General features: G+C 69.2%; 192 protein-coding genes, 4 tRNA genes and 27 pseudogenes (2 of these 223 cut by a window edge). 80 read left to right on the top strand and 143 right to left on the bottom strand.

Features of this window, described 5'->3' with window-relative positions:
• The 3 genes from KIV56_RS13465 to KIV56_RS13455 form a co-directional block, all read right to left on the bottom strand.
• Positions 1-848: the 5' portion of a sugar-binding protein gene (locus KIV56_RS13465; protein WP_281533835.1), read on the bottom strand. The gene continues 124 nt to the left of window position 1, outside the view; 848 of the gene's 972 nt are visible here — the first part of the coding sequence; the start codon lies at positions 846-848; its stop codon lies beyond the left edge, outside the window.
• A gap of 99 nt (positions 849-947) precedes the next feature.
• Positions 948-2,423, bottom strand: a complete 1,476-nt coding sequence (locus tag KIV56_RS13460) for a four-carbon acid sugar kinase family protein (protein ID WP_281533834.1) — start codon at positions 2,421-2,423, stop codon at positions 948-950.
• Positions 2,420-3,220 (bottom strand): aspartate/glutamate racemase family protein, encoded by an 801-nt coding sequence (locus tag KIV56_RS13455; protein WP_281533833.1) that lies wholly within the window; start codon positions 3,218-3,220, stop codon positions 2,420-2,422. The genes KIV56_RS13460 and KIV56_RS13455 overlap by 4 nt, the downstream gene beginning before the upstream one ends.
• Here KIV56_RS13455 and KIV56_RS19865 point away from each other — a divergent pair.
• Genes KIV56_RS19865 through KIV56_RS13440 form a run of 3 tightly spaced genes read left to right on the top strand, consistent with a single transcriptional unit; the run spans position 3,123 to position 5,161 of the window.
• Positions 3,123-3,620: an aldo/keto reductase gene (locus KIV56_RS19865; RefSeq protein WP_348648395.1), complete on the top strand. Its 498-nt coding sequence runs from the start codon at positions 3,123-3,125 to the stop codon at positions 3,618-3,620. The two genes, KIV56_RS13455 and KIV56_RS19865, sit on opposite strands and share 98 nt — an antisense overlap.
• Positions 3,533-4,294 carry an aldo/keto reductase gene (locus KIV56_RS13445; protein ID WP_281533832.1) on the top strand — a complete coding sequence of 254 codons (762 nt, stop codon included), beginning with the start codon at positions 3,533-3,535 and terminating at the stop codon, positions 4,292-4,294. Before KIV56_RS19865 ends, KIV56_RS13445 begins: the two co-directional genes overlap by 88 nt.
• 30 nt (positions 4,295-4,324) lie before the next feature.
• The gene (locus tag KIV56_RS13440) at positions 4,325-5,161 is read left to right on the top strand and encodes an aldo/keto reductase (protein ID WP_281533831.1); all 837 of its coding nucleotides are present in this window, start codon (positions 4,325-4,327) and stop codon (positions 5,159-5,161) included.
• Here the strand turns inward: KIV56_RS13440 and KIV56_RS13435 are convergent.
• Positions 5,158-6,096, bottom strand: a complete 939-nt coding sequence (locus tag KIV56_RS13435; RefSeq protein WP_281533830.1) for an NAD(P)-dependent oxidoreductase — start codon at positions 6,094-6,096, stop codon at positions 5,158-5,160. The genes KIV56_RS13440 and KIV56_RS13435 overlap by 4 nt on opposite strands.
• 137 nt (positions 6,097-6,233) lie before the next feature.
• On the opposite strand from KIV56_RS13435, the gene KIV56_RS13430 reads away from it, so the two are divergent.
• Positions 6,234-6,938: a FadR/GntR family transcriptional regulator gene (locus tag KIV56_RS13430; protein WP_281533829.1), complete on the top strand. Its 705-nt coding sequence runs from the start codon at positions 6,234-6,236 to the stop codon at positions 6,936-6,938.
• 81 nt (positions 6,939-7,019) lie between these two features.
• Here the strand turns inward: KIV56_RS13430 and KIV56_RS13425 are convergent, their stop codons facing one another.
• Positions 7,020-8,000 (bottom strand): GlxA family transcriptional regulator, encoded by a 981-nt coding sequence (locus KIV56_RS13425; protein ID WP_281533828.1) that lies wholly within the window; start codon positions 7,998-8,000, stop codon positions 7,020-7,022.
• Between the two features lie 185 nt (positions 8,001-8,185).
• On the opposite strand from KIV56_RS13425, the gene KIV56_RS13420 reads away from it, so the two are divergent.
• From KIV56_RS13420 to KIV56_RS13410, 3 genes are all read left to right on the top strand, one after another.
• Positions 8,186-9,058, top strand: coding sequence for a DJ-1/PfpI family protein (locus KIV56_RS13420; RefSeq protein WP_281533827.1), 873 nt, complete (start codon positions 8,186-8,188; stop codon positions 9,056-9,058).
• Positions 8,994-9,473: a hypothetical protein gene (locus KIV56_RS13415; protein WP_281536259.1), complete on the top strand. Its 480-nt coding sequence runs from the start codon at positions 8,994-8,996 to the stop codon at positions 9,471-9,473. The genes KIV56_RS13420 and KIV56_RS13415 overlap by 65 nt, the downstream gene beginning before the upstream one ends.
• A gap of 88 nt (positions 9,474-9,561) precedes the next feature.
• Positions 9,562-11,211, top strand: a complete 1,650-nt coding sequence (locus KIV56_RS13410) for a M1 family metallopeptidase (protein ID WP_281533826.1) — start codon at positions 9,562-9,564, stop codon at positions 11,209-11,211.
• Positions 11,212-12,337: 1,126 nt separating this feature from the next.
• Here the strand turns inward: KIV56_RS13410 and KIV56_RS13405 are convergent.
• Positions 12,338-12,427: transfer RNA gene (locus KIV56_RS13405), tRNA-Ser, on the bottom strand.
• 147 nt (positions 12,428-12,574) lie between these two features.
• Between KIV56_RS13405 and KIV56_RS13400 the strand changes: the two genes are divergently transcribed.
• Positions 12,575-13,375, top strand: a complete 801-nt coding sequence (locus tag KIV56_RS13400; RefSeq protein WP_281533825.1) for an SGNH/GDSL hydrolase family protein — start codon at positions 12,575-12,577, stop codon at positions 13,373-13,375.
• A 119-nt stretch (positions 13,376-13,494) separates the two neighbouring features.
• Positions 13,495-14,862 carry a DNA repair protein RadA gene (gene radA / locus KIV56_RS13395; RefSeq protein ID WP_281533824.1) on the top strand — a complete coding sequence of 456 codons (1,368 nt, stop codon included), beginning with the start codon at positions 13,495-13,497 and terminating at the stop codon, positions 14,860-14,862.
• A gap of 207 nt (positions 14,863-15,069) precedes the next feature.
• Here the strand turns inward: radA and KIV56_RS13390 are convergent, their stop codons facing one another.
• The 7 genes and pseudogenes from KIV56_RS13390 to KIV56_RS13360 form a co-directional block, all read right to left on the bottom strand.
• Positions 15,070-16,686, bottom strand: coding sequence for a tetratricopeptide repeat-containing diguanylate cyclase (locus tag KIV56_RS13390; RefSeq protein ID WP_281533823.1), 1,617 nt, complete (start codon positions 16,684-16,686; stop codon positions 15,070-15,072).
• 176 nt (positions 16,687-16,862) lie between these two features.
• Entirely contained in the window at positions 16,863-17,294 is a 432-nt protein-coding gene (locus KIV56_RS13385) for a dehydrogenase (protein ID WP_281533822.1), read from the bottom strand.
• 126 nt (positions 17,295-17,420) lie between these two features.
• Complete coding sequence (locus tag KIV56_RS13380) at positions 17,421-17,915, bottom strand: hypothetical protein (protein ID WP_281533821.1); 495 nt, start codon at positions 17,913-17,915, stop codon at positions 17,421-17,423.
• Positions 17,916-18,222: 307 nt separating this feature from the next.
• Complete coding sequence (locus KIV56_RS13375; protein WP_281533820.1) at positions 18,223-19,875, bottom strand: cell wall-binding repeat-containing protein; 1,653 nt, start codon at positions 19,873-19,875, stop codon at positions 18,223-18,225.
• Positions 19,876-20,541: 666 nt separating this feature from the next.
• Positions 20,542-23,499: an ExeM/NucH family extracellular endonuclease gene (locus KIV56_RS13370; RefSeq protein ID WP_281533819.1), complete on the bottom strand. Its 2,958-nt coding sequence runs from the start codon at positions 23,497-23,499 to the stop codon at positions 20,542-20,544.
• A 410-nt stretch (positions 23,500-23,909) separates the two neighbouring features.
• The gene (locus KIV56_RS13365) at positions 23,910-24,422 is read right to left on the bottom strand and encodes an amino-acid N-acetyltransferase (RefSeq protein ID WP_281533818.1); all 513 of its coding nucleotides are present in this window, start codon (positions 24,420-24,422) and stop codon (positions 23,910-23,912) included.
• Between the two features lie 211 nt (positions 24,423-24,633).
• Positions 24,634-27,163 (bottom strand): annotated as a pseudogene (locus tag KIV56_RS13360) (ATP-dependent Clp protease ATP-binding subunit).
• Positions 27,164-27,488: 325 nt separating this feature from the next.
• Here KIV56_RS13360 and KIV56_RS13355 point away from each other — a divergent pair.
• Positions 27,489-28,607 carry an AI-2E family transporter gene (locus KIV56_RS13355; RefSeq protein ID WP_281533817.1) on the top strand — a complete coding sequence of 373 codons (1,119 nt, stop codon included), beginning with the start codon at positions 27,489-27,491 and terminating at the stop codon, positions 28,605-28,607.
• 115 nt (positions 28,608-28,722) lie between these two features.
• Here the strand turns inward: KIV56_RS13355 and KIV56_RS19860 are convergent, their stop codons facing one another.
• Both KIV56_RS19860 and KIV56_RS19855 read right to left on the bottom strand, forming a co-directional pair.
• A complete protein-coding gene (locus KIV56_RS19860) occupies positions 28,723-29,400 on the bottom strand; it encodes a peptidase dimerization domain-containing protein (RefSeq protein WP_348648394.1) in 678 nt (225 codons plus the stop codon).
• A 103-nt stretch (positions 29,401-29,503) separates the two neighbouring features.
• Positions 29,504-30,082: pseudogene (locus tag KIV56_RS19855) on the bottom strand (M20/M25/M40 family metallo-hydrolase); the annotation flags it as partial.
• 264 nt (positions 30,083-30,346) lie between these two features.
• On the opposite strand from KIV56_RS19855, the gene KIV56_RS13345 reads away from it, so the two are divergent.
• Positions 30,347-31,114 carry a pirin family protein gene (locus tag KIV56_RS13345; protein ID WP_281536158.1) on the top strand — a complete coding sequence of 256 codons (768 nt, stop codon included), beginning with the start codon at positions 30,347-30,349 and terminating at the stop codon, positions 31,112-31,114.
• Between the two features lie 82 nt (positions 31,115-31,196).
• On the top strand, positions 31,197-31,418 hold the full coding sequence (locus KIV56_RS13340) for a pirin-like C-terminal cupin domain-containing protein (protein WP_281533816.1): 222 nt from the start codon (positions 31,197-31,199) through the stop codon (positions 31,416-31,418).
• 148 nt (positions 31,419-31,566) lie between these two features.
• Here the strand turns inward: KIV56_RS13340 and cls are convergent.
• The 16 genes and pseudogenes from cls to tilS form a co-directional block, all read right to left on the bottom strand.
• Positions 31,567-33,031: pseudogene (cls, locus tag KIV56_RS13335) on the bottom strand (cardiolipin synthase).
• Positions 33,032-33,224: 193 nt separating this feature from the next.
• Positions 33,225-33,449 carry a hypothetical protein gene (locus KIV56_RS13325; protein ID WP_281533815.1) on the bottom strand — a complete coding sequence of 75 codons (225 nt, stop codon included), beginning with the start codon at positions 33,447-33,449 and terminating at the stop codon, positions 33,225-33,227.
• A 5-nt stretch (positions 33,450-33,454) separates the two neighbouring features.
• Positions 33,455-35,029 carry a lysine--tRNA ligase gene (lysS, locus tag KIV56_RS13320; protein WP_281533814.1) on the bottom strand — a complete coding sequence of 525 codons (1,575 nt, stop codon included), beginning with the start codon at positions 35,027-35,029 and terminating at the stop codon, positions 33,455-33,457.
• Positions 35,030-35,153: 124 nt separating this feature from the next.
• The gene (panC, locus tag KIV56_RS13315; protein WP_281533813.1) at positions 35,154-36,038 is read right to left on the bottom strand and encodes a pantoate--beta-alanine ligase; all 885 of its coding nucleotides are present in this window, start codon (positions 36,036-36,038) and stop codon (positions 35,154-35,156) included.
• A gap of 2 nt (positions 36,039-36,040) precedes the next feature.
• Positions 36,041-36,868, bottom strand: a complete 828-nt coding sequence (locus KIV56_RS13310) for a Rossmann-like and DUF2520 domain-containing protein (RefSeq protein WP_281536156.1) — start codon at positions 36,866-36,868, stop codon at positions 36,041-36,043.
• 228 nt (positions 36,869-37,096) lie between these two features.
• A pseudogene (locus KIV56_RS13305) lies at positions 37,097-37,582 on the bottom strand (PH domain-containing protein); the annotation flags it as partial.
• A 221-nt stretch (positions 37,583-37,803) separates the two neighbouring features.
• Positions 37,804-38,316 (bottom strand): PH domain-containing protein, encoded by a 513-nt coding sequence (locus KIV56_RS13300; RefSeq protein ID WP_281536155.1) that lies wholly within the window; start codon positions 38,314-38,316, stop codon positions 37,804-37,806.
• A 257-nt stretch (positions 38,317-38,573) separates the two neighbouring features.
• Positions 38,574-39,072 (bottom strand): annotated as a pseudogene (locus KIV56_RS13295) (PH domain-containing protein).
• An 88-nt stretch (positions 39,073-39,160) separates the two neighbouring features.
• Entirely contained in the window at positions 39,161-39,646 is a 486-nt protein-coding gene (locus tag KIV56_RS13290; protein ID WP_281533812.1) for a DUF3180 domain-containing protein, read from the bottom strand.
• On the bottom strand, positions 39,643-40,146 hold the full coding sequence (folK, locus tag KIV56_RS13285) for a 2-amino-4-hydroxy-6-hydroxymethyldihydropteridine diphosphokinase (protein WP_281533811.1): 504 nt from the start codon (positions 40,144-40,146) through the stop codon (positions 39,643-39,645). Before folK ends, KIV56_RS13290 begins: the two co-directional genes overlap by 4 nt.
• 83 nt (positions 40,147-40,229) lie before the next feature.
• Positions 40,230-40,595 (bottom strand): dihydroneopterin aldolase, encoded by a 366-nt coding sequence (gene folB, locus KIV56_RS13280; protein ID WP_281533810.1) that lies wholly within the window; start codon positions 40,593-40,595, stop codon positions 40,230-40,232.
• On the bottom strand, positions 40,592-41,398 hold the full coding sequence (gene folP / locus KIV56_RS13275; RefSeq protein WP_281533809.1) for a dihydropteroate synthase: 807 nt from the start codon (positions 41,396-41,398) through the stop codon (positions 40,592-40,594). The genes folB and folP overlap by 4 nt, the downstream gene beginning before the upstream one ends.
• A pseudogene (gene folE, locus KIV56_RS13270) lies at positions 41,395-41,965 on the bottom strand (GTP cyclohydrolase I FolE). The gene folP and the pseudogene folE overlap by 4 nt, the downstream one beginning before the upstream one ends.
• A gap of 7 nt (positions 41,966-41,972) precedes the next feature.
• Positions 41,973-43,986 (bottom strand): annotated as a pseudogene (ftsH, locus tag KIV56_RS13265) (ATP-dependent zinc metalloprotease FtsH).
• A gap of 88 nt (positions 43,987-44,074) precedes the next feature.
• The gene (gene hpt, locus KIV56_RS13260) at positions 44,075-44,626 is read right to left on the bottom strand and encodes a hypoxanthine phosphoribosyltransferase (RefSeq protein ID WP_134446290.1); all 552 of its coding nucleotides are present in this window, start codon (positions 44,624-44,626) and stop codon (positions 44,075-44,077) included.
• A gap of 32 nt (positions 44,627-44,658) precedes the next feature.
• Positions 44,659-45,876, bottom strand: a complete 1,218-nt coding sequence (gene tilS, locus KIV56_RS13255) for a tRNA lysidine(34) synthetase TilS (protein ID WP_281533808.1) — start codon at positions 45,874-45,876, stop codon at positions 44,659-44,661.
• Positions 45,877-45,921: 45 nt separating this feature from the next.
• Between tilS and KIV56_RS13250 the strand changes: the two genes are divergently transcribed.
• A complete protein-coding gene (locus KIV56_RS13250; RefSeq protein WP_134446288.1) occupies positions 45,922-46,413 on the top strand; it encodes an inorganic diphosphatase in 492 nt (163 codons plus the stop codon).
• A 200-nt stretch (positions 46,414-46,613) separates the two neighbouring features.
• Here KIV56_RS13250 and KIV56_RS13245 read toward each other — a convergent pair whose 3' ends face one another.
• The 3 genes from KIV56_RS13245 to KIV56_RS13235 all read right to left on the bottom strand — a co-directional run bounded on the left by KIV56_RS13245 (position 46,614) and on the right by KIV56_RS13235 (position 49,416).
• A complete protein-coding gene (locus KIV56_RS13245; protein ID WP_281533807.1) occupies positions 46,614-46,985 on the bottom strand; it encodes a C40 family peptidase in 372 nt (123 codons plus the stop codon).
• A 528-nt stretch (positions 46,986-47,513) separates the two neighbouring features.
• On the bottom strand, positions 47,514-48,014 hold the full coding sequence (locus KIV56_RS13240) for a hypothetical protein (protein WP_281533806.1): 501 nt from the start codon (positions 48,012-48,014) through the stop codon (positions 47,514-47,516).
• Positions 48,007-49,416, bottom strand: a complete 1,410-nt coding sequence (locus tag KIV56_RS13235; RefSeq protein WP_281533805.1) for a M23 family metallopeptidase — start codon at positions 49,414-49,416, stop codon at positions 48,007-48,009. Before KIV56_RS13235 ends, KIV56_RS13240 begins: the two co-directional genes overlap by 8 nt.
• A 251-nt stretch (positions 49,417-49,667) precedes the next feature.
• Here KIV56_RS13235 and KIV56_RS13230 point away from each other — a divergent pair.
• From KIV56_RS13230 to KIV56_RS13220, 3 genes are all read left to right on the top strand, one after another.
• Positions 49,668-49,740 (top strand) — tRNA-Glu (locus tag KIV56_RS13230).
• A gap of 97 nt (positions 49,741-49,837) precedes the next feature.
• Positions 49,838-49,911, top strand: a tRNA-Asp gene (locus tag KIV56_RS13225).
• A 68-nt stretch (positions 49,912-49,979) separates the two neighbouring features.
• Positions 49,980-50,052 (top strand) — tRNA-Phe (locus tag KIV56_RS13220).
• 190 nt (positions 50,053-50,242) lie between these two features.
• Here KIV56_RS13220 and KIV56_RS13215 read toward each other — a convergent pair.
• The 4 genes and pseudogenes from KIV56_RS13215 to KIV56_RS13200 all read right to left on the bottom strand — a co-directional run.
• On the bottom strand, positions 50,243-50,785 hold the full coding sequence (locus KIV56_RS13215) for a hypothetical protein (protein ID WP_281533804.1): 543 nt from the start codon (positions 50,783-50,785) through the stop codon (positions 50,243-50,245).
• Between the two features lie 386 nt (positions 50,786-51,171).
• Positions 51,172-51,684: a hypothetical protein gene (locus KIV56_RS13210; RefSeq protein WP_281533803.1), complete on the bottom strand. Its 513-nt coding sequence runs from the start codon at positions 51,682-51,684 to the stop codon at positions 51,172-51,174.
• A 141-nt stretch (positions 51,685-51,825) separates the two neighbouring features.
• Entirely contained in the window at positions 51,826-52,377 is a 552-nt protein-coding gene (locus KIV56_RS13205; protein WP_281533802.1) for a tyrosine-type recombinase/integrase, read from the bottom strand.
• A gap of 319 nt (positions 52,378-52,696) precedes the next feature.
• Positions 52,697-52,990, bottom strand: a pseudogene (locus tag KIV56_RS13200) (Arm DNA-binding domain-containing protein); the annotation flags it as partial.
• Between the two features lie 612 nt (positions 52,991-53,602).
• On the opposite strand from KIV56_RS13200, the gene KIV56_RS13195 reads away from it, so the two are divergent.
• On the top strand, positions 53,603-54,052 hold the full coding sequence (locus tag KIV56_RS13195) for a hypothetical protein (RefSeq protein WP_281533801.1): 450 nt from the start codon (positions 53,603-53,605) through the stop codon (positions 54,050-54,052).
• On the opposite strand, the gene KIV56_RS13190 is transcribed toward KIV56_RS13195, so the two are convergent.
• The 3 genes from KIV56_RS13190 to KIV56_RS13180 all read right to left on the bottom strand — a co-directional run bounded on the left by KIV56_RS13190 (position 54,053) and on the right by KIV56_RS13180 (position 56,761).
• Positions 54,053-54,805, bottom strand: a complete 753-nt coding sequence (locus tag KIV56_RS13190) for a nuclease-related domain-containing protein (protein WP_281533800.1) — start codon at positions 54,803-54,805, stop codon at positions 54,053-54,055. It lies immediately after the preceding gene.
• A gap of 950 nt (positions 54,806-55,755) precedes the next feature.
• On the bottom strand, positions 55,756-56,040 hold the full coding sequence (locus KIV56_RS13185) for a hypothetical protein (protein WP_281533799.1): 285 nt from the start codon (positions 56,038-56,040) through the stop codon (positions 55,756-55,758).
• A gap of 145 nt (positions 56,041-56,185) precedes the next feature.
• Entirely contained in the window at positions 56,186-56,761 is a 576-nt protein-coding gene (locus KIV56_RS13180; RefSeq protein ID WP_281533798.1) for a helix-turn-helix domain-containing protein, read from the bottom strand.
• Positions 56,762-56,986: 225 nt separating this feature from the next.
• On the opposite strand from KIV56_RS13180, the gene KIV56_RS13175 reads away from it, so the two are divergent.
• Complete coding sequence (locus KIV56_RS13175; protein WP_281533797.1) at positions 56,987-57,445, top strand: hypothetical protein; 459 nt, start codon at positions 56,987-56,989, stop codon at positions 57,443-57,445.
• Between the two features lie 246 nt (positions 57,446-57,691).
• Positions 57,692-58,084 carry a hypothetical protein gene (locus KIV56_RS13170; RefSeq protein ID WP_281533796.1) on the top strand — a complete coding sequence of 131 codons (393 nt, stop codon included), beginning with the start codon at positions 57,692-57,694 and terminating at the stop codon, positions 58,082-58,084.
• 856 nt (positions 58,085-58,940) lie between these two features.
• Here KIV56_RS13170 and KIV56_RS13165 read toward each other — a convergent pair.
• Positions 58,941-59,774, bottom strand: coding sequence for a hypothetical protein (locus KIV56_RS13165; protein WP_281533795.1), 834 nt, complete (start codon positions 59,772-59,774; stop codon positions 58,941-58,943).
• A 327-nt stretch (positions 59,775-60,101) separates the two neighbouring features.
• Between KIV56_RS13165 and KIV56_RS13160 the strand changes: the two genes are divergently transcribed.
• Entirely contained in the window at positions 60,102-60,530 is a 429-nt protein-coding gene (locus KIV56_RS13160; RefSeq protein ID WP_281533794.1) for a GNAT family N-acetyltransferase, read from the top strand.
• Positions 60,531-60,606: 76 nt separating this feature from the next.
• Here the strand turns inward: KIV56_RS13160 and KIV56_RS13155 are convergent, their stop codons facing one another.
• Both KIV56_RS13155 and KIV56_RS20485 read right to left on the bottom strand, forming a co-directional pair.
• Entirely contained in the window at positions 60,607-61,335 is a 729-nt protein-coding gene (locus tag KIV56_RS13155; protein ID WP_281533793.1) for a DMT family transporter, read from the bottom strand.
• 37 nt (positions 61,336-61,372) lie between these two features.
• A pseudogene (locus KIV56_RS20485) lies at positions 61,373-61,549 on the bottom strand (hypothetical protein); the annotation flags it as partial.
• A gap of 72 nt (positions 61,550-61,621) precedes the next feature.
• Between KIV56_RS20485 and KIV56_RS13150 the strand changes: the two are divergent.
• Entirely contained in the window at positions 61,622-62,524 is a 903-nt protein-coding gene (locus tag KIV56_RS13150) for a LysR family transcriptional regulator (protein ID WP_281533792.1), read from the top strand.
• Between the two features lie 48 nt (positions 62,525-62,572).
• On the opposite strand, the gene KIV56_RS13145 is transcribed toward KIV56_RS13150, so the two are convergent.
• Positions 62,573-63,052, bottom strand: coding sequence for a hypothetical protein (locus KIV56_RS13145; protein ID WP_281533791.1), 480 nt, complete (start codon positions 63,050-63,052; stop codon positions 62,573-62,575).
• A gap of 252 nt (positions 63,053-63,304) precedes the next feature.
• Here KIV56_RS13145 and KIV56_RS13140 point away from each other — a divergent pair, with 252 nt between their 5' ends.
• Positions 63,305-64,147 (top strand): sigma-70 family RNA polymerase sigma factor, encoded by an 843-nt coding sequence (locus KIV56_RS13140; protein ID WP_281536154.1) that lies wholly within the window; start codon positions 63,305-63,307, stop codon positions 64,145-64,147.
• 105 nt (positions 64,148-64,252) lie between these two features.
• The gene (locus tag KIV56_RS13135; protein ID WP_281533790.1) at positions 64,253-64,489 is read left to right on the top strand and encodes a hypothetical protein; all 237 of its coding nucleotides are present in this window, start codon (positions 64,253-64,255) and stop codon (positions 64,487-64,489) included.
• 68 nt (positions 64,490-64,557) lie between these two features.
• Here the strand turns inward: KIV56_RS13135 and KIV56_RS19850 are convergent, their stop codons facing one another.
• Together KIV56_RS19850 and KIV56_RS19845 are read right to left on the bottom strand one after the other, a co-directional pair.
• Positions 64,558-64,779 carry a hypothetical protein gene (locus tag KIV56_RS19850; RefSeq protein ID WP_348648587.1) on the bottom strand — a complete coding sequence of 74 codons (222 nt, stop codon included), beginning with the start codon at positions 64,777-64,779 and terminating at the stop codon, positions 64,558-64,560.
• A gap of 40 nt (positions 64,780-64,819) precedes the next feature.
• Positions 64,820-65,239: pseudogene (locus tag KIV56_RS19845) on the bottom strand (NUDIX domain-containing protein); the annotation flags it as partial.
• 150 nt (positions 65,240-65,389) lie between these two features.
• On the opposite strand from KIV56_RS19845, the gene KIV56_RS13125 reads away from it, so the two are divergent.
• On the top strand, positions 65,390-66,379 hold the full coding sequence (locus tag KIV56_RS13125; protein ID WP_281533789.1) for a DUF389 domain-containing protein: 990 nt from the start codon (positions 65,390-65,392) through the stop codon (positions 66,377-66,379).
• A 238-nt stretch (positions 66,380-66,617) separates the two neighbouring features.
• Positions 66,618-67,202, top strand: coding sequence for an acyltransferase (locus tag KIV56_RS13120; protein WP_281533788.1), 585 nt, complete (start codon positions 66,618-66,620; stop codon positions 67,200-67,202).
• A gap of 15 nt (positions 67,203-67,217) precedes the next feature.
• On the opposite strand, the gene pip is transcribed toward KIV56_RS13120, so the two are convergent.
• The 11 genes and pseudogenes from pip to KIV56_RS13070 all read right to left on the bottom strand — a co-directional run bounded on the left by pip (position 67,218) and on the right by KIV56_RS13070 (position 79,399).
• Complete coding sequence (pip, locus tag KIV56_RS13115) at positions 67,218-68,174, bottom strand: prolyl aminopeptidase (protein ID WP_281533787.1); 957 nt, start codon at positions 68,172-68,174, stop codon at positions 67,218-67,220.
• Positions 68,175-68,239: 65 nt separating this feature from the next.
• On the bottom strand, positions 68,240-68,911 hold the full coding sequence (locus tag KIV56_RS13110; RefSeq protein WP_281536153.1) for a response regulator: 672 nt from the start codon (positions 68,909-68,911) through the stop codon (positions 68,240-68,242).
• A 110-nt stretch (positions 68,912-69,021) separates the two neighbouring features.
• Positions 69,022-69,768 carry a sensor histidine kinase gene (locus KIV56_RS13105; RefSeq protein ID WP_281533786.1) on the bottom strand — a complete coding sequence of 249 codons (747 nt, stop codon included), beginning with the start codon at positions 69,766-69,768 and terminating at the stop codon, positions 69,022-69,024.
• Positions 69,769-69,826: 58 nt separating this feature from the next.
• Positions 69,827-70,312: pseudogene (locus tag KIV56_RS20480) on the bottom strand (DUF7134 domain-containing protein); the annotation flags it as partial.
• Between the two features lie 156 nt (positions 70,313-70,468).
• Entirely contained in the window at positions 70,469-71,347 is an 879-nt protein-coding gene (locus KIV56_RS13100) for an ABC transporter permease subunit (RefSeq protein WP_281533785.1), read from the bottom strand.
• A complete protein-coding gene (locus KIV56_RS13095; protein ID WP_281533784.1) occupies positions 71,344-72,357 on the bottom strand; it encodes an ABC transporter ATP-binding protein in 1,014 nt (337 codons plus the stop codon). The genes KIV56_RS13100 and KIV56_RS13095 overlap by 4 nt, the downstream gene beginning before the upstream one ends.
• 344 nt (positions 72,358-72,701) lie before the next feature.
• Positions 72,702-74,799: pseudogene (locus tag KIV56_RS13090) on the bottom strand (acyl-CoA dehydrogenase).
• A gap of 225 nt (positions 74,800-75,024) precedes the next feature.
• A pseudogene (recQ, locus tag KIV56_RS13085) lies at positions 75,025-77,083 on the bottom strand (DNA helicase RecQ).
• A 146-nt stretch (positions 77,084-77,229) separates the two neighbouring features.
• Positions 77,230-77,859: a copper resistance CopC family protein gene (locus KIV56_RS13080; RefSeq protein ID WP_281533783.1), complete on the bottom strand. Its 630-nt coding sequence runs from the start codon at positions 77,857-77,859 to the stop codon at positions 77,230-77,232.
• 9 nt (positions 77,860-77,868) lie between these two features.
• On the bottom strand, positions 77,869-78,585 hold the full coding sequence (locus KIV56_RS13075) for a YcnI family copper-binding membrane protein (RefSeq protein ID WP_281533782.1): 717 nt from the start codon (positions 78,583-78,585) through the stop codon (positions 77,869-77,871).
• 100 nt (positions 78,586-78,685) lie between these two features.
• Positions 78,686-79,399 (bottom strand): hypothetical protein, encoded by a 714-nt coding sequence (locus KIV56_RS13070; RefSeq protein WP_281533781.1) that lies wholly within the window; start codon positions 79,397-79,399, stop codon positions 78,686-78,688.
• A 111-nt stretch (positions 79,400-79,510) separates the two neighbouring features.
• Between KIV56_RS13070 and KIV56_RS13065 the strand changes: the two genes are divergently transcribed.
• On the top strand, positions 79,511-80,479 hold the full coding sequence (locus KIV56_RS13065) for an EamA family transporter (protein ID WP_281533780.1): 969 nt from the start codon (positions 79,511-79,513) through the stop codon (positions 80,477-80,479).
• Positions 80,480-80,663: 184 nt separating this feature from the next.
• Here the strand turns inward: KIV56_RS13065 and KIV56_RS13060 are convergent.
• Positions 80,664-82,921: pseudogene (locus tag KIV56_RS13060) on the bottom strand (DEAD/DEAH box helicase).
• Between the two features lie 368 nt (positions 82,922-83,289).
• On the opposite strand from KIV56_RS13060, the gene KIV56_RS13055 reads away from it, so the two are divergent.
• From KIV56_RS13055 to KIV56_RS13045, 3 genes are all read left to right on the top strand, one after another.
• Positions 83,290-84,366: an FUSC family protein gene (locus tag KIV56_RS13055; protein ID WP_198413383.1), complete on the top strand. Its 1,077-nt coding sequence runs from the start codon at positions 83,290-83,292 to the stop codon at positions 84,364-84,366.
• 115 nt (positions 84,367-84,481) lie between these two features.
• Positions 84,482-85,714 carry a hypothetical protein gene (locus tag KIV56_RS13050; RefSeq protein WP_281533779.1) on the top strand — a complete coding sequence of 411 codons (1,233 nt, stop codon included), beginning with the start codon at positions 84,482-84,484 and terminating at the stop codon, positions 85,712-85,714.
• Between the two features lie 179 nt (positions 85,715-85,893).
• Positions 85,894-86,268, top strand: coding sequence for a hypothetical protein (locus KIV56_RS13045; RefSeq protein WP_281533778.1), 375 nt, complete (start codon positions 85,894-85,896; stop codon positions 86,266-86,268).
• 8 nt (positions 86,269-86,276) lie between these two features.
• On the opposite strand, the gene KIV56_RS13040 is transcribed toward KIV56_RS13045, so the two are convergent.
• On the bottom strand, positions 86,277-87,059 hold the full coding sequence (locus KIV56_RS13040; protein ID WP_281533777.1) for an IclR family transcriptional regulator: 783 nt from the start codon (positions 87,057-87,059) through the stop codon (positions 86,277-86,279).
• Between the two features lie 149 nt (positions 87,060-87,208).
• Between KIV56_RS13040 and hutH the strand changes: the two genes are divergently transcribed.
• The 4 genes and pseudogenes from hutH to KIV56_RS13020 all read left to right on the top strand — a co-directional run bounded on the left by hutH (position 87,209) and on the right by KIV56_RS13020 (position 91,092).
• A complete protein-coding gene (gene hutH, locus KIV56_RS13035) occupies positions 87,209-88,834 on the top strand; it encodes a histidine ammonia-lyase (RefSeq protein WP_281533776.1) in 1,626 nt (541 codons plus the stop codon).
• Positions 88,835-89,124: 290 nt separating this feature from the next.
• Positions 89,125-89,313, top strand: a pseudogene (locus KIV56_RS13030) (response regulator); the annotation flags it as partial.
• Between the two features lie 54 nt (positions 89,314-89,367).
• Positions 89,368-89,628: a response regulator transcription factor gene (locus tag KIV56_RS13025; RefSeq protein WP_281536152.1), complete on the top strand. Its 261-nt coding sequence runs from the start codon at positions 89,368-89,370 to the stop codon at positions 89,626-89,628.
• Between the two features lie 348 nt (positions 89,629-89,976).
• On the top strand, positions 89,977-91,092 hold the full coding sequence (locus KIV56_RS13020) for a sensor histidine kinase (RefSeq protein ID WP_281533775.1): 1,116 nt from the start codon (positions 89,977-89,979) through the stop codon (positions 91,090-91,092).
• A gap of 1,580 nt (positions 91,093-92,672) precedes the next feature.
• On the opposite strand, the gene KIV56_RS13015 is transcribed toward KIV56_RS13020, so the two are convergent.
• From KIV56_RS13015 to KIV56_RS12985, 7 genes are all read right to left on the bottom strand, one after another.
• Positions 92,673-94,112, bottom strand: coding sequence for a multicopper oxidase family protein (locus KIV56_RS13015; RefSeq protein ID WP_281533774.1), 1,440 nt, complete (start codon positions 94,110-94,112; stop codon positions 92,673-92,675).
• A 19-nt stretch (positions 94,113-94,131) separates the two neighbouring features.
• Complete coding sequence (locus KIV56_RS13010) at positions 94,132-95,448, bottom strand: multicopper oxidase domain-containing protein (RefSeq protein ID WP_281533773.1); 1,317 nt, start codon at positions 95,446-95,448, stop codon at positions 94,132-94,134.
• Between the two features lie 53 nt (positions 95,449-95,501).
• Positions 95,502-96,911, bottom strand: coding sequence for a multicopper oxidase domain-containing protein (locus KIV56_RS13005; RefSeq protein WP_281533772.1), 1,410 nt, complete (start codon positions 96,909-96,911; stop codon positions 95,502-95,504).
• Positions 96,892-97,488 (bottom strand): hypothetical protein, encoded by a 597-nt coding sequence (locus KIV56_RS13000; RefSeq protein ID WP_281533771.1) that lies wholly within the window; start codon positions 97,486-97,488, stop codon positions 96,892-96,894. Before KIV56_RS13000 ends, KIV56_RS13005 begins: the two co-directional genes overlap by 20 nt.
• Before the next feature lies 1 nt (position 97,489).
• Positions 97,490-100,621 carry a beta strand repeat-containing protein gene (locus KIV56_RS12995; RefSeq protein WP_281536151.1) on the bottom strand — a complete coding sequence of 1,044 codons (3,132 nt, stop codon included), beginning with the start codon at positions 100,619-100,621 and terminating at the stop codon, positions 97,490-97,492.
• A gap of 325 nt (positions 100,622-100,946) precedes the next feature.
• A complete protein-coding gene (locus tag KIV56_RS12990) occupies positions 100,947-103,475 on the bottom strand; it encodes an SdrD B-like domain-containing protein (RefSeq protein ID WP_281533770.1) in 2,529 nt (842 codons plus the stop codon).
• Between the two features lie 449 nt (positions 103,476-103,924).
• Positions 103,925-104,359, bottom strand: a complete 435-nt coding sequence (locus KIV56_RS12985; RefSeq protein WP_281533769.1) for a hypothetical protein — start codon at positions 104,357-104,359, stop codon at positions 103,925-103,927.
• A 103-nt stretch (positions 104,360-104,462) separates the two neighbouring features.
• Between KIV56_RS12985 and KIV56_RS12980 the strand changes: the two genes are divergently transcribed.
• Positions 104,463-105,527, top strand: a complete 1,065-nt coding sequence (locus tag KIV56_RS12980; protein WP_281533768.1) for a M23 family metallopeptidase — start codon at positions 104,463-104,465, stop codon at positions 105,525-105,527.
• Positions 105,528-105,568: 41 nt separating this feature from the next.
• Here KIV56_RS12980 and KIV56_RS12975 read toward each other — a convergent pair whose 3' ends face one another.
• From KIV56_RS12975 to KIV56_RS12960, 4 genes are all read right to left on the bottom strand, one after another.
• A complete protein-coding gene (locus KIV56_RS12975; RefSeq protein WP_281536150.1) occupies positions 105,569-106,498 on the bottom strand; it encodes a 5'-3' exonuclease in 930 nt (309 codons plus the stop codon).
• Positions 106,499-106,613: 115 nt separating this feature from the next.
• Positions 106,614-107,717 carry an acyl-CoA dehydrogenase gene (locus KIV56_RS12970; RefSeq protein WP_281533767.1) on the bottom strand — a complete coding sequence of 368 codons (1,104 nt, stop codon included), beginning with the start codon at positions 107,715-107,717 and terminating at the stop codon, positions 106,614-106,616.
• A 166-nt stretch (positions 107,718-107,883) separates the two neighbouring features.
• Positions 107,884-108,396, bottom strand: a complete 513-nt coding sequence (locus KIV56_RS12965) for a Dps family protein (RefSeq protein ID WP_281533766.1) — start codon at positions 108,394-108,396, stop codon at positions 107,884-107,886.
• A gap of 141 nt (positions 108,397-108,537) precedes the next feature.
• A complete protein-coding gene (locus KIV56_RS12960; protein ID WP_281533765.1) occupies positions 108,538-109,032 on the bottom strand; it encodes an NUDIX hydrolase in 495 nt (164 codons plus the stop codon).
• Between the two features lie 209 nt (positions 109,033-109,241).
• Between KIV56_RS12960 and KIV56_RS12955 the strand changes: the two genes are divergently transcribed.
• Positions 109,242-109,898, top strand: a complete 657-nt coding sequence (locus KIV56_RS12955) for a DUF4232 domain-containing protein (protein WP_281533764.1) — start codon at positions 109,242-109,244, stop codon at positions 109,896-109,898.
• A gap of 195 nt (positions 109,899-110,093) precedes the next feature.
• Here the strand turns inward: KIV56_RS12955 and KIV56_RS12950 are convergent, their stop codons facing one another.
• The 5 genes and pseudogenes from KIV56_RS12950 to KIV56_RS12930 form a co-directional block, all read right to left on the bottom strand.
• Positions 110,094-111,734: an NAD-dependent malic enzyme gene (locus tag KIV56_RS12950; RefSeq protein WP_281533763.1), complete on the bottom strand. Its 1,641-nt coding sequence runs from the start codon at positions 111,732-111,734 to the stop codon at positions 110,094-110,096.
• A gap of 96 nt (positions 111,735-111,830) precedes the next feature.
• Positions 111,831-115,301 carry an efflux RND transporter permease subunit gene (locus tag KIV56_RS12945; protein WP_281533762.1) on the bottom strand — a complete coding sequence of 1,157 codons (3,471 nt, stop codon included), beginning with the start codon at positions 115,299-115,301 and terminating at the stop codon, positions 111,831-111,833.
• Between the two features lie 166 nt (positions 115,302-115,467).
• Positions 115,468-116,355: an aminotransferase class I/II-fold pyridoxal phosphate-dependent enzyme gene (locus tag KIV56_RS12940; protein WP_281533761.1), complete on the bottom strand. Its 888-nt coding sequence runs from the start codon at positions 116,353-116,355 to the stop codon at positions 115,468-115,470.
• Positions 116,356-116,449: 94 nt separating this feature from the next.
• Positions 116,450-116,707 (bottom strand): annotated as a pseudogene (locus KIV56_RS12935) (aminotransferase class I/II-fold pyridoxal phosphate-dependent enzyme); the annotation flags it as partial.
• 31 nt (positions 116,708-116,738) lie between these two features.
• Entirely contained in the window at positions 116,739-117,068 is a 330-nt protein-coding gene (locus KIV56_RS12930; RefSeq protein WP_281533760.1) for a GntR family transcriptional regulator, read from the bottom strand.
• Between the two features lie 63 nt (positions 117,069-117,131).
• On the opposite strand from KIV56_RS12930, the gene KIV56_RS12925 reads away from it, so the two are divergent.
• Entirely contained in the window at positions 117,132-117,824 is a 693-nt protein-coding gene (locus KIV56_RS12925) for a YczE/YyaS/YitT family protein (RefSeq protein WP_281533759.1), read from the top strand.
• Between the two features lie 36 nt (positions 117,825-117,860).
• On the opposite strand, the pseudogene KIV56_RS12920 reads toward KIV56_RS12925, so the two are convergent.
• Positions 117,861-118,649 (bottom strand): annotated as a pseudogene (locus KIV56_RS12920) (MerR family transcriptional regulator).
• Positions 118,650-118,757: 108 nt separating this feature from the next.
• Here KIV56_RS12920 and KIV56_RS12915 point away from each other — a divergent pair.
• The 3 genes from KIV56_RS12915 to KIV56_RS20475 are packed head-to-tail and all read left to right on the top strand — an operon-like array spanning position 118,758 to position 121,502.
• Complete coding sequence (locus KIV56_RS12915) at positions 118,758-119,846, top strand: hypothetical protein (protein WP_432432555.1); 1,089 nt, start codon at positions 118,758-118,760, stop codon at positions 119,844-119,846.
• The gene (locus KIV56_RS12910; protein ID WP_281533758.1) at positions 119,728-120,672 is read left to right on the top strand and encodes a DUF4097 family beta strand repeat-containing protein; all 945 of its coding nucleotides are present in this window, start codon (positions 119,728-119,730) and stop codon (positions 120,670-120,672) included. Before KIV56_RS12915 ends, KIV56_RS12910 begins: the two co-directional genes overlap by 119 nt.
• Positions 120,669-121,502, top strand: coding sequence for a PadR family transcriptional regulator (locus KIV56_RS20475; RefSeq protein WP_432432554.1), 834 nt, complete (start codon positions 120,669-120,671; stop codon positions 121,500-121,502). The genes KIV56_RS12910 and KIV56_RS20475 overlap by 4 nt, the downstream gene beginning before the upstream one ends.
• A 127-nt stretch (positions 121,503-121,629) precedes the next feature.
• Here KIV56_RS20475 and KIV56_RS12900 read toward each other — a convergent pair whose 3' ends face one another.
• Positions 121,630-121,914 carry a hypothetical protein gene (locus KIV56_RS12900; protein WP_281533757.1) on the bottom strand — a complete coding sequence of 95 codons (285 nt, stop codon included), beginning with the start codon at positions 121,912-121,914 and terminating at the stop codon, positions 121,630-121,632.
• Positions 121,915-122,019: 105 nt separating this feature from the next.
• On the opposite strand from KIV56_RS12900, the gene KIV56_RS12895 reads away from it, so the two are divergent.
• From KIV56_RS12895 to crcB, 4 genes are all read left to right on the top strand, one after another.
• Positions 122,020-122,493 (top strand): MarR family winged helix-turn-helix transcriptional regulator, encoded by a 474-nt coding sequence (locus KIV56_RS12895; protein WP_281533756.1) that lies wholly within the window; start codon positions 122,020-122,022, stop codon positions 122,491-122,493.
• 162 nt (positions 122,494-122,655) lie between these two features.
• Positions 122,656-124,845 carry an APC family permease gene (locus KIV56_RS12890; protein ID WP_281536149.1) on the top strand — a complete coding sequence of 730 codons (2,190 nt, stop codon included), beginning with the start codon at positions 122,656-122,658 and terminating at the stop codon, positions 124,843-124,845.
• Between the two features lie 4 nt (positions 124,846-124,849).
• Positions 124,850-125,257, top strand: coding sequence for a fluoride efflux transporter FluC (locus KIV56_RS12885; RefSeq protein ID WP_281533755.1), 408 nt, complete (start codon positions 124,850-124,852; stop codon positions 125,255-125,257).
• Entirely contained in the window at positions 125,254-125,622 is a 369-nt protein-coding gene (crcB, locus tag KIV56_RS12880) for a fluoride efflux transporter CrcB (RefSeq protein ID WP_281533754.1), read from the top strand. The genes KIV56_RS12885 and crcB overlap by 4 nt, the downstream gene beginning before the upstream one ends.
• A 14-nt stretch (positions 125,623-125,636) precedes the next feature.
• Here crcB and KIV56_RS12875 read toward each other — a convergent pair whose 3' ends face one another.
• The gene (locus tag KIV56_RS12875; RefSeq protein WP_281533753.1) at positions 125,637-126,722 is read right to left on the bottom strand and encodes an NAD(P)-binding domain-containing protein; all 1,086 of its coding nucleotides are present in this window, start codon (positions 126,720-126,722) and stop codon (positions 125,637-125,639) included.
• 186 nt (positions 126,723-126,908) lie between these two features.
• Here KIV56_RS12875 and KIV56_RS12870 point away from each other — a divergent pair, with 186 nt between their 5' ends.
• Positions 126,909-127,142: a DUF3073 domain-containing protein gene (locus tag KIV56_RS12870; RefSeq protein ID WP_134446236.1), complete on the top strand. Its 234-nt coding sequence runs from the start codon at positions 126,909-126,911 to the stop codon at positions 127,140-127,142.
• A gap of 403 nt (positions 127,143-127,545) precedes the next feature.
• On the opposite strand, the gene purM is transcribed toward KIV56_RS12870, so the two are convergent.
• From purM to KIV56_RS12855, 3 genes are read right to left on the bottom strand one after another with little or no spacing between them, the layout of a single operon-like run.
• Positions 127,546-128,649: a phosphoribosylformylglycinamidine cyclo-ligase gene (gene purM / locus KIV56_RS12865; protein WP_281533752.1), complete on the bottom strand. Its 1,104-nt coding sequence runs from the start codon at positions 128,647-128,649 to the stop codon at positions 127,546-127,548.
• A 22-nt stretch (positions 128,650-128,671) separates the two neighbouring features.
• A complete protein-coding gene (gene purF, locus KIV56_RS12860) occupies positions 128,672-130,342 on the bottom strand; it encodes an amidophosphoribosyltransferase (RefSeq protein WP_281533751.1) in 1,671 nt (556 codons plus the stop codon).
• A gap of 21 nt (positions 130,343-130,363) precedes the next feature.
• A complete protein-coding gene (locus KIV56_RS12855) occupies positions 130,364-130,777 on the bottom strand; it encodes a hypothetical protein (RefSeq protein ID WP_281533750.1) in 414 nt (137 codons plus the stop codon).
• A 181-nt stretch (positions 130,778-130,958) separates the two neighbouring features.
• Between KIV56_RS12855 and KIV56_RS12850 the strand changes: the two genes are divergently transcribed.
• Complete coding sequence (locus KIV56_RS12850) at positions 130,959-131,990, top strand: ribokinase (protein WP_281533749.1); 1,032 nt, start codon at positions 130,959-130,961, stop codon at positions 131,988-131,990.
• A 30-nt stretch (positions 131,991-132,020) separates the two neighbouring features.
• On the opposite strand, the gene KIV56_RS12845 is transcribed toward KIV56_RS12850, so the two are convergent.
• Positions 132,021-132,395 carry a sterol carrier family protein gene (locus KIV56_RS12845; protein WP_281533748.1) on the bottom strand — a complete coding sequence of 125 codons (375 nt, stop codon included), beginning with the start codon at positions 132,393-132,395 and terminating at the stop codon, positions 132,021-132,023.
• A gap of 345 nt (positions 132,396-132,740) precedes the next feature.
• On the opposite strand from KIV56_RS12845, the gene purD reads away from it, so the two are divergent.
• The 4 genes and pseudogenes from purD to KIV56_RS12825 all read left to right on the top strand — a co-directional run bounded on the left by purD (position 132,741) and on the right by KIV56_RS12825 (position 136,769).
• The gene (purD, locus tag KIV56_RS12840; RefSeq protein ID WP_281533747.1) at positions 132,741-134,009 is read left to right on the top strand and encodes a phosphoribosylamine--glycine ligase; all 1,269 of its coding nucleotides are present in this window, start codon (positions 132,741-132,743) and stop codon (positions 134,007-134,009) included.
• A 194-nt stretch (positions 134,010-134,203) separates the two neighbouring features.
• Positions 134,204-135,175 carry a phosphoribosylaminoimidazolesuccinocarboxamide synthase gene (locus tag KIV56_RS12835; RefSeq protein ID WP_281533746.1) on the top strand — a complete coding sequence of 324 codons (972 nt, stop codon included), beginning with the start codon at positions 134,204-134,206 and terminating at the stop codon, positions 135,173-135,175.
• A 58-nt stretch (positions 135,176-135,233) separates the two neighbouring features.
• Complete coding sequence (locus KIV56_RS12830) at positions 135,234-135,611, top strand: VOC family protein (protein WP_281533745.1); 378 nt, start codon at positions 135,234-135,236, stop codon at positions 135,609-135,611.
• A gap of 320 nt (positions 135,612-135,931) precedes the next feature.
• Positions 135,932-136,769, top strand: a pseudogene (locus KIV56_RS12825) (VOC family protein).
• Between the two features lie 77 nt (positions 136,770-136,846).
• On the opposite strand, the gene KIV56_RS12820 reads toward KIV56_RS12825, so the two are convergent.
• From KIV56_RS12820 to KIV56_RS12775, 10 genes are all read right to left on the bottom strand, one after another.
• On the bottom strand, positions 136,847-138,028 hold the full coding sequence (locus KIV56_RS12820) for a glycoside hydrolase family 1 protein (RefSeq protein ID WP_281533744.1): 1,182 nt from the start codon (positions 138,026-138,028) through the stop codon (positions 136,847-136,849).
• A gap of 90 nt (positions 138,029-138,118) precedes the next feature.
• The gene (locus KIV56_RS12815; RefSeq protein ID WP_281533743.1) at positions 138,119-139,063 is read right to left on the bottom strand and encodes an alpha/beta fold hydrolase; all 945 of its coding nucleotides are present in this window, start codon (positions 139,061-139,063) and stop codon (positions 138,119-138,121) included.
• Complete coding sequence (locus KIV56_RS12810; protein WP_281533742.1) at positions 139,056-139,457, bottom strand: ATP-binding cassette domain-containing protein; 402 nt, start codon at positions 139,455-139,457, stop codon at positions 139,056-139,058. Before KIV56_RS12810 ends, KIV56_RS12815 begins: the two co-directional genes overlap by 8 nt.
• A 5-nt stretch (positions 139,458-139,462) precedes the next feature.
• Positions 139,463-140,818 (bottom strand): ATP-binding cassette domain-containing protein, encoded by a 1,356-nt coding sequence (locus tag KIV56_RS12805; protein ID WP_281533741.1) that lies wholly within the window; start codon positions 140,816-140,818, stop codon positions 139,463-139,465.
• Positions 140,815-141,732 carry an ABC transporter permease gene (locus KIV56_RS12800; RefSeq protein ID WP_281533740.1) on the bottom strand — a complete coding sequence of 306 codons (918 nt, stop codon included), beginning with the start codon at positions 141,730-141,732 and terminating at the stop codon, positions 140,815-140,817. Before KIV56_RS12800 ends, KIV56_RS12805 begins: the two co-directional genes overlap by 4 nt.
• Before the next feature lie 4 nt (positions 141,733-141,736).
• Positions 141,737-142,717, bottom strand: a complete 981-nt coding sequence (locus KIV56_RS12795; protein WP_281533739.1) for an ABC transporter permease — start codon at positions 142,715-142,717, stop codon at positions 141,737-141,739.
• A 136-nt stretch (positions 142,718-142,853) separates the two neighbouring features.
• Complete coding sequence (locus KIV56_RS12790) at positions 142,854-143,291, bottom strand: hypothetical protein (RefSeq protein WP_281533738.1); 438 nt, start codon at positions 143,289-143,291, stop codon at positions 142,854-142,856.
• Positions 143,236-144,504 (bottom strand): ABC transporter substrate-binding protein, encoded by a 1,269-nt coding sequence (locus KIV56_RS12785; RefSeq protein WP_281533737.1) that lies wholly within the window; start codon positions 144,502-144,504, stop codon positions 143,236-143,238. The genes KIV56_RS12790 and KIV56_RS12785 overlap by 56 nt, the downstream gene beginning before the upstream one ends.
• A 158-nt stretch (positions 144,505-144,662) precedes the next feature.
• Entirely contained in the window at positions 144,663-145,775 is a 1,113-nt protein-coding gene (locus KIV56_RS12780) for a LacI family DNA-binding transcriptional regulator (protein ID WP_281533736.1), read from the bottom strand.
• Positions 145,776-146,483, bottom strand: coding sequence for a TetR/AcrR family transcriptional regulator (locus tag KIV56_RS12775; protein ID WP_281533735.1), 708 nt, complete (start codon positions 146,481-146,483; stop codon positions 145,776-145,778).
• 269 nt (positions 146,484-146,752) lie between these two features.
• On the opposite strand from KIV56_RS12775, the gene KIV56_RS12770 reads away from it, so the two are divergent.
• From KIV56_RS12770 to purQ, 4 genes are all read left to right on the top strand, one after another.
• Positions 146,753-148,042: a kynureninase gene (locus KIV56_RS12770; protein WP_281533734.1), complete on the top strand. Its 1,290-nt coding sequence runs from the start codon at positions 146,753-146,755 to the stop codon at positions 148,040-148,042.
• A 153-nt stretch (positions 148,043-148,195) separates the two neighbouring features.
• Positions 148,196-149,746, top strand: coding sequence for a glucoamylase family protein (locus KIV56_RS12765; RefSeq protein ID WP_281533733.1), 1,551 nt, complete (start codon positions 148,196-148,198; stop codon positions 149,744-149,746).
• A gap of 101 nt (positions 149,747-149,847) precedes the next feature.
• Positions 149,848-150,123 (top strand): phosphoribosylformylglycinamidine synthase subunit PurS, encoded by a 276-nt coding sequence (gene purS / locus KIV56_RS12760; protein ID WP_281533732.1) that lies wholly within the window; start codon positions 149,848-149,850, stop codon positions 150,121-150,123.
• Complete coding sequence (gene purQ / locus KIV56_RS12755; protein ID WP_281533731.1) at positions 150,123-150,821, top strand: phosphoribosylformylglycinamidine synthase subunit PurQ; 699 nt, start codon at positions 150,123-150,125, stop codon at positions 150,819-150,821. The genes purS and purQ overlap by 1 nt, the downstream gene beginning before the upstream one ends.
• Positions 150,822-151,029: 208 nt before the next feature.
• On the opposite strand, the pseudogene mgrA reads toward purQ, so the two are convergent.
• From mgrA to KIV56_RS12730, 6 genes and pseudogenes are all read right to left on the bottom strand, one after another.
• Positions 151,030-152,056: pseudogene (gene mgrA / locus KIV56_RS12750) on the bottom strand (L-glyceraldehyde 3-phosphate reductase).
• Between the two features lie 50 nt (positions 152,057-152,106).
• Positions 152,107-152,823: a TMEM175 family protein gene (locus KIV56_RS12745; protein WP_281533730.1), complete on the bottom strand. Its 717-nt coding sequence runs from the start codon at positions 152,821-152,823 to the stop codon at positions 152,107-152,109.
• On the bottom strand, positions 152,820-153,407 hold the full coding sequence (locus KIV56_RS12740; protein WP_281533729.1) for a DUF6596 domain-containing protein: 588 nt from the start codon (positions 153,405-153,407) through the stop codon (positions 152,820-152,822). The genes KIV56_RS12745 and KIV56_RS12740 overlap by 4 nt, the downstream gene beginning before the upstream one ends.
• Complete coding sequence (locus tag KIV56_RS12735; protein ID WP_281533728.1) at positions 153,397-153,927, bottom strand: sigma factor-like helix-turn-helix DNA-binding protein; 531 nt, start codon at positions 153,925-153,927, stop codon at positions 153,397-153,399. Before KIV56_RS12735 ends, KIV56_RS12740 begins: the two co-directional genes overlap by 11 nt.
• Before the next feature lie 67 nt (positions 153,928-153,994).
• Positions 153,995-154,363: pseudogene (locus KIV56_RS20470) on the bottom strand (sigma factor); the annotation flags it as partial.
• Complete coding sequence (locus tag KIV56_RS12730) at positions 154,363-154,713, bottom strand: YciI family protein (protein ID WP_281533727.1); 351 nt, start codon at positions 154,711-154,713, stop codon at positions 154,363-154,365. The gene KIV56_RS12730 and the pseudogene KIV56_RS20470, both read right to left, overlap by 1 nt.
• 258 nt (positions 154,714-154,971) lie before the next feature.
• Here KIV56_RS12730 and purL point away from each other — a divergent pair.
• Positions 154,972-157,279: pseudogene (gene purL, locus KIV56_RS12725) on the top strand (phosphoribosylformylglycinamidine synthase subunit PurL).
• A gap of 358 nt (positions 157,280-157,637) precedes the next feature.
• Complete coding sequence (locus KIV56_RS12720) at positions 157,638-158,363, top strand: hypothetical protein (RefSeq protein WP_281533726.1); 726 nt, start codon at positions 157,638-157,640, stop codon at positions 158,361-158,363.
• A gap of 246 nt (positions 158,364-158,609) precedes the next feature.
• On the opposite strand, the gene KIV56_RS12715 is transcribed toward KIV56_RS12720, so the two are convergent.
• The 6 genes and pseudogenes from KIV56_RS12715 to KIV56_RS12690 all read right to left on the bottom strand — a co-directional run bounded on the left by KIV56_RS12715 (position 158,610) and on the right by KIV56_RS12690 (position 163,619).
• Complete coding sequence (locus tag KIV56_RS12715; protein ID WP_281533725.1) at positions 158,610-159,545, bottom strand: SDR family NAD(P)-dependent oxidoreductase; 936 nt, start codon at positions 159,543-159,545, stop codon at positions 158,610-158,612.
• Positions 159,546-159,652: 107 nt separating this feature from the next.
• Positions 159,653-159,974, bottom strand: a pseudogene (locus KIV56_RS12710) (chorismate mutase); the annotation flags it as partial.
• Between the two features lie 73 nt (positions 159,975-160,047).
• Positions 160,048-160,947, bottom strand: a complete 900-nt coding sequence (locus KIV56_RS12705) for a DMT family transporter (RefSeq protein WP_281536148.1) — start codon at positions 160,945-160,947, stop codon at positions 160,048-160,050.
• A gap of 283 nt (positions 160,948-161,230) precedes the next feature.
• A pseudogene (locus KIV56_RS12700) lies at positions 161,231-162,518 on the bottom strand (adenylosuccinate synthase).
• Complete coding sequence (locus KIV56_RS12695) at positions 162,518-163,012, bottom strand: DUF3151 domain-containing protein (RefSeq protein WP_281533724.1); 495 nt, start codon at positions 163,010-163,012, stop codon at positions 162,518-162,520. The pseudogene KIV56_RS12700 and the gene KIV56_RS12695 overlap by 1 nt, the downstream one beginning before the upstream one ends.
• 16 nt (positions 163,013-163,028) lie before the next feature.
• Positions 163,029-163,619, bottom strand: coding sequence for a TetR/AcrR family transcriptional regulator (locus KIV56_RS12690; RefSeq protein ID WP_281533723.1), 591 nt, complete (start codon positions 163,617-163,619; stop codon positions 163,029-163,031).
• Between the two features lie 156 nt (positions 163,620-163,775).
• Between KIV56_RS12690 and KIV56_RS12685 the strand changes: the two genes are divergently transcribed.
• Together KIV56_RS12685 and KIV56_RS12680 are read left to right on the top strand one after the other, a co-directional pair.
• Entirely contained in the window at positions 163,776-164,426 is a 651-nt protein-coding gene (locus KIV56_RS12685; RefSeq protein ID WP_281533722.1) for a hypothetical protein, read from the top strand.
• A gap of 11 nt (positions 164,427-164,437) precedes the next feature.
• Positions 164,438-166,783: a YhgE/Pip domain-containing protein gene (locus KIV56_RS12680; protein ID WP_281533721.1), complete on the top strand. Its 2,346-nt coding sequence runs from the start codon at positions 164,438-164,440 to the stop codon at positions 166,781-166,783.
• 380 nt (positions 166,784-167,163) lie between these two features.
• Here KIV56_RS12680 and KIV56_RS12675 read toward each other — a convergent pair whose 3' ends face one another.
• The 8 genes from KIV56_RS12675 to KIV56_RS12640 form a co-directional block, all read right to left on the bottom strand.
• On the bottom strand, positions 167,164-167,682 hold the full coding sequence (locus KIV56_RS12675; protein WP_281533720.1) for a hypothetical protein: 519 nt from the start codon (positions 167,680-167,682) through the stop codon (positions 167,164-167,166).
• The gene (locus KIV56_RS12670) at positions 167,564-168,280 is read right to left on the bottom strand and encodes a hypothetical protein (protein ID WP_281533719.1); all 717 of its coding nucleotides are present in this window, start codon (positions 168,278-168,280) and stop codon (positions 167,564-167,566) included. The genes KIV56_RS12675 and KIV56_RS12670 overlap by 119 nt, the downstream gene beginning before the upstream one ends.
• A gap of 200 nt (positions 168,281-168,480) precedes the next feature.
• On the bottom strand, positions 168,481-168,630 hold the full coding sequence (locus KIV56_RS12665) for a hypothetical protein (protein WP_281533718.1): 150 nt from the start codon (positions 168,628-168,630) through the stop codon (positions 168,481-168,483).
• Entirely contained in the window at positions 168,627-168,851 is a 225-nt protein-coding gene (locus tag KIV56_RS12660; protein ID WP_281533717.1) for a hypothetical protein, read from the bottom strand. Before KIV56_RS12660 ends, KIV56_RS12665 begins: the two co-directional genes overlap by 4 nt.
• Positions 168,848-170,683 (bottom strand): DUF11 domain-containing protein, encoded by a 1,836-nt coding sequence (locus tag KIV56_RS12655; protein ID WP_281536147.1) that lies wholly within the window; start codon positions 170,681-170,683, stop codon positions 168,848-168,850. The genes KIV56_RS12660 and KIV56_RS12655 overlap by 4 nt, the downstream gene beginning before the upstream one ends.
• Positions 170,601-175,910 carry a beta strand repeat-containing protein gene (locus KIV56_RS12650; protein WP_281533716.1) on the bottom strand — a complete coding sequence of 1,770 codons (5,310 nt, stop codon included), beginning with the start codon at positions 175,908-175,910 and terminating at the stop codon, positions 170,601-170,603. Before KIV56_RS12650 ends, KIV56_RS12655 begins: the two co-directional genes overlap by 83 nt.
• A complete protein-coding gene (locus KIV56_RS12645; RefSeq protein ID WP_281533715.1) occupies positions 175,907-177,295 on the bottom strand; it encodes a hypothetical protein in 1,389 nt (462 codons plus the stop codon). The genes KIV56_RS12650 and KIV56_RS12645 overlap by 4 nt, the downstream gene beginning before the upstream one ends.
• A 219-nt stretch (positions 177,296-177,514) precedes the next feature.
• A complete protein-coding gene (locus KIV56_RS12640) occupies positions 177,515-178,117 on the bottom strand; it encodes a TrmH family RNA methyltransferase (protein ID WP_281533714.1) in 603 nt (200 codons plus the stop codon).
• Between the two features lie 133 nt (positions 178,118-178,250).
• Between KIV56_RS12640 and KIV56_RS12635 the strand changes: the two genes are divergently transcribed.
• From KIV56_RS12635 to KIV56_RS12625, 3 genes are read left to right on the top strand one after another with little or no spacing between them, the layout of a single operon-like run.
• Complete coding sequence (locus KIV56_RS12635) at positions 178,251-179,513, top strand: Nramp family divalent metal transporter (protein ID WP_281533713.1); 1,263 nt, start codon at positions 178,251-178,253, stop codon at positions 179,511-179,513.
• Positions 179,514-179,524: 11 nt separating this feature from the next.
• Positions 179,525-180,193: a metal-dependent transcriptional regulator gene (locus KIV56_RS12630; protein WP_281533712.1), complete on the top strand. Its 669-nt coding sequence runs from the start codon at positions 179,525-179,527 to the stop codon at positions 180,191-180,193.
• A 42-nt stretch (positions 180,194-180,235) separates the two neighbouring features.
• Entirely contained in the window at positions 180,236-181,036 is an 801-nt protein-coding gene (locus KIV56_RS12625; protein WP_281533711.1) for an HAD-IIA family hydrolase, read from the top strand.
• Positions 181,037-181,177: 141 nt separating this feature from the next.
• Here KIV56_RS12625 and KIV56_RS12620 read toward each other — a convergent pair whose 3' ends face one another.
• The 4 genes from KIV56_RS12620 to KIV56_RS12605 all read right to left on the bottom strand — a co-directional run bounded on the left by KIV56_RS12620 (position 181,178) and on the right by KIV56_RS12605 (position 184,357).
• Positions 181,178-181,348 (bottom strand): hypothetical protein, encoded by a 171-nt coding sequence (locus KIV56_RS12620; RefSeq protein WP_281533710.1) that lies wholly within the window; start codon positions 181,346-181,348, stop codon positions 181,178-181,180.
• A gap of 46 nt (positions 181,349-181,394) precedes the next feature.
• Positions 181,395-183,611: a hypothetical protein gene (locus KIV56_RS12615; protein ID WP_281533709.1), complete on the bottom strand. Its 2,217-nt coding sequence runs from the start codon at positions 183,609-183,611 to the stop codon at positions 181,395-181,397.
• Complete coding sequence (pyrE, locus tag KIV56_RS12610) at positions 183,611-184,159, bottom strand: orotate phosphoribosyltransferase (RefSeq protein ID WP_281533708.1); 549 nt, start codon at positions 184,157-184,159, stop codon at positions 183,611-183,613. Before pyrE ends, KIV56_RS12615 begins: the two co-directional genes overlap by 1 nt.
• A gap of 72 nt (positions 184,160-184,231) precedes the next feature.
• Positions 184,232-184,357 (bottom strand): hypothetical protein, encoded by a 126-nt coding sequence (locus tag KIV56_RS12605; RefSeq protein WP_255454334.1) that lies wholly within the window; start codon positions 184,355-184,357, stop codon positions 184,232-184,234.
• Between the two features lie 134 nt (positions 184,358-184,491).
• On the opposite strand from KIV56_RS12605, the gene KIV56_RS12600 reads away from it, so the two are divergent.
• Positions 184,492-185,439, top strand: a complete 948-nt coding sequence (locus tag KIV56_RS12600; RefSeq protein WP_281533707.1) for a LysR family transcriptional regulator — start codon at positions 184,492-184,494, stop codon at positions 185,437-185,439.
• Between the two features lie 152 nt (positions 185,440-185,591).
• Here the strand turns inward: KIV56_RS12600 and KIV56_RS12595 are convergent, their stop codons facing one another.
• The 5 genes and pseudogenes from KIV56_RS12595 to KIV56_RS19840 form a co-directional block, all read right to left on the bottom strand.
• The gene (locus tag KIV56_RS12595) at positions 185,592-186,947 is read right to left on the bottom strand and encodes an aspartate aminotransferase family protein (protein ID WP_281533706.1); all 1,356 of its coding nucleotides are present in this window, start codon (positions 186,945-186,947) and stop codon (positions 185,592-185,594) included.
• A gap of 58 nt (positions 186,948-187,005) precedes the next feature.
• Positions 187,006-188,023: pseudogene (locus KIV56_RS12590) on the bottom strand (TIGR03842 family LLM class F420-dependent oxidoreductase).
• A gap of 60 nt (positions 188,024-188,083) precedes the next feature.
• Positions 188,084-189,519, bottom strand: a pseudogene (gene hydA, locus KIV56_RS12585) (dihydropyrimidinase).
• Positions 189,516-190,308 (bottom strand): annotated as a pseudogene (locus tag KIV56_RS12580) (nitrilase-related carbon-nitrogen hydrolase). Before KIV56_RS12580 ends, hydA begins: the two co-directional pseudogenes overlap by 4 nt.
• A 248-nt stretch (positions 190,309-190,556) precedes the next feature.
• A complete protein-coding gene (locus KIV56_RS19840) occupies positions 190,557-190,862 on the bottom strand; it encodes a hypothetical protein (RefSeq protein WP_348648393.1) in 306 nt (101 codons plus the stop codon).
• A 41-nt stretch (positions 190,863-190,903) separates the two neighbouring features.
• Here KIV56_RS19840 and KIV56_RS12575 point away from each other — a divergent pair, with 41 nt between their 5' ends.
• The 5 genes from KIV56_RS12575 (at position 190,904) to KIV56_RS12555 (ending at position 195,827) form a co-directional block, all read left to right on the top strand.
• On the top strand, positions 190,904-191,668 hold the full coding sequence (locus KIV56_RS12575; protein WP_348648570.1) for an ABC transporter substrate-binding protein: 765 nt from the start codon (positions 190,904-190,906) through the stop codon (positions 191,666-191,668).
• A gap of 3 nt (positions 191,669-191,671) precedes the next feature.
• Positions 191,672-192,745, top strand: a complete 1,074-nt coding sequence (locus KIV56_RS12570; RefSeq protein ID WP_432432553.1) for a putative F420-0 ABC transporter permease subunit — start codon at positions 191,672-191,674, stop codon at positions 192,743-192,745.
• Positions 192,736-193,542, top strand: a complete 807-nt coding sequence (locus KIV56_RS12565) for an ABC transporter ATP-binding protein (RefSeq protein ID WP_281533705.1) — start codon at positions 192,736-192,738, stop codon at positions 193,540-193,542. The genes KIV56_RS12570 and KIV56_RS12565 overlap by 10 nt, the downstream gene beginning before the upstream one ends.
• A 141-nt stretch (positions 193,543-193,683) precedes the next feature.
• Positions 193,684-194,685 carry a 2-phospho-L-lactate transferase gene (cofD, locus tag KIV56_RS12560; RefSeq protein ID WP_281533704.1) on the top strand — a complete coding sequence of 334 codons (1,002 nt, stop codon included), beginning with the start codon at positions 193,684-193,686 and terminating at the stop codon, positions 194,683-194,685.
• Positions 194,686-194,771: 86 nt separating this feature from the next.
• Positions 194,772-195,827, top strand: a complete 1,056-nt coding sequence (locus tag KIV56_RS12555) for a PTS sugar transporter subunit IIA (RefSeq protein WP_281533703.1) — start codon at positions 194,772-194,774, stop codon at positions 195,825-195,827.
• Between the two features lie 207 nt (positions 195,828-196,034).
• Here the strand turns inward: KIV56_RS12555 and fgd are convergent, their stop codons facing one another.
• Genes fgd through cofE form a run of 3 tightly spaced genes read right to left on the bottom strand, consistent with a single transcriptional unit; the run spans position 196,035 to position 198,669 of the window.
• The gene (gene fgd / locus KIV56_RS12550; RefSeq protein ID WP_281533702.1) at positions 196,035-197,057 is read right to left on the bottom strand and encodes a glucose-6-phosphate dehydrogenase (coenzyme-F420); all 1,023 of its coding nucleotides are present in this window, start codon (positions 197,055-197,057) and stop codon (positions 196,035-196,037) included.
• Between the two features lie 5 nt (positions 197,058-197,062).
• The gene (gene cofC / locus KIV56_RS12545) at positions 197,063-197,761 is read right to left on the bottom strand and encodes a 2-phospho-L-lactate guanylyltransferase (RefSeq protein ID WP_281533701.1); all 699 of its coding nucleotides are present in this window, start codon (positions 197,759-197,761) and stop codon (positions 197,063-197,065) included.
• Entirely contained in the window at positions 197,758-198,669 is a 912-nt protein-coding gene (gene cofE, locus KIV56_RS12540; protein ID WP_281533700.1) for a coenzyme F420-0:L-glutamate ligase, read from the bottom strand. The genes cofC and cofE overlap by 4 nt, the downstream gene beginning before the upstream one ends.
• A 199-nt stretch (positions 198,670-198,868) precedes the next feature.
• On the opposite strand from cofE, the gene KIV56_RS12535 reads away from it, so the two are divergent.
• The 3 genes from KIV56_RS12535 to KIV56_RS12525 all read left to right on the top strand — a co-directional run bounded on the left by KIV56_RS12535 (position 198,869) and on the right by KIV56_RS12525 (position 202,581).
• On the top strand, positions 198,869-200,935 hold the full coding sequence (locus KIV56_RS12535; RefSeq protein WP_281533699.1) for a fructose-specific PTS transporter subunit EIIC: 2,067 nt from the start codon (positions 198,869-198,871) through the stop codon (positions 200,933-200,935).
• A 136-nt stretch (positions 200,936-201,071) separates the two neighbouring features.
• On the top strand, positions 201,072-201,908 hold the full coding sequence (locus KIV56_RS12530) for an exodeoxyribonuclease III (protein ID WP_281533698.1): 837 nt from the start codon (positions 201,072-201,074) through the stop codon (positions 201,906-201,908).
• A gap of 40 nt (positions 201,909-201,948) precedes the next feature.
• Positions 201,949-202,581 carry an antibiotic biosynthesis monooxygenase gene (locus KIV56_RS12525; RefSeq protein WP_281533697.1) on the top strand — a complete coding sequence of 211 codons (633 nt, stop codon included), beginning with the start codon at positions 201,949-201,951 and terminating at the stop codon, positions 202,579-202,581.
• Here KIV56_RS12525 and KIV56_RS12520 read toward each other — a convergent pair.
• Entirely contained in the window at positions 202,514-203,554 is a 1,041-nt protein-coding gene (locus tag KIV56_RS12520) for an AEC family transporter (RefSeq protein WP_348648392.1), read from the bottom strand. The two genes, KIV56_RS12525 and KIV56_RS12520, sit on opposite strands and share 68 nt — an antisense overlap.
• A gap of 82 nt (positions 203,555-203,636) precedes the next feature.
• On the opposite strand from KIV56_RS12520, the gene KIV56_RS12515 reads away from it, so the two are divergent.
• On the top strand, positions 203,637-204,452 hold the full coding sequence (locus tag KIV56_RS12515; protein ID WP_281533696.1) for an alpha/beta fold hydrolase: 816 nt from the start codon (positions 203,637-203,639) through the stop codon (positions 204,450-204,452).
• A 227-nt stretch (positions 204,453-204,679) separates the two neighbouring features.
• On the opposite strand, the gene KIV56_RS12510 is transcribed toward KIV56_RS12515, so the two are convergent.
• Positions 204,680-205,447 (bottom strand): hypothetical protein, encoded by a 768-nt coding sequence (locus tag KIV56_RS12510; protein ID WP_281533695.1) that lies wholly within the window; start codon positions 205,445-205,447, stop codon positions 204,680-204,682.
• 344 nt (positions 205,448-205,791) lie between these two features.
• Between KIV56_RS12510 and KIV56_RS12505 the strand changes: the two genes are divergently transcribed.
• On the top strand, positions 205,792-207,744 hold the full coding sequence (locus tag KIV56_RS12505; RefSeq protein ID WP_281533694.1) for a hypothetical protein: 1,953 nt from the start codon (positions 205,792-205,794) through the stop codon (positions 207,742-207,744).
• 326 nt (positions 207,745-208,070) lie between these two features.
• Here the strand turns inward: KIV56_RS12505 and KIV56_RS20465 are convergent, their stop codons facing one another.
• On the bottom strand, positions 208,071-208,379 hold the full coding sequence (locus tag KIV56_RS20465) for a hypothetical protein (protein WP_432432552.1): 309 nt from the start codon (positions 208,377-208,379) through the stop codon (positions 208,071-208,073).
• Between the two features lie 14 nt (positions 208,380-208,393).
• Here KIV56_RS20465 and KIV56_RS20460 point away from each other — a divergent pair, with 14 nt between their 5' ends.
• Positions 208,394-209,785 carry an SCO7613 C-terminal domain-containing membrane protein gene (locus KIV56_RS20460; protein ID WP_432432551.1) on the top strand — a complete coding sequence of 464 codons (1,392 nt, stop codon included), beginning with the start codon at positions 208,394-208,396 and terminating at the stop codon, positions 209,783-209,785.
• Between the two features lie 4 nt (positions 209,786-209,789).
• On the opposite strand, the gene KIV56_RS12490 is transcribed toward KIV56_RS20460, so the two are convergent.
• Entirely contained in the window at positions 209,790-210,701 is a 912-nt protein-coding gene (locus KIV56_RS12490; RefSeq protein ID WP_281533691.1) for an ATP-binding protein, read from the bottom strand.
• 91 nt (positions 210,702-210,792) lie between these two features.
• Between KIV56_RS12490 and KIV56_RS12485 the strand changes: the two genes are divergently transcribed.
• On the top strand, positions 210,793-211,245 hold the full coding sequence (locus KIV56_RS12485; RefSeq protein ID WP_281533690.1) for a hypothetical protein: 453 nt from the start codon (positions 210,793-210,795) through the stop codon (positions 211,243-211,245).
• A gap of 179 nt (positions 211,246-211,424) precedes the next feature.
• Here the strand turns inward: KIV56_RS12485 and KIV56_RS12480 are convergent, their stop codons facing one another.
• Genes KIV56_RS12480 through KIV56_RS12470 form a run of 3 tightly spaced genes read right to left on the bottom strand, consistent with a single transcriptional unit; the run spans position 211,425 to position 213,979 of the window.
• Positions 211,425-212,429 (bottom strand): oxidoreductase, encoded by a 1,005-nt coding sequence (locus KIV56_RS12480; protein WP_281533689.1) that lies wholly within the window; start codon positions 212,427-212,429, stop codon positions 211,425-211,427.
• Positions 212,426-212,950, bottom strand: a complete 525-nt coding sequence (locus KIV56_RS12475) for a pyridoxine/pyridoxamine 5'-phosphate oxidase (RefSeq protein WP_281533688.1) — start codon at positions 212,948-212,950, stop codon at positions 212,426-212,428. The genes KIV56_RS12480 and KIV56_RS12475 overlap by 4 nt, the downstream gene beginning before the upstream one ends.
• A 9-nt stretch (positions 212,951-212,959) precedes the next feature.
• Complete coding sequence (locus KIV56_RS12470; protein WP_281536145.1) at positions 212,960-213,979, bottom strand: LacI family DNA-binding transcriptional regulator; 1,020 nt, start codon at positions 213,977-213,979, stop codon at positions 212,960-212,962.
• Between the two features lie 140 nt (positions 213,980-214,119).
• Here KIV56_RS12470 and KIV56_RS12465 point away from each other — a divergent pair, with 140 nt between their 5' ends.
• Positions 214,120-215,064, top strand: coding sequence for an NADP-dependent oxidoreductase (locus KIV56_RS12465; RefSeq protein WP_281533687.1), 945 nt, complete (start codon positions 214,120-214,122; stop codon positions 215,062-215,064).
• Positions 215,065-215,077: 13 nt separating this feature from the next.
• Here the strand turns inward: KIV56_RS12465 and KIV56_RS12460 are convergent, their stop codons facing one another.
• A complete protein-coding gene (locus KIV56_RS12460; RefSeq protein WP_281533686.1) occupies positions 215,078-215,914 on the bottom strand; it encodes an SDR family NAD(P)-dependent oxidoreductase in 837 nt (278 codons plus the stop codon).
• A gap of 147 nt (positions 215,915-216,061) precedes the next feature.
• Between KIV56_RS12460 and KIV56_RS12455 the strand changes: the two genes are divergently transcribed.
• The 3 genes from KIV56_RS12455 to KIV56_RS12445 are packed head-to-tail and all read left to right on the top strand — an operon-like array spanning position 216,062 to position 217,209.
• Positions 216,062-216,364, top strand: coding sequence for a hypothetical protein (locus tag KIV56_RS12455; protein WP_281533685.1), 303 nt, complete (start codon positions 216,062-216,064; stop codon positions 216,362-216,364).
• A gap of 43 nt (positions 216,365-216,407) precedes the next feature.
• Positions 216,408-216,743, top strand: coding sequence for a histidine phosphatase family protein (locus tag KIV56_RS12450; RefSeq protein ID WP_281533684.1), 336 nt, complete (start codon positions 216,408-216,410; stop codon positions 216,741-216,743).
• Positions 216,724-217,209, top strand: coding sequence for a 2,3-bisphosphoglycerate-dependent phosphoglycerate mutase (locus tag KIV56_RS12445; RefSeq protein ID WP_281533683.1), 486 nt, complete (start codon positions 216,724-216,726; stop codon positions 217,207-217,209). Before KIV56_RS12450 ends, KIV56_RS12445 begins: the two co-directional genes overlap by 20 nt.
• A gap of 85 nt (positions 217,210-217,294) precedes the next feature.
• Here KIV56_RS12445 and KIV56_RS12440 read toward each other — a convergent pair whose 3' ends face one another.
• From KIV56_RS12440 to KIV56_RS12400, 9 genes and pseudogenes are all read right to left on the bottom strand, one after another.
• Entirely contained in the window at positions 217,295-218,440 is a 1,146-nt protein-coding gene (locus KIV56_RS12440) for a glycerate kinase (RefSeq protein ID WP_281533682.1), read from the bottom strand.
• A gap of 116 nt (positions 218,441-218,556) precedes the next feature.
• Positions 218,557-218,940, bottom strand: coding sequence for a D-ribose pyranase (gene rbsD / locus KIV56_RS12435; RefSeq protein ID WP_281533681.1), 384 nt, complete (start codon positions 218,938-218,940; stop codon positions 218,557-218,559).
• Positions 218,937-219,599, bottom strand: a complete 663-nt coding sequence (locus KIV56_RS12430) for a PfkB family carbohydrate kinase (RefSeq protein WP_281533680.1) — start codon at positions 219,597-219,599, stop codon at positions 218,937-218,939. Before KIV56_RS12430 ends, rbsD begins: the two co-directional genes overlap by 4 nt.
• A 112-nt stretch (positions 219,600-219,711) precedes the next feature.
• Positions 219,712-219,804, bottom strand: a pseudogene (locus tag KIV56_RS12425) (ribokinase); the annotation flags it as partial.
• A 68-nt stretch (positions 219,805-219,872) separates the two neighbouring features.
• Positions 219,873-220,604: a substrate-binding domain-containing protein gene (locus KIV56_RS12420; RefSeq protein WP_281533679.1), complete on the bottom strand. Its 732-nt coding sequence runs from the start codon at positions 220,602-220,604 to the stop codon at positions 219,873-219,875.
• Between the two features lie 278 nt (positions 220,605-220,882).
• On the bottom strand, positions 220,883-221,854 hold the full coding sequence (locus KIV56_RS12415) for an ABC transporter permease (RefSeq protein WP_322138611.1): 972 nt from the start codon (positions 221,852-221,854) through the stop codon (positions 220,883-220,885).
• A gap of 5 nt (positions 221,855-221,859) precedes the next feature.
• On the bottom strand, positions 221,860-222,933 hold the full coding sequence (locus KIV56_RS12410) for a sugar ABC transporter ATP-binding protein (protein ID WP_281536144.1): 1,074 nt from the start codon (positions 222,931-222,933) through the stop codon (positions 221,860-221,862).
• Positions 222,933-223,487, bottom strand: coding sequence for an ATP-binding cassette domain-containing protein (locus KIV56_RS12405; RefSeq protein ID WP_281533677.1), 555 nt, complete (start codon positions 223,485-223,487; stop codon positions 222,933-222,935). Before KIV56_RS12405 ends, KIV56_RS12410 begins: the two co-directional genes overlap by 1 nt.
• A 1-nt stretch (position 223,488) precedes the next feature.
• Entirely contained in the window at positions 223,489-224,577 is a 1,089-nt protein-coding gene (locus KIV56_RS12400; RefSeq protein ID WP_281533676.1) for a LacI family DNA-binding transcriptional regulator, read from the bottom strand.
• Between the two features lie 151 nt (positions 224,578-224,728).
• Here KIV56_RS12400 and KIV56_RS12395 point away from each other — a divergent pair, with 151 nt between their 5' ends.
• The 3 genes from KIV56_RS12395 (at position 224,729) to KIV56_RS12385 (ending at position 227,057) form a co-directional block, all read left to right on the top strand.
• Positions 224,729-225,721, top strand: a complete 993-nt coding sequence (locus KIV56_RS12395) for an LLM class F420-dependent oxidoreductase (RefSeq protein WP_281533675.1) — start codon at positions 224,729-224,731, stop codon at positions 225,719-225,721.
• A gap of 123 nt (positions 225,722-225,844) precedes the next feature.
• Positions 225,845-226,330: a hypothetical protein gene (locus KIV56_RS12390; RefSeq protein ID WP_281533674.1), complete on the top strand. Its 486-nt coding sequence runs from the start codon at positions 225,845-225,847 to the stop codon at positions 226,328-226,330.
• The gene (locus tag KIV56_RS12385; protein ID WP_281536143.1) at positions 226,317-227,057 is read left to right on the top strand and encodes a class I SAM-dependent methyltransferase; all 741 of its coding nucleotides are present in this window, start codon (positions 226,317-226,319) and stop codon (positions 227,055-227,057) included. The genes KIV56_RS12390 and KIV56_RS12385 overlap by 14 nt, the downstream gene beginning before the upstream one ends.
• 83 nt (positions 227,058-227,140) lie before the next feature.
• On the opposite strand, the gene KIV56_RS12380 is transcribed toward KIV56_RS12385, so the two are convergent.
• On the bottom strand, positions 227,141-227,454 hold the end of the coding sequence (locus tag KIV56_RS12380; RefSeq protein WP_348648391.1) for a glucose PTS transporter subunit IIA. The gene runs 1,459 nt beyond the window's last position; 314 of the gene's 1,773 nt are visible here — the last part of the coding sequence; its start codon lies off the right edge, out of view — the gene reads right to left on this strand; the stop codon is at positions 227,141-227,143.

Genomic DNA, 227,454 nt, shown 5'->3' with positions numbered 1-227,454 from the left:
GCCTGCGCGGTCATGCCGAACGGCTTCTGCGAGATGAGCGCATCGACGCATCCGCCGGTCATTCCCTCAATGCCCTGCGGCACAACGTCGAAGCCGACGGCCTTGATGGCGCCACACTTGTTGGCCGACTTCAGTGCGCCGGCGATACCGGGCAAGTCCGATCCGCCGATGCCGATGAATCCGGCCAGGTCCGGGTTGGCCTGCAGGATCGTCTCCGAGGCCGTCTGCGCGGTGGCGATCGATTCACCGGATACCTCGGTGGCGACGAGCTGGATGTCGGGGTGCTTCGCGAGGGCCTTCTTCACTCCCTCCAGGCGCTGGTTGAGGTTCACGGCGCTCAAGCTGCCGATCACGACCGCGACCTTGCCCTTGTTGCCGACACTCTTGGCGAGGGCTTCGCCGGCCTGGGCTCCCGCCGCGACGTTGTCGGTTCCGATGTAGCCGAGCACGTCACTGTTGGGTACCGGTCCGTCCCAGGCGATCACCGGGATGCCGGCGGCCGTCGCCTTGGCGATGTCGTCCAGGACACTCGCCGGGTCATTGGGAGAGATGGCGATGCCGGCGGGGTTCGTGGCGAGAATCGAATCGAAGATCGCGACCTGGGCGGCCGCGTCGTCCGTGTCCGGGCCGAGGAACTTGGCTGTGACGCCCATCTTGGCCGCGGCGTCTTCCATCCCCTTGCGGGCGTCAACCCAGTACGGGTTGTTCAGCGACTTCGGCAGGAACACATAGGTCGGCTTCGCGTCGGCGGACGATGCGGGGCTCGTGGATGAGGCTCCGGCACTGCAACCGGTGAGGGCGAATGCCACAGCGGCCATCATTGCGACTGTAACGGTAATCTTTCGCATTACTACTCCTTTGTATTGGTGCATGGGGTGTATCGGTGCATGGGACTGGGTGGGTGTGGTGCATCGACGTGCGTGGAGAGGAACTACCGCCGGTGGCAGTCAGCTGAGCGTTGGGGGGCCTTGCAGGATCCTGATTGCCTCGGCAAGAGTGGCCTCATCGCCGACGTTCCCGGCAAAGACGACATAGGGAAGACCTTTGAGCCTCGGGCTGCTGTCACCCTCGTGCACCCAGACGGAAACGATCCCGGGAAACAGCTGCCCGGCCACGGTTGCTCGCCTGATCTCGAGTCCGTCAGTGGCGATGTCGCTTGAGGTGATTCCGCCTTTGGCCAGCACCCAGCGGATGTCGACCTCGGCTACGGCCCGTGCAGTCAGGGCGACCAGGGCGCGCGAGACCGTCTGGGCGATGACGAGGCTGGAGTGTCCCGTCGTGCCGACGACCGCCTGGCGACTCGTCACCAGCAGGGTGTCTGACTCGCGCAGCGCCGCGACGAGGGCATCACCACAGCGCGCCACCTCGAGAGCGGCCTGCGAGGGGTCGAGCAGTCTGGGCACATCCAGTTCCACGGTGGCGAGATGCGGGAATTCCTGCGCGGCCCTGGCCACTTGCAGAGTGGTGAGATGAACGTGGGAACCAACGACAACCAGGCCATTGCCCGGCCGGGCCCCGGCGGCGAAGATCTCAGAATGGGAGAGCGGGATTCGACCGGCGAGTCCGAGCCGGGCGGCCACGAAGGACGGGCCTGTCCGGCTCAGGACCCTGGCCCCAGCCTCTTCCGCCTGGAGGAGACCGAGCACAACCACATCCAGATCGGCCTCATCAACGGCGTTCACGATCAGCGGAGTGGCTGTCGTGCAGGACAGGATGACATCGCGAACTCGTTCCGCACCGCCGATTCTGATGTCTTCCAGACTGAGACTCACAACATCTTCGGAGGTGATAGAAGCGTTCGTCCTCTCCTGGACGTAGTCGCGGAGATTCGAGCTCGCGAAACCGAATGTTGCGTCTTGCGCGTAGTTCGTGAGGCCAACGGGCACGAAATAGTCGCCCTGACCGACGTAGTGCACGTCATTCTGGGTGACTCGACCGGCAGCAATATAGGCGGGGGCGATGAGCAGGGCGTCGTATGGCCGGCCGGCCGAGCGAGCGATATCGATCAACTCGTCGGTCTCGAGCGGGTAGTGCCCGCGAAGGGTTGAGTCACCGCGGGTGATCAGCGTGTACGGTGTGGCGAGTTCTCCGGCGACCCGCTCAATGGCCTCGGCGACGTCGCGAATCGTCGTGCGAGCCTCGCTGGGGTTGAGGCCGCGCGTATTCGTGAGAATGAAGAATCCGTCGGCCGGCTGTCCGAACGCCCAACGGAGATCCTCCGGAGTCCAGCGGGTCAGGACCGGGACATCCTGAACGGACTGGCTCCCGGTCGGATCGTCGTCGAGGACGATGACGAGGATCCCGGCGGCCGCATTCAACTCCCGGATGCGCAGCCGCGAGTCCGCGACATGCAGGACACCTGGTCCAGCGGACAGCAGCTCACCGGATTCCCGTGTTCCCGGAACGAGATCGCTCACGCTCACGCGACAAGCTCCGCAACCCTCTGAGCCAGGTATTCGACCCCGATCCGAGGACTCGTCAACACCGGCCGCTGGGTCTTCTCCGCGAGGAGGGTGGCCAACCGGGACATCGATGCCTGGGCGAGAACGATCATGTCGACGGTGGCAGCCAGTTCAAGCGCCTGTTCCATGACCATGGAGTCGTGCAGTTCCCGGTCCCCCGACATCAGAACGTCGAAGGCACCCGCACAGAGGCGCTGCTCGATGGTGACCGTCCGCCCCAGGCCGGCCGCTTTGGCGAGGATCAGGTCCGACGTGGGGGCCAGGGTGGTGGGCACGGTGGCGAGAACACCAATGCGGTTGCCCTCGGCGGCTGCGCGAACCGCCATGGCATCGTCGATCTTCACGACGGGGGTCGTGACGTTGCGGGCCGCCACGTCGAGTGCCGGACCGAGAGATGAACATGCAGAGAAGATGATGTCGGCACCCGCGGCCTCCGCTGCCTGCGCCAGGTGCGTCATGCGTTCCTCACTGCGGGTGGAGATTCCCTGCTCGCGAACGACCGTGGCGAGGACGTCTGAATCCACGAAGTGAATGACCTCGGCGTCCGGGATGAGTTCAGCGATGAGGTTGTTGATCACGGGTTCAACGGATACGAAGACAAAGCTGGTGTGCAAGATCGCGATTTTCATGGGCCGGTGCATCTCCTTTGATGTAAGACGCATGACGTCTGATGACTTATCATCGAGGAACCGTCCTGAGTTGTCAATCGCCGAAAGTAACAATTCGGACTCGCCGGAACCGGGCTCGTTCGAGACCACAGCACCGGGCAGAATCGTCCGGCAGCGGGCAGTATGCTTTCGCCAGTGCCACCCCGGGCCACCTACCCACCGCCCACCGCACCAGAGGAACTCACGCATGCACGGAACTCTTCTCGACGGCCTGAACCTGCCTGTGTCCCAGCTTGTTCTCGGAACAATGACCTTCGGCGACACGGTTGACGCTGGCGAGGCCGCGTCGATTCTGGACGCAGCGCTCGATGCCGGCATCACCGTCATCGACACGGCCAACGGCTATGCGGGGGCGCGAGCGAGGAAATCCTGGCACCCCTGCTGTCCAAGCGGCGCGCCTCGGTGGTGCTGGCTTCCAAAGCCGGCGTGCCGCATCCGGATGCCGGCGACCATTCGCCGTTGTCGGCCATTGGCCTGCGGCGTTCGGTAGAGGGCAGCCTCCGCCGCCTCGGCACCGACCACATCGATCTCTTCTACCTCCACCAACCGGATCGCCGGGCCCCGCTCCAGGAAACACTGACCGCGATCGTCGATCTCGTCCGCGAGGGCTCGATCGGAGCCCTGGGCGTATCCAACTACTCGGCCTGGCAGATCAGCGAACTCAATCACGTCGCGGATACAGTCGGCGCTCCGCGACCCGTCGTAGCCCAGCAGCTCTTCAATATGGTTGCCCGGCGAGTCGAAGACGAATATCTCGAGTTCGCCCGCACGACCGGGATCCTCACCATGGTCTATAACCCGTTGGCCGGGGGGCTTCTCACTGGCCGGCACACCTTCACGGCGGCGCCGCTTGCTGGGCGGTTCGGCACCTCGAAGCTGGCCACGATGTACCAGAAGAGGTACTGGGATCCCCGACTTTTTGCAGCGGTCGAGTCACTCGCCACAGTCGCCGACTCCGCCGGGCTCTCACTCGTGGAACTCTCCTTGCGCTGGCTGCTGAGCCACGTCGACGTCGGAGCGATCCTGCTCGGGGCCTCCCATGTGGAACAGCTGCGGGCCAACATCGAGGCCGCCTCGCACGGGCCCCTTTCCGCCGAACTCGTGGACGCCTGCGACAACGCCTGCAGTTCCCTGCGCGGCCCGATGCCCGCATATTGCCGATAGAAAACCCCTTCGAGAACGAGACGAGAATTCATGTCGAACGTGCCCCGTATTGCCCTGAACAATGGCGTCGAAATCCCCCAACTCGGTTTTGGCGTCTACCAGATCCCACCGCCCGAGGTTGCCCAGGCGACGGCGCGAGCGCTCGAGGCCGGCTACCGACACATCGACACGGCTGCGGCCTACCGCAACGAGGCCGGGGTTGGCCTGGCGATCCGGGAAAGCGGTATCCCCCGTACTGAGATCTTCATCACAACGAAGCTCCCGAACGCCGGACAGGGCTACGAGAGCACCCTGGCGTCTTGTGAGAAGAGCCGTCGAGAACTGGGCGTCGAGACCATCGACCTCTATCTCATCCATTGGCCGTACCCTCGACATGACCTTTACGTCGACACCTGGAGGGCGCTGGAGAAACTCTACGAGGACGGTGCCGTCCGAGCCATCGGAGTGTCCAATTTCCTGCCACCACACCTCGATCGCCTGCTGGCCGAGTGCCACGTTGTTCCGACGGTCAACCAGATCGAGCTTCACCCCAGTTTCCAACAGGCGGCGCTTTCGAAATACTCGGTCGAGCGCGGGATCACCGTCGAATCGTACAGTCCGCTCGGGCAAGGCCAGGATCTCGCCAGCCCGATTGTGCTCGAACTCGCCGCCCGTCACGGCAAGACACCCGCACAGGTGATTCTGCGCTGGCATATCCAGCACGGCTTCGTCGTCATCCCCAAATCAGCAAGTGCACAGCGAGTTCGGGAGAACATCGACGTCTTCGATTTCAGCCTCACGATCTCGGAGATGGCTGACATCGACGGCCTCGAATCGGGGCTGCGCACGAGTGGCGACCCGGCGACATTCGATTCCCCGCAGATTTAACGCGAGGTCGCTGGGCCGGCACCGCCCGGTGAGCGCCGCCGGCTCGGCGCCAACACCCTGATCAGGGCGGAGTCATCCGCTGCTCCCAGACCTTGTGCATGGCCGAGGAGGAAGAGTTGTTCGGCGGCGGCAGCCACGGGTGAGGGAAGTCCTGCTGCGCGGGTCGCGGTTCCCACGATGCCCATGTCCTTGACGAAGATGTCCAAGCGGCTGAAGACCTCGACTTCAGCCTCGTCATAGGCCTGAAGGATGCGCGGGCCCCGATTGGAGAGCATGAACGATCCCGCTGCGCCGAGTTCCAGAGCAGCCAGGGTCGAGACGGGGTCGAGACCCAGCGCGTCGGCCAATGCCAGTGCCTCGGCGGCGGCGGCGATGTGTACCCCGCACAGCAACTGATTGACCGTTTTGAGCGCCTGGCCGTCGCCCGGCTTGTCTCCGACAATGCTCAGCGTGGACGCGAGAAGGTCGAGAACCGGCTTCGCCTGGGCCAACGCCCCGGCGCGGGCGCCTACGACGATGAGGAGTTCACCCGCCAGGGCCCGCACCGGACCGCCCGAGAGCGGAGCATCGACGAGCTCAATTCCGAGTACGGACAACCGGCGTGCCGTCTGAGGGATCGCGTCCATCCCGACGGTGCTCGTCAGGATGACGACGGACCCGGCAGCAAGTACCTCCGCCACCCCGGATATTCCGAAAAGAACGTCTTCCAGTTGCTCGCCGTTCCTCACCGCGAGGAGCACCAACTCGGCCCCCGACACCGCCTCACGCGCCGAAGCGAACACCTGCACCCCCGCGCCGGCGGCCAGGATCCGCCGGTTCTCGTGCAGGTCGAAACCGCGGACACTGAGTCCCGAAGCCAATCGAGTCGCCATGGGGAGGCCCATTGCGCCGAGGCCAAGGACGGTGACGACGGGTCCTGCGTGCTGTTCTGCCATGTCGGTTTCTCCGAGTCTCGAACGATTGGGTCTTGCCCAGAGCGATCGTTTGTCTGCGATACTGATTCCACAATGCTTGATTGTCTGACATCTTATATTTAGGTCGACAATGAGGAAGGACCCGTCAGGAGGGCAATATGGCACGTCAGTCGCTGGTGAGCATGGTGGCCGACAGCATTCTTAACCGGATTGTGTCGGGTGACATCCCACCCGAGGGGACCCTCCCCGGCGAGCTCGAGCTGACTGCGGAGCACGAGGTCAGCCGCATGACCGTGCGTGAAGCCGTCAAAACGCTCGAAGCCCAAGGCGTCGTGCGCATCGAGCGCGGACGGGGAACCTACGTCAATCCGCTCAAGCGATGGACCTCGATGGAGGCGGTCCTGCGCGCGGCCTCCGAAGGCGAGAACGAGGCCGCTGCCTCGGTCCAGCTGATCGAGTTGCGCCGGATGCTGGAAACCGGTGCCGCGGAATTGGCGGCGACCCGCATCTCCGCCGAGGAACTCGACGGTCTGCGCGGGTACGTCGCGGAGATGAGCGCTGCCCACGCTATCGACGACGTCCGGCGTTTTGTCGAGGCCGACCTCGCCTTCCACGGCCTGATCCTCCAGGCCTCGGGCAATGTCTTCGTGTCGCTCGTTTTCGAACCGCTCTCGAACGTCCTCACGGCCCGACGAGCCCAGACATCGCGTGTCGAGCAAATCCGCGCCAACGCGATCCACGAACACGTCCAGGTGATGGGCGCCCTGGCATCCGGTGATCCTGAACTAGCGCGCCTGGCGATGGGCAGCCATATGTCGCAGACCATGAACGATCTCAAAACCTACATTCTGCACATCCAGTAGGCCCGCGGCCCCGCTGCCACGACAGGAATACTTGCCGATCACTTTCTCGGAGGTCGACCGTGCTCAACCTGCGCGGTCTCCCTATAGGGGACCTGGCACGGTCAGTCGGACCCGAAGTGTTCTCGATGGTTGGTGGGGGGTGGTATCGAGGCGACGCCGGAACGCTCGATTCATGGTTTCAGGGGTGCCGAATCCGCATGCTCGCGCGATCTCTTCCACGGTCAGCATCGTCGTCTCGAGAAGGCTGCACGCTGTCTCCATCCGCACGGCCTCCACATGCTCGGCGGGCGTGATGCCCACCTCGGACTTGAACACACGACTGAACTGGCGCTCCGAAAGGTGGGCGCGAGCGGCCATACCGGAGATGGAGAGATCGGCGGTCAGGTTGTCAGGGAGCCAGGCCAAGACGTCGCGGATGGGTTCGTCGGTCGCGGACTGTGCGGCCAGCAGCGCTGAGAACTGCGCCTGGCCGCCCGAGCGGCGGAGGTATACGACAAGGCGCCGCGCTACTGTCGCAGCGGCCTTGCGGCCATGGTCGTCGGCAACCAGCGCCAAGGCCAAGTCGATTCCGGCCGTGACGCCGGCCGAGGTCCAGACGTTGCCGTCCTGCACATAGATGGCATTCGGGTCGACAGTGACCTCCGGGTAGGCCCGCTCAAGCACCTCGCACTCGGCCCAGTGGGTGGTCGCACGGCGACCGTCCAGAAGGCCCGCGGCAGCGAGGAGAAACGCGCCTGAGCACACGGATGCGACCCGCCGCGAGTCCAATGCCAGCCGCCGGATGCTGTCGACCAGCCTCGGATCACCCGCGGCCTCCTCCATGTCGCGGCCTCCGGCGACCACGAGAGTGTCGATGGGTCCGACCACCGCGTCGATCGGTTCCGTCGCGAACTCGAGGCCGCTCGTCGACAGCACCGGCCCGCCATCGGTACTCACCAGTTCCGTGGCGTACCGAGCGATCGGCAGGAACCGCGAGGCGGTGGAAAACACCTCAAGGGGCCCGGTCACGTCGAGGATCTGCACAGACGGAAACCCGACGATCACGATGCGTGGTTCGCTCACTGTCTTCCTCCGTGGCCGAGATCGTCAACAGCGTGTCCTAGGTGAGCCGACAACCGAACCCTACCGTGAAGTCATACCCGGAAACATGACGTCGGCGCGGCGAATCCGCGACTCCCCTACCTTTCCGAGTTCCTTTCGCGCCTCACCCGCTGACCACGCCCGTGCCCCCTCACCAGGAGATCGTCATGTCAAAAATCGCCCGCCGAATCGGCAGCATCACACTCGCCACGACCCTCACCATCACCGCCTTCGCCGCCATCGCGGTCACCGGGTTGTCCCAATCGAGCGCTGAGACGGCCTCCGCGGCAAGCCTCGGGGCGCCACCCCCTGGGCCGGGTACAGAGCCACTCCACGGGCAGTTTGTCGTTGCGGTCGTTCTCGGCCAGTCCGGATCCGACACTGCCGACGTATTCGCACCATATGACGTTCTGGCCAGTTCACCCGATTTCTTCGTCTACACGATTGCCGCCTCTGCCGCGCCGGCGGTCGTCGACGGTGGCCTGTCGGTCGTGCCGGCCCACACGTTTGCCGAGGTGGCGGAAGGCACCGCACCCACGCCTGACCTGGTCGTGGTGCCGGCCGTGAATAGTCCTGCGGGGGCCGAGGAGGCCCCGGCGCGCGAATTCATCGCCACCCAGTACAACGCGGGCGCTCGCATCCTCGGCATTTGTGCGGGCTCCCGGCTGCTCGCAGCCTCCGGAGTCCTCGATGGGCTGCGCGCGACGTCCCATTGGTCCCGAATCGCCGCGCTCAGAACCTCGAACCCCCAGGTTTCCTGGGTCACTGGACAGCGCTACGTCCAGGACGGCCGCGTAACCACTACCGGTGGCGTGACCTCCAGCATCCCCGGCTCACTCAAAGTCATCGCCGACATGGCCGGTGACACGGAAGCCAACCGGGTCGGCGACTCCATCGGCTACCCAGGCTGGAAACTGGATGGCCCGACTGCGATGCCCATCAAAGACTTCCAGGTTCGAAGACGCTGCCTTTTTCTTGAATACAGCATTCCCCTGGGGGCGACCGAGGGTTGCCGTCGAGCTGAAAGATGGCGTCGATGAGATCGATGCCGCTGCACTCTTCGAGGTCTATGGATACTCACAAGGCGCCACCACCTCCGCCCTGTCGGCAAAAGGGTTCGTCACGACCAGGCACGGCCTCGTTGTGAAGACCTCGATTCTCGATGGCGCGACGAGCACGGTGGTTGCCGGCGAACTCGGTTCACCAGGAAGCCCGCAGGGCTTCGACGCCGCCTTCGAACTACTGTCGCGGAGCAGCAGTTCGTCGGTTGTTCAGTCCGTGTCCAAGATGATCGAGTACCCCCTCGATCAGGTCCGACAGGAGAGGGCACCGCTGATCGCGCAAGCCCGTACGTCGCTGCTCCTGGCTCTCGGCCTCTTGCTTGCGGTCGGCGTCGGAATGCTGCCCACCATCATCCTCGGCGTCGTCCGACGCCGGATGAGGGCTCGCGCCTGATCGCGCAGAGCGCACCTGACTATGGACGGCGAGACTGACCGGCCATTCCCGTGACTCGAGCTAGCCGCTTTTACGCGACCGAAGTAGGTTGACACGAACGCGCCACTGGTTCGCCCAACGAAGGAGATGTTCCTTGCCGTCATTCACAAGGCTCCACACCGCCGCCATCGCGGGATTATCCGTGCTGGCACTCACTTCCATCGGGACGGGAAGCGCCGCGGCCCTCGGCACGCACGCGAACACAGCAAGCGCAAACGGTGCCGCATACACGGCAGGGGCTCCCGGGAGCGGCGACCCGTATTTTCCTTACGACGGCAACGGCGGTTACGACGTGCTGCACTACGACCTCGCCCTTCGATACGCGCCGCCGACGGACCCCACGGCACTCGTGGGAAAACTCAACGGCGTCGCGACCATCACGCTCCGCGCGAAGCAGAACCTGCAGTCGCTCAACTTCGATTTGCGCGGTCTCGACGTCACGTCGGTGCGGGTAGACGGGAAGGCGGAGACGCACGGGAAATCGGCGGACAAGGGGAGCGCCGAATGGTCACAGACCCAGGACGACGCGAACCGATACTGGGAGCTCACCGTCGGTCTGCTGCCGAAGCTCCGGGAGGGACAGTTGACAACGATCACCATCGAATACGGGGGAAGCACCGGGCGTCCGCTGGACACAACGGGCGCCCTCTATGGGTGGGTCACGACTGCGGATGGCGCGATGGTGGTGAACGAGCCCGATGGCGCCTCGACCTGGTACCCCGTGAACGACGACCCCCAAGACAAGGCCACGTATTCGTTCCACATCACGGTGCCGGCTGGAAAGACGGCCATTGCGAATGGTCTGGCCGACGGCCGGCCACGGACCAAAGCCGGGTGGACCACCTGGTCGTGGGAGGCCACGGACCCGATGTCCAGCTACCTGGCGACGGCGACAGTCGGCGACTTCACCCTGACCAACGATAAGGGTCCACACGGACTCCCGATCGTCAATGCCATCGACTCGGGCGTGACGGGCGCGGGTCTTGCGGAGACGAAGGCGGCACTCGCGCTTCAGGCCCAGATGATTGCCTTCCTCGAGGGCCAGTTCGGGCGCTACCCATTTGAGGCGTTCGGCGCGATTGTCGACGACGATTCAGTCGACTATGCCCTGGAGACTCAAACCCGGCCCGTCTACTCGCAGGTTGCGGACGAAGCGACAGTGGTCCATGAACTCGGGCACCAATGGTTCGGCGATTCGGTGACGCCCTCGGACTGGAAGGACATCTGGCTGAACGAAGGCTGGGCCACCTACATCGAATGGCTGTGGGCTGAGCATCAAGGCACCGCAACGATTCCGGCGCAGTTTGCCGATGCGGTGTCATACCTGGACGCGAACAACGGCTGGACGCTCAACATCGCGGACCCCGGTCGCGACGAACTCTTCTCGGCTCCGGTCTACCTGCGGGGAGCGGCCGCACTCCAGGCGCTGCGCGAGAAGGTCGGTGACAAGGCGTTCTTCGCGGGCGCCCGCTTGTGGTTGAACCGGTACAAGGGCTCTACGGCGACCACGGCAGACTTCCAAGCCGTGATGGAGAAGACCTCAGGCCAATCGCTCACCACCTTCTTCAACGAGTGGCTGCGTCAAAACGTCCGCCCGGCAATGCCGCAGCTGCAGGCAGGGCCCTCGGTGGGCCCGAGCAACGCGTCCCAGGGACCGGCCGCATCCGACCTCAAAAAGGGTCAGAGCGACGCTCGTTGACGAAAGCCCTGCCGAAAGCCTCCGTGCGCTCTGGTCGAGCCCTGGAAGGGGGCTGTGTGAAGTGACCCCGGACTCCATAATGTGAGACAGATCCGAGCCAACATGCCCTCTGGATCTGGGCTTTCATTCAAGAGCGATCCGTTGACCTCATCAGGCTCCGGGACCGCCGGAAGGCACTACGTGAAGCTGCAAAGCCTGTACCGGTCCGATCCGAACCCCCGGCAGGCTCCTCTGGGCGCTCCCGCTCGGCATCCTGGTCTGTGCAGCGTGGTGGTGGTTCGAAGACGGGCTCTGGAACTACGGCGGCTATTACCGACTCAGCAAATCTGAGATCGCTTCATTCGACTCATCTTCGCTGCACAACTACGTTGCGACAGCACTCATTGGATCAGTTCCCATTTTGGTCGCGAACTGGAGTAGGACGCTCTGGCCTCGCCTGACCCTGACCGCGGCGTTGGTCGCCGCCCAGCTGATCACTGCGAGCGTGTTCGTACTTGTTCCGAGGGCCGCATGAGTTCGGAGATGTTTCGCGAACAATGCGACCGGCACGTTGAGGTGGTGACCGCACGGATCTTCCGAATACGACGTACGGCATCAACGACGGGGGGCGGCGCCAACTGCTGCGTGAAATCACTCCTTGCGGAGAACAAAGGATTGCCACAGCATAACAGGTCTGTCTAGAGTCCCGCTCACTTCGCAGGTGGAAGAAACGCCGTGAGGACTCGTCGAATCAGGGATGACGATTGTCACTTCAAAGGTCCCATCGTTTCCCTGCTTCACCACATCCTCCGCGAACGGCGGAAACACCGGATCGTGCGTGATGCCCCCGGACAGAGCCTGCGATTGGGTTGCCCCCATACAGGCGAGCCAAGCGTCGCGAGCAGACAAGTGGTTGCTCGCAGTCGAAGTCTGATTGATGGCCGTTGGAGTCGTGGCATTCCCAGAGCACCCGACAAGCGCGAACAACATGATTCCCGATGCCGCGAACATCGGTACACGATTCATGACCGAAGCGTATGGAGCGTACCGAGGATCCGTCAAGAGCCCGGCTCGGTTCGACGAAGTTCTTGGGCAGTGAAAAACCCCCTGCTTCCCAGTTTTTCAAGGGATTCAGGGGGTTTGACTGTGGCGGTACCGGTGGGATTTGAACCCACGGTGGAGTCTCCCCCACACAACTTTTCGAGAGTTGCACCTTCGGCCGCTCGGACACGGTACCGAGGGAGATTGTACGTGAGAAAGAGGGGTCTGCGCGAATCAGGCGAATATTCGAGGCTCGCGGGCGGCATCCGCTTGGCTCAAAACCGCGACACGCGAACACAGGAAGCGGAAAGCCGGCACCCAGAAACCGGCGGTACGCTCCCCCGTGTCTTACGTCAAACCGAACCTTCGCGCGCTCCTGGTCACCCTCGGCGCCGTCACCACCGCCACCGGAATGACCGCAGCCGCGGTCGTTCGAGCCCGCGGCTTCCGGGAATGGCGCCAGGGCAACGCCCGGGTGCTCAACGAGACCCTCCCCGCGCACGCGCAGTGGTGGCGGGAGCACGGCCGGGAGCCGGGCGAGCTGCTCTACGTGGCGATCGGCGACAGCGCCGCGCAGGGGATCGGGGCCAGCGAACCGCGGCACAGCTATGTCGGGTTGCTGGCCGATCACATCCGCCTGGCCACCGGTCGTTCGGTGCGGGTCGTCAACCTGAGTGTCTCGGGAGCGACCGTCGAGCTCGCCGTGCGCGACCAGCTGCCGCTCCTCGCGGAGCTCTCCCCCGACATCGTCACGGTCGCGATCGGTGCGAACAACGTGGCGGTGTGGGATGCCGCGGTGTTCGAATCCGGGATCCGTACGATCTTCGCCGCGTTGCCGCCGCACGCTCTCGTGGCCGACCTGCCGTGCTTCCACTTACCGCACAATGAACGGATCGTGGCCGTCGGGAACCGGATCCTGCGGGCGGTCGCCGCCGAGTACGGGCTCACCGTTGTGCCGCTGCACGCGACGACGAAGCGGCCGGGGCTGCGCAGCGTTGCCACCCACGTGGCCAACGACCTGTTCCACCCGAACGACCGCGGCTATCGGGTCTGGGCCGAGGCGTTCCTCCCGGCGTTGAGCGAGGATATCGCACTGCTCGTTCCGGAGGACGCCGAGGAGTTCGCCGACCTGCGCGAGGGGTAGGTTCGCCCGGCCGTCGGGTGGGCGTGCGGACTGCGGTCAGGACCTGAGCGTGGGCTCCGACCGGCGTCGGCACGCGGCCGATTGCCCGGGTGTCGGTGGCCGAAGCTAGGCTCGCAGGCATGGCCAGACCCGTTTCCTCCTTCCGCTGTACCGAGTGTGGCTGGACCACCCTGAAGTGGGCCGGGCGCTGCGGCGAGTGCCAGCAGTGGGGCACCGTGGTCGACATGACGGAAAAGGCGAGCCTCTCCCGCGCCGTCAAGCCCGTCGCCGTGATCGGGTCCGGCATTGCGCGTCCGATCACCCACGTGGACACCACCGCGGTTTCGCATTGGCCGACCGGCATCGGCGAGTTCGACCGGGTGCTCGGCGGCGGCATCGTGCCCGGTTCGGTCATCCTGCTGAGCGGCGAGCCCGGCGTGGGTAAGTCCACGCTGCTGCTCGAGGTGGCCTCGAAAGCGGCGGCAGCCAAATCCCGGGTGCTCTACGTGAGTGCCGAGGAATCGGTGAGCCAGGTGCGCCTGCGCGCCGAGCGCACCGGGGCTCTGCAGCCCGAGCTGTTCATCGCCGCCGAGACCGACCTCGCGACCATCCTCGGCCAGATCGACGCGGTGCAGCCGAGCCTCGTCATCATCGACTCCGTGCAGACCGTAGCGAGCGGGCTCTCCGACGGGCTTCCCGGTCAACCGAGCCAGGTGCGCGAGGTCGCATCCACCCTCATCCGGGTCGCCAAGGACCGCAACCTGCCCATCCTCCTCGTCGGGCACGTCACCAAGGACGGCTCGATCGCCGGCCCCCGCCTGCTCGAGCACCTCGTCGACGTCGTCTGCCAGTTCGAGGGCGACCGGCAGACAGCGCTCCGCTTCGTGCGCGCACTCAAGAACCGCTTCGGGCCGACCGACGAGGTCGGCTGCTTCGAGATGACCGGGGAGGGCATCTCCGAGGTGCCCGACCCGAGCGGCCTGTTCCTCACCCGCGGCGGCGTCCTGGTGCCCGGCACCTGCGTCACGGTCGCCCTCGAGGGGCGGCGGGCGATGCCGGTCGAGGTGCAGGCTCTCGTCATGCCGAGCTCGGCGCCGAACCCGCGCCGGGTGACCAACGGGGTGGACTCGTCGCGCGTCGCCATGATCATCGCCGTGCTCGAGCAGAGGGCTGAAGTGAAGGGCCTCGGGGCGTCGGATGTCTACGTGTCGACCGTAGGCGGCATCCGTCTGACCGAACCGGGCGCCGATCTCGCCATCGCGCTCGCGATCGCCTCGGCGGCGCGGAACAAGCCGATCGGGCACGACGTCGTCGCATTCGGTGAGATCAGCCTCGCCGGCGAGGTGCGACCGGTGTCGTCGGCGAAGCAGCGTGCGAGCGAGGCCGCTCGGCTCGGGTTCGTGACCCGGATCGACTCGGGTGCCGGGCGGCTGGACTCGGCGATCCTCCTCGCGCTGCGAGAGCCGGTCTCGGCACGCGACGCGGAACTCGACGCGGCGTTCCGGTAGCGGGACCGTGCCGGCCGGGCAGGCACGGCATTCCGCGCGCGCCACTTGCGCCGCTCCGCGCCTGCCGCGCGCCACTTGCGCCGCTCCGCGCCAGGCATGCCTGGCGCGAAGCGGCGAAGTTGGTGCGGGACGCTCAGGCAGCCTCAGCGCAGGCAGGAAGACGGCATGCGCGCGCAACCGCAGGGTGCGCCGCAGTCGCAGGCGCTATCAGCGCGCGGCCGAGGCCTGGATGGTCGCAGTGTGCACGACCTGGTTCCGGCCGTCGCGTTTGGCGACGTACAGGCGTACGTCTGCGGCCCGGAGGAGGTCCGAGGTCTGTACGCCGTCCTCGGGGGCGAGGGCGACCCCGATGCTCGCGGTGACGGGCAGCCCGGCGGTGATCGGGGTCCAGTCGTAGTCTGCGATGTCGCAGCGGGCTTCCTCGAAGCGTTCACGGGCCTCCGCCGCGTCGGCGCCGGGCAGGATCAGCAGGAATTCCTCCCCGCCGAGGCGGGCGGCGATCCCGCCCTTGACCCGGTTGGCGGCGCGCTTCAGGATCTCGCCGAGCTTGCGCAACACCTCGTCGCCGACCGCGTGGGACAGGGCGTCGTTGATGCGCTTGAAGTGGTCGATGTCGATCATCGCGATGGCGAAGCCCGGGCCGCCCTCGCCCGACCGGATCGCGGCGATGCTCAGGTGCTCGTCGACGAAGCGGCGGTTGTGCAGGCTCGTGAGCGGGTCGCGCTCGGCGAGTTCCCGGTAGCGTTCGCTCTCGCGCCGCGACTCGGCGGTCTGGAACATGGCTTCGAGGATGCGCCCGCGGGCCTCGTTCTCGCTCGCGCTGAGCGCGACCGACTGGGCGTGGTAGCTCCGGTATGCCTCGAAGGCCCGGCGGTAGTCGAGGTTCGCGGCATAGGACTCAGCCTGTTCTCGGGCGACCTCGGTGAGCCAGCGGACGAGACCGTGTCCGGCGGCGAGGGTGGCGCACTGGTCGATCACGCGCTGGGCCTCGTCGAGCCGTCCCTGGATCCGGTAGACCTCGGCGAGGGTGACAAGTGCTGCCGAGACCGCATCGGGGTTGGGATCGTCGTTCGCGGTTTCGATGGCCGGGAGCAGCATCCTCTCGGCTTCGTCGAGCCGCCCTGCGGTGAGGTAGACCCTGGCGATGGTGTCGCGCGCGTACATGCCGATCGGGCGGGAGTTCGCGGCAGACAAGGCGAGCAGCTGTTCCGCGGTCTCGAGCGCGGCCTCGTGGTTGTCGGCCTGGTACTCGGTATACGCGAGGTTGTTGAGGATCATGTAGCGGATGTTGGTGTCGGTGTCGTCGATGACGAGCCGCAGAGCCTCGTTGTAGCGGCGCCGAGACTCGTCGAAGGATCCGGCGGAGCCGAGGGCGTCGGCCAGGCAGAGCCGGGCGGCGGCCCGCATCAGCGGCACCTCGCCCTCGTCGATCAGATCGTTGACGAGAACCGCGTGCTCGAGCGCGAGTGCCGGGTCGCCGACCATCTCGAACACCGAACCGAGCACGTCGTGACAACGGGACTGCAGGGCGACCTCGCCGTGCCGCTCGGCCCAGGCGAGGATCTGCTGCACCTCGGCGGCGCTGCGGCTGGGGTCTCCGCGGGTGCGGCTGATGTTGGCCAGGAGCACGCGGAGACGCCGCGCGACAGCGCCCCGGCCGAAGCCCGTCTCGACGTGGCTGTAGTCGACGGGCTCGCCGTTCGCGCCATCGACATCGACGACGCGCAGGCTCGACCAGCCAGTCCCTCGCGGCCTGGTTGGCCTCGTCGCGGTCGATCCAGAAGAGGCGCTCGACGCGCGCCAGTCTCGCCTCGATCGACTCATTCGGCGGTGCGTTCATCGTGGCCTGCTCCCCGACAGGCGTGTGTTCCCGGCCTTCATTCTCCCCACCGGGAACCCCCTCTGAAAGAGGAAGAAACACTGTTGAGGCTCAGCCTAGCGCTCAGCCCAGACACCGGCGAATGGACGCCTCAGGATGCCGCCGATGCGGGGTTACCGGCTTAGGCGTCGTCGCCGGAATCGGTTTCCGGGAGGGTGCCGAGCGCCGCCATCAGGTCGTCAGGGGCGGCCTGCATCACGTGCGGGCCGGCGATGTCGAAAAAGACCATCTCGAGCACGTTCCGATGCACGGTGAGGAAGTCGCGCAGCCACTGGGCGTCGCCGACCATAACCTGAGGGTCCACTTCGTCAGGCACCATGCGGACGTAGTTCTCGGCGGAGGAGAAGAGCAGCAGCATCCGCTTGTCGGTGCCCTCGCGGCCGAAGACGCGAACCTGCTCGCCCTGTCCGTTGACGACGAGCTGCGGCACGATCACGACGTCGTTGCGCAGGGCGTATGCGACGGCTGCGACGTCCTGCGCGGCGAGGGCGGTGGCGAGGGCCGCCGAGCGAGTCGGCGGGGTCGGCGGGGTCGTGTCGGTCGGGTCAGTCACGCCACCCATTCAATCATTCCGTACGCCGGGGCGGGCACCGGAGCAGACTATTCCGCTCTCGGCCGACCTCCAGCACGGTCAGTCGGTCAGTCGGTCAGGCGGTCAGGCGGTCAGTCGGTCAGTCGGTCAGTCGAGGATGAACTGCTTGGGTGTCGTCGACGCGATGCCGTCGACGGAGACGGCGAGATGGTAGGAGGCTCCCCCGGCCGGGGCGGCCGTACGGGTCGACTCGTCGCAGGTGGCGGCGTTGGAGCGCACCCGGTCCCACGAGATCGGTGTCGTCGAGCTCACGGGAACGCCCGGTTGCAGGGTCACATCGGCGTCGGCGGCCGCACTCTGGCAGTCGGTCGAGGTCCAGTAGATGTCCTGGCCGCTCGAGATCGTGAAGACCTGCTTCGAGGTGCCCGCGTTGATCACACACGGGATGGTGCCCTTGTTCGTGATACTGAGGGAGAGCTCGGGCTTCTGGCCGGGCTGGTACGAGACGGCATCGGTCAGCGCCTCGACCGTGACGGCGGCCGGGTCGCAGGCGGCGGGGGGCGGCGTCCGCGGCTGCGGCGGGAGCAGGAGCGTCAGTGCCGGCGGTCGGGGTCGGCGTGGGGGTCGGGGCGGGCTGGCCACTGCCGGATCCCGGGCGCACCACGATCAGCACGATGATGACTATCACGAAGAGCAGGCCAAGACCCACGATGAGGCGGCGGCGCCAGTAGACCTTGCTTGACTGGGGGCCGACCGGATGTTTGATCGTCGACATGCCCCAAGGCTAACCAGCTTTGCCCGGCAGCCCCGGGAATGGAGTGCGTGTCGGCGACGATTGCCGGTCGTGGCAGGAGCCGCGGTTGCCTGCGACCGACAACGAGAACGCCGCCGCGCAGAGAGACGGTTCAGGTCTCCCTGCGCGGCGGCGCGAGGTGGGGATGCTGCCGGGCTAGCCGATGAAGCCCGCAAGCTGATCCGTTATCGCAGCGCCCACGACGTCAGTGTTCCCGAGCACCACGATTCTGGCCGGATGCAGGCGGGTGAGTTCGGCCTGCACGGCCGCCGGGATGCCGTCCGTCCGCACCAGGAGAACAGGCGCACCATCCTTCGCCGCCGCTGCAGCACCGGACAACGCATCCGGGAACGCACCGCCACTGGCGATGTACACCACCGGGACGCCAGGAGCGAAACTCGCCGCCGACACCGCAGCAGACGTCTCGAACCGGTCGGCCCCCGCGAGCCGCGTCACGGTCCCGGACGTCGAGTCATCAAGCGCCGTGGCCACCGCATCGTTCACCGAGACCGAACTGCCCAGGACGACGATCCGGCCGGGCTGCAGGCGAGTGAGTTCGGCCTGCACGGCCGCCGGGATGCCGTCCGTCCGCACCAGGAGAACAGGCGCGCCATCCTTTGCCGCCGCCGCAGCACCGGACAACGCATCCGGGAACGCCCCGCCACTGGCGATGTAGACCACCGGGACGCCCGGAGCGAAACTCGCCGCCGACACCGCAGCAGACGTCTCGAACCGGTCGGCCCCCGCGAGGCGTGTCACGGTCCCGGAGGTCGAGTCCTCAAGCGCCGTGGCCACCGCATCGTTCACCGAGACCGAACTGCCCAGGACGACGATCCGGCCGGGCTGCAGGCGAGTGAGTTCGGCCTGCACGGCCGCCGGGATGCCGTCCGTCCGCACCAGGAGAACAGGCGCGCCATCCTTTGCCGCCGCCGCAGCACCGGACAACGCATCCGGGAACGCCCCGCCACTGGCGATGTACACCACCGGGACGCCAGGAGCGAAACTCGCCGCCGACACCGCAGCAGACGTCTCGAACCGGTCGGCCCCCGCGAGCCGCGTCACGGGAGGCGTGAGCGCGGTGACAGTCAGGGCGACCCGCACCATGGTTCCCGACTCCTTGGCCGTCAGTTCGAGCACGCTTGCGGCCGCGGCATCCACCGGGACAGTGAACGTGACGGTTGCCGTGCCGGTGGCGTCGACGGGGGTGGTCCCGAGGTTCACCGTGCTGCCCCGCAGGCCCAGCGCCAGTTCGGTGTTCTTCGGTGCGCCGAGCGAGGTCAGGTTGAGGCCAGACACGGTCAGGCTCACCGAGTCGCCCGGCGAGACGGCCGTGGTCGGGGCGCCGGAGACGGATGCCTGGCGGGCCGCGAAGGACGGAGCCAGCGGGCTGTGCTCGGTGAGGTAGGAGATCCACGCATCCCGGTCGACGAGGCCCGAATCGCGCGTTCCCGCACCCTGGGTGAATTCGCGGAAGTTGTCACCGCCCGTGATCAGGAAGTTGAACGACCCGATCCGGTAGGAGTGCGCCGGGTCGATCGCCTGTCCGTCGATCCAGATCCCGGTGATGCGATCGCCTTCGGCGCGGCTCGCATCGAAGGTGTAGTCAACGTTGTCCGAGAGTCCGAGCTGCAGGAAGGGCCTGCTCGGCACAGCACCGGCCGCATCGCGCTGCCACTGCTGCTCGAGCACGGTCTTGAACTGCGCCCCGGTCAGGCTGGTCGTCCAGAGGTTGTTCAGGAACGGCAGCACCGCATTGGCCTCGGCGTAGCTGACGACGCCGTCCGGGGCCTGGCTGAGGTCCGCACGCATACCGCCCGGGTTGACGACACCGATTTCGGCGCCGCCCGTGACCGGGTCGGCGAGGAGTCGCGCAGCGAGTTGGCGACGAGCGTGCCGAGAGTGGATGCCGCGGCACGGTTCTCGACGCAGGGAGCGACGCCACCGGTGCAGGCCCGGGTCACATCGGCGGTTACGGACCCGATCGGCTGATTGCCGATCGTGGCGGCCTGGGCGAGCGCGGCATCCGTGATCGTCTTCACGGCCGCGGCCCGCGGGTAGGCGGCCGTGAGGGTGGCGTCTGCGGCCGTCGACCGCTTGACGTTCTGGTTCTTGACCGTGGTGGTGAGGCCGGTCGCCGGGTCGAAGCGCAAGACGATCTGACCGATGTTCTCGCCGTAGCTGCCGGTCTGCAGCACCGGGCGGGTGACGCCGGCGGCGGCATCAGGGACCTGGGCGTCCCAGGCGTACTGCTTGTGGGTGTGGCCGGTCAGGATCGCGTCGACCGTCGGCGCTGTCTGCGTGACGATCTGCGCGAACGCGGTGTCGGTGAGCGCGAGCTCGGTGTCGAGTGTCGCGCCGTCCGGGGCTCCGGCGCCGGCGCCCTCGTGGTATTCGGCGATGAGCACATCGGCCTCGCCGTTGGCGGGATTGCCGTCGCTGAGCTGGGCAGCGACCCGGTTCACCGCGGCGACCGGATCACCGAAGCTCAGGGTGGCGATGCCGTTCGGGGAGACGAGAGACGGGGTCTCCTCGGTGACGGCGCCGATCACGCCGACCGTGACGCCCGCGACGTCCTGGAGCGAATACTCCGGCAGGGCCGGCGTCTCCGTGCCGAGCTGGTACACGTTGGCGCCGAGGTAGTCGAAATCGGCGGCCGTGCTGACGCGGCCGGTGAGGTCGGCGAGTCCCTGGTCGAACTCGTGGTTGCCCACGGCGGATGCCTTCAGGCCCAGCGCGTTGAGGACCTCGATCGTGGGCTGGTCCTTCTGTGAGGCGGATGCGAAGAGCGAGGCGCCGATGTTGTCGCCGTCGGACAGGAACAGGGTCGCCGCGTCGCCGTATTCGGCCTTGAGCCTGCTCGACCGTTCCGGCGAACTTGACGGTGTTGGCGTCGATCCGGCCATGGAAGTCGTTGATGTTGAGCAGGTTGATGTCGACCTTGGCCGCACTCGCGAGCTTCAGCCCGACGACCGCGGGGTCGTGGTCCGAGGAGCGGAAGGCGTCGGCGCGGTAGAAGTCGGTGACGTTGTTGTTGTACCGGCTGTACTCGAGGGCGACGGACTCGACCGAGTTGATGTTCCAGACGTCGACGTCCGTGACGGCGGCGTTGGCCTCCGGCGAGGCGAAGACATGGTCGAGCGAACCGACGGCTCCCCCGAACGCGTAGGTGTACTCGCCCGACTTGGTTTCCTGGCTGAGGTACCCGGCGTCCGTGATGACCTTGATCGGGTCTTCCTGGTCATACGCGTTGAAGTCTCCTGTGAGGAAGACCCTGCTGATGCCGGTATCGGTCTTGAGCGTGTCGGCGAAGCCGACGAGGGCCGTCGCCTGGTTGACCCTGGACGCATTCGAGGCGCCCTGGCCGTCGCCCTGGTCGGCGTCGACGCCCGTTCCGGAGCCCTTCGACTTGAAGTGGTTCACGATTGCGAGGAAGGAACTCCCGGTGTCACCGACCAGCCGGAATGCCTGGGCGAGAGGCTGGCGGGCGTTGGCGAAGGCGGGGGCGTCGAGGATGCTGGAGCTTCCGGCGGTCTCGACGGCCGCTGTCTTGTAGATGAAGCCGGTGCGGATCACGTCCTCGCTCGCGGGGAGGGCGGCCGGTGACGGCACGAAGGCCCAGACCGCGCTCCCTGCGGCCGTGTTGAGGGCGTCGACGAGGGTGGACAGGGCCGCGTCGCGGTCCTTGCCGAAGCGGGCCGAGTTCTCGATCTCCTCGAGGGTGACGACCTGGGCGCCGAGGGCGTTGATCGCGGTCACGATCTTCGCCTGCTGGCGGCCGAGGCTCGCTGCTGTTGCGGCACCGCGGGCGTCACAGCCGCTGTTGACGGTGATCGGCGTCCCGGCGCGGTCGGAGTAGTACGTGCAGCCGGTGAGGGAGTCGCCGGTGGTCGGGAAATAGTTGAGCACGTTGAACGTGGCCAGGCGGATGTCCCCACCGACGGCACGCGGGGCATCCGTGCGGGTGTTGGCGAAGGTCGCCGGCTGGACGGCCGCCGCGGTCGCCGGCACGAGCTCGGCGGTCGGCTGGAGCCTCCACGTGCTGTTGCGGAAGTCGAAGATGACCGGCTTGGTGAAGGTCACTGCTGCGCCGATGCGCACGGGGCTGTCGGTGGAGAGGTACGGGACCGGCTTGGCTTTGTTGGCCGTGGCGAGGTAGTTCGTCGTGGCGCCGTCGTCGAGGGTGACGGCGCGGGCGGCGTTGGCGGCGACCGCGGCGGTGTATTCGGCGGTTCCCGGACGGGCCGTGGCCGTGGGCGTCACGAGGGCGGTGGTCCCGGCGGCGAGACCGATTTCGCCGTACTGGTTCGTCGAGTAGTTGTTCGTGACGGTGAACGCGCCCTGAGGGGCGAGGAGCATTCCCTCGAGGGGTTCGCGGGCGGCATCCGTCGTGGGGAGCGTCACCGTTGCGGGCTGTGGGGCCACGATCCCGGTCTTGTCGAGCGTGACGAGGTCGGCGGGCGCGGCGAGGGTGAGTTCGGTGAGCCCGAAGTATTCGGTGACGGCCCCGGTGACCGAGACGTAGTCGCCGATGCTGACGGGCGCGGCGACAGTGCCGGTGTACACGAAGACCGCGTCGGAGGCGGTGTGCGTCGCCGGGTCGATGGCGCCGCCGGTGCCTGCTGTCTGCAGGGAGAAGCCGGCGAGGCCGCCGGTCGGGTAGGCGGCCGTGACGACGCCGAGGGTCGTGACGGTCGTGCCGACGAGCTCGCTCGCCGCACCGGTGCCCTGGATCGCACTGATCGGGATGGCAGCGACGGGCGGGGCGGTCGGGGTCGCGGTCGGGGCCGGAGTTGCGGTTGCCGTCGGGGTCGGGGTGTCCGTTGCGGTCGGCGTCGGCGTCGGCGTGGATGCGGCCGCGTTCGTGGGCGTCGGGGCACCTGCGAGGAAGTCGGCGGCATTGGAATCGGTGTCGAGCTCACCGGTACGCCCCAGGGACGTCGTGACCGAGGCCGCGGGAGCCGCCGCCGTCTCGAAGGTCGTGGAGGAACCGTAGCCGAGCAGGTCGATGATCGCGGGGTCGTTCACGAGGGAGCCGGTCGCCGGTGCGGTCAGCGCTGTCGTCTGGTTGGCCAGGAAGAGGGTGCCGCCGGATGCCCCGAAGGAGAATGCAAGGGAGGCGTCCGGGGTGGGGAGCGCGGCTCCGTTCGCGGCATTCGAGTTGCCCTGGATCAGGTAGTGGCCCTTGCCGGGGATCGATCCCGTGAGCGCGAGCAGCCCGGTGGGGTTCGCGGTGCCGGCCGGGGAGCGGTACTGCAGCGACGTCCCGGCGAGGTCCACCGCGGCATCCGTGGGGTTGTACAACTCGACGAACTTGTTGAGGTAGCTCGCGCCGGCGCTGCCGCCGTTGAGGTACGCCTCCGAGATCACGATTCCGGTACCGGCGGTGCTTGCCATGGCCGGAACGGCCAGGAGTGGAGCGGCCACGAGGCTCACTCCCACAATAGAGGCGAAAGCCAGCCGGAGACGGCTGCTGTGAGCGGGTGACATGGAACTCCTCGGTGTGCTGGGGGACGAGCACCGTTCGACCAGGGATCGTGGTCACGGGTGCGTTCACGTTCGCGTTCACCGCAAGGCTATGGACTCTCTGTGCATTCTCAATGACAAGGAGATTAACTCTCTGGAAAGCACAATGCTCAACCGGCCCCGTGATTTACATACGAAGTGTCGAGAATCCTCGAGCCGGAGGCTCTCAACCAGCGGCACCCTGGGCGCGCGACAGAACCTCGGAATGACCGCAGGAAGGGTCGGCGGAAGGGTCGGCGGAACAGGCGTTCGGACAACCGCCGTGCCGACCGGATGACGACCGGCGGGACGATCGTCCCAGGAAGCGCAAGGGACCGCGGTCAGCCGAGCCGTTTCACCATGCGGGTGTTGCCGAGCGTGTTCGGCTTGACCCTGGCCAGGTCGAGGAATTCGGCGACGCCCTCGTCGTGGGAGCGGACGAGTTCGGCATAGACGAGCGGGTCGACGGTCTCGGACCCCATGTCGCTGAATCCGTGGCGCGTGAAGAAGGGCACCTCGAAGGTGAGGCAGAACAGGCGGGACAGGCCGAGCTCGCGGGCATCCGCTTCGAGTCGGGCGAGGAGGGCGTGGCCGACGCCGCGGCCGAGCCAGTCTGCGGTGACGGCGAGGGTGCGCACCTCGCCGAGGTCCTCCCACATCACGTGCAGGGCGCCGACGCCGATGAGTTCACCGTGGGTGTCTTCGACGACACGGAATTCCTGAACCGCCTCGTAGAAGACGACGCTCTCCTTGCCGAGCAGGATGCGCTCCTGGACGAGAGGGGCCACCAGGGTCTGGATGCGGGGGACGTCACTCGTGCGCGCTCGGCGGACCGAATACTCCTGCTCCTGCATGTGCTGCGTGCCCGGCCTCTCGTGTGGCTAACTCAGGAAAACCGTTCCAGTCTACGGAAGACCGCCCCGGGTTTCCGCGACCCGACGCACTCGACCCGACGTTCTTCCTGAGTTAGCCCCCGCGCGGGCGGGGAACGGCCGTGCCGAGCGACGCACGCAGAAGGGGCCAGGCGGATGTCTCCGCCTGGCCCCTCCTGCGTGCGTCTGGTGCTTAGTCCGTGGCGACCGCGAGGTCGGGCGTGCCCGATCCGGTGCCGAGGGCTGCCGACGCGTTCACGCCGATGGACACGGCCGTGGCTCGCGCCGTCGTGGTGAACACGTATTCGCCGGCGAGGTAGTCGACGTGCACGTGGTCACCCGCGTTGAGCTCGCCCTGCAGGATCTTCTCGGAGAGACGGTCCTCCACCTCGCGCTGGATCGCACGGCGCAGCGGCCGGGCGCCGAGAGCGGGGTCGAAGCCGACCTCGATCAGGTGCTCCTTCGCGGGGATCGTCAGTTCGACGGTCATGTCGCGGTCGAGAAGGCGGTCGCTGAGGCGCTTGATGAACAGGTCCACGATCTGGAGCAGTTCCGGCTTGGTCAGCTGCGGGAACACGATGACCTCGTCGACGCGGTTGAGGAACTCGGGCTTGAAGTGCTTCTTGAGCTCTTCCTTCACCTTGCCGCTCATGCGCTCGTAGCCGGTCGTCGTGTCGCCCGAGAGCTGGAAGCCGACGGGCGAGCTGCTGATGTCCTTGGTGCCGAGGTTCGTGGTCATGATGATCACGGTGTTCTTGAAGTCGATCACGCGACCCTGGCCATCCGTCAACCGGCCCTCTTCCAGGATCTGGAGCAGGGAGTTGAAGATGTCCGGGTGGGCCTTCTCGATCTCGTCAAATAGCACGACGGAGAACGGCTTGCGGCGCACCTTCTCGGTGATGCTGGCCGCCCTCTTCGAAGCCGACGAACCCGGGAGGCGCACCGAACAGGCGCGACACGGTGTGCTTCTCGCCGTACTCGCTCATGTCGAGGGAGATCATGGCGGCCTCGTCATCGAAGAGGAACTCGGCGAGCGCCTTGGCGAGTTCGGTCTTGCCGACGCCGGTGGGGCCGGCGAAGATGAACGAACCGCTCGGGCGCTTCGGGTCCTTGAGTCCGGCACGGGTGCGGCGGATGGTCTTGGCGAGCGCCGAGATGGCCTCTTCCTGACCGATGACGCGCTGGTGCAGGGCCTTCTCCATGAAGACGAGCCGCGAGGACTCCTCTTCGGTGAGTTTGAACACCGGGATGCCGGTCGCCTGGGCGAGTACCTCGGCGATCAGGCCTTCGTCGACGACGGCGGTCGTCTTGACGTCGCCGGACTTCCACTTCTTCTCGAGGCGGAGGCGCTCGCCGAGGAGGTTCTTCTCCTCGTCGCGCAGGCCGGCGGCCTTCTCGAAGTCCTGATCCTCGATCGCGGTCTCCTTCGCGGCGCGGACGACGGCGATCTTCTCGTCGAATTCGCGCAGGCTCGGGCGGGCTCGACAGGATCGAGAGACGGAGGCGTGCGCCGGCCTCGTCGATCAGGTCGATGGCCTTGTCCGGGAGGAACCGGTCGGAGACGTAACGGTCGGCGAGGTTCGCCGCGGCCACGAGCGCGCCGTCGGTGATGGACACCTTGTGGTGCGCCTCGTACCGGTCGCGCAGTCCCTTGAGGATGTTGATGGTGTGGGGAAGGGACGGCTCCGCGACCTGGATCGGCTGGAAGCGGCGCTCGAGCGCGGCATCCTTCTCGAAGTGCTTGCGGTACTCGTCGATCGTGGTCGCACCGATCGTCTGCAGCTCACCGCGGGCGAGGAGCGGCTTGAGGATCGAGGCCGCGTCGATGGCGCCCTCAGCGGCACCGGCACCGACGAGGGTGTGGATCTCGTCGATGAAGATGATGATGTCGCCGCGGGTGCGGATCTCCTTGGTGACCTTCTTCAGGCGCTCCTCGAAGTCGCCGCGGTAGCGGCTGCCGGCGATGAGCGAGCCGAGGTCGAGCGAGTAGAGCCTGCTTGTCCTTGAGCGTCTCGGGAACATCGCCCTTGACGATGGCCTGGGCGAGGCCCTCGACGACGGCGGTCTTGCCGACGCCGGGCTCACCGATCAGGACCGGGTTGTTCTTCGATCGTCGGGACAGGATCTGCATGACCCGCTCGATCTCTTTCTCACGACCGATCACGGGGTCGAGCTTGTTCTCGCGTGCGGCCTGGGTGAGGTTGCGGCCGAACTGGTCGAGAATCTGGCTGCCCGCCGGTCCGCTCGCCGTCTCGTTGGCGCCGACCTGGACCTGCTCCTTGCCCTGGTAGCCGGAGAGGAGCTGGATGACCTGCTGGCGCACCCGGTTGAGGTCTGCGCCGAGCTTGACGAGCACCTGGGCGGCGACGCCTTCACCCTCGCGGATGAGGCCGAGCAGGATGTGCTCGGTGCCGATGTAGTTGTGGCCGAGCCTGCAGTGCCTCGCGGAGGCTCAGTTCGAGCACCTTCTTGGCGCGCGGCGTGAACGGGATGTGCCCGGTCGGCTGCTGCTGGCCCTGGCCGATGATGTCCTGGACCTGCTCGCGCACGGCGTCGAGCGAAATGCCCAGGCTCTCGAGGGCCTTGGCGGCGACGCCTTCACCCTCGTGGATCAGCCCGAGCAGGATGTGCTCGGTGCCGATGTAGTTGTGGTTGAGCATCTTGGCCTCTTCCTGGGCCAAAACGACGACACGACGAGCTCGGTCGGTAAATCTCTCAAACATGTGATCACTCCCTTGGCACCAGGGGCAGGTGTGGCGCCGATACATCGAGAGTAACGAGGGAAGCCACCAAAGCGCGCCTCTGTTCGCCGCAGGCGTGACGGATGTCTCCACGCGGCCATCCTTGCGGCCTCGCGCAGGGAGGTAATACCCTCATCAGCGGGTCGGTGCGGCAGCCGCACCTGGTCGACGGCGGCGAGAGGCGGCACCATGGACGGCGTGGGCAATCCGCAGGTCAATCCGCAGGTCCCGACCCGCGCGAGCAACGGCCTCCCCCGCGAAGCGGCCGCACCAGGCTGATGCCCGGAGCCAGGCGTCCCGGCCGCGCGTGACGCCGGGCGTGCGCTGGGGCCGCGGGCCGGCATCCGCTCGGCTGGATGAGCCGGTCTCGGTCGCCGCGACGCTGCGCTCTCCCTTCATCACGGGATTCGTCGGCGCTCTCGGCGTGCTCGCGGCCGTCGTGCTCGGTGTCGCGCTTGCGTCGCTCTCGACGATCCTGATCTCGATCGGCGCCGCCCTGTTCATCGCGCTCGGCCTCGACCCCGTGGTGCGGATGCTCGTCGCGCGGGGCCTGCGCCGCCCGCTCGCCATCGGGCTCGTCTTCGTGGCCCTCACCGTGATCGCCGTGCTGATCGTGCTGCTCGTGTTTCCGGTGTTCGTGCGGCAGATCGTGGCGTTCGCCCAGCTCGCGCCCGGCTACCTGGTCAACCTCGAGCACCAGGACTGGTTCATCTTCTTGTCGGACCAGCTCGGGATCATCGACCTCCCCGCCCTGTTCGAAGGGCTCATCGCGCTCGCGACCGACCCGGCGAGCTGGCTGTTCGTGGGGTCCGGCCTGGTCAGGGTCGGGGTCGGCCTCATCAATGGGGTGACCGGGGCGATGATCGTGCTGATCCTGAGCCTGTACTTCCTCGCGTCTCTCGACGGAATGAAGAAGGCGCTCTATGCGCTCGTGCCGCGCCCGCGCCGGCCGGGCTTCATCGACATCTCCGAGCAGATCACCGGCTCGATCGGCGGCTATGTGAACGGGATGCTGCTGCTCTCGTGCCTGAACTCGGGGCTCGGCCTCGTCGCGATGCTCATCATCGGGGTGCCGTTCGCGGGGGTGCTCGCGGTCGTGGTCTTCGCGCTCGCGCTCGTACCGCTGATCGGCTCGGTGTTCGCCGCGGCTATCGTGGTCGCGGTCGCCCTGCTCGCCTCCCCCTCGACGGCACTCTGGATCGGCCTGTACTACCTCGTGTACCTGCAGATCGAGGCGTACGTGCTCACCCCGCGGGTGATGAACAAGGCGATCGCCGTGCCCGGCTCGCTCGTGGTGATCGGGGCGATCGCCGGCGGGGCACTGCTCGGGATGCTCGGGGCGCTCATCGCGATCCCGGTCACGGCCTCGATCCTGCTGATCATCAAGACGGTCGTCGTGCCCCGGCAGGACCGCGTCCGCGCCTGAGCCTGAGCCCGAGCCCGAGCCCGAGTGTCGCCGTTCGCGCCGACAATCGCCGGTCCACAGGCGACGCTCGGCGGCAGCGGCGACACTCGGCGCTTCCCTCGTGTGCCGGCGGTTCTCAGCGGGTGAGGGCGTGGCGGGCCGCGGTGACCATGGCCTCGATGCCGGTCTGGATCGTGGGGTCCTGCACGGGAGCGTAGAACGGCGAGTGGTTGAAGTGCACGTCCTGCATGCGACCGGCGGCGATCGCGGCCCGGAACGCGGCGGGGTCGCCGCCCCCGGTGAACCAGAAGAACGACGGGCAGCCGGCGCGGGTGCCCCACAGGCCGAAGTCCTCGCTCGGCGCCGCCTGCGGGCCGACCCCCACCCGGCCGGCGCCGAAGCGTTCGGTGAAGAGCCCCGCGAACTCCGCTGTCAGGGCCGGCTCGTTGACCAGGGCGGGCACCGAGAAGGTGACCTCGATCTCCGGCGGGCGCGGCGACCCGGCCGCGGCGCACTCTCCGGTGACGATCCGGGTGATGGCGGCGAGCATCCGCTCACGCACGAGCGGTTCGTAGGTGCGCATGCTGATGCCGAGTTCGGCGGAGTCGGGGATGATGTTCTGCTTGGTGCCGGCGTGCAGGGTGCCGATGGTGAGCACGCCGAAGTCGGCGGCGGCGATCTCGCGCGACACGATCGTCTGGAGGCGCAGCACGACGGATGCCGCGAGCACCACGGGATCGACGGACTGCTCGGGGGTGGACCCGTGTGACCCCGTGCCGTGCAGCACGATGCGGATCGAATCGGCCGCGGTCATGACGCTCCCGGCGCGATAGAGCAGGCTCGCCGGCCGGCCACGGGGTGACGTGCTGGCCGAGGGTGATGTCGGGCGTTCCGAAGCGGTCGAAGAAGCCGTCGTCGATCATCGCGGCGGCGCCTGCGCCGAGCTCCTCCGCCGGCTGGAACACGAGGTGGAGGGTGCCGGACCAGTCCGCGCGCTGCCCGGCGAGGATCGCGGCGGCGCCGACCAGCCAGGTGGCATGCATGTCGTGGCCGCAGGCATGCATGACCGGCGATTCCACGCCGTCGACGCCGACCTGGGTGACCGCGCTCGCGTAGGCCAGCCCGGTCCTCTCCGCGACCGGCAGGGCGTCGAAGTCGGCGCGCAGCAGCACGGTGGGCCCGGCGCCGTTGCGCAGGATACCGACGACCCCGGTGCGGCCGACGCCCTCGGTCACCTCATAGCCGAGGGCGCGCAACCGCCCGGCGAGGAGGGCCGCGGTGCGGTGCTCGGCGAAGGAAAGCTCGGGGTTCCGGTGCAGGTCCTCGTAGAGCGCGCGAAGCCCCGGGAGCAACTCCTCGATGGCCGCGGCCTGCGCCCCGGCGCCGGCGACGTCGGTGACGGCTTTGGCGGCAGCGCCGGCCGGGGCGGAAGGGACGGCCGCATCGGCAGCGGGACCGGGGATCGGAGGGGTCCCCGCGGGGGTCTGATCGGACATGACGACTCCTGGGCCGAGGGGGTTCGGTGACGCGAGGAGTGCTCGGCAGGTCCATAGTGCCCGCTCCGGGCGCCCTCCGCCAGAGTCTCCAGCAATGACCGGGGAGTTGCGCCTAGGCTGCGAGCGTGAGCAACCTCGAACGTGACCCCTCCGAGCTCGTGATCGCCGGCGGCACCGGAGCCGTGGCGACCGCGAATCCCTCCGATTCGGTGGATGCGGGCAGCGCCACCACAAGTGCGCGGACCGCCCCCGGCCAGACAGCGGATGCCGCAGGCTCCGGTGCTCCTGCTGCTCCCGCGGGACGTGCCTCTCGGCGGCCCCCGGGCCATGAACGTACGCCGCACCCTGCCCCAGCGCGGCCGGTCCACGATCGGGGCGTGGTGTTTCATCGACCACTACGGTCCCGACGAGATCGCGCCTCCGGTCGCCCTCGAAACCGTGGTGGCGGCCGGGACCGCGTCAGGGACCGCCACCGGCACCGGCACAGGCTCGGGCACTCGCGAGGAGGCGACGGGAGGCGTCGCGGACGGCGCCCGGCGTGGCATGGTCGTGCCGCCGCATCCGCACACCGGTCTGCAGACCGTCAGCTGGCTCTTCGAAGGCGAGATCGAGCACCGCGACAGCGCAGGAAGCCACGCCCCGGTGCTCCCCGGCGAGCTCAACCTGATGACCGCGGGGCGCGGCATCAGTCACTCCGAGGTGTCGACGCCCGAGACCCGGGTGCTGCACGGCGTGCAGGCTCTGGCTCGCCCTGCCCGAGGAACACCGGCACCAGGCGCCGCACTTCGAGCACCTGAAGATTCCGCAGGCGCCACTCGGCGGCGGGGCGACCGCGCGAGTGTTCATCGGCGGCCTCGCGGGCGACACCGGTGCCGGTACCGGCCCCTCTCGTTTCGGCGGCCCGGGTCTACAGCCCGGTGCTCGGCGCGCAGGTCGATCTTCCGTCAGGTGCCGTGCTCGACCTGGACCTCGACCCCGCATTCGAGCACGGGATACTCGTCGACCGCGGACCGGTGCTCGTCGAGGGCGTGACGCTCGCGCGCAGCGAGCTGGGCTACCTCGCGGAGGGCGCGGCAGCATCCGCCTGGAAAACCACTCGAGGCACCCGGCCAGGGTGCTGCTGCTCGGCGGCGAACCGTTCACGGAGAAGCTCGTGATGTGGTGGAACTTCATCGGCCGCAGCCACGAGGAGGTCGTGGCCTGGCGGGCCGAGTGGCAGTCCGAGGTCATCGACGGTGCGGATGCCGCGGGCCGCTTCGGCACCGTCGCCGGCTACCCCGGTCCCGCACTCCCCGCCCCCGACCTCCCCACCGTGCGCCTGAAGCCCCGCACCTGACCCGAGCACCCGTGATGGCGCCGCTGCACCTGCCCCTGCCCCTGCCCCTAACTAATTCGACGGAGATTTTGCCGGGAAAGCGCTTAGATCGCGCTCTCACGCATCGAAAAAACCAAAAACTCCGTCGAATTGGTTAGGGCGGCGGGGGCTATTGGACGGCGGACGTGAGGCGGGCAAGGTTGTCGAGGATGGTGGAGCGCAGCGGCTGCTTCATCCAGTCGTCGAGGGTGAGCAGTTTGCTGTCGGCCCGGTAGCCGTCCTCGACCGCGCGCAGGTCGCGCACGAAGCTGCGGCCGCGCACCATCAGGGACACCTCGAAGTTGAGGCTGAACGAGCGCATGTCCATGTTGCTCGACCCGATCACCGCGACCTCGTCGTCGATCGTGAAGTGCTTGGCGTGCAGCACGTACGGCGCCTTGTACATGTAGATGATCACACCGGCCCGCAGCAATTCCTCGTAGTACGACCGCTGGGCGTGATAGACGAGGGCCTGGTCGCCGATCTCGGAGACGAAGAGCTCGACGTGCAGCCCGCGCTGGGTCGCGGTCGTGATCGCGTACATGATCGACTCGTCGGGCACGAAGTACGGGCTCGTGATCACAATGCGTTCCTGCGCGTAGTACAGCAGGGCGAGGAACAGCCGCAGGTTGTTCTCGCCCTCGAACCCGGGCCCGCTCGGCACGACCTGACAGTCGAGGGTGTGCGGCGCTTGTGTGGGCTGCACCGGCTGGATGTCGCGGGTGAGGAGTTCGTTCGTCTCGCCGTACCAGTCGGTGATGAAGATCGCGTTGAGCCCGGCGACGATCGGGCCCTCGAGCCGCGTCATCAGGTCTTTCCACTTGAGTCCGCGCCGGAGGTTCGACTTCATGTTGTAGGTGCGGTCGATGATGTTCTGCGAGCCCATGTAGCCGACGACGCCGTCGACCGTCACGAGCTTGCGGTGGTTGCGAAGATCCGGCCGCTGCCATTTGCCTTTGAGGGGCTGCAAGGGGAGCATGAGCTCCCACGTGACCCCGGATTCGGTGAGCCGCTTGAGGGTCTTGCGGTAGCCGGGCTTCCGCATCGACTGGATGTGGTCCATCAGCACCCGCACGGTCACGCCGCGCTGCACCGCGCGTTCCATCGCGTCGAAGAACGGCGCGGTGGTCGTGTCGAGGGAGAGGATGTAGAACTCGACGTGCACCCAGCGCTTGGCCTTGTCGATGTCGACGACCATTTCGGCGAAGGTCGCGTCGTAGTCACCGAGCAGGCGCGCGGTGTTGCCGCCGACGAGCGGCATCGCCCCGAGGTTGCGGTTGAGACTCGACCACGGACTCGAGCCAGCCCGGCCAGGGATGGTCGCGTCGAACCTGTTCGATGCCGTCGGTGCTCTCGAGGATGAACTGGTTGATCTCGGCCTGCATCTCCAGCCGCTTTTTCGGCAGGGTGCGATAGCCGATCAGCAGGAAGAGCAGTGCGCCGATGTACGGGATGAAGAAGATGGCGAGCAGCCAGGCCATGCCCGAGGTGGGGCGGCGGTTGCGGGGAACGACGATGATCGCAACGACTCGGATTGTGAAATCGACGACCAGGGCCACGACGAGGATGAAGGTCGAGATGTCGATGCCGAACATGCGAAGTTAGGTGGTCGGCTTCTCAAGGCCGAGCTTCGCGCGCTCCTCGGCTTCGATCTCGGCGTAGACCTTCCGCTCGGTGCGGTCGGCCCTGATGATCGACCGCATGATGACCCAGAAGATCAGCCCGAGCGCGACCGTCGGCAGGATCGAGAAGAACGCACCCCAAAAAGAAGTCCATAGTTCCTTCAGACTACTTGACGAGGATGCCGTAGACGCCGGAGACGACGAAGTAGAGCCCGATCGCGGCGACGATCACCCAGAGCACGATCCGGTTGGTCGTGATCGGCTGGCGTTCCTTGGGGGCCTTGTCAGCGGCCTTGTCGTCTGTCACCTTGTCCGCGGAAACCTTGTCGACGGCATCCGCTGCCTGGGAAGGCTCGTCCGGGGTGGTGTCGTCGTGCGGCTGGGTGCTCATGGCCTTCACTTTACCAACGGGAAGAGGATGGTCTCGCGGATGCCGAGGCCGGAGAGGGCCATCAGCAGCCGGTCGATGCCCATGCCCATGCCACCGGTCGGCGGCATGCCGTACTCGAGGGCGCGCAGGAATTCCTCGTCGAGGCGCATCGCCTCGGGGTCGCCGCCGGCCGCGAGGCTCGCCTGCTCGATGAAACGCTCCCGCTGGATGACGGGGTCGACGAGCTCGGAGTACCCGGTCGCGAGTTCGAAGCCGCGCACGTAGAGGTCCCACTTCTCGACGACGCCGGCCACCGAACGGTGCCCGCGCACGAGCGGGCTCGTGTCGACGGGAAAGTCCATCACGAAGGTCGGCCGGGACAGGCCGCCCTTGACGAAGTGCTCCCAGAGTTCCTCGACGTACTTACCGTGGATCGGGTGCTCGACCTCGACACCTTCCCTGGCCGCGAGCTCCTGCAGTTCGGCGAGCGGCGTCTCCGGGGAGATCGTGCGGCCGACGGCCGTGGAGAGGCTGTCGTACATGCCGATCCTGTCCCAGTCGCCGCCGAGGTCGAATTCGGTGCCGTCCGCCCAGGTCACGACGTGGGAACCCGAGATCGCCGTCGCGGCGTTCTGGATGAGCGTCTGGGTGAGGTCCGCGATCGAGTTGTAGTCGCCGTATGCCTCGTAGGCCTCGAGCATCGCGAATTCGGGCGAGTGTGTCGAGTCGGCGCCCTCGTTGCGGAAGTTGCGGTTGATCTCGTAGACCCGGTCGATGCCGCCGACGACCGCGCGCTTGAGGAACAACTCCGGCGCGATCCGCAGGAAGAGTTCGGTGTCGAAGGCGTTGCTGTGGGTCGAGAACGGGCGAGCGGATGCGCCGCCGTGCATCACCTGGAGCATGGGCGTCTCGATCTCCAGGAAGTTCCGGTCCGTGAAGGTCTTCCGCAGGCTCGCGACGGTCTGCGAGCGCTGGATGACGCTGCGGCGGGCCTGCTCGCGACTGATCAGGTCGAGGTAGCGGCTCCGCACCCGGGTCTCCTCGCTGAGCTCGGAGTGCAGGTTCGGCAGCGGGAGGAGGGCCTTCGCGGCGACCTGCCATTCGGTGACCATGATGGAGAGCTCGCCGCGGCGGGAGGAGATGACCTCTCCGGCGACGAAGAGGTGGTCGCCGAGGTCGACGAGGTCCTTCCAGGCGGCGAGGGAGTCGACGCCGACGGCGGCGAGGGAGACCATGGCCTGGATCCGGCTGCCGTCGCCGGCCTGGAGGCTCGCGAAGCAGAGCTTGCCGGTGTTGCGGAGGAACACGACACGGCCGGCGAGGCCGACGGTGACGCCCGTGACGGCATCCGCTTCGAGGTCGCCGAAGCGGGCACGAATGGCGGGGATCGTGTCGGTGACGGGAACGCCGACCGGGTAGGCGCCGCCGCCGGGCGTGGTCGCCGCCTGGATGAGCCGGTCGCGCTTGGCGAGGCGCACGAGCTTCTGCTCGCTGTTCTCCTGCTCGACCCTGACCTGCTCGGCCTGCTCGGCCTGCTCGGCCTGCACCGCCTGCTCGGCGGTCGGCTCGGTCGGCTCGGTCGTTTCGGTGTGCTGGCTCATGCGGTTCTCCGTTGGCGATTCAGGTTCGTGCAGGTGCGAGGTCGTGCTCGTGCGGTCGTGCTCGTGCGGTCGTGCTCGTGCTCGTGCGGTCGTGCGGGTCGAGCGGATGCTCGGTGCGGGTGCTTCAGGCCGGCGCGCTGCCGAGGTCGATGGCCTCGTTGTCGATCAGCCGGATGCTGCCGACATGCGCGGCGACGAGCATCCGTGCCGGGCCGGTGAAGCCCGCCGCGACCGGTTGGAAGTCCTGCGGGCTCACGACCACGAGATAGTCCAGCTTAACCAGTGGCTGGGCGGCGAGGATCGTGTGCGCGGCAACCTGGGCGGCCTGCAGCCCGTCGTGGGCGGCCGCGACCGCGGCCGCGAGCGCCGCGGAGAGGGCCAGGGCCGCGTCCTTGTCCGCGGGTTCGAGCCGGCGGTTGCGGCTCGAGAGAGCCAGACCGCTCGGTTCGCGCACGATCGGGACGACCTCGATCTCGGTGCGCATGTTGAGGTCGGCGAACGCCTGCTGCACGAGGAAGACCTGCTGGGCATCCTTCTGTCCGAAGACGACGACGTCCGGGGCGACTATGTTGATCAGCTTGGTCACGACCGTGAGCATGCCGTCGAAGTGGCCGGGCCGCACGGCACCCTCGAGGAGGGCGGCGACCGGGCCGGCGGTGACGCGGGTGTCCGCTGCACCGTCCGGATACATCGTGGACACCTGGGGCGCGAACACGAATGCGACACCCTCTGCGGCGAGCGCAGCGACGTCGGCGTCGAGGGTGCGCGGGTAGGACGCCAGGTCTTCGGTGGGCCCGAACTGGAGCGGGTTGACGAAGATCGAGACCACGACGATGCCGCCGCGGGCGTGGGCGCGGCGCACCAGGGACAGGTGCCCGGCGTGCAGGGCGCCCATGGTCGGGACGAGGACGACCCGCGCGGACGGGCCGGGCTCCGCCCGGTTCTTCGCGGCGGCGATGCGCTCGCGCAGCCCGTCGATGGTGCTGATGACTTCTGGTTTGATGAGCACGTTCACTCGTCCTCCGTTGTGGTGCGGTCGGTGCGGTCGTTCTGGCTGGTGGGGTCTTCGGGGGCGACAGGGTCGTCGAGGTCACGGTCGTCATGGTCCTCGAGGTCGTCGAGGTCGTCGTCGAGTGCCGACAGGTCGAGGCGGTCGGGTGCGGTGCGGGACAGGGCGTTCTCCATCGCCGAGCGCATCAGCGGTGCGATCACGCCACCCGGCCGGTCGATGCCGATCGAGGCCAGCAGGGCGGCGGCCTGGTCGACGATCGATGTCGAGAACGCGGTGGCGATCTCCACGGCCTCGGCATAACGGGCCCGGTCCCCCTCGGCGACGACGACGGGCTCTCCGCCCATCTCGACGACGAGCGCCTGCCCGATCGGCAGCACGGGTGTCGGCGCGGTGACGGCGAAGTAGCTGTCGGCGAGGCGGGCGAGGTCGATGCTCGTGCCGGTGAAGCTCATCGCGGGGTGGATGGCGAGCGGGATCGCGCCCTGGGCGAGCGCGGGCGCGAGCACCCCGATACCGAACTTCGCCGAGGTGTGCAGCACGAGCTGCCCGGCCTGCCAGGTGTTCGTGGCGGCGAGCCCGGCGACGAGGCTCGCGAGCTGGGCGTCCGGCACGGCGAGGATCACGAGTTCGCTGCGTTCGACGATCTCCGGCACGGTGAGGATCGGCACGAACGGCAGGATCGCCTCGGCCCGGTCGCGGCTGGACTGCGAGATCGCCGAGATGCCGACGATCGCGTGGCCGGCTCCGGCGAGGGCGGCTCCGAGAATCGGTCCCACCCGGCCTGCGCCGACGATGCCGATGCCGAGGCGTCCGGGGCGGGCGTTCACAGCGCCGCCTCCGGTGTCGGCGCGAGGGTCGGGAGGGGCAGTGCGGGTCGATTGGGCGTCGCCCGGTTCAGCGGATGCCCGGGGTCGGCCCAGTGATGACTGGTGTCCGCACGCGCGGAGGAGATCGCCCCTGCGGAGAGGCGCTCGAACAGGCGCTCCCCTCTCGCGGACGTCGATGACCGGGAGTGCGGCGACGACCGGGCCGGCGACGGTGTGCACCCGGAGATTCGCCAGGCGCAGCATCCGCTCGATCGGGCCCTGTTCGATCGAGATGCTCTGCAGCCGGGCGAGCGGCACGAGAATGAGTTCCCGGCTGACGAAACCGCGGCGCAGGAGTACGGTGTCGGCCGCGATGGTGAAGCCCGTGCGTCGCCAGGAGAACGGGCGGAGCCAGGCGGCCCGGCGCGGCGCGTTTGTGAAGCCGTCGTCACCCCCGGGAGAGCGCACGCCACGGTCGACGAGCAGCTTCTCCCTGCCGTTCTCGGAGCCGGAGTCGCTGTCGAAGCCGGGCAGGATCAGCTCGAGAACCCGGGCGACGTCGGCGAGCGTGCCGACCGGCAGTGTGGTGGTGTGCGCTTCGCCCGCCGCGCCCTTGTTGGTGGAATGGCCCGCTGTGTTGATCCGTACTTGCCACCACCCGAACGGTCGCCAGATCAGCGGCTGCGACACCCGCACGGCGTGGATGCGGCCGGGCGGGAGCGTCTCGTTGCTCACCGAGAGCAGGCCGAAGCCCACCCGCACCCCGTCGGGCGTGCCCGCGATGCTGTAGCGCAGGGACTTCGTGAAGCGGGTGAAGTAGAAGCTGAGGCTTCCGATCAGGCCGGGGAAGATGGCGATCAGCAGCCAGCCGCTGCCCCCGGCGGAGACGCTCCAGACCAGCACCGCGATCGCGATCAGCACGAAGACGGTGAAACTGCTGAAGATCACGGAGCCGATCAGGCGACCCGGCGGGATACGCACGACGGATTCGGGGGCGCGGCGTCCGGGTCGAGTTCGGGGGCGAAGAACTCGTGGGCCCGGTCGGTCGCGAAGCCGCCGATCCCGCCGGCGATGCCGCCTGCCGCTGTCCCGATGGCGCTGCCGAGGGACGGTCCGAGGGCGCTTCCCGCCGCCCGGGTGCCCGCGTGCTCGACCCAGTCCTCACCCTCTGCCGCGGCGTCGGGCGCGGAGTCGGAGGGAAGTGCTGCGGCCGCGCGCACGCCGGAGGCGAGGTGCAGGATGTCGCGGCGGAGGGCATCCGCTGCCGCGGAACCGAGGTAGGCGAGGTGCACGTTTGCATCCTGTCCGGCGACGCTGACCTCGAGTTTCGCCGCACCGAACAGCCGCGGGATGAACGGGCGCACGATGTTGACGCCCTGGATGCGGTCGAGGCGGGCACGGCGGTTACTGCGGAACACGAGCCCGCTGCGCACCTCGACGACCTCGCCGCTGACCCGGAAGGTGTGCATCCGCCAGGTCAGGTAGAAGGCCACCAGGATCACGACGAGGATCACGACGACCCCGAGCAGGGCCCAGCCGACCGCGCCGCGGCGGAAGAGCTCGTCGATCGGGTCGTCACCGTAGGTCGGCACGTGGAAGAAGAAGTCGATCAGGCGCTCACGGAGATTGCTGATGATGAAACCCAGAATGGCCACGATGAAGAGTCCGCCGCGCAGCAGTGGGCTCGCCGGGTGCAGCCGGTGCCATTCCCCGTCGGCGAGGGTGGTCACAGTCCCGCCCGGCGACTCTCGGCGAGTTCGACGAGCCGGTCGCGCAGCACCTCGGCGTCGTCGAAGGCGAGGCCGGGGACGAGCACGCCCGAGGTTGCGGCGGCGGTGACGAACTTGAGGTCGGCAAGGCCGAGCCAGCGGGCGACTGGGCCGCGGGTGACGTCGATGAGCTGCATCCGGCCGTACGGTACCGAGACGAAGCGCTGGAACATGATGCCGCGACGGAAGAGCAGGTCGTCCTGGCGGAGCCTGGTAGCCGATCGAGCGCACCCGGCGCGGCTCGAACAGCACGACGATGAGGGTCACGACGACGATCAGGGCGAGCACGATGGGCGCCCAGGACACCTCGGCGAGCAGCCAGAGAGCGGTCGCGCCTGCGCAGAGGACGAGACCGAAGATCACCGTGCCGACGATCTCGACGACGACGTAGCGCGGGGAGACCCGTTTCCACTCGCCGGCGACCGGCAGTTCGAGGCGGCCGTCCGGGTCGGGCACCGGGGCGGCTTCGGATGCCGGGGCGGAGGAAGACGCGGCGGCGGGTTCCGGGGCAACCGGAACCGGGACGGCGATTCCCTCAGTGGTGTCAGGCACGCACTTCTCCTCGTTTGCTGTCCTCGTCGTCGTCCGGAGGGAGAGTACAGAAATGCTCGGCAACCAAACCACTCACCAGGAGGACCGCTGCGCCGAACGCCATCCCGATGGTGAGCCATACCGATGCTACCGCCGGAGTCACCGAACGGGTCAGAAGATAGAGGCCGAGGCCGCCGGCCGCTCCGAGCAGCAGGGCCCCGCTGTAAGCGGATGCCTTGGCGAGCGCGGCGACCCGAACCGCCATGAACGGGTTGACGGGCTTGCGTGGCTTGCCGTCAACGGCGCCCCGCGTGGACTTCCGGATCGGCCAGGCCAGGCCGAAGACCACGATCGCGCAGAGCACGAGGGCCAGGGCGAGGCTCGCCGGCGGCAGCAGGATCGACCGGCCGGCCGCCGCGAGTGCGAGCTCGAGCAGCAGCCCGACAACGAGGGCGCCGAGCACCCAGGCAACGATCACGGAGGCTCGGGTGCGCTTCATCGGCTCGCCTCCGCGACGGGATAGCGGTGCACGGTCGAACCGATCGCGGCGAGGAGGTCGGCCACCGCTCCGCGGCCCGGCAGCACCGCGTCCTGGTCGAGGTCGAGCCAGGGGGCGAGGACGAAGTCACGCTCGGCCGCGCGCGGGTGCGGGAGGGTGAGCCGGGCATCCGCCTGTTCGAGCTCCCCGAAGACGACGACGTCGATGTCGAGGGTGCGGTCGCCCCAGCGCTCGGCGCGCACCCGGCCGTGCTCGTTCTCGATGGTGTTGACCGCGTCGAGCAGGGTGAGGGCGTCGCCGGTGAAGCGGATGCCGACGGCCAGGTTCAGGTAGCGGGGCGCGTCGTCGTCGACGCCGTCCGGTTTCACCGCGGCGGACTCGTAGAGCGGAGACACCCCGGTCACGACGAGCCCGGGCACCGTCGCGAGATCGTGGACGGCGGCCGCGAGGGTCGCTTCCCGCTCCCCCAGGTTGCTCCCGAGCGACAACACCGCGTCCACAGCCTCGTGAGGTGTCGCAAATCGACCTTCGCGAGCCTCGTGAACCTCGATATGCGACACCTCAGCGGGGGTGCGAGCGGTGGTCACGGGCGGGACCTCGTGATCTGCACGGAGACGTCGGTGAAGGGGACGCTGATCGGCGCCTGCGGCTTGTGCACGGTGACCTGAACGGTCTCCGCGGCGGGGTGGGCGAGCACGACGCCCGCGATTCTCTCGGCGACGGTTTCGATCAGGTCCACCGGATTGACCGCTGCGGCCTCGGTCACCTCGATCGCGAGCTCGCCGTAGTGGATGGTGCGGTTGACGTCGTCACTCGACGCCGCGGCGTGCAGGTCGAGCCAGACGGTGACGTCGATCACGAAGTCCTGGCCGTTCTCACGCTCGAATTCGTAGACGCCGTGGTGAGCGGTGACCCGCAGCCCGGTGAGAGTGATGCAATCGCGGATCATGGCTCTATTCTGGCCGACTCCACGAGCGAGAGCACCTTCAGGGCCGCCCGGGTCGCTCCGACGTCGTGCACGCGCACGGCCCAGGCGCCCGCCTGGGCGGCGAGCACGCTGACGACGGCGCTCGGTAGGTCGCGGGCGGGAATGGAGGCTTCTGCCGGGAGCGCGGTCGCGAGGAAGCGTTTGCGGGAGGCGCCGACCATGACGGGGAGGCCGAGCATGTCGAAGGCGGCCAGGTTGGCGAGCAGGGTCCAATTGTGGGCGGGGAGCTTGGAGAAGCCGAGGCCGGGGTCGAGCACGATCCGCTCCCGCGGTAACCCGGCGGCGACGAGCGCCTCGACGCGCCAGGCGAGTTCGGCGCGCACGTCGGCGACGACGTCGCCGTAGACCGCGAGCGCATCCATGGTGCGGGCGTGGCCGCGCCAGTGCATCGCGATGAAGGTCAGGCCGCTCTCGGCGGCGACGCCGGCCATCAGCGGGTCGGCGAGGCCACCGGAGACGTCGTTGATGATGCTCGCTCCCGCTGCTGCGGCCGCCCGGGCGGTCGAGGCGTTGAGGGTGTCGACGCTCAGCACCAGGCCCTGCCGGGCGAGCTCGGTGATCACGGGGATCACCCGGGCCTGTTCGACGGCGGGGGCGACGCGGCCGGCGCCAGGCCTCGTCGATTCACCGCCGACGTCGATGACGTCAGCGCCCTCGGACTGGAGCAGGAGACCGTGCCGGATCGCGGCATCCGTCGACGCCCACTTGCCGCCGTCGCTGAAGGAATCGGGCGTGACATTGAGCACGCCCATGATGCGGGTCATGAGCCGGCGCCGATCAGCGCCATCACTTCGGCGCGGCGGGCCGGTTCGGCGAGTTCGCCGCGCACGGCGAGCGTGACCGTCGAGCTGTTGACCTGGCGCGAGCCGCGCGTGGTGACACACCCGTGCACGGCGTCGAGCACGACGAGGATGCCTCGGGGCTCCAGACCGGTCTGAAGCGCCTCCGCGATCTCCTCGGTCAGGCGTTCCTGCACCTGGGGGCGGGCGGCGAGGCAGTCGACGAGGGCGGGCAGCCGGCCGAGGCCGACGACCTTCTCGCCGGGGAGGTAGGCGATGTGGGCGCGGCCGAGGAACGGGAGTAGGTGGTGCTCGCAGACCGAGCGGAACGCGAGGTCGCGCACGAGCACGAGCTCGCCCGTCGTCGGGCCGACCGGGATGGTGTCTTGCAGCAGGTCGAGCGGGTCCGTGCCGAGGCCGGCGAAGAACTCCCCGTAGGACTCGGCGACGCGACGCGGCGTGTCGGCGAGGCCGGGCCGGTTCGGATCGTCGCCGATCGCCGCGAGGAGCCTCCGAGACGAGACCCTGGATTCGGGCCCTGTCGACTGCCACCCGGGGCCTAGGCGGTGGCGGGCCGCGGGGTGCGGGCGGGCGCGCGCTTGGGCTTGGTCTCCGCGGTGTCTCCACTGGACACTCCGCCGTCGACGATGCCCTCTTCGATGGGCGCCTTGGGCAGCGGCATGTCGATGGGGGGCACGTCGGAAACCGGGCGCTTGTCGCTCGAGAGCCACTGCGGGCGCGGCGGGAGCTTCTCGATGCCGGCGAAGATCGGCGCGAGCTCGGTCTGGCCGAGGGTCTCGTGTTCGAGCAGTTCCGCGGCGAGCTTGTCGAGAATGGCGCGGTTCTTGCCGAGCACCTCGTACGCCTCGTCGTGGGCGGCCTCGAGCAGCAGGCGCACCTCGGTGTCGACGCTCTCGGCGAGACGCTCGGAGTAGTCGCGCTGGTGGCCCATGTCGCGGCCCAGGAACATCTCACCGGATGCCTGGCCCAGCTTGAGCGGGCCGACGGCGGCGCTCATGCCGAACTCGGTGACCATCTTGCGGGCGGTCGCTGTGGCCTTCTCGATGTCGTTGCTCGCGCCGGTGGTCGGGTCGTGGAAGATCATCTCTTCGGCGACACGGCCGCCCATCGCGTAGGCGAGCTGGTCGAGGAGCTCGTTGCGGGAGACCGAGTAGCGGTCCTCGAGCGGCATGACCATCGTGTAGCCGAGGGCACGGCCGCGGGGAAGGATCGTGATCTTCGTGACCGGGTCGGTGTTGTTCATCGCGCTCGCGACGAGGGCGTGGCCACCCTCGTGGTACGCGGTGATCAGCTTTTCCTTGTCGCGCATGATGCGGGTGCGGCGCTGGGGGCCGGCCATCACCCGGTCGACGGCCTCGTCGAGGGCTCGGTTGTCGATCAGCTGCGCGTTCGAGCGTGCGGTCAGCAGGGCGGCCTCGTTCAGGACGTTGGCGAGGTCTGCCCCGGTGAAGCCGGGGGTCTTGCGGGCGAGGACCTCGAGGTCGACTCCCTGCGCCATCGGCTTGCCCTTGGAGTGCACCTCGAGGATCTTCTTGCGGCCGAGCATGTCGGGGGCGTCGACGCCGATCTGGCGGTCGAAACGGCCGGGGCGGAGAAGCGCGGGGTCGAGGATGTCCGGACGGTTGGTCGCGGCGATCAGGATGACGTTCGCCTTGACGTCGAAGCCGTCCATCTCGACGAGCAGCTGGTTGAGAGTCTGCTCGCGCTCGTCGTGCCCGCCGCCCATGCCGGCGCCGCGGTGGCGGCCGACGGCGTCGATCTCGTCGATGAAGATGATCGCGGGGGCGTTCTCCTTGGCCTGCTGGAACAGGTCGCGCACACGGCTCGCGCCGACGCCGACGAACATCTCGACGAAGTCGGAGCCGGAGATCGAGTAGAACGGCACGCCCGCCTCGCCTGCGACGGCGCGGGCCAGCAGGGTTTTTACCGGTTCCGGGAGGGCCGTAGAGCAGCACACCCTTGGGGATGCGCGCTCCGACGGCCTGGAACTTGGCCGGCTCCTTGAGGAAGTCCTTGATTTCTTCGAGCTCTTCGATGGCCTCGTCGGCGCCGGCGACGTCCGCGAAGGTGACCTGCGGGCTCTCCTTCGAGACGAGCTTGGCCTTCGACTTGCCGAACTGCATGACCTTGTTGCCGCCGCCCTGCATACCCGAGAGCATCAGCCAGGCGAACCCGCCGATCAGGATCACGGGGAGCAGGTACCCGAGCAGGGTCACGAGCCAGTTGGTCTGCGGCACCTCATCGGTGAAGCCACCGGAGAGGTCTGCGCTCGTGACGGCGTTGACGACCTCGGTACCACGCGGGGCGACGTAGTAGAACTGCACCTTCGTGCCGAGCTTGTCGTCGGCCTGCGACAGGGTGAGGTCGACGCGCTGCTCGCCGTCGACGATCTTGGCCTCCGAGACCTTGCCGTCCTTGAGGAACTGGAGTCCCTGGGCGGTCGGGATCTCTCGGAATCCGGACATGGTGATCAGACTCGACCCTATCCAGACGGCGATAATCGCCAGAATGATGTAGAGGAGTGGCCCGCGGAGTAGCTTCTTGACGTTCATGGTGTTGTCAGGCTACCGTGCGCGCACTGGGCGGTGACCGTGTGTTCGCCCTGAGCGCGATGCGAGGGTCGAGGAAGGCATCCGCTGCTCAGGAATAGATGTGCGGGGCGAGCACCGCGACGGAACGCAGGTTGCGGTACTTCTCGGCGTAGTCCAGTCCGTAGCCGACGACGAACTGGTTCGGAATGTCGAAGCCGAGGTACTTGACGTCGATGTCGACCCGGGCGGCGTCCGGCTTGCGGAGCAGGGCACAGATCTCGACGGATTCCGGCTGGCGTGACTTGAGGTTCGCGATCAGCCAGGAGAGGGTCAGACCCGAGTCGATGATGTCCTCGACGATGAGCACGTTGCGACCGTGGAGGTCGGTGTCGAGGTCCTTGAGGATCCGGACGACGCCGCTGGACTGGGTTCCGGAGCCGTAGGAGCTCACCGCCATCCAGTCCATCGCGATCGGGTGCTTGAGTTCGCGGGCCAGGTCGGCCATCACCATGACAGCGCCCTTGAGGACGCCGACGAGCAGGAGATCCTTGCCCGCGTAGTCGGCTTCAATCCGGCGGCAGAGTTCGGCGAGGCGGCCGTGGATCTGCTCTTCTTCGATCAGGATTTCGGTGAGGTCGCCATCAATGTCGCGGGGTTCCATGGGGGAGGGAGGGTCCTTTGCTTTGTGCGTATTCAGTTGGCCGTGCGAGTCATGAGCGCGGCGGCGGCGGTGAAGACAAGCCAGCCGTCGTGCCGTACAACTCTAACGCCTGGCAGGTCGAGCGGAGCCTGGCCGTGCCAATCGGTCACGAGCCGGCCGACGGCCAGGGTCGCCCCACGGGGTAGTGCGAGCACGACGAAGGCGCCTGTTCCCGGGGCCCTGGGGACCGCCGCGCGGGCCGCTGCGAGGCGGATCAACCGGTTCCGCAGCGCTGCGGGCTGCGCGGCGAGCGCGGCGACGGGCACGCGGATGCCGTCGGTGGCGGCCTCGAAGCAGGCCTCGGCGAGCTCCAGCGTGCGTTCCCGGAGGGCTTCTTCGTCTTCCCTCAGCAGGTCCGCAGTGCGGGCGAGCGCCTCGGCGACGCCGGGCCCGAGCTCGCGCTCGAGGACCGGCAGGACGGTCTCGCGCACCCTCACGCGCGCGAACCGGTGTTCGGCGTTGTGCGGGTCCGTCCAGGGGGTGAGGCCGGAATCCGTGCAGGCGGCGACGGTCTGGGTGCGGCGGATGCCGAGCAGGGGGCGGAGGTAGGCGCCGCTGACCCGCAGCATGCCGTGCAGGCTGACCGGGCCGGAGCCGCGGGCGAGGCCGAGCAGCACGGTCTCGGCCTGGTCGTCGAGCGTGTGCCCGAGCAGGATGTGCGTCGCACCGGTGTCGGCGAGTGCGCGGACGAAGGCGGCGTAGCGGCCGGTGCGGGCGGCGGCCTCCGGGCCGCTGTAGCGCTCGGCGGGGTCGGTATCGGGGTCGGTGTCTGCGGCACTCCCCCGGCGGTTCTCGCCGTGGTCGACGGTGATGCGTACGACGAGCACGGGGTCGAGGCCGAGGGCCGTGGCCTGCAGGGCGGCTTCGGCGGCGACGTCCGCGGAACCGGGCTGGAGCGCGTGGTCGACGATCACGGCCCCGGCGCGGAGACCCGCCCGGGGCGCCTCGAACGCGGTCCCGGCCGCGAGCGCCAGTGAGTCCGGGCCGCCGCTGAGGCCGACGAGGACGAGCGGGCGGCGGTGCGAGGCGCCGGAGTCCGGCAGGGCGGCGTCCGGCAGGGCGGAGTCCGGCAGGACCGGATCAGACAGCGGGGCGGCGGGGCCGGAAGGCGTCACGGCGGAGCCGAGGCCGGCATCCGCCAGCGCGGTACGGATCGCCCTGCGGATGTCGGCGATCTCCGGTGTCAGTCTCGGGCGGCGCGTGGACTCCATCCAGTAACGTTATCCGGAGACCGTGAACAAGGGAGAGACCAGGCCATGGCCGCATATGACGCAGTAATCGAAATTCCCCGGGGAAGCCGCAACAAGTACGAGGTCGACCACGAGACCGGGCGGGTCTACCTCGACCGCGTGCTGTACACGAGCTTCGTCTACCCGACGGACTACGGGTTCTTCGAGAACACCCTCGGCCTCGACGGCGATCCTGTCGACGTTCTCGTGCTGCTCGACTTCCCGCTGTTCCCCGGCGTGGGCGTCTCTGTGCGTCCGGTCGGTGTCTTCAACATGACGGATGACGGTGGCTCGGACGCCAAGGTCATCGCCGTTCCCGCGGGCGACCCTCGCTGGGACCACATTCAGGACGTCCTCGACATCCCGGAGTACACCCGCAAGGAAATCGAGCACTTCTTCGAGCACTACAAGGACCTCGAGCCGAACAAGTGGGTCAAGACGGAGGGCTGGGGCGACGCCGCCGAAGCCAACCAGATCGTCGAAGACGGCATCAAGAAGCTCGCCGCCGAAGGTCACTGACCCTCGGCGCTTCGCGCACCACGAAGGCCTCCCGGATCGCTCCGGGGGCCTTTCTGCGTGCCGCGGCCGCCGGCATCCGCTCTCGCGCGCCACGTGCGCCGATCCGCACCAGGCATGCCGGCAGCGAAGCGGCGGAAATGGTGCGCGGCGCTCAACCTGGGCCGAGCGCGGGAGTTGCGCCGTTCCGCCTGCGGGGCGGGTCAGCCGGTGGGACGGCCCACGTAGGAGGCGACGTCGCCGGGCGACCAGATCGCGTGGATACGCACGGGCTTTCCGACGTCGGGGGCCTCGAGGACCTGTCCGCCGCCGACGTAGATGGCCACGTGGTAATAGTCGCCGCCGCCACCCCAGAAGACGAGGTCGCCGACCTGCACGTTGCTGAAGGAGACGAGCCGGCCCTGGCTGGCCATGGTGTTGTACTGGTTCGTGGCGGAATGGGTGCCGATGTAGACACCGGCCGCGGCATACGCGGCCTTGGTCAGCCCGGAACAGTCCCACGCGTCGGGGCCCGAGCCGCCGAGAAGATAGCGGTCGCCGAGTTGCTGTCTGGCGAAGGCGATTGCGGTCTGCACCGCGCTCGCGTTCGGAGCTCGGCGCGGTCGCCGCGCCGCCGCCCGAGGGCGAGCCGGAACCGGAGCCTGCCTGATCCAGAGTTACCGGATCCCGAGCTGCCCGAGCCCGAATTACCGCCGCCGCTCGCGGCCGGAGGCTGAGCCTGAGCCGCCGCCGCCGCAGCTGCCGCCGCGGCCCGCGCGGCCGACGCCGCCTGGTCTGCGGCAGCCTTCGCCGCTGCAGCGGACTGAGCCGCAGCGAGGGCGGCCGCCGCAGCCGCGGCATCCACACCGGCCTGGTAGGACCGCTCGGTGTCTGCCGTGGTGTCCTTGAGGAGGGCGAGCTGCCCGTAGAGATCGTTCGACTTCTGCTGCTCGGCCTCGAGAGCGGCCTCCGCGGACTGGGCGGCGGAGCTCGCAGCGTCGAACTTCGTCATCGACTCGCCCGTGAGCCGGGTGCGCTCCGCGGTCGCCGCCGCGGCCTGCCCGCCGAGGGACTCTGCCGAGTTCTTGTCCTGGACGGCCTCCCGGTAGATGGTCTCGGACTGCTCACTGAGCTTGCTCGCGGTTCCGAGCCTGCTCGAGGAGGTCGTCGGCGCTGCTGCCGTTGAGAAACAGGTTGAGCGAGAGGTCCTGCGCGCCGGTCTTGGCCAGGTGCGCGGCGATCAGGCCGGCCCGCATCTTGGAAGTGTCCGCCTTCTTCGAAGCGGTCGCTGCCTGTTCGGTGAGGCTTGTTTCACGCAGTGTGGCTGCGTCGAGCTCGTCCTGGGCGACCCGGTACGCCTCCGCGGCGATCTGGGAGGCCTTGGACGCAGCATCCGCCGCCGTTTGCAGGCCGGTCAGCAGCGTCGTGATCTTCTCGATCTCGGCCTGTTTGGTCGCCTCGTTCGCCTTCGCCTTCTGCACGTCGTCCCAGCTGGGGTAGCCCTGGTCTCCGTAGGCGGCGGGCGCGATGATGCCGACGGATGCCGACACCGCTCCGATTGCGACGGCCGCGGCGAAGAGGCGCACGGGCTTCCGTCTCGTGAAAGACGTGCCGTCGTTAGCCAAGAGGTGCTCCTCTGGCTGCCATGAACGGCACGGCATTGATCTTGTTGCCGCCCGTGCGCACCTCGAAGTGCAGGTGGCAGCCTGTCGCCGCGCCGGTCATTCCGACGCTCGCGATGTTCTGACCGACGGAGACACTCTGGCCGACCGAGACGAAGGTGCCACCGGACCGGATGTGGGCGTACCCGGTTTCGACGCCGCCGCCGTTGCTGATCAGCACGAAGTTGCCGTAGGTGCCGAGCGGGCCGGCGTATTCGACGGTGCCGTCGTGGGCCGCGTAGATCGGGGAGCCGCAGCTGGCGCCGAGGTCGGTGCCGTAGTGGAAGCTGCCGCTGCAGGCTCCGCCGCTGCTGCAGAGCGTTGCCCGCGCGCCGTAGCCGTCGGTGATGCGCCCGCTGGCCGGAACGGCCCAACCCTGGGAGCTGATGTACCCGCCGCCGAGGCCGGCACCGGCACTGCCGCCGCCACCGCCACCACCGCTGCTGGCACTGGCTCGGTTGGCGGCTGCCGCTGCGGCCGCCGCTGCGGCCACCCGGGCCGCCTCGATTGCGGCGAGGCGGGCACGCTCGGCGACGCCGGCTTCGTAGCCTGCCGTCGTGGAGGCCTGCGCGTCCTGCATGAAGGCGAGCTGGGCGGCGAGTTCGACGCTCTTCGACTGGGATTCGGCAAGGGCGTTCGCGGCCGCTTCCGCGGCGGCCTGGGCGACGACGAGCGCGGCCTGCGCGGCGACGCTGAGTGCCTCGCGTTCGGTCCGGGCGATCTTGGCCTGGTCGCCGAGCGCCTGCGCGGAGTTCGTGGCGGCCTGGGCCTCTTCGTAGACGCCCGTGCTGCGTTCGACCATCTTGCTCATGCTGCCGAGCTTGGAGAGCAGGGCGTCGGCGCCGGTGCCGCTCGCCTCGCCGTCGAGGAGGAGGTTGACGGTGAGGTCCGTGCCCCCGGTGCGGTAGAGCTGGGCGGCGAGCTGGCCGGCCTGCTTCGTCGCGGCATCCGCTGTCGCCTTGCTCGCGTCGGCCTGGGTCTGCAGGTCGGAGGCACGCCGGGTCGCGTCGTCGTACTTCTCCTGCGCGACCTGAAGCTCGGCGCCGCGCTTCTCGGACTCGGCCTGGGTCTGGGCGACCTGGGTCTGAAGGTTCGAGATCAGATTCTGGATTTCGGTGACCTTGGCGGATGCGGCGGCGGTGTTCGACTTGGCGTTCTGCACGTCCTGCCAGCTCGGATAGTCGACCGCCTGGGCGCCGACGGCGGGAATGACGAGAGTGACGATGAGGGCGATGGCCGTCGCGAGGGCGGTGGCGGCGGTGCCTCTGATCAGGCCCCGATGACCGTGAACGCGGCGTCCGTTGAGCGGCCGGAGCGGACCCGGCCGTTCTCTGGCCACGCGGTCACTCGTCACTGCCTTGCGCATAGAACTCCCTGATTGGGCACCGCGTGAACACACTGGTCACGATGCCACTCTTTTCACAGTAACAAGTTCGCGCCAGTATCGCCCGCTATCGGACCCGAATCTAACCCCCAACCGGGCGGATCGGCCGCCATTCGTGGGCGCGCCGGGGCGTCGGCGACACGCCACGGACATCCGCCCAGGTGTCGATTTGGGGTTTTCGCCCAAGAGACCGTATGCTTACTCGTCGGTAGCCATGAAGTTTATGGCGTCTCGGCCCCATCGTTTAGAGGCCTAGGACGGCGCCCTTTCACGGCGTTAACACGGGTTCGAATCCCGTTGGGGCTACGCAACCTGCCTAACTGAATGTGCAACAATAAGCAGGTAGTAAATCAGTACAAGTAACACCGAATAAATGAAAACGTACGTTTGGTTCTCATTGTGAGGCCCTGTAGCGCAGTTGGTTAGCGCGCCGCCCTGTCACGGCGGAGGTCGCCGGTTCAAGTCCGGTCAGGGTCGCAAAGGTAAAACGCCCTTTCGCGAGAGAGGGTTTTTCCCTTGGAAAGCGACTTCTCGAGTTACTTTCTGGCCCTGTAGCTCAGTTGGTAGAGCGTTCGACTGAAAATCGAGAGGTCACGGGATCGACGCCCGTCGGGGCCACCCGCTGAAATCCCCGGTTATCCGGGGTTTTTCTCGTTAACGGATGTCTTTGCTCCGGCCTCGAATTCGGCTTTTGCCCACATTTTGCCCACACTTGAGATAGTCACGTGGTCATCGAAGGCGGTTGCAACGCCTTCCAGTCAGGGGTCGAGCGGCGTCGCAGACCCGACTGTCTGCCGAAGCCATACGGTCATTCGGTCAGCGATCCCGTGGCCGCACTGCGCAGCTCGGCCGCAACCTGTTCGAGCGCTGCGTCCTTCATGAACCCGAGGAGTGTTCGGTCCAGGTCGATGGGTGCGAACTTGATCCATTGCGTTGTTCCGTGATCCGTCCACTCAATGCGCACACAATCACGGGGCCGGTTCATCACATAGTCCCAGTCGATAGTGACCGACCTGATCAAGGCACGCGAAATCCGCACGGCGCGACGGGGCGTTCGACTATCCCACGCCCACATCTCCACAGAGTTCGCCCGGATCGAGATTCCCATTTGCCACGTGCTTTTGGTGATCGAGGAGCTTGCGTGGAAGCCGGCAATCATCGCCGGGGAAGGTGAGGTGCGCGCCAGCTGACCAAGAATTACCGTCGACCCTGGGTCGACTTGGAGCATCGCTGTGCGCATCTCAGCCATGACGCGCCACTGGTGAAGCCAGATGATGCAGGACAGCGCTGCAGCACCAATCATGGACAAAATGAACCCGCGCCCCGAAAAGTGCCCGACCGACATCAGCACAGCACCGACTGTGACCAAGGCGAAGAGGACCGCAACGATCGCCCGTCTACGTCCGCGGGTACACGGGCGTCCGCTACCAGCTGCCTGACCTGAATCAATTGCCATCGCACGCACTCCAAACTCCATGTAGTACGTGGTCGAGCGAGCTTCCGTCCACGGGACCCATCCCGCGATCGAGAAGCTAATCAGCACAGGCGGGGTGCTTCCGCCAAACATATCGCTCGATCGACTCGAATCAGAGCGCAGGCGCGGGCACGGAAACGATAGTTACGGCTGCAGCCATTCGCACTCCGCCACCCCGGCACGCATCAGATGCCCATCAGCGGCCCGCTGGCGAACCAGAAAGTCGAAGCGTCTCTAGTCGAAGAGAGAGACTCTCGAGTTCGTCAGTCTTCAGTTGTGAAAAGCCGAGCCACGTTTCTGCCGCAATCCGCAGGCTCCAAAGTCGGAAAGGCTGGATCAATAAGCTCGATGTTCAATAGCCGAAGACGCTTCCCGCCGCCCGGATGACGATCTACATCGACATGCTTCACGAGTACCCACGGGATCTGAAGGAATTTTCGCTGATGTCGAACTCCGGCCCAGAACGAGATCTCTTCAGCTGTGGCCTTCATCGCGAAAACCGCGAGCGGTGGCCGGTGATCGCCTGGGCCCAGAGATGAGGTATCAAACCCTTCGATTACATCTCCGACTTTCATGCTGGCAGCGAAGACGAAATCATCTGGATATGCGTGACGTAGGCGCTGCGCGCAAATTTGCGCTGGCCCATAGCTTGCGAACATCCCCGCGATAAACGCAAGAAACACCACCGCACCGACCGTGCACGAGACTACGGTCAGCGAAAGGAATTCGGTGTCACCCCGCTGGGCGGCCGGAACGCTGCGGCCCACGATCCCCACGGCCCCAACGGCCAAGGCCGTGACGCCTGTTACGACCCTGGCTTGCCGTGACCACATTTTGCCCCCTCCCACGCAAGCAGCGAAGCTCTCCGGTAACGCTATCGTGTCGAATCCAAAACGTCGCAGCATCTGCTCGTCGCGTCAGAGCAAGATATCCCCGATAGGCCCCTGTATCCCAAGCCCTGAAGCATTCGCTTGGTCATCGAGTGCGCGGGCCACGGCGTCGAGGTCGTCGTCGAACAGGTCGGCGTAGACGTCGAGCGTCATTGCGGCTGAGGCGTGACCCAGCATCCGTTGCACGCTCTTGACGCTCGCCCCCGCCGACACCGCCAATGACGCGGCCGTGTGCCTCAGGTCGTGCGGGGTCACGAGGGGGAAGTTCGGATCGCCCTCCACATTCCGCACGGGATCGTCCGGGGTGCTGCGTCCCTCGCGGATGAGCGTCAGTGCGGGGTCGAAGTGCCGGTGCCGGAAATTGCCGTTGCGCAGCCACGCACCCGCCGCGCTCGTGAAGACGAGGTCCTTCGGGCGCTTGCCCTGGCACCTCTGTGCAAGCTCGGTGGCCAGCAACGCCGGGAACGGCACAGAGCGGCGGCCGTGGCCCTTCGGGGTCCCCCAGACAGCGGCCCCGCCGACCTCCGAGACCGCTTCGGCGACTTCGATCCGCCGCCTGCTGAGATCGACCCGCCCCACCCTTTAACGCGGCCATTTCGCCCCAGCGCAGCCCGGTGTACGCCAGGAACCGCACGACGTCGCCGAATTCTCCGCACTCTCGGGCCAGCCGAGCGACCTGGTCGTGCGTGAGGTACCCGCGCGGCGTCCGAACGATCCGCGGCAAGCGGATGTCGTCGCTCGGGCTCTTCACGAGGCGCCCGTCCCTGACGGCGTAATTCAGCGTGCCGGCCAGGACCAAGTGAATCTGCCGCACGGTCGACGGCGCGAGCGTTGCCGCCAGATTGCTGACCCAGCGCTGCACATCGGCGTGCTGCACGCTGCGCAATGGGACTGTCCCCCACTTCGGCAACACGTGCTTGTCCAGATACAGGCGGTACCCGGCCCGGGTGGTCGGCTTGATCTGCAGCTGCGCCGAGTACCAGGCCTCGGCCCACTCCCCGACGTTCACCTTCGACCGTGTCGGATCGACCCACTCACCGCGCATCTTCGAAACCTCGACTGAGGCCAGGAAGTCTTCGGCCTCCCGCTTGGTGCGAAATCCGCGCTTGTCCGTCTGGTGCCGATCAGGCGTGCGGTACCGAACCCGGTAGCGCTTGCCCCTCGCCGTTTCGTAGGACGTCACGGAGCCCATGCTTCCTCCCGTTGTCGCTCGCCTCTGTCCTACCCTGATCTACCAGGGACCGCCGACAATCGAGGGCACAGGTTTTGCTTCCACGGACGGTGGAGAGAGGTTCTCGGGCTCAGAGTCCACCCATCAGGGTGCACGTGTGAACGCCGTCGCCTGCCTTCACCCGGATGCTCGTAGTCGCCTCGGCGCTCGAAGAATAGATCTCACCGCCGCCGGCGGTAAGTCCACGCAAGCCGAGTCCGTCGATCGTCTCGCCCCACAACGTTGGCTCAGGCATACAGTCATAGTGGCGTCCGGCGAACGAGACCTTCGAGGGGGCGGCGCGGGGCCAGAATTCCCAGTCGCCTGTCGCGTCATGCACGGACCAGCGTTGGATTCCGGCGCCAAGGACGGCGAGCATTGCCAGTGCGAGAATCGCATTCCCCCATTTGACTCTCCGAACGCTCATACGATGAACTCCCCCATGTACTTGAGCCTCTACGGATGGCGGGCGGACACACGCTTCGCTCATCTCATCGCTCCGGTTCCGCGGACCATTCAGCCGGGCCTTTGACCTGAGACTATTCTGCCCACCTACAGGGCCCGATCGGCGCCCGAGAGTGCGACACTACGGATATGAGCGCAGCGGATAGGGTCATCGTCTCGACTCTCGACGGGCAACTCTTCGTCGAGGTGTGGCTCGTCGAGGACGATGAATTCAATCGCGCCAAGGAATTCTTCGAGGCAGCACTGAGCGATGGACGGTTCGAAGAACAGGCAGCAAGTGTGCTGATGTCAGAGTGGTCAGTCCAGGCCACCAATACAGGCGGCGCAAACCTGTCCACCATGCGTGAGACATCGGGCGGCACGGGCACCGACGCCCAGATGGAATGGACCCTATGGCCTCTCTCGGGGCCACTCGTGGACATCACAATCCGCAACCGAGGCGAAGTCGTATGGTCGGTTCTGGCATTCGCACCAGCTACGAACAAGCACAAGCAGCCGATATCGGCCGAGTCCTTGGGAAGCCTTCGACCGATGCCCGACTCGCCCTGGCCCAGCGGTACTCAAGAACAGGTCATATAGTCACGCCGGCGGGAAGGCCGACGCGAGAGCTCGGTGGATCTGTCTCATAGTCGGCTCGTCGAGAGGCCCCGCCTTCTGCAGGTGCTCGGCGGCCTTCTTCGGCCACAGGACGTGAACTCCAGCGATAATGAAGTCGCCACCGAGAAGCGGCCAGTCTGCTCCGACGAAGCAGAGCATCCCCTGCACGGGGATGCCGTCGATGCCTGCGTCATCGAGCGCGGCCCTAACTAGCGCGACCTGCTTGAGCGCACCAGCAACCAGCCCGTCTTGTTTGCGCGACCCGACCATGAGCGTTTCGGTCCGGGGCCGGAACAGACCTCCTTCGACCTGCAGCCGGGGGCGACCCTGATACTTCTTCGCGTCGATGACAATGACTCCCGAGGGGCAGACCGCAATGTGATCGATATTGGCTCGCGTCGGAGGAATGCGACGGTCGTGCAGCACGTGGACGCCACTCCCGCTGAGCTTGTCGAGCCGCTGGCCCAGGGCCACCTCGCCCTGCGCCCCGACGGCCCACGCCCGGGTGCTCTGCGGCTCGTCGCTCAGCGCCAGGATGAGCCCACCAATATGCGGGTGGTTCTCACGGATCCTTGTCTCACGCTTGTCCTTGCGGCGGTCGTGCTCTCGCTGGGCCGATGCGCCGGCCGTGCCCCCAAACACCTCGAGGTCCTCGGGTGCTCGCTCCGGGCTCGTGACCGCGTCTGCATCGATAGGGCCGCGTTCAATCGGGCCTGCGACGGCTGAAGTGATCAACGCCGAATCCTGAGCGCAGGTCAAGCAGGAGACCGTCTTGGTCTCGCGTTCTTAGAACGCCATGGTCCCCGCAAGGATTTCGACGTCGCATATACGGCATGGCCCGGAGTACCGCAGCCGCATTCTCTTGGGCGTCAACGCCGCTTCACCGCTCATTCTTGAAACGCTACGTTGGCCCGGACGAGGACTCAGGCCATAGCGGGCTAGTGTGACCACGACTGGGGGCCACGGCTCCGAGTTCGCCTGCGCTTCCGATTGCATCCATCTGCCCGGACGCATTCCTCCCAGTCAGTCGCCAATCGCACTGCCCCGGTCCCCCACTTCGCGATCTCGGTCCACCTTGGAGCTCCTCATTTCCTGACTCTGTTCGCCCTGCTGTTCCCGTTGCTCCCTCTGTTTTTTAGTACTTGTCTTTGTATTTCTCTCTTCTCTTTTTCTTCTCCTTCTCTCTCCCTCACACTTCTTCTCTTTCCCTGTCCCACCGCTACCCCTTTACTTCCCAACCCCCCACACAAAGCCGTTGGGTGTGGGGGGTTGGGAAGCGAGCGCAGCGAGGGGGTCGCGGTGGGACAGGGAAAGAGGGCCCTCGGGTAGTCGTTTGGGTATTCGCTCTCAACGAATACCCAAACGAATACCCAAACGAATAGGCAGCCATCTCGGGACCCCTCCGTGGGGCTCGCTTCGGTGACGAAAATGGGCCACACGACTCCGGTCCTGCCGGCCTCGGAACAACGCTTGGCACACCAGTCAGTGATGGTCGCACCCTCGCTGACAGTCGCGCGATGACGTGCCGGCAGGAGGCACCTACCGATCGATCGCGACAGGGCACCGGAAGTTCGGACCCAAGGTAGTCGAATCCCTGGGCCAGACGTCGACCATCTTCGTCCCTGAAATGGATACCATCCTGAGCCCGCAATGCTCGTTATTGTCTGCCTTCACCAGATATTGGACTACACATGATGCGCGCGGATCGCTCTAACCAGGCTCACAACGCAGGCAAGAACTACTGCAACCCCGATTAGGGCAAGGAACGCCCAGATGAAGACGGTGACGAACATCGGTACTGCGGGTCCACGTCCGCCGCCGCCAACGAGAGCGCTCCAGTCCCCGTTCGTTTGCAAAACGACGCTGCACGACTGAAACACTCCAAAGAACGCGAGCGCGAGGAAGACGACTCCTTGCAGTATTTCGCGCCCGACGGGAACCTTCTCGGCATGACTCTCTTCCTCGATCAAACCTGGAATCCCCCTGTTCTAAGACGCACTTCGAAGACCCGCGATCTCATCTTGATCCCGGCGGGCTGGCCTGCCGTGCGGAGTTTCGCGACAACCGCACTAAGGCCGCGGATGAGGTCGTCGCGGTCGAGTTGGTCACCAGGCATCAGACGCTCTCCAGCGTGGCAGCCTCAATCAGGATGCCGCGGTTACGGAATTCGCGAGGCACCCCGTCCACCTCTGCAGGGATGTCGTAGTCGCTGGTCCGGGGCGACCACGGGTGGTCCGGGTTCCCCTCCTTGGCGAGGATCCAGCCCGGGATTGGCAGCGCATCCGCGTTGAGTCGGTACTCACACAGCGCGGCGATGGCGGAGTCCCAATGCTCGGAACCGGTCGGGAGCGGCTCCGTCAGCGTCAGGCCGACCCGTGTCGCGCCTCGCTCTGCGGCAAGGTTGTCTGCGAGCTGCATGAAGCGCCGGAACGCCAGGGGAGCGTCGGAAGCGGCGAGCGCAGCACCGATCTCCGAGGCAATCCGGGCCGCGTCGCTGCGCACAGTCGGCAGAGTGACCACAGTGTGCCGCGTCGCGAGGAGGAGCGCCTCGAGCGTCGCGACAGTGGGCTCACGCTTGCCGTTCTCGATCAGCGACAACGAGGAACCGGCGATCCCGGATCGAACGGCCAGCTCACTCTGGCTCAGACCGCTCGCCGCACGGGCGGAGCGAGCCAGGATTCCTGCACTCATGACCCCACCACCTTTTACTAGTTAGTAAAAATCTAGCACCGTGACTGCGTGGAGTTTAGGTTTATTGTCTAGCCTCTCGTATCCCAATGTCTGAGCGACGACCGGCACCTGTGCCGGTCGTCGCTTTTTCATTGTCGGCGTCGCGCGGATGGCCCTCGAACCGCTCATGAGACTTCGAGCGCGATTTAGACGGCCAAGCTACCTTCAGCCCGTAGGATTCACAGCATGAGTTCGCGCCAGGTCTTTGCGCTCCTGTGGGGGCCGTTCGCGATTGCATTCGGGGTGATCTTCATCGTGAAGCGCGCTCGGATATCAGAGCCTGGCGAGACTCCAACGACGCCAGCAGGGCATCCGCATGACACGCCGAACTCAATCACCAGCTCTGATGGCAGTGGGCGGCGCACTCTTTGTGGTTCTTGGTATCTGCGTCTCAATCGGGGCGCTCATGGGGCAGATACGGTGAGTGATCACAACGGACTCGGTCGGCTCACCTCACCAAACGGTCGGATAGTAGCGGCGTGGTGGAACATGTTGATCTGTGCGGCCATCGTTGTTTTTTCGATTGTGATTGGGATGACTCAGTCCGCCGCCGCTTTTGTCCTGACAGGTCTCGGCCTCATTATGGAGTGGCAATTTGTGCGCGGCTATCGGCGCGCACGGCAAGCGAAAGCGGCCGAAAAATGAATGGTCTATCACTCGACTGCAGGCGATCGGCTCGGTATTGCTCGCATTGGCCGGCTGGATAGTCGGGTGCGGGTAGTGGCTTTCCGTGCGGTGGTCCTGTGGAGTTCCGTTTCCAAGCTGCCTCTGTCGATTAGAAGTAGTGCACCTTGAGCGGCAAGGGGCAAGCCGTCGACACTGAGATGCTCGGCCTAGCACGCGAGGCATTTGGCGCCGCTTTCGAACGCGTCTCAGCAGGCTCCGGCTTCGGTGGCCGGAGCAATGTACGGGCCGCTTGCCGAGTCCGTATGGTGGGCGATCTGCATCGATGAGGAACTTGAGGCGGTGGAGGGCTACAGGTCGCGGCGAAACACTGACCCGCAAGGCAATGTTGTCAACGGCCTCCGCTATGCACGTAGCGCACTTGGCCATCATCGATTCTTCGCAGTTCAGACGGCCGGAGGGTTGAGCATTCCTTACGTCATTCCTTACAAGATCGAGACATTTGGTGCGTGGCTTCCAGTTGCGGACCTTCCGGATTTCGACCAGCAATCCACTTTTCGGCCGCGCTATGAGCAATATGTAGCAGGTCGAAGAGTTCTCGATACCTTGGTTGATGCGGCTGGATGGTTTGACCGCGCTTGTGCGGAGTCCCTGGCGTGATCTGGGAACTCTGGCGATCGCTCCGTGGAGGCGGCGGCGTGTGGGTGATCCCTGAGTCGCTGAATTGAAGTGGCGTCGACGGAAGTTGTGTACGGCAGTCCAAGGCGGTTACCGTCTCGATAAGTGCTAACTTTGACCCCCGCCCTCGCGAGGCGCGTATCCCCGAGAGGGGAAACTGGATGGGGGTCAGTCCCTCGGCCAGATGAAACGCCCTGAGCATGTGTGAGCGGGATCCTTCGAAATCTTGGGATTCTTCATGCCAGCTGGTCCTGGTCGTTCTGATCTCGCCGCGCGTCCTGCGAGCGTCTCGCAGCGGATAGGCCGGCTCTCCGAGACGCAGCTCGTCGAACTCGAGCGGCTCGTGATGGTAATTCTCGGCCTGGCCGACTGAACGACCTGGTTCCTGTGACGTATTTCCGTGACGCAATCCGGTGAAGTCACCGGTCGATCGAACAGAGATCTCAGAAAATCGATCTCGCCAGACTCGGACAAATATCGCGCCTGAACGGGCTCTCCACAGGCCTTCGGTGCCCGTATTTTTGCCCACATTTTGCCCACAACTGGGGGAAAACGAGGTGATTTCAGTGATCATTGTGACGGCAACTTCGTTGATTTTACGCGGATCTTGACCCCATTCCGCATGGTCACAAGGGCCTGTATCCGACTGAAAATCGAGAGGTCACGGGATCGACGCCCGTCGGGGCCACCCGCTGAAATCCCCGGTTCTCCGGGGTTTTTCTCGTTAACGGATGTCTTTTCTCCGGCCTCGAAATCGGCTTTTGCGCGTTGTCGCTCTTGTGCGCGATCATCCGCTCTGCCAGAACCTGTGGCCCGACTGGCTGCCGACGCCATACGGTCATTCGGTCCGCGATCCCGTGGTCGCATTTCGCAACTCGGCTGCAACCTGTTCGAGCGCTGCGTCCTTCATGAATCCGAGGAGTGTTCGGTCCACGTCGATAGGTGCGAACTTGATCCATTGAGTTGTTCCGTGATCGGTCCACTCAATGCGCAGACAATCGCGGGGAAGCGTCATTACGTAGTCCCAATCGATAGTGACCGACCGGATCGAGGAACGCGCAATCCGCACGGCACGACGGGGAGTTCGACTGTCCCACGCCCACATCTCCACAGAGTTCGTCCGGATCGAAATTCCCATCTGCCACGTGCTTTTGGTGGTCGAAGAGCTTGCGTGGAAGCCAGCAATCATCGCGGGAGAGGGCGAAGTGCGGGCCAGCTGACCAAGAATTACCGTCGCCCCCGGATCGACTTGGCACATCGCAGTGCGCATCTCAGTCATGACGTGCCACTGGTTAAACAAGACGATGCATGACAGCGCCGCAACTCCGATCAGGGTCAAAATGAACCCACGCCCCAAGAAGTGCCCGACTAACAGCAGCACAGCACCGACCGTGACCAATGTGATCAGGACGCCAACGAGCGCCCGTCTCCGCCCACGAGCAACCGGACGTTCGCTACCATCTGCCTGACCTGAATCAGTCGCCATCGCACGCACTCCAAACGCTTTGTAGTACGTGGTCGCGTGAGCTTCCGTCCACGGGTTCCATTCCGCGATCGAGAAGTTGATCAGCGAAGGCTGGGCTCTTCCGCCAAACATATCGGTCGATCGACTCGAACAAGAACGCAGGCGCGGGCACAAAACGATTGTTGCGGCGGCATCGAGCCAGCCCATTGTCGCGATTCCTCACCCCCGCTAAAGAACTAGCGTCTCGCGTGCCACGCGCCTCTCGTCTTGGCCCAGAGAGGGAACCTTGGGCCGGTCAATCCCGCTCGGTGGATCTGCGTCATCATCGGCTCGTCGGGTCTCACGCTTGTCCTTGCGAATGCCGCTGTACTCCTCATTCTTGAAACGCCACGACTGGGGGCCACAACCCCATGGACGCATTGCGCTCAGTGCGGTGCTGGTTCGTCCCAGCATCTCTGCGACCCTATGCGTCAGGTCGTGCTGCGTTGCGACGGGAATGCCACTCGCCGCGCTAGTGACCGGTTAGATGAAGGCATGACTGCTCACTATCGGTTTTCCCCGGATGCCGCCGAGATCGACCGGGACACGGTCCATCGCTGGATCAGCGAGCAGTCCTATTGGGCACCTGGGCGCTCCCGTTCCCGACAGGACGCGGCGATCGACGGCTCACGCAATTTCGGCATCTACGACACCGAATCGGGCCGGCAGGTCGCCTACGCCCGGATGATCACCGACGGGGTGACATTTGCGTGGCTGTGTGATGTTTTCGTCGACCCAGAGGTTCGCGGACAGGGCCTCGGGGAAATGCTCATCGCGGGCATCGTCGAAGACTGCCGACCCCTCGGGCTGCGCCGGATCGCTCTCGCCACCGCTGACGCTCACGGCCTGTACGCCAAATTCGGATTCACCGGCGTGGCAGCACCTGAGACCTGGATGGAACGTCCGGACAAACCACACTCCTGACCCACATGGCCCGCGAGTGGGACCGTGGCCATGTGGAGTCGCCGTCCGTCGGGTGCGGATGCCGTCGTGCACGACTTCAGCTCCGGCCAGCCGGTACCGGACGCGGATCAATGCCGGCTGCCGGGGCGAGGCGATGCCGTTGCTCGATGGACCGGCCCCACGCCGTGCCCGCGAGGATGAGGGCGATACCGAGGTATCCGGCGAGGGCCACCGGGTCATGAGCGACGGTGATTCCGACGATTGCAGCCCAGACCGGCTCGGTTCCGAGGAGGAGGCTCACTCTCGAGGGCGAGGTGCGTCGGACGGCCCAGGTCTGGATCAGGAACGCGAAGACAGTGCACGCGACGACGAGGTAGAGAAACAGCATCGTACGTCCGGGGTCGAGACGGGCCAGGAAGTGCGGGATCGAGTCACCGTAGAACAGTGACACCGCCGAGAAGAGCATCGCGCAGGTGGACAGCTGCACCGTGGTGAGGTGAAACGAGTTCATCGGAGCATTGCCCGTGAGCTTGGACATCGACGTGACGTGAACGGCGCGGATGATGGCCGCGGCGAGCACGAGCAGGTCGCCGAGGTTTGGCGCCTGGAAGACGCCGCCACTGGCGAGCAGGACGACGCCACCGATGGCAATGACCGCGGCCTGGAAGAACCTGCCGGGCAGACGTCGATCGGATATCGCGGAATCGAGAATCGGGGTGAACACGATCGTCAGGCTGATGATGAGTCCGGCGTTCGTGGCCGAGGTGTGGGCGATCCCGAAGGTTTCGAAGGCGAACACGGCAGCCAGCAGGGTCCCGAGCAGCATCCCGGATCTCAGGCTCCGCTGCCGTGATCCGGTGCCGACGGACGGCAACGAGGGCCGCCATGATGGCCGCTGCGAGCAGCATCCGTGTTGCGAGCAGGGCGACGACGGATTGGGGCGTGACCAGTTCTTTGGCGACGAGGTAGGTCGACCCCCAGGCGGCGGCGACCAGGAGCAGGAGCAGGTCGACGCGGAATCGACTGAGGAGGGCGGGCATTCCTCCATCGTCCGGTCTGCCATCGCGTAATACAAGAGAGTGCTTTGGTGTCACATGCATTAGTTTCAACTTATGGAACTCGGTCAGCTTCGGGCGTTGAGAGAGCTGGGCGACCGCGGCAGCATCGCCGCCGTCGCAGCGGCGCTGCACGTCACGCCGTCGTCGGTTTCGCAGCAGATCAGCGCCCTGCAGCGTCAATCGCCCGCTCCTTTGACCTTCCGGGATGGCCGACGGACGGCACTCACGGATGCCGGGCGCGCCCTCGCTCTCGCCGCGATCGACGTCGAAGTGGCACTCGAACGCGCCGCGCAGGCGGTGGCACGGTTCCAGGGCGATCACCGGGGCACCGTTTCCGTGACCGCCTTCCACAGTGTGGGCCTGGCCGTCTTCGGACCCTTGATCGCCGCCTGCGTCAGGCCTGACCTGCCCGGCGTTCGGCTGAGCGATTTCGATGTTGCTCAGGAGGACTTCCCCCTACTCACCACCGATCATGATCTTGTGCTCGCCCATCGGCTGGTCGGCAGTCCCTCATGGCCGGAGTCGGTCCGGGTGGAACACCTCCTGTACGAGCCCCTGGACATCGCGGTTCGCCACGATCACCGCCTCGCGTCGAAAGCGGCGATCGAGCCGGCTGATCTTCAGGGCGAGGAGTGGGTGGCGGTGCACGACGGTTTCCCGCTCACGCAGGCTCTCGCCCTGATCGCGGGAATCGGAGGGGACGAGGCCCGAATCCTGCACCGAATCAACGAGTTCTCGGTAGCCGCGTCCGTCGTCGAAGCGAGCGGATGCGTCGCGCTGATGCCTCGGTACACGACCGACCTGCGCGAGCATCCGGAGTTGGTCCTTCGTCCGCTGTCCCACCCCGGCCTCGGACGGCACATCGATTGCCTTGCCCGACCGGAAACCCTCGAGCGCACCAATGCGCAGGCGGTCCTGGCCCAGATCAAGGCGATAGCCGAGACGCTCACGAGGTGAACTCCACCCGGGCCCTCGGACCAGTGAATCAGTAGCCGAGGGGCCTTTTCAGCCCCTGCGAATCAGATCGACGACGCCCTGGGCGTTGTCGTCCGGCGACAGACCAATCTGAACCTGATCGCCCTCCATCGCTTGCATCACCACAACCGCGGCTTTCAGCTCTCCGCCGATCCGCATGACCAGGCGCGCGGTGCTTCCCGCCCCTGCGGCTTTCTCGGTGAGCGCGCGAAAGACCACGGACCCCTCTTCGCTGAACGTCACGTCAACCGCATTGCGCCCCTCCACTTCGGCCACGACGGCATCCCCAACGCCTGCGCGTTCGAAGGCAGATGGGAGCACTACGTTCTCACCATTGACCGCAACGCAGTGGAGATCTGAACTCGCGGCGCAGGTCTGCGAAACGGCCAGCTCGATCGCTCCCCCTGCGACTGTCGGTGTAGCGACGACGCCGGGCGTTGACGAACAGGCGCTCAGCGCCAATACCGCAAGCACCAACGAAGCGAGCGCGAACGACGGTCCACGATTCATTTTCTGCCTCCAACCAGCTAATGGTTGCCCCCCATAGACACCCTGCCTCCTCGAACCCTACCGACGGCACCAAGCCGGGACACGACCTCCCCACCGCATCCGTCGCCGAGAATCGCCGATGAGGCCGAGAATCGCCGGCGCAACGTGGTTACTCGGCGCTTACGGCGATTCTCGGCGCGAGTTAGACGTGACGCGGCCGTTCGGTAGCGGTCGGACCTCACCCTTTAACATGAGAACTCCACTGAAAGCGTGATGATCATGGACAAGACAGAAGTTTTCGAGCGTGAACGTCCCCGTCTGTTGCGTATTGCCGGACGCATCCTGCGCGATGGCGCGGAGGCCGAGGACATCGTCCAGCAGGCCTGGCTGCGACTGCACGCCACAGAGGCCGCGATCGACAACCTGCCGGCCTGGCTGACCACGGTCACGACACGGCTGTGCCTGGACAGACTGCGCGCCGAGAAACCAATTCTCGTTGACGACCTCGAGGCCCCGTCGCGAACCGCCGATCCAGCGGATGAGCTCGCCCTCGCCGACACTGTCGGGATCGCCCTCCAGGTGGTGCTTGACCGCCTCACGCCTGCGGAGCGTGTCGCCTTCGTCCTTCACGACAGCTTCAGCATTGACTTTCCCACGATCGCCGCCATCCTCGGGAGCACTCCAGCCGCTGCACGCAAGCTCGCTTCGAGGGCGCGAAGCAAGATCCGCCCGCAGAGCCAGGAGCACGGCCGCGCCGACTGGAAAGTCGTGGACGCATTCCTCGCCGCCTCGCGGCAAGGCGATTTCGAGCAACTCGTGAAGCTGCTGGCACCGGACGTACTGGTCGTCGGTGACGACGCGGCCATAGCGGAGGGGACACCGTCTCGGATCGAAGGGCGGACCGCGGTGGCGACGATGTTCAACGGCGCAGCCAAGGCCGCTCTCCCCGTATTCATCGACGGGCGCGCAGGGGCCGCATGGTTTCATCGCGGTGCCCCCCGTGTTGCGTTTGACTTCACGGTCCTCGACGGCGTCGTGTCTCGAATCGACTTCCGCGCCGATCCGGCAGTCCTGGAACACATCATCCGGCGTGAAGCGGGAGCGAGCCGAGCTTGACCTGCGACCGTCGACCACGTCAGCGGTCACACTTGGAGCCGATCGATCGTCATATAGGTAGCGGGCCTCAAACGGGGACCGCCTTGACAGTGAGGACCCGAACCGATGAAGACCATGACATGCCGCCAGCTGGGTGGACCGTGCGATCAACCGCTGCACGGCGAGACCGCCGATGACGTCATCAAGGCCCAGAACCGCCACCTCAAGGACGCGGTCAAAGCCGGAGACGCCACCCACGAGCAAGCCCACAACGAAATGAAAGCTCGTTGGAGGCACCCGAAGCAGTCGATGGATTGGTACACCTCTACGAAGAAGGAGTTTGCCGAAGTCCCAGGCGTGTGACCGTCGGGCCGTGTTCGAACCTGACGTCAGAAGAGGTGCGACGGATTTCTGGAGTCTCGCCGCTCGGGTCAGAGCAGACCGGCCAGGGCGGCCCACTGCAGGAGGAGCACGGTCTTGCCATCGACGATACGGCCGTCGGCGACCATGGCCAGGGCGTCACTGGCGGGGATCTCGAGGACTTCGATCTCCTCGCCTTCTTCGGGCAGGCCGCCCCCCGGTGACACCCGGTCGGACGGGCCGTAGGCGGCGACGTAGAAGTGCACGCGCTCGGTGACCGAACCCGGACTCATGTACAGGTCGAACACGTGCCGCAGGCTCCCCGACCGCCACGCCGAGTTCCTCGCTCGCCTCCCTGCGGATCGCGACCTCGGGCGAGTCCTCGTCGAGCAGGCCGGCCGCGGTTTCGATGAGCATTCCGTCGGGGTGATCGTTGACGTACGCGGGGTACCGGAACTGGCGTGTCAGCAGGACGGTCTTGCGATCCGGGTCGTAGAGCAGGATCGTGGCGCCGTTGCCGCGGTCGTAGGTTTCGCGCTGCTGGCTGGTTTGCTGCCCATTGCGTCCGCGGTACCGGAAGGTCGTGCGGCGCAGGACATGCCAGCCGTCGGAGGTCACCTCGACACGGTCGACGGTGACGTCAGGGTTCCCATGCAGGTCGGCACCGACCCGATCCAGGCCGGTTCTGCCCCGACCGTCCGGGGCATCCTCGCCGGGCCGGCCGGGTATGGGAAGGGTCGGAAGAGGAGTCATGCCTACCAACGTACGGTGCCGCGCGTCGGCGACACCATCGGGCAACTCCTGAAGTGCCCCTGCCGCTGACCCGGGATCTTCCCTAGGATCACTGCATGTCCCCACCGACGTCCCGCAAACCAGGCCTCGCGACCGCGGGAGGGCGGCACCATGCTCGATGAGGCCCGCTTCAACACCGTCGCCAATATGCGCGCGTCGGTGTTCTTCGACGGCCCGGACGTGCGCAGCCGCTACAGCCGCTTCTGGATGCTGCTCGTGCTGTCCGCGGTCATCGCCTCGGCCGGAATCGTCGGCGACTCCACGGCGACCGTGATCGGTGCGATGATCGTCGCCCCGCTGATGACCCCGATCATGGGCACCATGCTCGCGACCGTGATCGGGGACCGGGCGAACCTCATCCGCTCGCTGCTCCTGGTCGTCGCGGGCGCCGCAACTGCAGTCGCGGTCGGGTATGCCGTCGGCTACCTCGTTGTCAATGACGTGCTCGCCGACACGAACGCGCAGGTGTCCGCCCGGGTGACCCCGGGCCTGATCGACCTGCTTGCGGCCCTCGGCACCGGCGTGGTCGGCTCCGTCGCGCTCGTGCGCAAGGACATCTCGGACACGCTGCCCGGCGTCGCGATCGCAATCTCGCTCGTGCCCCCGCTCGCCGTGGCCGGCCTCACCCTCGAATCCGGCTCGATCACCCAGTCACTCGGCGCCCTGCTGCTCTTCGTCACCAACGTCGTCGCCATCATCGGCACGGGCGTCGTCGTGATGTCGGTCTACGGGGTCACCCGGCTCGCCCGCGAGCCCATGGCCGGCGAAGCGCAGCGGGGAATGGGCCGCACCATCGCCCTGCTCGCCGTCATGTTCCTCGTGATCGGCGTGCCGCTCGCCATTACCAGCATCGGCATCAGTGCGCGCGCCATTGTCGAGCAGGGTGTCCACCGGGTCGCGGAGACCTGGGCGCAGTCGGTCGGCTGGGAGGTCGACACGGTCAGCACGCGCGACTCCGAGGTCTACATCCGCCTCGAGGGCCCGCTCCCGGTGCCCAACACGACAACTCTCAAGGGGCTGCTGGATGCGGCGGGCGTGGACACGGGCAAGGTGACCGTCAACCTCGTCCCCGTCTACTCGGTGAAGCTCGCCACGCCGTGAAGCTTGCACAGTAGCGGATGTCCCCCCGAGGGGTACTAGCGTGTCGCGGCAGTTGCGGGGTACGTTCCGTTCGTGACCGCCGGGAACGGCGACCACGACGCATCCGTTCCTCGTACCGTCCGCTTCCTCCTGTACACCCGAGCACAGGGACTGCCGTGAATACGACCTCATCGCCTCACCCGCACCGTCAACCCCGATCAATCGCACCCCGCGTCACCACAGTGACCGCCGGCGCGCGATGAACGTCACATCCCCGGGGGAAGTGGACCCGAGCGCGGTCATCGGCGCAGGCGCGCACATCGCCGACCTGGCTCAGGTACGCGAGTACGCCCGGATCGGGCCCGGCAGCATGCTCGGCCGCGGCGCCTACGTCGGACCCGGCGTTGTGGTGGGCCGCAATTGCATCGTGCAGGAATACGCGGTCGTCTACGAACCCGCACTGCTCGAGGACGGGGTCTTCGTCGGTGCGGCGGCCGTGTTCACGAACAACCCACACCCGCGCGCGATCAACGGCGACGGTTCGGCACGGCCGGTGAGTGAACGGTCGACGCTCGGCGTGACGGTGCGCACCGGGGCATCCGTCGGGGCGCACGCCGTGTGCCTCGCGCCCCTGACGATCGGGCGCTGGGCGATGGTGGCCGCCGGAGCCATCGTGACCGCGAACGTGCCCGACTTCGCCCTCATGGTCGGGGTACCCGCCGAACGGGTGGGCTGGGTCGGGCGCAGCGGCGCGACCCTCGAGCACGTCGGCGACGGACTCTACGTCTGCCCGGACACCGGTGAGCACTACCGGCAGCACGATGGGCAGCTCACGCTCGAGTGAGCCGCCCCGCGCGGTTCAGGCGGAGAAGCGGTCCGTGGCTTCGATGATCGCGTCGAGGTTGCCGGGTTCCTCGAAGGAGTGCCCGGCGTCTGGGATCATGCGGAAGTCGGCTTCCGGCCAGTTCTTGTGCAGTTCCCAGGCGGTGAACGCCGGAGTGCACATGTCGTAGCGACCCTGCACGATGACGCCGGGGATCTCGCTCAGCCGGCCGGCGTCGCGGATCAGCTGCCCGGGCTCGAACCAGCCGAGGTTCCGGAAGTAGTGGTTCTCGATGCGCGCGAACGCGACCGCGAAGTCGGGCTCGGTGAACCGGGCGATCGTCGCGGGCTGCTGCAGCAGCGTGATCGTCGACGATTCCCAGGTCGACCAGGCCACACCGGCGCGCTCGCGCACGTAGCGGTCGGGGTCGTGCAGCAGGCGACCGTACGCCTCGATGAGCTTGCCGCGTTCCTCGACGGGAACCGGGGCGAGGAAGCCCTCCCACAGGTCGGGGTAGATCGCCGCGGCGCCGCCCTCGTAGAACCAGTCCAGTTCGACGGGCCGCAGCGTGAAGATGCCGCGCAGGATGAGCTCGGTCACCCGCTCCGGGTGGGTTTCGGCGTAGGCGAGACCGAGGGAGCTGCCCCAGGATCCGCCGCAGACCTGCCAGCGGTCGATGCCGAGGTGCTCGCGCAGGCGTTCGATGTCGGCGACGAGGTGCCAGGTCGTGTTCGTGCTGAGGTCGGCATCCGCTGCGCTCGCGTGCGGGGTGCTTTTGCCGCAGCCACGCTGGTCGAAGAGGATGATGCGGTACTTCGCCGGGTCGAACACGCGACGCTGCTGGGGGCTCGATCCGCCGCCGGGGCCGCCGTGCAGGTAGACCGCAGGCTTGCCGTCCGGGTTGCCGGATGCCTCCCAGTAGATGGACTGCCCGTCACCGACCTCGAGCATCCCGGTTTCGTAGGGTTCGAGTTCTGGGTAGAAGGTGCGCATCTCCCGAGCCTACGGCGCTTGTCGCGGGTCAGCGGATGCGCCGCGCGCGCCAATGCGGCGGGCGTTCAGGGGCGGGCCAGCCCCTGCTCGTAGGCGAGGATCACGATGTGCACCCGGTCGCGGAGACCGAGTTTCTGCAGGATCCGGCCGACGTGGGTCTTCACCGTGGACTCGGAGAGGAAGAACCGCTCGGCGAGCTCGGTGTTGGAGAGACCCTCGGCGATCGCGAAGAAAACCTCCCGTTCCCGGTCGGTCAGCACGTCGATGCGCGCGGCATCCGCTGCGGGGTCCTCGCCGGTCGCGGCGCCGTCCGCCCCTTCGGCGGGAAGCCGGGACCCGAACAGCTCGAGCATCCGCCGGGTGACGCGGGGCGAAACGGATGCCTCCCCCGACGCGACCGCCCGGATCGCGGCGGTCAGTTCGCTCGGTTGGGCGTCCTTGAGCAGGAAACCACGGGCGCCGGCCTTGAGACCGCCGAACGCATACTCGTCGAGGTCGAAGGTGGTCAGGATGATGACCCGGATCTGGGGGTGCGCCGCGGTGATCAGCCGGGTCGCCTCGATGCCGTCGACGCCGGGCATCCGCACGTCCATCAGGATGACGTCTGGCAGCATGCTCGCGGCGAGCCGCACGGCCGTTGCGCCGTCGCCGGCCTCGGCGACGACGGTGAAGTCGTCCTCGGCCTCGAGCACCATCCGGAATCCCATCCGGAGCAGGGACTGGTCGTCGACGAGCATGATCCGGGTCGGGGCCGGCTCGAGGTCGACAGTCGCCGGGTCGCGGGGGGCCGGGTCGAGGGGGGCGTGTTCGTTGGCCGGGTCGCGGGGAGTCGGGTCGCGGAGACCGGTCATGCGGGGGCCTGCCCTTCGTCGAGACTCATCGTCGCGCGCACGCGCCAACCGCCCCCGCTGAGCGGTCCGGCCTCGAGGGTGCCCCCGTAGAGCGCGACCCGTTCGCGGAGGCCGATGATGCCGCGCCCGCCTCCCACACTCGGCTGGGGCACACGGGCGTGGCCGTCGTCGTCGATGACGACCTCGACCCGGCCGGGCGACGAGGAGAGCCGCACCGAGACCACGCTCGGCTGGGCCGCGTAGCGCAGGGTGTTGGTCAGGGATTCCTGCACGACCCGGTAGATCGTGAGCTGCACGCCCGGGCTGCCGGGCACGCGCCCGCTCAGCTCGAGCCGGGCCGGGAGTCCCGCGGAGCGGAAGGAGTCCACGAGGTCGACGAGCTGGTCGGCACCGGGCTGCGGGGCGAGCGGGGCGGCGGTCGCGACGGTCGCTGCGGCGGCGGTCGTGGTGCCGGACCCGGGCCCTGCCGCGGCCTGCCCGGGGGCGGATGCCGCAGCATCCGCCGTCTCGTCGTCGTCGCTGAGTACGCCGAGGAGCCTCCGCATCTCGGCCATCGAGCCGCGGCCGGTGGAGGCGACCTCGCGCATCGCGGCGCGGGAGCGTTCGGGGTCGCGCACCGCGAGGGCGTCGGCGCCGTCGGCGAGGGCGACCATCACCGAGAGGCTGTGGGCGACGATGTCGTGCAGCTCGCGGGCGATCCGGGCGCGTTCGGAGCCTGCGGGCGAGCTGGGCCTGCCGGTCACGGTCGTGGGCGAGCTGGGCGGCGAGGCTGACCAGGGAGGCGACGTAGCGCATCCGGTCGCCCACGCTCACACCGATCACGGTGGCCACGATGAGCAGCACCGCGTCCTGGGAGGCAACGCTCAGCCAGGAGATGAAGGGGTTGCCCGAGCCGAAGTAGGCGCCGAGGGTGGAGATGCCGACCGCGACCGCGAGGCCGATCCAGGCGCTGCGCACGTTCCGATAGACCGCGACCGCGTAGAGGGCGATCATCACGGGCAGGGTGTCGCCCTGGCCGTGGTTCGGGAACGACGGCAGCAGCGCGGTGCACGAGAGGGCGAGGGCAAGCAGTGGGGCGTGCCTGCGGAAGAGCAATGCTCCCGCGATCAGGCCGGTGAGGAGCAGCGCCGAGACGATGACGACCGGCGCGGGGCCGACTGCCGGCCGGGTCGCGTCGATCAGGAGCACGATCGCCGTCGGGACGAGGTAGACGGCCGCGACGAGGGAATCGACCAGCCAGGGGTGCCGCGCCCAGAACCGGCGGGTGACCCCGGGAGGAGTCGGCAGACGCAGTCCAGCCCCGTCCGCGAGGGGGTCGCGGCGGGGCTGGGGCTGGTGGAGGTCATGATTGGGACTCTACTTGCTGCGAACTGGGCGGATGCCGGTCACCGGTCGGTGCCGACGCCCGGCCCTGCCTGCCCGGTCCCGTTCATGGCCGCTCGGTTACGCGTCGCGGCGCTTGAGCAGCACCGAGGCGGCGCCGAGGCTCAGGACGACCCAGACGAGGACGATGATCAGGTCGACCGACCAGTCGAGGGGCACCTTGGCGAACTGCATCAGGCCGAACATGCTGATACCCGCGGAGGAGATCAGGTACGGGAGCACGTCGCTCGCCCACGTGGCCGGGATCATCTGGAGCACGACCGGGAGCAGCAGGATCACGCCGAGGGTGACGGCGATGCTGCCGGCCCCGCTCCGCACGATCGTGCCGATGCCGAGGGCGAAGACCGCGACGAGCCCGAGGTACAGCGAGCCGCCGAGCACCGGGAGGATGACCTCGGGGGCGAAGAGGCTCGCGTGCAGGCCCTGCCCGGACACGATCGCGACCGTGACGACGTAGGAGGCGATGCTGCTGACGAGACCGACGACGAAGGTCGTGACGAACAACACGAGCGCCTTGGCCCAGAGCGCCGGGAGGCGCTTCGGCACCGCGGTCAGGGTGGACCGGATCATGCCCGTCGTGAACTCGCCGGTGACGGCGAGCACACCGAGCACGGCGACGATGAGCTGGCCGAAGAACACGCCGAAGGTCGAGGCCTGCGCCACGAACCTGGCCTGATCGGTGTCGGGCACCGTCGCGATGTCTGTCCCGGTGAGGTCGAGCGCGAGCGACATGATCGCGGCGAGCCCCATCGACACGACGAGCAGCACCGCGAAGCACCAGATCGTCGAGCGCACCGTGCTGAGCTTGATCCACTCCGAGCGGATGATGCCGATCGCACTGAGGTGCGGACCGGTCGGCGTCGACGCGGGCACGTACTCCGTGCCGATGTCGGCGAGGGTTTCCGGGGTGCCGGCAACCAGGATCGTGGGGGTGCTCATCGTGCTGCCTCCTGCAGTTCGGTCTCGCGCGGGTCCGGATCGTCGTTCACCGCGGCATCCGCTGCGGCGTCTGTCGTGTCGGAATCGTCGAATTCGTCGTCGCCGGTGCCGCCGGTGCGGTATTCGACCTCGTTTTGGGTGAGGGACATGTAGGCGTCCTCGAGGGAGGCGGTGAGGCTCGTGAGTTCGTGGAGCACGATGCCGGCGGCGGCGGCCTGGTCGCCGATCTCGGCGGCCGTGATGCCGGTGATCTGGAGCACGTCCTGTTCGAGGTTCACGACGGAGACCTCGGCCTGCGCGAGCAGGGTGGCGAGCCGGGTCGCGTGCGGGCTGCGCACGCGGACGGTCGCGCCGCCGGCCTGGCCGATGATCTCGGCGACGGGGGCGTCGGCGATGATCCGGCCACGGCCGAGCATGATGATGTGGTCGGCGGTGAGCGCCATCTCACTCATCAGGTGGGAGGAGAGCAGCACGGTGCGGCCTTCGCCGGCGAGGTGCCGCATGAGCTTGCGCACCCACTGCACGCCCTCGGGGTCGAGCCCGTTGACGGGTTCGTCGAGGATCAGGATGCCCGGGTCGCCGAGGAGGGCCGCGGCGATGCCGAGGCGCTGTCCCATGCCGAGGGAGTATCCGCCGACGCGCTTGCGGGCGACGGAGGTGAGTCCGGTGAGCTCGATGACGTCGTCGACGCGGCTCTTCGGGATGTTGTGGGTCGCGGCCATCGCGAGCAGGTGGTTGCGCGCCGAGCGGCCGGTGTGGATCGCCTTCGCGTCGAGCAGCACGCCGACCTCGCGGAGCGGGGCGCGGAGGTCCTGGTAACGCTGCCCGTTGACGAGGACCGAACCGGAGTCTGGCCGGTCGAGGCCGACGATCATGCGCATGGTCGTGGTCTTGCCCGCGCCGTTCGGGCCGAGCAGGCCCGTCACGGTTCCTGGCTGGATCGTGAAGTCGATCGCGTCGACCGCGACCTTGCTTCCGTAGCGTTTGGTCAGGGACTGTGCCTGAATCATCCGTCTCCTCATTCGCATCGTTGGCGGGGCCGGACGTCGGTGGACGTCGGCCCCGCATTCACGATACGCAGGGCGCCTCCCGGGGCGCATCGGTCGAACGGATGCTTACTGTCCGCACCGCGTAGTACCCCGGTACGACCCCGATTCGGATGCGTCCCGCCCGCTCGCCCGTGCCGCAGCATCCGCCGCCGCGCCGGTTTGCGCAAGCCGCACCCGAAACGGCGGGCGCGGCTTGCCGAAACCGGCGCGGGCGCCGGCACAAACGGGCGCGGCTTGCCGAAACCGGCGCGGGCACGAGACGGAACCGGCCCCGCATCCGCCGCCGCGCCGGTTTCGGCAGGCCGCTACTTCTTGCGCGGGGCCTTCTCGTCTGCCGGGGCGTCACCGGAGGCGCGCAGGGCGGTGTAGTAGTCGCGGGCCTCGTCCTGGCGTTCCTGCTCCGCCCCGGAGGCGATCTTCGCGCGCAGGTGCTCGGGGCTGTACCCGAAGGAGTCCACGAGGTCCAGGGCGAAGGGGCGGAGGCGGGCGATGATCCGGTCGATATACGCCGTGACCGACTGGGCGCGCTGGGCGGACAGGCGTCCGTTGATCAGGTACCAGGCGAGATGCTTCTCGACGAGCCCGAGCCCGAACAGGTCGCGCAGCCAGGTCAGGATCTGCTTGTTTCCGGCATCCGTGGTGTGCTCGACGGCGCGGGTGAAAGCCTCCCACTGCAGGAGGCTCGCCGTGCGCGCGGGCCGCCTCGATGAGTTCGTCCTGGTGCGAGTTGAACAGGTCGGCGGACTGCCGGGCCGAGAGCTTGCTCGCCGGGCGAAGCTTTCCGGCGATGTCGCGGATCATGGTCTCGACCCGGTCGGTGAGCAGTTCCCGCTGCACGTTGGTTTCGCGAAGCTGGCCCACCGAGCGCGCGGTCGAACCGAAGTCGGCGACGGCCTGGCCGAGGGTGCGGAGGCCGGTGTTGTGCAGGGCTCGGTCGGTGGCCTGCTGCACGACGTAGCGGGCGAGGACCCCGCTGCCGGCGTCGACGAACTTGCGGCTGAAGTCGGTGAGGAGCCGTTTGGCGACGAGCTGGAGCAGGACGGTGTTGTCGCCCTCGAAGGTCGCGTAGACGTCGAGGTCGGCGCGGAGTCCGACCAGGCGGTTCTCGGCGAGGAAGCCGGCGCCGCCGCAGGCCTCCCGGGCCTCCTGGATGGTGTCGAGGGCGGCCCAGCTGGACAGCGGCTTCAAGGCGGCGGCGAGGGTCTCGAGATTCTGGCGGTCGGCATCCGTGTCTGCGATGCCGCTGAAGACCTTGTCGAACGCGACCAGGAACTCGTCGTGGGCGAAGGTCTGCGCGTACGTCGTCGCGAGGCGCGGCAGCAGCCGGCGCTGGTGCCGCTGGTAGTCGAGGATGACCTGCTCGGCCTCACCGCCGGCCGTGAACTGGCGGCGCTGGCTGCCGTAGGTGACGGCGATCGTGAGGGCCATGGCGGATGCCTGGGTCGCGGCACCGTCGAGGGACACGCGGCCCTGCACGAGGGTGCCGAGCATCGTGAAGAACCGGCGGCCGGGGCTGGAAATTGCACTCGAGTACGTGCCGTCTTCGGCGACGTCGCCGTAGCGGTTGAGCAGGTTCTCACGGGGGATGCGGACGTGGTCGAAGGCGAGCCTGCCGTTGTCGATGCCGTTGAGGCCGCCCTTGAGGCCGTCGTCCTCGCCGCTGACGCCCGGCAGGAAGGCGCCGGTCTCGTCGCGGAGGGGCATCCAGAACGCGTGCACGCCGTGGTTCACGCCGCCCGTGATGAGCTGGGCGAAGAGCACGGCCGCGATGCCGTCGTTCGCGGCGTTGCCGAGGTAGTCCTTCCAGGCCGCGCGGAACGGGGTGTGCACCACGAATTCCTGGGTCTCCGGGTCGTAGGTCGCCGTGGTGGCGATGCTCGCGACGTCGGATCCGTGCCCGGTCTCGGTCATCGCGAAGACGCCGGGGGTGGCGAGGCTCATGATGCCGGGCAGGTAGGCGTCGTGGTGCTTGCGGGTGCCGAGGTGCATCACGGCGGAGCCGAAGAGGCCCCACTGCACGCCCGCCTTGATCTGCAGGCTCGGGTCTGCGGTGACGAGCTCTTCGAACCCCGCGATGTTTCCGCCGTGGTTGTCTTCGCCGCCGAGGTGCACCGGGAACGCGCGGTGCACGTGGCCCTCCAGAGCGAGCAGCTTCAGCTGCTCGAGCACGCGCAGGCGGTGCTCGGCCATCGACAGGCCGGGTACGCCCTGGAGTTCGGGGCGTGCGGTGAGCTTGCGGGCCTCGATCCGGATCTCCGGCCAGGTGCCGAGCAGCTGGCGGCTGAGCGCCGGGACGTTGATCGCGGGCATGGGGGTGAAGGTGCCGGTGGTGGTGGGCTTGGGGGCGGCCGGGGAGGGCGTCGCCGGTGTCGTGGGTGCGGAGCGCTGGGCAGTGTCAACCATCGTTGGTCCTTTGTTCTCGCTCGAACTCGAAATTTTCTACGCGGAAGTTTTGTAGAGGTGCGTTCTGGTAGGCAGAATTTTTCTACACACTAGGGCGGCTCGGCGAGGGCCGGAAATAGTGCATGACGAGGCTACAAAGGTGGGTGCCGCGTCCGGCATCCGTCTTGTAGCTTTCCACAGGGACCGTGCTCGAACGAGTGCCGTTAGGCACAAAAGCGAGTAATCCTAAGCGGATGCTGCCGCGACGACCTCGAGCACGCCTGCCCCGTAGGCCTCGAGTTTCTTGGCGCCGACGCCGGAGATGCCGTCGAGGTCGCCGATGCTGCCGGGGTTCGCGACGGCGATCGCGATCAGGGTCGCGTCGCCGAAGACGATGTACGCGGGGACGCCCTGCTCCTTGGAGACGCTCGAACGCCAGGCCCGGAGCGCCTGGAACAGCGCCTCCTGCTGCGGGGTGAGGTCGGCGGCGGCGGCCTTCGCGGCTCCCGTGCGGGCGGAGGAGGTGGACCGGGCGGCGCGCTCGGGTTCGCTGCGGAGTTCGACGGTGCGGTGGCCGCCGAGCACCTCGGTGGCGACCGGGGTGAGCACGAGCGTGCCGTATTCGCCGGAGGTGGAGAGGATGCCCTGGGCGAGCAGCTGGCGCACGACGCCGCGCCACTGCTGGTCGGAGAGGTCGGCGCCGATGCCCCAGGTCGCGAGCTGTTCGTGGTGGTGCTGGGTGGTGCGCGGTGTGGTCTTGCCGCGGAGGATGTCGACGATCTGGCCGGCGCCGAAGCGCTGGTTGCGCTCACGGAGCAGCCGCACGATGGTGGAGAGCAGCTTCTGAGCCGGCACGGTGCCGTCCCAGCCCACGGGCGGTTCGAGGCAGGTGTCGCAGTTGCCGCAGGGTTCGCTCGCCTGGCCGAAGTAGCGCAGCAGGTTTACTCTGCGGCAGTGCACGGTCTCGCAGAGCGCGAGCATGGCGTCGAGGTGGGCGGAGAGCTTGCGGCGGTGGGCGAGGTCGCCGGGCGACTCGTCGATCATGCGGCGCTGCTGCACGACGTCCTGCAGTCCGTAGGCGAGCCAGCCGGTCGAGGGCAGGCCGTCGCGGCCCGCGCGGCCGGTCTCCTGGTAGTAGCCCTCGACGGACTTGGGCAGGTCGATGTGGGCGACGAAGCGCACATCGGGCTTGTCGATGCCCATGCCGAACGCGATGGTCGCGACGATGATCACGCCCTCCTCGCGGAGGAACCGGGACTGGTTGCGGGCGCGCACCGCCTGGTCGAGGCCGGCGTGGTACGGCAGGGCGTTGAGGCCGTTGGCGCGCAGGAATTCGGCGGTCGCCTCGACGCTCTTGCGGCTGAGCGCGTAGACGATGCCGGCGTCGTGCGGGTGCTCCGTCTTGATGAAAGAGAGCAGCTGCTTGCGGGGTTCGGCCTTCGCGACGATCCGGTACTGGATGTTCGGACGGTCGAAGCTCGCGACGAAGTGACGCGCGCCCTCGAGTTGCAGGCGCTGCGTGAGCCTCCTGGTGGGTCGCATCCGTCGCTGTGGCCGTGAGGGCGATGCGCGGCACGTCGGGCCAGCGGTCGGCGAGTTCGGACAGGGCGAGGTAGTCGGGGCGGAAGTCGTGGCCCCACTGCGAAACACAGTGCGCCTCGTCGATCGCGAAGAGCGCGATGGTGCCGCGTTCGAGGAAGCGCTTGGTGGCCTCGGAGGAGAGCCGTTCGGGGGCGACGTAGAGCAGGTCGAGGTTGCCGGCGAGGTAGTCGCGTTCGACGCGGGAACGCTCGGCGGAATCCTGGCTGGAGTTGAGGAATTCGGCGCGGACACCGACAGCGGTGAGGGCGTCGACCTGGTCCTGCATGAGCGCGATCAGCGGGGAGATGACGATGCCGGTGCCCTCGCGCACGAGGGACGGGATCTGGTAGCAGAGGCTCTTGCCGCCGCCGGTGGGCATCAGCACGACGGCGTCGCCGCCCCCGATGACCTGGTCGATGATGGCGGCCTGCTCGCCGCGGAACGAGTCGTAGCCGAACACCGTGCGCAGCGCATCCGCTGCCGTCGCGAATTTCGCGGTGGCGCGGCGGGGCGGGGCGGATGCCTGCGCGAGCGACGTGCGAATGGGTCCGGATCCGCCTGCGCCGGCGCCCGGGCCGACTCGGGAGCCGTAGTCGGAGCTGTTTCCCTGGCCGTCGCCCGCTCCGTAGTCCGGGGGCGGCGGAGCGTCGTAGTCCTCCGGTGCATCGCGGTCGTCGGGCACCCACTCGTCCGGTTCACGGGGCAGTTCGGCAGTCCAACTCACCCAGCGAGTCTACCGGCGACCCCGGACACCCTCGCCGGCTTTCCCCACCCCGCCCGTCTCGCGAGAGTACGAAATGTGCCCCTTCCCGCAGCGGGAAGGGGCACTTTCTCCGCTCTCGCGGCCTGGGGTGGGGTTGGTGGGGTGGGTTAGGGGGTGGGGCGGCGGCGGGTGAGGAGGAGGGTTGCGGCCACCGCGAGGATGACGGCTAGTGCGGCGCCGCCGATCCAGAGCAGGTCGGTGGGGGCGACCGCGCTTTGCGCGGTGCCGGGGGTAGCGGATGCGTCGGCGGGGGTGGCGGCGGCGTCGGTGGGGGTGGCGGCGCCGCAGGTGGGGGCTGCGGCGAGGCCTTGCGCGAGCACCTGGCCGGCTGCGGGCTGCCACGTGAAGGTGTAGCTGCCCGATACCGGGTGGCCGTCGGTCGAGACGACCTGCCAGGTCACCGTGTACTCCCCCGGCTGGCCGAGCTGGGCCGTGGTCTCGAGCTTCGGGCCGAACAGGGTGACGCAGCCGTCGCCGTAGTAAAGAGGCGCGGAGGTCGGACCGCTGATCCGCATGGCGTTGCCGGATCCGGTGCCGTCGAGGTTCAGGAGGGTGTCGTTCGTGGTGATCGTGAAGCGGCCGGGCTGCTCGGTCACCACCGAGTTCTCCGCGGGCGCGTACCCCACCGGATAGTTGTGCGCGGACGCCGGGGCGGCGGAGAACCCGAGTGTCGCGGCAACCACGGCCGCGACGCCGAGGGCGCGCAGGGACCAGTCGCGGACGTGGTTGCTTCGCATGGTTCTCTCCTAAGCCGAGTGCTTGCGGCGGGCGGTGATCGCGAGCACGAGGCCGACGACTCCGACGACGAGGCCGCCGACACCGAGCACCCGGGCGAGCACGTCGGGGGCGGATGCCGCGGCATCCGTCGATTCGGAGCTCGCTTCGGCGGTGGTGTCGGTGTGGGCGGCGCCGTGCTCGTCGGAGGCGACGGCCGCGGTGACGGCGATCGACGGCGCCGGGTGCTCCGGCTCGGCCTCACCCGGGGCGGTGTGCGCGTCCCAGTTCGTCGAACCGGTGACGCAGGTCTGCACGACGGGGAACTCGAGGGTCGTGCCCGCGGCATCCGCCGGCAACATCAGGCTGAGGTCGAACGTCGTGCGCAGGCCGTCGGCCATCGGGGTGATCGCGGTGTAGACGACGGCGCCGATCCTGTGGGTGATCGAGGTGCCGTCCTCATCCGTCAGCGGGGTTGCGAGCGGGGTGGAGGTCTTCTCGACGGTCCAGTTCGGGTTGACCGTCGGCGTGACACTGACGACGCTCTCCGGGATGGCGATGCTGATGGAAGTCGTCGGCGAACCTGCGCAGCCGTGCGGGAGCGCGAAGCTCAGCACGGAGTACGACCCCGCGGCGGCCGAGGACGGGTCGATGTCGATGTGGGCGCTCGCGGAGAGCGGGGCGGCGAGCGCGAGAATGCCGCCGGCAAGCAGGGCGGATGCCGCGAGGGCGGTGGTCTTGAACGTCACTGTGGTTCCTTAGATGGTTGGCGGCACCGAACAACCGGGACATCGGGCTGAAGCGCACGCGACTGCCCCTGGTTCGGAGCGAAAAGCAAAACGGTCTGGTCTAGGCGAAACGCACGGTCGCCGGCGGACCGCGGTGACGCATCACAGACAGGAGCACCCCGAGGTCTCGGGGCAGGAAGACAAGCGCCGGCGCCGGGGCGCGGTGGGCGGTGCGAGCGCGGACCGGCAGGCTGCCGGCGACCAGGACCCTGCGGACGACAAGACGCGCGGCCGCGACGAGGATGCCGAGCGCACGTTCCCCGTGCCGGAGGGCGACGATCGTCGCGACGGCCGCCAGTGCGTGCGCGAGCACCATCAGGGCCGCGTCGAGCGGGGCCGTGGTCATGCCGGTCATGCCGGGCACGCCGGTCACCGGCAGCACGGCGTGGGTGCCGGGCAGGCCGGACACGCCGGACAGGCCGGGCGCGGCCGTCGCTCCCGACTGCACCGAGAGCAGGGCGGACCCGGCCGTGTGACTGTGGGCGGGCAGGGTGCCGGCCGGGGCATCCGTTCGCAGTGAACCGCCGGATGCTCCGAGGGAGAACAGGCCGTGGAAGATCAACTGGCTCGCGAGCACGGCTGTCGCGGTGCGCCAGAGCGAGGCAGTGCGGCCGGCGAGGCCGATGCAGACGATGCCGGCGAACGCGAGGGAGACGACGACGGGAAGGAGACCGGGGGCCGTCCCGCCGCCGAGGGTGTGCGAGAGCGCCGCGACGAAGGTCGCGAAACCCGCGATATACCAGCCGCGGGCGAACCGTGCCCAGCGTGCGGTCATCGTTCCTCCTCCGGCTGTGTCGCTCCCACCATACCTGTGCCGGAATCGCCGTCGGCGCGAGCGATGTGTGGGCCTGAGCCTGGGCGCGCGACTCGCATAGGCTGGACGCCTATGCTCACCGCCCTCGTCGGACTCGCCGGCGCCCTCATCTATGGGAGCGCCGACTTTCTCGGCGGCCTCGCGGCCAAGAGGCTCAGTGCGGTCCTCGTGACCGCGGTCGCCGCGAGCTCCGGCCTGCTGGTCCTGCTCCTTGCCCTGCCGTTCGTCGGCGGTGTCTGGTCGCCGACCGCCGTTCTCTGGGGCGCGCTCTCCGGGGTGACCGGTGCGATCGCGATCTCCCTCCTGTACGCGTGCCTCGCGATCGGTCCGATGAGCATCCTCTCGCCCCTGACCGCCGTGGTCTCGGCGATCGTGCCGATGACCGCCGGCCTCGTCGGCGGCGAACGGCTCGCCCCGGTCGGATACGCCGCCCTCGGCCTCGCGCTCGTCGCGGTCGTGCTCGTCGGCTTCGTGCCGGAGAAGGGTGCGGTTCGACCGACGACGCTCGGGGTGCTGATGGCGATCGGGTCCGGGATCATGATCGGCGCGTTCCTGATCCTGATCGACCTGACGCCCGACGACAGCGGACTCGTGCCGCTCGTGCTCAACCGGGCAGTCAACGCCGCGATCATGTTCTCGAGCGTCGGCGTGCTCGCGTTCGTCGCCGCGCACCGGCGGCGGGTGCTCGCCGGGGTCGGCGTTCCGGACGTTGCCGCCACCGGTTCCGGGGCGACGGATGCCGCTGCTCGCGCGGCAGACGCCGCCGCGGTCCCTGCCCGCACCGGGAGGCGCAGCCGGTCCACCCTCACGATCGGCCTGACGCTCGCCGCGGTCTGCGGTCTCGTCGACGTCGCGGCGAACCTGCTGCTGCTCATCGGGATCCGGATCGGGGACCTCAGCGTGATCAGTGTGCTGACCGCGATGTACCCGGCCGGGACGATCCTGCTCGCTGCGGTCGTGCTCAAGGAACGGATCGCACCCGTGCAGTGGGTCGGCCTCGGTCTCGCGCTCGCGGCGGCCGCGCTGCTCGCACTCGCCTGACCCGCGGCATCCGCACCGCGCGCCCGCGGCGCCCTGCCCCCGCCCCCTGCCCACCGTGAGGTGTCGCGAATCGAGGTTCATCCGCGCCGGGAACCTCGATGTGCGACACCTCAGCGGGGAAGGGCGGGGTTAACGGCCGCAGGGCACCCACCGGATGGTGGGTGCCCTGCGGGTGGTGCGGGTGTTACAGGCCGGCGAGCTCGCGCACGGCGGCATCGCCGGGGGCGGCGTTCATGAAGCTGGCTTCGATGTCGGCGCGCTCGAGGAGCCTCGTCCATGCGACGGCGACGCTGCTTCGGGATCAGCGTGACGACGGTGCCGGACTTGCCGGCGCGGCCCGTACGACCGGAGCGGTGCAGGTACGTCTTGTACTCGTCGGGTGCGTCGGCCTGGATGACCAGGTCGATGTCGTCCACGTGGATGCCGCGGGCTGCGACATCCGTTGCCACGAGCACGTTGACGCGACCGCTGGTCAGCATCTGCAGGTTGCGGGTCCGGCGGGCCTGGTTCAGGTCGCCGTGCAGGCTCGTCGCCTTCACGCCGGCGTCTTCGAGCCTGCTCGGCGAGCTGCTCGGCGTACGCACGGGTGCGGGAGAAGATCAGCGTCTTGCCCTGGCGGTCGACGAGCTGGCCGATGATGGCGCTCTTGTCGCGGTGCTCGATGACGAGGACCTTGTGGTCGATCGTGGAGGAGGCCTGGTCTTCACCGGCGACCTCGTGGACGGCCGGGTTCGTCAGGAACTCCTTGACGAGCGAGGCGACGCCCTTGTCGAGGGTTGCCGAGAAGAGCAGCTTCTGGCCGCCCTTCTTGGTCTGGCGCAGGATGCGCTGCACGGGCTCGAGGAAGCCCAGGTCGCACATGTAGTCCGCCTCGTCGAGGACGGTGACGACGACCTCGCTGAGGTCGAGACGACCCTGTTCGATGAGGTCCTCGATGCGGCCGGCGGTGCCGATGATGATGTCCACGCCGCGCTGGAGGGCGCTCACCTGGCGGTACTGCGGAACTCCGCCGTAGATCTGGGTGGTGAAGAGGCCGACGCTGCGGGCGATGGGCTGCACGGTGCGGTCGATCTGCAGGGCGAGCTCGCGGGTCGGGGCCAGGATGAGCGCGCGGGGCTTGCGGGCCATCTTGCGGTCCTTGGCGCCGTTGTTCTCCATCAGCTTCTCCACGAGGGGAGCACCGAAGGCGATCGTCTTGCCGGAGCCGGTCTTGCCACGGCCGAGCACGTCGCGCCCGGCGAGCACGTCCGGGATGGTCGCGGCCTGGATCGGGAACGGGCTGGCGGCACCGAGGGCGCCGAGTTCGCGGACGATGTTCTCGCCCAGGCCCAGGTCGCCGAAGGTGACGCCGACAACTTCGGCGGCCGTCGTCGCGATGGCTTCGAGGCGCTCGAGGACGACGTCATCACCGGCGGCGAAGTGCGCCTTGGTGTCGCGGCTCGGGTAGAAGTTGCTGGAGTGGCCGCCGTCGTCGTGCGCAGAACGGTTGCTGCGGTCGGAGTGCGAACGGTCGGGGCGGTCGCCGTAGGACGGACGGTCGGAACGCTCGGTGCGAGCCGGGCGGTCGGTGCGGTCGCCGTAGGAGGGGCGCTCGGTGCGGGCGGGGCGGTCGCCGTAAGACGGACGGTCGGAGTGCGAACGCTCGGGACGGTCGCCGTACGAGGGACGCTCGGTACGGGCCGGACGGTCGCCGTAGGACGGACGCTCGGTACGGGCCGGACGATCACCGTAGGACGGACGGTCGTTGTTGTAGGCCGGACGGTCCGTGCGGGGACGGTCGCTGTTGTACGCGGGACGGTCATTGCTGCGGGCCGGACGGTCGCCGTAGGACGGGCGGTCGTTGTTGTACGCCGGACGGTCCGTGCGGGGACGGTCGCTGTTGTACGCGGGACGGTCATTGCTGCGGGCCGGACGGTCGCCGTAAGACGGGCGGTCCTTGTTGTAGGCCGGACGGTCGGTGCGCGGGGCGCGGTCGCCGTAGGACGGACGGTCGTTGTTGTACGACGGACGGTCGGTGCGGGGACGGTCGCTGTTGTAGGACGGACGCTCCGAGCGGGCGTTGTACGTCGGGCGTTCGGTGTTGCTGTGCGTCGGGCGGTCGGTGCGCGAGGCGCCGTTGTACGACGGGCGGTCGCTGTTGTACGACGGGCGGTCGTTGCCGCGGGCGGCCCGGTCGCCGTAGGCGGGACGGTCATTGCTGCGGGCCGGACGGTCTCCGTAGGCGGGACGGTCGTTGGCGGGGCGTCCCGCGGCGCGGTCGGCGCGTTCGCCGGCGTTCCAGCGGGCCTTCTTGGGGGCGCCCGCATCGGCCTGGTAGCCGCGGTGGCCCGGGCTCTTGCTGCCGTTGTTGGATCCTCCGCGGGAGGGTCCGCCCTTGGCGGCGTACTTCGGGTCGAAGTTCTTGTTGGATCGGCTGACAGCCGGGTTGTTGCTCGTAGGCATAGAAAATTCCTGGGTTGTATTGGGTACATGGCAGAACAACGACGCACATGCATCGCAACCTGAGAACCCGGGCAGTCTATGGCCGGGGCCGTTCACATACAGTGATTTTTCACCAGCGGATTACTGGGAAACCGGCCCATCCTGACTTACAAACCCATCCGCGCATACAAATTCACACGGTGTCAAGAGCCGACCTGACAACGTTACCGGATAGAGCCTGAAAAGTCACGGACCAGTTTCAGGCCCTGGCGGGTTCGGTCGGATTCACCGGCAGAAGAACCGGTTCGGGCGGTACCGTGGCGTAACAGGAGGGGACGGAGATGACGAGATCGGGCGTACGGCGGACCGTGCGGCACGCGCCCCGGTGGGTGGGATCGCAGCTGACCGCGGCTCGGCTGCTGGCCGCGGCGAAGGCCGCCCTCGCCGTTGCGATCGCGTGGACGGTCGCCGGATACCTGCCGGGGGTCGCAAACGAGTACCCCTATTACGCGCCGCTCGGAGCGCTCGTCAGCATGTACCCGACGCTGATGAGTTCGGTTCGGAACTCACTGCAGACCCTCGGCGGCCTTTTCGTCGCGATCGTGCTCGCGGGTGCGGTGTTGCTCGTGAGCGGTCCGAACGTGCTGACCATATCTCTGGCCGTCGGTGTGGGCGCGCTCGTCGCCGCGACAGGGGTGTTCGGCGCGAACCGGGAGTACATCCCGGTGACGGCCCTGTTCGTGCTCATCATCGGGGGACCGAATGCGGACGGGTACTCGATCGGTTACCTCGAGCAGGTGTCCCTGGGCATCGTGATCGGCCTTGCCGTGAACCTCCTGATCCTGCCGCCCCTGACCCTCGACGCGGTCGGCCGCCAGTTGTCGCACTACCGCGGCAGGCTCGCCGGCCACCTCTCCGACCTGGCCGAGGCCCTCACCGAGAACTGGCCGCCCGAACGCGACGACTGGGCGAGCCGCGGCGACGAACTCATCAGACTCGTGCGTGACGTTCACGATGCCCTGTTCCACGCGGAAGACAGCCGCAAGGGCAACCCTCGGGCCCGCATCCACCGGCGCGACCTGGCCAGTGACCGGGACGACCTGGCCGCGCTCGAGACCGTCACGTTCCACGTGCGCGACCTCACCGATGTGCTCGCCGGGGTCGCCTGGGGGGCTCCGATAGCCCTCGAACTGCATCCAGAGCTCAGGCCGCCACTCGCCCGCGCCCTGCTCGCGGTCGCAGCAGTGCTGACCGAGTGGGAGTCCGGCCGGGACGGAGACGCCGTCCTGACCGACTCTGGCGCATTCGAGACGGCCGAGACCGCCGTGGCCCAGCTGACGGCCGAGTTGGACACCCGGCACGACGCCACTCCCGCGACGGCGATGGGCGCCGCGACCGCGATCTCGCTGGACCTGACCCGGATCCTCGCCGCCCTCCGCCCTCGACTGGCCCGGACCGCGACCTGATGCGGGCCGTTGCGGCGGATGCCCGGACCCGGCCTCCCGATGCCACCGCGCGGGAATCCGGCCGGGACAGTCCAAGGACCGCGAACTACACTCGGTAGACGGCGGGCGGAGACAGGTGCGATCACGAGTGAGGGCATGGAGCGTGATGGCGGCCGTCATCGCGCTGCTCGGTGCGTCCGTGACCGTCGCCATTCCCGCGCAGGCCGACGACTATCCGAGCTGGGCCGACGTCGAAGCGGCCCGCGCCTCCACCGCGGCGACCGAGGCGGAGGTGTCCCGGATCGGGACCCTGCTGACGGGACTCGAAACCCAGGCCGCGACGCTCGGTGACGCGGCGATCACCGCGAGCGCGGCATCCGCCACCGCCGACACTGAGTCACGCGCGGCCGCCTCGCACGCCGCGGTCCTCACGAGCCGGCTCGCGAGCGCCACCGAGACGGCCAGGACAGCGGATGTCCAGCTCGGGCTCCTGGGAGCCCAGCTCTACCGCTCCGGGGCGAGCGACGCCGTCGCCACCCTGCTTCTGGTTCCCGGGGAGGCGAGCGACCTCTTGGCGGCCCTCAGCACCTCGACCCGGCTGAGCGAACTGACCTCCGGCATCCGCGACCGGGCGCTCGCGCAGCGCAACCTCGTGCAGAGCCTCGAGGAGCAGGCAGCGGTGGCGTCGACGGAACGCGACCGCCTCGCAGTCGAGGCGAAGGATCGCGCGGCGACCGCGGCGGAGGCCCAGCGCGCCGCCGACGCGCAACTCGCCGAGCAGCGGACGCGCTCGGACGTGCTCGACGCCCAGCTCGCGAGCCTGAAGAACACGACGGCCGAGACGGAGCGCTCCTACCGGGCCGGCGTCGCCGCGGCAGCGGCGTACCAGAAGCAGCAGGAAGAGGCAGCTGCGGCGGCCGCGGCGAGTGCGGCGGCCCGGGCGGCTGCGGCAGCGGCATCGGCAGCGGCCGCTCAACCGGCGGCCGGCGGGTCGAGCGGATCCTCCGGTTCCGGCTCCTCAGGCGCGGGCCCGACCACGGCTCCCCCGTCCGCAACCGTGTCGTCTCCGGCGGCAGCTCGGGCGTATGCGGCCGGCGCGGTCAGCGCGCGCGGCTGGGGCGGCAACGAGTACACCTGCCTGGTGTCGCTCTGGAACAAGGAGTCCGGCTGGCGGGCCGACGCCTACAACGCGAGCTCGGGGGCGTACGGCATCCCCCAGTCGCTGCCGGGAAGCAAGATGGCGTCCGCCGGCTCCGACTGGCGCACGAACGCCGCGACCCAGGTCGACTGGGGCCTCGGCTACATCGCCGCCGTCTACGGAACGCCCTGCGGCGCCTGGGCGCACTCGGTGAGCGTCGGCTGGTACTGAGCCGGGCATCCGCTGCGCTGCCGGGCTCCCGGGAGTTGCCGATGCGGGCACCTGGTGCCCGCGCACCGGCGACAGTCGTCGGCAGCGGCCACAGTTGTGATCGCTGCGCCCGGGGGTGGATGGGTCGCGCGAGAATGTAGGCAGGTCGCCCGTCCGCGGCGACCGGAGTGGAGCCCCGCATGACTGAATCCGAGCTCGTCAACCTGTGGATCAAGACCCGCTGGCACGTCATCGTGTCCCAGGTCGCCCCGACCTTCCTGCTCACGGCACTGGTGGGCTTCCTGGCCCTGGGCCTGGCCGGAACCGCGCCGAGCGTACGGGTCGCGGCGGCCGGCGTGCTGCTGGCCTCCGGCATCCTCGGCGCACTGGTTCAGATCAACGCCGCCAATGAGGCCCTCGCCGTGATCGCCGACCTCCGAGCCGGGGGAAGCACGTCAGCCGTGACCCTGCGCATCCTGTCCGCGGCACCGTGGGTGAACGTGGTGCGGTTCGTGACACCGGCCGTGTTCGTCGTCGTCTACGTCGCCCTGCTGATCGCCCTCTTCGCCCGCTGACGCGGACGTCACAGACGGCCGTGAATGCGGCGGGAGAGCTCGGTGGCTGTGCCGGTGAGTTCGGCGGCGAGCGCGGGCCACAGGTCTTCGGCGATCCGCTCGCGGGGGAAGGTCACGGCGATCCCGGCGGCGGGCCAGCCGGTGTGGTCCCGCACGGCGACGGCGACGGATGCCATCCCCGGCGTGATCTCGCCGTCCTCGCGGGCGAAGCCGTCGGCACGCACCCTCGTCAGCAGGGCCCGCAGTTCGGACGAGCCTGCGCGGTCCCTGCCCCGGGCCCTCCCCTGCCTCCGTTCGAAGGCTCCCTTGTCCGGGTACAGCGCGCGCAGCTGGGCCGCGGGCAGCGCGGCGAGAAGTGCGCGCCCGCTCGCGGTGAGGTGGCTCGGGAGGCGGACGCCGACATCCGTGACGAGGGAGGGCCGCCGGGGAGCGCGCTCCTCGACGAGGTAGACCACGTCCCGGCCGTGCAGCACGACGAGGTGCGCGCTCTCTCCGAGCCGGTCGACGAGCTGGGCGACGAGGGGACGACCGAGGTGGGACAGCGGCTGCTGCCGGGAGAACCCGGTGCTGAGCTCGAAGGCGGCCACGCCGAGCCCGTAACGGCGCTCCTCGGGCAGGTGCACGACGAAGCCCTGCTCGACGAGTACGGCGAGCAACTGGTAGACCGTCGAACGCGGCAGGTCGAGGGCGGTCGCGATCGCGCTCGCCCGGGCCGGACCGCGCTGCGCGGCGAGGTGCGAGAGCAGCCGCAGGGTGCTCCGCGCGGCCGGGACCTTGGGGGTGATCGCCATGCCGATGCCTCCCTGCGGTTTCGCTCCGAGCCGGATCTCGTCCCGCCGAAGCCGTTCCGGGTACGGCCTGTTCGCGAGATGTCCGGTATCCCGGACAGTTTCGAGTGTATCCGTGTCCCGGGCGACCGCGCAGGGTGTGCAATCGAAACATGAGCCACATCGAAGCACCCGTCACCGCGAGCACCGACCCGACCGCAGCATCCGCCGCAACGCCCGACGCCGCAACGCCCGACGCCGCCGCGACGGTCACCGTCGGAGCCGGCGCCGTCTCGTTCGCCGACCTCGTCGCCGTCGCCCGCCAGGACGCGCGCATCGTGCTCGACCCGGCCGCGCTCACCGGCGTCGCGGCGACCCGCGCGATCATCGACGGCCTCGCGAGCGACGTGCATCCGCACTACGGCATCTCGACCGGCTTCGGCGCACTCGCGTCGACGTTCATCGAGAGCGACCGCCGCGCCCAGCTGCAGGCGAGCCTGGTGCGCTCTCACGCCGCCGGCAGCGGCCCCGAGGTCGAACGGGAGGTCGTGCGCGCCCTCATGCTGCTGCGGCTCTCGACCCTGATGACCGGACGCACCGGAGTGCGCCCCACGACCGCGGCGGCCTATGCGGCCGTGCTCAACGCCGGCATCACCCCGGTCGTGCACGAATACGGCTCGCTCGGCTGTTCAGGCGACCTTGCCCCACTCGCCCACTGCGCCCTCGCTGTGATGGGCGAGGGCAGGGTGCGCGACGCCGGCGGCACGCTGATGGGCGGCGCCGAGGCCCTCGCCGCGGCCGGAATCACCCCGGTCGTGCTCGCCGAGAAGGAGGGCCTCGCCCTGATCAACGGCACCGACGGGATGCTCGGCATGCTCGTCCTGGCCCTCACCGACCTGAAGCGCCTCCTCACGACCGCCGATATCGCCGCGGCGATGAGCGTCGAAGCCCTGCTCGGCACGGATGCGACCTTCGCCGCAGACCTGCAGGCGCTGCGGCCCCAGCTCGGCCAGGCCGCGAGCGCCGCCAACCTCCGCGCGATGCTCGCCGGCTCCCCCCTGCTCGCCTTCCACGCCGGCCCGGAGGACCCCACCGTCCAGGACGCCTACTCGCTGCGCTGCTCCCCGCAGGTGCACGGCGCTGCCCGCGACACGGCAGACCACGCCGCCCTCATCGCCGGGCGCGAGCTCGCGAGCGCCGTCGACAACCCCGTGGTCACCCTCGACGGCCGGGTGATGTCCAACGGCAACTTCCACGGAGCACCGGTCGGCTACGTGCTCGACTTCCTCGCGATCGCCGCCGCGGACGTCGCGAGCATGAGCGAGCGCCGCACCGACCGCCACCTCGACGCGCACCGTAACAAGGGCCTGCCGCCGTTCCTCGCCCACGAGGTCGGCGTCGACTCCGGCCTGATGATCGCCCAGTACACCGCCGCCGGGATCGTCTCCGAGCTCAAGCGGCTCGCCGTTCCGGCCTCGGTCGACTCGATCCCCTCCTCCGCGATGCAGGAGGACCACGTCTCGATGGGCTGGGCCGCCGCCCGCAAGCTCCGCCGCTCGATCGACGGCCTCGAGCGGGTGCTCGCGATCGAGATCATGACCGCCGCCCGCTCGCTCGACCTGCGCACGCCCCTGCAGCCGGGAGCGGCGACCGGCGCCGTGCGCGACCTGGTCCGCACCGTCGCCGAAGGTCCGGGACACGACCGCTTCCTCTCCCCCGAGATCGAAGCCGTCGTGCAGATCGTCGCGACGGGCGCGGTCGCGGATGCCGCGGCATCCGTCACGGGCCCCCTCGCCTGACACCGGCGTGCTCGTCTGACACCGGGTTCGTCCCGAACGGGGGTATCTCGGCGCATGGACGAACCGGCCCGCTGAGGCCATGATGATGACCTCATCATGCGGGAAGCCTGGTTCCCGACAGGGCAGCGACCGACCCGGGGGAACAATGATTCGCATCCTGCTCGCAGACGACCACACCACGTTCACCGAGTTGCTCGCGGGTGCGCTCAACCGGGAACCGGACTTCTGCACCGTCGGAACGGCCCCGAGCGCGCGTCGAGCAGTGGAATTGAGTCGGGAGGCTCCGTCCGGATGTCATCGTCCTCGACTACCACCTGACGGACGGCAGCGGACTCACCGCCGTCGCACTCATCCTCGCCCAGCGGCCCTCGACCCGGATCGTGATGCTCACCGGCGATCCCACCCCCGAGGTGGTCGAGCAGGCGGCGGCGCTCGGCGTGTGCGCCTTCCTCCCGAAGGATGGGTCCCTCGCCGGACTCGTCGACACCATCCGCCATGCCCGGGTCGGCTCCTTCTCGGTACATCCCTCCCTCATGGTTCAGCTCAGCACCCAACGGCAAACCCGGATCACGGAACAGCCGTCAGCGTCACTCACCCGTCGCGAGCTCGAGGTACTCGCCCTCATGGCCGAGGGTACCGAGGTGCGGGTCAACGCCCAGATCCTCGGAATCTCCGAAAACACCTGCCGCGGCTATGTGAAGTCGATCCTCGCGAAGCTGGACGCGCACTCCCAGCTTCAGGCCGTGGTCAACGCGACGAAACTGGGCCTCCTGGAGGTGCAGGAGCGTGTGTAGTCCAACGTGCGGCGATGGCTGAGCTCCCTCATCGCCGGGACGCCGGCGACAAGGACGCCGGAGACCGGGACGGTGGCAACAGGCGCTGGCTCCGCGACCGGGGTGGGAGACATGACCGCGCCTGGGTCCGCAACCGGGGATGGGTCCACAACCGAGGATGGGCCCGCACCACCGGAGAGACCGCGGATACTTCGGAGGTTCGCAGCGCCGTCCTGCGTTTCCTCGCCATCGGCGTGATCACCCTGGGCGCCGTCCTGATTCCGGTGTACTTATGGATCCACGGCCAGGCCGAGCAGCGCGCCCCTCACCGAAGCCATCCTGCGCACCCATCAACTCGCCGATGTCACAGTGGGCCCGCTCCTGGATGATGCCGTCCGGGCCGGAGACGCATCGGCGATCAGTCGGGTGGATGCCGGGCTCAGGCCGTGGATGGCAGACGGCTCCCTGGTGCGGGTCAAGGTCTGGAGCGGCGACGGGAAGATCCTGTATTCGGACAGCGCGGACCTGATCGGCGACACCTATCCCCTCCCGGCGTGGAGCCCCGACCTTCTCGCCGGGGGGCGGGAACACGCCTGGCTCGGCCAGCCCATCGGCCTCGACACCGTGAACGAAGCGGCGGCAGGCGATCTGGTCGAGATCAACGTCCGGGCAACGGATGCCGCGGGATGGCCGGTCATCTTCGAGGCGTATTTTGACGATGAGGCCGTTCAGAACGCCCAGTCCCGGCTCATGCTGGACGTGCTCCCGGTGCTCGTGGTCTCGCTTGTCCTGCTGCAGCTGGCGCAGCTCCTTCCGGCGATCGGACTTGCCCGCCGGATCCAGGCCGGACAGACGTCACGCAGGCGCCTGGTGCAACATGCCATCGTCGCGTCCGACTTCGAACGAATGAGAATCGCCCGGGAACTCCACGACGAAGTGATCCAGGACCTCGCCGGCCTGTCGTACGCCCTCGAGGCGGAGGAGAGGCAGGGTACGAATGAGCGCCGCGCACTCACCGGGCAGGCCCGCGGGATCCTCCTGCGCAACCTGCGTACCCTGCGCGCCATCACCACCGAACTCTATCCGCCGGACCTGGAGCGGCTCGGCTTGAACGAGGCGCTCCGGCGCCTGCTCGAGCACGTCGCCGCAACGGGCATCGACGTCCACTGCGAGCTGTCGCCGGATGTCCCGTCCGATAAGGACCGGCTGGCGGTGCTGTACCGCGTCGCCCGGGAGGCCCTCGCCAATGTCGTCAAGCATTCCCGGGCCTCCGCCGTCGACCTCGTCCTGACGGGGGACGCGGTGACGACGAGCCTGTCGATCCGGGACAACGGTCGTGGCTTCGACCCGGCGGCGGCGGCTCCCGGCGGGCACCTCGGCCTGCGCATCATGCGCGACACCGTGCAGATGACCGACGGTTCCCTCTCCATCACCTCCGGCGTCGGGGAGGGCACCACCGTCGTGGTGCGGATTCGTCGGGCCTGAGCCCCACAGTGCACCGCCGGCCTCGCGACTACGGGATGTCGAAGGCGTCCAGGTCCTGGTTGGCGGTGGTGAGGCCGTGGGCGGTGCCGTCGAAGTAGACCGACCAGGTGCCCGCGTTGTAGTAGATGACGTCCTCGTCCTGGACCGCGCCCAGAACCGGCACCGTCGTCGTGTCGGCGCTGAAGGAGAGGTAGAAGTGGGTGTCATCCACTCGCACGAATCCGTCCACGTTCGCAGCGGCCGGCAGGCTGTACGGCGCGGCGCTCGCGTCGATCACCCGGCTGAACGCTGTCCCGTTCCAGCTGTACACGTCGGCATCATCGGCGGTACCGCCCACGCCGGGCGGGTTCGAGTTACCCAGGGTGGAAAAGTACAGGGTGGAACCGACGACGCTGATCGCGTCAAGGTCCAGACTGTTGTTGCCGCCCAGGCCGTGCGCACTGCCCGCGAAGTAGAGCGACCAGGAGGTGCCGTTGAAGAAGACGACGTCCTCGTCCTGCACGATGCCAATCCCGGGCACGGTCACCTGGTCCGTGAATGACACGTAGAACTGGGTCGGACTGACCCGGTCGAACCCGTCAACGTTCGCACTGCCCGGCAGGTTGAACGGCGCGACACTCGCGTCGATCACCCGGCTGAACGCCGTACCACTCCAGGAATAGATGTCCGCGTCATCGGCCGTGCCGGCCACACCGGCCGGGTTCGAGTTCCCCAGCGTGGAGAACGACAGTGCCGCCTGCACCTGGAGCACCGCCGACGCGGTCACACTCCAGTTCCCGGCAGCATCCCGCACCCGCACCGTCAACGTCCGGGGGCCCTCACTGAACCCCCGCGCATCGATCGTCGACGACACGGTCCACGGGCCCGTCCCGGTGACCGTCATCGCCGTCCCATTGCCGGCACCCGGATCCGCACCCGAGAACCACTCGGCACGCGTGACCGCCGTCCCGGCATCCGACGCCTGCGCCGTCAGAACCACCGAAGCGGCACCCCCGGACGGGTTCGGTGACACCGCGACCGCGCTCACCGCAGGCTTGACCTTGTCGATCACCAGAGTCGACGTCGCCACCGCACCCCAGTTACCCGCCGCATCCTTCGCATGCACCGAGATGACATGGCTCCCATCCGAGAGTTGGGCGACGGTCGCCAGTGGGATCTCGAAGTAGCCGGCCTCGGAGGCGCTGTTGTATGCGGAGTCCGTGGCTCTGACCACGATGCCGGAGCCATTTGCGGTGACTGTGTCGATGAAGGCCTCTGCCGAGCTGATGGTGCTGCTGACGGTGGCGGAGATCGGATCGGCCATGGTCGCCACGGTCACCCGGATGGCTGAAGGGCTGCCGTTGAACCCAAGCGTGCCGTTGTTGGGTGTCGGCGCGACCGTGACGCCCGAGGTGGTTGGCGCGGTCTTGTCGACCACCAGGTTGATGGTGACCGGCGCGCCCCAGTTGCCTGCTGCGTCCTGGCTGTGGATCGACAGGACGTGGGTGCCTTCGGCGAGCGCATTCACGGTCGCCGCGGGGACGGTGGCGTCCAGGCTGGCCGTCGGTGCGGCAACGTTGACGGCCATCACCGATCCCGACTCAGTGGCCCCGACGGCGTCGATGAAGTACTCGGCCCCGGTGATGTTCGACCCGCCGGTGGCGGTGTCGTCCCCGGTGGCGTGCACGGCGATGACCGCAGCCCCCGCCCCGTTCGTGAGGCTGGGAGCCAGTGACGGGGACTTCGTGGTCGGTCCGGTGGCGTCGCCGCCGGTGACCAGCACGGAGCCTGAAGAACCCCCGGTTACCGACGGAGTCCTGGCCTCGAACGTAGACGATGTGCTGACCGGAAGGAATGGACGCCGAAGCCGTGACGTTCACGCTGCCGGCACCGCTGCCCGTCATCGGGAGGCCCGTGCCGGTCACGGTGTCGATGAAGTACTCGGCCCCCGCGACGCTGGATCCACCGGTGGTGGTGTCAGTGACGGTGGCGCTCAGGGTGCCTGCCGCAAACGCGACAGCGCTCGTGACCGGTCCGCTGGTGTCCGGCCCCACCACACCGCTCGGGGGGACCGTGACGAAGGTGAGCATCCCGCCGGCACCGGCCACATTGCTGTTATGCAGGAGCAGGCTGCCGTCGTAGATCGGCAACCGGTTCACCGCGGCAGTCGCCGCAGGGGTCGTGACGATGGCGTCTGCCGTCTGGCCGGGACCGAAGGTCTCCGCAATGTAGTGACGTGAGTACTTCAGCGGACTGCCGCCCAGGGCGATGACCTTCTGCTCGGCGCCCAGTGATGCCAGCGAGTGGTACAGGCTGCCCGCATTGACATAACGAAGCAGGACTTTGTCGCCCGCGGCCGCCGCCGGGATCGGGTCGGTGTTCGGGTAGGCCTTCCCGTTGATCAGTGAGTACCGGGGAGCGTACTTGCGCATGTCGAAGGCCGCCGGGCTGGCGGCGTTGTTGAGTGCCGGGTCGATCTCGCTGAGGACCAGGACCGCCTCGTCGTCAAATGCGGTGGTCGCGTCGTACGCCTGACCCGGTGTCGCGGGACGGACGATCAGCGCGCCATACAGACCCATCGCTACCTGGTGCTGACCATTCGGAACCAGGCCGGCCTCATAGAGGTACGTGCCCGGACGGCTGGCCGTGAAGGTGTACGTGGTGGTCGCCCCGGGTGCGGCTCCGGTTCGGTCCGGGACCATTTGCTGTCCCTGGAAGAGCAGGGCGGTGTTCTCCGGCAGCTGGTTGTGCAGCGTGACCGTGACGGTCTCGCCGGCGTTGACGCACAGTGTCGGCCCGCCGGGCTGGGTCACTCCGGCGCCGGCGGTGGTGCTGTAACCCCAGACGGTCACGGCCTGGGTTCCCAGGGTCGTGGATCCCGAGGCCGCGTACAGGTCGCCAGGCGCGGTGCAGGCCACGCTCGCGGCCTGTGCCGCCGTTGCCGGCGCGAGGAGGGCTACCAGCACGGCCAGCCCTCCCCCCGCCAGCAGCCCGGTCGCGAGAGCGGAGACCGTCTTCTTCATGCTCTTCTGGTGAGACATCGTTCTGCACCCTTCCTGGTCAACCGCAGTTGTTGGGCTTCGGCGGGTCGATCCGCATGTACGTGATCGGTCCGGTCATGTTCGTGCCCCACGACGTGATCTGGAACAGGGCGTGGTTGTGGGAGATGATGTAGTACTCGCCGCACTGGTTCACGCTCTGGATGCCGGGCGGCAGGGCCTCCTTGGTGCCGAGGTAGGGACTTCCGCTGTAGAAGACGCCGATCGATTGGTCGGCCAGCGACGGCACCGTCACAGGCACCGGGTTGGACGGGGAGTAATTCTCGGCGTCGTACCACTTGAAGATCACGTCCCAGGTCTGCCCAGGGCCGATGTTGATGGCGAACTTCTCGAAGGAGAGGTCCTCCCCCGTCGGGCCCTCCAGCGGGTGGCCATCCCGGGCCACGACGAGTCCGTTGTTGCCGTGCGGGTGGAACGGATAGTCTTCGGTGCCCACGTTCAGATAGCGGGCCATCCCGGGTTGGTCCACCGGGACTGCCGCGCGGTCGAATTCACCGACCTGCGCGAGGGCGCCGTATGGCTGTGCGGGCAGCCAGCTGGCCCCGTTGTCTGCGATGCTGTCCGGGTAGCCGCGCCCGTTGATCAGCCAGTAGCGCGGGTGGTAGTTGTTCATGTTGAAGGTCTTGCCGTTCTCGACCGCCTGGTGCTGGTACGGGTCGATCTCGCTCAGGAGCACCATGAATTCCTCGGCGGGATTGAACCGGCTGTCCGCGCGGTTGTTGGCGTACTCGCTCGCGACCGAGCCGGCCGCTCCACCCGATGGAACCGCTGACGGACGAACGATCAAGGCGCCGAACAGGCCCATCCGGACCTGCTTCTCGGGGTTGGAACCCGACTCGTACACGAAGGTGCCCGGATTGGCGGCCACGAAGCTGTATGTGATGGTCCCCCCTCCGGCAGCGGCCGTGCTGGTCAGCGAGGTGATCGCGCCTGACCCTGCGGACTCCGGTTGGGCCGGAACCCCGTTGGCCAGGACGTTCGTCTGGCCCGGAAAGACGATCGAGGCGGCCTCCGACAGGGTGTTTCGCAAGATCACGGTGACCGTGTCGCCAGCATTGACGCACAGCACCGGACCCGGGTGTTGGAACGCGCCGAACCCGCTCGAGTACCCCCACATGAACGCGGTGTTACCGTCGGGCAGGTTGATGTACCCGGTCTTGGTGGTCAGGTTGAAGATCGGGCTGGTGGCACCTCCCCCGACCCCCGCCGTGCAGGCGATACCGACCCGCGGTGGGGTCACGGCGATCGCCGGCTGGGTGAGCGTGACCATCGTGGCCCCGACCAGGGTCAAGGCGAGCAGCAGCGCCGCCCGGCGCATACCGCGAGCGCGACCCTTGACATGCGACACGGCATTCCCTTTCATCATGGCTCTCAGACTCCCAAGTCGTTCGGATAGGCCTGCGCGCGGAGGGCGCCGGGCGCGTACACACGGATCTCGGTGGCCTGGCCGCCCATTCCGCCCGGGGCCAGGTTGTTCGTTGCGGGGTAGTTGCGGTTGTAAAGCATGTAGGTGTCGAAGCCCGGCCCGGTATGCGCCGGCGCGGTGAAGACCACGTCGAAGCTCTCACCGGGGCCGATGCTGATCGTCTCGGTCTCATAGGAGGTGTCGGTACCGTCGCGCCCACGCATCGGGGTGGCATCGCGGCCGACCACCCGCATCCGTATCCCGGCCATGGTCATCGCCTGCTCCCGGAATCCGAGGTTCGCGAACCGGAGGGCGACCGTCTCGCCGGCATTGCAGTTCACCAGCGACGACTGCGGCTGGTACTGCAGCTCGGGATGCCCCACTGGGGCGATGAGGTCTCCGGAAACAGGATCGGTCTGCACCGCGAGGGCGTGAACGGATGCCGCGGCATCGATCGGGGCGTTGGGGGCGATGGTGTCCGGGTAGACCCGTCCGTTGAGGAGTCCGAAGTCGGCCCGGTAGTCGCTCCACTGCGGCAGCTGGATATGGGCATCCGCCCAGTGCGCCTCGGCCCAGACCTCCGACAGGAACATCGCAAACTCTCGGTCGTAGCCGGTGGAGCCGTCCCCGTCGTTGTACAGGAACTGGGTGTGCCCGCCGATGGTCTGGCCGTCCTGCAGGGGACGGACGAAGACCAGACCGGTCATGCCCATCTGGACGTGCTCGACGTCCTCCACGTGGCAGTGGAACATGTACGTCCCTGGTTCGCGGGGCCGGTACACGTAGGAGAAGACACGTCCGGTCCGCACGGCCACGGAACCGGACGGTTCACCGTCGAAGAACGGGATCACGTTGCGGAACCCGTGCCAGTGCAGGGTATGGGCGTCGAACAGGTCCGGCCGCAACGCCAGGCCCAGGTTGGTCAGCTGCACGGTGAAATCGACCGGGTGGGCCGGGTCGAATTGCTTCGTCCAGAACATCGGAGCGGAGTGCTGGGCCTTGTTCTTCTGGTTCGTCCTCGCGGTGTCGCTCAGGCCGGTGACGTTGCGGAACCCGAAGATGTAGGTCGTGAACGGGTCCGGCGCGAGGACGTCGGGGTGGAACGGTGGGATGGCCGGGGTCTTCGGGAGGAAGATCCACCCGTCTGTGCCGGCCAGGTAGAGGTCCGGATCCCCGATGGCCGCGATGGCGGCCTCGGGAAGCAGGACATTGCCCGCCCAGACGCCGGTCCCGACGATGGCCACCGCGCCGCCGGCGAACTTGAGGAGGTCGCGTCGGCTGAAAGGCTTTTTGAAGATCATTCCCGTGTCTCCCTTGGGATCGGAGGTGCCGTTGCGGTGTGCGTTGTCGATCGGGTCAGGGGACATCGAAGGCATCCACGTTGTAGTCGCCGTTGCCACCGAGGCCGTGTGCTGTGCCGTCGAAGTAGACCGACCAAACGCCGTTGTTGTAATAGACGACGTCTTCGTCCTGAACCGCCCCGAGCGTCGGCACGGTCGTGTTGGCGGCGCTGAACGAGACGTAGAAGTGGGTGGCGTCCACTCGCACGAAGCCGTCGATGTCGGTATTGGTCGGCAGGTTGTATGGCGCGGCGCTCCTGTCGATCACCCGGCTGTATGCGGTGCCGTTCCAGCTGTAGATGTCGCCGTTGTCTGCGGGCCCTCCTACGCCTGGCGGGTTCGTGTTGCCCACAGTGGAGAAGTACAGGATTCCGCCAACGACGCTGATCGCATCCAGATCGAGGTTGTCGTTACCGCCGAGGCCGTGAACGCTGCCGTCGAAGTAGAGCGACCAGGCGCCGGCGTTGTAGTAGACGACGTCCTCGTCCTGCACGTTCCCGAGACCGGGCACGTTGACCTGCCCGGTGAAGGAGAGGTAGAAGTGGGTGTCGTCGACCCGGTCGTAGCCGTCGACATTGGCACCGGTCGGCAACCCGTATGGCGCGGTCGTCACGTCATGGACCCGACCGAAGGTGCTGCCGGTCCAGCGGTAGATGTCCGCGTCGTCCGCCGTTCCGCCGACGCCGGGCGGATTGATGTTCCCTTGCGTCGAGAAGTACAGGCCCTGGCCGGCCGGTGGCGGCGGCGGCGGAAGGGCCCCGGTGGCGAACGAGATCGCGTCCAGGTCGAGGTTGGCGGAGGCGTCCAGGCCGTGTGCGCCGCCGTTGAAGTAGATCGACCAGGCGCCGTCGAAGTAGACCACGTCCTCGTCGTCCACTGCGCCGACGCCCGGAACCGTGGTGGTCGCGTTGCTGAACGACAGGTAGAAGTGGGTGGCGTCCCGCCAGATGAGGCCGTCGACGTTGGGGTTGGTCGCACCGGTGGCCGACCCGCTGTTCGGCAGGTTGGTCGGCGCGGCCGTGGCGTCCAGGACGCGAACGTAGGAGCCTGCCACCGTTCCAGCGATAGACGTCGGCGTTGTCGCCGGTGCCGCCCGCTCCCGGAGGCACGGCCGTATTGTTCGTCGTGAAGTACAGCGTGTTCCCGACGACACTGATCGCGCCCATGTCGATGGTGCGCAGGAGCCCGTTCGCGCTGCCGTCGAACCACAACGACCACGAGGTGCCGTCGAAGTACACGACGTCTTCGTCGGCCACGGTGCCGATCCCGGGGAGGGTGACGTTCCCGGCGAACGAGGCGTAGAAGCGGGTGGCATCCACTCGGGAGAATCCATCCGTGTCGGCGCTGCTCGGGACGTTGTACGGCGCGGCGGTCATATCGATCGACCGGCTGAACGCGGTGCCGTTCCAGACATGGATGTCGGCGTCGTCAGCGGTGCCGGATACGCCGGGCGGGTTGGTGTTTCCTGTCGTCGAGAAGTACAGGTCCGAGGTCGGCGGAGGCGTTGTCGTCGCGCCGAACTCGTCTGCGCCGCTGTCGAAGCCGCCCAGTGCCGGCCGGGCCTGGTTGTCGAAGTCCGTGGCCGGCGCGTTCACGCCGGCGGTGCTCGCCGCGCCCAGGTTGCAGGCAGGCGTGCCGGGGCAGGCGCTCAGGTGGTAGTTGCCGAGCAGGTTCGGCGGCGCTTGCAGGGTGACGAGCGTGGCGTCCACGAACGCCGGGTTCTGACGCCAGGTGGCGAAGGAAACGGAGACGTCATAGGTCGAGACCACTGCCGGATCGACCGAGCTGTTGGTCGGACTGGTCGTGTACGCATGGGAGGCGGCGCTCTGCTGGACGACCGAGTTGGTCGGCGCGAGCACCCCGGTGCCGTCGGCCACACCGAGATCCCAGTTGTTGATGTCGGTTGCGCCGGTCAGGCCGATGCCGGTGACCGTGGTTCCGGCCCGGGTGCCGGCCCGGTTGTCCCAGAAGATGTTGTTGAACGACACCGGGTTGCTGAAGGTCGGCGAGCCGACCGGCAGTGTGGCCTGCAGCTGGTCGCTGTTGGCCGAGGTCGCCAGGCCGGCAGGAGCCGGTTGGCCGTCCGACGTCACCGCTGTGGCCGTCGTCAGGTTCTTCATGATCGTGTTGTTGTAGACCCGCACGTTCGGGGCGTCGTTAATGCCGATGCCGCCGCCCTCGTGGGTGGACACGTTGTTGACGATCATGTTGTTGTAGACATTCATCGGGAAGTTGCCGGCCATCAGGAAACGGATGCCGCCACCGTCGTCGTTGGCCATGTTGGCCTGGATCTGGTTGGCATAGATGTCCACCGGACCGGAGCCGGGCGAGAGTGCACCGACCGTCGCCGGCAGCTGCCCGGCGATCATGATCGCTCCGCCCTCGTCGTTGGACGAGTTGAAGTAGATGCGGTTGTGGTGGATCTTGCCGCCCGGGCTGAGGCCGTAGGCGCTCAACCCGCCGCCGTACTCCAGCGAGAAGTTGCCGCAGATGTCGTTGCCGGACACCTCGTAGCCGTCGGAGCCTGCGAAGAGCCCGATGCCGCCGGCCAGGTTGGTGCCCGCGTTTGCGATGACGCGGTTGTTGGCGATCCGCACGTTCTCGTTGTGGTTGCTCGTGTTCGGGGTGGCCAGATCGGGTGTGCCGATCCGGATGGTCCCGTAACCGCCGCCGTTGTTCTGCACCACGTTGTTGGTGACCTGGAGAGAGCGGGCGTATGCGTTGGCGAAGATCGCTCCGCCCTGTGTGGTGATGTTCGCCGGCAGGCCCGTCGGACCCCCGGTGAGGGCGTCGATGTTGCCGGGGAAGCCCACCTGGTCGCCGCCGCGGATGTCGAAGCCGTCGATGGCTGCCGTGAATCCGCTGGTGAACTGGCGTGCCGCACCGGGTGCCGTTGTGGCGTTCGCCGACGCCAGCACGTAGATCGCTTCGCCGTCGTTCACCGCCTGGTTGCCGTCCCAGGTCAGGCCGCCGACCTTGGCGAACCAGGCCGTGGCGAGGGCGGTGTCTCCGCCGAACGCGCCGGCGTCGATGATCGATCCCGGCACGAAGGTGGTGCCCTGGAAGCCGCCGGACCCGACGCCCTGCAGCTTGACCGGAGAGGCCATGACCAGGTTCTCGTAGTACGCGCCGCGGGGGTTGGCCGCGGTGGGCGTTGCCGGGTACACGATGACCAGGTCGTCTCCGTTGTTGGCGAACGCGGCGTCGAGTGCGGCCTGGATCGTTGCGTGGGTGCGGCCGGGGCCGACCTCTCGAACGGCAGGGTTGTAGCCGGTTCCGAGCACATGGAAGCTGAGCCCGTTGATGGTGCTCTGCCCGTTGCCCGAGGTGATCGTGAGCTGTTGCGAACCGACCGGGGCCGAGGCCGGCACGCTGGCTGTGATCGACGTGTCGCTCCAGGCGGTGATGTCGAGCGTTGTCGTGCCCAGATTGACGTGGCCGGTGCCCTGAGTCGAGCCCAAGCCGGTCCCGGCGATGGTGAAGGAGCGGCTGCCTGTTGCGGCCACGTACGGTTGCGACACGCTCAGCAGCTGCGGTGTGGCGGCGTCGAGGGCGCAGGTCACCGCCGTGTTGACCCCGGTGGTCGGGGACCCGACATAGACGCCGACCTGGGTCGGGGCGAGGTCGGTCGGAATGGTCACGCCGGGGAATGCCTCGAACTCGGTCGCTATCGAGCGATATCGCGGGTTGTAGTTTGCGTTCAGATGCCCGGGGACGCCGGGGTCGTTGCCCACGAAGCGATACATGTTGGCGCAGACACCCGAGGGTGTCGGGCAGCTGATGTGGTTCGTCGAGGGAAGCAGCACGTCGTACGCGCCGTTGAAATCGGACTCGACGGTCGTGACCAGCCGGTTGGCGAAGTCATAGATCCCGACCGGTGCGAAGGACACACCCGTCTTCTCCCCGAAGAGCGTGGACCGCGGGTCGGTGGAGAAGTTGATGTCGTCCACGATCAGGCCGCGCAGACGGGCCGGGACGGGGACATCCGTGAAGATGTTGAACATGGGCACGACGGACTTGCCGTTGTTCACCCGCACCAGTTTGGTGTCGCAGGTCGGCTTGGCTGCGCCTTCATAGGGCGACCCACCCATGCCCAGGAACGGGGGGTTCGAGACTGCTGTCGAGGCCGGCACGGTGACCCCGACGGGGACCCCGTTGGTGCCGTCGCCGACCACTGCGGGGTAGTTGTCCGTCTTGCTGCCCGCGAGGTCGACGGTGTGGAGCGTTCCTGCGCAGGCGGGCGGCGGCACCTGCGGAACGATCTGATCGCCGTTGGCGATGTTGACGTCCGTCTCGCTGGTCACCTTGTACAGGGGGTCGCCGGTGGCATCCTGCGGGATCGCGATTTTGACCAGGTAGTCGCCGCTTCCGAGCGGCTGGAAGGTTCCGCCGTCGCACACGGGGTTGGCCGGATCTGTGGCGTTCACTGTTCCTGTGCAGGCGTCGGCGAAGCCGTAGTTGCCATCCACGGCCGCACCGAAGTTCGCCGCCGATGTGCCCTGGTCGGTCGGGTACGGTCCGAATTGGACGCCCTGGATGGAAGCTCGAGATGCACTCTCCCGATGTCTCCTGGTTCGGCGCGAGCACGTTCTCGTCGAATGCCGCGGGGTTGTTTGCGGCGTGGACGAGAGGCTTGCCATCGACATCCCGGGCTACGCAGCCGGTCGGCCGGGTCCAGTGTTCCGAGAGGTAGGTGTTCAACAGCTTTCCCCTGGCCAACGACCCGTCCGGCGCGAGTTCGAAGGCGTCGTTCGTGCCCCCGCACGGCGCGGTCGTCGTGCCGCAGTCGACTGTGGACCAGAGCTCGACCGGCACGTCGGAGACACCAGGCTGCCAGTCCTCGGATGCGGCATATTGCGGGTCGAGCTCATTGCGGGTCGTGTCGTAGCTGACCGAGCCGACGATGCCGCCGTTGCGGGGGTCGATGCCATTGGCGCCTGTTGAATCGTAGGTGTGAACGCCCCAGTCCATCGTGCCGCTGAGGCCGATGATGCTGAGCACGCTGACGTCGACGCCGGCGCCCTTCACCGTGGTCGGGGTGGGCTGGTTGTCGGCCTGGTACGTGACACCGGTCGTGTAGAAGGAGTTGTTGAAGTTCTCCATGACGGTCCACTCGCTGAGGGGGTATGCGCTCTCGAAGTGGTAGTAGCCCGTGCTGTCGGTGGTGACGAGGTTCGTCCCTCTGTCCATCAGCGAGTTGTCCTGCTTGCGCATGGTCAGCGTGAAGTTGGGCATGCCGGTCTCGCCCGGGTCCTTCACACCATTGCGGTTGGCGTCGATGAAGACGTACCCGTCATATTCGGTCCACCAGCCGCTGTCCGGCAGATTGCCCATCTTCACCGTCTCGCCGTTCTTCACGGTCACATTGACCGAGTCGAGGAAGTGGTTCTGCGGCTCGTCCCACCAGCTCAGGCTGTAGTTGCCGTCGGGCACGCCAGAGATGTCGAAGGTGCCGTCCGTGCCGCCGTGACCCACCCACACTGCCTGGTCGCCGGCCTGCAGGTCGCTGAGCGAGAGCCACGGATTGACGATCGGCTTGCCCATCTTGCTCCCGGTCAGACCGAGCCAGTGGTTGTAGTCGCCGCCCTTGGGCGGGCTGTACTGCTTGACATTGACGACCGCGCCTTCAATGCGGCCCGAGCCGGCGGTCAGGGTGTTCGTGGGCTTCACGAATCCGAAGATCGGCCCTGGTACGGGTTCGCCGGCCAACAGGGCCTCGGTGTCGTATCCGGTGCTGCCCTCCATCACCCAGGCGTCGAAGTCGTGGTTTCCTTCAAGGGTCGTGGTCTGGATCCAGGTCTGGTTGGCCGGGGCTGAGGCAGTGAGCGCGTAGCGGTTACTCCCCAGGTGGGGCATGGTCAGGATGCCGCCGGCATCGCTGACGCAGTGGCCGCCTGACCCCGGGATCGGCACGGGGAGCATGCCCGCGTCGAGGCTGGCCATTGGGATCACGTGGCTGATCGGGTCCTCACCCTGGTAAACGGTGCACAGGGGGTTGCCATAGACGTCGGTCTGCACCTCGCCGAGGGTATCTGCGATGTGGCCGGTGAAGCCCGCCAGGCCAGGCTCGCCCTGGTCGAGGGTTCCGTTGGTCGTCGCGCTGTCCTGGAAGATCTGCGCCCGGAGCGTCGAGTCGGGAAGGGGGGTCGGCTGCAGTTCGACGGTGACGAGACCCGGGTCGGGAAGAGGCACGGTGAAGTGCGCGCCGTCGATCTTGTAGCCGTCGGAGAGCACAGAGATCAGGTATCGTCCGTTCGGGAGGGTGAGACCGCCTGCGAAGTCGGCCTGGTCGCCCTGGCGCACGATCGGACTCGTGCTGTGCGGCGTCTCCTTGATCGACGTCCACTCGCAGGAGCCCGGATACCCGGTGTCGAGTGTGTTGCAGCCGGAACCGAGCGCCGGACTCCGCTGAGCGGTCGTCCCGGTGTTGTCCTCGTTGATCATGTAGGTGAAGTTGGGGATGGCGGCACCCTTGGCGACTCCCGCACCCGCGAAAGCGCGAGGTTCCGTGCGCGCGCTGGTCACGTTCAGCGTCAGGCTGCTCGTCGTCGCAGCCTGGGCGGGCAGCACGGGCGGCGCCGAGAGCATCGCTATCGGCATGACCACCGCAGTGGCGGCGATTAGAATCCGCTGCCACAGAGGCCGCCGTACCGAAGTGAACCCGGACATGTCTCTCGTCGCTTCCATGGTGACCTCCAACGTCTGGAAGGCTCCATGCTGATCGGACGCGACCTGGCGACCAAGCCGCACCTGAGGGATGCTCGTCTCCCCAAAATTGGGGGGCGAGCCTCGCCACCCCCCAAATTGGGTGGTCGTGCACCCCCAGCATGAGGGTTGACCGCCCAGAGTGCGGTGGCCACGATGGGAGCCCATCCTCCCCGGAGGCCGGCGTGGCGAAGGATCGTGCCTCGCTTGTTGACGGGGCCGGTCCGTGCCACGATGACCGGGCATCGACCCGGTCGATCTGCACGTCCATCACCCGAAGCTGGATTGCGGAGGCTCATGAGTGCACTACGAGGTGTCCGTCGCATCAGTCGCGGTGTGGACGCTCACCCGGCCGCCCGACTGGCGCCGCCGCTCGCGACGATCGTCATCGTCGCGCTCGTGATCGCGGGGATGCCGACGTCGGCACAAGCGGACGGCGTACAGCCCGTGAACCAACCGGTTCCGGTTGCGACCGCAGCACCGACGCCGCCTCCGATACTCACGCCCTCGCCCGATCCGACACCCACGCCGACGGCGACCGCGACACCGGCACCCGCACCCACCCAGGCACCGTCGCCAGAACCCGCGCCGACGGCGCAACCCACGCCCACTCCGCTTCCCACTCCGACGCCCACTCCGACGCCGACCCAGACGCCGATCCCGACGCCGACCCCGACGCTCACCCCGACGCCGACGCCGGCCCCTGATCCCACGCCCAGCCCTCGCCCCACGCCGACGCCGACAGCGACGGCGACCCCGGAGCCCACGCCCACGCCCACGCCCACAGCGTCGCCGACCCCGGCGACCCCGCCGGCCCTGGTGCTCGTGGCCCCGGAACCCCAGCAGGCCTTCGGCCCCCGGGCACCCGTCGTGTCATCGGCTGTGCGACAGACAGCTGCTGCCGCCCGCGCCGCTGCCGACAGGGCGCAGGCGGAACACGTCTCGGCCCGCCGCGCCGCCGCCGTCACTGCCGCCCAGTCCCGCCTGCGCGCGGCGGAGACCGGCCTGGCCGCGGCGAAGCTCGCCGACGCCTCGGCCCAGGCAGACTACGCGGCCGCCGTCAGCCGGGCCGACCTTGTGCATGCGCTCAGGGAACGGGCCGGAGTAACCGCAGACGCGTCCCGCCGGGTGCTGGCGACGCTCGTTCGCGGCCTGATGCAACAGTCCGGCAACAGCACCCTCGACGTGCTGCTCGACGACAGGGCCGACCAGGACCTGCTGTTTCAGCTCGGCACACTGGATACCCTGTCCAGGCTGACCGCGAATCTCGACGACGTGCGCAGTCGGGTCGCCGCGGACGTCAGTCGGGAGCAGGTGCTCGAGAAGCAGGACGCCGCCGCTCAGGCCGTCATCGCCGCGGTCCCGGTTTCCGCCACCCGTGCGGCGGTCGCGGCGGCGCAGGACGACGTCGACGCCGCATCCGCCGCCCTCGCCGACCTGGGCCGGTCCGTTCCTGCGACCACGGCGGCGAGTGAGGTCCAGCCGTTCCCGGCAACCTCGACGGTCGCGGACACCGGGCGTCTGAGTGAACAGGGCTGGACCGCACCGGCCATCGGGCGCATCACCGATCCGTTCGGCCCGCGTCTCGTGCACCCGGTTGCCGGGGTCAGTGATTTCCACCGGGGGACGGACATCGGCGCAGGGTGCGACGCGGCCATCTATGCGGCGGCCGACGGGGTCGTCGAGTCCGCCGGCGTGCTGGGCACCTATGGCAACTGGATCCTGATCGACCACGGAAGCGGCATCGCGACCGGCTACGCGCACATCGCCCCCGGGGAGACACTGGTCAGCGTCGGTGAGCGCGTTGTTGCCGGCCAGGTGATCGCCGGAGTCGGGAGCACCGGCGCCTCGACCGGCTGCCACCTGCACTTCGAGGTCAGGATCGACGGGACCGCCGTCGACGCCGTCCCGTTCCTGGCCCTGCGTGGCGTGAACCTCGGCACCTGAATTGTGGTCGCCCAGCGGCCGACACGGCGAGGGGAAATGGGTCAGGCCAGGCCAAGGAGGGCGGCGCGAGCTCGCTTCATCGACGTCGTGAGGCCCCACTCGGCGGAGAGTCGCTCGAGCTCGGCGTCCTGCTCCGGGGTGCTCGGGCGGATGCGGGCGTCGAACGTGGGGAGCGACAGGTCGCGCACGACGTTGACGACGGTCGGGGCGACCGCGAGGTAGTCGACGGCGGCGGTGATTTTTCCGCGCACGCCCGCAGCGAGTGCCGAGGCCGGATCGGCGGCCGCGGCGACGATGCCGTCCAGGTCACCGAAGTCGGCGAGCAGGGTGGCCGCGGTCTTTTCGCCGATTCCGGCGACTCCGGGGAGCCCATCGGAGGCGTCGCCGCGGAGGGCCGCGAAGTCGGCGTACTGCGCCGGGCTGACGCCGGTCTTCGCGATCAGCGCGGCATCGGTGAGGGTCTCGAGCCTGGCCATGCCGCGGCCGGTGTAGATCACGCGCACGGTGCGGGAGTCGTCGACGAGCTGGAAAAGGTCGCGGTCGCCGGTGACGACATCGACGGGGATGTCCGCGTGCGAGGCGAGCGTGCCGATCACGTCGTCCGCCTCGTGCCGCGGGGAGCCGATCACCGGGATTCCGAGCGCGGCGAGCAGCTCACGGATGATCGGAACCTGCGAACTGAGCAGCTCGGGGACGTCCTCGGTCGCGGTGGGGGCATCCGCTGCCGGAGACTCGACGAGCGCGGCGACCCGGTGGGTTTTGTAGGTCGGGATCAGGTCGACCCGCCACTGTGGACGCCAGTCGTCGTCCCAGCAGGCCACGATCTCGGTCGGCGGGAACTCGGTGACGAGCCGGGTGATGATGTCGAGCAGCCCGCGCACGGCGTTGACCGGCTGGCCATTCGGCGCGCGGACGGTGTCGGGCACCCCGTAGAACGCGCGGAAGTACAGGGCAGCGGTGTCGAGCAGCATCCGGCGCTCCGGTGGAGTGGTCACGGCGGAATCCTGACATATCGGACCCCCGTGCGTCCACCGGGGAGGGATCCAGGTCGTGCTGGCGCTATTGTGCCGATTGAATCGCCGCCGCTCACCAGGGCGAGGGGCCGCCGCCGGGGACCGAACCGCCGTCGAGGAGCAGGGTGCCGAGAGCGGCCTCGTCGCGTTCGGCGTGGTGCTGGCGCACATAGAGCTCGAGGTCGGCGACCCGCTGCGAGTGCCGGGCCTCGAAGGCGAGCGGCCACGGGCCAAGCGTGTGGCCAGCCCGGGCGATGACCTCCTCGACCGAGCGTGCGACGAGGCCGCGTACCCTCGCCGCGAGGAGCGCCCCGGCCTGGCCGGTCGCGCTGCCGTCGTCGATCGATGCGGCCGCGGCCGCAAGGGCACCGCCGCACGCGCTCAGGGCCACGTCGATCGCGCCGAGGTGCGCGAGGGCGATCTGGTCCGCCGGCCATTCCTGGGCGCCGCGGAACACCCGACGGGCGATCCCGACTGCCCCGCCGAACCAGCACGCGGCGACGCCGATCCCGGCCCAGGCGTAACCCGGCCGGTCGAAGTACCAGTTGTCCTCGCGGATCGCGACCGCGGGCACGCCCCGGAAGTCGACGGGGCCGCTGGTGATGGAGGGCAATCCGCGGCCGACCCAGGTGTCCTCGAGTACGGTGATGCCCGGCGCGGTGAGATCGACCGCGAACAGCCGCAGCGCCTGACTCGACGTGTGCGCCGTGACAAGGGCGTTGCTCAGCGAACTCGCGAGCGAGCACCACGGTTTGAGCCCGTCGAGCCGCCAGCCCTGCTCCGACTCACTCGCGTCGAGGCGGGTGCCACGCGCTTCGGCCGAGAAGACACCCCAACTGCGGATCTGGTCCGTCTCACCGCCGGGCAGCTGCGCCGGTTCGACGGATGCCTGGCCCAGGACCGAGAGGGCGGCGAGATGACCGTCGGTGACGCGCGCCGCCGACAGGTCGGCCGCCGACACCGTCGCGAGCGTCTCGAAGAGGCGCCGGGTGTCGCCCTCGCCGATGGCGGGAAGACGGGAACCGAGGTGCATGGCGAGCCGGAGTGCCCTCCCGGTATCGCCGTTCACGAGCAGGGCCTCATCGGCGACCACCCGGAGTTGCTCACTCGCCTCGCGATCACCGGGCGTACCGAGCCAGACCGGGGCACTCTCACTGTCGAAGTTCCGCTGGTTCATCTGCGGCCTCGCCTTCTTTTGCTTGTCATCCTCGACCCGCGCACTGCCCATCCGACGTCCCCTTCTCGTCGAGTCCCCCTCGCCGCGACACCGGTCCGCGGCCTTCGTCGTCCTCCGCCGCAACCGGCCCTGGTTTCTGGCCCAATGGGCCCGTCCGACCCCTCGCTCAGTCCGTGACGTCCGAGAGGGCGCGTCCGGACGGGCGGGTCGGCGACTTGGCGGTCGCCTTCCGCGGTATGCGGTTCTCGGCGCTGACCATCCAGGCGTACTGCTCGAGCTTCTCGATGAAGCCGTGCAGGATATCGGCGCTCGTCGGGTCCTCGTCGTCAACGGCATCGTGCACCTTGCGGATGTTCTTCACCGTCGCGTCGAGCCGCTCCGTGATCATGACGACGGTTTCCGCGGTGTCGACCTCGCCCGCCGGGAACTTCGGCAGGTGGGTGTCCTTGGCGACCGTCTCGGTGCGTCCGTCGGGGAGGGCGTCGAGTGCGCGCATCCGCTCGGCCAGCTCGTCGGAGAAGATGCGGGCATCGTCGATGATCTCGTCGAGCTGCAGGTGCAGGTCGCGGAAGTTGTGGCCGACGACACTCCAGTGCGCCTGCTTGCCCTGAACGTGGAGTTCGATCAGGTCGACGAGGACGGACTGGAGGTTGCCGCCGAGTTCAGCCGATGCCTTCATGGGTGCGCCCCTCTCACGCAGGAGCGCGCGGCGGCGGATGCCGGGCGAGGATCCCGCTCGTTTCGAACAGCACGATAGCAGGGGTGTCCCCGCCGTGTCAGGTGGAGCGGATGCCCCTGTTCGGATGTACCGCGGCCGGCGCTAGGCCTGGGTGTCGGCCGGGGTGTCGCGGCGGCGGAAGAGCGCGGGCCCCGACTGGGCGACGGCGAGCCACAGCCGCTCGTCGTGCGTGCCCGGCAGGGGCGGGAGCGCGTCGAGCGGCCACCAGGCGGCCGCCGTGTTCTCGCCGTCGGCTGGGTGCGGGTCGCCGCTCACCCAGCGGCAGCGGAAGAGCACGTCGAGATACTGGGCCTGATCGCCGTTGGCGTACTGGAGGGGCTCGTGGGCGAAGACGCCGACGAGGGTCTCGACCTCGGCGATGATCCCGGACTCCTCGAGGATCTCGCGCGCCGCGGCATCCGCGGGCTCTTCGCCGGGGTCGACGACTCCGGCGACGTTCGACCAGTTGCCGTTGTCGGCGCGGCGGACGAGGAGCGCCTCGTCGCCGCGCACGACGACCGCGGTCACGCCGATGAGCCAGAGCGGGGCGTGCCCGATGCTTTTACGGAGTTCGAGGATGAAATCGGGGGTGGCCATCCTTCGAGCCTAGCCAGCGGATCTCCTGAGTTGGCCACCGCAGCACCGGTTGCCGGGATGCGCAACCCCCTCGCGCGCGAACTCACCGCACAAGCCGGGTGCGAGACTGGTGACGCGGCCTCTCAGACGGACCGCGACAGGGGGGCGACATGACCGGATCACGGGTCGGGAGAGCGTGTCGGGGGACTTCGCACGGCACCGGGCACAGAATGGCGGCGGCACTCGGCGCAGCGGCGCTGCTCTGCACAGCGCTCTCCGCGTGCGCGGCGGCGGCACCGTCGTCGACGGCCAGTGCGACAGCAACGGCAACCGCATCGACCTCGGCCTCGGCCTCGACCGTCCCAACGGCGACAGGTGCACCGACGGACACTCCCACCGGGTCACCCACAGCGGTCCCCACTCCCACGCCCGGCGACGACGTTTCCGCGGCCTGTTCTGCCGGCGCGCTCGGCGCAGCCCTCGTCTCGCGGCCGATGGACAGCGGCATGAGCAGCTTCTACTGGGACCTGTCCCTGACCAACACGGGAGCCCAGGCCTGCACCGTGCAGGGATACCCCGGTGTCCGGCTCGTGAACGCGAGCACCGGGGCGCTGCTCGGCCCGGCCGCGGCGCACGAACGCTACCCGACGGTGACGGGGGATGCCGTCGAACTCGCTCCCGGCGCATCCGCCTACAGCCTGCTGCACCTGAATCAGGCGGGCGCATACACCTGCACGCTCGTCGCTGTCACCGAGCTCGACGTGACCCCGCCCGGCACGGATGTCCCTCGCCGGGTTACGACGCCCAACCCGATCCAGGGGTGCGACGACCCGCTCATCGGCCTGGTGAAGGTGGGTCCGTTCGCGCCTGCCGCGCTCGTCTACTAGCTGCAAATCGGGAGAGCCCGGTTTGTGGCCGGCGAGAGTGGTCTCGGTCGACATCGGGGGCTAACTCAGGAAGACCGCGCCTCACCGGGATGCCGGACCCCGGAAACAGGCGGACACGTGCCGGCGACGACGCGAATCTCCTGAGTTAGCCCCCGGGGCATGCCGAAGAGGGCGGGCGCGACGGAGCGGGACCGGCTAGTAGGCGGGGTGCCAGGTCGCGGCAGCGACCGCGGCCTCGGGGTCGGTGATGGGGACACCGTTGACCCCGTCGCGCACGGCCTGGGCGACCACGGCGACGGCGACGCGGCGTGACACCTCGGGCAGGTCCCGGAACGAGGGCAACACGGCAGCGCCCGGACGGGTCACGTCGACCATGCCGGCGATCGCGTGCGCGGCGGCGAGGAGCATGGCCCGGTTCAGCACGGTCGCCCGCGCGACGATCGCTCCGAAGCAGATCCCCGGATACATCAGGGCGTTGTTGCCCTGGCCGATTTCGTAGTCGACCCCGTCGAACCGCACGGGGGCCGACGGGCAGCCGGTGCTCACGAGGGCGGCGCCCGCCGTCCAGGTGATCACGTCGGCCGCGGTCGCCTCGGCGAGTTCCGCCGGGTTGGAGATCGGACAGATCAGCGGGCGTTCGACGTGGGCGGCCATCTCACGCACGGCAGCCTCGGTGAAGGCGCCGAACTGGGTCGAGGTGCCGATGAGCGCAGTCGGGTGCACGGCGGCGATCACGCCCTGCAGCGAGCGCGGGTCGGCGAGCGCGGGCGCGAACGCATCGCCGTCCAGTTCCCGCGCGGGCCGGGCGTATCGCCGCTGGCCCGCGGTGAGGTCGGGCAGGCTGTCGACGATGAGCCCCTGCCGGTCCATCAGGTAGATCCGGGCCTCGGCTTCCGCGAGGGACTGTCCGCCGGTCACGACGAACTCGTCGACGATCTGGTCGGCGATGCCGATCCCGGCGGTTCCCGCACCGAAGATCAGCACCCGCTGGTCGCGCAGGGTCAGCCCGGAGATCAGCATGCTCGTGTTCAGCGCTGCGAGGATCGTGACGCCGGTGCCCTGGATGTCGTCATTGAGGGTGCAGATGCTGTCGCGATACCGCTCGAGGATCGGCGCGGCCGTCGCGCGGCCGAAGTCCTCCCAGTGCAGCAGCGCGCCTGGGTAGAGCCCGAGGGCCGTCTGCACGAAGTCGTCGATGAACCGGTCGTAGTCAGCGCCACGGATGCGTGGAAAACGATTTCCGAGGTACCGCGAGTCGGCGAGCAGCCCGGCATTGTCGGTGCCGACGTCGATGAACACCGGCAGGATCTGAGCGGGGTCGATTCCCGCTGCCGCGGTGTAGACGGCGACCTTGCCGGTGAGGATCTCAGCCCCGTTGACTCCCCAATCGCCGATGCCGAGGATGCCCTCGCCGTCGGTGGCGACGATCAGGCGGATGTCCCGGCCGTTGGCGTAGATCTTGAGCGCGTCCGCGATGCTCTCGGGATCGAGTGCGGAGATGTAGGCGACGTCGCTGCCCGCGTAACAGTCGCTGTACTGCTGGATCGCCTGGGCGACGGTCGGCGCGTACACGATCGGCAGGAATTCGACGAGATGCCGGGACATGGCGTAGTAGAAGAGGCGGCGGTTGCGCGCGCAGACGTCCATCAGGAACAGGCGCTTCTCGAGGTCGTTCGGCCGGGCCAGGAACCGCCGGTAAAGCTGGCCCGATTGCTGCTCGATGGTCTGCACGACGTGCGGGAGCTGCCCGGTGATGCCGCCGCGCATCCGCTCGGCCCTGGTGAAGGCGGTGCCCTTGTTGCGGTACGGGTCGGAGAGCAGGGAAAGCCCGGTCATGAAGTGCCTCTCGCGAGTTGGAGGCCGCGACGGTGTGACCGGTGTGCCGGGCCTGAGGCTGCTGCCTACCCCGCTTCACCCAGTTTAACCCCGCGTTTACCCGAGATTCGTCGCCGCGGCAGCCGCGGACTCGCGTGCCACGTTCTTCTCCTCGCGGCGGATGGCCCGGCGCTCCCGCCCGCCCTCGACGAGGAAGTAGAGCACCGGCAGCACGATGAGGGTGAGCAGGGTCGAGGAGACCAGGCCGCCGATCACGACGAGGGCGAGCGGCTGGGAGATGAACCCTCCGGTGCCGGTGAGGCCGACCGCCATCGGCAGCAGGGCGAAGATCGTAGCGAGCGCGGTCATCAGGATCGGGCGCAGCCGCCGGGAGGCGCCGTTGACGAGCGCCTCGCGCACGTCGAGGCCCCGTCGGCGGTACTGGTTGACGAGGTCGATCAGAACGATCGCGTTCGTCACGACGATGCCGATCAGCATCAGCACGCCGATCAGCGACGGCACACCGAGGGGGATGCCGGTGATCACCTGCAGCGCGATGGCCCCGGTCGCCGCGAACGGGATGGACACGAGCAGCAGCAACGGCTGCAACAGCGACCGGAACGTCGCGACCATGACGATGTAGACGATCAGGATCGCGGCGAGCAGCGCGATTCCGAGCTGTTGGAACGCGTCGGTCTGGTCCTTCGTGACGCCGCCGAGGGTCGCTGTCGCGCCCGTCGGCAGGGTTGTGTCGGCGAGCACGGTGGCCATCTGGGCGTTGGCGGTGCCGAGGTCGTTGTTGTTCGGCGTCGCCGAGACCGTCGCGGTGCGCAGGCCCTTCGTGGTCGTGAGGGTGGCCGGGCCGTCGACCTGCGCGACGGTCGCGAGGGTGCTGAGCGCGACCGGCCCGGCGACCGTCGGGATTTGCAGGGCGGCGAGCGCGGCCGTCGTGGTCGGCGAGCTGGCCCCGGTGAGGTACACGGACAGGTTCGCCTCGTTGATGACGATCGACCCGACGATGCTCGGCTGCATCGCCTGCGAGACGAGACTGCCGAGGGCGAGCTCGCTCAGGCCCGCCGCAGCGGCCTTCGTGCGGTCGATCTTCACGGCGAGGTAGGGCCGGGACGCGGCAAGGTTGCTCGAGCTCTCCTTGATCGCGTCGAGCTTCTTCACGGCGGCGAGGATGCTGTCGCTCGCTTTCTGCAGGTCGGCGCCGTTCGCCGCGGTGATGTCGACGGCGATGTCCGAGGTGCCGCCGAAGCCGCCGCCGGCCGTGACGGAGAAGTCGCCGACGTCGGTGAGCGCGGCGAGCTTGCCGCGGACGGCGTCCTGAACGGCGTCGGGCTTGGCCACTCCGTCGGTCGTGATCGAGTAGCTCACTGTGCTCGTGGTCGGCGCTCCCCCGGCGAACGCGGCGAGGGCGCTGCCGCCGCCGATCGATACCTGGACGATCTTCACGCCCGGAGTGCTGCGCAAAGCTGTTTCGACCGTCGTCGAGGCGGTGTCCTGGGCGGCGAGGCTCGTGCCGACAGGGAGAGCCTGGGCCACCCGGAACGTGGTCTGACCGGTCGAGCCGAGGAAGTTGACCTTCATGAACGGGATGATCGCGACCGTCCCGCCGAGCACGAGCACCGAGAGCAGCAGTGTGACGACCGCGTGCCGGAGCGTCCACCGGATGATCGGCAGGTATCCGGTCTGCAGCCGGCTCGGCTCCTCTGCGATCGCGGTCGCGGGAGCGGATGCCGCGCGCCGGGTGCGCCGGGACGCGGTCGCGGGTGCCGCAGCGGTGGAGGTCGCGGGGGTCGCCGCGAGGACGGACTCGCCGAGCGGGTCCGCCGCCGCGCCGGTTTCGGCAGCCCGCGCCTGCGGTTTCGGGAGCGGGCTGCCGAAACCGGCGCGGTCGCGGTCTGATTCCGCCGAAACGGGCGCGGTGGCGGCCTCGCCGGTGGCGGCATCCGTTGCCGCGAGGACCGGGGCCGTCTCGGGAATTGTGCCCGGCTCGGCGGACTTCGGCGTCTTCTCAGGCCTCGCAGGCTTGGCGGTCTTCGGCGACGTGGCGGGCTTCGGATTCGGGGCGCGCAGGAACCAGTAGGCGAGCACGGGCACGATCGTGAGCGAGACGAGCAGGGAGGCCAGCAGCGCGATCGTGACGGTCAGGGCGAAGGGGCGGAAGAGTTCGCCGGTCGACCCGCCGACGAAGGCGATCGGCAGGAAGACCGTGACGGTCGTGATCGTCGACGCGGTGATCGCCCCGGCGACCTCGCGCACGGCCTCGACGATGGTCTCGGATCGGTCCGCCCCGGGCACGAGGTGGCGCTTGATGTTCTCGATGACGACGATCGAGTCGTCGACGACGCGGCCGATCGCGATCGTGAGGGCGCCGAGAGTGAGGATGTTGAGCGAGTATCCGACGCCCTGCAGGCCGATGAACGTGATCAGCACGGAGGTCGGGATCGAGATCGCGGTGACGAGCGTCGCCCGCACCGAGAGCAGGAAGACGAGGATCACCAGCACGGCGAACACGAGTCCGAGGATGCCCTCCTGGGTGAGCGAGTTGATCGACTCCTGGATGAACGGGGCCTGGTCGAAGACGACGGTGAAGGTCGTGCCGGGCACGGCGTCCTGGAGCTTCGGGAGGATCGCCCGGACGGCCGTGGACACGTCGACCGTGTTGGCGGCGGGCACCTTGGTGACCGCGATCGTGAGGGCCGGCTTGCCGTTGACGCGGGAGATGCTCGCGACGGGGTTCTCGCCGAGCACGACCGTGGCGACGTCACCGATAGTGGGCGGGGCGGCGGGCGCGGCACCCGGGGCGGTGACCGCACCGGCGCCGGGTGCAGTGCCGGCACCGGTGCCGAGCAGCGGCAGGGCGGCGATGTCCGCGGCGGAGGTCAGCTTGCCGCCGGCTTGCACGGACAGGGTCTTGTCGCCCTCGGTGAGCGAGCCGGCGGGGATGAGCGCGCCGTTCTGCTGCAACGCGGAACGGATCGCCTGCGTGCTGAGGCCGCGGGTGGCCAGGGCAGCGGCATCCGCTGTGATGGTCACCCGGCGGCCGACGTCGCCGACGAGCGCGGCCTCGCGCACCCCGGACACGTCGCGGATGTCGCCGAGCACGCTGCGCTTGAGGTCGTCGGCGAGGGTGGCCTGGTCGCCGCCGGAGACGGCGAGGGAGATGACCGGGAAATCGTCGATGCTGCCGCTGATCACCTGCGGGTCGAGGTTGTCAGGCAGGCGGGTCTTGATGCGGTTGATCGCCTGGCTGATGCGCGATTCGGCCTTGACGAGGTCTGTGCCGTATGTGAACGTGGCGCTCACGAGCGAGGAGTTCGTGCTGCTCGTCGTCGAGGTGGATTCGAGGCCGGCGATGCCCTGGATAGCGGTCTCGATGGGGGTCGAGACGTCGTCGTTGACGACCTCGGGCGAGGCGCCCGGATAGCTCGTGGAGACGAGCAACTGCGGTAGTTGCAGGGAGGGAATCAGTTCCTGCTTGAGGCTCGTGAGGGCGAGGCTGCCGAAGATGGCGGCGACGATCGTGATCAGGGCGATCAGGGCCCTGTTCTTCATGCTCAGCACGGCGAGAAAATGCATGGCTCAGTATCGCATCGCGCTGTGACAGGCGTGTCGCGTTTTGCACCTCGGGTTCGGCGCGCAGGGCCCGGGCCCTCACCAATTCGACGGAGTCTTTGCCCGGAAAGCGCTTAGATCGCGCTCTCTCGGCGTCGGAAACCCAAAATCTCCGTCGAATTCGTCAGGGTCAGACGACGTCGGCGAGGTACCCGGTGTCGGGCAGCGGATGCCGCAGCAGTGACCCCCAGGCCAGGCCCAGGGCATCCACCGCGCGTTCCATCTCGACCGCGCTGTGGCAGAACGGGACCCGCAGGAATCGTTCGAAGGCGCCGTCGACGCCGAAGCGGGGCCCGGCCGGCACGAGCAGGCCGTGGTTGCGCGCGGCGAGCGCGAGCTGGGAGCTCACCGGGCGACCGAGGTTGACCCACGCGGTGAGGCCGCCGTCGACGTGCGGCACTGTCCAGTCGGGGAAGCGCGCGGCGAGGAGTGCCTTGAGGTGGTCACGTCCGTCGCGGAGCTCGTGGCTGCGACGCTCGAGAATCGCCGGCATCTCCGGGAGCATCCGGGTGACGATGAGTTGCTCGAGGATCGGCGTGCCCATGTCCGTGGCCGTGCGTGCGGCGACCAGGCGGCGGATCAGGGCGGGCTCGGCCCGGATCCAGCCGATGCGCAGGCCGCCCCAAATGGTCTTGCCCACCGACCCGACCGTGACGACCGTGCCGCGGACGCCGGCGCCCGTGCCGTCGCCGGAGTCCATCCCATAGCCGTTGATTCCCGCACTCCCCCGCTCGCCCGGCGCGTATGCCGCGAACGGCATGAAATCTCCCGGACGGTCGATGCCGAGCTCGCCCATGGTCTCGTCCGCGATGAGGACCGTGCCCTGCCGGGAGGCGGCCTCGATCACGCGGGTCCGCTGCTCGGCGGGCATCGTCTGCCCGGTCGGGTTGTGGAAGTCGGGCATCAGGTAGCCGAGCACGGGATTGCTGCCCCGGAGTGCCTGGAGCAGGGCGGGTTCGTCCCAGCCGGAGGAGCCGTCTGGATCGGAGCCTGCCGCCGACCCGGCCCGCCTGCGCACCCGATTCCGCCGCGGAACCTGCGCTCCCCCGCGCCGTCACGCTCACCGGTACGAGCCGCGCCCCGGCGGCACGGAACGCTTCGACCGCGTGCGGGTAACTCGGCTGTTCGATCAGCACCCGGTCGCCGCGGCTGACGAGTACCCGGGCGAGCAGTGCGATCGCATGCTGGGCCCCGATCGTGACCATGATCTGCTCCGGGTCGGTCGGAAGGCCCCGCACCCGGTACCGTTCGGCGATCGCGGCGCGCAACTCCGGGATGCCGACGGGGTCGAAACCCGGACCGTCCAGGTGGCGCGAGAGGTCTTCTGCTGCGCGCGCGGCGACATCCGCCAGCCCGCCGAGCGCCGACATCGTCGCCTTGCTGAGATCGAGGACGCCGTTGTCACCCGACGCGCTCCCGGAGCCCGGGCCGTCCCCCGCGCTGGAGGCGGCGCCGGAGCCCGGCAGCCGCACCACGCTGCCAGAGCCGCGCACGCTCGAGAGCAGCCCGGCGGAACGCAGGCTCGCGGTAGGCGGCCGTCACGGTGGTGCGGCTCAACCCGAGCCGCAGGCCCAGCTCGCGTTCGGCGGGCAGGCGGGTACCCGCGGTGAGGCGGCCGTCGAGCGCGAGCAGGCGGATGCGATCGGCGAGCCCCCGGTAGGCGCTGCCGCCGGTGCGCCACTCGCCGAGCTTCGACTCGAGGGCACGGGCGCTGAGCTGGATTTCCGACATGAGGCCACTCTAGACAGATTGGCTACTTGATCACAGGCCACTTGTGCAATTGGATTGGTTTCCATGACCCGTCGCCTCATCCAGCTGCTTATTGGCCTCTTCCTGTACGGCATCGCGATCGCGCTGATGGTGCGCGGCGCGATCGGGGTCGCGCCCTGGGACGTGCTCACCCAGGGCATCGACGGCCACACCCACCTCGGGTTCGGCCTGCTGACGGTGATCCTGAGCGGCGTCGTGCTGCTCTTCTGGATCCCGCTGCGCCAGAAGCCGGGCGTGGGTACCGTGATCAACGCGCTCCTCGTCGGCCCGTCTGTGGATGTCGGCCTCTGGCTCGTGCCGGCGGGTCTCGACCTGTGGCTGCGTGCGCTGCTCTTCGCGGCGGGCGTGCTGCTGCTCGCCGTCGCGACCGGCCTCTACATCGGTGCACACCTCGGCCCCGGGCCCCGCGACGGCCTGATGACCGGCCTGCACCGCCGCACCGGCTGGCCGATCTGGATCGTGCGCACCGGCATCGAGGGCACCGTGCTCGCACTCGGCTGGGCGCTCGGCGGGAATGTCGGCATCGGCACCGTGCTCTTCGCGGCGCTCGTCGGCCCGCTTTGCCAGTGGACCATCCCCCGCCTCGCCCTGCCGCTCCCGGCGCCCCGGACGCCCGCGCCCGCTTCACTCGCCCCCGCACCCGAGACGCCTAACCAATTCGACGGAGATTTTGGGAAAATTGCGCCTGGGAGCGCTCTTTCGGGGCCAAAAACGTAAAAATTCCGTCGAATTGGTTGGGGGCGGATGCCGCGGTTAGAGGTTGCGGTCGGCGTACGCCTGGAGGGCCGCGCGCACGAAGGCCGCCCCGGCGGGGCCGCCGTAGTTCGCGGCGAAGCGCTCGTCGGCGACGTACATCTCGCCGAGACCCGTGAAGTACTCCTTCGAGGGCCCGTGCCGCCCGGCCCGCCGCCGGGGGTGCCCGGGATCGCCCGCAACCAGTCGAACTGCCGCTGCGCGAGTGCCTGGGCTTCGGCTCCCGCGGGGTCGAGCCCGCCCGTGGCGCCAGGGGCTTCGGAGGCTGAGGCCGCCGCACGCCAGTCCGCGAGGAGCCTGCGCCTGCCGCCCCTGCCACTCCGCCTTCTCCGCGGCGCTCATCCCGCGCCACCAGGCGTCGCCGTTCGCCCAGGCCGCGGCGCCCCAGCGGCGCTCGACCTCCTCCTTGTGTTCGGTGTGATCGAATCCGTCGAACATGTTCTCTGCCATGAGCTGTTCCTTCCTATTCAGGGTAGTGATGGTGTCCTCGACCGAGCCGATCTGGCGATCGAGGCGGTCACGCTCGCCGCGCAACCAGGCGAGGTGCGCGCCAAGGGCACGGGCGGCATCCGTCTCGTTGTCGAGCACCTCGCGAATGCCGGGCAGCCCGAGCCCGAGCGCGCGCAGCATCAGGATGCGCTGCAGCCGCACGAGCGCCACGGCGTCGTAGTAGCGATAGCCGTTGACACCGATGCGGCTCGGCGGAAGCAACCCGACGTCGCCGTAGTGCCGCAGGGTGCGGCTCGTCGTCGACGCGAGCCGCGCGATCTCCTGGATCGACCAGTCCATGTTCACTTCCCGTCCGTTGTGTTCTCCTGGCGTTGTGTTCTCCACGATAATTCTTGACGGTGCGTCAAGGTCAAGCCGTCTCCCGAATCGAATTCGGTACCATGTGGCATGCACGACACGACCCGGGCAACGGATGCCGCGGCGCGGCCCCGCGCGCGCCTGGCGATCCGCCTCGTGCCCGCCTCCCTGGTCTCAGCGTCAGCGGTGCTGCTCTTCGGAGTGCACACGCCGGTCTCGATCCCCGCCGGTTATCTGCTCCTCGGACTCGCCCTCGCGGCGGCCGTCGTCATCGACCGCCCGCTCGCCCGGGACCTGGCGCTCGTCGCCCTCGGCCTCCTCCTGATCAGCACCATTTCCCTCGCCGCCAACATCGACTACCCGAACATGGCGCTGATGGGGACGGTGCTCACGCTCGCGGTGCTCCTGCCGTACCTGGTCTCGCGCCACGTCTACCGCGAGCGGGCGATCCGGTTCCCGATCCGCACCGGGCGACCCTGGACATCCGCCGCGCTCGGATACCTGGTCGTCGTGATCGCGCTCGGCTATGCGATTCTGCCGACCTATTTCATCCGCTCTGGTGCCTTCCAGAACTGGCCGACCGTCACCGCACCGGATGAGATCGGGCGCCTCTTCGTCGGCGTGGGCTTCGTCGGAATCTGGGACGAGCTCTTCTTCATCTGCACCGTGTTCGCGCTGCTGCGCCGGCACTTCCCGGACTGGCTCGCGAACCTGCTCCAGGCGGTGATCTTCACCTCGTTCCTCTGGGAACTCGGCTACCGCGCCTGGGGCCCCGCTGATCACCTTCCCCTTCGCGCTCCTGCAGGGCTTCACCTTCGCGCTGACCCGGTCACTCGGCTACGTCATCGTCGTGCACCTGCTCTTCGACCTCGTCGTCTTCCTCGTGATCGTGCACGCACACACCCCGGCCTGGCTGCCGATCTTCCTCTACTAACTGCGCGCCCACGCGCACGGGGGTTGCGCACCGCTGAAACGCGATATATCGTGAGTTACACCAGACGCGATATAGCGCGAAAAAGTTTCCGGCATCCACAGCGGATGCCCACAGAAGGAGCACACAATGGCACTCGAAAAATGGCTGGTCGCCCCCGGGCAGACCCGGGTGATCGACGTCGAACTCGTCAACCGGCTCAAGGTCGGGCTGATCGGCGGCAAAGTCGACATCATCGGCCACGATGAACCGTTCACCCGCGTCGAGGTGCACAGCGTCAGCGGCAAGGACCTGCGCATCTCCCTCGACGGCGACACTCTCGAAGTCGACCACCCGCAGTTGCGCTGGGACAACTTCATCGAGGTCTTCGCCTCCTTCCGCGGCAGCGCCCGAGCCGACGTGAGCATCACCGTCCCGCGCGACGTCGCCCTCAAGCTCGGCGTGATCTCGGCCGGAGCCCTCATCACGGGCCTCCGCAGCGACGTCAAGCTCAACACCGTTTCGGGCGACCTGGTCGTCGACGGCGTCACGGGCGACATCGAACTCAACGCGATCAACGGAGAGATCTCGGTCAGCAACCACTCGGGCGACATCACCGCGCACACGGTCTCCGGCGACGTTACCGCGAGCGGCAGCATCCGCCGGTTCAGCGTCGACGGCGTCGCGAGCAACGTGTTCCTCGACCTCGAGGGGTCGCCGGACACCGTCAACACGAACACCGTGAGCGGCAACCTCACCGCCCGCGTCGAGGCCGGCCTCCCGATCAAGTACCACCTCAACACCGTCTCGGGCGTGCTCCAGCTCGACGACCAGACCGTGAAAAGCACCTTCGGCAAGGGCTACGAGTCGAGCACGGGCGTGCTCGCGGGCAGCTGGCTCGAACTGCACGCGAACTCCGTCTCGGGCGACATCTCCGTCGTGCGGCGTCCGGCCGCGGCGACGGATGCCCCGGCGAGCGCCGCCGCCGGCTCCGGGACCTTCGCGCCCGCGGCATCCACCGCCCCGGACTCCGGGGCAGCGGGCCAGGGAACGACCGCCGGACCGGACGGCACCACGACGAAGGCCTCGGCATGACCCCCGTCTTCGCCCACGGCAGCCTGCGGCTCTACCTGCTGAGCCTGCTCGCCGAGCAGCCACGGCACGGCTACGAGCTGATCCAGGCGCTCAGCGACCGCTTCGGCGGCACCTATATCCCGAGCGCGGGCACGATCTACCCGCGACTGGCCAAACTCGAGGAAGAGGGCCTCGTCACCAAGTCGACGGATGGGCGCAAGACCGTCTACGAGATCACCGACGCCGGACGCGCCGAACTCCTCGCGCGCGGGGGCGACCTCGACGCCCTCGAGAACGAGGTCACCGACTCCGTGCGCCGGCTCGCGGACGAGGTGCGGTCCGGGGTCGCCGCGGCGATGACGAGCCTGCGCACCGACCTCGCGGCGGCCGCCCGGCAGGCCAGAGACGACGCCGGCTTCGGAGCGGGCGGGCGAGGACGTGGGGGTTCGAGTCCCACCACCGGTTCCGCCGTCCCGGGCACGGGCGCTGGTGCCGGTACGGGTGCCGGTACGGGATACCCGGGCGCGGACAGCCCCGCGGATGCCGCGGGTTCCGCCGGCGCTGCGGGTTCCGCCGGCGCTGCGGGTTCCGGTACCGCAGGCTCGGCTCCAACGGGTGCGGGTTCGGCCGGGGCGGAGGGCCAGGATTCGCCGAACGGGACAGATCGTCGCCTCGAGTCCAATCGCGCGCTACGTGAGGCCGACCTCGTGCTCAACGAGTTCCGCCAGCAACTTCGCGCCGACCTGCGCAAGCAGGCCGTGCACGCCCGGGTGCCCGCCGCGACCGTCTCGGACCTGCGCGCCCGCCTCGCCGAGGTGCGCGCCGGCATCCTGGACGCCCTGCCCCGCTGACCCACGCCGCGCCCGTCCGCGAGAGTACACTTTTGGCCCTTTAAACCAGTGGTTTAAAGGGCCAAAATCGTACTCTCGCGGAACGGAACGCACGCTTCTGGGGAAGGGTCGGGAGCGGCGTGCGGAATCAGGGGGCTGCGGGGGCTGGGTGATGGATCTGGGTGCGTTCGCCCGAGCGGTCGATCTCGTGCCTGCTCATCAGTTCGCCGCAGATCGGGCAGGTCGCCTCGGCGCGCTCCGCCTGCTTCTGCTCCGTCGTTTCCGTCGTGTACGGACCGAGCGGCGGCGGGCCGATCCACGGCAGCAGCGTGCGATTCAGCCAGGACACGGCGCCCAGGAGGCCGTGTTCGCCCGACGCGTTGTCTTCGGAATCGCCCGGCTTGCCGGTTCCTCGTCTCGGTGCGCGTGTCATAATGCTTAGTGTACTAATCAATTACGATGAGTGGACTAACCATTTCCGTCGAGTCAGCCGAACAGTAGGGCACGTGACGAACCGATGACACAGGATTCCCCGATAGTGGCGGATTCCGCTCGCGCGACCCCCGGTTCGACCGTGTCGGCGCCCGACCTGCTCCGCCTCGAGGACCAGGTCTGCTTCGCCCTCGCGATCGCGTCCCGCAGCGTGGTCTCGGTCTACCGTCCGATCCTCGAGCCCTACGGCCTCACGCATCCGCAGTACCTCGTGCTGCTCGCCCTGTGGGAGCGCAGCCCTCGTTCAGTCTCCGACCTCAGCACCGAACTGCGCCTCGAGCCCGCGACCCTCTCCCCGCTGCTGAAGCGCCTCGAGACCGCCGGCCTGGTCGCCCGCAGCCGCAACACCCACGACGAACGCGTCCTCGACATCACACTGACGGATGCCGGCCGAGCGCTCCGCGCCGTCGCCCTCACCATCCCGCCGCGCATCATCGACAGGCTCGGCATGACGCTGGACGAGCTCACCGCCCTCCGCACCTCGCTCTGGCGGGTGATCGACGCGGCACAGTCCCCTTGACCCGCGAAAGCGGGTGAATCGTCGTTTTCGCTACGGCAAACCGACGATTCACCCGCTTTCGCGGAACATCGGGATGAGAAACGGGGGTAATTAAACTCGCGGGGGGCTCAGCTTATTCCGGGAAGTTTGACAGTTGTGCCCAACGGAGTAGTGTCATCCCTCGTGACACCAGACGGCTCCCAAGCGCCAGAAACTCGCTCCGCGAAGCGGTGGATCATCGGCGAACCACTCTCGACTGAGCACCTCGAGGGTCAACTGCTGCCCAAACACCTCGCGCTGCCGATCTTTGCGAGCGACCCGCTGTCGAGCGTCGCGTACGCCCCGCAGGAACTCCTGATGATCCTGACCCTCGGCGGGCTCGCCTTCCTGAGCTTCGCCCCCTGGGTTGCGGCCTGCGTCGTGCTCCTGCTCGTGGTCGTCGTCGCGTCGTACCGTCAGCTGATCAAGGCGTACCCCTCCGGTGGCGGGGACTACGAGGTCGCCTCGAAGAACCTCGGCGAACGCGCGGGCCTCCTCGTCGCATCCGCCCTGCTCGTCGACTACGTGATGACCGTCGTCGTCTCGGTGGCGAGCGGCGTGGACAACATCATCTCGGCCGTTCCGCAACTCGTGAACTTCCGGGTCGAGCTCGCCGTTTTCTTCGTCGTGGTGCTCGCCGCGGTCAACCTGCGCGGCGTGCGCGAGTCGAGCAAGGCCTTCGCCTTCCCGACCTACCTGTTCATCGCGAGCGTGATCCTGATGGTCGTCGTCGGCCTCGTGCGGGTCGTCTTCGGCGATGCGCCCGTCGCGGAGTCCGCAAGCTACGGCGTGCACGCCGAGAACCTGGCCCAGTCGGCGTTCATCCTGCTGCTGCTGCGCTCCTTCGCGAGCGGATGCTCCGCCCTGACCGGCGTCGAAGCGATCGCCAACGGCGTTCCGGCGTTCAAGCACCCCAAGGTCAAGAACGCCCAGCGCACCCTCGTGCTGATGGGCGGCATCGCGATCGTGATGTTCATCGGCCTGACCGCCCTCGCGCTGATCGCGAAAGTGCACTACGCGGAAAGCCCCTGCGACCTGGTCGGCTGGGCCGAGTGCGCGACCTCGCCGCAGCGCAGCCTGATCGCCCAGATCGCCGCGGCGACCTTCGGCAACAACTCAATCATGTTCTTCGTGCTGCAGGCCGCGACGGCGGCCGTGCTGCTGCTCGCCGCCAACACCGCGTTCAACGGCTTCCCGCTGCTCGGCTCCGTCCTCGCGAAGGACTCCTACGCCCCGAAGTCGCTCAGCACCCGCGGCGACCGCCTGATCTACTCGAACGGCGTCGTGCTCCTCGCCCTGTTCGCGGTGCTGATCCTGATCGTCTTCCAGGCCAACCTGACGGTGCTGATCCAGCTGTACATCATCGGCGTCTTCGTGTCCTTCACCCTCGGCCAGACCGGCATGGTCAAGCACTGGCTCACCCTGCTCAAGACGAACCCGCCGAACCGCGCATCCATCATCACGAGCCTCTCGATCAACGGCTTCGGCGCCGCCCTGACCGGCGTGGTGCTCATCGTCGTCACGATCACGAAGTTCACCCACGGCGCCTGGCTCGTCTTCGTGATGATGCCCGTGCTGTTCACCCTGATGCTCGGCGTCAACCGCTATTACCGCGACGTCGCCAAGGAGATCGAAGTCGACCCGGACACGACCTTCGGCTCGACCGGCGACCACGCGATCGTGCTCGTCGGCAAGATGCAGAAGCCCGTGCTCAAGGCGCTGGACTACGCGATCGCCGCGCGGCACGAGGGCATCGAGGCCGTGCACATCTCGATCGACGAAGAAGAGACAAAACAGCTGCAGCGCGACTGGGTGCGGCAGAACATCCAGGTACCGCTGCGCATCGTCGAGTCGCCGTACCGGGACATCAGCTGGCCGCTGATCAGCTACATCAAGGAGCGCCGCGCGGCGCACGGCTCCGAGGTCGTCACCATCTACACCCCGATCTACATCGTCGGGCACTGGTGGGAGAACCTGCTGCACAACCACAAGGCCCGGCGCCTCCGCCAGAAGCTGATGCTCGTGCACGGTGTCACGATCGCGCTCGTGCCCTGGCTGCTCGACTCCTCCGAACTCATCTACGGTCGCAGGTCCCGCCCGATCCCGGGCCAGGACCGTCGTGGCGAGCCGGTGCGCCCCCGCCCGATCCCCCGGCGCCCGCTCGCCCCGGCGACCTCTGCTCTCGAGATCCAGGCGGCTGCCTCGGCGGCCGCAGCGGCGAAGACCGGCTCGGGTGCGGCATCCGCTGCCGGTGCCCCCGGCAAGGCGGGAGCCGCCGCGGGTCGCCCCGGGCAGCCCGCCCGCCCCGGCGCCCGGCGCCGGAAGCGCAAATAACCCGGTGCGGAACGCACTGGCCGTGTTCGCCGGCGGTATCATCGGCACGGCCCTGCGGCTCGGCATCGACCGTGCGCTGCCGCACAGCGATACCCAGTTCCCGGTCAGCACCCTGATCATCAACACCCTCGGGGCGTTCGTGCTCGGCTGGCTCGTCGCCGGCCTCTGGACCCGCCCCGCGGTGCCCGCCTGGCTCAAGCTCCTGCTCGGCCCGGGCGTGCTCGGCGCCTTCACCACGTTCTCGGCCGTGATGGTGTCCCTCGTCTCCCTCGGCGCGGCCTCGTCGTGGCCGCTCGCGGGCCTGTACCTGCTCGCGACACTGCTGCTGGGGTTCCCGGCGGCCTTGCTCGGCGTCTCGCTCGGCGGGCGCATCCGTCATCTCCCCTCAGCGGATGCCGGGGCCCGTTCGTGAACGCCCTCGTCTTCGCCGCCGTGGTCGCCGGCGGCGGTGCGGCAGCCGTGGTGCGGTACTTCGTGTCGCGCGCGCTCCCGGTGGGACCGGGCCGCCTGCCGATCGGCGTGCTGATCGTCAACGTGGTCGGGGCGCTGCTCGGCGGCGTGATCCTCGGGCTCGCCGAGCGCGCCGTGCTCAGCAGCGACCTGCGGCTCGTGCTCCTGACCGGGGTCTGCGGCGGCCTGACGACGTTCAGCACCTGGAGCGTCGAAACGATCGACCTCGCACTCAAGGGACGCTGGCGCTCCGCCGTGCTCAACCTCGTCGGCACCCTGCTGCTCGGCATCGCTGTCTGCGCCGCCGGCTACCTCCTCGCCCGCTGAGCCGGGAGAACGGGTCAGAGCAGGGCGAGCACCTGGCGGGCGATCACCCGGCCGGCCCGGTGCGCGCCGATCGTGCTCGCCTGCGGCCCGTACCCGGCGAGGAAGATCCGCGGGTCGGTCCAGCTCGCCCCCGACCCGACGACGAGCCCGCCATCCTTGGCGCGAAGCTTCAGCGGCGCGAGGTGCCGCACTTCGGGCCGGAACCCGGTCGCCCAGATGATCACGTCCGCTTCCGTGAAGCTGCCGTCTGCCCAGCGCACCCCGGTCGGCTCGATGCTCGCGAACATCGGCCGGGCGGTGAGCACGCCGCGCTCGATCCCCGCGGCGATCCGGCGGCTCACAGGCACGCCGGTGCCGCTCACGATGCTCGGCAACGCCCGACCGGACCGGGCCGCCTCGTCCTGGGCGGCGACGGCGGCCGAGGCCCCCTCGAGGTCGAGCTGTTCGGTGTGCACCCAGTCGATCGGGCGCCGCGAGGCCCAGGTCAGCTCGGCGGCGACGTGTTCGAGCTCGAGCAGGAAACCGATAGCGGATGTGCCGCCGCCGACGACCACGACCCTCCGGCCGGCGAAGTCCCCGGCCGCCCGGTAGCCCGAGGTGTGCAGCTGCTGCCCGGCGAAGCGCGCGGCCCCCGGGTAGTGCGGCACGAACGGAGCCCCCCAGGTTCCCGAGGCGTTGACGAGCAGACGGGCGGTGGTCTCGTGGTCGCCGAACCCGGGCGACGCGCTCCGGATCACGAGGTCTGCACTGCGATTGAACACGGCGGTGACGGTGACGGGTCGCACGACCCTGAGGTTGAAGTGCTCTTCGTAGCGGCGGTAGTACTCGGTGACGACGTCCCTGGCCGGGCGAGTGCGGTCGGCCGTCGCAAAGCTCAGGCCGAGTTCGCTCATGCCGGGCAGGTCATTCACCCGGTGCGCCGATCCGAGACGGAGTCCCGCCCAGCGGTGCTGCCATGCGCCGCCCGCGTGCGGGCCACGGTCGAAGAGCACGAAGTCGCGGCCCGGAACCAGCTCGAATGTGCGCAGGTAGTACGCGACCGCGAGGCCCGCCTGCCCCGCTCCGATGATGACGACGGGAACGCTCGCGTCACTCGACATCGCGTCCCCCTCTTCACCAGCGTACGTCCGGCGTAAGATCACTGTGTGCGGAGCGGTTCATCCTCCGAGCCACAATCGGGCCTTCAGGCCCACCATGCTAAACTAGCGCCTAGTTTTCACCATTCCGTTCGGCAACTCCCGGGTGACTCATTCCTCACCTGGCCTGGCATCGTTAGGGGGTCTCGCATGGGGCGCGGCCGTCAAAAAGCAAAGCACACCAAGGTCGCCCGTGAGCTGAAGTATTTCAGCCCGGACACCAACTACAACGCGCTCGAACGCGAGCTCACGGGGCATCCCGTGGACGACGAGCGTCTCGACGAGGACCTGGCCAAGTGGCCGGAGTACGAGCCGGGTACCTCCGAGGAACCCGACCGATACGTCGACACCTACGCGACCGAAGACGAGCAGAAGCGCGCCTGACCGCCGTCCACTGTCACGGGCGCCGCTCTCGGCGCCCGTTTTGTGTGCGCCGGAACCCGCACCGCGCTGAGCGCGCGGCACCCAGCGAGTTGGCAGCATTCACTCATACGCGTCGGCACTGCTGACCGAGCGTCGCCGTTTCCGCCGAGGCGACCTGGCGCACGGGCGACTCTCGGCGCATGCGGCGACGCTCGACGGATGCCGCGACGCTCGGCGCATCAGACGGGCACGGCGTGAGTCCGGTCCGGCGGGTACATCTGCGAAGGCGGGCGGGCGCGGCAGGACACGTTGAGCGTCGCCGTTTCCGCCGAGGCGACCTGGCGCACGGGCGACTCTCGGCGCATGCGGCGACGCTCGACGCATCCGGCGGGCGACGGCGGATGCCGCGGCGCGCGCAAGCCGGTCAGGCCGCGTAGCCGCCGACCAGGCGCACGGCGCCGCCGTTGACGCCCTTGGCGCCCTGCACGAAACCGGTGAGGTCGTGCGGGGCCGTGGACACTCGTCCGGCGACCCAGGCCGGGATTCCGTCGGCCGCGAGGCTCGCGATGACCGAGGACGCGGCATCCGCTGCGACGACGGCGAACATGCCGACGCCGAGGTTCCAGGTGCCTTCGGAGCTCTCGAGGGTGCTGCCGGCGAAGGCGCTCAGCACCCGGAAGACGGGGTCGGGCGACCAGGTGGACCGGTCGACTTCGACCCACGCACCGATCGGGAGCACGCGCGCGAGGTTCGCGGCGATGCCGCCGCCCGTGACGTGGCTGAGCGAGTGCACCGCTCCGGCGAGTTCGGGGTCGGCGAGCACGCTCAGCAGCGGGCCGGTGTAGAGCCGGGTCGGCTCGAGAAGGATTTCGCCGACGACCCCGCCGAGTTCGCTTGAGGTGTCGGTGTAGCCGATGCCCCGTTCGGCGAGGATATGCCGGACGAGCGAGAAGCCGTTGGAGTGCAGGCCGGAGGAGGCGAGCGCGACGACGACGTCGCCCGCGCGGACGCGCTCGGCGCCGAGCACCTGGTCGCCCTCGACGACGCCGGTGGCAGCGCCCGCGACGTCGTAGTCGTCGGGGCCGAGGAGTCCGGGGTGCTCCGCGGTCTCTCCGCCGATGAGGGCGGTACCGGTCTCGGCGCAGGCGCGGGCGATGCCGCCGACGATCTCGGCGATGCGCTCGGGCACGACCCGGCCGCAGGCGATGTAGTCGGTCATGAAGAGCGGGCGGGCGCCGACCACGACGATGTCGTCGACGACCATGCCGACGAGGTCCTGGCCGATGGTGTCGTGCTTGTCGATGGCCTGGGCGATCGCGACCTTGGTGCCGACGCCGTCGGTCGAGGTCGCGAGCAGGGGGCGCTTGTACGCGGTGAGGAACGACGCGTCGTAGAGCCCGGCGAAACCGCCGAAACCGCCGAGCACTTCCGCTCCGTGGGTGCGGGACACGGCCGCCTTCATCAGCGAGACGGCGAGGTCACCCGCCTCGGTGTCGACTCCGGCTGCCGCGTACGATGCGTTGCTCATTCTTGTCTTCCTGGATCGCCGATCATGAACTGTCCCTGGGTGCCGCGCACGGGGTTCGCGTGCTCGCCCGCATCGAAGCCGGGTCGAGGAGCGGTTCGTACTCGGCGTCGGGGCCCGGGTCGCATCCGTCTGATGTGCGGTTGGCCTCTGCTGCGGCAACGGATGCCGCGCTCGCGACGACCGGGGACCCGGTGGACGCCGTCGACCGGGTCGAATCGGTCGATCCGGCCGGGGCGGTGCGCTCGAGCAGGTTCTTGCCGAGGTGCAGGGAGTCGGGGAGCGGGATCGGGTACACGCCCGTGAAGCAGGCCGTGCAGAGGCGTTCGCGCGGCTGCTCGGTCGCGGCGATCATGCCCTCCGGGGAGAGGTAGCCGAGGGAGTCGGCGCCGATGGCCTGACGCACCTCGTCGACGCCGAGGCCGGTCGCGATGAGTTCGGCCCGGGAGGCGAAGTCGATGCCGTAGAAGCAGGGCCAGGTGATCGGCGGGCTCGAGATGCGCACGTGCACCTCGGCGGCGCCGGCCTCGCGGAGCATGCTGACCAGGGCGCGCTGGGTGTTGCCGCGCACGATCGAGTCGTCGACGACGATGAGGCGCTTGCCCTTGATCACGGCCTTCAGCGGGTTGAGCTTGAGCTTGATGCCGCGCTGGCGGATGGTCTCCGACGGCTGGATGAAGGTGCGGCCGACATAGGAGTTCTTGACGAGGCCCTGGCCGAACGGGATCCCGGAAGCCGCCGCATAGCCGATCGCGGCGGGGGTACCCGACTCGGGGGTCGGGATGACGAGGTCGGCCTCGACCGGGTGCTCTGCGGCGAGCCGGCGGCCCATTTCGACCCTCGCCTCGTGCACGCCGCGACCGGCGATCGTGGTGTCTGGCCGGGCGAGGTAGACGTATTCGAAGACGCAGCCGGCGGGCTTGGACTCGGCGAACCGCTGCGAGCGGAGACCGTTCTCGTCGATCGTGACGAGCTCCCCGGGTTCGACTTCGCGCACGAAGCTCGCCCCGACGATGTCGAGGGCCGCGGTCTCGGAGGCGACGACCCAGCCGCGCTCGAGCCGGCCGAGGACGAGCGGGCGCACGCCCTGCGGGTCGCGCGCGGCGTAGAGGGTGGTCTCGTCCATGAAGACGAGGCAGTAGGCGCCGCGCAGCCGGGGCAGCACCTCGAGGGCCGTGGCCTCGAGGGTGTGGTCGAGGTCCCCGGTGAAGAGCGCCGTGATCACGGCGGTGTCGGTGGTGTTGCCGCGGGCGAGTTCACCCTCGACCTTCGGGTAGCGCTCGTGGACGAGCTGGAGCAACTCGGCCGTGTTGGTCAGGTTGCCGTTGTGGCCGAGGGCGACGGTGCCGCTCGAGGTACGGCCGAGGGTCGGCTGGGCGTTCTGCCAGCTCGAGGATCCCGTGGTCGAATAGCGGGTGTGCCCGACGGCGATGTGGCCGAGGAGGGTGCTCAGGGCGGCCTCGTTGAAGACCTGCGAGACCAGGCCCATGTCCTTGTAGATCAGGATCTTGGTGCCGTCGCTCGTCGCGATTCCGGCCGATTCCTGGCCGCGGTGCTGGAGTGCGTACAGCCCGAAGTAGCTGAGCTTGGCCACCTCTTCGCCGGGAGCCCAGACGCCGAAGACACCACAGGCATCCTGTGGCCCCTTCTCGCCCTGCAAGAGATCGTGACCGAGAAGTCCGTCGCCACCAGCCAAATCGATGCCTCTTAACTATCGTTACAGCGTATTAGCGCTGGATGTTGGGGGGTCGTCTGCCTCGGCAGGAGCGTTCTCAACGCTCGCGCCGTAGACGCCCAGTCTATCGACGACGACCGTCTGGACCGAGCGACCGGTGAATCGGTCGATCAGGATCGCCACCAGGGCGCCGAGGGCAAGGCCGACGACCACTCCGACGAGGAGGAGGAATCCGAAGACCTGGAGGAGCCCGAATTCGGCCGTCTGGGGGAAGCCGACGGTGAGGATGAGTGCGGTGACCGCCCCGAGGACGGCACCGACGATCATGAAGTTGAGGTAGCGCGGGGAGCGCCGCACGGTGGCCGCTGCCTGGCCGACGAGGATCTCGGGGACCGCGGTGCCCGGGGCGGGCTGCACGGGGGCGATGTCGTTCCCTGGCTGCTCGGTTGCGCTCATGGGGATATTCTCGCACGCGCGCCCGGGGAGTGCGCCGGGAGAACACGGGAGTGCGGTCGCCGCCGCGCCGGTTTCGGCAGGCCGCGGCCGCCGTTTCGGGCGCGGCCCGCGGAAACCGGCGCGGGTGCGAGCAGACGAGGGCGCGGCGTGCCGAAACCGGCGCGGGTGCGACACTGGACGGGTGAACAGGATTGCGGTGCTCGGAAGCGCGAACATGGACCTCGTCGTGCGCCAGCCGCGACTCCCCCGCCCCGGCGAGACGATCTTCGGCCACGACTTCGCCCTCGTGCCCGGTGGCAAGGGACTCAACCAGGCGGTTGCCGCAGCCAGGCAGGGCGGTACGGTCGATTTCCTCGGGGCGGTCGGACGCGATGCCTACGGGACGGAACTCCGGGCACTGCTCGTGAGCGAAGGCATCCGCGTGGATGGTCTCGACACTGTCGACGGGCCGACCGGCACCGCGCACATCACCGTGCTCGACTCCGGCGAGAACTCGATCGTCGTCGTCTCGGGCGCGAACGCCGCCGTGACGTCGCTCGACGAAGGGCAGCGCGCCGCGATCGCGGCGGCGGACTTCCTCGTGCTGCAGTGTGAGCTTCCCGTGTCGACGCTCATCGAGGGGCTCGCGGTCGCGCGGGCGTCTGGGACGTTCACGGTTTTCACCCCCGCTCCGGTCGTGCCGCTGCCCGCGGCGTTCCTCGCCGGCGTCGACCTCGTCGTGGCCAACCGCCTCGAGGCCGAGGAGTTCACGGGTGAAACGGATGCCGCACGCGCGGCAGAGTCCCTCAGCGCACGCCGGGGTTGGGCGATCGTCACGCTCGGCGATGAGGGTTGCGTCGTCGCCAGGGGCGGCGTCGCGCTCGGGCTCGCGCCCGCCCGGCCGGTGCGCCCCGTGGACACCACGGGTGCCGGCGACACGTTCGTCGGCGCGCTCGTCGCGCGGCTTGCCGAGGGTGCCGCGGGTACGGCGGGTACGTCAGGCGCCGCAGATGCTGCGGATGCTGCGGATGCCAACGCTGCTGGAGGCGCTTCGGATGCGGCCGTCACGGATGACGCGCGACCGGACACCGCGCGTGCCCGCCCTGAGATTTCGGAGGACGCGATGATCGACGCCATTCGCTGGGCGACGGTTGCAGCATCCGTTTCGGTCACCCGGGCCGGCGCGACGGCTTCGATGCCGACTCGCGCCGAGGTCGCCGCGATCCTCGCCTGAACCCACGGAAGCGGGGAAGCGTGGGGAGACTCAGGGCGCGAGCGTGAGGGGCAGCGGCAGGTGCGCGGAGAGGTCGGCGCGCTGCCCGCTCGCGTGGATGCGCCCGCTCGCGAGACCGTCTGACCACGCGAGCTCGCCGGTCGCGAGGGCGAGCCAGGTCGCGGCATCCGTTTCGACGACGTTGGGCGGGGTGCCGCGGGTGTGCCGGGGGCCGGCGATGCACTGCACGGCGCCGAACGGCGGCACGCGCACCTCGAGGGTGTTGCCGTTGGCCTCCTCGGAAAGCAGCTGCAGGGTGTAGCGCACGGCGAGCGCGCGGATGTCCCGGCTCGCGCCCGCAGCATCCGCAGCGTAGCCGCGCACCGCGGCCCGGCCCACCCCGTCATCGATCCTCGCGTTTGCCATTCCCCCATTCTGCCGGGTTCCCGGCGCCGACCGGCCCGGATTCGCCACGCGCCGGTGCGGCTCCTCGCCCCCTGCGCCTGCCCGGTGGTGGCGAACTCAGGAGATCCGCCGCCCGTGGTCTGCTCCGCCGCGTATTTTCGGGCGCAGGTCTCAGGCGCGCGCCAGTTCTTCCTGAGTTACCCCCCCGGCGGAACGGGTCACGCGACTCGGGGTTGGGTGCACCTGTTACCGATGCGGACAATTGCGGCTCGCACACCGGCAACAGCTGTCCGCACCGGCCACAGGTGCGCCGAGGGAGCCGGCGTGCGAGGCCGGGGTGTGACCGGCATCCGGTAGCCTGAACCGGTGAGAATTCTGGTCCTCGGTTCCGGTGCCCGCGAGCACGCCATCATCACCGCCCTGCTCCGCGAGGAGCCGCGCCACGAGGTCGTAGCCGCGCCCGGCAACGCCGGCATCGCCGCAGCGGTGCCCGTGGTCGCGCTCGACCCGAACGTGCCCGGCGCCGTCACCGAGTACGCGATCGAGCACGGCGTCGACCTCGTCGTGATCGGCCCGGAGGCTCCCCTCGTCGCGGGCGTCGCCGACGCGCTGCGGGCACAGGGCATCCCGGTGTTCGGCCCGGGCCGCGCCGCCGCCGCCCTCGAGGGCAGCAAGACCTTCGCCAAGCGCATCATGGACGAGGCCGACGTGCCGACCGGCCGCGCCGAACGCGCCGGCACCCTCGCCGAGGCGACCCGCGCCCTCGACGAGTTCGGGGCGCCGTACGTCGTCAAGGCCGACGGCCTCGCCGCGGGCAAGGGCGTGCTCGTCACGGAGGACCGCGTCGCCGCCCTCGCCCACGCCGAGCACTGGCTGCAGCACGGCGGCGTGCTCATCGAGGAATTCCTCGCCGGCCAGGAGGTGTCCCTGTTCTTCCTGAGCGACGGCCACACCGTGCTGCCGCTCTCCCCCGCGCAGGACTACAAGCGCCTCGCCGACGGCGACCTCGGCCCGAACACCGGCGGCATGGGCGCGTACTCGCCGCTGCCCTGGCTCGACGCCGGCTTCGGCAGCGAACAGGCCTTCGTCGACGAGGTGCTCGACACGATCGCCCTGCCGACCGTCCGCCGCCTCGCCGCCGAGGACACCCCCTTCATCGGGCTGCTCTATTGCGGCCTCATTCTGACGGATGCCGGCATCCGCGTCATCGAGTTCAACGCGCGTTTCGGTGACCCCGAGACCCAGGTCGTGCTGCCCCGGCTCGTGACCCCGCTCTCCGGGCTGCTGCTCGCGGCATCCACCGGCGGGCTCGGCGGGCTGGCCCGACCGGTGTTCTCCGACGCGTCCTGCGTTACTGTCGTGCTGGCGAGCGAGAACTACCCCGATACCCCGGTGACCGGGCGGGCGATCACGGGCCTCGATGCGGCATCCGCTGTCGACGGCGTCACGATCGCGCACGCCGCGACGGCCCTCGTCGACGGAAGACTCGTCTCCACCGGCGGCCGGGTGCTGAGCGTCGTCGCCCTCGGCGACGGCTTCGCCGAGGCCCGCAGCCGCGTGTACAGCGCCCTCACCGAGATCACCCTCGAGGGCGCGCAGTTCCGCACGGACATCGCCGCCCGCGTCGTCGCCTGAACCCGTCGCCCCGCGAAACGTCCTGCCCTGTTGCCGACCGCACGGCCGCCCCGTGTGAACCAATTCGACGGAGTTTCTGCGTTTCCGACGCGTGAGCAGGCCGATAAACCGGTTCAGAACCGAAAATCTCCGTCGAATTCGTCAGGGCGGGGCGCGTTTGGCGCGGGGGCCGGGCTGTGCGGGAGAATGGGGCCGTGACCGCACTCGACCAGCCGACCGCATCCGCCCCCCTCGACCTCCCGGGCTGGCGCCACGCCTACTCCGGCAAGGTGCGCGACCTGTACGTGCCGGCCGATCCGGCAGCGGAGGCGGATGCCGCGACGCCCGACCTCGACGCCGCCTCCCGCGTGCTCGTGGTCGCGAGCGATCGCGTCAGCGCCTTCGACCACGTGCTCGAGCCCGGCATCCCGGGCAAGGGCGTGCTGCTCACCACGCTCAGCCTCTGGTGGTTCGGGCAGCTCGCCGGGATTCCCAACCACCTGCTGGCGAATGCTGCGACCGCGGGTACAGAGGAGGCCGCCGGCATCCCCGCTGCCGTCGCCGGCCGCGCCATGCTCTGCACGACCCTCGACATGTTCCCGATCGAGTGCGTCGTGCGCGGTTACCTCACCGGCTCCGGCTGGAAGGAATACCAGACCAGCCAGACGGTCTGCGGCCTGCCGCTCCCTGCCGGGCTGCAGAACGGCGACCGCCTGCCGGAACCGATCTACACCCCCGCGTGGAAGGCCCCGATGGGCGAGCACGACGAGAACATCTCCTTCGAGCGCACAGTGGAGCTCGTCGGCGCCGACGTCGCCGCGGAACTGCGCCGCCTCTCCCTCGAGATCTTCAGCCGGGCATCCGTCATCGCCGAGCAGAACGGCGTGATCCTCGCCGACACCAAGTTCGAGTTCGGCGCCGACCGCACGACCGGCGAGATCACCCTCGCCGACGAGGTGCTCACGAGCGACTCAAGCCGATACTGGGATGCCGCCCTCTGGCAGACCGGCACGACCCCCGAGCAGCGGATGTCGAGCTTCGACAAGCAGATCGTCCGCGACTGGCTCAGCGCGCACTGGGACCAGACGGGCACACCGCCGGCGCTCCCGGAGGACATCATCGCGCGCACCGCCGCCCGCTACCGGGAACTGCTCACCCGGCTCACCGGGACAACCGCAGGCGCCTGACCGACGCGCGCGGTCACAGGACTCGGCGCCCGGCGCCGCCGAATGTTACGCTCCGGGCATGCGAATCAAGATGTGCAGCGTCCACGTAAAAGACCCCGCCACTGCGTTCGATTTCTACACGTCCGTCCTCGGATTCGAGAAGCTTCTCGCCATGCCGGAGCACCAGCTGTACATCGTCAAGTCCGCGGAGGACCCGGACGGCGTCGGCCTCCTTCTCGAGCCGAGCGACAACAAGGTGGCCGCGAAGTACGCCCAGGGCATCCGCGCCCTCGGTCTCCCCGCGATCGTCTTCGGCAGCCCCGACGTCCGCGCCGAATACGAGCGGCTCGGCCGGCTCGGCGTGCAGTTCACGAGCGAACCGTACACGGATGCCTTCGGCACCTCCGTCCTGTTCGACGACACCTGCGGCAACCTGATCCAGCTTCACCAGGACTGACGCGACCGCGACCCTCGCCCGGCGCGACCCTGCCGACGTCCGCGCGCCCTCCCACGCCCGCGCGGGGGCTAACTCAGGAGATCCGCCCGGCCGCCTACGAGCGATGCCCGGACCAGTGCGGCGAACCGCCGGCGACCCACCGACCGCCGGACGGATTTCCTGAATTAGCCACGCACAGATCCGCCGACCGGGGTCCGCGGGCGCACATCCCGGAATGTGCAGGAGTTATGCCTCACGGGCGCCGGAATAGCGGGGCGGGGGCATCCGTTGAGGCAGATGTGACCAGATCCGGATCAGAACTCCTCCCCGCGGCGACCGGAATGGGCGCCGTCACCCTGCGTGTCGGCAACCTCGACCGCATGATCGCGTACTACCGCGACGCCGTCACGCTCAGCCTGCTCAGCCAGGACGGCCCCATCGCTGTGATGGGGCGTGGCACGACCCCGATCGTGATCCTGCAGCACGCCCCTGAGCTTGCCGCCCCCGAGCCCCGCTCAAGCGGCCTGTTCCACATCGCGATCCTGTTCGAGACCCAGGCGCAACTCGCCGCGGCGGTCTACTCGGTCGCCACGAAGCATCCGGGCACCTTCACCGGCAGCGCCGATCACCTCGTCAGCCAGGCGTTCTACTTCACCGACCCCGAGGGCAACGGCATCGAGCTCTACTGGGACCGTGACCGCACCGAGTGGAGCCTGGGCCCACGGCCAGGTCGAGATGGCCACGCTCGCCCTAGACCCCAACGTCTTCATCGGCGAGCACCTCACCGAGGCCGGAGTGTCCGACCCGGGTGCCGGTAACGCGATCGTGGGTCACGTGCATCTCTCCGTCGGCGACGTGCCGACCGCCCGCGCCTTCTACGTCGACCGGCTCGGCTTCGAGGCCACCGCCAACTTCGGCCCGTCCGCGCTCTTCGTCTCGGCCGGCGGGTACCACCATCACATGGCGATGAACACCTGGAACAGCGCCGGCTCCGGCAGGCGCCGTCTGGCCCTCGGGCTCGGCGAGGTCGACATCGTCCTGCCCGGCGCCGACGACCTCGGCGCGCTCGGCGAGCGGATGTCCCACTTCGGCATCCCGACCCGGCACGACGGGCAGAGTCTCGGCTTCGACGACCCCTGGGGCAACCAGATCGTGGTGCGCACGGCCATCCCCGCCTGACGGCGGCGAACGTCGCCGACCCCGCGCTAGGCTGCGACGGCGACGGCGACGGCATCAGGCAGCGTCAGGCGGCGGCGTCAGGCGGCGGGCAGCGCGTTCGCCCGCGCCACGCCGCCGAGCCAGGCCAGGCTCGGCTTGGGCGTGCGAACGAAGGTCGTGCGGTCGACGGCGATGAGGCCGAAGGTCGGCCGGAACCCGCTCGCCCACTCGTAGTTGTCGAGCGCACTCCAGTGCTGGTACCCGATCACCTCGACCCCGTCGGCGATCGCCGCGTGCAGGCCGCGGAGGGCACCGTCCGTGTAGGCGATGCGGCGAGAGTCGTCCGCCGTGGCGATGCCGTTCTCCGTCACCATGACCGGCACGTGGCCGCTGAGCTCCCAGGCGGCACGCACGCCCAGCTCGAGCGCGGGCGGGTAGAACTCCCACCCGGTGAGTGTCTTCTCCACGTTCGCCTTCACCGGGAGGGGCCCGGTGGGGCCGATGAATGTGCGCGTGTACGCCTGGACGCCGACAAAATCGTCGCCGGCGGCGTTCTCGAGGTACCAGTCGTCGCTCGGATAGCCGTACTCCTGCAACTTCGCGTCAGCGCCGGGCTCACCCGTCGACTGGAACGCCTGGGTGGCGACGGTCCAGCCCGACTTGAGGCCGGGCACCGACGCGAGCACCTCCCGCGAAGCCTTGTGCGCGGCGAGCAGCGCGTCGGCGACCTGCAGGTCGGGGCGGGGCAGGCCGAACGCGACCAGATTGGCCGCCTGCTCCCCGCCGGCGAGCATCGCGGCGATGTTCGGCTCGTTGATCGTGCAGACGTACTCGACGCCCTCCGACACGATCGGCAGGGCCGCCTCGGTGAAGCGTGCGAAGAGCTCGGGCGCGTCCGGATTGCGCCAGAAGCCGCGTTCGAACATCCACTGCGGCACCGTGAAGTGCATCAGGGTGACCACCGGGTTGAGCCCGCAGGAGAGGGCGGTGTCCACCATCCGGCGGTAGTGGTCGATCTCGGCGTGCGACACGCAGCCGGGCGCCGGTTCGATTCGGCTCCACTCGACGCTGAAGCGGTACGAGGTGAGCCCGGCGTCGGCGAGCAGCTTCATGTCCTCGCGAAAACGGTGGTAGCTGTCCATGGCATCGCCGCTTGGCTCGACGATCTGCGTGTCGGCGGCGTGCTCCTTGACCCACCAGTCGTTGTTGACGTTGTTGCCCTCGACCTGGTGGGCGGCCGTTGCGGCGCCCCAGAGGAAGCCGTTCGGAAAGTTGAGCACGATAACTCCTTGTTGGAAGCGGAAGATCGAAATAGCAGTGGCCGTTCCTGGCCGGGCCGGGCGGCAGTACGGGTGTCGGTGCCGGCGTGGTCACTCCAGCGGGGCCGGTGACGGATGCCGGGGGTCGCGCCCGAAGAACCCGTCGAGCAGGTCGGCGGTCACCTCGGGGTTCTCGAGCTGGGGTGAATGCGCGGCGTCCGGGATCACCGCGTACTGGGCGTCGAGCAGCCCGGCCATCGCGGCCTGCCAGTCCTGGGGCCAGGCGGGGTCGTCCGCACCGTGCGCGACGAGAACGTCGAGCCCGGTCGCGAGCAGGTCCCCGGTGGTGTCGGTCTCGTCGGCGAGGATCGCGGCCGCTCCGAGCAGTTGTTCGTCGCTCGTCTGCCCCAGGCGCAGCCGGCGGAACGCCTCGTCGGCGGTGAGGGCCGCGTCGGGCAGGCCGACGGTGTGCGGGTTGTCCTCGTTCCACCACGCGGCGGAGCCGCGCGAACGGAGGATCTCCTCCTCCCGGTCCAGGCGACCCGCCCACCCGTGCGGGCCGGAGCAGAGCAGGGTGAGGTCGGCGAAGCTCCCCGGAGAGGCGATCGCCGCTGCCCTGGCCACCACGCCGCCGAAACTGTGGCCGAGCAGGTGCACCTCCCGGCCGCCACCGACGAGCGCGGCCACCGCGACGGCATCCCCGGCGAAGTCCTCGAGACCGTAGTTCTCGATTCCGACGGGGGCGGCGGAGTCCGCCTGGCCGCGCTGGCTGTACGACCAGGCCTCCCAGCCCCGCGCCGCCAGGAGCGGCAGGAACCCGCCGAAGTCCTCCTTCGACCCGGTGAAGCCGGGCACGAGCAGCACGACACCGCGCACGGATCCCTCCGGCAGAGAGCGAATGGCGGTCAGCCGACCGACCGGGAGGTCGATGCCCACGTTCGTGACGGCATCCGTCAGCGGGATCGGCAGGGTGCCGAACCGGGCGACGCGGGGCCAGTCGGAATGCCGGCCGGGCGACGGGGTGGCCGGACCGGCCGGGGTTGTCTGGTCACTCATGAGTTGTTCCGTTCGGGATGAGGGCGGGACCGCGGGTGCCGGGCTGCGGGATCGCGTCGAGCAGCCGGATCGTGTAATCGTCCCGCGGGTTCTGCAGCACGGTCGCGGTCGGGCCTTCCTCCACGACGGTGCCATGGTTGAGCACCATGATCTGGTCGGTCACGAGTCGCGCGCTCAACAGGTCGTGGGTGATGTAGAGCATGCTCACTCCCCAGGTTTCGCGCAGGCTGTCGAGCAGGGCGAGCACGCCGGCGCGCAGCGAGACGTCGAGCATCGAGACGGGCTCGTCGGCGATGATCACCTGCGGGTCGCTCGCGAGCGCCCGGGCGATCACGACGCGCTGGCGCTGCCCGCCGGAGAGCTGGTGCGGCAGCCGCGACGCGAACTGTTCCACCGGGGTCAGCCCGACGGTCTCGAGCAGGCTCGAGCACCCGGGCGCGGGCGTCCCGGCCGCGGAGCTTCGAGTAGTTCAGGATCGGCCTGGTCAGGGTGTACTCGACGGTGTGCAGCGGGTTGAGTGCCGCATACGGGTCCTGGAACACCATCTGGACCTCGGTGTGCAGCCGCTTGAGCCTGGCGCCGCTTGATCGTGTCGATCCGCAGGTCGCCGAAGGTGATCGTGCCGCCCGTCGGGCGCTCGACCCCGGTGATGAGCTTGGCGATCGTGCTCTTGCCGCTGCCGCTGGCCCCGACGAGGGCCATCGAGGCGCCCGGTTCGAGGGTGAACGACACGTTGTCGACGGCGAGCACGGGCTGCTCCCCCGGTTCGGCCGCGGATAGAGCTTGGAAACCCCACTGACAACAATGGCCTCGCGGGCGGCGCGTCCCTCGCGGCGACGCACCCCGGGCTCCGGGGCAGACGCTGTGGACGCGGCCGGCACGGCAGATGCGGCGGAGCCGGCGGATGCGATCGATACATCCGTCTCCCGTTGCGCGCCGCGCGCGACGAGCCCGGGCACCTCGACGACGGCCGCACGCGGGTCGCCGTAGTGGCTGAGCAGCATGCGGGTGTACGGATGCTGCGGCGCGGCCAGGATCTGCGCGGCCGGGGCATCCTCGACGATGAGACCGTCGTGCATGACCATCACGCGTTCGGTGACCTCGAGCACCATCCCAAGGTCGTGGCTGATCAGCACGGCCGTGAAGCGCTCGGACTTCTGCAGGCTCGCGGATGGTGTCCATGACGGCGTGCTGCACGAGCACGTCGAGGGCCGTCGTCGGCTCGTCGAAGACCATCAGGCGGGGCTCGAGCGAGAGGGCGAGCGCGATCGAGACGCGCTGCCGCATGCCGCCGCTGAGCTCGCCGGAGAAGCGGTCGAGCACGCTCACCGGCAACTCGACCTTGCCGACGAGTTCGGCGGCGCGCTTCGCCCGATTCGCCTTCGACACGTGGCCGTGCGCGGCGAAGATGTCGTAGAAGTGATTGCGGATGCTGCGCACCGGGTTGAGCGCGTTCATGCCGGACTGCAGCACCATCGCGAAACCGCCGTGCCGCTGCACCCGGAGGTCCCGCGGGCTGAGCGAGGCGATGTCCACCCCGTCGAAGAGGATGGTGCCGCCGCTGACCCTGGCCGGGGGCCTGGAGAGGCCGGTGAGCGCGAAGCCCAGCGTGGACTTACCGGACCCGGACTCGCCGACCAGACCCACGAAGTCGCCCTGTTCGAGATCGAAGGAGACGTCCTTCACGGCCGGGACCGGTTCGGCGCCGTTCGGTTCGTAGACGACGCTGAGGCCCTGCACACTGACGAGGCTCATCTTTTCGATCCTTCCCTGAGGCGCGGATTACTGAGGCCGTCGACGCCGAAGTTGATCAGGCTCATCGAGGTCGCCAGCAGCGAGATGCAGAGGCCGGGGGCGAAGAGCAGCACCCACTGGCCGGTGAGGAGCGCGTTGCTGTTCTGCGCCCAGAAGAGCATGGTGCCCCAGCTGACGGTGGTGGAGTCGCCGAGTCCGAGGAACTCGAGGCCGGCCTCTGCGAGGATCGCCGCGGTGGATGCGCCGAAGAAGCTTCCGACGATGAGCGAGGTCATGTTCGGCAGGATCTCGCGGAAAACGATGCGCGCCGGGCTCTCACCGCTGAAGACCGCCGCCGTGACGAAGTCGCGGGACCGCAGCGACTGGGTCTGGGAGCGCAGCACGCGCGCTCCCCACGCCCAACCGGTGATGACGACGACGAGCACGATCATGCCGATGCCGCCGTTCTGCAGGTAGGCGGCGATCACGATCATGAGCGGCAGGGCGGGGATGACCAGGAACAGGTTGACGACGAAGTTGATCACTTCGGCGGCGAAGCCGCGCAGGTACCCCCAGCTCAGGCCGATCAGCACCGCGATGATGGTGGAGAGCAGCCCCGCGGTGAATCCGACGAACACGGAGACGCGAGCGCCGTAGATGATCTGCGAGAGCACGTCCTGGCCGGCCGCGGTGGTGCCGAGCCAGTGGTCCGCACTCATGTCTTCGCTGCGGCCGAAGGTGTTCTCGGTCGCGCTGTATGGGGCGATCAGCGGGGCGAACACGGCGAGGATCACGAAGAGCAGGAGCAGCGCCACCCCGATCCGTGCCTTGGGCACGCTCCAGATGGTGGCGACGGCGCGGGTGATCACCCGGAAGGGGTTCGCCGGCCCGTCGTGGCCGGAGGGGATCTTGACGATCATGGTCGATGTGCTCATGGGGTCAGCGCCTCGTCCTCGGGTCCAGGATGCCGTACAGGATGTCGACAATGAAGTTCGCCAGGAGCACGCTGATCGTGATGATCAGAAAGAGCGCCTGCATGAGCGGGAAGTCCTGGTTGACGACCGCCGTGTACAGCAGGTAGCCGACTCCCGGGTAGCTGAACACCCGCTCGACGAGCAGGGACCCGCCGACGACGCCGCCGAGCGCGAGCCCGAACGAGGTCAGGTTCGGCAGGATGGCGTTTCGCGCGGCGTAGCGGATGGCCACGGTGCGCGGCCGGAGACCGTTCGCTTCCGCGAAGGTCACGTAGTCGTCCCCGAGGGTGTTGATCATGGTGCTCCGCATACCGAGGATCCAGCCGCCGAGGGAGGTGATCAGGATCGTCGTCGCGGGCAGGATGGAGTGGTAGAGCGCGTCGAGCAGGAACGGCCCGCTGAATTCCGGTGTCGCCGCGCTGCCGTACGCTCCCGAGGTGGGGAACCAGCCGGCCACGTAGCCGAGGAAGAAAAGCAGCAGCAGGGCCGTCCAGAAGTACGGGAACGCGCTCGCGAAGGTGCCGCCGACGGTGGGGAGAGTGTCCAGCCAGGTGCCGCGCTTCCAGGCCGCGAGCACCCCGAGCAGGGTGCCGCAGACGAAGGCGACGATCGTGACGAACCCCACGAGCACGAGGGTCCACGGCAGCGCCGTGCCAACCAGGCTCGCGACGGACTGCGGGAAGAAGGTGTACGAGACGCCGAAGTCGAAGTGCACGACGTTGTTGAGGTACTGGAGGTACTGGTCCCAGGCGCTGCCGGTCGGCACGCCGAGCTGGGCTTCGATGGCGGCCCGGGTGGAGGGGCTGACCGGGCCGTTCTGGGCCAGTTTCGCGATGGCGGCGTCCGCCGGGGAACCCGGCATCAGTCGCGGAAGGAGGAAGTTCAGCGTGACTGCAGCCCACAGGGTGAGCAGCAACAGGCCGACCTTACTCAGCAGGTAGCGCACAGGTCGTTCCTTTCGAGTCCTGGCCGGCGTTCCGGTGCGGAATGCGCGAGTGCCGGCAGTCCGTCATCGGAGTGCAGGCGGGGGTGGTGCTGCGGGCCAGTCCCCCCAGGGGTACCGGCCCGCAGCACCGGTCGGGTTACGCCTTCTTCAGGTGGGTCAGGATGAGCAGCGGCGTCGAGTTCCACGTGTTCGGCGGCGAGTACGCGTTGTCGGCGCTCGGCCAGTTGGTGAAGTTCTTGTCGCTCGTGAGGCCCCAGAGACCGCCGTAGAACATGCTGATCACGGGCAGCTGCTCGTACATCACGGTCTGCAGCTTCGCCGAAATGGCCTTCTGGTCTGCCGCGTCGGTCGAGCCCTTCAGCTGGGCGAGCAGGGCGTCGACCTTCGGGTCAGTGAAGCGACCGTAGTTGCCGGTCGTTCCGGTGCCGATCGGCGTCGCGAACTGACTGTTGAGCAGGGTGTTCATGTCCTGGAACACGCTGCCGGTTCCGCCGAAGCTGTTCATGGCGATATCGAAGTCACCCTTGCTGAGCGCCTCGGTGTACGCGGCCGGCTGCGGCTGGCTGAGCTTCACGTCGATGCCGATGGCGCCGAGCCTGCGTCTGCACGGTCTGCAGTCCCTGCAGCCAGTCGGTGTACCCGTTGGCGGTGAGGATGTTGATGCTCAGCTGGGTCCCGGCGGAGTCGACGAGCTTGCCGCCGGCCTGGGTGTAGCCGGCCTTGGCGAAGGCCGCGAGGGCCGCGGTCTCATCCTGGGCGACGGCTCCCCCGTCGGGCAGGTCCTTGTTCAGCCAGGCGTCCTGGTTCGGCAGGAGCAACCCGGACTGGCCGGCCGCCTCCACGTAGCCTTGCTCGGCATCCTTGGCGATCTTGCCACGGTCGAGCGCCAGGCTCAGTCCCTGACGGAAGTTCACGTCGTTGTACGGAGCCTTGGTGAGGTTCGGAGACAGCGTGACGGTGCCGCCCGGCGGGAACCAGTACTTGTTGTGCTGCTTGTCGGCGGCGACCCAGGTGCCCTCGACATCCGTCATGAAGGCGTACGCCCAGTCGTAGCCGTTCTTCACGACGTCGAGCTGGCTGTTCGCCGCCGGCAGCACGAGCTTGTCGACGGCGACCTTGTCTGCCTGCCAGTAGCCCGCGTTCTTCGTGAGCGTGTACTGGTTGGCTGTGAAGGTGTCGAGCACGAACGGACCGGTCGCGACCGGGGTCTCGTTCTTCCAGGTGACCGGGTCGGCCACGTCCTTCCAGATGTGCTCGGGAACGATGAGCTGCTGGTCGATGATCCCGGCGGCGGGAACGTCGTCGGCGAGGAGATGGAAGACGACGGTGTCGCCGACGACCTCGAGGCTCTGGATGTGCTGCCAGACCCCCCAGGTGTCGAGAGCCGGCGTCGCCTTGACGAGGTTGAAGGTGTAGAGCACGTCGGCGGGGGTGAAGGCCTCGCCGTCCGACCACTTCACGCCGGTGCGGATGTCGTAGACGACGGTCTTCGCATCGGGCAGGGTGACCCCGGTTGCGAGGAACGGTGTGGCCGTGCCGTCGAGGGTGTTGGTCACCTCGAGCGGCTCGTACATGTAGGTGGTGGCGACGCGCTTGCTGGTGGAGAACGGGTTGAAGTTCTTCTCGAAGGTGGGCGAACCGTTGTCGGCCGCGACCAGCAGGGAGCCGTCGCTCGGGGCGGCGGACTGTTTGTTGACGTTCATGCTGCACGCGCTCGTGGCCAGCAGTGCGGCCACACCAACGACGGCCAGGGCCGTGCGTCCGATGCGCCTTCTCAATTGCTTCATTGCTCTTGGATCCCTTGTGTCGACGTTGACTCGCGAAGCCACCGGCCCGGAATCGTGTTCCGGCTATTCGGGGGCCTCGGCTGTTTCCCCAACTGTATGCGCTTACATTCTGGAGCGCAAGCACGAGTTTCGAAGGCTCGGCCCGCCGGGAGCCCGGATCAGGGACGGGCGGGGCTGGGGTGGGCGGGGCCTTCCGAGCTTTCGCGCAGCAGCACTTTGACGGGAAGACGCGCGGTGATGGGCGGCTGGTCGGGGTGTTCGATCCGGCTGAGCATGGCGCGCATCGCGGCGCGGCCCAGCTCGACCATGGGCTGGTGCACCGTCGTGAGCCGTGGCCGGGAGAGCCGTCCGGCCTCGATCCCGTCGAAGCCGGTGACGATCACGTCCTCGGGAACCCTCACCCCTGCGGGGATCAGTACGTCGAGCATTCCGAGCGCCATCTGGTCGTTGCCGCACACGAGCGCCCGCGGCACGCGCCCGGTCGCGAGCATCGTCTCGGCGACGCCGCGGGCGCGGACCCGCGAGAACTCGCCGCGCAGCACCGGCAGCGCAGCGGGGTCGAGACCCGCGGCCTCGACGGCCTCGACGAAACCCTGGTACCGCTCCGCGTCGTCCGGCGAGTCGGCCGGCCCACCGACGTAGACGAGGTCGGTCAGCCCGTGCCGGGAGAGCAGGTGCGTCGTCAGGGCGCGCATGCCCTCGAGGTTGCTCACGCTCACGTGGTCGTGATGGTCGCCCCGCCGCGGGCCGGCGATCAACACCACCGGGATGCGCCGGGACACGTGGTCGAGGATGTCGTCGGGGACACTCCCGGCCAGCACGGCCATGCCGTCCACCCGACCGGCGATGTCGTTGACCATGTCCGCCGGGTTCGCGTCACGCCCGACGCCGACCATGAGGGCGAACCCGTGCCGCCAGGCTTCCCGCTCGCTGCCCCGCAGCACCTCGTCGAAGTACAGGTTCGGCGGGCGCACCTCACGGCTGTCCGGCACGTCGACCACGATCTCGACGGAGGTGTCCTGCACGAAGATCGCCTCGGACTGCTCGTCCTCGTCGTCGACGCTCGAGAAGTAGAGGCCGAGGACGCCGGTGCGGCGAGCCGCGAGCCCGCGCGCGCTTGCGCTCGGCACGTACCCGAGTGCGAGCACCGACGCGAGCACCCGCTGCCGGGTGGATGCGCGTACATCGTCGGGGCGGCGCAGCACCCTCGAGACCGTTGCGATGGACACACCCGCGTGGGCGGCCACGTCGTAGACGGTCGCGGCCTTCACTCAGGCCCCGGATCCCGCGGCGCGGCCGGATGCGGCTCGCTTGGCGCGCCGGGTGACCCCGTGAACCGCTGCCTGGAACTCGCGGGCGGCAAGCGGGCGACCGGGCAGCCGGGGCCGGTCCGTTGCCGGCAGCCGCAGTCCGTCGAGCACGATCGCGAGCTGCCTGCGCCATTGGCCGGTGTGGCCGCCGCCGTGCGTGCCGAGAGAGCCGACCATGGTGACCAGCACCGCGAGATCGACCGCGTCGACATCCGCCCGGAGTGCACCGTCCTTCTTGGCGCGGGCGACGAGGCCGGCGATCACGGCCTGGAACTCCGTGCCCTTGCCGCTGCCGGGGTCGATGACCTCCATGCGCTTGAGAATGTGCGGGAGCGCCGGATCGGCGACAAGCCACTCGGCGACGCGCTCCATGTAGAGCTCGATGCCGGCCCAGGCCGTAGGAGCCGCGGCGATCTCATCGCGGACGGTCGCGAGTTCGGCGAGCGCGATGTCGTAGAGCGCGCGCACGAGGTCGTCCCTGGTCGGGAAGTTTCGGTAGAGCGTGGCCACGCCGACGTCTGCGCGGCGGGCGATCTCCTCGAGTGAGGCGTCGACCCCGTTCTGCGCGATGAGCGTCCGCGCCTCGACGATCAGGCGCTCTCGGTTCTGCCGGGCGTCGCGCCGACGCGGTTGTGCGCCGTCCTGCGGGGTCGGTTCGGACGAAGTCATGGAGACGATTGTAAGTCCCCCAGCTATGACGAGTCGGAGGGAATCCTCCACGTCGCCTGTGCCTGCGCCCGGAATCCCTCGTCCGGGATAGAATCTCGCCGGAGAACCGGGTCTCTCATGCGGACCCGTGCATCTCGCCGGAGAACCGCGTCGCGCCGGTCGACGGCCCGCAGCATCCCTGAGAACCGAGGAATCCCGATGACGCCTCCCCCGATCCGAGCCGCACCGCCGGCGAGGGCACGGATGCCCACCTCGTCTTCGCCCGCCGAATGGACCGCATCGACGGGCTGGCCCACTACCGTCGGCAGTTCGTGGGCACTGAGGCAGGCGGTGCGGCGGGCAGCGCGGCCGATCCCTTCGTCTACCTCGACGGCAATTCGCTCGGTCGGCCGACCCTCGCGAGTGTCGGGCGGATCACCGAGTTCCTGACCCACAACTGGGGAACCCGGCTGATCCGCGGCTGGGACGAGGAGTGGATGGACCTTCCGTTCCGGATCGGCGACGAACTCGGGCGGGTTGCGCTCGGCGCGGCGCCTGGCCAGGTCTTCATCGGCGACTCGACGACCGTACTGCTCTATAAGCTCGCCCGGGCCGCGGTGGACTACCGCAGGGTCGGCTCCGAACCGGCGCGCACCGAGATCGTACTCGACACCGACAACTTCCCCACCGACCGGTACCTGCTCGAGGGCATCGCCGCCGAGCGCGGCCTGACCCTGCACTGGATCCACTCGAATCCCGCCGGCGGGGTCTCACTCGACCAGGTGCGCGCGGCGATCGGCCCGCAGACGGCGCTCGTGCTGCTCAGCCACGTCGCCTACCGCTCCGGGTACCTCGCCGACATGCGCCGGATCACCGCGGTGGCGCATTCGGTCGGCGCCCTCGTACTCTGGGACCTCAGCCACTCCGTCGGCTCCGTTCCCGTCGAGCTGGACCTTTGCGACGTCGACCTCGCCGTCGGCTGCTCGTACAAGTACCTCAACGGCGGGCCGGGGGCTCCCGCCTTCGGCTACGTGCGTCGCGACCTCCAGGACGTGCTCACCCAGCCGATCCAGGGCTGGATGGGCACGAAGGACGTGTTCACGATGGGGCCGGGGTATCGGCCGGCCGACGGCATCCGCCGGTTTCAGAGTGGGACACCACCGATCGTCGGCATGCTCGCGATGCAGGACACGATCGCGATGATCGGCGAAGCGGGCATCGAGGAGGTGCGGGCCAAGTCGGTCGCACTCACCGAATTCGCGATCACCCTCGTCGATGAGTGGCTCGCGCCCCTCGGTGCGACCCTCACGTCGCCACGAGACCCGCGCCACCGCGGCGGCCACGTCACCGTCAACCACCCGGCGATGCGCCAGGTCACGACGACGCTCTGGGAACACGACGTCATCCCCGATTTCCGTGGTCCGGAGGGTCTGCGGATCGGGCTGTCGCCGCTCAGCACGAGCTTCGTCGAGACGCTCGAGGGGGTCGCGGCGATCCGTGACGTGCTCCGCGGGGTACTGCTCGGGCAGGCAGGGCTGGCGGCCGCTCCCGTGCCCGGATCGGTGGTCCCCGGCCGCTGACCCGGTCGGGGACGCTTGGCACCACCCTTGCATGGGGGTGTTGTATGCGCATACACTCGGGTCGTTGCCGCGCCCCGGGTAACGGATGCCGACGGCATCCGTCGCCCGCACCCCGCCGGCACACCTGTCATTGACGACACGAAGGAATCTCCTGTGAAACGAACAACGAAGTTCGCCGCGCTCTGCGCCGCCCTCCTGGCGGGCACGCTCGTCGTTGCGCCGGCCGCCGCCGATGCCGGCACCGGCCAGGCCCGCGGCGATGTGCGCGACGCGGACCGGGTGCTGCTCGGCTATGCCACGGACACCTGGACCTCCCTCGCCGCCATGACCGACACGACCACCGGTCTCCCCGCCGACGCGCTCGAGGGCGACCTGTCTGCGCCGAGCGACAACACCAGCCCCACGAACATCGGCGGGTACCTGTGGTCGACGATCGCGGCGAGAGACCTCGGTGTGATCAGTCGCACGGATGCGTACACCCGGCTCCGCACGACCCTGGCGACCCTCGCCGGCCTCGAACGCCACGCGCCCAGCGGAATGTTCTACAACTGGTACTCACCCAGGGACGGCCACAAGCTCACCCAGTGGCCCGGCACCGGCGACCGGGTCGACCCCTTCCTGAGCACGGTCGACAACGCCTGGCTCGCCGCCGCGTTCCGGGTCGTCGCCCGGGCGGAACCGCGCCTCGCCGGCCCCGCCGACGCTATCTACGACAGCATGGACTTCGGCTACTTCCACGACCTGAACGCCCGGCCGGGCGTCGGCCTCAACCGTGGTGGATTCTGGGTGACGCCCCCTCCCGGGTGCAACGTTCCCGGCAATTACGGCGGAGACACGACACCGGTCTACTACACGTGCCACTGGTACGACACGAGCGTGAGCGAAGCCCGGATGGCCACCTACCTTGGAATCGCCAAGGGCGAGATCCCGGCAAAGGACTACTACGGAACCCTCCGCACGATGCCCGAGCAGGGCTGCGACTACGCCTGGCAGGAGCAGAAGCCGACCGGCGTGACTCGGGAGTACCTCGGTGTTCCCGTCTATGAGGGCGTGTATGCCTATCGCGGCATGTCCATCGTCCCGGCCTGGGGAGGCAGCATGTTCGAGGCCCTGATGCCCGACCTCTTCGTTCCCGAGGCCGCCTGGGGACCGAGGTCGTGGGGAATCAACCACCCGGCGACCGTGCGCGCCCAGAAGGAACACGGCCTCGAGGAGGCCGGCTACGGGTACTGGGGATTCTCGCCGGCGAGCAACCCGTTCGGCGGATACTCCGAATACGGTGTCGAGGCCCTCGGCATGAGCAGCGACGGGTACGCCTCCGACCGGGAACGCACCAACGTCGACGCCGGGTACGCGGGCTGCCGTGAGGCGACCAATCCGACCCCGACCTTCGGCGACGGCGTCGTGACGCCGCACGCCTCGTTCCTCGCGCTCGCGTACGACCGGCCGGCCGCGTTGAAGAACCTGGCCGGCATCAAGAACAATCTCAAGGCCTACGGTCCCGGTGGCTTCTACGACGCCGTCGCAACGAAGAGCGGGACTGTGGCCCGCCGGTACCTCTCGCTCGACCAGTCGATGATCATGGCCGCCATCGTGAACGACCTGAAGAAGGATCGCCTCAAGGGCTACTTCGTCGACAGGAGCTTCGAGAAGGCCGTGCGTCCCCTCATCGCAGCCCAGATCTTCGGGTCCAGCCTCGGGTAGCGACATCGGGAATCGACGTCGGGGACAGGCGTCGGGAACAGGCGCGGGGGCCGGACTGTAGAATCGAGGCATCCACGCCCCCGACGCCACCGGAGTGAACCATGCCAACCATCGTCGTTGAAGTTATGCCCAAGGCCGAGCTGCTCGACCCGCAGGGAAAAGCCGTCGCCGGCGTCCTCGGCCGCCTCGGCAAGAGCCGCTTCACGAGCGTTCGCCTCGGCAAGCGTTTTGAGCTCACCATCGACGGGCCCGTCGACGAGGCCGTGCTCGCCGAAGTGCGCGAGCTCGCCGACTCCGTGCTCTCCAACGCCGTGATCGAAGACGTCGTCGGCATCCACGTCGTCGGCGCAGACAGCACGGTCGGGGCATCCGCCTGATGCGCATCGGCGTCGTCACCTTCCCCGGTTCGCTCGACGACCGTGACGCGCAGCGCGCGATCCGGATCGCCGGCGCGGAACCCGTCGCACTCTGGCACGGCGAGCACGACCTGCGCGGCGTCGACGCGATCGTGCTGCCCGGCGGCTTCAGCTACGGCGACTACCTGCGCGCGGGCGCGATCGCGAGCCTCTCGCCGATCATGGCCGAGGTCATCGACGCAGCGAACAGCGGCATGCCGGTGCTCGGCATCTGCAACGGCTTCCAGATGCTCACCGAGGCGCACCTGCTCGAGGGCGGGCTCATTCGCAACGACCACGGCTCCTTCATCTGCCGCGACCAGCAGCTGCGCGTCGAGAACACCGACACCGTCTGGACGAGCGGCTTCACCGCCGGCCAGGAAATCACCATCCCGCTCAAGAACGGCGAGGGCGGCTTCATCGCCTCCGCCGAGACCCTCGCCGAGCTCGAGGGCGAAGGCCGGGTCGTCGTGCGCTATGTCGGACTGAACCCGAACGGCTCCCTCAACGACATCGCCGGCATCAGCAACGCCCGCGGCAACGTCGTCGGTCTGATGCCGCACCCCGAACACGCGGTCGAGGCCGGCTTCGGCCCCGACACCGCGTCCGCGATGCGCAGCGGCACCGACGGGCTCACGTTCTTCACCTCCGCGATCGAGCGGATGCTCGCAACCGCGTAACCCGCACCCCGCGGTGCGCGCGGGGCCCGGCCCGGCCGCGCGCCCGCATCCGCTCGCCCCATCTCGCGCCGTCGCACCGTCTCGCGCTGACCAGCCCCGGGTCCGCCCTAACCAATTCGACGGACTTTTTGCCAAAAGAGTACGTGGGAGGCCGTTTTCGGGCCTCAAAACCCAAAATCTCCGTCGAATTGGTTCGGCGCACGGGCCCTCAGACGGCGGCGGATGCCTCCCACAGGTTGATTCCGGCGTCGACGGCGTGAGCGTCGATCGCGTTGAGCTCCGCTGTTGTGAAGGCCAGGTTCTCGACAGCGGCGACGTTGGCCTCGAGCCTGCGCGACCGAGGACGCCCCGATCAGCGCCGACGTCACCTCGGGGCGCCGCAGCACCCAGGCGAGGGCGAGCTGCGCGAGCGACTGCCCGCGTGCCTCGGCGATGTCGGTCAGGGCGCGGATATGAGTGAGCGTCTCGTCGCTGACCATGTCGCTTTTCATCGACCCGGCGCGCGCCGCCCGCGAGTCCGCGGGCACCCCGTGCAGGTACCGGTCGGTGAGCAACCCCTGGGCGAGCGGAGAGAAGGCGATGCAGCCGACGCCGAGGTCCTCGTGGGTGGTCAGCAGGTCGTCCTCGACCCAGCGGTTGAACATCGAGTACGAGGGCTGGTGGATCAGCAGCGGCGTGCCGAGGTCGGCGAGGATCGCCGCTGCCTGCCGGGTGCGCTCGGGCGAGTAGGAGGAGATGCCGGCGTAGAGGGCGCGGCCGCTCGTGACGGCGGTGTGCAGCGCGCCCATGGTCTCCTCGAGCGGGGTGTCCGGGTCCGCGCGGTGCGAGTAGAACACGTCGACGTAGTCGAGGCCCATCCGTCCGAGGGACTGGTCGAGGCTTGCGAGCAGCGACTTGCGGGAGCCCCACTCCCCATAGGGGCCCGCCCACATATCGTAGCCGGCCTTGGTCGAAATGACGAGCTCGTCGCGGTGCGGACGGAAGTCCTGCTTGAGGTGGATCCCGAAGTTGCTCTCGGCGCTGCCGTACGGCGGGCCGTAGTTGTTGGCGAGGTCGAAGTGCGTCACGCCGAGGTCGAAGGCGCGGCGCAGGATCGCGCGCTGCGTCTCGAGCGGGGTGACCCCGCCGAAGTTCTGCCACAGCCCGAGCGATACGGCCGGGAGTTTGAGGCCGCTCTTCCCGGTGCGGCGGTAGGGCATGGACTCATATCTGGTGTCAGCCGGAAGGTAGGTCATTCCTCCATCGTGGCACGGTGCATCCGCTCGTGCAGGAGGTGGCCGCCGGGTCAGGGCCCCTCGGGCGACCGGCCAGGTGTCCGGATGCGCGGCACCGCGTTCGCCGGCTCGAGGTCGCCCGAGCGCAGCCGAGTGGAACGCTCGGCGATGACCGAGGCCGGCCAGTTCAGGATCCAGCTGTACATCGCGAGCAACGGCTGGCCGAGCAGGGCGATCCCGATCGACACCGCGAACACCACGCAGGTCACGAGGATGTTGCGCCGCACGTAGCGGTACACCCCACGGTCGACCTCGGGCACAAGGATTCCCGCTCGCCGGGCCACGACCCAGAGCAGGCCGTTCACGCCGCTGATTGCCGACACGGTGGCCGCGTAGAGCACGACGGCCTCGGTCTGCGACCCGTACTCGCTCAGCACCGCGGTGGGGAACGGCACGAACGCGATCAGAAGGAGCAGCAGCAGGTTGACGCGCACGAATCCCTGGCTGCGCCCGCCGATCAACTCAAACCGGCGGTGGTGGCCGATCCAGCTGATCGCGATCACGGCAAAGCTCAGCACATAGGCGAAATACTTCGGCGCAAGCTCGGCGAGCGCCTCGGCGAGCTGAGCGCGCGGCACATCCGGCACGCCGATATCGAGGATGAGCAGGGTGATCGCGATCGCGAACACCCCGTCGCTGAACGTCTCAAGCCGGCCGGTGGATCCGCCGTTTCCGACGAGCACCCGGTAACGATCCTGAACACTGTTTTCGGACGGTTTTCCGTTCATGGCACGACCGTACCCTGCCAGTGCTCGGCTACAGCGGATGCCGACGGTCCAGCAGCCGGAGCCTGGGCCGCGGATCCGGTGAGCTCGCGTGCCACGAGGGCAGCAGCGCCGGCCTCCGGATGACGCCCCAGCCGGCGGAGCAGTTCCGCTCGGGTCGCGTGGAACCAGAAGTAGTCGCCGAGACCGTCGATCCGGTCGACGGCGGCGAGCGCAGCGTCCGGGTCGCCGCTCTCGGCGAGGGCGGCCGCCCGGTTCAGCCGTACGACCGGGCTCGGGTCGAGGTGGAGCAGCACGTCGTACCAGGCGAGGACAGCGTCCCAGTCGGTGGCCGCGGCATCCGCTGCGAGGGCGTGGCAGGCGGCGATCGCGGCCGTGACCGCGAACCTCTCCGGGCGGATGCTGCTGCCGCGGATCGCGGACGCGGCGAGCTCGATGCCCTCCGCGGCGAGGCCCCGGTCCCAGAGGCCGCGGTCCTGGTCGGCGAGGAGGACGATGTCGCCCGCGTCATCGAACCGGGCACGCAGCCGGGAGTGCTGGAGCAGCATCGTCGCGAGCAGTCCCTCGAGCACGGGCTCACCCGGCATCAGGCTCGACGAGCAGCCGCCCCAGCCGGATCGCCTCCTCGGCAACGGATGCGCCGGGCGGCCCTGTCTGTACGGGCGGCGGGGCCGAGCCGGGCGGCGCGGGCGAGATCGGTGGCGCCTCCGGCGCCGGAAGCTCAAGCGTCGCTGGCGATACCGAAACCGGCGCGGGCGAAACCGACGCGGACACGGGAGGCGGGGCATCCGCCGACCGGGACGCGTACCCCTCGGTGAACAGCAGGAACACAGTCGTCGCGACGGCGCCCAGCCGGCCGGGCAGCTCCTCCGCGTCAGGAACCCGGTAGCGAATGCCGGCGTCGGCGATCTTGCGCCGCGCCCGGGTGAGGCGCTTGGCCATCGTCGCCTCCGAGACGAGGAGCGCCCGGGCGACCTCGGCGACGCTCAGCCCGCAGAGCACGTGCAGGCTGAGCGCGACCTGCGCCTCCTGCGCGAGCGCCGGGTGGCAGCAGGTGAAGATCAGCCGGAGCCTGGTCGTCGCGGACGACGCCGGGCGGGGTGTCATCGGGTGCCCGTTGCACGGCCAGGATGATCGCCTCCCGTTCCTTGTTCGGCCGCGCGCCCTCCCGCCGGAGCAGGTCGATGACTCGCCGCTTGGCCGCAAGGGTGAGCCACGCGCGCGGATTCGGCGGAACGCCGATGCGACGCCAGGTCTCCAGGGCGCTGATGGCGGCGTCCTGCACGGCGTCCTCGGCCACGGCCAGGTCCCCGGTCAGACGGATGACGGTGGCCAGCACCCGGCGCCCCTCGCCACGCAGCAGCGCGGCGAGGGCCTCGGCCGGGTCGGGGCCGGCCTCGACTGCCGCGCTCGGGATCGTCCCGTGAGGTGGCGCAGATCGACGTTCGTCGGCAGCGGGAACATCGAAATGCGACACCTCAGGTCGCCCGGACCGGGCGGGGACGACCTCGGGGATACCGCCGCCGGCATCCGTCGCCGTCATCACATCAGGGTCGGGACCGTCGGACGCACCTCGACGACGCCGTTCCAGGCGGCGGGGATCGCGGCCGCGTGCCGGATCGCCTCGTCGAGGCTGTCGCACTCGAGCAGGTAGAAGCCGGTCAGGGCCTCCTTCGTCTCGGCGTACGGGCCGTCGCCGATGACGATGTCGCCGCCCTTGCCGCCGGTGACCCGCACGGTCGTCGCGGTCTGGGTCGGGTAGAGCGCGGCGCCGCCGCGGATGACGGCCTCGGCGTCGCGGCCGAATTCCTGGTACTCGGCCATTTCGGCCGCCTGCTCTGGGGCGGTCCAATCGACGTCGCGGGTGTAGGTCAGGGCAACATAGCTGGGCATGGTGACTCCTTCATCGGGGATTTCATCGAATGACCCATCGGGAATGGTGGGATCTACTCTAGGAACGAACGGGGCCGTCCCGAAAGGACAACGCGGGCCGAATTAACGGCAAGTGCTACCGGTGCGGACAACTGTGGCCGGTGCGCCGGTCAGAGTTGTCCGCACCCGCAACCGTTCCGAGGGGCCACGGCCCTCCGGGAAGGCAACCGGTAGACTGGGCCGCGCTAAGCATCCGTTGACTCTGGGAGTACACCGCTCGTGACCGCTGCCTCAAACACCCACTCCCGCGGCATCGCCGACACCGTCGCGAACGCGATCGCCACCCCGGACAAGGACCAGCCCTTCGGCGCGCTGGGACTGACCGCGGGCGAGTACCAGGAGATCCGCACCATCCTCGGCCGCCGCCCCACGAGCGGCGAGCTCGCGATGTACTCGGTGATGTGGAGCGAGCACTGCTCCTACAAGAGCTCGAAGAAGTACCTGCGCCAGTTCGGCGACAAGGTCTCCCCCGCCATGAAGAAGAACCTGATGGTCGGCATGGGCGAGAACGCGGGCGTGCTCGACGTCGGCGAAGGCTGGGCCGTCACCTTCAAGATCGAGTCGCACAACCACCCCTCCTACATCGAGCCGTTCCAGGGCGCCGCGACCGGCGTCGGCGGCATCGTGCGCGACATCATCTCGATGGGCGCCCGCCCGGTCGCCGTGATGGACGCCCTCCGCTTCGGCCGCATCGACGACCCGGACACCGCGCGCGTCGTGCACGGCGTCGTCTCCGGCATCTCGTTCTACGGCAACTGCCTCGGCCTGCCGAACATCGGCGGCGAGACCTGGTTCGACTCGGTCTACCAGGGCAACCCGCTCGTCAACGCGCTCTCCGTCGGCGTGCTGCGCCACGAGGACCTGCACCTCGCCAACGCCCGCGGCGTAGGCAACAAGGTCGTGCTCTTCGGGGCCCGCACCGGCGGAGACGGCATCGGCGGGGCATCCATTCTCGCCTCGGACACCTTCAGCGCCGACGGCCCCACCAAGCGGCCCGCGGTGCAGGTCGGCGACCCCTTTGCCGAGAAGGTGCTCATCGAGTGCTGCCTCGAACTGTTCCGCGACAAGCTCGTCGAGGGCATCCAGGACCTCGGCGCGGCCGGCATCAGCTGCGCGACCTCGGAACTCGCCTCGAACGGCGACGGCGGCATGTACATCCAGCTCGAGAAGGTGCTGCTGCGCGACCCGACGCTCACCGCCGAGGAGATCCTGATGAGCGAGAGCCAGGAGCGGATGATGGCGGTCGTCACGCCCGAGAAGCTCGAGGGCTTCCTCGCGATGACCAAGAAGTGGGACGTCGAGACGAGCGTGCTCGGCGAGGTCACCGACACCGGCCGGCTCGTGATCGACTGGAACGGCGAGGAGATCGTCAACGTCGACCCGCGCACGGTCGCGATCGACGGCCCGGTCTACGACCGCCCGGTCGCCTACCCGACCTGGATCGACGCACTGCAGGCCGACTCGGCCTCGACGTTGCCCCGGTCGACGGATGCAGCGGACTTGCGCGAGCAGTTCCTCGCCCTTCTGGGCTCGCCCAACCTCGCGGACCCGAGCTGGATCACCGACCAGTACGACCGCTACGTGCTCGGCAACACCGCGCTCTCCTTCCCCGACGACGCCGGCATGATCCGCATCGACGAGGAGTCGGGCCTCGGCTTCGTCATCGCGACCGACGCCAACGGCCGCTACTGCCAGCTCGACCCGTACCGCGGCGCCCAGCTCGCCCTCGCCGAGGCGTACCGCAACGTCGCCGCGACCGGCGCGGTGCCGGTCGGCATCAGCGACTGCCTCAACTTCGGCTCCCCGGAGAACCCCGAGGTGATGTGGCAGTTCGAACGCGCCGTCACGGCCCTCGCCGACGGATGCCTCGAGCTCGAGATCCCGGTCACCGGCGGGAACGTGTCGTTCTACAACCAGACCGGCGACCAGCCGATCTACCCGACGCCCGTCGTCGCCGTGCTCGGCGTGATCGACGACGTCGCCCGCCGCGTGCCGAGCGGCTGGCAGGACGACGGCCACAACATCTACCTGCTCGGCATCACCCGCGAGGAGCTCGACGGCTCGGCGTGGGCCGATGTCATGCACGGGCACCTCGGCGGCCTGCCGCCGGTCGTCGACTTGGCCGGGGAGGCCCGGCTTGCCGGCCTGCTCCACGCGGCGTCGATCGAGGCGCTCGTCGACAGCGCGCACGACCTGTCCTCCGGCGGGCTCGCGCAGACCCTGGCCGAAGCAGTGCTCCGATTCGGCGTCGGGGCCCGCGTGTGGCTCGGCGACATCTGCGAGCGGGACGGGATCGACGCATCCGTCGCCCTGTTCTCGGAGTCGGCCGGCCGCGTCATCGTCTCGGTGCCGCGCGAGGACGACGTGAAGTTCCTGGGCCTCTGCGAGGGCCGCAACTACCCGGTGCTGCGCATCGGCGTCACCGACAACACGCTCGACGCCCTCGAGATCCAGGACGTCTTCACCGTCTCCCTGGCCGAGCCTGCAGTCCCGCCACCGCGGCACCCTCCCCGCCCACTTCGCCTAGCCCCCGCCCCCGCGCCTGCCCGTCCCCAGACCGGGAGTGTGGTTCGCGAGAGTACGAAAATGGCCCCTTCACGACATCTGAAGGGGCCTTTTTCGTACTCTCGCGGCCCCTGGCCGTCGGGCTGTGGATAGAACGCTCGCTCGTTCGTGGGAATCGGCATCATCGGGGGATGAAACGACGTCGCGAGCTGCCCCCCACATTGCGCGGCCGACACTTCACCACCCGCCGTGGACGCCACGAGGGCGTATCGCGGAAGCGGATGAGGGGCGCGGACCTTGAGCAGCCGTTTCACGGCATCCGCTCACCACGATTGGGCCCAGCAACGATCGCGACGCTCATAGCGGCATACTCCGAGCGGATGTCGACGGCCCAGTTCTTCAGTCATGTGACGGCAGCGCACCTGCACGGTCTTCCCCTCCCCCGGCGCTTCGCGATGTCAGGCGTGATTCATGTCTGCGTCGACGACCCGGCGGAACGACAGAGAGTGAGGGGGACCGTCGCGCACCATGCGCGACCAGGAACGGTACGCCTGGTCGATATCGGCGGTTATCGCGTGGCCGCTCCGGTCGATGTCTGGCGCCAGCTCGCTGCCGTCCTCAGCCTGGATGAACTCATTGTGATGGGAGACGCACTGGTCGGAGGGAGGCGACCGGTGGCGACCATGGCCGAGCTGCGCACCGGCGTGGCGCGTCACGCAGGCAAGCGCGGCGCACGCCGGCTCAGAGAGGCGCTCGAGTGGGTCCGCCCCGGCGTGCTGTCGCCGCGGGAAACCGAGATTCGGCTCCTCCTGGTGCGGGCCGGCCTTCCCGAGCCGGAGGTGAACGCTCCCCTGACGGATAGGTCGGGACGGAAGATTGCGACGGGCGACCTCGTCTACCGGGAGTATCGAGTGCTCGTGGAGTACGACGGCGAGCAGCATCGAACGGACGAAGAGCAGTATCACTGGGACATCGATCGGCTCGATGCGATCATGGAAGCCGATTGGCGGGTGGTTCGCCTGAACAAGACACATATCCGGGTCAGGAGCGCGTCGGCCGTGCGCAAGGTCGACACCGCACTTCGGGATCGCGGCTGGCGCCCCTGACTCACCCGGCCGTCGCATTCGCACCTATCCAGCCCCCGGCATCCCCCCACCCCTCCCGCGAGAGCGGAGAAACGGCCCCTTGGTGCGCCTTATGAGGGCACAATTCGTACTCTCGCGACGGGACGCCGCCCGGCCGGGTTCGCGAGAGCGGAGAAATGGCCCCTTCGCCGACCCCGAAGGGGCACAATTCGTACTCTCGCGAAGAGTTTGGGCGGGAGTGACCGGGAGGGTTAGAGGGGGGAGGGGTTAGAGGGGGAAGGGGAGGGTGAGGAGGGCCTCGGTGCGGGTCCAGAGGTGAGACGCGACCGTCTGGTCGAGGCTCGTGTTGGTGGGGCGCTGGCGAGTGGGCAGGCCGCGGGTGAGGAAACGGGGGCCGTAGTATTCGCCGCCGCGGGCATCCGTGTCGAGCACAGCGCGCACGGTCGGCCAGGCGCCGCGGTCCTTGCCCTGAGCGCCGATCAGGCCCTGCAGGTTGTCGGCGAAACGCTGCGACCGGCTGGGCTCATTGACCCCACGGATGCCCGGCGTCAGCCCCGACACCGAGTAACCGGGGTGCGCAACGAGGCTCTGCACCCCGCCAGGGCCGCCGAGTCCCGCGAGCCGGAGCCGCCGGTCGAGCTCGAATCCGAACACCTGCATGGCGATCTTCGACTGGGCGTAGGCGACCCAGCCGCTGTACCCCGTCTCGAGCTGCAGGTTGTCCAGGCGCGAGGCGACGAGCCGCGTCGCGAGCGACCCGAGCGCGACGACCCGACTGCCGGGCGTGCGCAGCAGGGCCGGCAACGTGAGAGCGGTGAGGTGAACGTGACCGAGGTAGTTCGTCTCGAGGACGATCTCGTTGCCGGCCGCGCTGAGCTCCCGCGTCTTCGGCGGGTGCACGATGCCTGCGTTGAGCACGAGCCCGTCGAACCGGGGCAGGTCGAGCAGGAGAGCGGCCGCGGCGCGCACGCTGTCGGCGTCTGCGACGTCAAGGGTGATCGCCGAAACGGATGCCCCGGGCACCCGTCCGCGGATGGCCGCGAGCGCGGCATCCGCTTTCACCGGATTGCGGCAGGCCAGAACGACGTGCGCGCCGGTCGCGGCCAGCTGTTCGCTCGTGAAGTAGCCGAGTCCGGCGTTGGCGCCGGTGACGACGAAGGTCTTGCCGGACTGTTCGGGGAGGTGGCGCGGGTCCCAGCTCACGACGTCGGGCCTGCGGGTTCCGCAGTCGCAGGCGCCGGTGCACCGATCGCCGAATCGGGCATGACCCCGATCGCAGCGCCGGCTGCCTGCCCGTCTCCCACGCTGGGCTGGCCGCCGGCGATCGCCACGTGGTGGTGGATGACCTCGGCGACGATGAAGTTGAGGAACTTCTCGGCGAAGCCCGGGTCGAGCCTGGCCTCCTCGGCGAGCGCGCGCAGCCGCTGGATCTGCTGCAGGCTCCCGCGCGGGGTCTGCAGCGGGAAGACCGTGCCTGGCCTTGAGGCGTCCGACCTGCTGGGTGAACTTGAAGCGCTCAGCGAGCATGTGGATGAGGGCGGCATCGATATTGTCGATGCTCTGGCGGATGCCGTTCAATTCGTCGATCGCATCCCGCCCCGCCTCGGCGGGCAATTCCTCGTGTTCGGCCATGACTGAACGATACCGTGCGAGCCCTTCCGCGAAAGCGGGTGAATCGTCGTTTTGGCTGTCGCAAACCGACGATTCACCCGCTTTCGCGGACAGTGGCGACGCTGGGCAGAGGCAAGCGGATGCGCTTCTGCGCGAGCAGGATGCCGAGCAGCACGAGCAGCGCTCCGAGCGGTTCGTTCCAGGACAGCGTCTCGCCCAGCAGCAGCACCCCGAGCACGACGCCGACGACGGGCGTCACGTAGGTGACCGTCGACGCGTTCGTCGGACCCCAGGCGCGGAGCACGTTGATGTTCCAGATGTAGGCGAGTCCGGTGCCGAGCGCGCCGAGGGTGAGCAGGCTCAGCACGATCGCCGGGCTGAGCGACACGGGGTGCCAGGCCAGCACCGGGGTGAGCAGCAGCATGATCGCCCCGCCCAGGCCGATGTTGAGGAACGCGAAGGTCGCGCCCGCGATCGGGCGCCCGCTCAGGAACCGGCGGGTGTACCCGAACGTGAAGCCGTAACAGACGGCGGCGCCGAGGCAGGCGAGCTGACCCCAGAGGTCCCCGGTGAGCGCCGCGTAGCGCCACGGCCCGATGATCACGAGCACGCCGGCGATACCGACGACGACCCCGAGCACCTGCCCGCGCCCGAGCCGTTCGACACGGAAGGCGAGGGTCGCCATCACAGCCGTCATGATCGGCGTCACGGCGTTGTAGATGCTCGCGAGGCTCGAGGACACGTACTGCTCCGCCCACGCGAAGAGGAGATGCGGCACGACGCATCCGCTCACCGCGATCACGAGGAAGTGCAGCCACACGACCGCTTCGCGCGGCAGCACGGGGCCGCCATTCACCCGGGGCCGGGTGATGAGCACGATCAGGCCGAGGGTGAGGCCGCCGAGCACGAGGCGCGACCAGGCGACCTGGCCGAAGCTCACTCCGACGAGGGCGACCTTCATGAACAGGAAGCTCGAGCCCCAGACGACGCCCATGCCGAGGAACTGCAGCGCAATGAGGGCGCGACGAGCCGGCTCGGCGGGAGCGGGGGCTGCAGAAGTGGGGGCGTCGCGCGGGGCGGTGCTATCGGTCACCTGCCGACTGTAACGTGTGCGGCCACCGGCGTCGGCCCCCTCGGAGCGCAACGTCCGGATCCCGCCGGTGAATGGCAGCATCCGCTCGTTGGGGGGCCGAGGGGGCAACGGCGTGGGACGACAAGAGCGGATGCGCACCGCGCATCCGCTCTCTTCGTTCAGACCCTGCGACCCGGGCCCCGGGCTAGTTGATCAGGTCGTGCCGGGAGACGATCGCTTCGCGGCCGGGGCCGACGCCGATCGCGGAGATGCGGGCGCCGCTCATCTTCTCGAGCGCGAGCACGTAGTCCTGGGCGTTCCGCGGCAGGCTCCTCGAAGGTGCGGACGCCGGTGATGTCCTCGGTCCAGCCGGGGAAGTCCTCGTAGATGGGCTTCGCGTGGTGGAAGTCGGACTGCGAGACGGGCACCTCGTCGTGGCGGACGCCGTCGACGCTGTACGCGACGCAGACCGGGATGGCGGCGAGGCCGGTGAGCACGTCGAGCTTGGTGAGCACGAAGTCGGTGACCCCGTTGATGCGTGCCGTGTAGCGGGCGACGGGCGCGTCGTACCAGCCGCAGCGGCGCGGGCGGCCGGTCGTGGTGCCGAACTCGAAGCCCTTGGCGCGCAGGAACTCGCCGGACTCGTCGAAGAGCTCGGTCGGGAACGGGCCGGCGCCGACGCGGGTCGTGTACGCCTTGACGACGGCGAGGACGCGGTCGATCCGGTTCGGGCCGATGCCGGATCCGGTCACGGCGCCGCCGGACGTCGCGTTCGAGGACGTGACGAACGGATACGTGCCGTGGTCGACATCCAGCATCGTGGCCTGACCGCCCTCGAAGAGAACGGTCTTGCCCGCGGTGAGCGCCTCGTGCAGGAGCAACGCGGTGTCTGCGACCATCGGGCGGAGGCGCTCGGCGTAGCTGAGCAGGTCGGTCACGATCTCGTCGACCGAGATCGCGCGACGGTTGTAGACCTTGACGAGCAGGTGGTTCTTCTGGGCGAGGGCGCCCTCGACCTTCTGGCGGAGGATGTTCTCGTCGAAGAGGTCCTGCACGCGGATGCCGACCCGGTTGATCTTGTCGGCATAGGTCGGGCCGATGCCGCGACCGGTCGTGCCGATCTGACGCTTGCCGAGGAAACGCTCGGTGACCTTGTCGACCGTGCGGTGGTACTGGGTGATGATGTGCGCGTTGGCGCTCACCTTCAGGCGGGAGACGTCGACGCCGCGGGAGATCAGCGCGTCGAGCTCCTCGAAGAGCACCTCGATGTCGACGACGACGCCGTTGGCGATGATCGGCGTGACGCCGGGGGTCAGGATGCCCGACGGCAGCAGGTGCAGCGCGTACTTCTCGCCGTCGATCACCACGGTGTGCCCGGCGTTGTTGCCGCCGTTGAACTTGACGACGTAGTCGACGCGGCTGCCGAGGAGGTCGGTGGCCTTACCCTTGCCCTCGTCGCCCCACTGGGCTCCGACCAAAACGATCGCTGGCATTAGTTCTCTCCTCGGATGAAAAACGCCTCGGTGATCGGGGCCGGGTCATCGGCCCGGTAGCCGTCCGGCGTGATGGTTTCCTGGTTGATGCGCGCGATCGCGGTCGGATCGGCGTCGTTCAGGAAGACGGTGAGGCGGTCGAACTCGTCCTGCTCGTCGATCTCGGCGGCGGATCGGCGCAACGCATACAGGGCGCGCAGCACCCCGCGATTGGGCTCGTGGGTCCACGGGATCGGGCCGTGTCCGCGCCAGCCGGCCTTGCGCAGGGCGTCGAGGCCACGGTGGTAGCCGACGCGGGCGAAGGCATACGCCTCGATGGTGCGGCCTTCGAGGTGGGCGACATCCGCCAGCACCGCCCAGGCCAGGGAAGACGTCGGGTGCGCGGCTACGAGGGACGGCAACGCGTGGCTTTCGGTACTCCGGAGCGCCGCGATCACCTCCGGTTCCGCGGGAAGGAGGGTCTCGGGCTGGTCAATCAAGTTTTCGCCGGTCACACTCGATCCTAACGCGTCAGCGGATGCCGGGGGTCGGGTTCAGTCGGCCGGAGAACGTCGCGAGCACCGCGGCGACGACCTCGGGCTGGGGCCGGTCCGGCTCGAAGATGAGCCACTCGAGCCCCGCCATCAGGGTCGCGCCGAAGACGCTGCTCGCCATCAGGCCCGTCACGCCCGCCGCGCCCGCTTCGGTCGGCACGGCCTCCTCGATGGCGGCGGCGAATTCGGCGAGCGCCTGGTGCCGGAACGCGAACGAGGTCTCCTGCCAGGCGCGGTCGGTGCGGAAGATGTCGCCGGCCATCACCTTGGCGAGGGCCGTGTTCCCGGCGATCCGGCAGAGCAGCGTCGTGACGAGCGCCTCGATCGCGGCCCAGCCGTGCAGCCCGGTGCGTGCGGAGCGCAGCGCTTCGGTCAGGGCGGCCATGCCCTCGGAAAGGACGCCCTCGAAGATCTTGTCCTTGGACGCGAAGTTGTAATAGAGGCTGCCCTTGGCCACGCCGGCGCGCACGGCGACGTCGTCCATGGTCGTGCCCGAGATGCCGCGCTCGGCCGCGAGGGCCAGAGCGGCGTCGAAGATCAGGCGTTTCGTGCCGGTCACCTGCGCCATGCGTATTTCCCCGATCCACTCTTGCTTCTGTACTGACTAGTCAGTATATTGGAGATCAGCCCTCGACGCAATGAAGCACCCGGCCGCAGAACGGCCGCCGGGAGCTCACTCACCACACATCGGCACAGCAAAACATCGGCATTCGAAGGCAGAGTCATGCGCGTCACCCTCTCCGCGGTCACCAAAGGCCCCAAAAGCTCCTCCCTCCCGAGCACGACGCTCGAGTACCAGAGCGACACCGTCACCCTGGCGCGCGCCGCAACCGAGCGTCGCCCCACCGTCCTCGGCCTCATCGCGAGCGGTCGGATGCGCCCGGACTCCGGCCAGGTGCTCCTCGACGACACCGTCGACTATTCGTCCATGCGCCGCCGGATCGCCCTTATCGACGCGCCCGGCGTCTGCGAGCCCGCCGCGGACCTCCCCGTCTCCGAGGTCGTCTCCGAGGAGCTCATGTTCGCCGGCCGCCCGGCCCACAGAGGCGCCGTCAAGCGGATGCTGGCCTCGTTCGACCTCGGAGACGAGGGCCGCACGAGCATCGCCGACCTCGACCCGGATGCGCGCATCCGCCTGTTGACGGAGCTCGCGGTGCTGCGCGACGGCGTCGAGGCTCTCGTGATCTGCTCCCCCGACCGGCACGGCGGCGACCCGTTGGGCTGGTGGCTGATCGCCAACGACCTCGCCGAACGCGGTTACGCGGTGCTCGTCATCGCCGGGGATGCCTCGGCGCACGCCATCGCGGCGCTCGAACCCGAACTATTCGTCACAACGGCCGGGGATTCGGTCTCGATCGGAGCGGACACGCTGTGAAGGTATTCCGCATGGTCAGGGCCGAACTCGACCGCCTGACCGCAACCGTGATGTCCCGGGTCGCCCTGTGCGCCCTGCTGCTCGTGCCCGTGCTCTACGGCGGCCTGTACCTGTGGGCCAACCAGGACCCGTACGCCGGCCTCGACCGGGTGCCCGTCGCGCTCGTCGTCGCAGACACCGGGACGGTCATCGACAACGTGAGCCACAACTACGGCGACGACATCGCCACCGAACTCTCCGACGCCGGCGCCTTCCAGTGGCACCGGGTCTCCGCGGCGACCGCGGAGGCCGGCGTCGCCGACGCGAGCTACGACTTCAGCGTGACCATCCCCGCCGACTTCTCCGAGGGCATCGCCTCCTCCGCGACCTCCGCGCCCCGGCGGTCCGTGATCACCCTCACCACGAACGACACCAACAGCTACCTCGCCTCGACGATCGGCAGCCAGGCCGCAACGAAGATCCGCGAGGCCATCGTCACCAAGGTCAACGAGGAAGCGGCCGACCGGCTCCTGATCGGGCTCTCCGACGTGCGCTCGAGCCTCGTCACCGCCGCAGACGGCGCCACCCAGCTGACGGATGGCGCCACGACGGCCACCGACGGAAGCGCGAGCCTCGCAACCGGTGCCGCCCAGCTCTCGAGCGGCGTCGGCGTGCTCGCTTCCGGCCTCGGCCAGCTCGCCACCGGAACGAGCGCCCTCGCGACCGGTGCGGGCACACTCGCGACCGGAACGAGCGCCCTCGCGACCGGGGCAGGCACCCTCGCCTCAGGTACGAGCCAGCTCTCGAGCGGGGCAACGAGCCTTGCCGCCGGGACTGCGACGCTCGCGACCGGCGCCGGCCAGGTGTCGGTGGGGGCGACGAAGGTCTCCGGCGGCGCTGCCGACCTCGCGGCCGGGACGAAGGACCTCGCGGACGGGACCGCGCTGGTGTCGGGCGGGGCGAGCGGCGTTGCCGCGGGCACGGCCAAGCTCGCCGTCGGAGCCCCCAAGCTGTCGGCGGCGACCGGCGCGACGAGCTCGACCCTCGCCACAGCGGCCACAGACCTCAGCACCGCGCGGATGAACATCGCAAACACGCTCGCGTCAACGACCACGCTGACCGCAGCCCAGATCACCGCGATCGTAGACGAACTCAACCCGGTCAGTGCGGGCGTCGGCACGGCCGGCGCGTATGCCGACGGTGTCGACGCGACCGTGAAGACCCTGGCCACCGACAGCACCGCCCTCAACACCGGTGCGCAGGACGTCGCCACAGGAGCGAAGAAGGCCGCCGCGGGCGCCGTCACCGCACGGGACGGCGCGGCAACCCTCGCCGCCGGAGCCGCGCAGACCGCGGCCGGCGCAAGCAGCGTCGCGACCGGCGCAACCGACGCAGCCGCCGGCGCGGCCAAACTCGCGTCCGGTGCGAGCGATGCCTCCACGGGCGCGTCGAAGCTCGCGACCGGTGCCGGTGACGCGGCATCCGGGGCGGCAACGCTCGCGACCGGGGCCGGCACGGTCAACGACGGCGCAGCATCCGCCGCCACCGGCGCCGGCACCGCCGCGACCGGCGCCGAGAGCCTCGCCACCGGCGCGACGAGCCTCAACAGCGGGCTCATCACCCTGCAGTCCGGTGCGGGCGTGCTCCGCGACGGCCTCGCGAACGGCGTGACGAGCATCCCGAATTCGGACGCGCAGACCCGCACCCTGCAGGGCTCGACGATCGCGGACCCGGTGTCGCTCACGACCGCCGCCGTCACCTCCGCCGGAACCTACGGCGCCGGAATGGCCCCGTTCTTCGCGAGCCTCGCAGGCTGGATCGGCATCTACGCGCTGTTCCTGATCGTGAAGCCGGTCTCCCGCCGGGCGATCACGGCGCTGCACTCCCCGCTCAAGATCACCCTCGCCGGCTGGCTCACCCCTGGCCTGCTCGGGCTCGTGCAGATGGCGGCGCTCTTCGGCATCCTCGCCGGGATCCTGCACTTCGAGGTGCACAACCCGGTCGGCACCTACGCGATGATGGGGCTCGCCGCCCTCGCGTTCGCGGCGATCATCCTGGCGCTCAACGTGTGGCTCGGCAGCGTCGGCCAGTTCATCGGCCTCGTGCTCATGGTGATCCAGCTCGTCACCGCCGGCGGCACCTTCCCGTGGCAGACCCTGCCGGCGCCGCTCGCGTGGCTGCACCACGTCGTTCCGATGAGTTACGCGGTCGACGGCATCCGCCAGCTGATGTACGGCGGCAACCCGGCCACGGCCTGGGCGGATGCCGGGGTGCTGCTCCTCTGGGTCGTCGGTGGCCTCGTGCTCGCCGCGATCGGCGTCACGCGGATGACGCACTTCCGCACCCTGCGCGACCTGCGCCCCAGCCTGATCGGCTGACCGCCGACCTGTTGGCCGCCGATCGGCGGCTGGCGGTCGGCTGGCGCCCGCGCCGGTTTGCGCGGGCCGCACCCGAAACGGCGGGCGCGGCTTGCCGGAACCGGCGCGCCCGTGAACCGCAACGGGCAACAACGGGCACCGGATGCTTCCACCCCGACCCCCAGCATCCGCCCGGCCCGGACACCCTGGCAGCCACTCCCGCCAGTCCACCCCACGACCGCGCCGGTTTGCGCGGGCCGCACCCGAAACGGCGGGCGCGGCCTGCCGAAACCGGCGCGGACGCGCACACGAACGGCGCGGCCTGCCGAAACCGGCGCGGACGCGCACACGAACCGGTGCGGCCTGCCGAAACCGGCGCGGCAGCGCAGCAGCGGCCGGGCTCAGTGGGTCGAGAGGGTGGACCAGCGCAGCAGGGCGGCGGCCCCGCTCCCGCCGGGCAGCTCCCCCGGCGACACCACGACCACGCGGGCGTCGGTGAGCACCGCGGCACGAACGAGCGCGTCTGCGGCAGGCACGGCTCCGAGAACGGCCGCGCCCAGGGCATCCGCTTCGGTCGACGCCACCCAGGGCTCCCGGTCGAGTGCGAGCAGGGTCGCCTCGGGCAGCGCACCGGATGCGAGCAGCAGCACCTCGACCTGGCCCTGCTGCAGCTCGCGCACCACGGCGGCGAAGTCGGCCTCGGCGAGACCGTCGTCGCGCCCGGTGTCGAGGCGTTCGAGGGCGTCGTACTCGTCCTGGGCGAGGATCGCGGCAAGGTGCCGGTCGAGGTCGGCTTCGAGTTCATCGGTCGTTGCGCCGCCGGGGCGGGTGTTCGTCGGCACCACGGCGAGGATGTCCCTGCTCGCGGGGGCGAGCTGGGCGACCAACAGCTGCCGCGCGCGCACGTCTCCCGTGAGCATGAGCAGGCTCTGCCTCGCTCGTGCGGACCATCTCGTCGATCGCATCGGCGATCTGGCCCTCGTTGCGCTTCCAGATCTCCTCGGTGTCGCGCTGGTACCGCGAGTTGGAGAGGAATCCCCCCTGCACCTTGGTGATGTACTCGGTGTCGCCCTCGATCTCCTCCTCGGCGACCGCGCCGGTTCGGCTGAGCCGGAACTGCCGGATCTCGCCGCCGTCGCGCCCGACCTCGGCGATGATGTAGGTCAGGTCGCGCGGCCTCTGCGTGAGCAGCGGCAGCAGGTGAGGCACCGGCCCGTGCGCGACGATCAGCTCGCCGAGCGGTTCGCCGGGCAGCAACTCGTCGAGTTCGACGAGGCCGTTCCGCACCACGAGCAGCCGGCTCACCTTGCCCGGCCTGCCGGGTGGCTCCTCGATCCGGTCGATCACGGCGTCGGCATCGGCATCGGGCGCGCCTGCATCCGCGAGCGCCTCGCGCACGGAGCGATGACGCAGGCTCGAGGTGCGTCTCGGGTCCTCACGATCCTGCGTGACGTCGACGTAGACGGTGGATGCGTCACCGGGCCGGCGGTAGAGGCTCCGCGAGGCCCTCGTTTCCAAAGTCAGCCATTGACTCAGGTCCCTTCTTCGCTACCCGGGCTCCCCCGACCTTGCGGGACCCCTGTCCACCCAAGCTAAACCCGCCCTCATTTACCCACAAGCCACCCAGCGACCGCTCGCGAAAGCGGGTGAATCGTCGTTATGGCACGCTCATACCGACATACCGACGATTCACTCGCTTTCGCGGACTGGGTACGGGGTTAGACGGGGCTTTGCTGGTGCAGGGCTACGCACCAGCCGCCGTTCTGGAACACGTACGTCGTCGCTGCGCTCGACTCCGTGGTTTCGTCGCCGCGGCGGGTGACGAGCCGGTAGACGAGGATGCCCGCGCGGTCGTTGATCCGGATCACGGCGGGGTCGTGCAGGCTCGTAGCCGTCGAGCCTGCGGGAGAGCCTCGAAGAACGCGGCGACCGCGTCCCGGGCGACCACGTTTCCCGGGAGCACGAGCAGGGCATCGCGCGTCATCGTGCGCCAGTAGTAGTCCCCGGCGCGGCGGGCAAGGATCGCGTCCCAGCCCTCGCGCTCTTCGTGCAGCAGGCGGGCGGGCAGATCGTCAGTGATCGCAGTCATACTGCAACGCTAGCCCCTATTCGGCATGCTGGGCGCGGCGTCGGCGACTCGTGAACAGGAGCGCGGCGCCGAGCAGGAGCGCGAGGAGGGCGAGCAGGGCGAGGAGCTCGACCGGGAGGTCGATTCCGGTGTGCGCGAGCGCCTTCAGAACGGTCGCGGTGTCGCTCGCCTGGGCCGCGGGGGCGGCCGGATCGCCATAGAGGCTGTGCGCGGTGACCGTGTTGACCACGGTCGGGAACGCGGCGGCCAGCACGGACACCGTGATCGTGACCGTGCGGGTCGCCCCGACCGGGAGTGCCCCGGCGAAGGTGCACGTGACCAGCGACGCGTCGGAGCCTGGGCGTGCCCGCGTCGGTGGCGGCGGCCGTTGCGGCGCAGCTCACGTCGTCGCCGTGGCTCCCGACGTAGCTGAGCCCGGCCGGGAGCGCGTCGACCGCGGTGAACCCGCCCGGGTCCGTGGTGGCGCCGGTGTTCGTCACGGAGACGAGATAGTCGAGGTTCGACCCGATCACGGCCTGCCCGAGGTGGTGCTTGCTGACCGAGAGGCTGACGAGCGGGGCGACGTCGAGCGGGTCGGTCGACGTGTTGTCGGTCGGGTCGGGGTCCGCGGTGACGGCCGAGACCACGGCGACATTCGCGACGGACGGGAACGCCCGCACGTCGACGAGCACGTTCAGGACGAGGGCGGGCGCGTGCGTACCCGGGGCAAGGGGCGTCGACAGCGTGCACGAGACATCCGTTGCGCCGAGGCGGGCGGATGCCGCGGCGGAGCACGACCAGGCGGGATCGCTCCCGGCGGCGTCGATGAAGGTCAGCCCGGCGGGGAGGGTGTCGACCGCGTGCACGCCGACGGCGCTCGAGGGGCCGGCGTTGGACACGGCGAGCGTGAACGGGGTCGCGCCGCCGATCGCGCCCGTGCCGGTGTGGGTCTTGACGATGGACAGGTTCGCGCTCCGGGCGAAGACGATCTGCACCGGGCTCGGGTTGTTCGCGAGGGTGGTTTCGGTCGTCGGCGTCGCGACGACCCCGGGGTTGTCGAGGGTGACGGCGCCGAGGGCGGGGTCGGTGCCGACGGTAATCGAGAGCGCAGCGGCGGTCCCGCCGGCGACGAGGCCGGCTGCCGTGCCGGCACCCACGTCACCGAGCGTGCACGTGACGGTCTGCGCGGTGTTCGCGGGGCTGCTCGCGGCAGGCACCGCCGTGCACGTCCAGCCTGCGGTGTTCGACCGGAACCGGAGACCGACGGGGAGGACGTCGGTCACCGTGATCGGGCCGACCGTGTCCGAGCGACCGAGGTTGCGCAGCGCGAAGTCGAAGACGACCTCCGCGCCGGCGAGGGGTGCTGCGGTCGCGATCGACTGCACGAGCTCGAGGTCTGCGACGGCGACGACCGTGACGGGCACGCTGTCGGTGTCGGTGTGCGACGAGGAACGGCTGTCGGTCCAGCCGACGGTCGCCGAGTTGACCGCTCGGGTGCCGTCCGGCACCGCAGAGGCGACGGCTGCCGTGACGGAGATGACGGAGTCCGTCACGCCGAGAGTGGCGCGGGTGCAGCTCGCGCTCACGAGGCTGCAGGCCCAGCCGGCGCCACTGATCGCGGTCGCGGTGAAGCCCGCGGGCAGGGAGTCGGAGACCGTGAGCGCGTCCGCGGTTGAGGGCCCCGCGTTGGTGACGGTGAGGTCGTAGCTGATGCTGTCCCCGGCGACGACGGTGCCTGCGGCGGGGGTGATCGTCTTGACGATCGTGACGTCAGCGAGGTCGGTGACGTCCGTCGGGTCGCTCGCGGTGTTGGGGTGCAGGTTCGGCGCGGGTTCGTCGAGGACACCGGTCACGTCTGCCGTGTTGGTGAAGACGGCGGGCCCGGCGTCCGCGGGGATTCCCACACTGACCGTGATACCGGCCGAGGTCGCGCCGACGGGCAGGATGCCGGTACTCGTGCAGCTCAGGCTCCGCTCCGGCGGGCGGTGCGCAGGTCCAGGCGGCACCGCCGTCGGCGCCCAGGGCGACGAGCCCGGCGGGGACGTGGTCGGTGACGATAGTGCCGGCCGGGGCGTCGGAGGGCCCGAAGTCGGTCACCGCGAGGGAATAGTCCAGGTCAGTTCCCGCGGTGACCGGGCCGGAGCGGTGGGTCTTGAGGATGCCGAGGTCGGCCTTGCCGGTGAGGGCGGTGTTGGTGTCGTCGGTCGCATCCGGTGCGTTGTCGGCCGTCACGGTCGCCGTGTTGACAACGGTTCCGGTGAGGCTGCCCGGCACGTGCACGATCACGTCGACGGTCTGGGTGGCCCCGGAGCCGGGGAGCAGGGTTCCGGTAAGGGCGCAGCCGATGGTCGACGGGAGGGTGCCGGTTTCGGAGCAGGTCCAGGCGCCGGGGGTGCCAGACCCGAGGCGCACGAAGGTCAGTCCATTCGGGAGCGGGTCGACGACGCGCACCGTGCGGGCGTCGGCGAGTCCGGTGTTCGTGACCGAGAAACGATAGGTCGCATCCGTTCCGGGAACGAGCTCGGCATCCCTCAGCGTCTTCGCGATCGAGAGCGTCGTCGCGCTATCGACCGGCTGGGTCGCGGCCGAAACGTTGTTCGCCGGGTTGGGGTCCGGCGTCGTCCCGCTGACGGCTGCCGTGTTGGTGAGGCTGCCGGTGAAGCCGGAGTCGATGGTGGCCGTCACGGTGAGGCGCGAGGTGGCGGAACGGGCGAGGTCGCCGGCGAAGACACAGCTCACCGGAGTGACGCCGGTGTCGCAGGTCCAGCCGGCGCCGGTCACGGAGACCTGTGACACGTGGCCGGGCAGGGTCTCGGTCACGGTGATCGGGCCGGCCGATGTCGACGGGCCGGCGTTGGTGACGTCGATGGTCCAGGTGGCGGTGTCTCCGGCGGCGAAGGAGCCGCTCACGAGCTTGGTGACCCCGAGGTCGGCGCTCGTGGTGACGGGCGCCGTCGCGGTTCCGGTGTTGTTGCCGGGCTGGGGGTCGAAGGTGCGGGCGGCGACGATGGCCGAGTTGGCGAGGTTCACGCCGGCCGGCACTCCCGGCGCCACGGCGACGGCGACCGAGATGGCCGGGAAGCTCGCGTTCGCCGCGAGCGTCTCGTTCGCGAGAAGACGCTCACAGGTGAAGACTCCCGAGGCCGCATCGGGCACCGTGCAGCTCCAGCCCGCCCCGGAGGCGCCGGTCACGACGATTCCGGCCGGAAGCGGCTGCGCGGGGGTGTCGGTGACGACGAAGTTGTGGCCGGCGACTGCTCCGACGGCCGGATCGGTCCCGGCGTTGCTCACGGTGAGGGTGAACGCGCCGGGGGTGGTCGTGCCGGCGAGAAGGGCACCGCCGGCGGTCTTGCTGAGCCGCACGTCCGCCGAATCGAGGTGCGCGGCCGCTGTCACGGGGGCCTCGGCATAGGGTGCCGGGCCGGCGTGACCGGTGGCACCGGTCGCATCCGTCACCACTGCGCTCAGGGTGTTGGTGTGCGGGATGCCGGCGCCGGCTCCCGGGGTGACGGTCGCGGCTCCGGTGGGCTGGGCGGCGAAGCGGATGTCGATGGTCGTTCCGGGGGCGACCGCGGTGAGCGCGGCCCACGCCAGGGTCTGCACGCCGCCGACCGTCGTGAGGACCGGGTCGGCGAGGGCTGCGGACGGGCCGCCGCCGATCGAGACGGTCCCGGAGCCGGGCACGTAGACCCAGTTGACCGGGAGGGTGTCGGTGGGGAGCACGGTCGCCGCAGTGCCGGTGCCCGTGTTCACGAGGGTGAGGGTCCAGCCGAACGGTGTGCCGACGTAGGCCAGCGTGCCGTTCGTCGCCGAGGTGGCGAGGGTCACGTGCGGGAAGCGCGGCGTGACCGGGACGGTCGCTGTCGGCGGGTTGACCGTGTAGACGCGGCCGCCGCTCGCGAGGGAGGCGTAGCTCGGGATGCTCGCGGTCGCCGTGATGGCGCCGGTGCCGAGCGTCGGCGAGGGCGCGAGGCGGGCGTCGAAGGTGCGTGAGACGGAGGCGTTCTTCGCGATGGTCGGGATCGTCCAGGTCACGGTGTTCCCGGAGAGCACGCCTCCGGCGGAGATGTTCGTGACGCTCGCGGGGTCGATACCGGCGGGGAGGGTGTCGACGATGGTCACGGCGAAGGCGTCCGCGGTCGTGCTCGCGTTCGCGTTGGTCGCGGTGACGGTGTAGGTGAAGGCCTGGCCCGGTTCGGGGGTCGGGTTGGAGACGGTCGTGGCGACACCGAGCAGGGGTTCGAGCACGGTGATGGCCGCCGACCCGATGGGTCCGGTGCGGTCGAAGGCGGAGGCGGCGTTGGCCGGGGCGGCCTTGGCCAGGTCGTTCCAGCGCGGGACGGCCGTGTTGGTGAGGATGACTCCCGCGGTGTTCGCGGCCGTCATCGTCACGGTGCCGGTGACGTTCACGATGACGGTGCGGTCCTGGGGCGCGGAGAGCACGGTGCCGAGTGACCAGCCGACCTTCTGGCCGGAGGACGCGAGTGTGAAGGCGGGGCGGTTGGGCAGGTCGGCGGAGCAGTCGGTGCCCGAGGCCGTGCGGCAGGAGATCGTCGCGGTCGAGGCCACCACGCTCACACCGGCGGGCAGGGTGTCGATGACAGCCGCGTTGTAGAAGTTGACGTTCTTCGGCAGGGTGACCGTGATCGTGTAGCCGACGGCGCCGCCGACGGGTACGGCGTTGGGGACGGCGGTTTTGACGGTCGTCGCGCCATCGACGGTGACGACCGCGGTCGCGGTCGCGGTCACGACCCGTTCGACGGCCGCGGTGTTGGCACCGGTGCTGAGTGTCGAGCCGGTGACCGTGGCGGTTCCGCTGTACGTGACGAGGCCGGCGGCGGTCGGGGCGACCTGGGCGGTGTATGTCAACACGACGGCGGCCGGGCCGGCGATGGCCCCCGTGCCGCCGAGCACCCAGCCGAGGCGGGTCGTGCCGACCGCGCACCCGTTGGCCGCGACGCCGGTGCCGGGCGCACTCGAGGTCACGGTTCCGACCGGCGCGGTACTGCTGCCGAAGCCCTGCAGGGTGAGTCCGGCGGGCAGGCAGTCGACGACGACCGAGTCGTAGGCTGCGGGGCTCGTCGCCGGGTTTCCGGCCGTGAGGGTGACGGTGATGATGTCGTTCCCCTGGGCGATCGGCTTGTCGACGATCTTGGCGAGGGTGGGCGCCGGGGTGACGACGGCGATGGTCTTGCTCGCGGTGCGCGGGGTCACGGCGACGCCGCCGAGGGTGACCGTGCTCGCCAAGGTCGCGGTGTTGGTGAGGTTTCCGGAGGCGAGGTTCACGCCGACGAGCACACCGGGCAGGGTCACCGTGAAGACCTGGTCTGCGACGCTCGTGTTGTCGTAGGTCGCCGGGAAGGTGAGGGTGCCCGTCGCGGGGTTGAAGCCGCCGCCGGCCGGGACGGCTGAGACGGTCGCGAGGGTGCCGGCGGGGATGGTGAGGCCGGTCGGCAGTTTGTCGGAGAGCACGCCGTTGAACACGGTCGTTCCGGCCGGAACGGTGGCCGAGAAGGTGTAGTCGACGAGTTCGCCGGCGACGGCCTGGGCGGCGGTGTTGCCGTTCTCGACGATGCGGGAGATGCCCGCCTTGGCGATGCCGGCATTGGCGAGGTAGACCTGCGCGGTCGCGTTCGCGGGGACGGCGTTGCCGTCGGCATCGTGCGCGGGGTTGAGCGAGCCCTTCGGGAAGTAGGGAGTGTCGGTGCCCGTGGTGTTCGGCGAGGTGAAGGAGACGACGGATGCCGCGTTCGCGAACACCGTGGACACGCTGACTCCGGCGGGAACGGTCAGGGTGTAGCCGAGCCGGGTCGCGGCCGCTCCCGGGGTGAGCGGGCCGCCGAGGGTCCAGACGATCACGCTGCGGCCCGTGGGCGCGGCGTTGGTGGCCGGGTACCCGGCATCCGCCGGATTGAGGCAGCTGCCGGCGGGCGTGATTGCAGCGACGGCCCAGCTGGTGCAGTCGTAGCCGGCGGGCAGGGCGTCCCAGACCTGAACGGCGCCGACGGGGACGTTGGTGCCGGCCGCGGCGGTTCCGGTGTTCTTCGCGTCGATGGCGAAGGTGACGACGTCGCCCTCCTTGACCTTCACTGAGGTGTTCGGTGCGGCGGGGGTCGCGCTGCCGACCTTCGTCACGATCTTCGCGAGCGAGAGGGTCGGGGCGGGGGCGATGGCGTAGTCGACCTGGTCGCGGAGCGCGAGCACGGTGCCGGTCGTCGATTCCTGGCGGTACTTCATCAGGTTTGCGGTGATATCGACGGCGGCGGTCGCCGAGATGCCGGTCACGAGGGCGCTCACGAAGAGGGTGAGGGTGGCGCCCTTGGCGACGTAGAGGTCGGTCGAGCCGGTGCTGTCGGCGGTGCCGAGATTCCAGGCCGCTGGCAGGGTGCCCGCGGGGCTGGAGGCCTGGGTGCCGGTGGCGGGGGTCACGGCGACGGTGCTGCCGGTCGCGGGGGCGAAGCCCGCGAAGACGCTGCCGACCGGGGTGAAGTCGGTGATGCGGGCGTTGCGGGTGCGCGTGGAGGTCGAGAAGGCGACGGTGAGCTGGAAGCAGACCGTGTCGCCAAGGTGGTAGGTGGGCACCTGGGTGTCGGTGTAGTTCGGGGCGTTCGCGGCCGCAGCGCAGTCGACGGCGGTCCCACCGGTCGCCGGTCGGGCGAGAACCTTTTTGCTGATGGTCGGTGCGGACGACGCGAGGCCGGCGGAGGAGTCGTCGGTGACCGGAGTGCTGCCGAGGCCGGCGGTCACGTCGGTCGTGGTGCCGGTGATGCCGACGGTGTTGAGGAAGCTGTCGCCGGCGACGGTCGGGCCGTTCTGGGAGTCGCCGAGGTAGCTCGAGGACATGAAGGCGTCGTAGCCGATCGTGCGGCTCGTGTTGACCGGGAGGTTTGTCGGGTTCGGTACCAGCACGACCGTGAAGCTGCCGTCGGCGTTGGCAACGACGCTCGTGACGGTGGCGCCGGTGACGGCGCCGCCCGTCGCACAGCCGGCCGGGACGAGTCCGGCGCGGGGCCCGGTGATCACGACGGAGGTGGGCACCATCGGGCACAGGCCGTTGGGCACTGTGTCTGTGATCGTCATCGCGGTGTCGGTCGTGTACTCGCCGGAGCGCACCAGCAGGCTGAACCGGGCGGTGCCGTCGGCGACGAAGGTCGCCGAGCCTGACGAGTCTTCACGATCGAGAGGTCCATGGCCTTCACGGTGACGGAGTCGCTCGCAGTCGCGGCGGCATCCGCCGGGGTCAGCACCGGGCCGGTGTATGTCCCTGAGGCGATCGCGGTGTTGGTGAGGCCCTGGCCGGCGGCGGCCGGCGCCTCCTGCCGGGTGGATGCCCCGGTGTTGTTGTCGAGATCCGCCGCCTGCAGGCGCGAGGCCGGGTCGGGGGTGGCACCGGTCCACATGGTGTTCTCGTGCAGCGGGACCGCGGCGGCGTAGGTCACGGTGCGGGTGGACCCGGCCGCGAGGGTGCCGAGGTCCCAGGTGACCTTCGTGAAGACCTGGCCGGCGAATCCGGTGCGGTCGTTGACCGTTTCGACGCGGGTCGGGCTGAGGCAGTTCGTCCCGCTGGTCGCCGAGCCCAGGCGCCCGGAACCGGGGTATTCCTCGGTTCCCGGCGCGCTGTTGTCGACGGTGCCGCAGCCGAGGAATTCGAGGCCGGCCGGGAGGTAGTCCACGAGACTGACACCCGTTGTCGCGGCAACGGTGGTGTTACGGGTGTCGATCCGGTATACCGTTGCCTGATCCTGGGCGCCGCGCATGAGCTCGTGTTCCGGGCTCGGTTCGGTCTTCGTCACCGTCAGGGCCGACACCTTCGTGGCGGCCGGTGCGACGGCATCCGTGATTGCGAAGCTGCCGGCCACGACGACACCGGTCGCCGGCGTGAACTTCGCAAGGAGCCGCGGGTCGGTCTGGCCGTAGACGGCCGCGGCGCCCGGCACGAGGGCGCCGACCGGGAAGGCCGTGGGAGCCGGGGTGATCGTGAAGCTGAAGCCTGTGGCGCTGCCGTGCACGAGGTCGGCGATGTTCGACCACACGAGCACCTGGTGGGTGATCGCGGGCGGGCCGACGGTGTCGGTGATCGTCGTGATGGTGGGGTCCGGCAGGCTCGGGACGGCGCTGCTCGCCGAGCTTCCGGCGACGTAGGTCGCACCGGCCGGCAGCTGGTAGCGGAATGCGAGGTTGTAGTAGTCGGTGCTCGCGCCGGCCGGGGCGGTCGCGGTGAGCGTGACGCTGTCGTTCTCACCCGCGAGGATGCCGGGGGTCGCCGTGGCCGTCAGCGTCACGACGCCCGCCGCGCTCGCCGGTGCGACGACGGCGCCGACGGTGAGGCCGACCCCGACGAGCAGGGCCGCAAGCACACCGGCCGTGAGCCGGATGTGCGCCCTGGCCGGGGCGAGAAAACCGTTGTCGAAGAGGATCTGACGCTTTTTGTGGCGCGGCACGATGGCATGGCTGAAAAGCGGCATGGCGGGTACTCCAGGGTAAGCAAGACGAGCAGCGCTGTGTCGGCGTACGCGGGGCATTTCGGGTGCCCGGGTACGCTGAAAAGCGACCTTGTCCAGTACGTTTCCTAGACGCTACCGGCTGCGTCTCCGGCCGGTCCATCCCCTGGACGACCCCAGTGCGGGGCGGAGCCCTCCCCAGAACGGGGCGGCGCCTGCTCCGGCACCGCCGACGCGAACCTGCTACTTGAAACGGTGCTGCAGCACCCAGTCGTGCATCGCGACGGCAGCGGCGGCCGAGGCGTTGATCGAGCGCGTCGACCCGAACTGACTGATCTCGAGCACCGCGTCCGCCGCGGCGATCGCCTCATCGGACAGCCCGGGGCCCTCCTGGCCGAACAGGAGCACGCAGCGTTCCGGGATCGCGAAGGTTTCGATCAGCACGCTGCCGGGAACGTTGTCGATCGCGATGATCGGCAGGTTCTCGTTCGCCGCCCAGAGGACGAACGTGGCGACATCCGCGTGGTGCAACACGTGCTGGTACCGGTCGGTGACCATGGCCCCGCGCTTGTTCCATCGCTTGCGACCGATGATGTGCACCGTGTCCGCGCCGAAGGCGTTGGCGCTGCGCACGATCGAGCCGATGTTCATGTCGTGCTGCCAGTTCTCGATCGCGACATGGAACGGGTGCCGCTTCTCGTCGAGGTCCGCGACGATCGCGGCCATCGACCAGTACCGGTACCGGTCGATCACGTTGCGGGTGTCGCCGTGCTCGAGGAGCTCGGGGTCGTAGAACGACTCTTCGGGCAGCTCCCCCTGCCACGGCCCGACGCCGTTCGTCGACAACTCGACGGTCGGGGCGGCGGGGGAAGCGCTGGTTCAGTCACCCATCCACCGTATCCCGCGCCCGCGCACTCTCGCGGACAGGGACGGGCGGACGGACGAGGCGGGACGGGCGGGGCGCGGGTATGATTTCGGTATGCCTAAAACTGCTGGGGGCACCGTCGCGGATGCTGCACGCCTGCCCACGGCGCCCACCCGGCTGATCATGCTGCTGGGCCCGGCCCTCGTGGCCGGGGTCGCCTACCTGGACCCGGGCAACGTCGCGAGCAACATGACCGCGGGCGCCCGGTTCGGCTACCTGCTGGTCTGGGTGGTGCTCTCGGGCAACCTGATGGCGTGGCTGATCCAGTACCTCTCCGCGAAGCTCGGGATCGTGACCGGGCAGAGCCTCCCGGAGGTCCTCGGGACCCGGTTCCGGCATCCGTTTCTGCGACGGCTCTACTGGCTGCAGGCCGAACTCGTCGCGATGGCGACCGACCTCGCGGAGATCATCGGCGGCGCGGTCGCGCTCTACCTGCTGTTCGGGCTGCCGCTGCTGCTCGGTGGCGTGATCACGGGCACGGTCTCGATGCTCGTGTTGACCGCACAGGCCCGGCGCGGGGCGAAGAGCTTCGAACAGGTGATCGTCGCGATGCTGTGCGTGATCACGATCGGGTTCACCGCCGGGGTGTTCTTCGCCCCGCCGGACCCCGCGAGCGTGCTCGCCGGCCTCGTGCCGCGGTTCGAGGGCAGCAACTCGGTGCTGCTCGCGGCGTCGATCCTCGGTGCGACGATCATGCCGCACGCGATCTATGCGCACTCCGCTCTCGCCCGCGACCGTTTTCCGGGTGTCCACGACCAGCCGACCACGCGCCGCCTGCTCTGGGGCACCCGCTGGGACGTCACCCTCGCGATGGTGCTCGCCGGCACGGTCAATGTGGCCCTCCTCGTCCTGGCCGCGTCCGCACTGCAGGGCGTCCCGGGCACGGACTCGCTGCCCGGCGCGTACAACGCGCTCCGGACGAGCCTCGGGCCGATCGTCGCGACCGTGTTCGCGGTCGGTCTCCTCGCCTCCGGGCTCGCCTCGACCTCCGTCGGCGCGTATGCCGGCGCTGAGATCATGCACGGGCTGCTACACCTGCGGCTGCCCCTCCTGGTGCGCAGGATCGTCACGCTCATTCCGGCGCTCATCATCCTCGCGATCGGGCTCGACCCGACGGAGGCCCTCGTGCTCAGCCAGGTCGTGCTCTCCTTCGGGATCCCGTTCGCGCTGGTCCCGCTCGTCTGGCTCACGTCACGGCGCGAACTCCTCGGCGAGTACACGAACCGCTGGTTCACGACCCTCGCCGGGTGCGTCGCCGCGCTCCTGCTCATCACCCTCAACGTCGTGCTCCTCGTGCTGATCACGATCGGCGCCTGAGTCCCCGCGCCATGAAGCACAACGGGCTGAGTACTCCAGCGTCCGAGGACTACCTCAAGACCATCTATGCCCACACCGAATGGCAGCCAGAGCGCATCACGCCCTCGGTCCTCGCCGCCCGGCTCGGGGTGGCGCCCTCCTCGGTCACCGAGATGGTGAAGAAACTCGCCGCCGCCGGCCTCATCACGCATGTGCCGTACGGGCCGCTCGCCCTCACCCCTGCCGGTGCGCTGCGCGCGAGCGCGGTCGTGCGGCGGCACCGACTGATCGAGACCTGGCTCGTGCGGGAGATGGGATACGACTGGGACGAGGTGCACGTCGAGGCAGAGGTCCTCGAACACGCCCTCTCCGATCGGCTGATGGACGCGATCGACGAACGCCTCGGCCGGCCGGTCGTCGACCCGCACGGCGACGCGATCCCCTCGGCGGACGGCACGGTCGCAGCGCGCGCCGGGATCACGGTCGACCGGGCCGACCCCGGCCTGGTCAGCGTCGTGCTGCGGGTGAGCGATCGGGATCCCGTGGTGCTCCGCGGCCTCGCTCGCGACGGCATCGTGCCGGGAACAGAACTCGAGGTGCGGGAACCGGGGCTGGTGCGGCTGCCTGGCGGAGACATCCGTCCCCTCTCTGACGCAGAGGCGATGTCGATCTGGCTCACCCTGCCTCCCGTGGTTGAGTGAACCATCGACCGCTACTCTGGAAGGGAACCCGAGGAGCGCCGAATGACACGCCGTGACGAGATCGAATGCTGGCTCACCGACATGGACGGGGTGCAGGTCCACGAGAACAGCCCGCTGCCCGGGGCCGCCGAGCTTCTGCAACAGTGGAGCGACGCGGGGACGCCGTTCCTCGTGCTCACCAACAACTCCATCTTCACGCCCCGCGACCTGAGCGCCCGGCTGCGCGCCTCCGGGCTCAACGTGCCCGAGGAGCGCATCTGGACCTCGGCCCTCGCGACCGCCGATTTCCTGAAAAGCCAGATGCCCGGCGGAACGGCCTTCGTGATCGGCGAGGTCGGCCTCACGACGGCACTGCACGAGGCAGGCTTCATCATGACGGAGACCAACCCCGACTACGTCGTCGTGGGTGAGACCCGCAACTACTCGTTCGAGGCCATCACGAAGGCCATCCGCCTGTTGCTCGCCGGGGCGCGGTTCATCGCGACGAACCCGGATGCGACGGGACCGAGCGCGGACGGCCCGATGCCCGCGACGGGCGCAATCGCCGCCCTCATCTCCAAGGCGACCGGGATGGAGCCCTACGTCGTCGGCAAGCCGAACCCGATGATGTTCCGCTCGGCGATGAACAAGATCGGCGCGCACTCCGAGAACACGGCGATGATCGGCGACCGGATGGACACCGACATCGTCGCGGGCATCGAGGCGGGCCTGTACACGCTGCTCGTGATGACCGGGATCAGTGACGAGGCCGAGGTCAGCCGTTACCCGTTCCGTCCGGACGAGATCATCTCCGGTGTGGACAAACTCGTCTCCCTGGAACCCGTCGAGTCCGACGAGATCTAGCCCGCCCCACGGGCATAACTCCTGCACATTCCGCCGGCGCGGATTGCCGGCCGCGGAATTCCGGGGCCCGGCTGCCGCCAACGGGAAATTTGCAGGAGTTGTGCCAGGAGCGACGCGGAGGGGTCTTGCAGGGTGCTGCGGCTAAGCGGTCGGGCCGGGACCGGCCAGGCTCCCGGTGATGCCGTCGCCGGAGGACCGGCTCACGAAGCAGAAGTACTGGTGCGGGCCGTCCGCCCACTGCGCGGCCGTGATCGGGTAGCTGCCCTGCACCTGCACGTCGGGGTACGCAGCCGCGGCCGCGAGGTCGATCACGCCGGGAGCGCTGCAGAGCAGGTTGATCTGCGCCGCGAGCGCCGCTTCACCGGGGAACGGCGTCGTCGCACCCCCGGGGAACAGGCCGCGATAGACGAGCCTGCGCCTGGTGCGGGGCTGCGCAGTCGGCGACCGTGAAGGTCTCCTCCCACGGCGAGACGTACGGCTGCAGGCATTCGCCGCCGAAGAGGGTCTGCCAGGCGTGCACGCCGGCCGGCTGCGCGGCGGTGGGTGCCGGGGTCGGTGTCGGAGTCGACGTGGGCGTCAGGGTCGGAGTCGGGGTCTCCGAGGCTGAGGCGGCGACGGTCGACGCCGGGGAGCCCACGAGGCGCTGCCCGAGCATGAAGAGCCCGAAGAGAACCACGACGACAAGCAGGCCGATCGCGGTCCAGATCAGGGGTTTCGGCAGACCGCTGTGCTCGGCGGATGCCCCGCCCTTGCCAGGCCCAGAGCCGTCGCTCCCGGAACCGCCTGCACCCGACCCGCCGACACCGGAACCGTTCGTACCGGATCCAGGCGTGGTCCCGGAACCGCTGGTACCTGGGGTGCCCGTGCCTGAGGCACCGTCTGCCGGACCGCCGACCCCCTGTGAGCGACGCGAAAAGAAACCAGCGCCGGGGCCTGCCGGGGTCGACGCATCCGCGACGCCGGCCGCCGCGAGAACCGTCGTCGGGGCAGCTGGCTCGGCGGTGGCGGCGCCGACTCCGACTGCGTCGGCGGCGGGCAAGAACAGGGCGTCGAACGCGCTCAGCGCCCCCGTGGTCTCGCCGTCGACGGCCGTCGACTCGGCCGGGTGCCCGAGAGAATCGGCGAGCGGAGCCGGAGGAGTGAACAGTTCGGTCCGCGCCAGTCCGGAATCGGCCCACGGATCGCTGTCGACCGGAAAGGGAACGATCGGAGCCGGCAGCGCGGGCAGCGCCCCGGCCGGAGCCGCACTCGCGGACGCGACGGATGCCGCGGCAACCGCTGCGGCGACACTGGAGGCGGCGGCCTCGGACACGGCGCGCCCGGCGGCAGCGGCCTCGGCCTCGGCCTCGGCACGAGCATCAGCGGCGGCGCGCTCGGCAGCTTCGGCGTCGGCTACCGCAGCGGCTTGGGCACGCACTTCCGCGGCGGCGCGCTCGGCCGCGTCGGACGCCGCGCGGGCGGCTGCGGCCTCGGAGACCGCACGGGCGCCGGCCGCGGCATTCGCGGCGGTGAGAGCGGCAGCAGCCGTCGCCACGGCGGGCACCACGGCGGGCGCCTGGGCGGCGCGACGGCCGCGGAGCCGGAAGTGCGACGGCGCAGGCGCAACGGGCAGGGGCTCGGGGGCCGGCTCCGGATCCGGCAGGTTGCGAGCCGGGTACACGGTGCCGCGCCCATCGGCGGTCGCGGCGCGATCCGCGGCGACCTCATCGGGCGTGAGAACAAGGGGCGAGCGTGCGGGCGTGGTCCACCAGGGTTCGAGCGGGGCGTCCGGGCGGATGCCCGCGCCGGCTCCCACGGTCGGCGAGCCTCCGGTGGTGCCCGCGCTCGGAGTCACGGCGGTGCCACCGGTCGTCGCGAGAGGGCGGGCGGATGGATAGAAAATGTCCCCGGGGACGTACCCGGCGGAACCGCTCACCTTGCTCGTGCCGGTCGTGCCGGTCGAAGCGGCAGGCCCTGCGGAGCCTGCAGCGCCAGTGGACTCCGTGGAGCTTGCAGAGCCAGCGGAGCCCGCAGCGGCGGAGCCGCCTGCTACTGCTGCACCGGCAGAGGCTGAACCGGCAGGGTGCTCTGTGCCCGCAGCAGACCAGCTCGTCGCGCCACCTGAGGACGCGGGCGCCGGCGTGATCGGGGCAGGTGCCAGGCCGCCCCGCGTGGGGAAGGACGCGGCTCCGGCATCGCGCGGCCGGAACACGGGCGGTTCCGCGGCGGCCGCAGGCGAGGGCGCAGGGGAGTGCACGGCCGGAGTCGGAGGGAGCGGCGGAGCAACCGGGGTGGATGCCGCGGGCTTGATCACGGTCACGGCGGCGGTCGCCGTCGTCGGCTTGAGTCCCCAGAGGAACGCTGGAGCCGATCCTTCGGCGGAGTCCGGGGCAGCACCGGCAGCACGCGAACCAGCACCGGCGGCGGAGCCGTCGCCGGCACGGGGAACCCGGCCGGGGGCATCCGCCGGGGCGCCCTTCACCCGGCGCGGGCGACGCATCACGAAGTCGTCCGGCAGGGTCGGCTTGGTGCCGTCGCCGAGCTGGGAGGCGAGCCAGTCGAGTCCTTCTTCGCCGCTCCCCAACTGGTCTGGCATTAGTTCAGCCCCAGGTCCTCAAGGCCGATGGCGGCGAAGTAGGGGTAGCCGGCCGCTTCGATGACTTCGCGGGCACCGGTGTTGCGGTCGACGACGACCGCGACGCCTGCGATGATCGCGCCGACCTTGAGCAGGGCTTCGACGGCCGCGAGCGGGGATCCGCCGGTCGTCGAGGTGTCCTCGAGCACGATCACGCGCTTGCCGGCGAGGTCGGGGCCTTCGACCTGGCGGCCGCGGCCGTGGTCCTTGGGCTCCTTGCGCACGACGAACGCGTCGTAGGAGAGGCCGCGGGCGACGCCCTGGTGCAGAATGGCCGCGGCGACGGGGTCTGCGCCCATCGTCATGCCGCCGACGGCGGAGACGTCGGGCACACCGGCGATGAGGTCGATCATGACCTGGCCGATCAGCGGGGCGACCCGGTGGTCGAGGCTCACCTTGCGGAGGTCGACGTAATACGTCGCCTTCTTTCCGCTCGTGAGGGTGAAGTCACCGTGGAACACGGCCTCAGCCGAGATGTAGTCAATGAGCTGCTGCCGAATGTCCGTCACGGATCAACTGTATGCCATTCGGGATTGGCGACGCCTGCCCCGACCCGGGGGACGGGGAGGCGTCAAGCGGGGTCAGAAGCCGCGAACGAAGGTGCGCTGTTCGGGCATGTGACGGTAGCCGTCATTCTGCACATCGACAACAACGCCAACGATGGACGCGACAACGATCAGGGAGAGCACGGCAATGAGAACGAACACGAGGGGGCCTTTCAACCAGGGGTGGATGTCGGTGATACGGAGGCACTGCTGCACGTGTTCGACGTATTTATTTGACCACCTCTAACCATGCAGCACAATCGCATTGTCCTGTACTCATTGTGTAGCGTAGCTACATGGACATTCAGCGGCTCGAACTGCTCAGGGAATTGGCCGAACGCGGCTCGATCACCGAGGTCGCGCGGGCGACGCACCGCACCGCATCCGCTGTCTCGCAGCAACTCAAAGTGCTCGAACGCGAGGCCGGGGTGGCCCTCACCGAACGTCGCGGGCGGGGCATCGTGCTGACGGATGCCGGGCGCGCGCTCGCCCGCAGCGCCACAGACGTTTCGGTCGCGATCGCCCGCGCCACCGCCGTCTGGCACGAGTTCCGGAACGACGCCTCCGGCGGGGTCAGCGTGGTCACCTTCCCGACCGCCGGCGAGATGCTGCTGCCCGGGGTGATGCTCCAGCTCGCCGACCGGCCGGGACTCGTGGTCACGTGCACCGACCTCGACCCGGAGCTCCGGGACTTCCCGGCGCTCACGGCCGACTACGACATCGTGCTCGCGTACAGCCTGAGCGGCCAGCGGTCCTGGGGCGGGCGCGGACTCACCGTGGTTCCGCTCATGACCGAGCCGATCGACGTCGGGCTTCCGTCCGATCACCGGCTCGCCGGACGCTCCTGGCTGGCCCCGGCCGACGTGATCGACGAGACCTGGATCGGGGTGCCCGACGGATACCCCTTCGAGCGGATCCTGCATGAGATCGAGGAGCGGACCCCCGGCCACGTGAAGGTCGCCCAGCGGTTCGCCGACATGCGGCTGATCGAGGCCTTCGTCGCGGCCGGGCTCGGGATCGCGCTCGTGCCGCGGTACACCTGGGGCGACGCGGAGCCGGACAAGGTGACGCTCAAACCCCTGCGCGGTGTGGACGCCGAACGGCAGATCGTCGCGCTGATGCGCCCGGACCGCGCCGAGCGCCTCGCGGTCCGCACGGTCGTCGACGTGCTGCGCACCCAGGCCGCCCGCGTCCAGCAGGCCCACACCCCCACATCCGCCCCCGCCCCCGCCCCGGCCCCCTGATTCGCGCCCACCCCTCCCGCGAGAGTACGAAATGTGCCCGTATTCGCGTGGCTTAGGGGCACATTTCGTACTCTCGCGGAAGAGCGGAAGAGCAGAAGAGCGGCAGAGCGGAAGCGGGCAAGCGGGCAAGCGGGGCGGCGCGGGGCGAGCGGCTAGAGGAGGGAGAGGACCTCTTCGTAGATGGAGAGGGCTTCGGCTGCCTCGGCGTCGGTGACGACGCAGGGGGGCACCACGTGGATGCGGTTCTCGGCGAGGAAGGGCAGCAGCCCGCGGGCGAGCAGCTCGGCCTTGATCTTCGCCATCACCGCGGCGCCGACGGGTTCCCGGGTCGCACGGTCCGCGACGAGTTCGAGCGCCCAGAACACGCCGACGCCGCGCACCTCCCCGATGATCGGGTGCCGCTCCGCCAGTTCTGCGAGCCCCGGCGCGAGCACGTCGCGCCCGATCCTGGCCGCGTTGTCGACGATCCCCTCCGACTCCATCGCGTCGAGCGCCGCCACGATCGCAGCCATGGCGAGCGGATGCCCGCTGTAGGTGAGTCCGCCGGGGAACACGGTCGTGTCGAAGTCGTTCGCGATCGAATCCGGGATGATCACCCCGCCCGCGGGCACGTAGCCCGAGTTGACGCCCTTCGCGAAGGTGATCAGGTCGGGCACCACATCGTAGAGGTCGAGGGCGAGCCAGCTGCCGGTGCGGCCGAAGCCCGCCATGACCTCGTCGAGGATGAGCAGGATGCCGTAGCGGTCGCACAGCGCCCGTACTCCAGGCAGGTACCCGGGCGGCGGCAGCAGTACGCCCGCGGTGCCCGGGATCGTCTCGAGCAGCACGGCGGCGATCCCGCTCGGCCCCTCGCTCACGATCACACGCTCGAGGTGCCGCAGGGCGCGTTCGCACTCCTGCTCCGGGGTCGTCGCCCAGAAATCGCTGCGGTAGAGGTACGGGCCGAAGAAGTGCGCGTGGCCGCGCGCGAACTCATTCGGCACCCGCCGCCAGTCCCCCGTCGCGACGATCGCCGCGCCGGTATTGCCGTGGTACGAACGGTAGGTCGAGAGGATCTTGTCGCGACCGGTGTGCAACCGGGCCAGCCGGATCGCGTTCTCGTTCGCATCCGCCCCGCCGTTGGTGAAGAACACCTTGTGGAAGCCGTCGGGGGCGCGGGCGACGATGCGGCTCGCCGCCTGGCCGCGGGTGAGGTTGGCCGTCGCGGGCGCGACGGTCGCGAGCAGTCCGGCCTGTTCGACGATCGCGCGCACGACGGCCGGATGCTGGTGGCCGATGTTGAGGTTGACCAGCTGGCTCGAGAAGTCGAGATACGTGGTGCCGAAGTGGTCCCAGACCCGGGTTCCGAGCCCGCCGGCGAGGACGAACGGGGTGCGCCCACCGCCCTGGGCCGACCAGGAGTGGAACACGTGGGCGAGGTCGAGGTCGACGGTGAGTTCGTCGAGGTCGGCGGTCGGCTTTTGGTCGGTCACAGGGGTTCTCCTTGGTGTTTCGGCCGGATCGGGCATACCGACCGGATTGGATCTGCCGGGCGAAGTGCCGGCGACGGGGTATCGGTCCGGATGCTCACGACTTCGCCGAGACCGAAGTCTGGAGCGCCGGGATGACGCTCTCGCCGTACACCCGCAGGGTCTCTTCCTTGTTGTCGTGCTGCAGGTACCCGGCGAACTGGTCGACACCGAGCTCGCGGAGCGCCTCGAGCTTGCGGATGTGATCCACCTTGGTGCCGAGCACGCAGAACCGGTCGACGATCTCGTCGGGCACGAAGTCGGCGTGGGTGTTGCCCGCGCGGCCGTGCTGGTTGTAGTCGTAGCCCTCGCGCCCGGCGATGTAGTCGGTGAGGGCGCGCGGCACCGCGGAGTCGGCGCCGTACTTGGCGACGATGTCGGCGACGTGGTTGCCGACCATGCCGCCGAACCAGCGGCACTGGTTGCGCATGTGCTCCCAGTCCTCGCCGATGTACATCGGGGCGGCGACGCAGAATTTCACGGCGGCCGGGTCCCGGCCTGCCGCTGCCGCGGCCTTCCGCACGGTCGCGATCATCCACTCGGCCACGTCGAGGTCGGCCATCTGCAGGATGAAGCCGTCGCCGACCTCGCCGGTGAGCTTGAGCGCGAGCGGCCCGTACGCGGCAACCCACACCTCGAGGGAGCTGCCGAAGCTCCACGGGAACCGCAACGTGGCGCCGTTGTACTCGACCGCGCGCGAATTGCCGAGCTCACGGATGACGTGGATCGCCTCCCGCAGCGTCTTCAGGGTGGCCGGGGCGCCGTTCGTGACGCGCACCGCGGAGTCGCCGCGCCCGATGCCGCAGATGGTGCGGTTGCCGTACATCTCGTTGAGGGTCGCGAAGGTCGAGGCCGTCACCGTCCAGTCCCGGGTGGACGGGTTCGTGACCATCGGCCCGACCAGGATCTTGCGGGTCTCGGCGAGGATACGGCTGTGGATCACGTACGGCTCCTGCCAGAGCAGGTGCGAGTCGAAGGTCCAGACATGGCTGAACCCATAGGCCTCGGCAAGCTGCGCGAGCCTGCACGACCCTGGCCGAGGGCGGGTTGGTCTGCAGTACTGCTCCGAAGTCCATGGGGTGCCTGCGCTCTCTCGGTGGTGGGGCGGGTGGGCGGCGGATGCCGGGGTGACGCGCCTAGGTCAGGTATTGGCTCAGGCCGCGCGGCAGGTACCGTCCGTCGCCCTTCGCCCCGAGGTAGCTGTTGCCGTCGACGATGACCTTGCCCCGGCTGAGCACGGTGTCGACGTGCCCGTCGATCTCGTACCCTTCCCAGGCCGAGTGGTCCATGTTCATGTGGTGGGTCTTGCCCACGCCGATCGAGGTGTGCCCGGCCGGGTCGTAGACGACCACGTCGGCATCCGCCCCCGGCTGGATCACTCCCTTGGTGCCGTAGAGGCCGAACATCCGGGCCGGGGTCGTCGAGGTGAGCTCGACCCAGCGTTCGAGGGTGATCCGGCCCTCGACGACGCCCTGGTAGAGCAGGTCGAGGCGGTGCTCGACCGAGCCGATGCCGTTCGGGATCTTTGAGAAGTCGCCGAGGCCGAGGTCCTTCTGGCCCTTCATGCAGAACGGGCAGTGGTCGGTCGAGACGAGCTGCAGTTCGTTCGTGCGCAGGCTCTGCCAGAGTTCCTCCTGGTGCCCCTCCGCGCGACTGCGCAGCGGGGTCGAGCACACCCACTTCGCACCCTCGAAGCCGGGGGCGCCGAGGTTCTCCTCGAGTGAGAGGTAGAGGTACTGCGGGCAGGTCTCCCCGAAGACGTTCTTCCCGCGGGAGCGGGCCGCGGCGAGCTGGGCGACGGCCTGTTTCGCACTCACGTGCACGACGTAGAGCGGCGCCCCGGTCAGGTCGGCGAGCATGATCGCCCGGTGGGTGGCCTCCTCCTCGAGCCTGCCAGGCGCGGGCGATGCCGTGGTAGTAGGGGTCGGTCTTGCCCTCGGCGAGGAGCCTGCCCGACGAGCACGTCGATCGCGGGCCCGTTCTCGGCGTGCATCATCGTCATGAGCCCGGTCTCCGCCGACTTCTGCATCGCCCGGAGGATCTGCGCGTCGTCGGAGTAGAACACTCCCGGGTAGGCCATGAAGAGCTTGAAGCTCGACACCCCCTCGGCGAGCAGCCCGTCCATCGCCTGCAGCGAGTCGGCGTTGAGGTCGCCGATGATCTGGTGGAAGCCGTAGTCGATGGCGCAGTTGCCCGCGGCCTTGTCGTGCCAGGTCGCGAGGCCGTCGAAGACCCGCTGCCCGTAGGTCTGCACCGCGAAGTCGATGATCGTCGTCGTGCCGCCCCACGCGGCCGCGCGGGTGCCGGTCTCGAAGGTGTCCGAGGCCGCGGTGCCGCCGAACGGCAGCTCCATGTGGGTGTGGGCGTCGATGCCGCCGGGGATGACGTATTTCCCGGTCGCGTCGATGACCCGGTCGGCGGATGCCGCGACGTCGAACCCGAGAATGGCGGAACCGGGGGCGAGCATCGCGACGATCTTCTCGCCGTCGATGAGGACATCCGCCTCTGAACGGCCGGTCGAGCTGACCACCGTGCCGCCCCGGATCAGGGTGCGGCCCGCGCGGGTGCTCATGCGCGGACGATCGGGTCGTAGGAGTCCGGCCTGCGGTCGCGGTAGAACTGCCAGGAGGTGCGCGTCTCCCGGATGAGGCCCAGGTCGAGGTCCCGGATCACGATCTCCTCGGTGTCGGTCGAGGCGATGGCGCCGACGTAGTTGCCGCGCGGGTCGACGAAATAGGAGCCTGCCGTAGAAGGTGACGGCCTCGTCGCCGAACTCGTCGGACTCGGTGCCGATCCGGTTGTTGGCGCCGATGAAGTACTGGTTGGCGACGGCGGCGGCCGGTTGTTCGAGTTCCCAGAGGCGGTTGGACAGGCCCGGCTTGGTGGCCGAGGGGTTGAATACGATCTCGGCGCCGTTCAGGCCGAGGATGCGCCAGCCCTCCGGGAAATGCCGGTCGTAGCAGATGTAGACCCCGATCTTGCCGACCGCGGTGTCGAAGACCGGGTAGTCGAGGTTGCCGGGGCGGAAGTAGAACTTCTCCCAGAACTGCGGCAGGTGCGGGAGGTGGTGCTTGCGGTACTTGCCGAGGTAGCTGCCGTCAGCGTCGATGACGGCGGCGGTGTTGTAGAGCACCCCGGCCTGCTCCTCCTCGTAGACGGGAAGCACGATCACCATGTGATGCTCCGCGGCGAGCGCCTGGAACCGTTCGACGAGGGGCCCGGGCACCCTGGTCGCGTAGTCGTAGTACTTGGGGTCCTGGACGATGCCGAAGTACGGGCCATGGAAGAGCTCCTGGAAGCAGATCACCTGCGCGCCCTGTGCCGCCGCGGAGCGGACGAATCCCTCGTGCTTGGCGATCATCGACTCCTCGTCGCCGGTCCAGGTGGCCTGGGTGATCGCGGCCCGCACGATGTTCGCGCCGCGACCGGTCGCATCCGTACCGATCTTCGCGCTGGCCGGGGTATTGGATCCGTCGGACATGTCTGCCTCCACCAAGTCGGTATTTCGAGATAACTGAAACTTCCGCCGAAACTTCCGGGCGTGCTGAGTGCGTGTGGATCATCCTGTCGCCCAACTGCGCCCGTGGCAAGCGATCGGCGAAACCGTTATCAGGCGCTGGTACGATTCGAAGAACCCCGCCCGGCCACCGAAGGACCCATGACTCGTCTCCCGAATTCCCGAGCGCCCCTCGCCTCCCGCACCTCGATCGCCTGGCGCGCCGTCGCCGTCGCCACGGCGGTCGCCGTCCTGCTCGGCGGCTGCGCGAGCACGAGCCTGACTCCCGCGGGCCCGGCCCCGGACGCGGTCACGGCGAGCCCGACCGCGACGGCGAAGCCGGCATACCCGCTCACGATCGACAACTGCGGCACGCAGGTCACGGTCACGAAGGCCCCGAGCCGGATCGTGTCGATCAAGTCCTCGGCGACGGAACTCCTCCTCGCGCTCGGCCTCGGCGATCACATCGTCGGCACGGCCTTCCTCGACGGGCCGCTCCCGCAGGCGCTCAGTTCCATCGGCACCAACCTCAAGGTCGTCAGCGACTTCCTGCCCAGCCAGGAGGCCGTGCTCGCCCTCAACCCTGACTTCGTCTTCGGCGGCTGGGAGTCCAACTTCGCGGCCGACGGCGTCGGCACCCGCGACACGCTCGCGGCCGTCGGCATCGGCAGCTACGTCTCACCGTCCGCCTGCAAGGGGGCCGACCAGCCCAACCCGCTCACCTTCGACACCGTCTTCGGGGAGATCACCCAGGCCGGCGCCGTGTTCCGGAGCCCCCGAGGCTGCCGCACGGCTCGTCGCCACCCAGCGCAAGGAGCTCACCACGCTCTCCCCCGCAACCACGAAGACGTCCGCGCTCTGGTATTCGAGCGGCGTCGACAGCCCGTACGTCGGTGCCGGAATCGGTGCGCCGCAGATGATCATGGATGCCGCCGGCCTCACGAACGTGTTCGCGAGCGTGAAGGACACCTGGACCTCCGTCGGCTGGGAATCCGTCGTCGCGGCCGATCCGAGCGTGATCGTGCTCGTCGACGCGACCTGGAACACGGCAGAGTCCAAGATCAAGACCCTCGAGGCGAATCCGGCAACGAAGAACCTCTCCGCTGTGAAGAACAAGCGCTACATCACCCTCCCGTTCGCCTCGACGGAGGCCGGCATCCGCAACGTCGAGGCCGCGGCAACGACGATCGACCAGCTGGCCGACCTCAACTCGCTGAGCAAGTAGTCGGTGACTGCGGGCACGGGCTCCGCGGCGGGACGAACCCGGCCGGCCGCATCCGCTCGTCGGAACGGCCGCTTCGGGCTGTGGCTCGCGCTCGCCTCGGCCGCTCTCGTGCTCGTTTCGGCGGTCGCCGTGACGATCGGGCCCGCTCCGGTGAACCTCGCGGATGTCTTCGGCAGCCTCGCGGCGCACCTCGGCTTCCCGCACACGGGCACGGTGCCCGTTCTCACTGATGCGATCGTCTGGCAGCTGCGGCTGCCGCGGGTGCTGACCGCGGCGTTCGTCGGTGCGGGCCTCGCCCTGAGCGGCGCGGTCATGCAGAGCGTGACCCGCAACCCACTCGCCGACCCCTACCTGCTCGGCCTGTCCTCCGGGGCCTCGCTCGGCGCGGTCTGCGTCGTGATCCTCGGCGTCGGGGTCGCGCTCCCGCTCGCCGCCTTCGCGGGCGCGCTCGCCGCTCTCGTCGCGACGCTCTCCATCGCCAGGGTCGGTGGAACGATCACGCCCGGCCGGGCCGTGCTCGCCGGCCTCGCGATCGCCCAGCTGGGAGCCGCGGGCACCTCCTTCGTGATCTTCTGGTCGGCCAAGGGCGACTCCTACCGGGAGATCCTGAACTGGCTGCTCGGCTCCCTCGCCGGTAGTTCCTGGGGCACGGTCCTCATCGCAGGGGGCGCGCTCCTCCTCGCCGGCACCGGGCTCGTGCTCGCCGCGAGCCGGCTGGACGCCTTCGCCTTCGGCGACACCGCGGCGGCCTCGCTCGGAGTCGACGTCAACCGCACCCGGTGGGCGCTCCTCGGAACGGTGGCGCTGCTGACCGGGGCCATGGTCGCCGTGAGCGGTGCGATCGGGTTCGTCGGGCTGATCCTCCCGCACCTCGTACGCGGGCTCAGCGGGCCGGGGCACGGCCGGCTGCTGCCGCTCGTCGCGGTATCCGGCGCGGTGTTCCTCGTGATCGCGGACACCCTCGCCCGCACGGTCTTCGACCCGCGCGAACTGCCGGTGGGGATCATCACCGCCCTGATCGGGGTTCCGGTGTTCATCGCCCTGATCAAGAGCCGGAAGTCCGTGTCATGGGTGTAGTCATCGAGCGGGTGTCCTTCCACGCCGGCGGGCGCACGATCCTGGACGACGTCTCCGCGGTGATCCCGACCGGCTCGGTGACGGGACTGCTCGGCCCGAACGGCGCGGGAAAGTCCACGCTGCTGCGCCTCGTCGCGGGCCTGCACACCCCGACGAGTGGACGGATCACCCTCGACGACGCACCCCTGGCGTCCCTCGGCCGGCGCGAAACCGCCCGTCGGATCGCCCTCCTCGAGCAGAACGCGAGCCCCACGATCGACCTGCTCGTGCGCGAGGTCGTCCTCCTCGGTCGCATCCCATACCGCACCGGGATCTTCGGCGGCTTCGACGGGGCCGGGGACCTGCGGATCGTCGCCGAATCGCTCGCCCAGGTCGGTGGCACCGAGCTGGCCGACCGAAGCTGGGGAACCCTGAGCGGCGGCGAGCAGCAGCGGGTGCAGATCGCCCGAGCGCTCGCTCAACGGCCGAGCCTGCTCCTGCTCGACGAGCCGACCAACCACCTCGACATCGGCGGGCAGCTCGGTCTGCTCGCCCAGGTGCGGGACCTCGGCCTCACCGCGGTCCTCGCCCTGCACGACCTCAACCTCGCCGCGGCGTACTGCGATCAGATCCTGTTACTCGCCGATGGCCGCCTGGCAGCCGCAGGCACCCCCGCAGAGGTGCTCGTCCCCTCGGTGATCGCCGCGGTCTACGCCGTCGACAGTTTCGTCGTCCCGCACCCCCGCGGCGGGCATCCGTCTCTGCTCTTCGCCCCCTCACCACCTACCTCCGCTCCCTCCCCTCGCGAGAGTACATAAAATGCCCTTAAAAGCGGGTCATAAGGGCCAAAAGTGTACTCTCGCGGAACCCGGTGGGGGCGGTACGCGAACGACACGAGCGGTACCAGCGACACGAGCGGTACGAGCAGAACGAATCACGCACAAGGACGGGAACACGTTATGACGAAGATCACGGTATTGGCGGGCGGGATCGGCGGGGCCCGGTTCACGCGGGGGCTGCTGCACTATCTCGAGGCGAACGATCCGTCTGCGCGGGTGACCGTCATCGTCAACACGGGCGACGACATGTGGCTCGACGGCCTGCGCATCTGCCCCGACCTCGACACCGTGATGTACACCCTCGGCGGCGGCATCAACGAGGAGCAGGGGTGGGGCCGCCCGGACGAATCCCGCCGCACCTCGTCCGAGATCGCGGCATACGGGCGCGGCTGGTCCTGGTTCACGCTCGGCGACCTCGACCTCGCGACCCACATCGTGCGCAGCGACCTGCTGCGCTCCGGCTCCACCCTCAGCGAGGCAACGGCGTTCCTCTGCGAACGCTGGCAGCCCGGCGCCCGACTGCTGCCGATGAGCGACCAGCCGGTCGAGACCCACGCGCGCCTCGCAGCGGATGCCGACGAGCACCGAGCCGGGGACCTGATCCACTTCGAGGAGTGGTGGGTTCGATACCGTGCGTCCGTGCCGGTCACGCAGTTCGTCCAGCGCGGACTCGACACCGCGGTGGCCGCGCCGGGCGTGCTCGAGGCGATCCTGGAGGCGGACCTAGTGATCCTCCCGCCGTCGAACCCCGTGGTGTCGATCGGCACGATCCTTGCGATCCCGGGCATCCGCGACGCCCTGCGGTCCACGCCCGCCCACGTCGTCGGCGTCTCGCCGATCATCGCCGGCGCCGCCGTCCGCGGCATGGCCGACGCGTGCCTCCAGACCATCGGCGTCGCCACAACCGCGGCGGCCGTCGGCCTGCACTACGGCGCCCGGTCGACCGGCGGCCTCCTCGACGGCTGGCTCGTCGACGAAACGGATGCCGCGGCCCTGCCCGCCCTCGCGGCCGCCGGCATCCGCTCACTCGCCGTGCCGCTCTGGATGCACGACGTGGACACGACGGCCGAGATTGCGGCAACATTGTTCCGAGTGGCGTCACCCGCGCGGGGGATACACTAAGTCAGGCTAATTATTTCCCAAGCTAACTAATTTGCCCCCGGTTCAGCGCTCGATTCCGGTCGGCCTACCGGAAGGACCCTACTGTCATGCCCGCACATCTCGACTCCGTGTTGCACGGCGGCTCGATCACCGCCGTCGTCGGAGCAGTCTCCGGTATGCCGACCTTCATCCCCGCGCTCATCGCGGTCGCCCTCATCGTCGCGGCCGCGGTCGTGATCGTTCTGGTCGTTGTGCGGCACCGCGCGGCACGCCGCACCGCCGCCACCATCAGCGCCACCCCGACCGCCACGGGCGCCCCGGGCCACCCGGCCAACGCGGCCACGAACAACGCAGGGGACGACCCGCACATCTCCGCCGGCCTGGCCCCGGCCACCGCGGGGAAGGCTCCGGGCAGCACCCAGCCGACCACACCCGGCTCCGATGCCGCCCGCGCCGCAGCATCCGTGCCCGCATCGGCCCCGACCCCGGCCCCGGAAGCATCCACTGTCGCCTCCGCACCCGGCGCACCCGTGCCGTCCCTGGTGCACCCGAAAGCCGAGCCCGTTGTCATCACGACGCCGCACCCCAAACGGACCCTCGCGACGATGACGATGCCGCTCACGACGGCGATCCCGATCGTGCAGACCACCGCCACCGGCTCGGTAGCGACCGGCCGGAAGACCGTGCTCGACTACATCGACGAGCGCACCATCGTGCTCGACGTCGACGAGACCGACCGGGACCGGATGATCCGCACCCTCGCCGGCATGATGAGCACGACCGGTCGCATCACCGACGTCGGACTCGTCGCCCAGTCCGCCTTCCGGCGGGAGACCCACGGCACCACGAGCATGGGCAACGGGATCGCGATCGCGCACGCCAAGTGCGATGCGGTGCTCGCTCCGGTGCTCGCCTTCGCGCGCAGCAAGCACGGCATCGACTGGAACTCAGCGGACGGCGAGAAGGCGACGCTGATCTTCATGATCGCCGTGCCCAAGGCCTCGGCGGGAACCGAACACCTCCGGGTGCTGTCCCAGCTCTCGCGCTGCCTCGCCAAGCCGGCATTCCGCGCCGCGATCCAGAGCGCGCAGACCCCGGCCGCCGTGCTCGAGGCCCTCGCGATCAGCGCCAACCTCAAGAAGCCCGAGCACCCCCAGGCCTGACTCCGTCGGGCCGTCCTTCCCGCGAGCCCCGTGACGCCCACTGGTCGCCCGCCCCACCGGGGGCTAACTCAGGAGATCCACCCCACCGACCGCAGAAACCCCGCGGACCAGTGCGGCCGATCCACCCCGCCCCGGAGAATCTCCTGAGTTAGCCACGGCCGAGGGCGCACTCATCCCGGGGCGACGTTCCGCAGTGCCCGGCGCGGCTCAGGCGCGGGCGCGGATGCGGGGGGCCAGGTCGCGCTCGAAGGCGGTGAGGAACCGCTCCTGGTCGTGGCCGGGGGCGTGGAAGACCAGGTGGTTGAAGCCGGCGTCGATGTACTGGCCGATCGCTTCGACCGTCTCGTCGGGGTCTGAGCCAACGATCCAGCGCTTCGCGACCTGCTCGATTGGCAGGGCGTCCGCGGCCGCCTCCATCTCCGAGGGATCGGTGATGTCGTGCTTCTGCTCCGGCGTGAGCGACAACGGCGCCCAGAACCGGGTGTTCTCGAGCGCGAGAGCTGGGTCGGTGTCGTAGGACAGCTTGATCTCGATCATCCGGTCGATCGTGGCCGCATCCCGCCCGGCCTTCTCCGCGCCGGCCGCGACCGCCGGCAGCAGCTTCTCGGTGTACAGCTCCATGCCCTTGCCCGAGGTGCAGATGAACCCGTCCCCCGACCGTCCCGCGTAGCCGGCCACCAGGGGTCCGCCCGCGGCGATGTACACCGGGATGCCACCCTCGGGCCGGTCGTAGATGCTCGCGTCGTGGGTGCTGTAGTACTCGCCCTCGAAGCTGACCTTGTCTTCCGACCAGAGTGCGCGCATCAGCGCGATCGACTCGCGCAGCCGGGCGTAGCGTTCCTTGAACTCGGGCCAGTCCTGGGCGCCGGCGCCGCGGAAACCGGTCGCGACCTCGTTGAGGGCTTCGCCGGTTCCGACGCCGAGCATGATCCGCCCCGGATAGAGGCAGCCGAGCGTCGCGAAGGCCTGCGCGATCACCGCCGGGTTGTACCGGAACGTCGGCGTCATCACCGACGTACCGATCTGCACCCGCGTCGTGCGCTCCCCAACGGCCGCCATCCAGGCCAGCGAGAACGGTGCGTGACCGCCGGTGTGCCGCCACGGCTGGAAGTGGTCGCTCACCGCGACCGATTCGAAACCGTGCCGCTCGGCGGCGACGGCGATCTCGACCAGTTCACGCGGGGCGAACTGCTCGGCGGAGGCCTTGTATCCGAGTTTCAGAGGAAGCATGATGCTCATTTCTCGAGGGGGCGGTCGGGGGACGGAACCAGGGGTGCGGAAGTCGGGACGGGAGCGTCGTGCGGGGCGGCGGACGCTGCGGCGAGCAGGGCGGACGTGTACGGTCCCGCGCCCAGCCGTTCGATGAGTGTCAGGTCGGCCGGGGTGTCGACGTCGCGGCGGATTCCGGACCGGGCGGGCAATGCGAGCGGAACGTGCCCGGCCGCCTCGTGCGCCGCACGTGAGCCGGAGCCGAACCGCGGGCTGATCGGCGCCCCGGCGAGCGCGAGCAGCATCGTCGTTCCGGTCCCGTCGGCATCCGGCACCATCGACCGCTCGTGGTGGGCGGCGAGCGCGAGCGCCCGTTCGACGTCGTCCGCGGTGAGCGCGGGCAGGTCGCCGGTCACGACGGCGCGATGGGCGGTCGGGAACTCCGCAGCGGCCGTGGCCAGTCCCACGTCGATCGCGGCGTTGAGCGGGTCGGCCGGGTCACGAACCTCGGCGACGATGCGCGCGCCCACGCGGGCGAGTTGCGCGCCGAGGACGGTGTCCCCGGTCACGACGAAGACGGCGAGGACCGGGGCGGCTGCGGCGAGGGCAGCAACGGTGTCGAGGGCGAACGCGTCGGCGAGCTGGGCACGGTCCGTGCCGGGGCCGCCGAGGCGCGTCTTCGCGCCCGGGTTGCCCTTGACCGGAACCACGACCACCCAGTTCACGGCAGATCCGCTTCCGCGGCGGTGAGTCCGGCGGCCAGTCCGGCCGCATAGCCCCGGTCATAGCCGAGGGCCTCGGCCTCCGCGCTGCCGAGCCGGAACATGTCGTTCTCGCTTGGACGCAGCAGGATGGCCGCGCCGCGATCGACGACCCCCGAGCCAGCGGCAACGGGGTCCACGGCGGGGAGCGGCAGGACCAGCCGGCCGAGCCCGCGGATCACGGCGACCGGGTTTCCGCTCGCCTTGCCCTTGACGAGGTCGGCGGCGCCGGCGATCTCGTCGCCGACGGCGGGCGCGGTGACGTCGAGGCGTCGGCCGTGGGCATCCGTCGTACCGCGCAGGTCGTCGAGCACGGCGACACCGGCCGCGCCGATCGCAATGTCGGTCTGGCCTTCGCGCCAGGGGCGTCCGGCAGTGTCGGTGATGACCACGCCGAGCCGAAGCCCGGTGCGCGCCCGAAGCGCGGTGCAGAGAGCGCGGGCGGAGGCATCGGGATCGACGGGGAGCAGCAGCACGAAGCCGTCGGGGGTGTTGCTCGCGTCGACGCCGGCTGCGGCCATCACGAGACCCTGCCGGTTCTCGACGATGCGGGTCACGCCGCCGGGGTACGCGCGGGTCGCGACGACGCGCACGGTCTCGTCGGTGATCGCCTGCTCGCGGTCGGCCGCCGCGCGCAGGCGACCCTCGGCCTTGGAGACGATCTTGCTCGTGACCGCGAGGATGTCGCCGTGGCGCAGCAGGGTGCCCGCCGCGACTCCGGCAGCGACGGCTATATCCGCGATTTCTGCGGCGATGGCGATCAGCCCGGCGAGGTCGTCGCCCGCCGCGACCTCGGGAATCCCCTCGAGGGCGAAAACGCTCAGTTCGCCGCGCACCGGTCCCGCTTTCCGCTCATCCTTCGATCCTGTCACGTCCCGTAACCACGCGGAGGTCCCGGCTCTTCCCGAGGTGTCGCAGATCGAGGTTCTCACGCCCCGCGAACGTCGATGTGCGACACCTCACGAGACACCCTCGTTCGCGGGGCGAAATTAAGTTAGTTGAACTTATGAAATTGAGCTGTGGTGTTCACGGAGATTCCGGTCGACCTCGGCCCGGAAGGACTCTCGAGCCATGGCCGAACCCCTCACCGCGACAACAGCACCACATCGACTCCTGATCCTGGGGATCACGGCCTGCCCCACCGGCATCGCGCACACCTACATGGCCGCCGAGAAGCTCGCGGCCGCGGCGGCGGAACTCGGTTACGACATGAAGGTCGAGACCCACGGCTCCGTCGGCGTCGAAGGCACCTTCAACCAGGCCGACATCGACCGGGCAGACGCCGTCGTGATCGCGGCAGACACCAGGATCGACCCGTCGCGCTTCGCGGGCAAGCGGATCGTCTCCGTCGGGGTGGCCGACGGCATCCACCGCCCCGCCGCGTTGATCCGGGAGGCCCTCGCAGCCGAGCCGTCCGCGGCCGCCGACGGCTCAGACGGCTCGGGCGGGGAAACCCGCGCCTCGAACGCAGGCAAGACAGACTTCGGCGGCACCCTGTACCGCGCCCTGATGAACGGCGTCTCCTACATGATCCCGTTCGTCGTGGTCGGCGGGCTGCTGATCGCCATCTCGCTCTCCCTCGGCGGCGAGGCGACCCCGAAGGGACTCGTCATCCCGGAGGGCAGCTTCTGGCTGACGATCAACCAGATCGGCGTGCTCGGCTTCACCCTGATGGTGCCGATCCTCTCCGGTTTCATCGCCTATGCGATCGCCGACCGGCCCGGGCTCGCGCCGGGCATGATCTGCGGCTGGATCGCGACGACCGGGTCGTTCTACCACTCCGAGTCCGGGGCCGGCTTCATCGGCGGCATCGTCACCGGGTTCCTCGTCGGTTTCGTCGCCCTCGGCATCAAGAAGATCCCCGTGCACCGGTATATCAAGCCGATCATGCCGATCCTCGTGATCCCCGTGCTCACGACAGTGATCGTCGGCGGCGCCTTCGTGCTCGCCCTCGGCCAGCCGATCAGCTGGGTGTTCTCCACCATGAGCACGTTCCTCACCGGCCTCCAGGGCGGCAGCGCGATCGTGCTCGGCCTGATCCTCGGCGCCATGGTCGCCTTCGACATGGGCGGCCCGGTCAACAAGACCGCGTTCCTCTTCGGCAGTGCCCTGATCGCGACCGGGAACCCCGCCCCGATGGGCATGGTCGCCGCCGCGATCGCCGTTCCGCCGCTCGGAATGGGCCTGGCCACCCTGATCCGCGGCCGCTACTTCTCCAAGCCGGAGCGCGAGGCCGGCATCGCCGCCCTGTTCATGGGATTCTTCGGCATCACAGAGGGCGCCATCCCGCTCGCCGCCGCCAAGCCCCTGCAGGTCATCCCCGCGAACATGATCGGCGGAGCCGTCGCCGGCGGCATCGCCGCCCTCTTCGCGGTCACCGACTCCGTGCCGCACGGCGGCCCGATCGTCGCCGTCTTCGGCGCGGTCTCCGGGGTGCCGATGTACTTCGCGGCCCTGCTCATCGGCGCCGTCGTCACCGCCCTCGTCTCCCTGCTGCTTCTCGGCCTGTCCGCGCGCAGGGCGGAGCGCCACACCCCGCAGGTCGCCGGGTCGGCACCGGCGGTCGTCGACCCGACGCCGACGAACGATGCCCCCGTTCCGGCCTCCGCCCTGGCCAGTACGTCGCTGGCGGATGCCCCCACGCCAGCCCCGAAAACGGTGCTCGACTACATCGACGAAGACACGATCGTGCTCGACGCCGCCGAGACCGACCGCGACGCGATGATCCGCAGCCTCGTCGGCCGGATGGGCGCGACCGGCCGCGTCACCGACGCGGGCGTCGTGGTCCAGGCGGCCCTCACCCGCGAGAGGGTCGGCACCACGGCCGTCGGCGACGGCATCGCGATCCCCCACGCCAAGTCGGACGGCGTCAGCGCGCCGATCCTGGCCTTCGCCCGCAGCAGGCACGGCGTCGACTGGAGCTCGCAGGACGGCACCCCGGCCACGCTGATCTTCCTGATCGCCGTGCCGGAAGCGGCGGCCGGAACCGAGCACCTCAAGGTGCTCGCCCAGCTGTCCCGCGCCCTGATGAAGCCCGCCTTCCGCGCCACCCTCCAGGCCGCAGCGACCCCGGCAGACGTGCTCGCGGCACTGGCCGCCCAGGTCGGCCCGAAGCAGTCGACGCCCGTCGCACACTGAGGCCGGCACTCCAGCGCCCTCATCCCTGAGGTGTCGCAGATCGAGGTTCCCGCATGCAACGAACGTCGATCTGCGACACCTCAGGGGGCGGTGCGCGCCAACGCGACCTGCGGCATCCGTCAAATAGGCTGGGCGCATGCGCATCGCCACCTGGAACGTCAACTCCATCCGAGCCCGCTCCGCCCGCGTCGTCGACTGGCTCGTGCGCGAGGACATCGACGTGCTCGCCATGCAGGAGATCAAGTGCAAGCCGGAGCAGTTCCCCTCCGACATCTTCGAGGAGGCCGGCTACGAGCTCGCCATCCACGGCCTCAGCCAGTGGAACGGCGTCGCCTTCGCGAGCAGGCACCCCATGACGGATGTCGCAACGAGCTTCCCCGGCATGCCCGGCTTCCTCAAGGGCCAGGAGGGCCCCGGGCTGCCGCTCGAGGCCCGTGCGCTCGGGGTCACGGTCAACGACCTGCGGCTCTGGAGCCTGTACGTGCCGAACGGGCGCGCGCTCGACGACCCGCACTACGCGTACAAGCTCGACTGGCTCGCGAAGCTCGACGAGCACACCCGTGAGGAGCTCGCTGCCAACCCCGATCTCGCTCTCGCACTGATGGGCGACTGGAACGTCGCCCCGCTCGACTCCGACGTCGGCGATCCGACGCTGGTCCCCGGGGTGTCGACGCACATCTCACCGCCGGAACGGGCCGCCTTCGAAGCCTTCGCCGCCGCCGGGCTGACCGACCCGGTGCGCCCCCTCGTCCCGGAGGGTTTCACCTATTGGGACTACAAGCAGTTGCGGTTCCCGCGCAACGAGGGCCTCCGTATCGACTTCATCCTCGGCTCACCGGCGTTCACCGGCCTCGTCACGGACGCGAGCATCCACCGGAACGAACGCAAGGGCGATGCACCGAGCGACCACGTGCCCGTCGTCGTCGACCTCACGCTCGATGACGAAGACGACGACCGCCCGATGATCTTCTGACCCCTCGCCGAATGACGTGGCCGTCGGGGATACTGGAAGCATGTCTTCCGTATCGCCGGGGAACGACGGCAATCCGGCGGCGGCCGGGCCGTCCGATTCCATCACCGTCTCCATCACGCGCCGCGTGCAGCCCACCCGGATCTCCGAAGCGACCCGGTGGGCCCAGCAGGGCATGGACCTCGCGAGCGAGTTCCCCGGGTTCCTCGGCTCCGGCTGGGTGCGCACGAGCGCGGACTCGCTCAGCTGGCACATGCTCTACCGTTTCGACAACTCCGATTCACTGGATGCCTGGGAAGGGTCCGATGAGCGCGCCGAGTGGCTCGCCCAGGGAGTGGACTACATCCTCGACGCCCGCGTGCAGAAGCGCACCGGCATCGAAGGCTGGTTCGACACCCCGCAGGAGGGCGCCGACTCGAGCATCTACCAGCCCTCGCAGTGGAAGCAGACCGTCGCGATCGCCCTCGGCTTCTTCCCGACCAACGTGGTCTTCACCTTCCTCGTCACGCTCGCGATCCCCGAGTGGGGCGGCTTCCCGGTCGTGCCCCGCATCCTGATGACGACCCTCGTGATGGCGCCCACGATGACGCTGCTCGTGATGCCGTGGATCACGCGGTGGCTCCGCCCGTGGCTGACCCGGCCGCCGGCATCCGCCTACCGCCGCCCGCGGGTCTAGCAGCCCGGGCTGCTAGGCGACCGGCGCGAGCAACGCGGCGACCACGATCAGCGCCGGCACAGCGGCGATCGTGGTGATCAGCACCGTGTCGCGCGCGACGACGGTGCCCCGGTTGTACCGTGCCGCGAAGTTGAAGACGTTCTGCGCGGTCGGCAACGCGGCCACGCTCACCACGGCGAAGAGGCTCCGCGGGTGACAGGTCGAAGACGAACCGGCCGAGCGCCCACGCGACCGCGGGCATCACGGCGATCTTGAGCACGGCGGCGAGCACGACCTGTCGCCGGCCCGACCCCGGCCGAAGCACCCGGTCGCCGTGCAGCGACATGCCGAACGCGAGGAGGACCATCGGCACGCCGGCCCCGCCGAGGATGTCGAGGGGAGCGAACACGGCCTCCGGGATCGGGATGCCGAACACCGCCACGATGAGCCCGCACAGGGATGCGAGGATCATCGGGTTCCGGAGCGGCTGGGTCGCGACCGACCGGAACGAGAGGCGCCCGCTCGTGGTGACGTCCAGGATGCCGAGCACGATCGGGGCGAAGAGGAGCAACTGCAGCAGCAGCACCGGGGCGACGTAGTGCGCGCTGCCGAGCACGTAGATCGCAACGGGCAGGCCGATGTTGTTCGAGTTGACGTAACTGGCGCCCGCCGCACCGAGCACCGTCTCGGCGACCCGATCCCGGCGCGGCACCACGCCCGGTCCCCGGCCGCGGCCGAGGAACCGGCTCGCGACCAGGTACAGGGCCACGACGATCAGCACGCTGCACAGGGTGGTCAGGAGGAACCGGGAGAACACGACCCGGACATCCGTGCGGCTCAGCACGGTGAACAACAGCGCGGGCATCGCCACGAAGAAGGCGACCCGGTTGAGCACGAACCCCGCCGTCGGGCCGGCGAACCCGGCACGCTCGATGAGGTAGCCCACCAGGATCACGAATCCGATGATGGAGAACCCGACCAGGACGCCGCTCATTACTCCCAGATTAGGGGACACTTCCGCTGTCGCGACAGCCGATTCCTTGCCAGCGGTCACGCCGCCGCCGTACGCTCGAAGCATGCCTCATCTCAGCGTTCCGGGTGCGTCGCTTTACTACGAGACCGAAGGCGCGCTGTCGTCGCCGGCGATCCTGCTCCTGCATGCCGGGATCGCGAACCTGCGCATGTGGGACCCCCAGGTCGCGGCTCTCGCCGCCAGGCATTTCGTGGTGCGGTTCGATGCACGCGGCTTCGGGCAGACCTCGACCGAGAACGTCGCGTTCTCCAACCGGGCGGATGCCGTCGCGCTGCTCGACCATCTCGGCATCGCGTTCGCGACCCTCGTCGGCTGCTCGCGCGGAGGGTCGATCGCGATCGACATCGCCGTCGAGAGCCCGGACCGGGTCGCCGGGCTCGTCACGATCGGGTCCGGCCCGAGCGGTTTCCCCGAGGTCGAGCTCACCGAGCTCGAAGACGCCCGCTTCGACGAACTCGATGAGGCCTTCGACGACCGCGACTGGCACCGGCTCGCCCGGCTCGAGGTTGCTCTGTGGGCGATCGGTCCGACACGGGACGAGAAGTCCCTCGACCCGGAGTTCGTGGCGACGGCCTACGCGCTCAACCGGGTCAACGTCGTGCACGCCGAGGAGAACCCGATCCCGATCCCCCTCGAACCGCCCGCGAGCAACCGCGTGATCGACATCGAGGTTCCCGCTCTCGTGACGGTCGGCGAGTTCGACGTGACGCCCGCGCTCGCCCAGTACGAGTACCTGCTGTCGACGCTGCCCTTCGCGAGCGGCTGCACCTTCCGCGACACGGCCCACCTGCCGAGCGTCGAGCTTCCCGACGAGTTCGAGCGCGTGCTCCTGGACTGGCTCACCTCCAACGGCCTCTAGCCCGTCCTCCCCCGCTCCGCCCGGCTCCGCCCCGCTCCGCCCCGAGCATTCGCTCGACCTCCCGCGAGGCGGAGTTATGGCCCTTTAAAACGCTGGTTTAGGGGCCACAACTCCGCTCTCGCGGAACGACAGGGGGCGAGGGAGGAGACGGGAGCGGTTCTCCATAGGCCGAAGGGGGGCCGCCGCGTGCCTGCGACGGCACGCTAACCTGTGGGGGCAGTCCACATCTAGCGAGGGGCAACGATGTCAGACCCGGCCGGCGGCGATTCAGCCGCACCCGATCCATTCGCACAGTACGCGGGCACGGTGCTCTGGCCCGGTGCGCTTCGCGACCTGACCGACACGACCCTGTGCCCGGCCTGCCAGACCCCGCTCGCGCCGTACGGGTGCCCGGCGTGCGGACTCGACCTGCGGCATCCGGTCGCCGCCGAGCTTCTCGCCGTATCGACGGATGCCGCGACACTGCTCGAGCGACGCGTCGCGCTGATCGGGCGCCTGCGTTTCGACGCCGCCCGGGCCCGCGCCGCCGCGCAACAGGTGCAGCGAACGCCGACCACGCCGGCTCCGGCGCCTCCCCTGTCCTGGCTCCCCCAACCGCCGGTGACTACTCCCCTCGTGGTCCCGATCGAGGCCTGGCCTTCGACCGCGACATCGGTCCCGGTTCCACCCAAGCACGAGACGCCGACGCCCTCCCAGACCACGACCGCGCTGTCCACGCCGCCGCGCCAGTCTCTGCCCAGCCAGACGCCGCCGCGGCAGGAACCCCCGCGGCCGGCACCGGCGCCGCGGGACCCCTCGCTCCCGCCGAAACGGTCGAGCGTGCAGATCCTGCTGCTCCTGGTGGGGGTCACGCTCGTGGCCGTCGCCGCGATCTTCTTCCTCACGGTGGCCTGGATCTTCGCCGGGCTCCTCGTGCGCTCCCTCATCGTCGGGGCATTCACGGCAGCGGCGCTGGTCACGGCCGCGGTGCTCAGGCGGCGCGGCCTCGGGGTCACCGCGGAGGGCATCGGCGCCCTCGCGGTCGTGCTCGTGCTGCTCGACGCCTGGTCCCTCCGCCAGAACGACCTCTGCGGGCTCGGTGCGACACCGGCCGATGGCTACTGGGGGGTCACGCTCCTGGTCTGCACCGGGCTGTTCCTCGGCTGGCACGCCGTGTCCGGGCTGCGGGTCGCGAGTGTCGCCGGCTTCGCGGCCGCCGCGCCCGGGCTCGGCCTGCTCGTCTCCGCCGCGGCGGTCGGCCAGGACGGCCTGACCCGGGTCTACCTCGCGTTCCTCGGGGCATCCGTCGGCGCGCTCATCCACCGCTTCCACGTGCGCCTCGCCGGCGAACGACTCCGCGGTGCCGGCCGGTCGCTGGCCCGGCGCCGACCGGGCACCCGAACGGGCGATCGTGTTCGGGTTCGCCGTCGTATCGTTGCTCGGCGCTCTCGCAACGGCCCCCTTCGTCGACACCAGCGGCGAGCTCTCCCCGCTCTGGCTGCTCGGCGCGGTCGCACTCGTCGCCGCCGTGCACGCGGTCACGATCCTCGGGGTGCGCCCGGCGCTTCCGGCCCCGGCCGGCCCACCAGCGGAGTCCGGCGCTGTCCAGTCCGTCGCCCCGCCTCCGACCGCGGCCGGCCCGGGCAGGGGCTCTCTCGTCTTCGCGTGCTTCTGCTCGGCAGTCGCGGCGCTCGCGCTAGCCCTGATCGCCCTGATCATTGCGATCCGCACCACCAGCATCCCGCTGCTTGTCACCGCACCCCTGCTGGTCGCGCTCACCCTCGCGCTCGGCCTGGAGTTCCTGTCCAACCGCACTGCCGGCGCCCGGCGCACCGCCGAGCGCGTCGCGGCCCTGACCGCGGCCCTCGCCGCGGGCTATTTCGCCCTCGCGACGGCCTCCAACGCCGCGTGGCCACTCGGCGTCGCGCTCGTGCGTGGCCTGACCGTTTTCGCGAGCGACCCGGGCACGACAGTCAACCCACTGCTCCCCTGGATCGACGGGCTGGACAACCCGGTCGGCCCGAACAGCCTCTGGGCGCTCTGCGCTCTCGTCGCCGCCGGCGCCCTCACCGCCGTCATCTGGCGAGCCGGGCGGCTGCTGCGCGTCCGCGCGAGCCTGGTCGCGGCGTTGTTTGCTGCGACTCTCGTACTCGCGGTCCCGTTCGCGGCGCCAGTCGCGGGCCTGTTGTGGCTTGTCCCCGTGCTCTTCGCACTGCTCGGCGCCGGCGCCCTGCTCGCACTCTTCGGCCACCAGCGCGGCCGCCTGCCGCTCGGGCCCCTCCGTTCCATTGTGCTCGCGCTTGTGATCGTGAGTGTCTCCCTCGGTTTCCTGGTCGGCTGGGCGCGCTCGGACACCTGGTGGATCGGCACGGCTGCCGGCATCCTCGCGCTCGTCGTCGCCCGCGGTCTGCTCGGCACTGTCCCGGATGACCACGACGCGCGCGGCGGACGGGCACAGGGACGCGGCGCTCTGCTCGCCGGCGCGCTCCTGCTGACCCTCCTCGCCGCGGTCGTCGCACCGTGGGCGCTCACCCTCGGCGCCCGACCGCCGGCGACTGTGCTGATCGTCGACCAGCTGCGCGGCCTCACCCTCGCGACGGCGCTCCTCCAACTCTTCTTCGCCGTGCCGCTGCCCCGCTGGGTGCAGCCCACCGAGCGCCGCTGGGCATTCCGGACCCTGCTCGCCCCCACGATCCTGGCCTTCTGCCCTGCCCGTCGGGAGCCTCGCCGCGGCCCTCGACCCCGCCGGTCGCGTCGTCCTGCTGCAGCCCGAGCCGGCCGCGGGCATCATCCACACTGCGGTACTGCTGGCAGCCGCCGTGCTCTGGCTCGCCCTCCGCGGCAACCGCGCCGCCGCGCCCGCCGAGCGCCTCACCGCGCTCGTCGCGCTCGCCCCGGTGCTGTTCCTGCTGTTCGGCGCAGTGCTCCGGGCGGCGGATGCCCCCGCCACCGTCGCCGACATCGCCGCGCCGGCCGCCGCCATCCTCTGCTGCGCCCTCGCGCTCACGCTCGGTTCGCTCGCGCTCCGCACGCCGCCAGGGACGGTGTCCCGGGCCCCCTCCGATCGGCTCGCCCTCGAGGTCGGCGCACTCCTCGTGCTAGGCCCGGCAACAATCGTCGCGGTATCCACGGGCCGCCCGCTCGGCTGGGTCGCGCTGCTCCTCGCCGGCCTCGCCGCGCTCCTGGCAGCGATCGCTCCCGACGGGCTCTTCGACTCGCACTCCCCGCGGCGCCACCTCGGCTGGGTCGCCCTCTGCCTCGGAATCGCGGGCCTCTGGCTCGGCCTCTCCCGGTCGGGCACCGAAGCCCTTGAGCCATACGTGCTGCCCGTCGCGGCGGTCCTGCTCGTGCTGGCCGCGCTCATCCGCCGCTTCCGGACAGGTCGACCGCCGGACGGCCGGAAGCCCCGTCGCCGGTTGGCTCACCCTCGCCGGGCTGCTCGTCGCGCTCGTGCCCCTGGCGCTTGTCTCCGGGACCGGGCCACTCGCGCGCCCGCTCGCGGTCGCCGGCGTCTCGGCGGTGCTGCTCCTCGCGGGCTGCGCCCTGCGCTGGACCCCGCCGCGCTCCGGGTACCTCGCCGCGGCCGCGGCGAGCGGCGCCCTCGGGCTGCTCGTGACGAGCGGTGGCCGGATCGTGTCACTACTCCGCTCCACCGAGGACGCAGGGCTCTTCATTGAGGCCTGGCTCCTGCCGGCGCTGCTGGTTCTCGTGGTCGCCGGCATCCTCAGCGCACGCTCCGGGCGACGGACGCTCCGGGAGGTCTCGGGCGCCGGGGACACCCCCATAAACGCCCGGCTCGCCGTGCGCACCGGATACGGCCTGCTCACGGTCGCCGTCACCTTCGGCTCCGTCGCCGAGGTCCTCAGCCTCGCCGCAGCGGCCCCCGACGAGACCCCGCTCGCCGCACCGCGCGTCGTGCTGCTCGCCCTCGCCTGCGCTGTGGCGCACGTCGGGCTGATCCGATGGGACCGCACCCCCGAGGGCCGCGCTCTCGCCTGGGCAGCCCTCGGCGGCGCGGGCGTCGCACTGTTCGGCGGGTACCTGCACGGCGTCCCGGTTCCGCTCGAGATCGTGACGGTTCCAGTCGGACTCGCGATCGTCGCCGGTCGCCTCCTCGCCGCCGGCCTGTTCCGCACCCCCGTTCCGGCCACGGCCGCGGACCCGGGCGCGGCCCGGTCAACCCGGTTCTGGATCCAGGCCGGCCTCCTGCTCGCCATACTCCCGAGCGCCATCATCCTGCCCACACCGGACGGGTTCCTACTCCGCCCGATCCTCGTGCTCGCCCTCGGCGGCGCGCTCGCGATCGCCGGCGCCGCGTTCACCGCGGTACCGGCGTGGCGTCCGCTGGCCTGGCCGGCCGTCTCCGCCGGACTCGTCGCCGTGCTGCTCACCGCCCTGAATCGGGTGAGCCCCCTCCTCGACACCGTCCCGTCCGGGCCGGATTCCCGGCTCGAGGGCTGGCTGCTGCCCGCGGCCGCGCTCGTGGCCGCGACCGGACTCACCCTCGTGGCCGCGGCCCGCCGTGGCACCGTCGCCGGTCTCGCCGCGGCGGTAGGCGACCCCCGCAGGCCGGCCCGGTCGACGGCGACGCGCGCGACGGCATCCGCTTCACCGATGCGACCCCCGGCCCGAAGTGGACCAGTCCGCAGCAGGTGGCGGCGACGGATGCCTCGACGTCGGCTCTCGGCTACGGTCTCGTCGTCCTGGCGATGGCCGGCGTGCTCGGGGCCGAAGTCGCCGCACTCGGCTATGAGCCGCTCGCGACGATCCGCGTGGTGCTGCTCGCCTGGACCTTCTCCGCGGTGCACCTCGCGGTGTTCCAGGTCGACCCGAGCCGATCAGGTCGCTGGGTCGCCTGGCTGGCCATCGCCGCCGGCGGAATCGCGGTGCTCACCGGCTATGGCCACGGCGTGCCGCACCCGATCGAGATCGTGAGCGTGCCGCTCGCCCTCGCGCTCGTCACGAGCGGCTGGCTACACCTCGAGGCGACGCCGTCGGCGCGCAGCTGGCCGTGGCTTGCGCCGGGACTGCTCGTGCTGCTCGGTCCGTCGCTGCTGCTCGACGTGACCGAGAGCCCGCTCTGGCGGGTCGTCGGGCTCGGCGTGCTCGCACTCGGCGTACTGCTGGCCGGCCTGCGGCAGCGGCTGCAGGCGCCCTTCGTGCTCGGCGCCGTGGTGCTGCTCGTGCACGGTCTCGCCCAGCTGTGGCCATGGATCGCGCTCGCCTACGAGGCCGTCGCCTGGTGGCTGTGGCTCGGAATCGGAGGCACCCTGCTGATCGTGCTCGCGGCCCGCTACGAGCAGCGGATCCGGAATCTCAAGCAGATCGCGCTCGGCATCTCCTCGCTCCGCTGACGGGTCAGCGCAGCGGCACCTTCACGTCGATGCCGCCCTCTTCCGTGATCCGGTCGCGCACCCGCACGAGGCTCGGCGCGGGCACGAACCCGCCCGCGAACAGCGCCTCGCCCTGCCGGAATCGCGGGGACTGCGCCAGCAGCGCGGCCGGGGCGTAGCCGAACAGCGCCGCGAGCTCGGCGAGGTCGGCGGGCGAGCTCATCTTCATCAGGGCGAGGTTGTCGCACTGCGAGATGATCCCGGGATGGATCTTCGACGGACGCTGCGTCGAGAGCAACAACCACAGCCCGAACTTGCGCCCTTCGGCGGCGATCTGGATGATCTGTTCCCGCAGCGCGGTGTGCAGCGGTCCGTTCTGGTCCGGGGAGCACAGGTTGTGCGCCTCGTCGATGACGAGCAGCACCGGCCGGCGCTCCTCCCGGTGCGCCCAGAGGTTCTCGAGCACCGAGAGCGCCGTCACGAGCGGCTCGTCCGCGTGCTCGAACCCGCCGAGGTCCAGCACGGTCGCGTGCGGTCGGGCGTCGATGATCTCGGTCGCCGCGGGCTCGTCGAAGGCGTAGATGTTCCAGTCGAGCACCCCGAGGTTCTCGATGCGCAGGGCGAGCGCCTGGTGCGCGGGATCCGGCGATTCCCGCAGCCGTGCCAGGAGTGCACCCGGGTCGTTCTCCGCCTCGAACGCGTCGAGGTGGAGCACGCTGTTGTACTCGGCGCGGTCGCGCAGCGGGTCGAGCCAGAGCATCGCGGCCTTGACCGGCAACGGCAGTGACCGGAACCGCACCCGAAGGTGCTCGCCGGGCCCGCTGCCGGGGCGCAACACCCGGATGTCCCGGTTCCGCAGCGCGTCCGCTTCCCCGGGCGCGGCATCCGCCCGCACCTCGCCGAGGCGCACGAAGTCGGCGTTCGGGTCGAAGATCACTATCGGCAGGCTCGGTGTGGGCGAGCAACTGCTCGATCAGAACCCCGAGGGCGTAGGTCTTGCCCGACCCGCTCTGACCGCACCAGAAGGTGTGCCGGTTGAACCGGTGCGGCAGCAGGCGGGCCGGCACTCCGGGCGAGGCGAGCAGGGCACCGACCGTGAGAGTGGCACCGGATGCCTCGTGCAGCAGTTCGACGAGGTCCGGTCCCGCGGTGCTCACGCTCGCCCTCGTGAACGCGGTCGCGCCGCGCGGGTCGAGCCGGCCCCCGGCGTCGACGACCCCGAGGATCCAGCCGGTGCCGGTGAACCCGTCGTCGGACGCGGTGAGGACATCCACCTGGCCGAGGAAGACCCGCCCGGACGGATCATCGAGCTCGACGTACTGACCGGGCAGGAGCGGGGAGTCCTGGCCGCACTGCAGCCGGAATTCGCGCCTGTCGACCGAGGAAGCGGTGTCGAAAGCAGCATCGGCGGCATCGGGAGTAGCGGCAGCGGTCGGCGCGGTATTGGTGTCCGTCATGGCGCAGCCCATCGTCGTGAATGAGGAATGTTCCCGTGAATCTAGCGCGATCGAGGCCGCGAGGCTTCGCCACCGCTACCGTTTCGGCAGGCCGCGCCCGCCGTTTCGGGCGCGGACTGCGGAAACCGGCGCGGGGGTGGGCGCAGGTGTGCGAAAGACCGACCGAGCATGTCTGCATAAACGACACCGCAAAAACGGCACCGTCAGCCGAGATCGAAGGTGACCCCGGTCAGCCGTTCGCTTTCCTCCCACAGGCGCACGGCATCCGCTCGGGTGCCGGCCCGCTCGGACCGCCCGACCGGATGCGGGTGGCCGTGCTGCTCGCCGAAGCCGTCGGGCCCGACGAAGGTGTTCCCGGCAAGTCCCGGCTCGGTCGCGGCATAAAGCGTGGGCAGCGCCCCCATCTCGGCCGGCTGGGCGAGGACCCGGTTGGCGAGAGCCGTCAGGCGGCGCTCGAAGCCGCTGCCGCGCATGCTGGCGCCGACGGACTGCAGGTTCGTGCTGGCATATCCGGGGTGGGCGGCGAGGGCGAGGAGGGGCGTCCCTGCTGCGTCGGACCGGCGCTGCAGCTCGCTCGTGAAGAGCAGGTTGGCGAGCTTGCTCTGGCCGTACGCATCCCAGGCCTTGTATTTCTGCTCGCCCATCAGGTCGTCGAAGTTCATCCGGCCGCGCCGGTGCAACGTGGAGGAGAGCGTGACGACCCGGGGCTTCCGGCCGGGGTCCGTGCCCGCGGTGGCGCGGGCGAGCAGGCCGGGCAGCAGCAGTCCGGTGAGCGCGAAGTGGCCGAGGTGGTTGGTGCCGAACTGGAGTTCGAATCCGTCGGCCGTCCGGCGCTGGGGCACGTTCATGACGCCCGCGTTGTTGACGAGGATGTCAAGCCCTTCGGGGTGCTCGGCGAGCCAGGCGCTCGCGAAGGCCCGGACCGAGGCGAGGCTGGACAGGTCGAGTTCGCGCACCTGCACCGCGGCATTCGCTGCCCGGTCAGTAGGAAGCCCGGCCAGAATGCGCCGCGCGGCGTCTTCGCCCCTGGCGAGATCGCGCACGGCGAGGGTGACGGATGCCCCGTGCCCGGCCAGTTCGGACGCCGTCACGAAGCCGAGGCCCGAGTTCGCTCCCGTGACGATGGCCGTGCGGCCGCGGAGGTCGGGGATGTCCGCGGCGGTCCAGCCGGAATTCTTCGGCGACTTCTTCGGCGAGGCGGCGGTCATTCCGACACCTCGATCCGGTAGCGCACGTGGTTCCGGTCGGCGCTCGCCTGCCAGAACTCGATCTCGCTCGGCCGAAGCGCGTAGAGCCGCCAGCTCGGGTTGGGGCGGCCGTCGGCGCCCGGGCGCTCGTCCCAGTCCTGCGCGGATGCCTCCGCCGAGAGTTCGATCACCGAACCGACCACGCGCACCTGCCTGCCCTGTTGCGGCCAGTAGAAGTTCATCGCTGCGCGCGGGTTCTCACTGAGCTCGAGCCCCTTGCGTGATTTCGCGGAGCTCGCGAAGTGCCAGCCGGCCTCGTCGATGTTCTTGAGGATCAGCATCCGTGAGGATGGCTGGCCGTCAGCGGTCGCCGTGGCGAGGCTGAAGGCGTGCGGCTGCGGCACCCCGGCGGCGAGGGCGGCGGCGAGCCAGCCCTGGAAGAGCAGGGCGGGATCGGGCTCTGCGGCCTTCGCGTCGAACGGCGGGAGGGAGGCCGGGAAGTCCGGCAGGGAGCGCAACAGGGAACGGAAGGATTCGGTCACGCGCCGAGCCTAGCGGGATCGGCTGGGATCGACCGGGGTCGCCGAGGAGGCACGGACGACCAGCCGGCTGGGCAGGCGCACGGACTCGGGTCTGCCGCCGTCGATCACGGTCCTGAGCATCTCGACGGCGATCCGGCCCATGTCCGCGACGCTGTGCGCGATGACGCTTACGGGTGGGTCGAGCAGGGCGAGCCAGTCGATGTCGTCGAAGGAGACCAGGGCGACGTCGGTGCCGATCCGGAGGCCGAGCTTCTGGATCGCGCCGATCGCGCCGAACGCCATCGGGCTGTCCGCGACCAGCAGCGCGGTCGGCGGTTCGGTGAGCGCGAGCAGGGTGCGCACGGCCGCGGAGCCGCTCTCGGGCTGGAAGTCGCCGAAGACGATGAGCGCGGGGTCGAGGCTGAGGCCCCGGTCGCCGGCGGCCCGCACGAAGCTCGCGTAGCGTTCGCGGCCGGTCGAGGTGGACTGCGGCCCCGCAATGTAGCCGATCCGGGTGTGCCCGAGCGCGGCGAGGTGATCGACCGCCTCCCGAATCCCGGTATCGCTGTCCGTGGTCACGCTCGGCAGGTCGATGCCCTCGATGGTGCGGTCGATGAAGACGGCCGGGATCTCCCGTCCGACGACCGAGCGGATGCTGCCGCTTCCGTCCCCGAGCGGCGCGACGATGATGCCGTCGACCCGCCGGGCGATCAGGTTGTCGAGGTATCGGTCCTGCTGGTCCTTCCGCTCGTTCGCATTGCCGAGCAACGTCACGAAGCCGTGCACGAGGGCGGCCTGCTCGACCGTATGGGCGAGATCGGCGAAGAACGGGTTCCGGACATCCGGCACGAGCAGGCCGATCGCGTGCGTGCGGGTGGACCGCAGCGCCCTGGCCTGGGCGTTCGGGCGATAGTCGAGCTCCGCCACGGCCGCATGCACGCGCGAGCGGGCGTCCGCCGAGGTGGCCGGGTTTCCGGAGAGCACCCGGGACGTGGTCGCGACGGACACGCCGGCGAGCGCGGCAACGTCCTTGATCGTGATCGTGACCATCACTGCACCCCCTGCCCTGCCGGGACTGCGTCAAGTGGAAACGTTTCCAAGCTGATGCCCAGACTATTGCCGAGGCACAGAGGTGTCAAAATGCGAGTGGGGGTTGTCATCCCGCCCTCCACCGACACGAGGAGACGCCCATGGCCCAGATCGTTCAGTACACCGAATTCGGCGGACCCGAGGTGCTCGAGCTGGTCGAGGCGGTCGAACCCCGGGCGTCCGCCGGCGAGGTCGTCGTCGCCGTCAGGGCGGCGGGCGTGAACCCGATCGACTGGAAGATCCGCAGGGCCATCCGCCCGACCGGCCCGATCACCACGCCGAGGCGGGCGGGCTCCGACGCCGCCGGCCGGATCGTCGACGTCGGCACCGGCGTGACCGGCTGGGCGGTCGGGGATGACGTGATCGTGCTCGGCGCTGCCGGGGCCTACGCCAGCCACGTGACGGCGACTCCCGCTCAGCTCACCCGGAAGCCGGATGGCCTCGGCTGGGCGGAGGCCGCGGCCCTCGGAGTGCCCGCCGGAACGGCGTACCAGGCGCTTCGCTCGCTCGGGCTGGGGTCCGCAGACACCCTGCTCATCCACGGCGGTTCCGGGAGCGTCGGCCAGGCCGCGATCCAGTTCGCCCTGCTCGACGGTGCGACCGTGATCGCGACGGCGAGCGAGCCGAATCAGGCCAGGCTCGCGGAACTCGGAGCCATCCCGGTCGTGTACGGGCCCGGTCTCGTCGATCGCATCCGTGCGGTGGCACCGCAGGGCGTCGACGTCGTCCTGGATGCCGCCGGCACCGACGAGGCCCTCGAGGCTTCCTTCGCGCTCGTCGCCGACCGCAGCAGGATCGGGACCATCGTGGTCGGCTGGAAGGCCGCTGAGCTCGGCATCCAGGCCTGGTCAGGCGGCAGCCCGGTCCCGCTCACCCCCGAGCAGATCGGGCTCAGGGCTGAGGGCCTGCGACTCGCCACCGAGCTGGCCGCCGCCGGGCGGTTCGACGTCGAGATCGCGGCGGCCTTCCCACTCGCCGAGGCCGCCGCAGCCCAGGAGCTCAGCGAGCACGGGCATCCGCGCGGCAAGATCGTGCTGCTGCCCTGACCCGCCCTTCCGGTCAGCTGCGGCCGACGAAGTCGTCCATGGTGTTGTAGACACCGAAGACGCGGCCCGCCACGAGGTCCCAGACCGGCAGCGGCAGGATGCCCCGCAGCACTTTCGAGAGCCCGACCGTCCACGGCATGGTCACCTGCGGGGTCCCGGCGAGCATGGCCCGCCAGACTCGGTCGACGACGTATTCCGGCGTGAGTATGGGAGTCAGGAGCGGCCCGCGAGCGCCGTCGAACATGCCGGTCGAGATATAGCTCGGCGACACCGTGGTGACCTTGACCCGGCTGAAGCCCTGTTGCACGAGTTCGAGCCGCAGGGAATCGCTCCACCCGATCAGGGCGGCCTTCGAGGCCGCGTACACGCTCATCCGCGGGTTGGAGAGCAAGCCCGCCGCCGAGGCGATGTTCACGATCCGCGATTCACGGCCGTTGGTGCTCATCATCCCCGGCAGGAACTCGCGGGCGATGTACATCGGGGCGAGGGCGTTGATCTGCATGGTCGGGCGCGTGTCGTCGCCGTTGTCGTGCTCCCAGAAGAAGGCGCCGCGCACGATCCCGGCGTTGTTGATCAGGATGTCCGGGTTTCCGATCTCCGTGCGCACGCGTTGGGCGGTCTGCGCGATCGCACCGAGGTCTCCGATGTCGACGACGTACGGGAACACGGCCGTCGTGCCGGTGGCGCCCTCGGAGAGGCGAGCGGCCGTCCTGGTGAGGGCGGCGGCGTCCCGGTCCCACAGGATCACCGCCCGCGCCCCCTCGGCGACGGCCCGCTCGGCGTAAAGGCGGCCCATGCCGCTGGCAGCGCCGGTAATCAGCACGCGGGCTCCGGAAACGGTTCGAGTCATGCCTCCATCATTCATCATCGCCGCCGGTCCGGGAGCCGCCGCCCGGAGAGCATGCCGGAAGCCCAGTGCATACCCAGCCCGGGCTGGCATCGTGGACGGCACCGATCGACGAGCCACCTCGAATACCCGACTTTCCAGGAGCACACCATGGGATTCCTCGACCGCCTCTTCGGCCGCGACGAACAGGGCACAACGTCGCAGGCCCGCACCGCACCCACCACGCGTGGCGCCAGCCCGCAGCGGACCGATGACGAGATCGCCGTCGAGCGCTACCAGTACCTGTTGCGCACGGCGCCGCCGGAAACCATCGAACAGGTGCACACCGAGGCCTTCGCCAAGCTCACCGACCAGCAGCGCGACCTGCTCTTCCAACGCCTCACCGAGAACGCCACGCCGAGCGAACGCCCGGCCGACGCCGCGCCTGGCAGGGCCGGGCGGGGCGAGCGATAGCCTGACAGGAGCGTCCCGGTCGGAACGCCGAGAGGACAGGCCAGTGAGCACCCGCACTCCCGGTCCCCTCGTGCTCCTCCGGCACGGCGAGAGCACGGCGAATGCCTCCGGCCTGTTCACCGGGATCCTCGACGCGCCGCTGTCCGATCAGGGGGCTGCGGAGGCCCGGTCTGCCGCGGAACTCCTTTCCGCGGCGAACCTGCACCCCGACGTGGTGTTCACGTCGTCCCTCCAGCGGGCCCGGCGAACGGCCGAGATCCTGGCCGAGGAGCCTGCGCCCCCGCCCCGCGGCCCCGCTGGCCGACTGGCGGCTCAACGAGCGCAATTACGGCGCCCTGACCGGTCGTTCGAAGGCCGACGTGCGTGCGGAATTCGGTGAGGCCCAGTTCCTGGCCTGGCGCCGGTCGGTGAACACCGCCCCGCCGCCCCTCGACGATGAGGCCTTCGCGGCCGCGCGCGATTCGGCCCTGTTCCGCGGGCTCCCGGCCGAAGCCCTGACCCGCACCGAAGCGCTCAGCCACGTCATGGCGAGGGTCGGCCGTTTCCATGCCGAACAGGTGGTTCCTCGCCTCCGCCTCGGCCAGACCGTCCTCGTCGTCGCCCACGGAAACTCGCTCCGGGCCTACTGCGCGCTGCTGGACGGCCTCGACGACCACGCGATCCACCGGCTCAATCTCCCGACCGGGCATCCGCTCGTCTATCGCTTCACGGCCGCCGACCTCGCGCAGCAACCCACCCCGGCGGGCGTGCTCCCGCGGCACCCGCTCTCGGCCGGCGGCCACTACCTCGACTCCGCCGCCGCACTGCCCGCCGCGGCCCGGCTCACCGCCGACGGCGGCACCTAGCCCCTCGAGTTGCGGAGAAAGCACCCTCCCGCGCTCACGGAAGGTGTTTTATCCGCAACTCGGCCCAGGGAGCGGCTGCCGGGAGCTAGGGTCCGGCGTGCTTCGGAACCGTGAGCAGGCGGCAGGTCGTCGCAACGGCCTGCTCGAGGTTGGCTGCGCCGGCGGCGAGCGCCTCCGCCAAGGTACAGACGCCCGGCACGATCGGAACGAGGGCGGCGAACCCGTGCTCATAGAGCGCCTCGGCGCCCTCCCCGACCCGGCCGGCGAAGGCGATCACGGGCACGCCGTGCCTGGCCGCGGTCTCCGCGACGCCGAGCGGGGTCTTCCCGCCGAGGGTCTGGGCATCGATGCTGCCCTCCCCCGTGAACACGAAGTCGGCTCCCGCCATCGACTCGGAGAGGTGAGCGGCCTCCATCACGACATCCACGCCGCGCTGCATCATGCTGTCGAAGAAGGCGAGGAAGGCCGCTCCAAGCCCGCCGGCGGCTCCGGCCCCTGCGACCGTGGCGACCTCGCGCCCCGTCGTCGCCAGGACGACGGAGGCGAAGACGCCCAGGGCGGCGTCGAGCTCGGCGACGGCCGACTCATCCGCACCCTTCTGGGGTCCGAACACCCGACTGGCGCCACTCCGGCCGAGCAACGGGTTGGTCACGTCGCACGCGATCCGGAAGGTCGCGCCCGCGAGTCGCGGATCGAACCCGGTCAGGTCGATCCGGGCAAGGCGGGCAATGGCTGCGCCTCCGCGGGGCAGCTCGGCGCCGTCGACGTCGAGGAGCCTCGCCCCGAGCGCCTGCAGCATGCCCGCACCGCCGTCGTTGGTGACCGATCCGCCGAGCCCGACGATGAACCGGCGTGCGCCCCGGTCGAGCGCGTCTGTGATCAGCCGGCCGACCCCGAAGGTGCTCGCGATCCGGGGATCACGGTCGGCGACCGCGACGAGGTGGATGCCGGCGGCCGCGGCGATCTCGATGATCGCGAGCTCCTCTGCGGCGACGTACCCGTAGCGGGCCGGCACCATCCGTCCAAGAGCATCCGGCACCTCGGCCGTGACGAGGGTGCCGCCGAGCGCGGCCACGAGGGCTTCGGCCGTGCCTTCGCCGCCGTCGGCCATCGGAGCGGCGATGCAGACGGCATCCGGCAGCACCGAGCGGATGCCGCGTTCCATCGCGACCACGGCCTCCGCCGCGGTCATCGATTCCTTGAAGGAGTCGGGTGCCAGAACGAACTTCATGCGTTGATCCTCTGCCGGGCACAACCGATGGGGTGGAGAAAAGGGGCCGGGGAGATTTCCCCGGCCCCTTCAGTGTGGCCGTTTCGGTGCACCACGTCGATCTCCCGAGCCGTGGCTCAGAACGACACCCCGCAGACCAGGGCCGCATTCGCGTACGGCGTGGCCTCGCCCGTGCGGATGAACAGCTTGGCCGACGCGGAGAGCGCCTTGAGTTCCTCGTGGCTGATGTACTCGATCCCGTCGAAGCGCGCGGCCAGCCACGCACCCGCCGGGGCGCCCTTCGCTTCCTCTGCGGCGATGCAGTGCTGGAACACCATCTCGCTGGTCAGGGCATCGAGAACCTGCTCGAACCGCGGAATACCGTGGACGAGAGCGAGGTCGATCACGGGAACCCCGGCGGGGATCGGCATGCCGCAATCGGCCAGGAGGACCAGGTCGGTGTGCCCGAGGCGGGCGAGGGCTCCGCAGAGGTCGGCATTCAGGATGCCGGTCCGCTTCACTTCTTCACCTCGGGCAGTTCGTCGTCCGCGCCGGGGTACGACTGCTGCGTGCCGAGCGTGCGCACGGCGAACGCGCCGACCCGGACCGCGAGGCGCACGGCGTCGAGGAGACTGGAGCCGGCGGCGAGCCGCCCGCTCAGCGCCCCGACGAAGGCATCGCCGGCGCCGGAGGAGTCCACCGCGGCGACCCGGGGCGAAGGGACCGTGGTCGTGCCGAGGGAATCGGAGCAGATCGCACCCTGTTCTCCCCTGGTCAGCACCACGGCGGGAACGCCCCAGGCGCGGAGCCTGGCCACGAGTTCGGCGTCCTCGCCGGGGATGTCGGCGCCGGGATCGACGAGCGCGAGGACCAGTGCGGCCTCGTGCTCGTTGACGACGAGCGGGTCGGCACGCCGGATCGTGTCGGGGTCGACCGTGATCACCGGAGCGAGGTTGAGCACGACCCGGCCGGTGGCGAGGCGGGCGGCCGCTTCGATTCCGGCGGCGGGGATCTCACCCTGCAGCACGACGACGGATGCCCGCGCGATGAGGTCGGCGGCGGCCCCGACGAGGTTCTCCCCCACGGCCGCGTTCGCGCCGGGGACGACGACGATGGTGTTCTCCCCGTCGTCGGCCACGGTGACGAGGGCGAGGCCGGTCGGGCCGTCGATGACAGACACGGCGGACATGTCGACCGCAGGCTCGCTGGAGGAGCACGGTCGCCAGCCCGGCGACCGGGTCCGTCCCGATGGCCCCGACGAGGCTGACATGTGCGCCGAGCCGGGCGGCCGCGACGGCCTGATTGGCGCCCTTGCCCCCGGGCAGGAACTCCATCGACACCGCCATCAGTGTTTCGCCTGGCGTGGGGTGCCGTTCGACGACCATGAGCTGGTCGATGTTGATCGATCCGACGACGACGATCGGGCCGCCGTCAGCGGTCGGGGTGAAGGAACTCACTTGGTGAAGTCGCCCACGTTCGTCTTCGTGACGGTGACGACCTCGACGGGGACGGTCGCGTCGACCTTTTCGCCGGCGAGCGTCTTGACGGCCAGTTCAATGGCGAGCTTGCCGAGTTCGGCGGGCTGCTGGGCGATCGTGGCGGCGAGGGTGCCGGCCGTGATCGCGGCGAGTCCGTCGGTGGTTCCGTCGAAGCCGACGACCTTGATGTCGGTCCCGGCGCGGGATCCGAGCGCCTGCACGGCGCCGAGGGCCATCTCGTCGTTCTCGGCGAAGACGCCGGTCACCTCAGGGTGGGCCTGGAGCAGGTTCGTCGTCACGTCGAGTGCGGTCGCGCGGTCGAAGTTGGCGGTCTGCTTGGCCACGACGGTGATGTTCGGGTATGCCTTCATGCCCTCCTCGAAGCCGGCCCCGCGGTCGCGGCTCGCGCTGGTTCCGGAGACACCCTGCAGGTCGATGACGCTGCCCTTCTCGCCCATGGCGGTCGCGAGCTCGATCGCGGCCTGCTTGCCGCCGGCGACGTTGTCGCTCGCGACGAGGGAGGCGACGGTTGCGCCGTTGACGGTGCGGTCGACGGCGATGACCGGGATGTTCGAGGTGTTGAGCGCCTTGACCGCCGAGCCGGCGGCATCCGAGTCGACGGGGTTGACGATGACGAGCTTGGCCCCGCTCGACGCGGCCGTGGCCAGCTGGTTGGCCTGGGTCGCCGAGTCGTTCTGGGCATCCACGATGTTGAGCTGGAGGCCGGCGGCGGTTGCGGCGGCCTGGGCGCCGTCGCGGAGCCTCGACGAAGAACGGGTTGTTCAGGGTGGAGACGGCCAGCACGATCTTGGTGCCGGATGCCGAGTCCCCGCCGCCCCGGCCGCACGCGGTCGTGCCGACGAGGATGAGGGCGGCTGCGGTGGTGACGGCGGCGATTCTGCGGAAAGAGGACGACTTCATTGTGTATTCCTTTGGGTTGAGCGATGGAGGGGAAGGGGAAAGGGTGCCGGTGGAGTAGTAGCGGTCAGCTGTTGCGCGTCTTGCGGCGCAGCACGTCGACGCCGACGGCGAGGGCGATCACGAGGCCGATGACGACCTGCTGCCAGAACGAGGTGACGTTCAGGAGGTTGAGGCCGTTGCGGATGACGACGAGCACGAGCGCGCCGACGAAGGTTCCCGAGATCTTGCCGAGGCCGCCCGAGAGCGACGCGCCACCGATGACGACGGCCGCGATGGCGTCGAGCTCGTAACCCGCCGCGGCCTGGGGCTGCGCGGAGTCGAGCCGCCCGGCGAGGAGGAGCCCGGCGAGCGCCGCGAACAGGCCGGCGAGCGCGAAGACGGTGACGAGGATGCGCTTCACCGGCAGCCCGGACAGGCGAGCGGCCTCGGCGTTGCCGCCGACCGCGTACATCGACCGCCCGATCACCGTGCGGTTGAGCACGAAGGAGGCGACGATGGCCGAGAGGAGGAGCACGACGATCGGCATCGGGACGGGCCCGAGGTTTCCGCCGAGGAAGGAGACCTCCGGCGCCGTCTTGATCGGGCGGCCGTCGGAGATGACGAGGGTGAGGCCGCGCGCGACGCTCAGCATGGCGAGGGTCGCGATGAACGAGGGCAGCTTGCCGTAGGCGTTCGCGAGGCCGTTGACCATCCCGGCGAGGAGCCCGGTCGCGAGCCCGCCGAGCAGGGTGAGCCAGCCGGGAAGCCCGGCGGCCACGAAGAGCCAGCTCGACACCATGGCGGCCAGGGCGGCGACCGCGCCGACCGACAGGTCGATGCCGCCCGCGACGATGACGAAGGTCATTCCGAATGCGAGCACGGCGACGGTGGAGACCTGGATGCCGATGTTGAGCAGGTTCTGCCCGGTCAGGAAGTCCGGGGTGGCGATGAAGAGGGCGAGGCACAACACGACGAGACCGACGAGCGCTCCGTTGTTGGCAAGGAATTTCTTGTAGTCGACGCGGCGGCGCGGCGCGGCCAGGGTAGTCGTGGACATCAGTGTCATTCCTTCTCGTGGGTCGGTGCGTTGTCTGGGGTGACGGCGGCGAGGTCGCCGTCGGTCGTTGTGCTGATCGGTTCGCTGGTCGGTTCGTTGGATTCGATGTCGTCGACGATGGCGTCGATCTGGGTGCTGCCCGCTTCCCGGGCGGCGAGGGTCATCACGGCGTCCTGGGTGGCGTCGGCGGCGCTGAGCTCGCCGGCGATCCGACCGTCCCGCATCACGAGGATGCGGTCGCTCATGCCGAGGACCTCGGGGAGTTCGCTCGAGACCATGACGATCGCACCACCGGCATCCGTGATCGCGTTCATCAGTTCGTAGATCTCGACCTTGGCGCCGACGTCGACTCCGCGGGTGGGCTCGTCGAGCAGCAGCACGGTCGAGGCGGCGATGATCCAGCGGCCGAAGACCGCCTTCTGCTGGTTGCCGCCGGAGAGCGCTCCGACGGGCTGGTCGATGGTGTGCATCCGGATGCGGAGCTTCTCGGCGACGGCCTGGGCCCTGCGCCGCTGGCCGGTGAAGTCCGCGAGCCCGAGGCGGGCGGTCGACGCGAGTGTCGCGTAACCGAGGTTGTCGTTGACGGATGCTCCGAGCACGAGCCCCTGTCCCTTGCGGTCCTCGGGCACGTGGCCGATGCCCGCGGCGATCGCGGCCGGGATATTGCCCTTCGGAAGCCGGTGTCCGCGCACCACGACGGTGCCGGAGTCGTAGTGGTCGACACCTGCGATCGCCCGGATCAGTTCGGTGCGCCCGGCGCCGACGAGTCCGGCGATGCCGAGCACCTCGCCGGCGTGCACGGTGAAGCTCACGTCGCTGAAGGAGCCGTGCGCGCTGAGCTTCTCGACCGCGAGGATCTCGGCAGGCTCGGCGAGCACGGGGGCGCGGCGGGGGAACTGGTCCTCGATGTTGCGGCCGACCATGAGCCGCACCAGCTCCGCTTCCGGCGTCGAGGCCGGCACCTCTGCGACGAACTCGCCGTCGCGCAGCACTGTGACCGTGTCGCCGACCTCGGCGATCTCGTCGAGGTGGTGGCTGATGAAGAGCATCGCGACGCCGCGACGCCGGAGGTCGGCCATCACGGCGAAGAGGGCCTGGGTCTCGTGCCGGGTGAGTGCTGCGGTCGGCTCGTCGAGGATGAGGATGCGCGCGTTGATGCTGAGCGCCTTGGCGATCTCGACGAGGCTGCTGCTTGGCGATGCCGAGCTCGCCGACCGGGGTGTCCACGTCGACGTCGAGGCCGATCAGGGCGAGGGCGGCACGCGCCCGGTTGCGGAGGGCGCGCCGGTCGACCATGCCGTGCCTGGTCGGCATCCGCCCGAGCATCACGTTCTCGGCGACGCTCATGGTCGGCACGAGGTTGAGGCTCCTGGTGGATGGTGGCGATGCCGAGGTCCTCCGCCGCGCGGGTCGTCGGGAGTGTCACGATGGCGCCGTCGACGACGATGTGGCCGGCATCGGGCTGGTAGACGCCGGCCATCATCTTGATCAGCGTGGATTTTCCGGCGCCGTTCTCGCCGAGGAGCACCTGTACGTGGCCGGCGTAGACGCTCACGGTGACGTCCTTGATGACGGTCACCTGGCCGAAGGTCTTGCCCACGTTCTGCAGGGTGACCAAGGGTTGTGGATTCATTTCAGTGCGTCCTTACGCTGTTATGACTGGCTGTGGGTGCCGCGAACGGGGTGGGCGGGGTGGGCGGGCTCGACGGTGGTGCCGGTGTTCCGGTGGGTGCTGACGACGCCCGAACGATCAGTTCGCTCGGCAGCACGACCGAGGCAGGGGTGCCTCCGTCGATGACCTGAAGCAGGAGGTCGACGGCGGTACGGCCCATCTCCGCGACGCTGTGCGAGATGACGCTCAGGGCGGGGTTGAGCAGCGCGAACCACTCGACGTCGTCGAAGGCGACCATGGCGAGGTCGACGCCGAGCCGCACCCCGCGGTCGTGCAGGCCGGCGATGGCGCCGACGGCCATCAGGCTGTCGGCGACGAGCAGGGCGGTCGGCGGCTCGCTGAGGTCAAGCAGGGCGTGCACTCCGGCCGAGCCGCTTGCCGCCTGGTAGTCGCCGAAGTAGACGAGTGCGGGGTCGGCACTCAGGCCGTTCTCGGTGACGCACCGGGTGAACGCGGCGAACCGGTCGCGACCGGTCGAGCTGGCCTGCGGGCCGGAGATGTAGCCGATCCGGGTGTGGCCGCCTGCCGCGAGGTGCTCAACGGCCTGGCGGATGCCGGCGGTTCCGTCCGTCGTCACGCTCGGCGCGTCCATGCCCGCGATCGTGCGGTCGACGAAGACGGTGGGGATCTCGCGGGCGATGAGCGCGCGGATGCTGTCGCTCTCCGCCCCGACGGGGGCGAGGATGATGCCGTCGACCCTCCGCGAGATCAGGGTGTCGAGGTACCGGTCCTGCTGGTCGGCGCTTTCGTTGGCATTGCCGAGCAGGGTCACGAAGCCGTGCAGGTTGGCCGCCTGTTCCACGGTGTGGGCGAGGTCGGCGAAGAAGGGGTTCCGCACGTCGGAAACCAGGAGGCCGAGGGCGTTCGTCCGGGCTCCGCGCAGCGCGCGGGCCTGGGCGTTCGGCCGGAAGTCGAGTTCCGCAGCGGCCGAGGCAACGCGTGCCCTCGAGGTCGGCGACGTGGCCGGGTTGCCGGAGAGCACCCGGGAGGCGGTGGCGACGGAGACGCCGGCGAGCGCTGCGACCTCGCGGATCGTGATCGCGTTCATCATGCTCACCTCATTGTGTGATCGGGTCGTGCGTCGTGGAAACGATTCCATGGAAACGTTTCCATCCTAAGACGGTGTCGGCTGCGCTGTCAACTGCCGATCGGAACAGGCCGGAACCCCGCCCCGTCGCACCCTCCCGGCGTAGGCTCTGTTCATGCGATTCGGACTCTTCATACCCCAGGGCTGGCGTCACGATCTTGTGGGCATCGATCCGGCCAGCCAGTGGGCCACGATGAGCGGCCTCGCATCCCACGCGGATGCCGCCGACTGGGAATCGATCTGGGTGTACGACCACTTCCACACCGTTCCCGTTCCGAGCGAGCAGGCCACCCACGAGGCGTGGACCCTGATGAGCGCGTTCGCGGCCACGACCAGTCGGGTGCGCCTCGGCCAGATGTGCACGTGCATGAGCTACCGGAACCCGGCCTACCTCGCGAAGGTCGCAGCGACGATCGACATCATCTCCGGCGGCCGCGTCGAGATGGGAATCGGCGCCGGCTGGTACGAGCACGAGTGGCGGGCATACGGCTACGGTTTCCCCCGCCCCGGCGAGCGGCTGGCCCGACTGGAGGAGGGTGTCGAGATCATGCGCCAGGCCTGGACCACCGGCACTGCGACCCTCGACGGCGCGCACTACCAGGTGGACGGCGCGATCGTGCGCCCGCTCCCCCTGCAGGACGGCGGCATCCCGATCTGGATCGCAGGGGGCGGCGAAAAGGTGACACTGCGAATCGCGGCCCAATACGCGAACTACACGAACTTCGACGGTTCACCCGAGGGCTTCACCCACAAGAGCGAACTGCTCGCTGCGCACTGCGCCGCCCTGGGAACGGACTTCGGCGCCATCACCCGGTCGGCCAACTACAACACCGTGATCGGGGAGACGGAAGCGGAGGTCGCCGACCGGCTCGACGCCATCGAAGCCCGCGTGACGCCCTACCTCGGCGCCCCGGGTGCTGAGGCGTTCATGGCGGAGTACCGTAACGGAACCGCGCAAGGCGTCGGCACCCCCGCCCAGATCGTCGATCGCCTGAACGGCATGAAGGACCGCGGCCTCGGCTACGCCATCCACTACTTTCCCGAGGCGGCATATGACCGCTCCGGGATCGAACTGTTCGAACGCGAGGTCATGCCCGCCCTCCGGTAGCGGCCCCGCCCGGTGGCTGCGATACTCGGGAGAGACCGCCGGCACTCGTCCGGGGGGACGAGTCCCGCGCGCACGAGCGTCGAAGGCCCTGCTACCGATGTTCGTGTCACAGGAGCGGACCGCATGTCCCGCACGCCGCAGAAGCCCACCGATCTCACGCATCCGTCGCCCCCGCTCGCCGGCTGGCATTCCGAGAACCACTGGCCCGCACCGGAGACCGTTGTGGTCGCGGACGACCGGATGACCGCAGACGCTGCCTATCGCCTCGCCAAGGCGGGCACCGGGATGCTGTGGGCCGGCGACTTTCAGAACGCCCGGCAGTTGCTCGGCGCCCTCGCCCGGCGGATCGACCACATCGACGCCGCACGCCGCCGCACGCATCCGCCGCGCCGCGGCCCGGCCGCCCTCTTCGAGCGAACCAGGGCCGACGCCCACGAGCGTGCCCGGCTGCTCGGCCTCGTGCTCGTTCCCCTCGACGCCGACTACACGATCGCCCTGCGCCGCGCGCCCGACGCCCGCGCCGCCTGCCTCGAGACCTACGGACCGGCCGGCCGCACCCCCACTGTGACGTCACTGCGCGAGCCTGCTTGGCGTGATGGGCGCCCATGAGTGGCGGGTCAAGGGCGTCAACGTCCCAGCGCTCGGCGGCAGCATCCACGCGCACTACGGCGTCTTCTCGCCCGTGCGCGGCGAGTATCTCGACCTCGTGCTCGCCGCCCCGCTTCCCGCGTCGACTGCGGCCACTGGGACAGAGACCACGAGCGCGGCAGCGGACGCCTCCCGCACCGCCTTCGACATCGGCACCGGCACCGGCGTGATCGCCGCGATCCTCGCCGGCCGTGGCTTCGACCGTGTGATCGGCACGGACACGGCCCCGCGCGCACTGGCCTGCGCACGAGAGAACGTGGCCAGGCTCGGCCTCACAGACACGGTCACGATCGAGGACACCGACCTGTTCCCGTCGGGACTGGCCGCCCTGATCGTCTGCAATCCGCCGTGGATCCCCGGAGCCGCCGTCACCGCGACCGACCATGCCGTCTACGATCCGGACGGGCAGATGCTGCAGGGCTTCCTGTCCGGCCTCGCGAGCCATCTCGCACCCGGAGGCGAGGGCTGGCTCGTGCTCTCCGACATCGCAGAGCACCTCGGGCTGCGATCCAGGGACGCCCTGCTCGACCAGTTCGACGACGCCGGTCTCGAGGTCGTCGCACGCCTCGACACGAAGCCCGTGCACCGGAAGGCGGCCGACGCCGACGACCCGCTGCACGCGGCGAGGGCCGCAGAGGTGACCTCGCTCTGGCGGCTGCGCGCGGCATCCGCCCCTGAGCGCCCCTGACTCAAAAAAACACAAGGCGGGCAGAGAATTCTCTGCCCGCCTTGTGCGGTGAAGCGGTGAAGCGATCTAGCGGATGACGACCGTTACTTCGCGGCGACCGTCAGGAGCGGGCTTCCGACCTGAACGTGGCCGGAAGCGGCCGGGTCGACGGACCCGAACTTGCGGGCGTTCGTGACGAGCACCGGGGTGACCAGCGAGTAGCCGGCTGCCTCGATGACTGCGCGGTCGAAGGTCACCAGCGGGGTGCCGGCTTCGACCCGGTCGCCAGCGGCGACCTTCACGTCGAATCCCTTGCCTGCGAGGTTCACGGTGTCGATGCCCACGTGGATGAGCAGTTCGACGCCGCTGTCGAGCAGCAGCCCGAAGGCGTGGCCGGTCGGCTGCGCAACGAGGACCT

The sequence above is a fragment of the Cryobacterium breve genome (assembly GCF_027594785.1).
GTDB lineage: Bacteria > Actinomycetota > Actinomycetes > Actinomycetales > Microbacteriaceae > Cryobacterium > Cryobacterium breve_A.
The sequence above is the reverse complement of the archived record's forward strand: the minus strand, read 5'-3'. Positions and strand labels throughout refer to the sequence as shown.

What these genes read in the sequence shown, in the direction of transcription:
- KIV56_RS19865 (WP_348648395.1), top strand. Translation starts at nt 3,123, where the DNA reads ATGACGTCTGATGACTTATCATCGAGGAACCGTCCTGAGTTGTCAATC.
- KIV56_RS13440 (WP_281533831.1), top strand. Translation starts at nt 4,325, where the DNA reads ATGTCGAACGTGCCCCGTATTGCCCTGAACAATGGCGTCGAAATCCCC.
- KIV56_RS13435 (WP_281533830.1), bottom strand. Translation starts at nt 6,096, where the DNA reads ATGGCAGAACAGCACGCAGGACCCGTCGTCACCGTCCTTGGCCTCGGC.
- KIV56_RS13430 (WP_281533829.1), top strand. Translation starts at nt 6,234, where the DNA reads ATGGCACGTCAGTCGCTGGTGAGCATGGTGGCCGACAGCATTCTTAAC.
- KIV56_RS13420 (WP_281533827.1), top strand. Translation starts at nt 8,186, where the DNA reads ATGTCAAAAATCGCCCGCCGAATCGGCAGCATCACACTCGCCACGACC.
- radA (WP_281533824.1), top strand. Translation starts at nt 13,495, where the DNA reads ATGGCCAGACCCGTTTCCTCCTTCCGCTGTACCGAGTGTGGCTGGACC.
- KIV56_RS13390 (WP_281533823.1), bottom strand. Translation starts at nt 16,686, where the DNA reads ATGAGTCGATCGAGGCGAGACTGGCGCGCGTCGAGCGCCTCTTCTGGA.
- KIV56_RS13375 (WP_281533820.1), bottom strand. Translation starts at nt 19,875, where the DNA reads ATGCGTGCGGACCTCAGCCAGGCCCCGGACGGCGTCGTCAGCTACGCC.
- KIV56_RS13365 (WP_281533818.1), bottom strand. Translation starts at nt 24,422, where the DNA reads ATGCAGGAGCAGGAGTATTCGGTCCGCCGAGCGCGCACGAGTGACGTC.
- KIV56_RS19860 (WP_348648394.1), bottom strand. Translation starts at nt 29,400, where the DNA reads ATGACCGCGGCCGATTCGATCCGCATCGTGCTGCACGGCACGGGGTCA.
- KIV56_RS13345 (WP_281536158.1), top strand. Translation starts at nt 30,347, where the DNA reads ATGCCGCAGGCTCCGGTGCTCCTGCTGCTCCCGCGGGACGTGCCTCTC.
- KIV56_RS13325 (WP_281533815.1), bottom strand. Translation starts at nt 33,449, where the DNA reads ATGAGCACCCAGCCGCACGACGACACCACCCCGGACGAGCCTTCCCAG.
- lysS (WP_281533814.1), bottom strand. Translation starts at nt 35,029, where the DNA reads ATGAGCCAGCACACCGAAACGACCGAGCCGACCGAGCCGACCGCCGAG.
- KIV56_RS13300 (WP_281536155.1), bottom strand. Translation starts at nt 38,316, where the DNA reads ATGCACACCTTCCGGGTCAGCGGCGAGGTCGTCGAGGTGCGCAGCGGG.
- KIV56_RS13290 (WP_281533812.1), bottom strand. Translation starts at nt 39,646, where the DNA reads ATGAAGCGCACCCGAGCCTCCGTGATCGTTGCCTGGGTGCTCGGCGCC.
- folB (WP_281533810.1), bottom strand. Translation starts at nt 40,595, where the DNA reads ATGATCCGCGATTGCATCACTCTCACCGGGCTGCGGGTCACCGCTCAC.
- folP (WP_281533809.1), bottom strand. Translation starts at nt 41,398, where the DNA reads ATGACCCGCATCATGGGCGTGCTCAATGTCACGCCCGATTCCTTCAGC.
- hpt (WP_134446290.1), bottom strand. Translation starts at nt 44,626, where the DNA reads ATGGAACCCCGCGACATTGATGGCGACCTCACCGAAATCCTGATCGAA.
- tilS (WP_281533808.1), bottom strand. Translation starts at nt 45,876, where the DNA reads ATGGAGTCCACGCGCCGCCCGAGACTGACACCGGAGATCGCCGACATC.
- KIV56_RS13250 (WP_134446288.1), top strand. Translation starts at nt 45,922, where the DNA reads ATGGCCGCATATGACGCAGTAATCGAAATTCCCCGGGGAAGCCGCAAC.
- KIV56_RS13235 (WP_281533805.1), bottom strand. Translation starts at nt 49,416, where the DNA reads ATGCGCAAGGCAGTGACGAGTGACCGCGTGGCCAGAGAACGGCCGGGT.
- KIV56_RS13195 (WP_281533801.1), top strand. Translation starts at nt 53,603, where the DNA reads ATGAGCGCAGCGGATAGGGTCATCGTCTCGACTCTCGACGGGCAACTC.
- KIV56_RS13180 (WP_281533798.1), bottom strand. Translation starts at nt 56,761, where the DNA reads ATGAGTGCAGGAATCCTGGCTCGCTCCGCCCGTGCGGCGAGCGGTCTG.
- KIV56_RS13175 (WP_281533797.1), top strand. Translation starts at nt 56,987, where the DNA reads ATGAGTTCGCGCCAGGTCTTTGCGCTCCTGTGGGGGCCGTTCGCGATT.
- KIV56_RS13165 (WP_281533795.1), bottom strand. Translation starts at nt 59,774, where the DNA reads ATGGGCTGGCTCGATGCCGCCGCAACAATCGTTTTGTGCCCGCGCCTG.
- KIV56_RS13160 (WP_281533794.1), top strand. Translation starts at nt 60,102, where the DNA reads ATGACTGCTCACTATCGGTTTTCCCCGGATGCCGCCGAGATCGACCGG.
- KIV56_RS13155 (WP_281533793.1), bottom strand. Translation starts at nt 61,335, where the DNA reads ATGCTGCTCGGGACCCTGCTGGCTGCCGTGTTCGCCTTCGAAACCTTC.
- KIV56_RS13150 (WP_281533792.1), top strand. Translation starts at nt 61,622, where the DNA reads ATGGAACTCGGTCAGCTTCGGGCGTTGAGAGAGCTGGGCGACCGCGGC.
- KIV56_RS13145 (WP_281533791.1), bottom strand. Translation starts at nt 63,052, where the DNA reads ATGAATCGTGGACCGTCGTTCGCGCTCGCTTCGTTGGTGCTTGCGGTA.
- KIV56_RS13140 (WP_281536154.1), top strand. Translation starts at nt 63,305, where the DNA reads ATGATCATGGACAAGACAGAAGTTTTCGAGCGTGAACGTCCCCGTCTG.
- KIV56_RS13135 (WP_281533790.1), top strand. Translation starts at nt 64,253, where the DNA reads ATGAAGACCATGACATGCCGCCAGCTGGGTGGACCGTGCGATCAACCG.
- KIV56_RS19850 (WP_348648587.1), bottom strand. Translation starts at nt 64,779, where the DNA reads ATGAGTCCGGGTTCGGTCACCGAGCGCGTGCACTTCTACGTCGCCGCC.
- KIV56_RS13125 (WP_281533789.1), top strand. Translation starts at nt 65,390, where the DNA reads ATGCTCGATGAGGCCCGCTTCAACACCGTCGCCAATATGCGCGCGTCG.
- KIV56_RS13120 (WP_281533788.1), top strand. Translation starts at nt 66,618, where the DNA reads ATGAACGTCACATCCCCGGGGGAAGTGGACCCGAGCGCGGTCATCGGC.
- pip (WP_281533787.1), bottom strand. Translation starts at nt 68,174, where the DNA reads ATGCGCACCTTCTACCCAGAACTCGAACCCTACGAAACCGGGATGCTC.
- KIV56_RS13110 (WP_281536153.1), bottom strand. Translation starts at nt 68,911, where the DNA reads ATGCTCGTCGACGACCAGTCCCTGCTCCGGATGGGATTCCGGATGGTG.
- KIV56_RS13100 (WP_281533785.1), bottom strand. Translation starts at nt 71,347, where the DNA reads ATGAGCACCCCCACGATCCTGGTTGCCGGCACCCCGGAAACCCTCGCC.
- KIV56_RS13095 (WP_281533784.1), bottom strand. Translation starts at nt 72,357, where the DNA reads ATGATTCAGGCACAGTCCCTGACCAAACGCTACGGAAGCAAGGTCGCG.
- KIV56_RS13080 (WP_281533783.1), bottom strand. Translation starts at nt 77,859, where the DNA reads ATGCGAAGCAACCACGTCCGCGACTGGTCCCTGCGCGCCCTCGGCGTC.
- KIV56_RS13070 (WP_281533781.1), bottom strand. Translation starts at nt 79,399, where the DNA reads ATGACCGCACGCTGGGCACGGTTCGCCCGCGGCTGGTATATCGCGGGT.
- KIV56_RS13065 (WP_281533780.1), top strand. Translation starts at nt 79,511, where the DNA reads ATGCTCACCGCCCTCGTCGGACTCGCCGGCGCCCTCATCTATGGGAGC.
- KIV56_RS13045 (WP_281533778.1), top strand. Translation starts at nt 85,894, where the DNA reads ATGACTGAATCCGAGCTCGTCAACCTGTGGATCAAGACCCGCTGGCAC.
- KIV56_RS13040 (WP_281533777.1), bottom strand. Translation starts at nt 87,059, where the DNA reads ATGGCGATCACCCCCAAGGTCCCGGCCGCGCGGAGCACCCTGCGGCTG.
- hutH (WP_281533776.1), top strand. Translation starts at nt 87,209, where the DNA reads ATGAGCCACATCGAAGCACCCGTCACCGCGAGCACCGACCCGACCGCA.
- KIV56_RS13025 (WP_281536152.1), top strand. Translation starts at nt 89,368, where the DNA reads ATGGTTCAGCTCAGCACCCAACGGCAAACCCGGATCACGGAACAGCCG.
- KIV56_RS13015 (WP_281533774.1), bottom strand. Translation starts at nt 94,112, where the DNA reads ATGTCTCACCAGAAGAGCATGAAGAAGACGGTCTCCGCTCTCGCGACC.
- KIV56_RS13010 (WP_281533773.1), bottom strand. Translation starts at nt 95,448, where the DNA reads ATGCGCCGGGCGGCGCTGCTGCTCGCCTTGACCCTGGTCGGGGCCACG.
- KIV56_RS13005 (WP_281533772.1), bottom strand. Translation starts at nt 96,911, where the DNA reads ATGCCTTCGATGTCCCCTGACCCGATCGACAACGCACACCGCAACGGC.
- KIV56_RS12995 (WP_281536151.1), bottom strand. Translation starts at nt 100,621, where the DNA reads ATGTATCGCTTCGTGGGCAACGACCCCGGCGTCCCCGGGCATCTGAAC.
- KIV56_RS12990 (WP_281533770.1), bottom strand. Translation starts at nt 103,475, where the DNA reads ATGCCGATAGCGATGCTCTCGGCGCCGCCCGTGCTGCCCGCCCAGGCT.
- KIV56_RS12975 (WP_281536150.1), bottom strand. Translation starts at nt 106,498, where the DNA reads ATGCTGCTCGACACCGCTGCCCTGTACTTCCGCGCGTTCTACGGGGTG.
- KIV56_RS12970 (WP_281533767.1), bottom strand. Translation starts at nt 107,717, where the DNA reads ATGAACCAGCGGAACTTCGACAGTGAGAGTGCCCCGGTCTGGCTCGGT.
- KIV56_RS12965 (WP_281533766.1), bottom strand. Translation starts at nt 108,396, where the DNA reads ATGAAGGCATCGGCTGAACTCGGCGGCAACCTCCAGTCCGTCCTCGTC.
- KIV56_RS12960 (WP_281533765.1), bottom strand. Translation starts at nt 109,032, where the DNA reads ATGGCCACCCCCGATTTCATCCTCGAACTCCGTAAAAGCATCGGGCAC.
- KIV56_RS12955 (WP_281533764.1), top strand. Translation starts at nt 109,242, where the DNA reads ATGGCGGCGGCACTCGGCGCAGCGGCGCTGCTCTGCACAGCGCTCTCC.
- KIV56_RS12950 (WP_281533763.1), bottom strand. Translation starts at nt 111,734, where the DNA reads ATGACCGGGCTTTCCCTGCTCTCCGACCCGTACCGCAACAAGGGCACC.
- KIV56_RS12945 (WP_281533762.1), bottom strand. Translation starts at nt 115,301, where the DNA reads ATGCATTTTCTCGCCGTGCTGAGCATGAAGAACAGGGCCCTGATCGCC.
- KIV56_RS12930 (WP_281533760.1), bottom strand. Translation starts at nt 117,068, where the DNA reads ATGTCGGAAATCCAGCTCAGCGCCCGTGCCCTCGAGTCGAAGCTCGGC.
- KIV56_RS12925 (WP_281533759.1), top strand. Translation starts at nt 117,132, where the DNA reads ATGACCCGTCGCCTCATCCAGCTGCTTATTGGCCTCTTCCTGTACGGC.
- KIV56_RS12915 (WP_432432555.1), top strand. Translation starts at nt 118,758, where the DNA reads ATGCACGACACGACCCGGGCAACGGATGCCGCGGCGCGGCCCCGCGCG.
- KIV56_RS12910 (WP_281533758.1), top strand. Translation starts at nt 119,728, where the DNA reads ATGGCACTCGAAAAATGGCTGGTCGCCCCCGGGCAGACCCGGGTGATC.
- KIV56_RS20475 (WP_432432554.1), top strand. Translation starts at nt 120,669, where the DNA reads ATGACCCCCGTCTTCGCCCACGGCAGCCTGCGGCTCTACCTGCTGAGC.
- KIV56_RS12900 (WP_281533757.1), bottom strand. Translation starts at nt 121,914, where the DNA reads ATGACACGCGCACCGAGACGAGGAACCGGCAAGCCGGGCGATTCCGAA.
- KIV56_RS12875 (WP_281533753.1), bottom strand. Translation starts at nt 126,722, where the DNA reads ATGTCGAGTGACGCGAGCGTTCCCGTCGTCATCATCGGAGCGGGGCAG.
- KIV56_RS12870 (WP_134446236.1), top strand. Translation starts at nt 126,909, where the DNA reads ATGGGGCGCGGCCGTCAAAAAGCAAAGCACACCAAGGTCGCCCGTGAG.
- purM (WP_281533752.1), bottom strand. Translation starts at nt 128,649, where the DNA reads ATGAGCAACGCATCGTACGCGGCAGCCGGAGTCGACACCGAGGCGGGT.
- KIV56_RS12855 (WP_281533750.1), bottom strand. Translation starts at nt 130,777, where the DNA reads ATGAGCGCAACCGAGCAGCCAGGGAACGACATCGCCCCCGTGCAGCCC.
- KIV56_RS12845 (WP_281533748.1), bottom strand. Translation starts at nt 132,395, where the DNA reads ATGGCAAACGCGAGGATCGATGACGGGGTGGGCCGGGCCGCGGTGCGC.
- KIV56_RS12830 (WP_281533745.1), top strand. Translation starts at nt 135,234, where the DNA reads ATGCGAATCAAGATGTGCAGCGTCCACGTAAAAGACCCCGCCACTGCG.
- KIV56_RS12815 (WP_281533743.1), bottom strand. Translation starts at nt 139,063, where the DNA reads ATGAGTGACCAGACAACCCCGGCCGGTCCGGCCACCCCGTCGCCCGGC.
- KIV56_RS12805 (WP_281533741.1), bottom strand. Translation starts at nt 140,818, where the DNA reads ATGAGCCTCGTCAGTGTGCAGGGCCTCAGCGTCGTCTACGAACCGAAC.
- KIV56_RS12800 (WP_281533740.1), bottom strand. Translation starts at nt 141,732, where the DNA reads ATGAGCACATCGACCATGATCGTCAAGATCCCCTCCGGCCACGACGGG.
- KIV56_RS12785 (WP_281533737.1), bottom strand. Translation starts at nt 144,504, where the DNA reads ATGAAGCAATTGAGAAGGCGCATCGGACGCACGGCCCTGGCCGTCGTT.
- KIV56_RS12775 (WP_281533735.1), bottom strand. Translation starts at nt 146,483, where the DNA reads ATGACTTCGTCCGAACCGACCCCGCAGGACGGCGCACAACCGCGTCGG.
- KIV56_RS12770 (WP_281533734.1), top strand. Translation starts at nt 146,753, where the DNA reads ATGGACCGCATCGACGGGCTGGCCCACTACCGTCGGCAGTTCGTGGGC.
- purS (WP_281533732.1), top strand. Translation starts at nt 149,848, where the DNA reads ATGCCAACCATCGTCGTTGAAGTTATGCCCAAGGCCGAGCTGCTCGAC.
- purQ (WP_281533731.1), top strand. Translation starts at nt 150,123, where the DNA reads ATGCGCATCGGCGTCGTCACCTTCCCCGGTTCGCTCGACGACCGTGAC.
- KIV56_RS12745 (WP_281533730.1), bottom strand. Translation starts at nt 152,823, where the DNA reads ATGAACGGAAAACCGTCCGAAAACAGTGTTCAGGATCGTTACCGGGTG.
- KIV56_RS12740 (WP_281533729.1), bottom strand. Translation starts at nt 153,407, where the DNA reads ATGCCGGGTGAGCCCGTGCTCGAGGGACTGCTCGCGACGATGCTGCTC.
- KIV56_RS12735 (WP_281533728.1), bottom strand. Translation starts at nt 153,927, where the DNA reads ATGACACCCCGCCCGGCGTCGTCCGCGACGACCAGGCTCCGGCTGATC.
- KIV56_RS12730 (WP_281533727.1), bottom strand. Translation starts at nt 154,713, where the DNA reads ATGCCCAGCTATGTTGCCCTGACCTACACCCGCGACGTCGATTGGACC.
- KIV56_RS12720 (WP_281533726.1), top strand. Translation starts at nt 157,638, where the DNA reads ATGTCGACGGCCCAGTTCTTCAGTCATGTGACGGCAGCGCACCTGCAC.
- KIV56_RS12705 (WP_281536148.1), bottom strand. Translation starts at nt 160,947, where the DNA reads ATGGGCGTCGTCTGGGGCTCGAGCTTCCTGTTCATGAAGGTCGCCCTC.
- KIV56_RS12690 (WP_281533723.1), bottom strand. Translation starts at nt 163,619, where the DNA reads ATGGCGCAGGTGACCGGCACGAAACGCCTGATCTTCGACGCCGCTCTG.
- KIV56_RS12685 (WP_281533722.1), top strand. Translation starts at nt 163,776, where the DNA reads ATGCGCGTCACCCTCTCCGCGGTCACCAAAGGCCCCAAAAGCTCCTCC.
- KIV56_RS12680 (WP_281533721.1), top strand. Translation starts at nt 164,438, where the DNA reads ATGGTCAGGGCCGAACTCGACCGCCTGACCGCAACCGTGATGTCCCGG.
- KIV56_RS12675 (WP_281533720.1), bottom strand. Translation starts at nt 167,682, where the DNA reads ATGCTCACGGGAGACGTGCGCGCGCGGCAGCTGTTGGTCGCCCAGCTC.
- KIV56_RS12660 (WP_281533717.1), bottom strand. Translation starts at nt 168,851, where the DNA reads ATGACTGCGATCACTGACGATCTGCCCGCCCGCCTGCTGCACGAAGAG.
- KIV56_RS12650 (WP_281533716.1), bottom strand. Translation starts at nt 175,910, where the DNA reads ATGACGATCACAGACACAGTGCCCAACGGCCTGTGCCCGATGGTGCCC.
- KIV56_RS12645 (WP_281533715.1), bottom strand. Translation starts at nt 177,295, where the DNA reads ATGCCGCTTTTCAGCCATGCCATCGTGCCGCGCCACAAAAAGCGTCAG.
- KIV56_RS12635 (WP_281533713.1), top strand. Translation starts at nt 178,251, where the DNA reads ATGCCTAAAACTGCTGGGGGCACCGTCGCGGATGCTGCACGCCTGCCC.
- KIV56_RS12630 (WP_281533712.1), top strand. Translation starts at nt 179,525, where the DNA reads ATGAAGCACAACGGGCTGAGTACTCCAGCGTCCGAGGACTACCTCAAG.
- KIV56_RS12625 (WP_281533711.1), top strand. Translation starts at nt 180,236, where the DNA reads ATGACACGCCGTGACGAGATCGAATGCTGGCTCACCGACATGGACGGG.
- KIV56_RS12615 (WP_281533709.1), bottom strand. Translation starts at nt 183,611, where the DNA reads ATGCCAGACCAGTTGGGGAGCGGCGAAGAAGGACTCGACTGGCTCGCC.
- KIV56_RS12600 (WP_281533707.1), top strand. Translation starts at nt 184,492, where the DNA reads ATGGACATTCAGCGGCTCGAACTGCTCAGGGAATTGGCCGAACGCGGC.
- KIV56_RS12595 (WP_281533706.1), bottom strand. Translation starts at nt 186,947, where the DNA reads ATGCCCGATCCGGCCGAAACACCAAGGAGAACCCCTGTGACCGACCAA.
- KIV56_RS12565 (WP_281533705.1), top strand. Translation starts at nt 192,736, where the DNA reads ATGGGTGTAGTCATCGAGCGGGTGTCCTTCCACGCCGGCGGGCGCACG.
- cofD (WP_281533704.1), top strand. Translation starts at nt 193,684, where the DNA reads ATGACGAAGATCACGGTATTGGCGGGCGGGATCGGCGGGGCCCGGTTC.
- KIV56_RS12555 (WP_281533703.1), top strand. Translation starts at nt 194,772, where the DNA reads ATGCCCGCACATCTCGACTCCGTGTTGCACGGCGGCTCGATCACCGCC.
- fgd (WP_281533702.1), bottom strand. Translation starts at nt 197,057, where the DNA reads ATGCTTCCTCTGAAACTCGGATACAAGGCCTCCGCCGAGCAGTTCGCC.
- KIV56_RS12535 (WP_281533699.1), top strand. Translation starts at nt 198,869, where the DNA reads ATGGCCGAACCCCTCACCGCGACAACAGCACCACATCGACTCCTGATC.
- KIV56_RS12530 (WP_281533698.1), top strand. Translation starts at nt 201,072, where the DNA reads ATGCGCATCGCCACCTGGAACGTCAACTCCATCCGAGCCCGCTCCGCC.
- KIV56_RS12525 (WP_281533697.1), top strand. Translation starts at nt 201,949, where the DNA reads ATGTCTTCCGTATCGCCGGGGAACGACGGCAATCCGGCGGCGGCCGGG.
- KIV56_RS12520 (WP_348648392.1), bottom strand. Translation starts at nt 203,554, where the DNA reads ATGAGCGGCGTCCTGGTCGGGTTCTCCATCATCGGATTCGTGATCCTG.
- KIV56_RS12515 (WP_281533696.1), top strand. Translation starts at nt 203,637, where the DNA reads ATGCCTCATCTCAGCGTTCCGGGTGCGTCGCTTTACTACGAGACCGAA.
- KIV56_RS20460 (WP_432432551.1), top strand. Translation starts at nt 208,394, where the DNA reads ATGGGACCGCACCCCCGAGGGCCGCGCTCTCGCCTGGGCAGCCCTCGG.
- KIV56_RS12480 (WP_281533689.1), bottom strand. Translation starts at nt 212,429, where the DNA reads ATGACCGCCGCCTCGCCGAAGAAGTCGCCGAAGAATTCCGGCTGGACC.
- KIV56_RS12470 (WP_281536145.1), bottom strand. Translation starts at nt 213,979, where the DNA reads ATGGTCACGATCACGATCAAGGACGTTGCCGCGCTCGCCGGCGTGTCC.
- KIV56_RS12465 (WP_281533687.1), top strand. Translation starts at nt 214,120, where the DNA reads ATGGCCCAGATCGTTCAGTACACCGAATTCGGCGGACCCGAGGTGCTC.
- KIV56_RS12460 (WP_281533686.1), bottom strand. Translation starts at nt 215,914, where the DNA reads ATGACTCGAACCGTTTCCGGAGCCCGCGTGCTGATTACCGGCGCTGCC.
- KIV56_RS12455 (WP_281533685.1), top strand. Translation starts at nt 216,062, where the DNA reads ATGGGATTCCTCGACCGCCTCTTCGGCCGCGACGAACAGGGCACAACG.
- KIV56_RS12440 (WP_281533682.1), bottom strand. Translation starts at nt 218,440, where the DNA reads ATGAAGTTCGTTCTGGCACCCGACTCCTTCAAGGAATCGATGACCGCG.
- KIV56_RS12415 (WP_322138611.1), bottom strand. Translation starts at nt 221,854, where the DNA reads ATGTCCACGACTACCCTGGCCGCGCCGCGCCGCCGCGTCGACTACAAG.
- KIV56_RS12410 (WP_281536144.1), bottom strand. Translation starts at nt 222,933, where the DNA reads ATGGCCGACCTCCGGCGTCGCGGCGTCGCGATGCTCTTCATCAGCCAC.
- KIV56_RS12405 (WP_281533677.1), bottom strand. Translation starts at nt 223,487, where the DNA reads ATGAATCCACAACCCTTGGTCACCCTGCAGAACGTGGGCAAGACCTTC.
- KIV56_RS12400 (WP_281533676.1), bottom strand. Translation starts at nt 224,577, where the DNA reads ATGATGAACGCGATCACGATCCGCGAGGTCGCAGCGCTCGCCGGCGTC.
- KIV56_RS12395 (WP_281533675.1), top strand. Translation starts at nt 224,729, where the DNA reads ATGCGATTCGGACTCTTCATACCCCAGGGCTGGCGTCACGATCTTGTG.
- KIV56_RS12390 (WP_281533674.1), top strand. Translation starts at nt 225,845, where the DNA reads ATGTCCCGCACGCCGCAGAAGCCCACCGATCTCACGCATCCGTCGCCC.
- KIV56_RS12385 (WP_281536143.1), top strand. Translation starts at nt 226,317, where the DNA reads ATGGGCGCCCATGAGTGGCGGGTCAAGGGCGTCAACGTCCCAGCGCTC.